The sequence below is a fragment of the Arthrobacter sp. R3-55 genome, assembly GCF_054161505.1.
In genome coordinates this window covers 904,057-1,134,742 of sequence record NZ_CP096423.1, presented here as the reverse complement: position 1 = coordinate 1,134,742, position 230,686 = coordinate 904,057, and the positions used below count along the sequence as shown (strand labels likewise).

General features: G+C 61.8%; 198 protein-coding genes and 1 pseudogene (2 of these 199 running past the window's edge). 76 read left to right on the top strand and 123 right to left on the bottom strand.

The annotated features are described in order from the left end of the window. Positions 1 to 701 carry the 5' portion of a pyruvate dehydrogenase (acetyl-transferring) E1 component subunit alpha gene (pdhA, locus tag M1D51_RS05335; protein WP_458108821.1) on the bottom strand. 493 nt of this gene lie to the left of the window's left edge, so the window shows 701 of its 1,194 coding nt (coding positions 1–701); the start codon lies at positions 699 to 701; its stop codon lies beyond the left edge, outside the window. A 171-nt stretch (positions 702 to 872) separates the two neighbouring features. Between pdhA and M1D51_RS05330 the strand changes: the two genes are divergently transcribed. From M1D51_RS05330 to M1D51_RS05290, 9 genes are all read left to right on the top strand, one after another. Beyond that, positions 873 to 1,337 carry an Lrp/AsnC family transcriptional regulator gene (locus tag M1D51_RS05330; protein WP_172326601.1) on the top strand — a complete coding sequence of 155 codons (465 nt, stop codon included), beginning with the start codon at positions 873 to 875 and terminating at the stop codon, positions 1,335 to 1,337. Positions 1,338 to 1,397: 60 nt separating this feature from the next. Further along, positions 1,398 to 1,970 carry a YdcF family protein gene (locus M1D51_RS05325; protein WP_458108820.1) on the top strand — a complete coding sequence of 191 codons (573 nt, stop codon included), beginning with the start codon at positions 1,398 to 1,400 and terminating at the stop codon, positions 1,968 to 1,970. Positions 1,971 to 2,174: 204 nt separating this feature from the next. Further along, the gene (locus tag M1D51_RS05320) at positions 2,175 to 3,821 is read left to right on the top strand and encodes a hypothetical protein (protein WP_458108819.1); all 1,647 of its coding nucleotides are present in this window, start codon (positions 2,175 to 2,177) and stop codon (positions 3,819 to 3,821) included. 595 nt (positions 3,822 to 4,416) lie between these two features. Continuing rightward, positions 4,417 to 5,598: a non-hydrolyzing UDP-N-acetylglucosamine 2-epimerase gene (gene wecB, locus M1D51_RS05315; RefSeq protein WP_458108818.1), complete on the top strand. Its 1,182-nt coding sequence runs from the start codon at positions 4,417 to 4,419 to the stop codon at positions 5,596 to 5,598. A gap of 63 nt (positions 5,599 to 5,661) precedes the next feature. Beyond that, positions 5,662 to 6,867 (top strand): glycosyltransferase, encoded by a 1,206-nt coding sequence (locus tag M1D51_RS05310; protein ID WP_458108817.1) that lies wholly within the window; start codon positions 5,662 to 5,664, stop codon positions 6,865 to 6,867. A gap of 131 nt (positions 6,868 to 6,998) precedes the next feature. Continuing rightward, positions 6,999 to 7,955: a GSCFA domain-containing protein gene (locus M1D51_RS05305; protein WP_458108816.1), complete on the top strand. Its 957-nt coding sequence runs from the start codon at positions 6,999 to 7,001 to the stop codon at positions 7,953 to 7,955. A gap of 38 nt (positions 7,956 to 7,993) precedes the next feature. Continuing rightward, positions 7,994 to 8,719 (top strand): hypothetical protein, encoded by a 726-nt coding sequence (locus M1D51_RS05300; RefSeq protein ID WP_458108815.1) that lies wholly within the window; start codon positions 7,994 to 7,996, stop codon positions 8,717 to 8,719. 399 nt (positions 8,720 to 9,118) lie between these two features. Further along, positions 9,119 to 11,173, top strand: a complete 2,055-nt coding sequence (locus M1D51_RS05295; protein WP_458108814.1) for a glycosyltransferase family 2 protein — start codon at positions 9,119 to 9,121, stop codon at positions 11,171 to 11,173. Then, positions 11,170 to 11,835 carry a hypothetical protein gene (locus M1D51_RS05290; RefSeq protein ID WP_458108813.1) on the top strand — a complete coding sequence of 222 codons (666 nt, stop codon included), beginning with the start codon at positions 11,170 to 11,172 and terminating at the stop codon, positions 11,833 to 11,835. The genes M1D51_RS05295 and M1D51_RS05290 overlap by 4 nt, the downstream gene beginning before the upstream one ends. Positions 11,836 to 11,886: 51 nt before the next feature. Here the strand turns inward: M1D51_RS05290 and M1D51_RS05285 are convergent, their stop codons facing one another. After that, entirely contained in the window at positions 11,887 to 12,750 is an 864-nt protein-coding gene (locus M1D51_RS05285; RefSeq protein ID WP_458108812.1) for a polysaccharide pyruvyl transferase family protein, read from the bottom strand. A gap of 244 nt (positions 12,751 to 12,994) precedes the next feature. On the opposite strand from M1D51_RS05285, the gene M1D51_RS05280 reads away from it, so the two are divergent. Further along, the gene (locus M1D51_RS05280) at positions 12,995 to 14,287 is read left to right on the top strand and encodes a UDP-glucose dehydrogenase family protein (protein ID WP_458108811.1); all 1,293 of its coding nucleotides are present in this window, start codon (positions 12,995 to 12,997) and stop codon (positions 14,285 to 14,287) included. Positions 14,288 to 14,397: 110 nt separating this feature from the next. Further along, a complete protein-coding gene (locus M1D51_RS05275; protein WP_458108810.1) occupies positions 14,398 to 15,555 on the top strand; it encodes a DUF6270 domain-containing protein in 1,158 nt (385 codons plus the stop codon). Positions 15,556 to 15,591: 36 nt separating this feature from the next. Here the strand turns inward: M1D51_RS05275 and M1D51_RS05270 are convergent, their stop codons facing one another. The 7 genes from M1D51_RS05270 to M1D51_RS05240 form a co-directional block, all read right to left on the bottom strand. Next, a complete protein-coding gene (locus M1D51_RS05270) occupies positions 15,592 to 16,671 on the bottom strand; it encodes a hypothetical protein (protein ID WP_458108809.1) in 1,080 nt (359 codons plus the stop codon). Positions 16,672 to 17,021: 350 nt separating this feature from the next. Continuing rightward, on the bottom strand, positions 17,022 to 18,272 hold the full coding sequence (gene wecC, locus M1D51_RS05265) for a UDP-N-acetyl-D-mannosamine dehydrogenase (RefSeq protein WP_458108808.1): 1,251 nt from the start codon (positions 18,270 to 18,272) through the stop codon (positions 17,022 to 17,024). 13 nt (positions 18,273 to 18,285) lie between these two features. Continuing rightward, a complete protein-coding gene (locus M1D51_RS05260) occupies positions 18,286 to 19,962 on the bottom strand; it encodes a glycosyltransferase family protein (protein WP_458108807.1) in 1,677 nt (558 codons plus the stop codon). A 238-nt stretch (positions 19,963 to 20,200) separates the two neighbouring features. After that, the gene (locus M1D51_RS05255) at positions 20,201 to 21,094 is read right to left on the bottom strand and encodes an ABC transporter ATP-binding protein (protein WP_458108806.1); all 894 of its coding nucleotides are present in this window, start codon (positions 21,092 to 21,094) and stop codon (positions 20,201 to 20,203) included. After that, positions 21,081 to 21,968, bottom strand: coding sequence for an ABC transporter permease (locus tag M1D51_RS05250; RefSeq protein WP_458108805.1), 888 nt, complete (start codon positions 21,966 to 21,968; stop codon positions 21,081 to 21,083). Before M1D51_RS05250 ends, M1D51_RS05255 begins: the two co-directional genes overlap by 14 nt. 160 nt (positions 21,969 to 22,128) lie before the next feature. After that, positions 22,129 to 23,490 carry a glycosyltransferase family 4 protein gene (locus M1D51_RS05245; protein ID WP_458108804.1) on the bottom strand — a complete coding sequence of 454 codons (1,362 nt, stop codon included), beginning with the start codon at positions 23,488 to 23,490 and terminating at the stop codon, positions 22,129 to 22,131. Between the two features lie 386 nt (positions 23,491 to 23,876). Next, on the bottom strand, positions 23,877 to 25,091 hold the full coding sequence (locus M1D51_RS05240; RefSeq protein ID WP_458109547.1) for a glycosyltransferase family 4 protein: 1,215 nt from the start codon (positions 25,089 to 25,091) through the stop codon (positions 23,877 to 23,879). A 965-nt stretch (positions 25,092 to 26,056) separates the two neighbouring features. Between M1D51_RS05240 and M1D51_RS05235 the strand changes: the two genes are divergently transcribed. Together M1D51_RS05235 and M1D51_RS05230 are read left to right on the top strand one after the other, a co-directional pair. Further along, positions 26,057 to 27,763, top strand: a complete 1,707-nt coding sequence (locus M1D51_RS05235) for a hypothetical protein (protein ID WP_458108803.1) — start codon at positions 26,057 to 26,059, stop codon at positions 27,761 to 27,763. A gap of 93 nt (positions 27,764 to 27,856) precedes the next feature. Further along, a complete protein-coding gene (locus M1D51_RS05230; protein ID WP_458108802.1) occupies positions 27,857 to 28,933 on the top strand; it encodes an LCP family protein in 1,077 nt (358 codons plus the stop codon). An 841-nt stretch (positions 28,934 to 29,774) separates the two neighbouring features. On the opposite strand, the gene galU is transcribed toward M1D51_RS05230, so the two are convergent. After that, complete coding sequence (gene galU / locus M1D51_RS05225) at positions 29,775 to 30,668, bottom strand: UTP--glucose-1-phosphate uridylyltransferase GalU (RefSeq protein WP_458108801.1); 894 nt, start codon at positions 30,666 to 30,668, stop codon at positions 29,775 to 29,777. Positions 30,669 to 30,876: 208 nt separating this feature from the next. Between galU and M1D51_RS05220 the strand changes: the two genes are divergently transcribed. Both M1D51_RS05220 and M1D51_RS05215 read left to right on the top strand, forming a co-directional pair. After that, a complete protein-coding gene (locus M1D51_RS05220; RefSeq protein ID WP_458108800.1) occupies positions 30,877 to 32,751 on the top strand; it encodes an FG-GAP-like repeat-containing protein in 1,875 nt (624 codons plus the stop codon). Between the two features lie 118 nt (positions 32,752 to 32,869). After that, positions 32,870 to 34,765, top strand: coding sequence for an FG-GAP-like repeat-containing protein (locus M1D51_RS05215; protein ID WP_458108799.1), 1,896 nt, complete (start codon positions 32,870 to 32,872; stop codon positions 34,763 to 34,765). 44 nt (positions 34,766 to 34,809) lie between these two features. Here the strand turns inward: M1D51_RS05215 and M1D51_RS05210 are convergent, their stop codons facing one another. Further along, the gene (locus M1D51_RS05210) at positions 34,810 to 35,634 is read right to left on the bottom strand and encodes an alpha/beta fold hydrolase (protein WP_458108798.1); all 825 of its coding nucleotides are present in this window, start codon (positions 35,632 to 35,634) and stop codon (positions 34,810 to 34,812) included. 253 nt (positions 35,635 to 35,887) lie between these two features. Here M1D51_RS05210 and M1D51_RS05205 point away from each other — a divergent pair, with 253 nt between their 5' ends. Beyond that, the gene (locus M1D51_RS05205; RefSeq protein WP_458108797.1) at positions 35,888 to 36,178 is read left to right on the top strand and encodes a hypothetical protein; all 291 of its coding nucleotides are present in this window, start codon (positions 35,888 to 35,890) and stop codon (positions 36,176 to 36,178) included. A gap of 855 nt (positions 36,179 to 37,033) precedes the next feature. On the opposite strand, the gene M1D51_RS05200 is transcribed toward M1D51_RS05205, so the two are convergent. Further along, the gene (locus tag M1D51_RS05200) at positions 37,034 to 37,975 is read right to left on the bottom strand and encodes a LysR family transcriptional regulator (RefSeq protein ID WP_458108796.1); all 942 of its coding nucleotides are present in this window, start codon (positions 37,973 to 37,975) and stop codon (positions 37,034 to 37,036) included. A gap of 71 nt (positions 37,976 to 38,046) precedes the next feature. On the opposite strand from M1D51_RS05200, the gene M1D51_RS05195 reads away from it, so the two are divergent. After that, entirely contained in the window at positions 38,047 to 39,795 is a 1,749-nt protein-coding gene (locus M1D51_RS05195) for an L-aspartate oxidase (protein WP_458108795.1), read from the top strand. 253 nt (positions 39,796 to 40,048) lie between these two features. Here the strand turns inward: M1D51_RS05195 and M1D51_RS05190 are convergent, their stop codons facing one another. Then, on the bottom strand, positions 40,049 to 40,852 hold the full coding sequence (locus tag M1D51_RS05190; protein ID WP_458108794.1) for a MerR family transcriptional regulator: 804 nt from the start codon (positions 40,850 to 40,852) through the stop codon (positions 40,049 to 40,051). Positions 40,853 to 41,010: 158 nt separating this feature from the next. Between M1D51_RS05190 and M1D51_RS05185 the strand changes: the two genes are divergently transcribed. The 5 genes from M1D51_RS05185 to M1D51_RS05165 all read left to right on the top strand — a co-directional run bounded on the left by M1D51_RS05185 (position 41,011) and on the right by M1D51_RS05165 (position 44,462). Then, positions 41,011 to 42,372: an APC family permease gene (locus M1D51_RS05185; protein ID WP_458108793.1), complete on the top strand. Its 1,362-nt coding sequence runs from the start codon at positions 41,011 to 41,013 to the stop codon at positions 42,370 to 42,372. Positions 42,373 to 42,406: 34 nt separating this feature from the next. Next, positions 42,407 to 42,988 (top strand): DUF1349 domain-containing protein, encoded by a 582-nt coding sequence (locus M1D51_RS05180; protein WP_458108792.1) that lies wholly within the window; start codon positions 42,407 to 42,409, stop codon positions 42,986 to 42,988. Between the two features lie 126 nt (positions 42,989 to 43,114). Then, the gene (locus M1D51_RS05175) at positions 43,115 to 43,627 is read left to right on the top strand and encodes a hypothetical protein (protein WP_458108791.1); all 513 of its coding nucleotides are present in this window, start codon (positions 43,115 to 43,117) and stop codon (positions 43,625 to 43,627) included. Positions 43,628 to 43,710: 83 nt separating this feature from the next. After that, positions 43,711 to 44,127, top strand: a complete 417-nt coding sequence (locus tag M1D51_RS05170) for a MarR family winged helix-turn-helix transcriptional regulator (RefSeq protein WP_172325320.1) — start codon at positions 43,711 to 43,713, stop codon at positions 44,125 to 44,127. Positions 44,128 to 44,282: 155 nt separating this feature from the next. Then, positions 44,283 to 44,462 (top strand): hypothetical protein, encoded by a 180-nt coding sequence (locus tag M1D51_RS05165; protein WP_172325321.1) that lies wholly within the window; start codon positions 44,283 to 44,285, stop codon positions 44,460 to 44,462. A 78-nt stretch (positions 44,463 to 44,540) separates the two neighbouring features. Here the strand turns inward: M1D51_RS05165 and M1D51_RS05160 are convergent, their stop codons facing one another. Continuing rightward, positions 44,541 to 46,004, bottom strand: a complete 1,464-nt coding sequence (locus tag M1D51_RS05160) for a protein adenylyltransferase SelO (protein WP_458108790.1) — start codon at positions 46,002 to 46,004, stop codon at positions 44,541 to 44,543. Positions 46,005 to 46,125: 121 nt separating this feature from the next. Here M1D51_RS05160 and M1D51_RS05155 point away from each other — a divergent pair, with 121 nt between their 5' ends. From M1D51_RS05155 to nhaA, 3 genes are all read left to right on the top strand, one after another. After that, the gene (locus M1D51_RS05155) at positions 46,126 to 47,298 is read left to right on the top strand and encodes a hypothetical protein (protein ID WP_458108789.1); all 1,173 of its coding nucleotides are present in this window, start codon (positions 46,126 to 46,128) and stop codon (positions 47,296 to 47,298) included. A gap of 222 nt (positions 47,299 to 47,520) precedes the next feature. Beyond that, positions 47,521 to 49,386 (top strand): BCCT family transporter, encoded by a 1,866-nt coding sequence (locus M1D51_RS05150; RefSeq protein WP_458108788.1) that lies wholly within the window; start codon positions 47,521 to 47,523, stop codon positions 49,384 to 49,386. Positions 49,387 to 49,471: 85 nt separating this feature from the next. After that, on the top strand, positions 49,472 to 50,839 hold the full coding sequence (nhaA, locus tag M1D51_RS05145; protein WP_458108787.1) for a Na+/H+ antiporter NhaA: 1,368 nt from the start codon (positions 49,472 to 49,474) through the stop codon (positions 50,837 to 50,839). A gap of 25 nt (positions 50,840 to 50,864) precedes the next feature. On the opposite strand, the gene M1D51_RS05140 is transcribed toward nhaA, so the two are convergent. From M1D51_RS05140 to M1D51_RS05125, 4 genes are all read right to left on the bottom strand, one after another. Further along, entirely contained in the window at positions 50,865 to 51,194 is a 330-nt protein-coding gene (locus M1D51_RS05140) for a hypothetical protein (protein WP_458108786.1), read from the bottom strand. After that, positions 51,181 to 51,912, bottom strand: a complete 732-nt coding sequence (locus tag M1D51_RS05135; RefSeq protein ID WP_458108785.1) for a GAF and ANTAR domain-containing protein — start codon at positions 51,910 to 51,912, stop codon at positions 51,181 to 51,183. Before M1D51_RS05135 ends, M1D51_RS05140 begins: the two co-directional genes overlap by 14 nt. A 170-nt stretch (positions 51,913 to 52,082) precedes the next feature. Further along, a complete protein-coding gene (locus tag M1D51_RS05130; RefSeq protein ID WP_458108784.1) occupies positions 52,083 to 53,468 on the bottom strand; it encodes a M20/M25/M40 family metallo-hydrolase in 1,386 nt (461 codons plus the stop codon). Between the two features lie 12 nt (positions 53,469 to 53,480). After that, complete coding sequence (locus M1D51_RS05125; RefSeq protein WP_458108783.1) at positions 53,481 to 54,689, bottom strand: glutamate--cysteine ligase; 1,209 nt, start codon at positions 54,687 to 54,689, stop codon at positions 53,481 to 53,483. A 263-nt stretch (positions 54,690 to 54,952) separates the two neighbouring features. Here M1D51_RS05125 and M1D51_RS05120 point away from each other — a divergent pair, with 263 nt between their 5' ends. Then, positions 54,953 to 56,494: an outer membrane protein assembly factor BamB family protein gene (locus M1D51_RS05120; protein ID WP_458108782.1), complete on the top strand. Its 1,542-nt coding sequence runs from the start codon at positions 54,953 to 54,955 to the stop codon at positions 56,492 to 56,494. A gap of 95 nt (positions 56,495 to 56,589) precedes the next feature. Here the strand turns inward: M1D51_RS05120 and M1D51_RS05115 are convergent, their stop codons facing one another. Genes M1D51_RS05115 through paaA form a run of 6 tightly spaced genes read right to left on the bottom strand, consistent with a single transcriptional unit; the run spans position 56,590 to position 61,517 of the window. Then, complete coding sequence (locus M1D51_RS05115) at positions 56,590 to 57,369, bottom strand: enoyl-CoA hydratase/isomerase family protein (protein ID WP_458108781.1); 780 nt, start codon at positions 57,367 to 57,369, stop codon at positions 56,590 to 56,592. Positions 57,370 to 57,378: 9 nt separating this feature from the next. Beyond that, positions 57,379 to 58,584 carry a 1,2-phenylacetyl-CoA epoxidase subunit PaaE gene (gene paaE, locus M1D51_RS05110; RefSeq protein WP_458108780.1) on the bottom strand — a complete coding sequence of 402 codons (1,206 nt, stop codon included), beginning with the start codon at positions 58,582 to 58,584 and terminating at the stop codon, positions 57,379 to 57,381. Between the two features lie 8 nt (positions 58,585 to 58,592). Next, positions 58,593 to 59,162, bottom strand: coding sequence for a 1,2-phenylacetyl-CoA epoxidase subunit PaaD (gene paaD / locus M1D51_RS05105; protein ID WP_458108779.1), 570 nt, complete (start codon positions 59,160 to 59,162; stop codon positions 58,593 to 58,595). Between the two features lie 5 nt (positions 59,163 to 59,167). Further along, positions 59,168 to 60,097 carry a 1,2-phenylacetyl-CoA epoxidase subunit PaaC gene (paaC, locus tag M1D51_RS05100; RefSeq protein ID WP_458108778.1) on the bottom strand — a complete coding sequence of 310 codons (930 nt, stop codon included), beginning with the start codon at positions 60,095 to 60,097 and terminating at the stop codon, positions 59,168 to 59,170. Next, positions 60,094 to 60,522 carry a 1,2-phenylacetyl-CoA epoxidase subunit PaaB gene (paaB, locus tag M1D51_RS05095; RefSeq protein WP_458108777.1) on the bottom strand — a complete coding sequence of 143 codons (429 nt, stop codon included), beginning with the start codon at positions 60,520 to 60,522 and terminating at the stop codon, positions 60,094 to 60,096. Before paaB ends, paaC begins: the two co-directional genes overlap by 4 nt. Further along, a complete protein-coding gene (gene paaA / locus M1D51_RS05090) occupies positions 60,522 to 61,517 on the bottom strand; it encodes a 1,2-phenylacetyl-CoA epoxidase subunit PaaA (RefSeq protein WP_172324144.1) in 996 nt (331 codons plus the stop codon). Before paaA ends, paaB begins: the two co-directional genes overlap by 1 nt. Before the next feature lie 125 nt (positions 61,518 to 61,642). Between paaA and M1D51_RS05085 the strand changes: the two genes are divergently transcribed. From M1D51_RS05085 to M1D51_RS05075, 3 genes are all read left to right on the top strand, one after another. Further along, the gene (locus M1D51_RS05085; protein ID WP_458108776.1) at positions 61,643 to 63,307 is read left to right on the top strand and encodes an alkaline phosphatase D family protein; all 1,665 of its coding nucleotides are present in this window, start codon (positions 61,643 to 61,645) and stop codon (positions 63,305 to 63,307) included. A 194-nt stretch (positions 63,308 to 63,501) separates the two neighbouring features. Then, the gene (locus M1D51_RS05080; protein ID WP_458108775.1) at positions 63,502 to 64,578 is read left to right on the top strand and encodes an LCP family protein; all 1,077 of its coding nucleotides are present in this window, start codon (positions 63,502 to 63,504) and stop codon (positions 64,576 to 64,578) included. A 488-nt stretch (positions 64,579 to 65,066) separates the two neighbouring features. Further along, entirely contained in the window at positions 65,067 to 66,530 is a 1,464-nt protein-coding gene (locus M1D51_RS05075) for a sugar transferase (protein WP_458108774.1), read from the top strand. Positions 66,531 to 66,572: 42 nt separating this feature from the next. Here M1D51_RS05075 and M1D51_RS05070 read toward each other — a convergent pair whose 3' ends face one another. Both M1D51_RS05070 and M1D51_RS05065 read right to left on the bottom strand, forming a co-directional pair. Beyond that, positions 66,573 to 67,997: an O-antigen ligase family protein gene (locus M1D51_RS05070; RefSeq protein WP_458108773.1), complete on the bottom strand. Its 1,425-nt coding sequence runs from the start codon at positions 67,995 to 67,997 to the stop codon at positions 66,573 to 66,575. An 82-nt stretch (positions 67,998 to 68,079) separates the two neighbouring features. Next, positions 68,080 to 69,189, bottom strand: coding sequence for a hypothetical protein (locus M1D51_RS05065; protein ID WP_458108772.1), 1,110 nt, complete (start codon positions 69,187 to 69,189; stop codon positions 68,080 to 68,082). Positions 69,190 to 69,727: 538 nt separating this feature from the next. Here M1D51_RS05065 and M1D51_RS05060 point away from each other — a divergent pair. From M1D51_RS05060 to M1D51_RS05045, 4 genes are read left to right on the top strand one after another with little or no spacing between them, the layout of a single operon-like run. After that, entirely contained in the window at positions 69,728 to 70,669 is a 942-nt protein-coding gene (locus M1D51_RS05060; protein WP_458108771.1) for a glycosyltransferase, read from the top strand. A 14-nt stretch (positions 70,670 to 70,683) separates the two neighbouring features. Next, a complete protein-coding gene (locus M1D51_RS05055; protein ID WP_458108770.1) occupies positions 70,684 to 71,709 on the top strand; it encodes a glycosyltransferase family 4 protein in 1,026 nt (341 codons plus the stop codon). Next, entirely contained in the window at positions 71,706 to 72,764 is a 1,059-nt protein-coding gene (locus M1D51_RS05050; protein WP_458108769.1) for a polysaccharide pyruvyl transferase family protein, read from the top strand. The genes M1D51_RS05055 and M1D51_RS05050 overlap by 4 nt, the downstream gene beginning before the upstream one ends. Continuing rightward, positions 72,761 to 73,897, top strand: coding sequence for a hypothetical protein (locus tag M1D51_RS05045; RefSeq protein ID WP_458108768.1), 1,137 nt, complete (start codon positions 72,761 to 72,763; stop codon positions 73,895 to 73,897). The genes M1D51_RS05050 and M1D51_RS05045 overlap by 4 nt, the downstream gene beginning before the upstream one ends. Before the next feature lie 9 nt (positions 73,898 to 73,906). Here the strand turns inward: M1D51_RS05045 and lepB are convergent, their stop codons facing one another. From lepB to M1D51_RS05025, 4 genes are all read right to left on the bottom strand, one after another. After that, a complete protein-coding gene (gene lepB, locus M1D51_RS05040) occupies positions 73,907 to 74,608 on the bottom strand; it encodes a signal peptidase I (RefSeq protein ID WP_458108767.1) in 702 nt (233 codons plus the stop codon). A 2-nt stretch (positions 74,609 to 74,610) separates the two neighbouring features. After that, the gene (locus M1D51_RS05035; protein WP_458108766.1) at positions 74,611 to 75,729 is read right to left on the bottom strand and encodes a hypothetical protein; all 1,119 of its coding nucleotides are present in this window, start codon (positions 75,727 to 75,729) and stop codon (positions 74,611 to 74,613) included. A 144-nt stretch (positions 75,730 to 75,873) separates the two neighbouring features. Further along, a complete protein-coding gene (locus M1D51_RS05030) occupies positions 75,874 to 76,515 on the bottom strand; it encodes a hypothetical protein (protein ID WP_458108765.1) in 642 nt (213 codons plus the stop codon). A 189-nt stretch (positions 76,516 to 76,704) separates the two neighbouring features. Next, positions 76,705 to 77,589, bottom strand: coding sequence for a helix-turn-helix domain-containing protein (locus M1D51_RS05025; protein WP_458108764.1), 885 nt, complete (start codon positions 77,587 to 77,589; stop codon positions 76,705 to 76,707). Between the two features lie 139 nt (positions 77,590 to 77,728). Between M1D51_RS05025 and M1D51_RS05020 the strand changes: the two genes are divergently transcribed. Together M1D51_RS05020 and M1D51_RS05015 are read left to right on the top strand one after the other, a co-directional pair. Then, positions 77,729 to 79,258, top strand: coding sequence for a tyrosine-protein kinase domain-containing protein (locus M1D51_RS05020; RefSeq protein WP_172324212.1), 1,530 nt, complete (start codon positions 77,729 to 77,731; stop codon positions 79,256 to 79,258). After that, positions 79,255 to 79,884: an arsenate reductase/protein-tyrosine-phosphatase family protein gene (locus M1D51_RS05015; RefSeq protein WP_458108763.1), complete on the top strand. Its 630-nt coding sequence runs from the start codon at positions 79,255 to 79,257 to the stop codon at positions 79,882 to 79,884. The genes M1D51_RS05020 and M1D51_RS05015 overlap by 4 nt, the downstream gene beginning before the upstream one ends. Here M1D51_RS05015 and M1D51_RS05010 read toward each other — a convergent pair. Then, the gene (locus tag M1D51_RS05010) at positions 79,881 to 80,294 is read right to left on the bottom strand and encodes a VanZ family protein (RefSeq protein ID WP_458108762.1); all 414 of its coding nucleotides are present in this window, start codon (positions 80,292 to 80,294) and stop codon (positions 79,881 to 79,883) included. The genes M1D51_RS05015 and M1D51_RS05010 overlap by 4 nt on opposite strands. Before the next feature lie 267 nt (positions 80,295 to 80,561). Between M1D51_RS05010 and M1D51_RS05005 the strand changes: the two genes are divergently transcribed. Then, positions 80,562 to 83,948: a response regulator gene (locus tag M1D51_RS05005; RefSeq protein WP_458108761.1), complete on the top strand. Its 3,387-nt coding sequence runs from the start codon at positions 80,562 to 80,564 to the stop codon at positions 83,946 to 83,948. Further along, the gene (locus tag M1D51_RS05000) at positions 83,945 to 84,856 is read left to right on the top strand and encodes a GGDEF domain-containing response regulator (RefSeq protein WP_458108760.1); all 912 of its coding nucleotides are present in this window, start codon (positions 83,945 to 83,947) and stop codon (positions 84,854 to 84,856) included. The genes M1D51_RS05005 and M1D51_RS05000 overlap by 4 nt, the downstream gene beginning before the upstream one ends. Positions 84,857 to 84,892: 36 nt before the next feature. On the opposite strand, the gene M1D51_RS04995 is transcribed toward M1D51_RS05000, so the two are convergent. From M1D51_RS04995 to M1D51_RS04960, 8 genes are all read right to left on the bottom strand, one after another. Continuing rightward, positions 84,893 to 86,107, bottom strand: a complete 1,215-nt coding sequence (locus tag M1D51_RS04995) for a hypothetical protein (protein WP_458108759.1) — start codon at positions 86,105 to 86,107, stop codon at positions 84,893 to 84,895. 136 nt (positions 86,108 to 86,243) lie between these two features. After that, the gene (locus tag M1D51_RS04990) at positions 86,244 to 87,560 is read right to left on the bottom strand and encodes a hypothetical protein (RefSeq protein ID WP_458108758.1); all 1,317 of its coding nucleotides are present in this window, start codon (positions 87,558 to 87,560) and stop codon (positions 86,244 to 86,246) included. A 5-nt stretch (positions 87,561 to 87,565) separates the two neighbouring features. Further along, the gene (locus M1D51_RS04985) at positions 87,566 to 89,149 is read right to left on the bottom strand and encodes an ArnT family glycosyltransferase (protein ID WP_458108757.1); all 1,584 of its coding nucleotides are present in this window, start codon (positions 89,147 to 89,149) and stop codon (positions 87,566 to 87,568) included. Further along, positions 89,146 to 89,955: a PIG-L deacetylase family protein gene (locus tag M1D51_RS04980; RefSeq protein WP_172325037.1), complete on the bottom strand. Its 810-nt coding sequence runs from the start codon at positions 89,953 to 89,955 to the stop codon at positions 89,146 to 89,148. The genes M1D51_RS04985 and M1D51_RS04980 overlap by 4 nt, the downstream gene beginning before the upstream one ends. Next, on the bottom strand, positions 89,956 to 91,101 hold the full coding sequence (locus M1D51_RS04975; RefSeq protein WP_253951614.1) for a glycosyltransferase family 4 protein: 1,146 nt from the start codon (positions 91,099 to 91,101) through the stop codon (positions 89,956 to 89,958). Beyond that, entirely contained in the window at positions 91,098 to 92,666 is a 1,569-nt protein-coding gene (locus M1D51_RS04970) for a lipopolysaccharide biosynthesis protein (RefSeq protein ID WP_458108756.1), read from the bottom strand. The genes M1D51_RS04975 and M1D51_RS04970 overlap by 4 nt, the downstream gene beginning before the upstream one ends. Before the next feature lie 46 nt (positions 92,667 to 92,712). Further along, entirely contained in the window at positions 92,713 to 94,155 is a 1,443-nt protein-coding gene (locus tag M1D51_RS04965) for a glycosyltransferase family 4 protein (protein WP_458108755.1), read from the bottom strand. Then, a complete protein-coding gene (locus tag M1D51_RS04960; RefSeq protein ID WP_309138415.1) occupies positions 94,152 to 94,859 on the bottom strand; it encodes a glycosyltransferase in 708 nt (235 codons plus the stop codon). Before M1D51_RS04960 ends, M1D51_RS04965 begins: the two co-directional genes overlap by 4 nt. A 283-nt stretch (positions 94,860 to 95,142) precedes the next feature. Here M1D51_RS04960 and M1D51_RS04955 point away from each other — a divergent pair, with 283 nt between their 5' ends. Then, positions 95,143 to 97,362 (top strand): S9 family peptidase, encoded by a 2,220-nt coding sequence (locus M1D51_RS04955; RefSeq protein WP_458108754.1) that lies wholly within the window; start codon positions 95,143 to 95,145, stop codon positions 97,360 to 97,362. Between the two features lie 13 nt (positions 97,363 to 97,375). Here the strand turns inward: M1D51_RS04955 and M1D51_RS04950 are convergent, their stop codons facing one another. Together M1D51_RS04950 and M1D51_RS04945 are read right to left on the bottom strand one after the other, a co-directional pair. Further along, positions 97,376 to 98,185 (bottom strand): class I SAM-dependent methyltransferase, encoded by an 810-nt coding sequence (locus M1D51_RS04950; protein WP_458108753.1) that lies wholly within the window; start codon positions 98,183 to 98,185, stop codon positions 97,376 to 97,378. Positions 98,186 to 98,204: 19 nt separating this feature from the next. Next, positions 98,205 to 98,588 (bottom strand): DUF7793 family protein, encoded by a 384-nt coding sequence (locus tag M1D51_RS04945; RefSeq protein ID WP_458108752.1) that lies wholly within the window; start codon positions 98,586 to 98,588, stop codon positions 98,205 to 98,207. Positions 98,589 to 98,804: 216 nt separating this feature from the next. Here M1D51_RS04945 and M1D51_RS04940 point away from each other — a divergent pair, with 216 nt between their 5' ends. Next, entirely contained in the window at positions 98,805 to 100,442 is a 1,638-nt protein-coding gene (locus M1D51_RS04940; RefSeq protein WP_458108751.1) for an ATP-binding protein, read from the top strand. 164 nt (positions 100,443 to 100,606) lie between these two features. Here M1D51_RS04940 and M1D51_RS04935 read toward each other — a convergent pair whose 3' ends face one another. After that, entirely contained in the window at positions 100,607 to 100,777 is a 171-nt protein-coding gene (locus M1D51_RS04935) for a hypothetical protein (protein ID WP_172323700.1), read from the bottom strand. Positions 100,778 to 100,884: 107 nt separating this feature from the next. Here M1D51_RS04935 and M1D51_RS04930 point away from each other — a divergent pair, with 107 nt between their 5' ends. Continuing rightward, complete coding sequence (locus M1D51_RS04930; protein ID WP_458108750.1) at positions 100,885 to 101,937, top strand: hypothetical protein; 1,053 nt, start codon at positions 100,885 to 100,887, stop codon at positions 101,935 to 101,937. Between the two features lie 2 nt (positions 101,938 to 101,939). Beyond that, a complete protein-coding gene (locus M1D51_RS04925; protein WP_458108749.1) occupies positions 101,940 to 103,493 on the top strand; it encodes a putative bifunctional diguanylate cyclase/phosphodiesterase in 1,554 nt (517 codons plus the stop codon). Here the strand turns inward: M1D51_RS04925 and M1D51_RS04920 are convergent. Beyond that, the gene (locus M1D51_RS04920; protein WP_172323703.1) at positions 103,486 to 104,064 is read right to left on the bottom strand and encodes a GNAT family N-acetyltransferase; all 579 of its coding nucleotides are present in this window, start codon (positions 104,062 to 104,064) and stop codon (positions 103,486 to 103,488) included. The two genes, M1D51_RS04925 and M1D51_RS04920, sit on opposite strands and share 8 nt — an antisense overlap. 108 nt (positions 104,065 to 104,172) lie before the next feature. Here M1D51_RS04920 and M1D51_RS04915 point away from each other — a divergent pair, with 108 nt between their 5' ends. The 4 genes from M1D51_RS04915 to M1D51_RS04900 all read left to right on the top strand — a co-directional run bounded on the left by M1D51_RS04915 (position 104,173) and on the right by M1D51_RS04900 (position 107,806). Then, positions 104,173 to 104,631 carry a hotdog fold thioesterase gene (locus M1D51_RS04915; protein ID WP_458108748.1) on the top strand — a complete coding sequence of 153 codons (459 nt, stop codon included), beginning with the start codon at positions 104,173 to 104,175 and terminating at the stop codon, positions 104,629 to 104,631. Positions 104,632 to 104,638: 7 nt separating this feature from the next. Further along, complete coding sequence (gene paaK, locus M1D51_RS04910) at positions 104,639 to 105,982, top strand: phenylacetate--CoA ligase PaaK (protein ID WP_458108747.1); 1,344 nt, start codon at positions 104,639 to 104,641, stop codon at positions 105,980 to 105,982. A 36-nt stretch (positions 105,983 to 106,018) separates the two neighbouring features. Beyond that, on the top strand, positions 106,019 to 106,621 hold the full coding sequence (locus M1D51_RS04905) for a TetR/AcrR family transcriptional regulator (protein WP_091470557.1): 603 nt from the start codon (positions 106,019 to 106,021) through the stop codon (positions 106,619 to 106,621). Between the two features lie 405 nt (positions 106,622 to 107,026). Continuing rightward, on the top strand, positions 107,027 to 107,806 hold the full coding sequence (locus tag M1D51_RS04900; protein WP_458108746.1) for a hypothetical protein: 780 nt from the start codon (positions 107,027 to 107,029) through the stop codon (positions 107,804 to 107,806). Positions 107,807 to 108,004: 198 nt separating this feature from the next. Here the strand turns inward: M1D51_RS04900 and paaZ are convergent, their stop codons facing one another. From paaZ to M1D51_RS04835, 13 genes are all read right to left on the bottom strand, one after another. Beyond that, a complete protein-coding gene (gene paaZ, locus M1D51_RS04895; RefSeq protein ID WP_458108745.1) occupies positions 108,005 to 110,104 on the bottom strand; it encodes a phenylacetic acid degradation bifunctional protein PaaZ in 2,100 nt (699 codons plus the stop codon). Positions 110,105 to 110,243: 139 nt separating this feature from the next. Then, positions 110,244 to 111,227 (bottom strand): glycosyltransferase family 2 protein, encoded by a 984-nt coding sequence (locus M1D51_RS04890; protein WP_458108744.1) that lies wholly within the window; start codon positions 111,225 to 111,227, stop codon positions 110,244 to 110,246. Between the two features lie 27 nt (positions 111,228 to 111,254). Continuing rightward, positions 111,255 to 111,995: a tyrosine-protein phosphatase gene (locus M1D51_RS04885; protein WP_458108743.1), complete on the bottom strand. Its 741-nt coding sequence runs from the start codon at positions 111,993 to 111,995 to the stop codon at positions 111,255 to 111,257. 154 nt (positions 111,996 to 112,149) lie between these two features. Beyond that, on the bottom strand, positions 112,150 to 113,037 hold the full coding sequence (locus M1D51_RS04880; protein ID WP_458108742.1) for an SGNH/GDSL hydrolase family protein: 888 nt from the start codon (positions 113,035 to 113,037) through the stop codon (positions 112,150 to 112,152). Positions 113,038 to 113,431: 394 nt separating this feature from the next. Beyond that, positions 113,432 to 114,028: a GNAT family N-acetyltransferase gene (locus tag M1D51_RS04875; protein ID WP_458108741.1), complete on the bottom strand. Its 597-nt coding sequence runs from the start codon at positions 114,026 to 114,028 to the stop codon at positions 113,432 to 113,434. Between the two features lie 26 nt (positions 114,029 to 114,054). Continuing rightward, a complete protein-coding gene (locus M1D51_RS04870; protein WP_458108740.1) occupies positions 114,055 to 114,918 on the bottom strand; it encodes a 3-hydroxyacyl-CoA dehydrogenase family protein in 864 nt (287 codons plus the stop codon). Continuing rightward, entirely contained in the window at positions 114,915 to 115,733 is an 819-nt protein-coding gene (locus M1D51_RS04865; RefSeq protein ID WP_458108739.1) for an enoyl-CoA hydratase/isomerase family protein, read from the bottom strand. Before M1D51_RS04865 ends, M1D51_RS04870 begins: the two co-directional genes overlap by 4 nt. Further along, complete coding sequence (locus tag M1D51_RS04860) at positions 115,733 to 116,959, bottom strand: thiolase family protein (RefSeq protein ID WP_458108738.1); 1,227 nt, start codon at positions 116,957 to 116,959, stop codon at positions 115,733 to 115,735. The genes M1D51_RS04865 and M1D51_RS04860 overlap by 1 nt, the downstream gene beginning before the upstream one ends. 129 nt (positions 116,960 to 117,088) lie before the next feature. Next, positions 117,089 to 117,745 carry a pentapeptide repeat-containing protein gene (locus tag M1D51_RS04855; protein WP_172326542.1) on the bottom strand — a complete coding sequence of 219 codons (657 nt, stop codon included), beginning with the start codon at positions 117,743 to 117,745 and terminating at the stop codon, positions 117,089 to 117,091. After that, positions 117,745 to 118,203 carry an SRPBCC family protein gene (locus tag M1D51_RS04850; protein WP_172326543.1) on the bottom strand — a complete coding sequence of 153 codons (459 nt, stop codon included), beginning with the start codon at positions 118,201 to 118,203 and terminating at the stop codon, positions 117,745 to 117,747. The genes M1D51_RS04855 and M1D51_RS04850 overlap by 1 nt, the downstream gene beginning before the upstream one ends. Before the next feature lie 9 nt (positions 118,204 to 118,212). Continuing rightward, complete coding sequence (locus M1D51_RS04845; protein WP_458108737.1) at positions 118,213 to 118,620, bottom strand: DUF2177 family protein; 408 nt, start codon at positions 118,618 to 118,620, stop codon at positions 118,213 to 118,215. Between the two features lie 8 nt (positions 118,621 to 118,628). Continuing rightward, on the bottom strand, positions 118,629 to 120,497 hold the full coding sequence (locus tag M1D51_RS04840; protein ID WP_458108736.1) for an AMP-dependent synthetase/ligase: 1,869 nt from the start codon (positions 120,495 to 120,497) through the stop codon (positions 118,629 to 118,631). Beyond that, positions 120,494 to 120,973: a MarR family winged helix-turn-helix transcriptional regulator gene (locus tag M1D51_RS04835; RefSeq protein ID WP_172325307.1), complete on the bottom strand. Its 480-nt coding sequence runs from the start codon at positions 120,971 to 120,973 to the stop codon at positions 120,494 to 120,496. The genes M1D51_RS04840 and M1D51_RS04835 overlap by 4 nt, the downstream gene beginning before the upstream one ends. Before the next feature lie 98 nt (positions 120,974 to 121,071). Between M1D51_RS04835 and M1D51_RS04830 the strand changes: the two genes are divergently transcribed. Then, the gene (locus tag M1D51_RS04830; RefSeq protein WP_458108735.1) at positions 121,072 to 121,941 is read left to right on the top strand and encodes a DUF1295 domain-containing protein; all 870 of its coding nucleotides are present in this window, start codon (positions 121,072 to 121,074) and stop codon (positions 121,939 to 121,941) included. A 330-nt stretch (positions 121,942 to 122,271) separates the two neighbouring features. Here M1D51_RS04830 and M1D51_RS04825 read toward each other — a convergent pair whose 3' ends face one another. From M1D51_RS04825 to M1D51_RS04810, 4 genes are all read right to left on the bottom strand, one after another. Continuing rightward, complete coding sequence (locus M1D51_RS04825; protein ID WP_172325305.1) at positions 122,272 to 123,735, bottom strand: amino acid permease; 1,464 nt, start codon at positions 123,733 to 123,735, stop codon at positions 122,272 to 122,274. Positions 123,736 to 123,890: 155 nt separating this feature from the next. Beyond that, entirely contained in the window at positions 123,891 to 124,844 is a 954-nt protein-coding gene (locus M1D51_RS04820; protein ID WP_458108734.1) for an NAD(P)/FAD-dependent oxidoreductase, read from the bottom strand. After that, a complete protein-coding gene (locus tag M1D51_RS04815; RefSeq protein ID WP_458108733.1) occupies positions 124,844 to 125,191 on the bottom strand; it encodes a molybdopterin oxidoreductase in 348 nt (115 codons plus the stop codon). The genes M1D51_RS04820 and M1D51_RS04815 overlap by 1 nt, the downstream gene beginning before the upstream one ends. Positions 125,192 to 125,345: 154 nt before the next feature. Next, the gene (locus M1D51_RS04810) at positions 125,346 to 127,031 is read right to left on the bottom strand and encodes an ABC-F family ATP-binding cassette domain-containing protein (RefSeq protein ID WP_458108732.1); all 1,686 of its coding nucleotides are present in this window, start codon (positions 127,029 to 127,031) and stop codon (positions 125,346 to 125,348) included. Between the two features lie 203 nt (positions 127,032 to 127,234). Here M1D51_RS04810 and M1D51_RS04805 point away from each other — a divergent pair, with 203 nt between their 5' ends. Continuing rightward, positions 127,235 to 127,750 (top strand): histidine kinase, encoded by a 516-nt coding sequence (locus M1D51_RS04805; RefSeq protein WP_458108731.1) that lies wholly within the window; start codon positions 127,235 to 127,237, stop codon positions 127,748 to 127,750. After that, positions 127,747 to 128,613, top strand: coding sequence for a DUF4097 family beta strand repeat-containing protein (locus M1D51_RS04800; RefSeq protein WP_458108730.1), 867 nt, complete (start codon positions 127,747 to 127,749; stop codon positions 128,611 to 128,613). The genes M1D51_RS04805 and M1D51_RS04800 overlap by 4 nt, the downstream gene beginning before the upstream one ends. A 1-nt stretch (position 128,614) precedes the next feature. On the opposite strand, the gene M1D51_RS04795 is transcribed toward M1D51_RS04800, so the two are convergent. The 3 genes from M1D51_RS04795 to M1D51_RS04785 are packed head-to-tail and all read right to left on the bottom strand — an operon-like array spanning position 128,615 to position 131,157. Further along, positions 128,615 to 129,478 (bottom strand): metal ABC transporter permease, encoded by an 864-nt coding sequence (locus M1D51_RS04795; RefSeq protein WP_458108729.1) that lies wholly within the window; start codon positions 129,476 to 129,478, stop codon positions 128,615 to 128,617. A gap of 3 nt (positions 129,479 to 129,481) precedes the next feature. After that, positions 129,482 to 130,216, bottom strand: a complete 735-nt coding sequence (locus M1D51_RS04790) for a metal ABC transporter ATP-binding protein (protein ID WP_458108728.1) — start codon at positions 130,214 to 130,216, stop codon at positions 129,482 to 129,484. After that, positions 130,213 to 131,157, bottom strand: coding sequence for a metal ABC transporter substrate-binding protein (locus M1D51_RS04785; RefSeq protein ID WP_458108727.1), 945 nt, complete (start codon positions 131,155 to 131,157; stop codon positions 130,213 to 130,215). Before M1D51_RS04785 ends, M1D51_RS04790 begins: the two co-directional genes overlap by 4 nt. A 51-nt stretch (positions 131,158 to 131,208) precedes the next feature. Here M1D51_RS04785 and M1D51_RS04780 point away from each other — a divergent pair, with 51 nt between their 5' ends. Beyond that, positions 131,209 to 131,937 (top strand): CPBP family intramembrane glutamic endopeptidase, encoded by a 729-nt coding sequence (locus tag M1D51_RS04780; protein ID WP_458108726.1) that lies wholly within the window; start codon positions 131,209 to 131,211, stop codon positions 131,935 to 131,937. Here M1D51_RS04780 and M1D51_RS04775 read toward each other — a convergent pair. The 4 genes from M1D51_RS04775 to M1D51_RS04760 are packed head-to-tail and all read right to left on the bottom strand — an operon-like array spanning position 131,934 to position 136,801. Next, entirely contained in the window at positions 131,934 to 133,676 is a 1,743-nt protein-coding gene (locus M1D51_RS04775) for a hypothetical protein (RefSeq protein ID WP_458108725.1), read from the bottom strand. The genes M1D51_RS04780 and M1D51_RS04775 overlap by 4 nt on opposite strands. An 8-nt stretch (positions 133,677 to 133,684) precedes the next feature. After that, positions 133,685 to 134,575, bottom strand: a complete 891-nt coding sequence (locus tag M1D51_RS04770) for a carbohydrate ABC transporter permease (protein ID WP_172323837.1) — start codon at positions 134,573 to 134,575, stop codon at positions 133,685 to 133,687. Positions 134,576 to 134,578: 3 nt separating this feature from the next. Further along, entirely contained in the window at positions 134,579 to 135,523 is a 945-nt protein-coding gene (locus M1D51_RS04765; RefSeq protein WP_458108724.1) for a carbohydrate ABC transporter permease, read from the bottom strand. A 3-nt stretch (positions 135,524 to 135,526) separates the two neighbouring features. Then, a complete protein-coding gene (locus tag M1D51_RS04760; protein ID WP_458108723.1) occupies positions 135,527 to 136,801 on the bottom strand; it encodes an ABC transporter substrate-binding protein in 1,275 nt (424 codons plus the stop codon). 266 nt (positions 136,802 to 137,067) lie between these two features. On the opposite strand from M1D51_RS04760, the gene M1D51_RS04755 reads away from it, so the two are divergent. Genes M1D51_RS04755 through M1D51_RS04740 form a run of 4 tightly spaced genes read left to right on the top strand, consistent with a single transcriptional unit; the run spans position 137,068 to position 140,581 of the window. Beyond that, positions 137,068 to 137,505 (top strand): VOC family protein, encoded by a 438-nt coding sequence (locus M1D51_RS04755; protein ID WP_172323840.1) that lies wholly within the window; start codon positions 137,068 to 137,070, stop codon positions 137,503 to 137,505. A 21-nt stretch (positions 137,506 to 137,526) separates the two neighbouring features. Next, positions 137,527 to 138,489 carry a 1,4-dihydroxy-2-naphthoyl-CoA synthase gene (locus M1D51_RS04750; RefSeq protein ID WP_458108722.1) on the top strand — a complete coding sequence of 321 codons (963 nt, stop codon included), beginning with the start codon at positions 137,527 to 137,529 and terminating at the stop codon, positions 138,487 to 138,489. Positions 138,490 to 138,499: 10 nt separating this feature from the next. After that, positions 138,500 to 139,639 carry an AMP-binding protein gene (locus M1D51_RS04745; RefSeq protein WP_458108721.1) on the top strand — a complete coding sequence of 380 codons (1,140 nt, stop codon included), beginning with the start codon at positions 138,500 to 138,502 and terminating at the stop codon, positions 139,637 to 139,639. A gap of 60 nt (positions 139,640 to 139,699) precedes the next feature. Next, positions 139,700 to 140,581 carry a 1,4-dihydroxy-2-naphthoate polyprenyltransferase gene (locus M1D51_RS04740; RefSeq protein ID WP_172323843.1) on the top strand — a complete coding sequence of 294 codons (882 nt, stop codon included), beginning with the start codon at positions 139,700 to 139,702 and terminating at the stop codon, positions 140,579 to 140,581. 61 nt (positions 140,582 to 140,642) lie between these two features. Here the strand turns inward: M1D51_RS04740 and M1D51_RS04735 are convergent, their stop codons facing one another. Further along, positions 140,643 to 140,954 (bottom strand): DUF4229 domain-containing protein, encoded by a 312-nt coding sequence (locus M1D51_RS04735; protein ID WP_172323847.1) that lies wholly within the window; start codon positions 140,952 to 140,954, stop codon positions 140,643 to 140,645. Between the two features lie 88 nt (positions 140,955 to 141,042). Between M1D51_RS04735 and M1D51_RS04730 the strand changes: the two genes are divergently transcribed. Further along, a complete protein-coding gene (locus M1D51_RS04730; RefSeq protein WP_458108720.1) occupies positions 141,043 to 141,483 on the top strand; it encodes a PLD nuclease N-terminal domain-containing protein in 441 nt (146 codons plus the stop codon). A 6-nt stretch (positions 141,484 to 141,489) separates the two neighbouring features. Further along, the gene (locus tag M1D51_RS04725; protein ID WP_458108719.1) at positions 141,490 to 142,158 is read left to right on the top strand and encodes a hypothetical protein; all 669 of its coding nucleotides are present in this window, start codon (positions 141,490 to 141,492) and stop codon (positions 142,156 to 142,158) included. Here M1D51_RS04725 and M1D51_RS04720 read toward each other — a convergent pair. The 10 genes from M1D51_RS04720 to M1D51_RS04675 form a co-directional block, all read right to left on the bottom strand. Then, entirely contained in the window at positions 142,139 to 143,614 is a 1,476-nt protein-coding gene (locus M1D51_RS04720; protein WP_458109546.1) for a dynamin family protein, read from the bottom strand. The two genes, M1D51_RS04725 and M1D51_RS04720, sit on opposite strands and share 20 nt — an antisense overlap. Then, a complete protein-coding gene (locus tag M1D51_RS04715) occupies positions 143,611 to 145,470 on the bottom strand; it encodes a dynamin family protein (protein ID WP_458109545.1) in 1,860 nt (619 codons plus the stop codon). Before M1D51_RS04715 ends, M1D51_RS04720 begins: the two co-directional genes overlap by 4 nt. Before the next feature lie 160 nt (positions 145,471 to 145,630). Continuing rightward, positions 145,631 to 146,971, bottom strand: a complete 1,341-nt coding sequence (locus tag M1D51_RS04710) for an IniB N-terminal domain-containing protein (RefSeq protein WP_458108718.1) — start codon at positions 146,969 to 146,971, stop codon at positions 145,631 to 145,633. 174 nt (positions 146,972 to 147,145) lie between these two features. Further along, positions 147,146 to 149,215 carry a LuxR C-terminal-related transcriptional regulator gene (locus M1D51_RS04705; RefSeq protein ID WP_458108717.1) on the bottom strand — a complete coding sequence of 690 codons (2,070 nt, stop codon included), beginning with the start codon at positions 149,213 to 149,215 and terminating at the stop codon, positions 147,146 to 147,148. 3 nt (positions 149,216 to 149,218) lie between these two features. Beyond that, positions 149,219 to 151,267 (bottom strand): Hsp70 family protein, encoded by a 2,049-nt coding sequence (locus M1D51_RS04700; protein WP_458108716.1) that lies wholly within the window; start codon positions 151,265 to 151,267, stop codon positions 149,219 to 149,221. 198 nt (positions 151,268 to 151,465) lie between these two features. Beyond that, complete coding sequence (ccsB, locus tag M1D51_RS04695; RefSeq protein WP_458108715.1) at positions 151,466 to 152,533, bottom strand: c-type cytochrome biogenesis protein CcsB; 1,068 nt, start codon at positions 152,531 to 152,533, stop codon at positions 151,466 to 151,468. Continuing rightward, positions 152,533 to 154,239: a cytochrome c biogenesis protein ResB gene (gene resB, locus M1D51_RS04690; protein WP_458108714.1), complete on the bottom strand. Its 1,707-nt coding sequence runs from the start codon at positions 154,237 to 154,239 to the stop codon at positions 152,533 to 152,535. Before resB ends, ccsB begins: the two co-directional genes overlap by 1 nt. Next, on the bottom strand, positions 154,239 to 154,994 hold the full coding sequence (locus tag M1D51_RS04685) for a cytochrome c biogenesis CcdA family protein (RefSeq protein WP_458108713.1): 756 nt from the start codon (positions 154,992 to 154,994) through the stop codon (positions 154,239 to 154,241). Before M1D51_RS04685 ends, resB begins: the two co-directional genes overlap by 1 nt. Before the next feature lie 5 nt (positions 154,995 to 154,999). Beyond that, positions 155,000 to 155,605, bottom strand: coding sequence for a TlpA family protein disulfide reductase (locus M1D51_RS04680; protein WP_089596070.1), 606 nt, complete (start codon positions 155,603 to 155,605; stop codon positions 155,000 to 155,002). Positions 155,606 to 155,608: 3 nt separating this feature from the next. Continuing rightward, complete coding sequence (locus tag M1D51_RS04675; protein WP_172323569.1) at positions 155,609 to 156,274, bottom strand: histidine phosphatase family protein; 666 nt, start codon at positions 156,272 to 156,274, stop codon at positions 155,609 to 155,611. Between the two features lie 207 nt (positions 156,275 to 156,481). On the opposite strand from M1D51_RS04675, the gene M1D51_RS04670 reads away from it, so the two are divergent. The 3 genes from M1D51_RS04670 to M1D51_RS04660 all read left to right on the top strand — a co-directional run bounded on the left by M1D51_RS04670 (position 156,482) and on the right by M1D51_RS04660 (position 159,043). After that, positions 156,482 to 157,033: a YceI family protein gene (locus M1D51_RS04670; protein WP_172323581.1), complete on the top strand. Its 552-nt coding sequence runs from the start codon at positions 156,482 to 156,484 to the stop codon at positions 157,031 to 157,033. A 255-nt stretch (positions 157,034 to 157,288) separates the two neighbouring features. After that, positions 157,289 to 158,008 (top strand): hypothetical protein, encoded by a 720-nt coding sequence (locus M1D51_RS04665; RefSeq protein WP_458108712.1) that lies wholly within the window; start codon positions 157,289 to 157,291, stop codon positions 158,006 to 158,008. Positions 158,009 to 158,269: 261 nt separating this feature from the next. Beyond that, the gene (locus M1D51_RS04660) at positions 158,270 to 159,043 is read left to right on the top strand and encodes a hypothetical protein (protein ID WP_458108711.1); all 774 of its coding nucleotides are present in this window, start codon (positions 158,270 to 158,272) and stop codon (positions 159,041 to 159,043) included. Positions 159,044 to 159,085: 42 nt separating this feature from the next. On the opposite strand, the gene M1D51_RS04655 is transcribed toward M1D51_RS04660, so the two are convergent. After that, on the bottom strand, positions 159,086 to 159,793 hold the full coding sequence (locus M1D51_RS04655; RefSeq protein WP_216659847.1) for a redox-sensing transcriptional repressor Rex: 708 nt from the start codon (positions 159,791 to 159,793) through the stop codon (positions 159,086 to 159,088). A gap of 76 nt (positions 159,794 to 159,869) precedes the next feature. Next, a complete protein-coding gene (locus M1D51_RS04650; protein ID WP_172323563.1) occupies positions 159,870 to 160,124 on the bottom strand; it encodes a glutaredoxin family protein in 255 nt (84 codons plus the stop codon). Positions 160,125 to 160,443: 319 nt separating this feature from the next. Between M1D51_RS04650 and M1D51_RS04645 the strand changes: the two genes are divergently transcribed. Both M1D51_RS04645 and M1D51_RS04640 read left to right on the top strand, forming a co-directional pair. After that, positions 160,444 to 161,277: an HAD family hydrolase gene (locus tag M1D51_RS04645; RefSeq protein WP_458108710.1), complete on the top strand. Its 834-nt coding sequence runs from the start codon at positions 160,444 to 160,446 to the stop codon at positions 161,275 to 161,277. A gap of 148 nt (positions 161,278 to 161,425) precedes the next feature. Continuing rightward, positions 161,426 to 162,388: a DUF559 domain-containing protein gene (locus tag M1D51_RS04640; protein ID WP_458108709.1), complete on the top strand. Its 963-nt coding sequence runs from the start codon at positions 161,426 to 161,428 to the stop codon at positions 162,386 to 162,388. Between the two features lie 224 nt (positions 162,389 to 162,612). Here M1D51_RS04640 and M1D51_RS04635 read toward each other — a convergent pair whose 3' ends face one another. The 10 genes from M1D51_RS04635 to M1D51_RS04590 form a co-directional block, all read right to left on the bottom strand. Then, on the bottom strand, positions 162,613 to 162,711 hold the full coding sequence (locus M1D51_RS04635; protein WP_003792170.1) for a 30S ribosomal protein bS22: 99 nt from the start codon (positions 162,709 to 162,711) through the stop codon (positions 162,613 to 162,615). A gap of 164 nt (positions 162,712 to 162,875) precedes the next feature. Then, positions 162,876 to 163,088, bottom strand: coding sequence for a helix-turn-helix domain-containing protein (locus M1D51_RS04630; RefSeq protein WP_017199160.1), 213 nt, complete (start codon positions 163,086 to 163,088; stop codon positions 162,876 to 162,878). 304 nt (positions 163,089 to 163,392) lie between these two features. Further along, on the bottom strand, positions 163,393 to 164,535 hold the full coding sequence (locus M1D51_RS04625) for a 3-deoxy-7-phosphoheptulonate synthase (protein ID WP_458108708.1): 1,143 nt from the start codon (positions 164,533 to 164,535) through the stop codon (positions 163,393 to 163,395). A 219-nt stretch (positions 164,536 to 164,754) separates the two neighbouring features. Next, complete coding sequence (locus M1D51_RS04620; protein WP_458108707.1) at positions 164,755 to 165,762, bottom strand: acetylxylan esterase; 1,008 nt, start codon at positions 165,760 to 165,762, stop codon at positions 164,755 to 164,757. Positions 165,763 to 165,812: 50 nt separating this feature from the next. Then, a complete protein-coding gene (locus M1D51_RS04615) occupies positions 165,813 to 166,505 on the bottom strand; it encodes a DUF1961 family protein (RefSeq protein ID WP_458108706.1) in 693 nt (230 codons plus the stop codon). Then, positions 166,502 to 167,203 (bottom strand): rhamnogalacturonan acetylesterase, encoded by a 702-nt coding sequence (locus M1D51_RS04610; RefSeq protein ID WP_458108705.1) that lies wholly within the window; start codon positions 167,201 to 167,203, stop codon positions 166,502 to 166,504. Before M1D51_RS04610 ends, M1D51_RS04615 begins: the two co-directional genes overlap by 4 nt. Before the next feature lie 28 nt (positions 167,204 to 167,231). After that, positions 167,232 to 168,104, bottom strand: a complete 873-nt coding sequence (locus M1D51_RS04605; RefSeq protein WP_458108704.1) for a carbohydrate ABC transporter permease — start codon at positions 168,102 to 168,104, stop codon at positions 167,232 to 167,234. Further along, a complete protein-coding gene (locus M1D51_RS04600; protein ID WP_172325939.1) occupies positions 168,104 to 169,078 on the bottom strand; it encodes an ABC transporter permease in 975 nt (324 codons plus the stop codon). Before M1D51_RS04600 ends, M1D51_RS04605 begins: the two co-directional genes overlap by 1 nt. Beyond that, positions 169,075 to 170,604 carry an extracellular solute-binding protein gene (locus tag M1D51_RS04595; protein ID WP_458108703.1) on the bottom strand — a complete coding sequence of 510 codons (1,530 nt, stop codon included), beginning with the start codon at positions 170,602 to 170,604 and terminating at the stop codon, positions 169,075 to 169,077. Before M1D51_RS04595 ends, M1D51_RS04600 begins: the two co-directional genes overlap by 4 nt. Before the next feature lie 225 nt (positions 170,605 to 170,829). Beyond that, the gene (locus tag M1D51_RS04590; RefSeq protein WP_458108702.1) at positions 170,830 to 171,537 is read right to left on the bottom strand and encodes a YesL family protein; all 708 of its coding nucleotides are present in this window, start codon (positions 171,535 to 171,537) and stop codon (positions 170,830 to 170,832) included. 340 nt (positions 171,538 to 171,877) lie between these two features. Here M1D51_RS04590 and M1D51_RS04585 point away from each other — a divergent pair, with 340 nt between their 5' ends. Together M1D51_RS04585 and M1D51_RS04580 are read left to right on the top strand one after the other, a co-directional pair. Then, on the top strand, positions 171,878 to 173,956 hold the full coding sequence (locus M1D51_RS04585; RefSeq protein WP_458108701.1) for a DUF6807 family protein: 2,079 nt from the start codon (positions 171,878 to 171,880) through the stop codon (positions 173,954 to 173,956). Then, complete coding sequence (locus tag M1D51_RS04580) at positions 173,953 to 177,144, top strand: family 78 glycoside hydrolase catalytic domain (RefSeq protein ID WP_458108700.1); 3,192 nt, start codon at positions 173,953 to 173,955, stop codon at positions 177,142 to 177,144. The genes M1D51_RS04585 and M1D51_RS04580 overlap by 4 nt, the downstream gene beginning before the upstream one ends. A 58-nt stretch (positions 177,145 to 177,202) precedes the next feature. On the opposite strand, the gene M1D51_RS04575 is transcribed toward M1D51_RS04580, so the two are convergent. The 6 genes from M1D51_RS04575 to M1D51_RS04550 form a co-directional block, all read right to left on the bottom strand. Beyond that, entirely contained in the window at positions 177,203 to 178,492 is a 1,290-nt protein-coding gene (locus M1D51_RS04575) for an ABC transporter substrate-binding protein (RefSeq protein ID WP_172323647.1), read from the bottom strand. Positions 178,493 to 178,627: 135 nt separating this feature from the next. Beyond that, positions 178,628 to 179,926: an MFS transporter gene (locus M1D51_RS04570; protein ID WP_458108699.1), complete on the bottom strand. Its 1,299-nt coding sequence runs from the start codon at positions 179,924 to 179,926 to the stop codon at positions 178,628 to 178,630. Between the two features lie 104 nt (positions 179,927 to 180,030). Next, positions 180,031 to 180,672, bottom strand: a complete 642-nt coding sequence (locus M1D51_RS04565; RefSeq protein WP_458109544.1) for a Poxvirus protein I5 — start codon at positions 180,670 to 180,672, stop codon at positions 180,031 to 180,033. Positions 180,673 to 180,692: 20 nt separating this feature from the next. Then, complete coding sequence (locus M1D51_RS04560) at positions 180,693 to 181,616, bottom strand: carbohydrate ABC transporter permease (RefSeq protein WP_172323645.1); 924 nt, start codon at positions 181,614 to 181,616, stop codon at positions 180,693 to 180,695. After that, a complete protein-coding gene (locus M1D51_RS04555) occupies positions 181,613 to 182,563 on the bottom strand; it encodes a carbohydrate ABC transporter permease (RefSeq protein ID WP_172323644.1) in 951 nt (316 codons plus the stop codon). Before M1D51_RS04555 ends, M1D51_RS04560 begins: the two co-directional genes overlap by 4 nt. 31 nt (positions 182,564 to 182,594) lie before the next feature. Beyond that, the gene (locus M1D51_RS04550; protein WP_172323643.1) at positions 182,595 to 183,881 is read right to left on the bottom strand and encodes an ABC transporter substrate-binding protein; all 1,287 of its coding nucleotides are present in this window, start codon (positions 183,879 to 183,881) and stop codon (positions 182,595 to 182,597) included. Between the two features lie 218 nt (positions 183,882 to 184,099). Here M1D51_RS04550 and M1D51_RS04545 point away from each other — a divergent pair, with 218 nt between their 5' ends. Continuing rightward, entirely contained in the window at positions 184,100 to 186,118 is a 2,019-nt protein-coding gene (locus tag M1D51_RS04545; RefSeq protein ID WP_458108698.1) for a beta-galactosidase, read from the top strand. Positions 186,119 to 186,194: 76 nt separating this feature from the next. Here the strand turns inward: M1D51_RS04545 and M1D51_RS04540 are convergent, their stop codons facing one another. The 3 genes from M1D51_RS04540 to M1D51_RS04530 all read right to left on the bottom strand — a co-directional run bounded on the left by M1D51_RS04540 (position 186,195) and on the right by M1D51_RS04530 (position 189,552). Then, complete coding sequence (locus tag M1D51_RS04540; RefSeq protein ID WP_458108697.1) at positions 186,195 to 187,562, bottom strand: ABC transporter substrate-binding protein; 1,368 nt, start codon at positions 187,560 to 187,562, stop codon at positions 186,195 to 186,197. A gap of 114 nt (positions 187,563 to 187,676) precedes the next feature. Further along, positions 187,677 to 188,615 (bottom strand): carbohydrate ABC transporter permease, encoded by a 939-nt coding sequence (locus M1D51_RS04535; protein WP_458108696.1) that lies wholly within the window; start codon positions 188,613 to 188,615, stop codon positions 187,677 to 187,679. Next, entirely contained in the window at positions 188,608 to 189,552 is a 945-nt protein-coding gene (locus M1D51_RS04530) for a carbohydrate ABC transporter permease (protein ID WP_172323639.1), read from the bottom strand. Before M1D51_RS04530 ends, M1D51_RS04535 begins: the two co-directional genes overlap by 8 nt. Positions 189,553 to 189,924: 372 nt before the next feature. On the opposite strand from M1D51_RS04530, the gene M1D51_RS04525 reads away from it, so the two are divergent. The 3 genes from M1D51_RS04525 to M1D51_RS04515 are packed head-to-tail and all read left to right on the top strand — an operon-like array spanning position 189,925 to position 194,452. Then, positions 189,925 to 191,166, top strand: a complete 1,242-nt coding sequence (locus M1D51_RS04525) for an acetylesterase (RefSeq protein WP_458108695.1) — start codon at positions 189,925 to 189,927, stop codon at positions 191,164 to 191,166. Next, positions 191,163 to 193,238: a DUF6807 family protein gene (locus tag M1D51_RS04520; protein ID WP_458108694.1), complete on the top strand. Its 2,076-nt coding sequence runs from the start codon at positions 191,163 to 191,165 to the stop codon at positions 193,236 to 193,238. Before M1D51_RS04525 ends, M1D51_RS04520 begins: the two co-directional genes overlap by 4 nt. Beyond that, positions 193,235 to 194,452: a M24 family metallopeptidase gene (locus tag M1D51_RS04515; RefSeq protein ID WP_458108693.1), complete on the top strand. Its 1,218-nt coding sequence runs from the start codon at positions 193,235 to 193,237 to the stop codon at positions 194,450 to 194,452. Before M1D51_RS04520 ends, M1D51_RS04515 begins: the two co-directional genes overlap by 4 nt. A 67-nt stretch (positions 194,453 to 194,519) precedes the next feature. Here M1D51_RS04515 and M1D51_RS04510 read toward each other — a convergent pair whose 3' ends face one another. From M1D51_RS04510 to M1D51_RS04490, 5 genes are read right to left on the bottom strand one after another with little or no spacing between them, the layout of a single operon-like run. After that, positions 194,520 to 195,971 (bottom strand): aldehyde dehydrogenase (NADP(+)), encoded by a 1,452-nt coding sequence (locus M1D51_RS04510; protein WP_458108692.1) that lies wholly within the window; start codon positions 195,969 to 195,971, stop codon positions 194,520 to 194,522. Next, the gene (locus M1D51_RS04505; protein WP_458108691.1) at positions 195,952 to 197,097 is read right to left on the bottom strand and encodes a mandelate racemase/muconate lactonizing enzyme family protein; all 1,146 of its coding nucleotides are present in this window, start codon (positions 197,095 to 197,097) and stop codon (positions 195,952 to 195,954) included. Before M1D51_RS04505 ends, M1D51_RS04510 begins: the two co-directional genes overlap by 20 nt. After that, positions 197,097 to 198,002 (bottom strand): 5-dehydro-4-deoxyglucarate dehydratase, encoded by a 906-nt coding sequence (locus tag M1D51_RS04500; RefSeq protein WP_458108690.1) that lies wholly within the window; start codon positions 198,000 to 198,002, stop codon positions 197,097 to 197,099. The genes M1D51_RS04505 and M1D51_RS04500 overlap by 1 nt, the downstream gene beginning before the upstream one ends. After that, positions 197,999 to 199,075, bottom strand: coding sequence for an NAD-dependent epimerase/dehydratase family protein (locus M1D51_RS04495; protein ID WP_458108689.1), 1,077 nt, complete (start codon positions 199,073 to 199,075; stop codon positions 197,999 to 198,001). The genes M1D51_RS04500 and M1D51_RS04495 overlap by 4 nt, the downstream gene beginning before the upstream one ends. 29 nt (positions 199,076 to 199,104) lie before the next feature. Further along, the gene (locus tag M1D51_RS04490) at positions 199,105 to 200,526 is read right to left on the bottom strand and encodes a Gfo/Idh/MocA family protein (protein ID WP_458108688.1); all 1,422 of its coding nucleotides are present in this window, start codon (positions 200,524 to 200,526) and stop codon (positions 199,105 to 199,107) included. Positions 200,527 to 200,706: 180 nt separating this feature from the next. Between M1D51_RS04490 and M1D51_RS04485 the strand changes: the two genes are divergently transcribed. Then, complete coding sequence (locus M1D51_RS04485; RefSeq protein WP_458108687.1) at positions 200,707 to 201,738, top strand: LacI family DNA-binding transcriptional regulator; 1,032 nt, start codon at positions 200,707 to 200,709, stop codon at positions 201,736 to 201,738. 41 nt (positions 201,739 to 201,779) lie between these two features. On the opposite strand, the gene M1D51_RS04480 is transcribed toward M1D51_RS04485, so the two are convergent. After that, positions 201,780 to 202,478 (bottom strand): FadR/GntR family transcriptional regulator, encoded by a 699-nt coding sequence (locus M1D51_RS04480; RefSeq protein WP_458108686.1) that lies wholly within the window; start codon positions 202,476 to 202,478, stop codon positions 201,780 to 201,782. A gap of 90 nt (positions 202,479 to 202,568) precedes the next feature. Between M1D51_RS04480 and M1D51_RS04475 the strand changes: the two genes are divergently transcribed. Continuing rightward, a complete protein-coding gene (locus tag M1D51_RS04475; protein ID WP_458108685.1) occupies positions 202,569 to 203,912 on the top strand; it encodes an alpha-hydroxy acid oxidase in 1,344 nt (447 codons plus the stop codon). Positions 203,913 to 203,990: 78 nt separating this feature from the next. Here the strand turns inward: M1D51_RS04475 and gdhA are convergent, their stop codons facing one another. From gdhA to M1D51_RS04460, 3 genes are all read right to left on the bottom strand, one after another. Further along, positions 203,991 to 205,328 carry an NADP-specific glutamate dehydrogenase gene (gene gdhA, locus M1D51_RS04470; protein ID WP_172324834.1) on the bottom strand — a complete coding sequence of 446 codons (1,338 nt, stop codon included), beginning with the start codon at positions 205,326 to 205,328 and terminating at the stop codon, positions 203,991 to 203,993. 207 nt (positions 205,329 to 205,535) lie between these two features. After that, positions 205,536 to 206,099: an ArsR/SmtB family transcription factor gene (locus M1D51_RS04465; protein ID WP_458108684.1), complete on the bottom strand. Its 564-nt coding sequence runs from the start codon at positions 206,097 to 206,099 to the stop codon at positions 205,536 to 205,538. 73 nt (positions 206,100 to 206,172) lie between these two features. After that, complete coding sequence (locus tag M1D51_RS04460; RefSeq protein WP_458108683.1) at positions 206,173 to 207,399, bottom strand: acetoin utilization protein AcuC; 1,227 nt, start codon at positions 207,397 to 207,399, stop codon at positions 206,173 to 206,175. A gap of 103 nt (positions 207,400 to 207,502) precedes the next feature. Between M1D51_RS04460 and M1D51_RS04455 the strand changes: the two genes are divergently transcribed. After that, the gene (locus M1D51_RS04455) at positions 207,503 to 208,936 is read left to right on the top strand and encodes a TrkH family potassium uptake protein (RefSeq protein WP_172324842.1); all 1,434 of its coding nucleotides are present in this window, start codon (positions 207,503 to 207,505) and stop codon (positions 208,934 to 208,936) included. Between the two features lie 40 nt (positions 208,937 to 208,976). After that, entirely contained in the window at positions 208,977 to 209,615 is a 639-nt protein-coding gene (locus tag M1D51_RS04450) for a potassium channel family protein (protein ID WP_011775951.1), read from the top strand. 76 nt (positions 209,616 to 209,691) lie between these two features. On the opposite strand, the gene proC is transcribed toward M1D51_RS04450, so the two are convergent. From proC to M1D51_RS04415, 7 genes are all read right to left on the bottom strand, one after another. After that, complete coding sequence (proC, locus tag M1D51_RS04445) at positions 209,692 to 210,522, bottom strand: pyrroline-5-carboxylate reductase (protein WP_458108682.1); 831 nt, start codon at positions 210,520 to 210,522, stop codon at positions 209,692 to 209,694. 309 nt (positions 210,523 to 210,831) lie between these two features. Then, entirely contained in the window at positions 210,832 to 211,665 is an 834-nt protein-coding gene (locus M1D51_RS04440; RefSeq protein WP_172324846.1) for a sugar phosphate isomerase/epimerase family protein, read from the bottom strand. Position 211,666: 1 nt separating this feature from the next. After that, positions 211,667 to 212,791 carry a Ppx/GppA phosphatase family protein gene (locus M1D51_RS04435; protein WP_172324848.1) on the bottom strand — a complete coding sequence of 375 codons (1,125 nt, stop codon included), beginning with the start codon at positions 212,789 to 212,791 and terminating at the stop codon, positions 211,667 to 211,669. An 89-nt stretch (positions 212,792 to 212,880) separates the two neighbouring features. Further along, the gene (locus M1D51_RS04430; protein ID WP_141281152.1) at positions 212,881 to 213,315 is read right to left on the bottom strand and encodes an SseB family protein; all 435 of its coding nucleotides are present in this window, start codon (positions 213,313 to 213,315) and stop codon (positions 212,881 to 212,883) included. 120 nt (positions 213,316 to 213,435) lie between these two features. Further along, positions 213,436 to 216,162, bottom strand: a complete 2,727-nt coding sequence (gene topA, locus M1D51_RS04425; protein WP_172325591.1) for a type I DNA topoisomerase — start codon at positions 216,160 to 216,162, stop codon at positions 213,436 to 213,438. Between the two features lie 126 nt (positions 216,163 to 216,288). Beyond that, positions 216,289 to 216,999: an ArsR/SmtB family transcription factor gene (locus tag M1D51_RS04420; protein WP_458108681.1), complete on the bottom strand. Its 711-nt coding sequence runs from the start codon at positions 216,997 to 216,999 to the stop codon at positions 216,289 to 216,291. Further along, positions 216,996 to 218,645 carry a DUF7059 domain-containing protein gene (locus M1D51_RS04415; protein ID WP_458108680.1) on the bottom strand — a complete coding sequence of 550 codons (1,650 nt, stop codon included), beginning with the start codon at positions 218,643 to 218,645 and terminating at the stop codon, positions 216,996 to 216,998. Before M1D51_RS04415 ends, M1D51_RS04420 begins: the two co-directional genes overlap by 4 nt. Positions 218,646 to 218,754: 109 nt before the next feature. On the opposite strand from M1D51_RS04415, the gene M1D51_RS04410 reads away from it, so the two are divergent. Further along, positions 218,755 to 219,198 (top strand): hypothetical protein, encoded by a 444-nt coding sequence (locus M1D51_RS04410; protein WP_458108679.1) that lies wholly within the window; start codon positions 218,755 to 218,757, stop codon positions 219,196 to 219,198. A 65-nt stretch (positions 219,199 to 219,263) separates the two neighbouring features. Next, entirely contained in the window at positions 219,264 to 219,794 is a 531-nt protein-coding gene (locus tag M1D51_RS04405; protein WP_458108678.1) for a hypothetical protein, read from the top strand. 8 nt (positions 219,795 to 219,802) lie between these two features. Here the strand turns inward: M1D51_RS04405 and trhO are convergent, their stop codons facing one another. Beyond that, the gene (gene trhO / locus M1D51_RS04400) at positions 219,803 to 220,699 is read right to left on the bottom strand and encodes an oxygen-dependent tRNA uridine(34) hydroxylase TrhO (RefSeq protein WP_172323924.1); all 897 of its coding nucleotides are present in this window, start codon (positions 220,697 to 220,699) and stop codon (positions 219,803 to 219,805) included. A gap of 148 nt (positions 220,700 to 220,847) precedes the next feature. Between trhO and M1D51_RS04395 the strand changes: the two genes are divergently transcribed. Together M1D51_RS04395 and M1D51_RS04390 are read left to right on the top strand one after the other, a co-directional pair. Continuing rightward, positions 220,848 to 221,543, top strand: coding sequence for a GNAT family N-acetyltransferase (locus tag M1D51_RS04395; protein WP_172323923.1), 696 nt, complete (start codon positions 220,848 to 220,850; stop codon positions 221,541 to 221,543). 91 nt (positions 221,544 to 221,634) lie between these two features. After that, a complete protein-coding gene (locus tag M1D51_RS04390) occupies positions 221,635 to 223,977 on the top strand; it encodes a DEAD/DEAH box helicase (RefSeq protein ID WP_458108677.1) in 2,343 nt (780 codons plus the stop codon). Between the two features lie 90 nt (positions 223,978 to 224,067). Here M1D51_RS04390 and M1D51_RS04385 read toward each other — a convergent pair whose 3' ends face one another. The 3 genes and pseudogenes from M1D51_RS04385 to M1D51_RS04375 form a co-directional block, all read right to left on the bottom strand. After that, positions 224,068 to 224,430, bottom strand: a complete 363-nt coding sequence (locus M1D51_RS04385; RefSeq protein ID WP_458108676.1) for an Rv3654c family TadE-like protein — start codon at positions 224,428 to 224,430, stop codon at positions 224,068 to 224,070. Further along, entirely contained in the window at positions 224,427 to 224,891 is a 465-nt protein-coding gene (locus tag M1D51_RS04380) for a TadE family type IV pilus minor pilin (RefSeq protein ID WP_172323920.1), read from the bottom strand. Before M1D51_RS04380 ends, M1D51_RS04385 begins: the two co-directional genes overlap by 4 nt. Further along, a pseudogene (locus M1D51_RS04375) lies at positions 224,888 to 225,052 on the bottom strand (DUF4244 domain-containing protein); the annotation flags it as partial. The pseudogene M1D51_RS04375 and the gene M1D51_RS04380, both read right to left, overlap by 4 nt. A 39-nt stretch (positions 225,053 to 225,091) precedes the next feature. Here M1D51_RS04375 and M1D51_RS04370 point away from each other — a divergent pair. Continuing rightward, on the top strand, positions 225,092 to 225,400 hold the full coding sequence (locus tag M1D51_RS04370) for a hypothetical protein (protein WP_172323912.1): 309 nt from the start codon (positions 225,092 to 225,094) through the stop codon (positions 225,398 to 225,400). Positions 225,401 to 225,586: 186 nt separating this feature from the next. Here the strand turns inward: M1D51_RS04370 and M1D51_RS04365 are convergent, their stop codons facing one another. The 4 genes from M1D51_RS04365 to ssd all read right to left on the bottom strand — a co-directional run bounded on the left by M1D51_RS04365 (position 225,587) and on the right by ssd (position 229,357). Next, positions 225,587 to 226,198, bottom strand: a complete 612-nt coding sequence (locus M1D51_RS04365) for a type II secretion system F family protein (protein ID WP_458108675.1) — start codon at positions 226,196 to 226,198, stop codon at positions 225,587 to 225,589. Continuing rightward, entirely contained in the window at positions 226,198 to 226,734 is a 537-nt protein-coding gene (locus M1D51_RS04360; protein WP_253951505.1) for a type II secretion system F family protein, read from the bottom strand. Before M1D51_RS04360 ends, M1D51_RS04365 begins: the two co-directional genes overlap by 1 nt. Positions 226,735 to 227,000: 266 nt before the next feature. Further along, entirely contained in the window at positions 227,001 to 228,242 is a 1,242-nt protein-coding gene (locus M1D51_RS04355; protein ID WP_458108674.1) for a TadA family conjugal transfer-associated ATPase, read from the bottom strand. After that, positions 228,239 to 229,357: a septum site-determining protein Ssd gene (gene ssd / locus M1D51_RS04350; RefSeq protein ID WP_458108673.1), complete on the bottom strand. Its 1,119-nt coding sequence runs from the start codon at positions 229,355 to 229,357 to the stop codon at positions 228,239 to 228,241. The genes M1D51_RS04355 and ssd overlap by 4 nt, the downstream gene beginning before the upstream one ends. A 149-nt stretch (positions 229,358 to 229,506) precedes the next feature. Between ssd and M1D51_RS04345 the strand changes: the two genes are divergently transcribed. Further along, on the top strand, positions 229,507 to 230,686 hold the 5' portion of the coding sequence (locus M1D51_RS04345) for a bifunctional 3'-5' exonuclease/DNA polymerase (protein ID WP_458109543.1). Its footprint extends 512 nt past the window's final position; 1,180 of the gene's 1,692 nt are visible here — the first part of the coding sequence; its start codon is at positions 229,507 to 229,509; its stop codon lies off the right edge, out of view.

Here is a 230,686-nt window from a genome sequence, read left to right as displayed (position 1 = left end):
GGTACGGAGATGGCGTACTTGTTGTTCTGCACAAAGAAGATGACGGGCAGGTGGAAAACTGCAGCGAAGTTCAGGGCCTCGTGGAAGTCGCCTTCGCTGGTGGCGCCGTCGCCACACATGGCCATCACCACCGTGTTTTCACCGCGTAGCTTGGCGGCATGGGCCACACCGACCGCGTGAAGCAGCTGCGTGGTCAGGGGGGTGCACTGGATGCCGACGTTGTGCTCTGTGGGGTCGTACCCGCCGTGCCAGTCGCCGCGGAAGATAGTCATCACCTCAACGGGGTCCACCCCGCGGGTCATGACGGCGACGGCGTCGCGGTACGTGGGGAACAGCCAGTCACCTTCGCTGAGGCACATGGCAGCTGCAACCTGGCAGGCTTCCTGGCCGTGGCTTGAGGGGTAGACGGCCATGCGGCCCTGCCGGACCAGTGCCGAGTTCTGGTCGTTGACGCGACGTCCGACGACGAGTTGCTCGTAGGCGGCCATCAATTCAGCATCGCTGGGCGTGGGGTACTCGTGGCCGGGCTCGGTGCCTTGCTCGTCATGGGAGCGGAGGGTGCCGTCCGGGTTCACCATTTGGATCTGGTGCCGGGCGGGGAGCATGTAGTCCTCAACGCTGATGCCGAATTTTGTCCGAACGTCAGCAGCGTGGTCCTCTACAGCCGTTTCCGGCGCAGAGTGGTCTGCATGGATCGTCATTGGTCCGTCCTTCTCTAGCCACTATGTGCTTCAAGTATGTTCCCCGGCCCTGTTTCGTATCCAGCTCTCCACTGAATCATGGAAGCCCTTGTCAAAAGCGCGTATTCTGAAAGACGAATTGCCATTGTGAGCTGGGTTACGTGCCCGTGCTGTAGACGAATTGGAGAGCCCGTGAGCGAGGCCGAGGCGGAGCAGACCGCCGTACCGCTGGACAGTGTGGACCGGGACATCATCCGTGAGCTGACCACCGATGGGCGCATGTCTATCACGCAGGTGGCTGAGAACGTCCACATCAGCCGAGCCCACGCCTATACAAGGATTGCCCGCCTCACCGGGGAAGGCGTACTGACCAAGTTCACGGCCTTGGTGGATCCCATCAAAGCCGGCCTGCGGTCCTCCGCCTATGTGACGTTGAAGGTTCAGCAACACTCCTGGCGCGAACTCAAGGAACAGCTGCGGGCCATCCCGGAAGTCCACCACATCGCCTTGGTGGGCGGAGACTTCGACGTCATCCTTTTGGTTCGGGCAACGGACAACATCCACCTGCGGCGTGTGATCTTCGACCAATTGCAGTCCATGGATGGCGTGCAGGATACCCAGACTTTCCTTGTCTTTGAGGATGTTGACACCCGGTAGACGCCCAGGGCAGTCCTTTGCTGGGAGGGAGCACCCATTTGGGAACCTTAGACTGTCCCCGTGCCCCTCAAAACTGCCTCCGCCACGCGTGTCATTGGCGTGGTTGTGGCGGCGTGCCTCTTGGCGGCGTTGCTCTGGCTGATCGCGGCCTTCCAGTTCTTTTACAACCCTCCGGAAGCAACACCTCACCGTACGGACGCGATCGTGGTCCTGGGCGGCATGAGCAAGGAGCGTTTGCCTGTGGCTCAAAAGCTCCAGCGGGAACTGGGTATTCCCATTCTGGTGGTCTCTACGACTGGCTTGGCCGGCAACACGGAGGGTGACGCGCTGTGCGATGAGGAATCGGGTGATTCCAAACTTGTGTGCTTCCGCCCTTCGCCGCTGAATACCAGAGGCGAGGCTGACGCTTTGCGGGGGCTGATTGCCGACCATGGTTGGAAGTCCGTGACGGTGGTGACGTCCGAGTATCACGTGATGCGCGCAGGCACTCTGATTGAGCAATGCACTTCAGCGGAGGTGCAGATGGTCGGGTCCCAACCGGACCTCTCAGCGGGCGCTTGGCTGGACCGTTTTGTGGTGGAAACGGGCGGGCTGATTGATACGTGGATGCGACCGGAGTGCTCGTCCGGATAGGCCCGGCTCGCTGCTAGCTGTAAGTGACAAGGTTCGTAACGCCATACGAGTCATGGATGGTTCATTTGACAAGGATCTTCGAGCATATTGCGGGCTTTTCTGGCTCCTTGAAGGTTCCTGTCAAGCTATTGAGTTTTAGGGATGCAGCACGTCATTCTTTTGCCATAGGTCCAAGGTCTCACCCTACGAGCCCAAGGATCCTCCGTGGCCACTTTCAGAGCAGAGCCGACACCTTTCCCTCCCCGCAGGTCCCGTCACCTTGTTGCTGGCCTTATGGCAGCGGCAGTTCTGGTGCTCGGCATCCTTCACGGGGCGCCGGCCCAAGCTGCAACTCCTCCTGTTTATCCTATTAGCGGGTACTTCATCTATGGCAGCACCAGTGATGCAACCAATCTAAAGAAATTGACAGACATAAAGTCAGTCGGTGGTGACACCGTGATCACCTTCGGTTCGCTACTCAAGCCGGCAACGCTGTCGACCATCCCGGCCGGGTGCACGATATCAGGAGTCAACTGTGCGAAGGCCGTTGCTTCCGGCGCCAGCGTGAACCGCTACTTCATCTACTCGGATAACAGCTCGTGGGGAGCTCCGGCACTCGTATGCCCTCGGGACAAGACCATAACTTCTGGAAACGCCGTATACACAATTCTTGTGTTACCCACTTCAGGAAGCGGTTGCACATCGACGAACGGAAAGTACGACATTGTGGTGATCAGTGGCGGACTCGGTTCAATCTCTATTTCCCTTGGCAAGGTAGCAACCGGACTGGGTATGAAATACTTCGCCGGCATGCCAGCGCCGGTGAAGAGGACCGATGTCACGTACCTTCCCGATCTGTCCTACGAAGCAACCTTCTCTCTGTTCACGGATCGCTTCCTCCAGTATCAAGCTAAGGTCAACAACGTGCCAGGTTTGGCAGGCTTCTACCATCACACCGAGATGCCGCTGAGTGACAGTCCCGTTTGGGATTCGGTGCTGTCAATTTATGACATTCAGAACGCCGCAATTGAAGAAATACTGCCTACCCGCTCGGCGATAGTAAGCCCTTACATTGACACCCGAAAGTCCGCCTCCGCCAGAATCACTATCGATCAGGCTCGGCAGGCCGTCCACAACATCGCAAACACAGCAAACGGAGCTTCCCTCGCTATCGCGGTACAAGACGGAATGGGTACCGGGAAGGCGGGAGCATTTTTCGGGAACGAGAGCGGAAATGCTGTCGATCAATATTCCGCCGCGATCGTCGGCACCGGCTCCTGGGCTAGCAAATACCTAGCACCAAATCGGGACTACTTTTGGGCTATGGCAGAAGGAGTTGAAGGCACCGGCGTAGAGCTGTGGGCCAACTTGGAAGGGATGGCCCCTGCTACGAGCCAGAATCCTTGCGAGAACAGCCTGCGGGGTCAAACGACAAAGAGCCGCATCAACAGGCAGCTCCAGCAACTGGGGAACACGCCCACGAAGGTCATCTCGTTTATGTGGGATCCGTACTTCACGTGTACCGGGACCTACGCACCTATGCTGGACCGACTCAAAGCGACGAGCACGACACCAGTCATCACGGATTCTATCTTCTACGGAAATGGCAACGTCCTAGTGACGGGGCACAATCTGAGCGGCGGCACAGTTCAGGTCAAGTGGACCGACGCATATGGCCGGGTGTTCGACAAAACAGTTGCTTCCTCAAGTTACAACCCCAGCTACGGCGCACAGCAGGGAATTAATCCACGGCTGGAATCCGTTGTGGCCCAGTTGGGAAGCACGAGTCTGGGCTCAGGAAAGTACTACATCATCAATGTTGTCAATGGTTCCGGTGTCAAGAACGACGCCCCATACTCTGACCGCGGCTGACAAGGCTTCGAGCGGCGGGCGACAGCACGACCTGTAGTCCCGCCGCTTTTGCCGGTAGTTGACTTGGACCCATGCCTCGAATCGACGCCCTGTAACGGCGGGATGTTGTGCTTCACTCCTCAGATGCAAGAATTGGTTGTGGCCATGTTTCCTTTGGACGCATATGAGGAGTGAAGAAATGACGGACAGTGTCCGCCAAGCGGCGGCCCTTTCGCCCTCCCCGCGGCACATGCGGAAACGCAGTTTCGGTAGGGACGTTCCGACTGGGCATGTCGCCCCAAAAGCCCCCACCAAGCCGCCTAATGGCGAACAGAAGGACACGGTAACAGTCCGGCCACCCAGAGATTCGCAACTGACCGCCGGACAGGGCGGTGACGAATTGCAACGGGCAAAGAGCCATGCAAAGGCCACCCCGCGCAGGAAGCGACTTATAGCCTTGACAGCTGTGATCCTCGTCTCACTTAGTATCCCCCTTATGGTGCTGACCTTGATCTTTGCTGGATGAGCAAAGCTTCGCCGTTCTACATAATTAATCACGTCGATTGAGCGTGAGGTAGCATCGGCTGGTCAGCCACTGCCGTACCCGGGGGAATCCATGCCCAGAGTCATGCCAATTTTCGGTACTCGTCCAGAGGCCATCAAGATGGCACCCATCATCACTGCCTTGAGTGAGTCCACCGAATTCGATTGCGTGGTAACTGTCACAGGTCAACACCGCGAGATGCTGGACCAGGTAAACGAGCTATTTGGCATCGTGCCCGTTCACGATCTCGACATCCTCCAGCCCGGACAGTCGCTATCGGCCATCATGACGCGAACCATCGACGGGCTTGACCGGCTTTTCACTGTGGAAAAACCTGACGCTGTTATTGTGCAGGGGGACACGACCACCTCCACCGCTGCCGCCATAGCAGCCTTTTACCACGGAATTCCCGTCGTGCATGTCGAAGCAGGGCTACGCAGCGGCGATCCAATGTCTCCATTTCCGGAAGAAGCGAATCGCAAGATTACGAGCCAAATCGCCAGCCTCCACCTTGCGCCGACGAAGACAAGCAAGGCGAACCTCCTTGCCGAAGGAATCACCGAGGATGCCATCGTCGTCACGGGTAACACTGTGATTGACGCCCTTCTGGCTACGGTTGACAAGAATTTGCCGTTCTCCGACCCCGAACTGGAAGACGTAGCTGCCAGCGGCCGCAGGATTCTGTTGGTTACGACGCATCGCCGGGAAAACCAGGGGGATGCTATGCGTGGAATGGGGAGAGCTCTAGCACGTATAGCAGAGTCTGAACCGGATCTTCTAATTGTTCTTCCTGCCCATAAGAATCCTGTGGTCCGCGAAGCGGTCCTCCCCGCAATTGCCAACTTGACGAACGTCTTGGTCACAGAACCACTTGCCTACGGGGAATTTACTCGCTTGCTTTCTTTGGCGCACCTTGTCCTTACTGACTCGGGCGGCGTTCAAGAGGAGGCCCCAAGTCTGGGAAAGCCAGTGCTGGTGATGCGCGACAACACTGAGCGCCCGGAAGCGGTACATGCCGGTACTGTCGCCCTCATCGGCACTGATGAGGAAAGAATCTTCAAAGAGGTCGAACGGCTCCTCAACGACCATGATGCATTCGATTCAATGGCCAACGCCGTAAACCCCTACGGTGATGGAAAGGCTGCAGAACGAACTGTGGCTGCATTGCGGCAGCTGCTGAACATAGGAGTCAGGTGCGCGGATTTCCTGTGCGACTCTGAAAAGGATGATTACAGCACCAAAAGCACGAACTAAGTAGGCTCCCAGTTTGGACTTTAATCATTTGAGTCCGCGTGAAAACGCGGCAGAAGGAACAGAATGCAGCTAAAATTAAAGGGCTACTTCAAAGAGGATAACTCGCCGATCGCGGAAGCAGTCAAGGCGGTGGAGATGCTCGAGGCCAACTCCGTGGGCCGGCCTCACGTTCTCGGATATACGCCAGTGGGTCGCACCAATCCATACCAGGCTCTCTTATATCGTGCGGCCGAAGACTACAACATCGCGACAGTTCCAGTGGTCAAGAGCTGGGACTTCCACAAACTGTTTCAAATGCCATCCGCCGAGTCTTCGACTGTTATTTTGCACATTCATTGGACCTCGTTCATCCTTCAAGGCATTACGAGTTATGCCACTGCCAAAAAGAAAATACAAGACTTCCGCACTGCAGTCGGCGACATAAAGTCTAAGGGTGGCAAAATTATATGGACACTCCATAACATTATTCCGCATGACTCCCGATATCCGGACCTGGAAATGCAGATACAGCAATATTTGGCTGAAGAGGCAGACGTACTCCATGTTCTGTCGGACGCGTCCGCGGAAATGATGTCCGCAGCGCTGACCATTGACAAAAACAAGCTCGTAAATGTGCCCCATCCGAACTATCGGCTGACTTACGAAGATTACGTTACAAGGAGCAATGCGAGGCTGGAGTTCGGCATCGGGCCGAACGATCGTGTTTACGTTCTCCTCGGCGCCCTCAAGGCATACAAGGGTTTAGATCGTCTCTTGAAGGCTTTCGATGAATTCAGTTCTCAAGATCCAGACACGCGACGTGTCCTCCTCGTCGGCGGAATGGCCGACGATTCACAGGAGGTAGCCGACTTCGTCAAGAAGTGTCTGAAACATCCCAACGTCTTGATCGAGCCCAAGAAGGTTCCAAACCATCTGGTGCAGAATTACATGCGGGCGGCAGACATAGGTTTGGCGCCGTACACGAGGATGCTGAATAGCGGTGCAGTCCTGCTGTATCAAAGCTTCGATCTGCCTGTCATCGCCTCCGATGTACCCGCGATCTGGGAAAACATGTCCGACGAAATCGGAGAACGTGTAGCGGACAACTCAACCGAGAGCCTAGTGACCGCGTTCGCAAAGGCGGATCGCTTCTTTGAAAACGATGTTCGGTCGAAAGTCCGAATCTACGCAGATCAGTTCGACGCTACCGAGTTGTCCAGAGAGTTCACACGCCGCTTGCTTTGGAAGCTCAACAGCAACCCCACGAAATCTAGCTCGAGGAGGCCCTAGTGCGAGGAGCAGAAAGCAACATGGCACATACTCACGACAAGCCCGAGGAGCCCAAAGCTCGCTCACCCTATCGGGGAAGACCAGCTACCTCATTCTGGCGAGCCGCGATATCGGACAATCAGGGCACGTCCATGAGTGGGCTCTACGAGAAGAAGTTCGACATTGGCCCCGACGATGCAGTCGCGACTGCTGGCAGCTGCTTCGCTCAGCATATTGCCACTAATCTCCGTTCGAACGGCTTCAACGTGGTCGACACCGAGCCGGCGCCCGGTTCGATGTCACCCCAAACCAGAGAACGGTTCGGCTTCGGCGTTTATTCGGCGCGATTTGGCAACATCTACTACGTGCGCCAGCTCTTGCAGCTGGTTCAAGAAGCCTACGGTCAGCGTCAGCCCAGCAACTGGATCTGGAAAAAGGGTGATAGGTACTTTGATGCCCTGCGTCCTTCGGTGGAACCGGTTGGATTGGACAGCGAGTCCGAGGTAAAAGTCCACCGCGAACAACACTTGGCGGCGGTGAGGAAGCTCCTCGCCTCTGCTTCGGTCTTGGTCTACACCTTCGGGTTGACTGAGGGTTGGGTCGATCAAAATTCCGGTACTGTTTTCCCGACAGCGCCAGGAACGCTCTGTGGAGACTTCGATCCAGACGTCTTCAGCTTCAAGAACTTCAGCTACTCTGAGGTCTTTGCGGATTTCGAAGAACTTCGCGAACTCATTCAACGCCACAACCCGCATATCAAGTTCTTGCTGACTGTCTCCCCTGTTGCCCTCGCAGCTACGGCAACGGACGACCACGTTCTGGTTTCTACAACTTACTCGAAGGCGGTACTGCGCGCCGCAGTAGGAGATCTCGCAAAGAAGTACGAAGACGTTGCTTATTTCCCTTCGTTTGAGATCATTACCGGCAGCCCTGCACGCGGCCGCCACTGGGACGACACGTTGCGGTCAGTGACTCCGGAGGGAGTTCGCGAAGTAATGACGCACTTCTTTAGCTCACATCCGGCAATTGGCGGAGCCGATACAGAGAACATTGTGACGGCAGAGGAACTCCTCTGCGAGGAAGCTCTCCTGGAGGTGTTTGGAAAATGAAACTGTGCTTTATAGGGGACTCTCACTTAGGCCACATCATGCCGGTATGGAAGGAGAAGGCCGCAACAGCTCCGACTATGCAGGCCGGGTTCCACATTGAGCGCACTTATGGAACCCTGCCCTTGACGTTGAATAGTGGGTCAACGAAGGTTGCCGAGTTCTCGGACATTACCTGCGCGTACTCGGCGGATGTTGACTTAACCAGCTTTGACGCTTTCATTATTTTTGGCATGCATTATTCACTCGCAGCCCTCGCCAAGACGCATTCCAAATATCGGTCCGCGGAGAACCGGGGAAATAGCGGAGCCTATCTGCTTTCCAAACCAGCCTACAACGCCATGACGGATGAGCTTTATCAATTTTCCAAAGCAAAACGGGTCATTGATGCTGTACGAGAAAATTCGAATCGTCCAGTATTTTATGCTCAGCAACCCATGCCTCTCGAGTGGATTGTCGACCGCCAGGATCGCAATCTTGGGTTCTTCAAGACGATCGTCGATTCTGGTGATATAGATCAACTGCTTGACACTTACGATGCGATGCTAAATCGGCTTGAGGGTGAGGGCGTACGTGTATTGCGGCAGCCAACGCAAACCTTGGCCCAACCCGGTTTCACCAAATCTCAGTATGGATTGGCTGATGTCGATGACCAAACCCCTGACAGCCCTTACATGAAGGGTGACTATTTTCATATGAATTCCCAATACGGCGAACTCGTTACGCAGGATATTTTGAACGAACTAAAAATTGGTATGGGAGAATAAGATGGCGGGAATACCTTCGCCTATTGAGTATGTTTTGGAGTTCCCAAAACCTGTTAAGTCCGTTGAATTTGTCGTTGACTTGAAAACGCCCGTCGACGAGAAATCACTTGTCGCACTCGTGAAATTACCTGCAATGGCTAACGTCGTCCCCGGTACGTGGTCCTTCTCCGGCGCACTCCAAGGGCACTTTAAGTACGTAACGTCAGACGGCCCGAACGCCTATGCCCTGCCGAGACTGACTTTCGATAACTGTGTAACGGAAGTCCGTTTGCAAATGGTTCCTTGGGGTCAAAAACTGCTGTCCCCCGCTCGAGCGGTCTCGAGTGTCTGGGCGGTATCAGACTTCAGCAACGACGACTCGGACGACCTTAATGTCATTGTGAAAGGAAGGCTCGTCTGATGCCTGACTACTTGTCCGATAAGGTCGGCGCGCTTGTGGTGGCGGGTCCCGGCACCGACACCCACTCAATTGAACGCACTCTGAAGTCTCTGCGTTGGGCCGGCATCAACCCTGTTGTGTTAACGCCAGACCGGACAGAAGCTTCCGGCGGGGTTGATGATGGGAAGTATCGATACGACCCGGCATCCGAGACAGCAGCCCAAGCCGTCAACAGAGCGCTATCATCGATTTCGGAATCTCTCGTTCTGATTGTGGCTGCCGGCACAGTGCTTGCGCAGAAGGGCATCACCGCGCTGTCGGAATTGGCAGAGAACAATCCAGATTCGATTATCCGGTTCCCTCAGCGAGTCGTCAGACCGCTTAGCGCCCTGGATGACACAGAGATAGACGCGCTCATTGTTTCTGAGGGCGAGCCGCGAACCGACGCGGTCCTTGCCCCACGTAAGGCATCGTACTCAGCTGTGGCGATCCCACGACGGCTTCTTCACACACTGCGTGGACTTAAGCCGGCGATGGCCGATGTCACAGGGGCACTCGAAGATCTTGCCCAGCGCGGCAAGCATTTCGGGTACAGCGAGGAATGGGCCTCTCCGGCAGCTGCAGTTTTCACCTTTGCGACCAAAATGCACTCGATGCCGAACGTCGATGTCAACTCGCTGGCAGGAGGATCCTCGAAGCCCGGCATGTTTGGTGACCTGTTGGGTTGGCGTTCCTCATCGACCGAAGATGGTCCTCTGGTCTCAATCATCATCTCAACCTATAACCGCGGTGAGTATCTGGCGGAATGCTTGCATTCGATAGTTGCGCAGTCCGTACAGGACTTCGAAGTGATCTTGGTTGATGACGGAAGTACGGATAATACAGGCGAAGTTGTTAAGGCGTTCGCTGATGAGCGAATCCGCTATTTCCCGCGCGAGAACCATGGCATCTCTGCCTCAAGGAATTTCGGCGCCGACCAAGCGCGGGGTGCCTTCATCGCAGTGCATGATGACGACGACATTATGCTCCCTTGGCGGTTGGAATCCCAGCTCGAGTCGTTGGAGCCCGGCGACCACGGTAGCTTCGGTGTATCCGTGCATTTTGACAATGCCACTGGCGAAGTCCACCGTCTCGTACACCGTCTGTTCAACATGCAAACAGCTTTACGTTACGGGAACAATCCCACTCATCCCACTTGGTTAATTCGTGCGGATGTCTTTAGAAGGTTCCGCTATGATGAAACGCTCAAGAGCGGGGTGGATAATAACATTGCACTTCGTATGGTGCGTTCCGGCGTAAAGATGAAGCACACCGGCGAAAACCTCATTCTCCGTCGTCTCCACGGTGGTCAGATAACGCGTAGTGCTGGTGAAATTCAGCAAGCTTCGGCCAAGATGTCTCAACGCATGCTCAAGTTTGCTAACGGTGTTTCTGGTGACCCAACCAAGGTTGTCGCATCAGAAGAGTGGCTCTCCAATATGGCTAACAAGGCCTTCGAAGAAGCTGTCAGACCATATCTGCCTGACCACCTCGTCACACGGCGCGTTACTTGCAACGTTATGCCAGGGGAAATCGATGGCAACGTCGATCCTGCACGACCGCATCAGGCGGGAGCTCCCGCGGCATGGGACGAACTGCTACCCCGCACCAATATCCTTGCCGGAGTGTCATGGGCGGGGCTGGCAGCTCTCCGAACGAGTGGGGTCGAGTTTTCGGCCTTTGAGGACGGCATAGCTTCCGCTCAGGAAATTCTCATGCGGGGTATTGCTGACCACGCTACCCGGGCCTCAAGTCGGTACAACCTGGTCTTGACCCACCCGTCTGCCAGTACCGCGCTGCAGGACGCAGACGTGGACAAGTCGCAGGGCGTAGTCCTCAGTGGTTCCGATGCGGAAGCCTCCTACCAGTACACCGTGCTCGATCAATGCGATCTGAGCCTGAGCGTGTCAGCAATCAATTCGTTGACCGCAGATGCAAATTACGCTGACGGTATAGCGTTCTTGGTCTCGAAAGCCTCCACCGACCCAGCACGCGACCTCTGCCTAGCGCTTCGAGTCTCTGAGGAAACAAAATGAAAGTTCAATGGACGAAGAATGATTTCGGGAGATCGGGCATCCTTGCCATCCCAGAGGCAGGTGACTCCCACCCGGTACTCGATACGTATTACATGGACTATCTGATCGAGAACCTCGACCAAGATCGCTTAGCGATCGCGGCGGCCCTTGTGTTTGGTTCGTACAGTGGAAACCGTCTCTCATTTACAGGACGCGTGTCCTCGGAAGTAGCCCGTGCCATTGAAGCGTTCCATCCGACGGATGGGGTGCGAGTGGAGCCCGTCAGTTATGGCGAGAACCACTCACCCCATGGAGACTCAATCCTCCACATCAATTCGGGACATGCACACACGAAGCGTTCGAATCGGATCGGACAGCAGCGACGACTCGATGTTGCCCTCCTACCGACGGACAGAAACTCGGGTGCTCTTCTGACCATGGATAGCCTGGACGTTGCTACCAATTCGTGGTTACATTCCGAATTTTTGCAGCTGCCCTACGCAACTGATCTCTGTAAAATAGCGAGCGGCGTGTTGTTGTCCACTGACTTGAGCGCAGCTGGGGTTGCCATCTGTCGGTCAAGCAATGCACTACCTGCGCAAGTCCTCGCGGGAGCTCAACGTCTGCTCGACAGCGTCGGCTTGACCTTGGGTATCGCCGAGTGTGGCGAGAGTCTTTCCTAACCTGAGTCATCTGTGGGTGCTCGGGAAACATTCGAATTTCGGATTCGATGACTACTGTTTCCTGAGCTCCCACAAGTCAGAAGGAAACGATCGCCGGAGGGGAACCGGATTCCATAGTGCCAACGGTTCATCAAAGATCTCTCGGTCTCCAGTGAGAGCCCTGACGGCATCGTCAAGGGTCGCATAGCAAACGAGTTCCTTCCTCCCAGTACCCATGACATAGTCCTCATACTTGAAAAGACTCTCCTGAGAGGGCTTGAAAAGGGCCGTGGGAATGCCAAGCAGTTCCCCAATTATCAACCCATGCAGGGAGGAAGCAGCGATCTGTTCGCTTTGTGCGAGACGGGTAAGTATCTCGATAACGGATCCCCTTGGATTGACTACTTCCGGTAGATCCTGGTAGGTCTCAAAATCATGAAAATTTGGTATGACAGACAACTTGAAGCGCTTTTGTTGGCTCAAATCAGCGAGGTTAGGCATGGCGTCAAGCAGGAGAAGGGCAGGATCTCCGTACACTCCTGGGTCCCCAATGCTCTTGTGCTCTTCAAGCCACTTGCCACTTAGCGGGCCTCGGAGCGCCCTCAGGTCTAGTTTGGAGAACTTGTGGTGCACCTCGCCGACTTTTCCGTTCACGCCGGAGCCCCACACGGTATCCAGGTCCTCGGCAAAGTGCATTACGGAACCCACTGTCAGCAGTTTCGGCCTAATGACGGATCCATCCCCTGGAGCGTCAGCCAAGATAGGCTCGAGAAATTGATTCTGAACAATCTTCCCGACCAATGCAGGACCGAGGAGGTCGCCGAAGTTATTGACAGTACCCAACCGTCCAGACACGTCCGCCCGAACGGGGTTCCATGCAAAAACCTCGACTCCATAGATGCTAACCAACTGCGTCCTCCTGACCTTATAAGGCATTCGTAGCCATTCTGTCAGGGCGGAACGCAACATCACGTCACCGATCCAGCCTTCGATGAACGGATCTGCTCTTACCAACGATAAGTAACATTGGCAAGCACCAGTTCATTTTTCGTCGGTTCAACCACACCATATCAAGGCGATGCAACTCGGCTATCGCTTTCGACTTCGCAGAGAAGGAAGTATGTCGCTTCGAATCACCGTAATAGGAACAGGCTATTTGGGTGCCACGCATGCAGCATGCATGGCAGAACTGGGCTTCGAGGTGCTAGGCCTCGACACAGATCCGAAAAAGGTCGAGCAGCTCAGCGCCGGCATCCTCCCGTTTCATGAACCTGGACTGCCGGACCTTCTGAGGAAGCACACGTCGACGGGACGGCTGCGATTTACAACATCTTACGAGGAGGCCGGCGCCTGGGGCGACGTTCACTTCATTGCAGTGGGAACTCCCCAGAAGGCGGGAGACCACGCAGCCGACATGACCTTTGTCGACGCTGCGACCGTCTCCTTGGCTAAGAACATCACCAAGGATGCGTTGATCGTCGGGAAGTCCACCGTCCCAGTGGGCACAGCCCGAAGACTTCAGGAGCTTGTGAACTCGGTAAAACCCGATTCTCTAAATGTGGAACTCATGTGGAACCCGGAATTTCTCCGCGAAGGATACGCCGTTCGGGATACGCTGACGCCGGATCGACTTGTTGTGGGCGGTGGCTCAGATGATGCTGTCGCTACCCTTCGTCAGGTGTACGCATCTGCGCTGTCTACTGACACACCATTCATCACGACTGACCTTGAAACCGCTGAATTGGTCAAAGTCGCTGCCAACGCATTTTTGGCGACGAAAATTTCGTTTATCAATGCGTTCGCCGAAGTAACCGAGCATGTCGGAGGGGATATTCGAGTCCTTGCCGACGCCATCGGTCTTGACAAGAGGATTGGGCGTCGATTCTTGAATGCAGGCGTGGGGTTCGGCGGTGGCTGCCTACCAAAGGACATACGCGCCTTGCAGGCTAGGGTCAGTGAACTTGGGTTAGACAGGACCATGCGATTCCTTTCCGAAGTGGATGAAATCAACCTTCGACGGCGAGAGCGAGTTGTGCACCTTGCAACGGAACTCCTAGGCGAACTAGACGGTCGGACCATTACCGTGCTGGGTGTGGCATTTAAGCCGAACAGCGATGATGTGCGCGACTCCCCCGCTCTTGACGTTGCGGCACAGCTCTTTAACGCTGGAGCCGAAGTTTCAATCTATGATCCTGAGGCCATGAACAACGCGCGCTCACGATTCCCGCGGCTCAAGTATGCCGACTCTCTTGAGGAGGCACTTCAGGGCAGCCATCTGACGATTTTGCTTACGGAGTGGCAGGAGTTCTCGGCTTTGGAACCAAAGGATCTGGAACCTCTGGTTGAGTCAAAAGCGATCATCGACGGTCGAAATGTCCTGAACCCGGACGCTTGGACAGATCGTGGATGGCGTTTCGAATCACTCGGCCGTAGATCAGTTCCAGCCATGGCATCCTCTTCCTCGCTTAGCTAGAACCATTCGGCCGGTCCTCTCCATGGACCGGCCGAATGGCTTCAAATCTTTGTTCGTCGCCGCGATAAACACGGAACGAATGCATCCCTCTATCCTTAGGTGTTCGACCATTGGCACGTATTTATGTTTACGGCAGCTGTGTATCCCGCGACTCGGTCGAGTTTCTCGACATGTCCAAGCATCGACTCCTGGGATATACGGCCAGGCAGTCGCTCATCAGTGCAGTCAGCGATGTTTACCCCGCTTCGGCACAGCTGGGCACCTTGGAAAGCCGCTTCCAAATCCGCAACCTCCAAGGTGACTTCGATGGCAGCATCTTCCGAACGCTATCGGACGTTGCAGATCAAGCCGACTACATCTTCTGGGACCTTACAGATGAACGATTGGGTGTCATCAAGGTCGCAGACAACACGTACGTAACCCGATCAGTCGAGCTAATCCAAAGTGGTCTCATGGAGAACTTTGACGAGGCCACTTGGATTCAGTTTGGAACGGATGAGCACTATGAGCTTTGGCAGGAGTCAGTAAGGAAATTTGCCGAGTTCACAAAGGCACGCGGCTTGCAGTCGAAGCTCCTACTATTTAACCTGCCATGGTCCATGTGGGATAACGAAGGCACTCCGCTCAAGAAGACTTGGGACTTGTTTCCCGATGAAGCAAACAATGTCTTGGCTCGTTATGTAGGATTCGTTCGCGAACACATGGGCGTGAACTATCTCGACATCCCTTGGGATCAGGTCGCGGCCAGCAAGACCCACAAATGGGGTGTGGCGCCGTACCACTACGGAGACCACGTTTACGAAGTCGTGGCAGATAAGTTCGCAGCCCTTGAGACAGCGATGTCTCAAGGTCGCGAGGAACCGGGAGGCGTGGTGTCCACTACGGATCTTGCGTGGAAAGACGCGGTCGCCGACCCCCCGACCTTTTCAATTCCGCCAGGTGCTTCAGCTTTCGGGCTTCAATTCGATGCACGAAGTGCGAGTTCCGCGGTTAGGCTGATTTTGTCACTTGAGCTTGAAGGAGCCGAGGGCCTGCACCTATACAAACACAGGATCACTAAATCGGTCATGGAAGATATTGGCCATTTTCGCTATCTACATCTTGATAGCGGCCAGCGCACCTACTTCGCGGGCTTTGATCTTCCGGAAGGTGTTTCCTGCAAGTCCCTGACCGTAAAGGGCTGGCAGGTCGGAAAGGGAAAGGTTGAAATCGGCCAAATATCCCTCTTCACTAACGCAAACAACAGAGCCAAGTGCCTTAACTCGTGAATACTTCAGAGACCAACCCAGCCGGGGGAGCAGCCTCTATTTCGTTGAAAGATGCCCGTATGCAAGACGAACAGCCGGATCTGAAGCTTTGACAGTGCAGTTCGCAAGGGAGCCGGTAAGGGCCACTGTAGCTGGGGTAACATTTCGACGAACGTAGAGAACGGGCGTTGCCTGCCAGGGCTGGCGGATTGGCGTTGCGTAGCCTTGGATGAGAGTGTCCTTTACCGAGTCAGTGTCTGCCTTCACCAAGTCGTAGGTTTTGACGCCACCATCGTAAGGTCCTGACTGTGTTCCCATGGCGATTAGATTGCCAACGGTCTCGACTCGTTCGGCCTGTTGCCCGATAACAATCCCAGAAGCACCATAAAGTAACGTGTTGTTTCGGATCACCACGTCCTTTGGTGCACTACTTGGGTCGGTACTGCCGGACGCTTTGATGTTGGACCCGAGCGGGGCGCCGCCCATCAGGTTATTCTCGATGGTGCCCCCGCTCGAGTAGACAGTGGGCATGAGGTAGATGTTGTGCATTTCGCCCACGTTCCCGGTCTTGGCCGCGTCGCGAATGCAGTTGGCGCCAATCATGTAGTTGTGCGGCGCCGCCGCCGTTCGGCCTTCATTGGTCCAGTTAGCCGGAGTCTTCTCCCGCACAAGAATGTTCGCCACGCCACGGGTACCAGCCACTTCATTCTTAATGAAGGACCAACCAGTCCCACCAAAATAGCTCACAATAGCCTGGCCCGTGGTGTTGGATGCACTGTAACCCCAGCGGATTCCTTGGACGATCCAATAGTCGGCACCGGTGAGGGACAAATATCCGTTAATCTGAACCATCTCTCCTGGATAAGACTGGAGATGAATGGGGGCATCTGACCTAGCTGGACGGGCGGCCCAACCGACTTTCTCATCGTACGTACCGGCCCGAACTACGATTACGTCTCCCGGCTTGGCTATTTTTACGCCGGCCTGCACGGTCTTGAGCGGTTGGCTGATAGTCGGTTCGGGACAGGACGGCTGGTTGGGCGGCATGGTCCCCGTGTCCAAGCAGGTCACGCGGTTGTACTCGACGTAACCCCAAGGCTGGTTCACTCCTACGACGTCCGATCCTTGATCGTCCACGTATATCATCCTGGCGCCTGCAGATGGCGGTGCGATACTGCTGGAACCCACGCCCGTATAGTCTGGCGCACTCGCCCCGTGTGCCGGAGCAGCTCCGCAAACGGCAAGCGAAGCCGAAACAATGAACGCCGCGATCAACATCTTACGTGTAGTCATAAAGGAGTGTCCCCAGAAAAGAATGGCCTTGGAGCTCTAATCCTATGGCGCTTCTTCTCACCCGACCAGAGTCTTCCGACCCCAGAATTTGCGCCAGTCAGCCCGTTTCCACTCCCAAATTGCGCGCACGGGGCAGTCTGCAGCGAATCAAGGGGTGAAAGCGCTGCTAAGTTGGCACAAAGTGCAGAGTGATGTCACGCATTGAAGAATCCGCGGGTGTCGACGAGTAGCTTGCCTTTGAGATGGTTGGCTACTTCCCTGAAAGCTTCGTGGTCCACCAACAGCACAACGGCCGAGGACCTACGCACGGCCGTGATAGGGTCCATCAGCTCAACATTTTCGAGTCCCTGCAGTCTTGTGGGTAGCACTTGCACGTGCGGCTCAGCAATATTGATCTTGTTTCCTGTCAACTTACTCGCCAGGTCCACAGCAATTTCGATGGCAGGCGATTCGCGTAGATCGTCGATATTGGCTTTGAATGCAAGACCCAGCACTGCAACTTCAGCTCCATGATCCAATGCCTCAACGGCCGCCATCACTTCACTGACAACCCAGCCGGGTTTGGCGTCATTGACTTCGCGGGCCGTCTTTATCAATCGCGATTCAGTCGGGGCAGCAGAAACAATAAACCATGGGTCAACCGCAATGCAGTGGCCGCCTACGCCGGGCCCCGGATTCAGAATATTGACGCGGGGGTGATGATTCGCGAGACGAATAAGTTCCCAGACATCAATGTCGAGCTTGGAGCTAATCACTGAGAGTTCATTGGCAAAAGCAATATTGACGTCCCGGTACGAATTTTCGACGAGCTTGGCCATTTCAGCTGTTACGTCGTCTGTCATCAGGATCTCGCCCTTACAGAACACAGCGTACAGATCGCGCGCGAGACTGGCAGCTTCGGGAGTAAGACCCCCCACGATGCGATCGTTGGTAACGAGTTCAATCATGACTCGGCCCGGCAAGACCCTTTCCGGGCAGTGGGCGACGTGGATCACGGGAGATCCGCCAGCACCATCGAGTGACAGATCAGGCCGAAGGTCCAGTAGGTATTCGGCGAGGTGCCTGGTGGCGCGTGGCGGGGACGTTGATTCCAGAATGATGAGTTCACCGCCCTGCAGCTGTGGTGCAATCCCGCGTGCGGCAGCTTCGATGAAACTAAGGTCTGCCGACCGGTCGTCCCGGAACGGAGTTGGGACGGCCACGATATACGCCTGCGCAGCTGGAGTGTCTAGTGTCGCCTTTAGGTGGCCCTGGCTTACCGCGCCGGCAACGTGGACACCCAGGTCTGGCTCCACGAAAGGAACCTCACCTCGGTTCACTGCGTCGACAGTGCTCTGATTTACATCCACGCCGATGACGTTGATGCCGTTGGTTGCGAGGATGGCCGCAGTGGGCAGTCCAATGTAGCCGAGGCCTATTACCGCAGCTGTCTCGATAGACGTCATTACATTGCCCCTTTTAGACAGTTAAGTGCTCTTTGGGATCTCCAAAGAACTTGATTTCACCGGACGCAGCCAGTTCCTCATCAGAAACATCCCACGTGTGGCCTTCGCCTTTTCTGAGCTGACAGAAGTTGAACCTGTCGGCCGAATAAATCGTCCCTCCGGCATCTGTCACAGCCTTAAGGAAAGCAGTGTCCTCACCTCTGTTCAGGGCCTCAAAGGGCGTCTCCTCAAACACCGTCCGCCGAGCCGTTATCGTCGGCCCCATTACCAGGCGGCTTTCTCGGTGCTCCATATGCGGCATGCGAAGCACTGTCGCGCCGGTGGATGAGAAATGCATGTGATGGGCAAGCTTGCCAACTACAGTGGCCTTTGAAAAGTCCAAGGCATGCAGCAAGTCTGCAAGGTAGCGTGGACCGTAGTAGTCGTCGTCATCCATCTTTGTAAGCACTTCTCCACTGGAAGCGCTAACACACATATTAAGACATTCCCCGAGGGGGACTTCCCGAGTAGCCGACAAGATCGTGAATCTGCTTACGCCATACTTTTCGGCCAGACTCCGCGCCCTGCTCGGTGCTACTTCAAAGCCATGTGTCAGCAACACTAGCTCGATATCCACGTCCACCTGCCTGCCGACAGTGGCGAAAACATGCTCCAACTGGTGAGGGCGGATCGTCGGCACAAGTGCGCTTACGGACGGGAGTGCTACTGGCTGACTTCTTTCAGGTAAGACCGAAGCCACTACAGTCTCCGCCCTGTGGGCATACGTGTTTTCAGTCCAGATACGTCGCTGACCTCTGTGAACGACTCGATCATTGAACTCCGAACTGCGTGCAAGCATGCGGATCTGATGCTCCCCACGCTGCCTGGTATCCGCGACCAGGACTTCATCTGCCTCGAAGAATCGCCTAATGGCGGCGCTTGGTGTGGAGACCACCGGAGTACCGGACGCAGTGATCTCGAAGATTCTACGGGCACACATGCTCGGCGAATCAACAACCGAGTTCACATTCAGAAAGACCTTGTAGGCACGGTATGCCGTAAGCATCCTTGGGTAATCCAGGCTACCGACCACGTGTTCGTTGAAAGGAACGGGGAACTGGTAGTTCGAGTCCCCGCCCAACTGGCGAGAGAATATCTCGAGTTTCGGACCGGACTGAGCGGCCGCATCTCTTGCAGCACTTAGCAACAAATCCATCTGCTGTCGACGCTCCGGATATTTATGAGCGAAGTACATGCCGGCAAAGGCCACACCCTTCGAGTGCCTCCCCTGTCCAACTCGCATGGGATTGTGGATGGCTGGCTGAGCTGCAAAAGGAAGTGCGGCAATCCTGTCATGCCCCAAATCCCTCTGATAAACCGGAATTCGATCCGAATCACTTGTGAAAACGACGTCAAACTGCTTCGCTGCTGGGAGGAAGTCGTCGTAGTGTGGGGGATCCTCTTTATTCCAGAAGACAGTGGGAATGGAATGCTCTTTGCACCACGCCATGAGGGCGAGAAACTCAGGCTTAGGGCCAGATGTCCCCATGAGTTGGTACTGCCAAGACCCGCCGTTACCGTTCCATGCCGATTCTACAAAGAGAAAGTCCACTTTAGTCTCGGTGAGCTGATCCTGCCACTTTTCCTTAAGCAAATGCAGGAGATTCCACTCATAAGCAAAGGCGGCGGCGGAAAAATCATCCAAGATCACGCCAACTGTAAGATCTGTTCGTCGCGGAGCCCGGTCCGGCACACGGTGCGGTCCGAATGTTTGCTGCTTCCTTGAGTCAGGCTTTTCGTTGTGCGGACCGGGGGTCAGAGCTCTCGACTTCCGCGCTCTCTTCATTCTGTTTTCAATTTTTTGGCGTCGTCGCCATTCGCCAAGTTCAGCGAGCCCCCCTTGGCGCAAATGCCACGCTGCCTTTCGAAGCTCATCAATTAAGAGCATGTCAGCGTCCCTCCGTTCGTCTGCCGCTGGCTCTCTCCATAATTTGGGTAGCCACAAGATTTGCTCTAGCGTCGTCCTTAATTTTGGCCGCGCTGATGTTGTTTCCCTTCGAAAGATGGGACGAAAACTCTTGGTATAGCCTCGTTGTTTCCTCGGGGTCTCCATCCATGATCAGCTCACCCTTGTCCAGCCAAAGCACGCGAGAACACATGTCGCGGATGGTGTCGAGGCTGTGACTAACGATGAACACACACCCTGCCTGCGACCGGAGCTCGTCCATTCGAGCCTTGCTTCGGTTACCAAACTGGGCGTCACCAGTATTCAGTGCCTCATCAACCAAGAGAATCTCTGGATTAACGGCCGCCGCAATCGCAAAGCGAAGGCGCGATGCCATACCTGCAGAATAAGATTTCATCGGCAGATAGATAGCTGAGTCCAGGCCGGAAACTTCCACGATGCTGTCAAACTGCTCGTCTATTTGCTCCATACTCATACCCATGGCCAAGCATCCCAGCACCACGTTCTGATCACCTGAGAGCTCGGGGACCAATACGGCATTTACTCCCAGCAAGACCGGGGTACTCGACGCATAAACAGCTCCTTCGGACGGTGCTGCCTGCCCGCTGATTAGCTTCATTAGTGTGCTCTTGCCGGATCCGTTGCGACCGATGATCCCGACAGACTCACCGCGTTCTACGACCAAGGAAATTTCCTTGAGCGCACTCACTGTGACGAGGTTGGTGTGACGAAATAGCCTGCGGATTCTGCCCTTGAGGCCTCTACGCGCGATCGTCGTCCTCTCGTCTGATGACGCTACTCGATAAGTCATCTTCACCTTATCGATCACGACACAGGGCGGACCATCCAAAAAAACCGTTTGGTCAATCTCGACCATAGGTCTCCTCCCCCTTCCAGAAGAAGAAGAAGCCGATAAGAAGTGCCGTCAGCGCAACTACGGCCAAGCTCGTCCAGGACTCCCACGCGGGAACCCTGTCATACAGAACACAACTCCGGACGATGTCTATGACATTAAAAAGAGGGTTGAATTTCATCACTGCCAGAACAGTGGGATCCTGAATGAATCTCTCGTAGGAGTAGAACACCGCAGATCCATACATCCATGCCCTGATTACGAACGGCAGCAAATGCGTCACATCATGAATGGTGGAGATAATCCGGGCAAGAATCATGCCAATGCCGAGGTTGAAAACTCCTTGGAGCACAACCGCAGGGACTATTAGAAGCCACTTCCAACTGATGACTTCAGCCGGGGGCAGAATTACTACCAGTAGCAGCATACCCAGAATGAGGGGCACCGCCGAGAGCATCTCGCGGACATTGGCTCCCAGAGGAAGAGCGGCTCTAGGAAAGTTAAAGGCTTGAACCACGGACTTCCCGTTGCGGATGGAACGTGCCCCTGCCGTTATAGCTCCTGCACTCAGCTGAAATAGAAATATCCCAACAACCAGATACCCGACAAAGTTCTCGATCCCGTGGCTCGTTTGGAGCAAAAGGCCAAAGATCACGTAGTAGGTGAGGCCATTGAACACCGGATTCAGCAACAGCCAAGCGCTTCCAAGCCGATCCTTGCGTGTTCCGCTCTGCACTCGCGCCCGGGCATCATAGAAAATAAATTGCCTGTAGTCCCAGAGCCGGACCAAGTAGTCTAAGAAGCCAGGCCTTGATCCGACGCGTGATAGCTTTCGGATGTCTACCGACATCGGCTGTATGGCCGCAGGCGCTGGTAACCTAGCCTTTTTCGCGGACACTAGATGTTTCCCCTTGTTCTCTTAAGCCGGTGAAGGGCATTTCGCCTTACAGGGTCCCGCACAACAGATGGCCTATCCTCAACCCACTTCAGTTGTACGACGTCCTCAGTTTCGGGCCCCACCTGAGCATGCTTAGGCTCTCGAGCCATCGTCGTCGACATCAGCTGGCCCTCCTAGAATAGTTAAACGCCAAATTTTCATATGCCTGGCCGTACCCAAGAGCATTGGCTCGCCATGTCCTCGAGGCGAGTACTTCAGCCCTCCCCGCGGATCCCATCTGCCGGCGCAAACCTTCATCGTTCAGTAGCTCGAACAAAACATCAGCCAAGAGGACAGGATTCTCCGCCTCGGTTAGTCTGCCGTTTATGCCGTCGTGCACGATCTCCCTCAACGCATCCAAATCACTGGCTACAACTGGCCGTCCAGAGGCTAGAGCTTCGACAGGCTTCAGCGGCGTAACAGACCGCGTAACCGCAAGATCTTTTCGGGGCACGACAAAGACGTCAAGCGCCAAATGATAGAGTCGCGCCTGGTCAGGAGGAACCCGGCCTGTGAAGATCGTCCGGTCCGAGAGTCCTAAACGCTTCACCTGGGCTCTTAGCGTGGGCGCAGCCGTTCCGTCCCCCACGAGAACCAGCTTCAACCTAGGCAGTCTAGGCGCAAGTAGCGCAAATGACGCAATTAGATCATCGAGACCTTCATAGTCAACAAGGCTACTGACTGTCCCTATGTAGAGATTTTTGGGATCAAGACCTAGAATCCGCCGAGCCTCCCCATGCTCCATTGGAGCCTCGAGGTAGGCACCGCCCACGGCGTTGGGACTTATCAGAATCTTGTCCTTTTCTACACCGAAGGACGCAATATTCCGTTTCATCGATTCGCCGAGGGTTACGACAAGGTCAGCTGATCGCATGACTTCAGCTTCGCGTTCCTTGAAGAGCCGGTATCGTTCGCTGTTGCGTGCCGCCTCACTACGGCTCGATGCCCAAGTATCTGCAAGCTGTCCACGTACTTCATAGACCCACGGAATATCCAGTGCGTGGGCGACTTCCCTCGCCACAAGACCATTCACGAAATGGGTTGTAGTGTGGATGACTGATGGCCTGAACTTCTTGCCAATTGTCAAGAGTTCGGTCGTTTGCTGCTGCAAACGATCATCCATCTTTGAGGCCATAGCTCCGGGCAGGATCCGCTCGTATCTGACACCACCAACTACGTCCAGGTTCCTCGCGGTCAGGACCCCAATTTGAACGGGGTATCCCATTCGAGTCACGGCCAACGGTTCCCAACCGGCTTCCTGCTGCGCCGTTAAAATGGAATGCGTGCGTCGCGCGTAGCCGCTTCCTGTGTGGGGTACTGAGTTTGTCACTAAGTGCAGGACGCGGCGAGGCTCCGGCGTCATTAGGACCGCCGGTGCCACAGGGTTCCAGCCTTGGAAGACCTTGAGTTCTGACTTCAAACGGAGCCGCTGCTTGGTTGTGCTGCCAGCCTGGCCATGGAGCACGCCGACCGCGTCGCTCATGTCGCCGTCGTACCATTTGCGCCGAGCTACAGTAGACGCCGTTTGACGTGAATCCGCCACCAATCGCAAAAGGCAATCCGCAAAATGCGGCAGGCCCGCAGCCAAAGCCACTTCGGCAGCTTTACGGGCGCGATCTCCTCCGGTGCCGGCCCCTACAGCGCGATCTAGGCGTCGGGCCAACCCTTCAACATCCCCCGCCGCAAGGCTGGCCAAAAGGAGTATTGGGCGCCAAGATCCAGGCGCCAAACGGGAAACGAAACGGGCGGCCGGCCGTACAAGACGGGAGGGAATTCGTCGTAGGACCTGCAAGACGAGAACAAACGGCGCTTCAGTCAAATGTTCGGAAACAGTCCCCGCCGCTAGTCGAATATTTCGAATGAACTGAATCACGGGCGACGCACCTGCCGTATAGCTTTTCCAGACCGCACGAGCGCCGAAATTTCCTGCATGTATCTAACAGCCAGCTGAGTGTAGTCGGCGTTATTCCGGACCCATTCACGTCCGCTGGAGCCTGATGAGAGACGGCTTCGATCAGCGGCGAGTTCCCGCCATAGCTGGGCTACGGCCTCAGGGCTGGCAGACACGACGTCTCCGCCGCGGGCTTCAAGGATGATGCGCTCAGCCTCTCCCCGCACCACCGCAGTCACATGACGGCCGATCGCAAGAACCTCGTAGGTCTTTGATGGGACAGTAGTTTCAAACGACTTCCAATCGTCCCGGAGAGACACAATGCACGTGTCTGCTTCGCGGTATTTATCGATGACCTCCGCCCCCTGAAGTGAGGGGTAGAAAGTAACCGGCGCATCGATCTCACGAGCAAGCTTTACCAGTTGCGGGCGGCTGGTTCCGTGTCCAACCAAGGTCAAATGAAATCCGTCACCCAGCAAAGCGCTTGCCCGAATCAGCACGTCCAACCGCTGACTCTTGCCATGGTTGCCAAGGTATAGCGCGTGAAAGACGTCACGCACGGATGCCGGGGGTTCCAGGAAAGGAATCGAACTCAGATCGAGTCCGTTACTTATGGTCACCACATTCCGAATACCACGGTCACGCAGGGTTGCGGCGAAACCGTCGGTGACTGTCACGACAAGATCCGCTCGCTGTTGCACAAACTCAACGACCCTTTCCACGAGGCTTTTCACGCTCCCTTGGACCATCCGCGCATCCCGCGCCAAGTCGGGCCAGGCGTCTCGCATCTCAACTATGAGCGGCACCCGGCGGAGCCTGGATAGGACGTACCCTGTGGCTAAGGTCGGCAGACTAGGCGCCGTTGCAAGAATCGCATCCGGTTTTTGCCCTAAGAGTCCCACGGGGACAGACATCACTGCGGAGAAAAACTGGTCTACAAAACGCGCTAGTGACGAGGTTCCCAGGTGGCGTAGGTACGGGACTCGCCTGATTACTTCACCGTGAGGTCCGCTCTGGTGTGCAAAAGCTAATCCCGCCTCACGCCGGGGCAGGTTGCGGCGGCCATTCGGATAGTGTGCCACCGGCGCTACGACGTCGACGTTCCATCCTGCACGTCGAAATTCCCGCGTCAGAGACGCCCAGCGGCGCTGCGGCGGACTGTGTTCCGGCCAGTACGAGTGTGTGAGAAGCATGAGGCGCATCGGCGATGCCGGATCTACCGCAATCTTTTCCCCTGAGAGGGACCTAACCATGGGCCTACTTGCCGTCAAGGCGTGGTCCACGGATTCCCTTGGACCGTAGTGCTCTGAAGTACGCAACGCCAAGCAACACAAGCACCAGCACAGTGAGACCTTGCACAACCAAGTTACTCTCGGCCGCGGGCGACAGAGCGGCCCTAAGAGGGCCGGCAATCTCCGCGCTGGCAATGGGCGGAGCGTAAGTCCTGGTTGCTACGGGTGTCGGGGTAGGCTCAGCGTCAGTAGTCGAGGATGCTTCAACCTCAGCCGCGTCAGGTTGCACGGACTGATCATTGATGCCGTAGTCCACGGCGACCGGCGGGGCGTCAGGCGTCGGAGGAGGGAGGAAACCCGCCGGTGCAAGAGGTACTGGTGCCACAGGGTGGACCTCTGCCGGCACGACTGGCTCAACAGTTGGGGGTTGATCAGGAACCGGCGCGGGGTTCGTATCCACCGGCGCGGGGTTTGTATCCACGGGCGCTGGGATCGGATCAGGCTGGAGCACAGGTGGGACCACTGGGTCAGTGACAACAGGGGGCACCAGGATTGGCGGTGCCGTGGGATCTGGGCTCGGAGATTCGCTAGGTTGTTCCGCGGGTGCGGGATTTGTGTCCGTAGCACCAGCAGGTTGGGCGCCTACGAACCCGAGAATGGCCAGCAACAGGACGGCGCTTGTGGCTTGGACACGTCTGATTACCCTTCCCATCTTAACCCCCGTTATTTGTTCGCCGAAAATGCACACGTTCTCGGATCGTGCTGCGCTGCCTGAGACGTGGCGGCGCGCGGACGTCCACCTTCGGAGGGCGACCCGCATCAGTTTATCGTATGATTTAGAACCTCTCCCGCCCTAGCCGTTAGTTCGCCCCCCGGCAGGTTCTGATTGATAGAGTCATCTCTGCCGACCTCACCAAAAGGATAAGATGACGCTCCGATGGCTGCGGAGAACAGAGGCAACGCCCGACTCTGCCCGCAATAAGAAATCTCGCCCACGCATGTGGCTACGTGGGAGCATAGTAGTTTCAGTACTTCTCATTGCGGTTGTAGCCAGGCTGTTCGGTATCGCGAACGAGCCAGATCCACTAGACAGCAAGTCTGAAAGTGCCGCGGCTCCGCCTTACCCCATTAGCGGATACTTTATTTCTGCGAGTTCCAGCGATGCGACCAACCAACGAAAACTGGCGGAAATCAAAGCACTCGGCGGCGACACGGTCATAACATTCGGAACACTTTTGAAGCCGGCCACGGTCGAAGCAATTTCTGTTGAATGCCAAATCGATGGAAAGAACTGCACTGAAAGTTCCACGGACGGCATTAGTGTCAATCGATATTTCACTTACTCGGATGGCAGCAGATGGGACACCTCAGTTACTAAATGCCCGCGCGACCGAACCGTGATGAGTAACAATAAATATTACACTGTTTTAGTGCTGCCAACAAAAGGAAACGGTTGCACATCGACAAACGGCGTTTACGACGTCGTCGTGATCGGTGGGAACAGCAAGGATGCTGACGATCCTTCGGCATCCTTGGCTGCCGTCTCAACCCGGCTGGGCATGCAGTACTATGCGGGTTTACCCTCTCCCGTGAAACTGACGAACCCAGATTACCTACCCGACCTTACTTACCAGAAAACACTTGCGCTTTTTACGGAACGGTTTTTGGAGTATCAAGCAGCCGTCAACGACGTACCTGGGCTTGCAGGTTTCTATCACCATACCGAAATGCCGCTCAGCAACAGTCCAGCATTTGACTCAATTCTAAGTCTCTACGAAATGCAAAATAGAGCCGTCCGTGACATTTTTCCAACAAGGGCAGCCATCGTCAGCCCCTATCTCGACACGCGACGTAATGCTGTCAGCATTAGCGTGGAAGAAGCCCGTGAGGGAAGCCGCCGGATTGCTGATACCTCTGGCGGTCTGCAACTGATCATCGCCGTCCAAGATGGTATGGGTACTGGCAAGGCCGGAGCATTTTTGCCGCATGAGGCTGACGATCCCGTTGACCGCTTCGCGGCCACTGTCGTCGGCAAGGGGTCATGGAGCAGCAAATATGTAGCCCCAATTAGAGAGTACTTCCTTGCCGCCTTATCCGGGCTATCGGGGACCGACGCCGTACTATGGGCAAACTTGGAGGGCATGACACCGGCGACACCTTCAAATGCCTGCGGGAGCAGTTTGCGCGGACAGTCGAGCAAAGTCAGGTTGGACCGCCAGTTGCAGCAACTGCCCGATCCACAAAAGGTCGTCTCGTTCATGTGGGATTCGTATTACACCTGCGAGGGCACCGGAGTTCCTCTCAAGAACCAGCTCAAGTCGAGTCGGCCGACGCCAATCATTACGGGTACAAAGTTTGATGCTTCAGATGGCCGCGTCGAAGTCCAAGGCTTCAGTCTTACTGGAGGGCGAGTGGAAGTCAGGTGGACTACCAATGCGGGTGAACATCAGAAGATGGTCCTGGAGCCCAGAAGCGTGAATCTTGAGTACGGACAAGGTCGAGGCGCGAACCCAAAACTGGAACTCATCATCGTCGATGTTGGCCCAACAAGTGCCGACAGCGGCCGTGATTTCGCCGTCACTGTGGTCAATAGTTGGGGGGGGAAGTCGGAAGAATTTGTTTCCAACCAATGAGCACGGATCTAGAGGGGCGGCAATCAGCCGTTGAAGCTAACGCCCACACCCCTTGATAGAATTGTTACTGCTGATACCGACACCAAGGAACTCATGACGCTCCCGACAGACACCGAAACCCCCCCGGCGGAATCCCGCCACCGACGTCGGAAAAGCGGTAAAAGAACCGGACGCAACGTCCTCCTTGGCTTTGCTGCGGCGGTGCTGGTTGCAGGCCTAATCGGAGGCGCCTACATCTTCAATTTGGCGCAAACGTTCAACTCTGGAACAACGAAGATTGAGACTGCTTTCCCGGAGGAGTCGACGAGACCACAGAAGGCCGAGCCCGTCAACGGCACTGCGCCGATGAACATTCTTGTGATGGGCAGTGATACCCGTGGCGCTGCTGAGCTCGACGTCGATACGGCGGCCTCCACTGATCAACGGGCTGACACGCTCATGCTCGTGCATATCCCGGCAGACCGCAAGAACGTCTACGCCGTCTCCCTCATGCGTGACCTCTGGGTGGAGATCCCAGGAAAGGGCGAGTCGAAAATCAACTCGGCGCTCGCTCAGGGTGGTGTTCCCCTCATGGTCCAGACCGTGGAGTTGCTCTTCCAGCAGCGCGTCGACCACGTCGCCATGGTCGATTTCGAAGGCTTCAAGGGTCTTACCGATGCCCTGGGCGGCGTGGAGGTCGATGTTAAGATCCCGTTCGCGCCGGCAAAGGGTCCCATGAAGGGCCACTACTACGAAGCAGGCAAGCAGACGCTCAATGGCGACGAAGCACTTGCCTTCGTCCGTGAACGAATGTCATTCAGCGACGGCGACTATCAGCGAGTGCGAAATCAGCAGGCCTACATGAATGCAATCATCAGCAAGACCATCGCCCGCGAGACCCTGGCTAACCCTGTCACAGTCAACAGCATGGTCAGCGCTGTGTCACCCTTCATCAGCGTCGACAAGAGTTTCGACGCCGCTGCCATCGGTAGCCTCGCCTTGGGCATGAAGAACCTTAGAGCAAGTGACACTGTCATGTTCACTCTGCCCACGCTTGGGACCGGAACGTCCGCAGATGGTCAGTCGATCGTCGTGGCGGACACCACGGCCATCTCGGAGATCGCAGCAGCCCTTTCGAAAGACCAACTGGGGGCCTACATCGCTGCCCACGCACTTGAGAAGGGCAACTAGCGACTGCCTTGTGGGATTGAGGTCGCCACTGGACACCTGTCCGGACCTCCACACTCGTGCCCTGGTTTGGTTCAGCTTCAGGTCAGGTTCCAATTCGTTCAATCTCATGCAGTCGACGGTTCAGGCTTACTAACCTTAGCAAACAGCACTCCTGGCCAGGTTCTGAACGTCCCGACGATGACGGCGACGCGTTAGCGCCATTCTGAGGATTGGAAATGCACTCGGGGCCTGCCTCCGGCAGGGTTCGTCCCAAAATGAGACAGGAAAAGCCTCCCGGTGGTCAGCAGAGATGTCTAGAAACCACTGATCACACGGGAGGCCCTCGCGTGTAACCATACAGCACGACATGGCCGAAACAGAATCCGGTGGTCGTCTTGTAACGCCTCTTACAGTGGACGTGGGCGCGTCCTCCGGCTCTTTCACTGTGATTCCTGAGATAGAATCCAGTGCGAACTCGCCTCGGGCGGAGCTCTGGTTGTCGGAGTTCCCCGGGCTGCACTCAAATTGGGGAGGAAATGATGCCTACATTCGTGATCAACGAGGGGCTAGCGACCGAAGAAGTTATTTCAGCCGCACGAGCCACAGAAGGAAACATACAGTGGTGGTTCTACGATGCAAGTGACCGTGCCCAGGAGACACGGCTGAAAGGCCATGTCCAGACTATTCGGGAAATTTCGCCTATTTAGCCACCGTAAACAAAAAGATCCGCCCACGCCCGAAAGGGCGGGACGGATCTTTTTTGTGTGGTTCTTCGCCGGCAAACCTGCGAAGAACACCAACTATACCGAACAAGGAGCGAAACCCGCATTTGTCCGCGGCTATGGCTGCAGCGTAGCTCCGGCTAGTCCAGGAAGCCCTTCATCCATGCCTTTAGCTCTTCGCCGAACTCGGGGCGTTCGGACGCCAAAGTGATCACGGCCTTAAGATAACTGAGCTTGTCACCAGTGTCGTAACGCCTTCCGCGGAAGACGACACCAAAGACCCCGGCGCCTTCGCCATGGCCCGCGGCAAGAGTTTGCAGCGCGTCTGTCAGCTGGATCTCACCCCCACGGCCAGGTTCAGTCCGTTCGAGGACATCAAAGACTGAAGGGTGCAGAACGTATCGACCAATTACTGCAAGGTTGGAGGGAGCCTCATCCGTATCCGGTTTTTCGACCAAGCTATTTACACGTACATAACCTTGACCGTCAATGGTGGATATGTCGGCACACCCATACGAGCTGATCTGAGACGGCTCTACCTCAATCAAGGCAATCACCGAACCGCCTGTTTGAGCTTGCACTTCCATCATGGTCGTTAGCAACTCGTCGCGCTCGTCAATCAGATCGTCGCCTAGCAGAACGGCGAAGGGTTCATCTCCTACGTGCTGACGAGCGCACAGCACAGCGTGTCCGAGCCCCTTGGGCTCTCCCTGGCGCACATAGTGAATGGGGCCCAGACCTGAAGCGTACTGCACTGACTCCAAGCGGGTCTGATCACCTTTTAGTTCCAGGGTCCGTTCCAGGGCAGGAGCACCATCGAAGTGATCCTCCAGCGCGCGCTTGCTGCGTCCCGTGATCATCAGAATGTCAGTCAGCTTTGCGTTGACTGCCTCTTCAACGACGTACTGGATAGCCGGTGCATCCACCACCGGTAACATTTCCTTCGGCATAGCTTTTGTGGCTGGCAGGAAGCGAGTGCCCAGGCCAGCGGCCGGAATCACAGCTTTTCGGACAGTTTTACCGAGCGTAGTCATGGACGAACCCTATAAAACTCACTCGGAATATACGAACTTTACAAGGCTGGAAGTTTTTGAGACGACTGGCCCATAGCCTAGCATTCCGGCCCCTACTAGCATTTGGGGTTGGCTGCCCACTGGGCGGGTTCTCTCACCCACTGGGCCTACAACCAATATAGAATACCCATGAAGACGCGCTTCAGCGTCACGACTTCCGGGGGATTCCTTGAGTATTGTTTTGTGGGGTTCGCGCGCGCGCGGGCCGGTTGGCATACGACGACGGCATATAGTCTCTGGGTTCGGCACCGCCGCTTTGACCCTGGCGCTGGTGTTGGGAACTGCTGCCGCGCCGGCTACGGCTGACGCCGTAGAGGATGCCGTCCCAGTGGGTGAGCAGCCTTCCCATATAGCCGTGAATTCAGTAACCGACACAGCCTATGTGTCGACTTTAGGCGGCATTTACAGCATCGGCGGAGGTGGCACAGCGAATGTGTATCAGCCCGATGTCATGTCGTCTCACATCGCTGTAAACACGGCGACGAACAAGATCTACGTCAGCGATTCCGGTTCGGTCGCAGTAGTTGACGGCGTGACCCACGCAGCCACCACCGTCGCAGTTGGCGCTAGTGCACACGTCATTGCGGTAAACGAAAAGACCAATAAGGTCTATGTCAGCACTGCAAATGGCCTCAAGATCATCGATGGCGCTACAAACGTGGCCACTCCGATCCTGAACTCCGCCGGTGCGCAAGACATTGCAGTCAATACTGCCACCAACAAGGCCTACGCTCTTTCCGCCGGGACTGTGAAAGTCATCGACGCCAGCGGAAAGATCACGTCAACTGTGTCCGTGGGTGCGGGCGGGATCGGTGCTATCGCGATCAATCCGTCAAAGAACAAAATCTACGTCACGACGACACCAAAGTATGGATCCAGCGTCAAGGTCATCGACGGTGCCACTGACAAAATCACGGGATCCTTGGCATCCGAAGGCCCACTCGGAACTTTGGCGGTGAACCCCGCCACCGACAAGATCTACGTCGAATCCGGCACTTGGAACAGCGACGGATCCATCAAGGTGATCGACGGCGCCACCCTGACCGAAACTGCGCACATAGTCACGGCTACCCGGGTTCGCAGCATCGTGGTAAACCCGTCCAACAACAAGATCTACGCCACCATGACTGGCCGTGGAACCACCATCATTGATGGCCGGAACAACACCAGCAGTGCGCTTTACACGGGCCAGGAACCCGACGCTGCAGTCGTGGACACGTCCAACAACAAGGTTTACGTGGTCAACTCCGAGAGTGATTCTGTGGGCGTCATTGACGGAAATGCGGAACAGCCCGTCAAGAACGACTTCAATGGAGATCTCAAGGCCGACATCTTGGCCAGAGATGCTGCGGGGGTGCTCTGGCTTTACCCCGGCGATGGCTCCGGCGGCTGGCTGCCGCGCCTCCAGGTGGGACAGGGCTGGAACGTCATGAACGCCCTAGTGGCTCCCGGCGACTTCAACGGAGACGGCAACGCCGATGTCTTGGCTCGTGACGGAGGCGGAGTGTTGTGGCTCTATCCAGGCAACGGCTCCGGCAACTGGCTCGCTCGTGTGCAGGTCGGCAGCGGCTGGGAAGGCATGAGCGCAATTGAGGCAATTGACTTTCATGGTGACGGATTCGCTGATGTCGTTGCTCGTGCCCGCGACGGCGCGCTCTGGGTATATCGCGGAGATGGCAAGGGCGGTTGGTTGCCCCGGATGTGGGCCGGTTCCGGCTGGACCGGAATGTCCGAGATTACTGGCGCAGCTGACTTCAACGCTGATGGGATCTCTGATCTCGTCGCCCGCAACGGCGCCGGCACCCTGTTTCTCTATCCGCCTAACGGCTATGGAAGCTGGCTCCCAAAGCAGACCATTGGACAGGGTTGGAACAGCATGAATTCACTCGTCGGTCCCGGCGACTTTAATGGCGACGGCAAGGCCGATATTCTCGCCCGCAACGCAGCCGGTGAGCTCTGGCTTTACGCAGGCAACGGCGGAGCAGCCTGGCCTACCGCGAGCAAAGTCGGCTCAGGATGGAACGGCATGACTGCCATCCTCTAATTTGCACCACTTGAATGAAAATCAACGGCCACCCCTGATTGACCAGGGGTGGCCGTTGATATTTCTACTAGAATCCGACTATGGACGCGGTAGAGCGTCACGATCAATGGGGGACCTCATGTCTGTTGCTTTGGATGAAACGCGCCCGTCAAAGAAATCAAATCAACGACGACGGCGACGGGCGGGGGCTACGATTGTCGCCGCCGCTTTGGCGTTCGCGGTGTCTCTGGTAACTACAGAACCGGCCACCGCAGACGCAGTTACGGACCGCTTCACTGTCGGGCAGTGGCCCACCTCAATTGCAGTAAACCCTGTAACAGACACGGCCTATGTCGCCTCGTACGGTGGCGTGCACAGCGTTGGTGCTGGCGGAGCCAGAGCAATCTATTCCGACCCCGCTGACCACGTTGTAGTTAACTCCACCACGAACAAAATATATGTCAGCGCTTCTTGGTCCATCGCTGTGATTGATGGGGCAACGCTCGCAGTTACTGAGGTCCCGGTCGATTCGGTGGCGGGCGTTTTGGCTGTGAACGAGAAAACCAACCAAATATACGTAAGTACCAACAACGGCCTCGTTATTCTCGACGGCGTCACCAACGCTACCAAGCCTGTACCTGGTTCAGCTTCAGCCAAAGACATCATCGTCAATGCAGCCACTAACAAGGCTTACGCCCTCTCCGGTGGGACCATCAAGGTGATCGATGGGAGCGGGAATATCACTTCCACAGTGTCCATTGGAGCCGATGGTTTTCTCGCCGTGGCAGTCAATCCGACGAAGAACAAGATATACGCAACTAGCGCGCCAAAATATGGATCCAGTTTGAAAGTGATTGATGGGGCAAGCAATGCGATCCAGGGCTCCATCGCGTCGACCGCTCCGCTCGGAACATTGGCCGTGAACGCAGTGACCGACAAAATTTATGTGGGCTCCGGAGACTCCTCCAGTGCCTCCGTCAAGGTAATGGATGGCGGCACCCTGACTCAGACTGCGACGATACCCACCGCAAGCCAGGTGCGGAACATCGTGGTCAACACCGCGAACAACAAGATCTACGCCTCCATGCTTGTTCGGGGTGTCACCGTCATCGAGGAAGGGAAAAACAGCAGCAGTGTTGTATACACCGGGTGGGACCCCGGACAGGCGGCCGTAAACACAAATAGCAACAAGGTATACGTCGTCAACACAGCCAGCTCTGGCAACCAATACAGACAGTACTCGGTGGCTATCATTGATGGAAATGCGGCGAGATCCGTCAAGAACGACTTCAACGGAGACCGCAAAACCGACATCTTGGCAAGGGACAAGGCAGGGCTGCTTTGGCTCTACCCAGGTAACGGCTCAGGTGGTTGGTTGCCGCGTGTCCAGGTTGGCCAGGGCTGGAACGTGATGACGTCCCTCGTCGCACCCGGCGACTTCGACAACGATGGCCATGCTGACGTGTTGGCGCGTGACGGGGCGGGGCTGCTGTGGTTCTACCCTGGCAACGGTAATGGAGGTTGGCGGCAGCGCGTACAGGTAGGTCATGGCTGGGAGGAGATGAATGCAGTTGAGGGCGTCGACTTTTACGGCGATGGCTTCATAGACCTCATTGCGAGAAACCGCTCCGGAAACTTGTATCAGTACGCTGCAGATGGAAAGGCCAGGTTCTTACATCCTGGCTGGGCCGGTTCTGGCTTCACCAGCGCAGCGGGACTCTCGGAAATCACCGGGACAGACGACTTCAACTCCGACGGCCTCGGAGACCTGATTGCCCGCGACGGCACCGGGGCACTTTGGTTGCACCCCGCCAGTGGATACGGCAGCTGGCTCCCCAAGAGGCAGATCGGCCAGGGCTGGAACGTCATGAACTCCCTGGTTGGACCCGGTGACTTCAACGGCGACGGCAAGGCCGACATCCTGGCACGCAACGCAGCCGGTGAGCTGTGGCTCTACGCCGGTAGCGGGGGCGCCGCCTGGCCCACGGCCACAAAAGTGGGCACCGGCTGGAATGTCATGACGGCCATCCTCTAACTCAGTCAGTCTGAGGAGGTAAAGAACGGCTGGCCCGCGGAAGATCAGGGCCAGCCGCTCCGCACATCACCCACAAACCCCACCACATCTGCAGCCACCCGTTCCGGACATTCCCACAGCACCAGATGCCCGGTCTCCTCATAGATCTTTAGACGCGATCCCGGTATCCGTCGGGCCAAGGTCTCCTGATGGTGTCGCGGCACCAGGTGGTCGTGAGCACCCCACAGAATCAGGGTGGGGGCTGAAATGGTGCCGGTTTCTGTTGGCGGCACGGCTTCGTAGTAGCCGCGCAGCGATTGTTTCCACACCGATGCCGGCATTGCGAGACCGTCCTGCACCCGGTCTTCAATATAGGACGCAGGAACCGTGTGCAGGAGCCGATACCAGGACAACGATTCCCGGACCCACTCCTCTGAAACCGGATCAGCCAGGGATTCCACTTCTGCGGCGAACGGCGGCTTCCCTTGCAGGCTCAACGGTGACCCAACCAGAGTCAGCGAAGCCACCAACGCCGGGTGCATCACAGCTAGTTGTTGGGCAACATATCCCCCGCTGGAAGAACCCAGCACGTGGGCACGGACGAGATCCAGGGCATCGAATAGAGCCACAACGTCTTCGGCCGCTTCAATCAGCGAGTAACCACCGGAGGGCTTGTCGGCAAGGCCGTGGCCACGAAGATCCGGGGCTACAACAACCAAGCCCGGAACCGAGGCAATCAGCGGCTCGAAACTACGCCAGGACTCACTCCAGGCGTGCAACAAGAGCAAGGGCGTGCCGCCGTCTTCGGCTGCTTGTTCAAGGCGACCTTGAATGAAACAGGTGACGCTGATACCTGTGCTCAGTGCGACAGTCCTGACCTCGGACTCCATGGGGCCAGCGTACGCGCAGCGCTCCCCCGGGACGAGGGCAAAAGGCACTCGGCAAATCACCAGCCAGCGAAACTATGGTTGAAAGGTCCCGCCTGATCCCCCATCAGGCGGGACACTTGCGTTCCGGAGCCTTGCAGTGGTCCAAATGCGGCGGCCAGGCGGAGTTGCCCGTCAAAGCCGCATTGAGGCGGGTCTGAAGAACTTCAGAGCTATGCTGGCGCCGACGAGGAAAACACGATGCTTGGGGGACGGTATGAATCTTGGATTGATAATTGCCGGGACCATAATTCTCCTCACTGCATGCCTGTTCTTGCTGCTGGCGATGTTGTACGTCACCCGGCTGGTGGCCAGAACACGAAAATCCCTCTCGCTACATGACAATGCCCACGTCATTTCTGAACTCAGGGACGAAGTAACGGCCCGTACCGCTCTGCAGGGCAAGCTCGCCCTTTGGTTTATGGCCATCTTGCCCGTCACCGTCATTTATCTCGCCTGGTTCGGGCCCGTCCTCCTATTTGCCGCCATGCTTCCTCGCCAGCCTTAGATGGCGGAGTAGAGTGCCGCGGAAGGCTGGACCAGCCGCCGTCCAGGTTTGCTGCTGAGCCTGGCAGTCATCAGGGCTTGTCGCGGCGGGAACCGGCTGGGGCGGGACGGCAGGGTCAGACGCCGGTAGGCAGAACCTCAGCCCGTCGCCCCAAAATCCGTCGTTAATGCAGTGCAGGGGCACGTGTTCGTCGCCGACCCGAAGCGACGGATTGCGCAAGCGTTTAGAGGAACTAAAGGTTAGTTCCACTGAACCGTCGGGTGAGGCGCAACTATAGGCTGCGTTCCACGGACTCAGATCTTCACAGGCATCGAGTTCCCGGGATACGCCGCCCCGGTCCACGTACTCCCAGGTCTTGTCCGACTTCTCACCGACCTGAATGACAGAGTTTGGAACGGACCGTGCGTAGTCCCGCGTAAAAGGCCGCTCATCGCAACCCGCTGCTGTCAGTGTCAGCAACGCAAGCAGCGCAAACCCCGCTTTAGGTCCTCTACGCATTCGCAAGCCCCTCCCCTTCGCCGTTGACCACCACGTTCATCAAACCACCTCAACTTCCACCCGCTCCACGTACGACTCAATGCAGTGGCTTTCCGACTCACCCGCCACCACGTTCGCCAAGGTTATGCTGGCCATCCCCACCGCCAGCACGGCACCAACCGCATTGCGTACCCTGTTGGTGGTAGAGGGATTGCCTCGCTGGTTTCGTGGCAGTCCTGGACGGCGGAAAAGAAATCAACGTAGGGCTGGACCAACCGTTCCGGTGCACTGTTGGCCGTGTTGTGCCGGGCGCCTGAAGGCTGAGCCCGCCGGCCGTCGTCGTCGATTTACCGGGCCAGTCACGCAAGCTGCCAGCGGTCAGCCATGTGGCGCCGCCGTGACCAGGCGCGACAATTCGGTGCCCGGCGCCGCGAGGCGGTCCACGGTGTCGAAGATGAACTGCTGCATGGCGGCTGCAGCCGCTGAAGGTCCGACGTCGTTGCGCCGGGCAAGGTTGACGGTCCGCCTCAGCGCTGGACGCACCAGACGCGCGCTGCGAAGCCCGGGCCGGTCAATGACCACCATCGCCGGTACGACCGCCAAACCCAGCCCGCGTTCCACGAACCGCAGCACCGCATCCATTTCCCCGCCCTCGACGGCAATCAAAGGCTCGACGCCGGCCGCGGCGAACGCAGCATCAGTGGCCATGCGCAGTTCATAACTTCGGTTGAACGCCACCTGCGGTACACGCGCAAGTTCCTCGAGGGTAAATTCTTCCGGCAACCCTGAGGTGGAGGCGGAAATAACCACCAGCTCCTCGGACAGCAGCGGGACCAGTTCAGTGCCCGGCACGGAAGGGTCTGTTCCCCGGGTGACCACCAGGGCCAGGTCCAGAGTGCTTTCGTTCAGGGCATCAACCAAAAAACGCGAGCCGCCTTCAGTGATGTGCAATTCCACTCCAGGATGGGCGCTGCGGAAAGCGGCCAGCACGTCCGCCACCAACGAGACGCACAGCGTAGGCGGGGCCCCGAGCCGGACGCGGCCGCGGCGCAATCCCGCGAGTTCCTGAATCTGGTCCTGCGCTGCTTGCGCGTCCCCGAGCATTCGCCGGGCAATGGGCAAGAGCAGTTCTCCCGCATTCGTCAGCGTGATTCCTGAGGGCCTGCGGTGAAAAAGTGCCGTGCCAAGATCGGCCTCGAGTGCTGCTATCTGTCGGCTGAGCGATGGTTGAGCAAGATAGAGCTCCTCGGCCGCACGTGTGAAATGCCCTACACGAGCCACTGTTTCAAAGGAGCGCAACTGGTCCAACTTCATGGTCATAGCATAAACGCATCACTGCGAGCAGAATAATTCATTGGAGACATAGCGCCAATCCTCCTAGCGTTGTGGATATGAACCTCTCCTCAACTCCAGAACGTCTCCTGTCCACTTCAGTGCTGGTCATCGGAACCGGCGGCGCCGGCCTGCGCGCCTCCATTGAACTCGCCCAGAGGGGAGTTCAGGTGCTGGCTGTTGGCAAGCGCAGAAAGCACGATGCACACACGAGCCTGGCAGCCGGTGGGATCAACGCAGCCCTGGGCACCATGGACCCCGAGGACAGCTGGGAACAGCACGCGGCCGATACCTTGCGTGAGTCCTACTTCTTGGCCGATCCGGCCATTGTCGAAACCGTCGCCCGGAATGCTGCCCGCGGCATCGAGGACCTTGAGAAATGGGGGATGCCCTTCGCCCGCGAAGAAGACGGCCGCATCTCCCAGCGCTTCTTCGGCGCCCACAAGTATCGCCGAACCGCTTACGCCGGGGACTACACCGGTTTGGAGATCCAGCGGACCCTCATGCGCCGGGCTGCCGAGTTGAACGTACCCATCATCGACACCGTCTACATCACCCGGCTCCTGGTAGCCGACGGCACCATTTTTGGTGCCTATGGCTTCGACGTCGTCGACGGAAACCCGGTGCAGATCCACGCCGACGCGGTCATCCTGGCCGCAGGCGGCCACACGCGCATCTGGCGCCACACCTCCTCACGACGCGATGAGAACACCGGTGACTCTTTCAGGCTTGCCGCGCTGGCCGGCGCCCGCATCCGCGACGCCGAACTGGTCCAGTTCCACCCCTCAGGCCTCCTCGACCCCGACGACGCCGCAGGCACCTTGGTCTCCGAAGCCGCACGCGGGGAAGGCGGGATCCTTACCAACGCCCTCGGCGAGCGCTTTATGGAACGGTACGACCCCGAGCGCATGGAGCTTTCAACCCGTGACAGGGTGGCTCTTGCGGGATTCACTGAGGTTGCCGAAGGTCGTGGGACAGAGAAGGGCGGGGTTTACCTGGACGTCTCCCACTTGCCTCGCGAGACCATCATGGAAAAGCTGCCCCGGGTCTACCGCACCCTGATCGACCTTCAGATGCTGGACATCACCACTACCAAAATAGAAATTGCACCCACAGCTCACTACTCCATGGGCGGGGTCTGGGTGGCACCGGAGGATCACGGGACCGGAGTGAACGGACTCTATGCCATTGGCGAGGCATCCTCGGGGCTGCATGGAGCCAACCGACTCGGGGGCAACTCACTGATCGAACTGCTCGTCTACGGGCGGATCACTGGCGAACATGTGGCCGAGTACGTACGTTCACGCACCGATGTTCGCCGGGATCCTGCAGCGGTGGGACTGGCCCACACCGAAATGCAAGGCCTTCTTACCGGGAAGGGTACTGAATCAGCGCGTCGGCTCCAGCGTGAATTGCGCAATCTCATGACCGAGCATGCCGGTGTGGTGCGCACCGAAGAGGGGCTGAAAGCGGGACTCGGGAAGCTCGCTGACCTGGAGGAACGCGCCGGCTTTGTTACGGCGCACCCGGACATCGCAGGTTACGACGACCTGGCCCACGCCTATGACCTTCTGGGTTCCCTCCTCGCCGCACGAGCCACTCTGGAGTGCGCCATTGAACGACGCGAAACCCGCGGAGCGCACAACCGTGCCGACTTCCCGGAGATGGACCCGTCACTGCAGGGCAACTTTGTCTGGTCACCAGGTGGAGGCGTCAGTTTTGAAACAGTGACTCCTGCTCCCGAGTCCTTCCGGGCCTTGGCCGAGGCCCACGCCGAGGACTCCGTGGCCGGGAAGCTTGTGGAGTAGATCAGAGGGCTCAGGCCTTGGCTTGCGGTAGCTGCCGCAACCTCCACGCGATGATCTCTTGAAGGACCACAGTGGGCAGCGGGGCATCATGGCGCAGCTGGACGAGATGGTCTGTGGTTCCATATTCGTTCAGCTGCGTCGCGTACTTTCAGGGCAACCGGACCATCTGCTCATGGCGTTGAGGCGGACATTACTCGCGCGGGAGCGACTGCACTCCGGGAGAAGGAGGCCTCCGGCGTAGTGGTGGCCGCTTCTAGCCGCGACGAACAGGCTGCTGCAGCTCGGTCACCCAATCGGACTGATCCTCTGAAATCGCTCGAACATAGAGTTCCCGGCACGGCCCGGAGTGGACTAGCCCTCGAGCGAATATCTCAGCGTGCAGGGCCTGCCAGCTTTCTGCAATGTGGTCCATGGAGCCGAGATGGACGCCACAGACAGCCGTTTCCACAGCGGGCAACTCGATGATCTCGAAGCCCTCCCGCGCGGGTCCGGCGTAAGAGTATCCGGCAATGATCTGCAGGCCCTCTTCCATGGTCTGGTACTGCGCCACAGGGGTCTCCAAAGTCCCACGCTCATCGCCAATGATTTCGGCAACGGCATCAAAAGCGGGACCCACCACGCCTGCGACTTCAGGCTGGTCAGCTACGACCATGCGGCGGGCTGCAAGACGGACAGCGGCCAGGGGCTTTTCGATAATCTCAATCTGTGACATGTGGTTCTCTTTCTCGATGAGGTGGAGCCGCCGCTGCACGTCAACGAGCCGGGCGGAAGCGATCCGATGTTCCTGCTCAACCTCTGCGCGGCGGATCCTCAACAGGGATGCGATGCGTTCGGCCTCGACGCCTTGGTCAAGAATCGACGAGATGTCGTTAAGGCCAAAGCCGAGTTGGCGCAATGCAACAATCCGATGCAGGCGCTCAAGTTGGGAAGGATCATAGGACCGGTAGCCGCTGAACTCGTCCACATAACCCGGCACGAGCAGGCCTGAGGCATCCCAATGCCGAAGCATGCGATGGGTCACCTGCCCGATCTGCGCGAAAGCTCCGATGGATAACATGCCTTAGTTCTCCCGCCTTCCACAGTGTCAGAGTCAAGTGTCGCTCGAATTGATCGCAATGCCGTCCTTACACAACTCAGGACTTCCTGCAGGCACCGCACTGCATGGTCTCAGGAGTAATTTAGTAAGGCCCCTTACTTCAAGTAGGATCTGTTCCCATGAGCAGCCCGGCAAAGTCACAAAAATCAAAACTCAAGCAGTCGATCACCGGTCCACTGCTTTTCCTTTTCATCCTCGGTGATGTGCTGGGCGCCGGCATCTACGCGCTGGTGGGAAAGGTCGCAGGCGAGGTGGGAGGGGCTGTTTGGATTCCACTTGCGCTTGCCCTGTTCCTGGCCATGCTCACCGCCGCCTCCTACGCAGAGTTGGTCACTAAATATCCAAAGGCCGGCGGAGCTGCGGTCTTTGCTGAGCGGGCTTTCAACGTGCCCCTGATTTCGTTCCTGGTCGGATTTTCCATGCTGGCTGCCGGCGTGACCAGTGCGGCCGGTTTGAGCCTGGCCTTCGCCGGGGATTACCTCAAGCCTTTCCTCGATGTGCCTGCCACACCCACTGCCCTGATATTCCTGCTCTTGATAGGTCTGCTGAACGCACGAGGAGTGAAGGAATCCGTCAGGGCCAATGTGGTGATGACCGTCATCGAAGTATCGGGCCTGGTGTTGGTTATCGTCCTGGTTGGCCTCATGCTCGGCCGCGGAGACGGCGACGCTTCGCGCGTCCTTGAGTTCAACCCGGCGGTCTCCCCAGGGGCCGGGATTCTCGCAGCTTCCTTGCTGGCTTACTACTCCTTTGTCGGCTTCGAAACTTCCGCGAACGTGGCCGAAGAGGTCCGGGACGTCCACCGCGTCTACCCCAAGGCACTGTTCGGGGCGCTGTTGACCGCCGGCGCGATCTACATACTTATCGGCCTGGCTTCATCCATTGCCCTGCCCGCAGCTGACCTCAACAGCTCTTCGGGCCCATTGCTGCAGGTTGTCCAAGCCACAGGCTTTGGGGTGCCCGACTGGCTCTTCGGCCTGGTTGCACTCATCGCCGTCGCCAACGGTGCGCTGCTGACCATGATCATGGCCAGCCGCCTGGCCTTTGGAATGGCAGAACAATCGCTCCTCCCCGCAGGGCTGGGGCGGGTTCTCCCCCAACGACGCACACCTTGGGTAGCCATTGCCGTCACGACGCTGGCCGCGATGGCTTTGACCGCCACCGGCGATCTGGGCTCGCTTGCTGAAACAGTGGTCCTGCTGCTCTTATTCGTCTTCATCAGCACCAACCTCGCCGTCATGGTGCTGCGCAAAGACAAAGTTGAACACCAGCACTTCCGCGTGCCGGTGGTCATTCCGTACCTGGCACTGGCTTCGTGCCTCCTCCTGCTGTTTCAGCAAGGACCGGAAATCTGGTTGCGGGCAGCCATCCTTTTGGGCATCGGGCTGGTCCTCTTCTTCGTGACACGCAGAATCCAGGTCCGCAACCGGCCTGCAAGTAAAAACAACTCCGAGGTTGAGAAGGAACGGCTAGAGTCCTAAAACAGCCCTGCATCCAAAAACCTCGAGGAGTCCCGTGCCGACTGACATCCCCTGGAGCCGCGGCGAGTGGACCAACCAGCCAGCCGCCGTCGTCGAGCAGGCCGGTGACCTGCTGGTGACCGCAGCCGAAGGCAGCGACGCCTGGCGCGTCACGTCCTACGGATTCATCCACGACACCGAACACGCGCTGCTTGCCCCCTTCCCGCAGGACAGTGCCATGGAAGTTGAGTTCACCACAGCATTTTCCCAACAGTTCGATCAAGCGGGCATCTTCATCCGTGTCGGCGGCGAGCATTGGATTAAGGCAGGTGTCGAATTCGCCGACGGCGCCGCTCAGCTGGGCGCGGTGGTTACGGACCGCGTCTCGGACTGGTCCTTGGCGCCTGTTCCGAAATGGAACGGCGGGCGCGTCCGCATGAGGGTCAGCCGCTCGGGAGACGCCCTCACTATCCGTGCCGCCTCGGAGGGAAATGAACTCCAGCTGGTGCGGGTGGTGCCGTTTGCACCCGATCTGGCCGCAACTGCCGGGCCGTTCACCTGCGCACCAACACGCGCGGGCCTGACAGTCCCCTTCCACTCTTGGCGCGCTACACCCGCGGACCACGAGCTGCACTGATTCCAACCGAATGGAACGAGCTTGCGGGTCCCATCGTTCATGAGATTATGGAGGTTCCTGCAGCCTGCCTTTGAGGAGTGCTGCGACTCAGTCGGCTCCGTAACAAGCCTATGGGGGCACATCACGGTGGAAGATACTGCGAGTCTTTGGCGTACTGACCCCACGACGTTCCGCGACGTGGCCATCAACCGCCAAGCCATTGAAGCTGCCTTGGCAGGCGAGTGTCCTCCGGTGGAGCGCGTCCGCTACTTGGCGCTGCTTGGCCGGGACGCTGAGGCTTTGGATGAAGGCTTCAAGCTGCTGCCCCAAACGCCTGACCGCCGGGAGTTGTTGCTGATCCTTGCGCAGGTCAATCAACGCCAATACCGGTGGCATGACGCAGCCGTCCTCCATGAACGGGCGCTGCGAACCGTCCGGTCACCTGAAGACGAGGCCTACGTCCGTCACCACATCGGCCGTCGCCTTTTCGACGAAGCCCGCTTCCGTGCCGCTGCCGATGAATTTCAATGGGCAGCGGACCTTTACCGGGTCGCCGGCCACCCCGAACTCGCCGAAGACAACCGCCAAGCCATGCGGCACGCCCTGCAAGTTCACGGTGCCGAACGGGGCGTGGAACGTTCGGCGTTCGACCTCTCCTAAGGTACTCACAGCCAGCCCCAGCACAAGGCTCATGTAGCCTAGTAAGTAAGCTGACTATTTGTGAAAGCCTTGGGGGCGCCTGAATGCCTGATATGGAACTATGGCCAACCAGCCGGCTGCTGTCTACGGCGGCCCGGCTCGTGGAGCTTGCATGGAACGACAAACTGCGTCCGCTGGGATTGACCTACCCGGCGGTGCTGACGCTTGATGCCCTGGCGACGGCAGGGCCCATCACGCCCGGGGATCTTGCCCGCAGCGTCCGGGTGCAGGCCCAAACCATGGGCCCCCTGCTGACCAGGCTTGAATCGCGGGGCTACATCCGCCGTGAGCCCAACCGCTTCGACCGCCGCAGCCAACTGGTATTGATCACCGACTTGGGCCTGACGCTGCTGGAACAATCCCAGAACCAAGAGAACAATGTCCTCGCAGCCATCAACCTGGACTCCGAGGACCTGCGCGAAGAACTCCTCGCGATCGTTCGCCACACAAACTTCGATTAAGTGTTAGGTCATCCCGCGTAGACGAAAGCTCTTCCATCAAGCAGTATGGAGTTATCCGCTGATGAAGTCCGGCGTCCCAAGGAGAACACCTCTCCAACAACAACACCGGGCTATAGACACTGACAGTAATGCCCGGGCGAGTAAAAAAGGGCATCATGAGTGAACTTCAAATAGGCGATAGCTTGCCGGTGGACCTTCTGAGTTTCAGGGCAGCAGAGTGCCTCGTATCAACAGGCGCACCAGAGTCCGAGGACGTATGCGTCCTGGACGCAGGCCACACAGGAAACCATTTGGCCGCAGGGGCAGACATGGTGGTTCGGGCCGTCTGGTCCTAGACCGCCGGAAGCCTGGACCAAGAGAACAATAAGTTGAGGGCAAGCGACGCCGTACGGCTCGCTTGCCCTCAGCGTTTCCTAAGTGCCGCAGAAGGTCCGGTAAGGGCCGAAGCTTTCCGGCGCAGGCTCGGCATACTTTTCCAGCCCGGGGCGTTCGCTATAAGGCTCGGACACGGCCGCCAGCAGCCGCTCCGTTGGGCCCATGTCCCCAACAGCGGCTGCAGCAAGGGCCTCCTCCACCAAATGATTCCGTGGAATATAGACCGGATTAACCCGGTCCATGGCTTCGGCATCCGGCGACAGTGCCCGCCACCGTTCCAACCAGGCATCGAACGCGGCCAGATCCAGGATCTGCCGGCGGGCCGGCTCGGCCTCCCCACGGGCCGCCTTGCCGAGGCTTCGGAAGAACGCGGTGTAGTCCGCCCGCGTCTCCTGAACCAACTGAAGGAGGTCATCCACCACAGGTGAGGCAACGTCGTCGTCGATGTCCTCCGGCAGACCAAGCTTGGCCTTCATGCCGTTGAACCATGTGGCACTGTACTCCTCGCGGAACCCCTTGAGCGCCTCGATGGCAAGGGCCACCGCCTGCTCCTCATCCTCATGGATCAGGGCTGCGATCGACTCAGCAAAACGGGCGAGGTTCCACTCGGCAACCACCGGCTGGTTACGGTAGGCGTAACGCCCCATCTCATCAATGGAGCTGTACACCGCCACGGGGTCGAAACCCTCCATGAAAGCGCACGGGCCGTAATCGATGGTCTCGCCGGACACTGTCATGTTGTCCGTGTTCATGACACCGTGCACGAACCCCACCAGCATCCACTGCGCCACCAGTTTCGCCTGCACCGAGATGACGGCTTTGAGGAGTGCAAGGTAGCGGTTGCTTTCAGCGCCCGACGACGGGTGGTGGCGTTCGATTGCATGGTCGGCAAGACGGCGAAGCAGGTCCAGGTCATTCGAAGCCCTGGCGTACTGGAAACTACCAACGCGCAGGTGACTGCTGGCCACCCGGGTCAGGACGGCCCCCGGCAGCAGAGTCTCCCGCTGAACCTGACGCCCGGTGGCAACCACCGCGAGCGATCTGGTGGTGGGAATGTTCAGGGCGTGCATCGACTCGCTCACGATGTACTCCCGCACCATGGGCCCCACCGCGGCCAGTCCATCACCGTTCCGGGCAAAGGGCGTGCGGCCCGAACCCTTGAGATGAATATCGCGGAGCTTCCCGTCAGAACCGGCAACCTCACCCAGCAGGAGGGCACGCCCGTCTCCCAGTCGTGGAGAGTAGAAGCCGAACTGGTGCCCCGAATATCCCTGGGCCACCGGCGTCGCTTCCTCCGGCAGGGCATTGCCGATCAGCAGCCGCACGCCTTCCGGACTTCGGAGGAAATCAGGATCAAAACCGAGCTCGACGGCGAGTGGCTGGTTGAGCACCAGAAGTTGCGGATCCGGCGCTTCCTCGGCCTGCCAAGGAATAGCCAGCTCCGGGAGCTCCCGGGCAAAATGCCCCTCGAAGGCGATGGTGGAACGCGCTACGTCACTCATCTCTTAAGGATATAGATGCAGTTCCCGGCCCGAAAGGACGGCCGGCGCGGTTAGCATGTAAACCACTGCCGTTTGGCGGGAGATCCATGGGGGGCGGTTTCCGCCAAAAAGTTAGGTAGATGTGGGTACATTTGCGCAGCCGCGCCGTTTTTCGGTATCAAACCGGTGGGCCATTGGGTGTGCAGCTGCATCGTTGCTCGCCTTCTTGGGCGCCAATGGCATCCTCTTCAGTAACGCCCTCCACCTTCCGTGGGCCGGCCCTACCCGCCTGATCCTGGGTGGATTCCTCGGCCCGCTCGCGGCGAGCCTATCCGCCGTCGTGCTTTTGCATCGGGCCGGCCGCCTGCCTGCCGGCGTCGCTCTTTTCACAGCGGTCAGTGCAGTCCCAGCATGGGCTCTGGCTGCGCTCGCGGCAGCAAGTTTGTCCGTGCGCTTTGACGAGGCCGATATGAACCGGGGCTTCAGCTGGTTTGGATCATCGATGCTGCTCTTCATGATTCTGGGTCTGATTGCAGGGACCGTGAGCCTGGCGGTTCCCTTTGGCGCCCTCCTGGCCGGCCGGCCTTCACTTGCTGTCCGCGCCTTACAGGCCGTGCTCGTAGCCGCACCCACGGCTCTTGCGCTCGGGGCGCTCATGCTGATGCCACCCATGGCGGGGACGTTGGGTGCCATCGCACTCCTTGTCCTGGCCCTCCAGAAGGGGCGGTCGGCACCGTCGGAGGCCGCCGTGCCCGCCCATCCCCGCCAAGTGCCTGCGCCGAACCGGATTACCGTGGCCGGCGCCGCGCTTGCACTGTTCCTGGTGGGGCTGGCCTGCGCCGTCTTTGCCGTCACAGGCAGCAATTGGGCACCCAATGTCACTGACTCCACTCACGCGATGAACCTCGGGTTGGCCTACGGCGCCTTCGCCGGTGTTCCTCTGCTGGTTCTTGCCGGGCTGGTGCTCGGCCGGCGTCTCGGGCCCACTACACCATGGGTGGTCCTCCTCGGATGCGCAGCCATGGCCGTCCAAGGATTCGCACAACTCCTGGGGGCGGGCCACCCGTCTCAGTGGCCTGCCACTGTGGTTGCAGCAGCACTTATGGGTTTCGCCATCGCACTCCCCTTGGGACGGCTGGTAACTTCCGGCGGCTTCGGCCGAATCGCCGTCGTCGTCCTGATGGGGCTTGCGGCCTCAACGGTGGGTTTGCCACTGGTGACGATGTCCGCCTTCCTCGCACCTCTTGGCTCTGCGGCCTTGCTTATCTGGTCATGGAAGACCGGCAATACACGGCAACCGCGGCTTGGTTCGTGAGGTGATGGGAAGGGTGAACTGATGCACCCTCTTAAAAGCCACTCCCGGATTGGCCGACGTCTCGATCGTGCATCAATGCCGTGTGACGCCGTGCCCGAAATTCGTGCTCTCGCTGAGGTTCCGTAAACTTGCAGGTTGCAACGAACCAACAACAGACGAAACTTACAAGAGACGACTTTTTAGAGCAGTCTGAGCGCTCCAGGCGCAAAAGGAGAAACTGTCATGTCCGCCGCATCAGGCCCCGGGACCATCAGCCAACCACCGGGGGACGTTTCCCCAGCCTCCGGGCAAGGGACGAACCCTCCGCCCGGAACGGGTGAGCAAAAAATAGCCAAGTGGGTCTTCTGGCCCGCAGCAACCATCATCATGGTTTTTGTTCTCTTCGCCACGATTTTCCCTGGCACCGCCACGGATTTGTTCAGTTCCATCCAGGGCAACGTCATCAAGTGGTTTGGCTGGTATTACGTTGCAGCCATAGCCCTCTTTGTAGTTTTCGCCCTTTGGATCGGGCTTAGCCGCTACGGTGACATCAAGCTGGGCAAGGACGACGACGACCCCGAGTTCTCTGTCATGTCCTGGTTCGCTCTGCTGTTTGCGGCCGGCATGGGAATCGGATTGGTCTTCTTCGGTGTGGCCGAACCCTTGAATCACTTTGCCTCACCGCGCCCGGGTGTGGAAGGTTCGCCCTTGGTGCTCGCCCAGCAGGCGATGACGCAAACGTACCTCCACTGGGGTCTGCACGCCTGGGCGATTTACGTTGTGGTGGGTGTATCAATCGCCTACGCCGTGCATCGCAAAAACCGCCCCATCTCCATCCGCTGGGCTTTGGAGCCGCTCCTGGGCCGGAAGCGGGTAGCCGGCAGCTGGGGAAACCTCATCGATATCTTTGCTTTGGTCGGTACGCTCTTCGGCGTAGCCACCTCCCTGGGCCTTGGCGTACTGCAGATCTCCGCCGGCCTCGAGCAGGCGAACATTCTGCAGGCCACCACCATGACCCAAATCGGCCTGATCCTCTGCATCATTACGTTGACCATTGTTTCGGTGGTGTCAGGTGTGGGCAAGGGCATGAAATGGCTGTCCAATACCAACCTGGTCCTTGCCGCCCTGTTGATGCTCGTTGTCCTGTTCACCGGACCCACGCTCTTCCTTTTGCGCGAGTTTGTGCAGTCAATCGGCCACTATCTCCAAAACGTTGTGGGCCTGACATTCAACACTCTGGCCTTCTCCGGCGCGGAAGGCGAAGCCTGGCAGGCTGCGTGGACAACCTTCTACTGGGGCTGGTGGATCTCATGGGCACCCTTCGTTGGGATCTTCATCGCCCGCATTTCAAAGGGACGCACAGTCCGGCAGTTCGTTGCCGGTGTGCTCCTGGTTCCCACGACGGTTGGGTTCCTTTGGTTCTCGGTTCTGGGCGGCGCAGCGATTTACCGCGAACTCTTCGGCGGTGGCGGCCTCATTGGCGCCGACGGCAGCGTGGATACCGAAGGTGCTCTCTTCGGCCTCCTGGGCGACCTTCCCGGCGGAACCCTCCTCACCATCGGCGCCATTCTTCTCATCGCCATCTTCTTCATCACCTCGGCAGACTCCGGCGCACTGGTGATGGGGATGATCTCCACCGGTGGCCATGCTGAGCCCAAGAACTGGTTGCGGATCTTCTGGGCCCTGGCAGCTGCTGCGGTAGCCATCGCTTTGCTTCTGGCCAACGGCCTCCAAGCGATTCAGACGGCGGCAATTCTGACGGCGGTGCCTTTCAGCGTGGTGATCATCTTGATGTGTATCTCCACTGCCAAGGCCTTCCATAGAGAACATGTTGCGTTGATGCGGGCCCAGCGCAAACTTGCCCGCGACCAAATGACCGCTCATGTCACCGAACACGTGCAGGATTCCATGGCGGACTCCGTCCAAGAGCATTACCAGGAACACGTGGCGGAGCAGATCCACGATTCCGTCCAAGAGCACTACCAGGAGCACTTTGCGGAGCAAGTCACCGAGGCAGTGGAAGCACAGCTCAGTGAACGATTGGCTTCGGAGGAAGAAACCGTCCAGGACACCACATCCTCCGTTTCTTCCCCGGGGAAACGGAAATAAGTAGAGATCGCTCCTCTTCTCCCAAAAAGGGGGTGCCCGCAGTTCGTTGCGGGCACCTCCCTTCCTGGTCAATGGAGAGTGTGTAATGACGCCCCCTGCGGAGGACACTTTTATGAACCACCCGTCCGGCCCTCCGCGTTCCTCCATCCTCGGTCGCGGAAGCTACGCCGAATCGCTCCGCATTGGAGCAATCCTCCGCAAAGAAACAGTGGGCGGCGCCCTGCTGGTTGCCGGCGCAGTAATAGCCCTTATCTGGGCCAACTCCCCTGCTGCGGACAGTTACTTTGCCTTGCGCGACCTCAAGATCGGCAACGAGCCCTGGCATCTGGAACTTAGCCTCGGCGCGTGGGCAGCCGACGGCCTCCTGGCCATTTTCTTCTTTCTCGTAGGACTGGAACTCAAACGTGAGTTCGTCGCCGGAGACCTTCGTCAGTTCAGCAAATCAATAGTCCCCATTGCAGCGGCAGCCGGCGGCGTCATTGTTCCTGCCGTCATCTATACGGTCATCAACGCCAGCAGCCCGGAAACTCTCCGCGGCTGGGCCATACCCACTGCCACGGACATTGCCTTTGCAGTGGCGGTGCTTGCGATTATCGGTTCACATCTGCCCAGCGGTCTGCGAATATTCCTGCTGACGTTGGCTGTTGTCGATGACCTGATCGCCATCAGCATCATCGCCATCTTCTACTCCACTGACATCCAACTCCCGCCGCTGCTCTTCGCCTTGATCCCGCTGGGCGCCTACACCTTCCTGGCCCAAAAGTACCGTCGGTTCTTCGGCACCAAGCCCGTGGCAGCCTGGCTTATCCTGCTTCCCCTGGGGGTAGCCGTGTGGGCACTCATTCATGCCTCCGGCATCCACGCCACGGTTGCCGGTGTGCTTCTGGGGTTCGCCGTTCCGGTGATTCGCTCACAAGCCAGCGGAGGACCAAGTGCCGGCCCCGGGCTCTCCGAAATCTTCGAGCACCGCTTCCGGCCAATATCCGCCGGGATCGCCGTCCCGGTTTTCGCCTTCTTCTCGGCCGGCGTCGCAGTGGGCGGCTGGGAGGGCCTCGGAACAGCGTTGTCCGGCTCTGTAGCCATCGGCATCATTGTTGCGCTCGTCCTGGGCAAACCGATCGGCATCCTCGGAACAACCTGGCTGCTCACCAAGATAACCAAGGCATCCTTGGACAGCTCCTTTAAATGGATAGATGTCCTGGGTGTGTCCATGCTGGCTGGAATCGGCTTCACCGTTTCATTGCTGGTAGCCGAACTCGGCTTCGGACAAGGGAGCATCCACGACGATCACGCCAAAGTGGGTATTCTGGCTGCTTCATTGCTGGCCGCCATTTTGGCTTCCATTGTCCTGAGCACACGCAACCGCCAGTACCGCATTGCCGAGGCCGAGGAGGCGGTGGATTCCGATGAAGACGGCATTCCGGACGTTTACCAGCAGGAGCACCGTCCCTGAGAAACCTCTATTGCAAGATGAACGATTACCTCTGTTGCCGCCCTTCCCCCCGCAGGAGCGAACGGCGCTGAGACACCTGTTCCGTGTAGGGCGCCCGGGGACGGGCCGGCAATTCGTCGATCAGCTCATTTGCCGCGTGCGCCAGCAGGTCCCTCTGCAGCGGCGGCAGCGAGTGAAGCGACTGAAGGTAGGCGTCCACTTCGTATTCGCCCACCATCCCGCCAATGGAAAAGTAGCGCAACCATAAATCCTCATGAGGAATTCCGGCGTTTGTCAGGGCTTTGCGCAGGCCCTTGAGCTGGAGTTGTTCTTGAAGAGACAGTCCCTCGCAATTGTTCCGCTCAGGTTCTGTCATAAGAGCCTTCCGTCCTCCCACCCCTGAGGATTTCGGCGCTGACGGAGGCCAAAGACTGCTGGGCCTCCTGGGACAGATTAAGCAGCTCCCTGACGGCATCTTCCTCGGTCATGCCGCGCTGACCCATGAGGTAACCCTGTGCGCGGCTAATGGCGTCCCGGCTGGTCAACGCCCCCACCAGGCCCTCGCTGAGGCGCCTCGGAGTTTCGGAAGTTTGTATGTTGTCCAGCAGGATAGCTGCGGACTCAGCGAGCTTCTTCAGGGAACGAGCCGTCGTTTGGCCATAGGCTCCAGGGGCTGCGGCGTAGAGCTTCATGGCGCCAAGGCATCTGGTTCCACGTACCAAGGGGACACTGATGACGGACGCGATGGACAGTTCCCGCGCTTCTTCAGCCCACTGCGGCCAACGGTCATCGGTCCCGGCGTCGTCAACGATCACTGTGCTTTCCGTCGCCCACGCGCTGAGGCACGGGCCCTCCCCCAGCCGATACTGGGACTGGTCCCCTTGAATGACCAGGGGATCCGTTGCCCCGGCACTGGTTCTATTGCCCTGCTCGTCTATCAGGGACACACCGGCTCCTGCGCTGCCGGGGAAGGCATCACGGATTCCTTCGGCCAGTAATTGAACAGCCCGGTCCACCTTCTCCTCTGTCAGGAGCAAGCCTTTGATCCGGGCAAGAGTCAGGGTCAGTTCGTCGAAGGGAAGTTGCTGGGACATAGGACAAAGACCTTTCGCGGGACCCAAGTTCCCGCACCATAGCTGAGGCCGCTTGCTGGACCTGATCGTCTCAACGATCCATTCTCAGAATAGTCACAGCGGGATTCGCTTCGTCAACGGGCATGCCGCCGGCGGACCGCCCGAACCATCCGTCCGGCCTTGGGCGGCACTCAGGAACTGACAAGTTCATCCCAGAGGAAAGCCAAGGTGGCGGCCCCGGCCCGCAGGATGTCAACGCAGACGCTTTCATCGCTGTCGTGCCAGTTGTCCTCAACCAGCCCTGTGCCGAAGAAGACCACCGGCACGTCCAACGCCGTGGACAACAACTCGGCGGGGCCTCCCCCTGCATTGCCCATACGTCCCACTTCGTCAACATCGAAACCCTTTGCCATGGCTATGGACAGGGCGTCGAGGACAGGGTTTTCGGGTGTCCGGTATGGTTCCTGTGCCGTTTCGGTGTCCACTGCCAACTGGTAGTCGTAGTGGTTGCTCTTCATGGTTTCAAACCAATGCCTGACTTGGAACGCAACCTCTGGCACGGTTTGGCCCGCGACAGTTCGGATGGTCAGGTCAACAGATGCCATGGACGGCACTGTCGCCCGCTTCACCCCTACCGGGTCTCCCGCCACCAGCGCTATGACTTCCAACGCCGGGCGCTCCCACAGCTGCTCCAGAACTGTGTAGCCGGCCTCTTCCCGGATACTGCGCGTGCGTGAACGGGCCAGCCAGTCTTCCGGGTCAAAGTCAAGGGCCGCCAACTCCTGCCTGCGTTTGGTCGGGATGACCTCCACGCAGTCGTAGAAGGCAGGAAAAGCGATGCGCCCCTTCTCGTCATGGAGGCCGGCAAGCATTCTGCTCATCTCGAGGGCGGGATTAGGTGCAGGTCCGGATACGGCCCCGCTATGAATGTCGGCCCGCGGCCCATAGACCTCCAAGTGCACGGAGACCAGGCCCCGAACGCTGGTACAGATGGCAGGGTGGCCGGCCTTCCACAGCAGGGTGTCAGAAAAAATCACCACGTCCGCTTTCAGGCGCTCACGGTGATTGCGGACCATGGCCGCCAGGCCGGGAGAGCCGGCCTCCTCCTCGCCTTCCACTATCAGCTTGAGGTTCACAGCCGGCGCCTTCCTGCCGGTGACCGCCAAGTGCGCCCGCAAACCCCAGAGGTGTGCCATCACCTGGCCCTTCGCATCGGAGGTACCCCTGCCGTAGAGCCGGCCATCGCGGAATACCGGGCTGAACGGGTCGGTCTGGTCCCAGTTTTCTTCCTTGACCGCCCGGACATCGTGGTGGCTGTAGATCAAGACCGTCGGGGCCCCGGGCGCCCCCATCCATTCCGCGAAGACCGCAGGTCCTTGGGATCCTTCCCATATTTCAGTGATGGGAAAGCCGATATCCCGAAGTTCTCCGGCCAACCAGTTGGCTGAACGCGTCAGGTGCTTCCTCCGCTCAGGGACGCCGGCTACCGACGGAATCCGGACCCATTCCGAAAGCCGGTCAAGGAAACCTGGCAGGTGCTCCTGTAGGTAAGCCCGAACATCATCCTCGTGCCGCATTCCCCGCTCTCCTTAGATCGATTCGGTAGCCTGCAGCCGCCGTCGGCTTCGGTCAGAGGGTGCCGGGGCACCTTGGGGTGCCGCGGCACCGTGGGTGCGTTCGACGGCGTCCCTCACCACTGCGGCCAAGTCACCTGTACGCATCATGACGTCCCGCTGACGCTGCGCACCCGTTCCGGGAGACAGCATCGTGGCCACCGTCGTCATCACCCGCTGCTCGTCTCCGCTACCGGCCAGAATCGGCCGGATGTGCTTCAGAAGAACCTGAATAGCTTCGGTTGCCGGGCACGGTGTATTCAGCAGAGGATGCAGCAGCATGCCTTCGACGCCGGATTCGCTCGCCTTCCACGCAGCCAGTCTTAACTGCTCCGCAGTGAGGCGTGGCGCCAGGACACCTGCCCGCCACTGCTGTGAAGCCTTTTCAACAAGCGCCCGCACAATTGTGGCGATGACGGCCGCATGTGAAGCCTCCATGCAAACATCGGCGATGCGTACCTCCACTGTGGGATGGTTCCGGGAAAGACGGGCATCGAAGTAGATCATGCCTTCGTCAATCAGCACCCCGGAAGCGAGCAACGATTGAACGTAACGCCGGTACTCACGCTCGGAACCGAACCTTTCGCAAGGTCCCGCCGTCGGCCACCGGCTCCAGGCTTGGTAGCGGAAGCTTGAATAGCCGCTATCGCTCCCCTGCCAGAAGGGCGAGTTCGTGCTCAGGGCCAACAGCAGAGGCAGCCAGACACGGATCCGATCCAGGACAGCCACACCCTCCTCACCGGAGGTGATCTGGACGTGCACATGGAAACCGCAGGTGAGCTGTTCACGGAGCGTCAGCCCGAACCGGCTGGCCATGGTGAGGTATCGGGGCTGTTGGACCAGCGTGGGCAGCCCGGCAACCGGACTTGTTGCCAGGGCCACTGCCCTTGCGCCCACCTTACGGGCGGCTTCGTCCGCCAAGGAACGTCCCGCGCGGATGCCGGTTTCCAACTCCTGCAACGTAGAACAGACGGGACCCACAACCTCGATCTGTTCCTGCTTGACTTCCAAGGCCAGCGCCGGTCCCGATTCCGGGACGCCCATGGCCTGCATCAAAACCTGTTCAGCGAGCGGCATCGCTTTGCCGGATATGGGGTCAACCAGCAGAAATTCTTCTTCGACCCCGAAAGTCCGGAGTCGGCCCTGACGTGCCGTGCGGTTTGTGCCTCTGAATGAAGTGTCCATTGCAGTTCCTGAAGGGTGGCGGCTCCGCTGGGTGCGTTGCCGTTGGGCGAACGACCCTTATGCACGAGTCATAGTCAGCTTTATATCAAAACTAAGCATACTGATCAATTGATCATAGCCTGCGCTTCCTGTGGCCGGAAGGCAAGCAAAAGCGCATCGGATGGGACGAGCTGTATTCTCTACTTGAGCCACATCTTGATGGCCTTTTTTGGTTTGGAACCACGCACTTAGGGTGCTGAACCATTGACGTTCCTGGGGGAACCATGATTCAGTCCCGATCCTCGCGGGCCCTTGCCGGCATCACGTCCATTGGATTACGGATCGCCGCCGTGGGCGCCGCGATGATGCTGTCGGCGTGCACCATGATTCCCCTACCGGTAGAACCCACAGCAACCACGCCTCCAGCCAGCGCGGCTCCGGCGGCGAGAAATACAGAAACCGCGACGGCGGCGTGGGAAGTTGAGCTGACTCCGATCGGCCAGCCTGTGGTTGCCGACGGCGTTGCCTTGGTTTACGCGTCGACGACCACCGGTGTGAATGCCCATGCTTTCTCAATCGCTGACGGCAAACAACTGTGGACGCAGCCCGTTCATCCGGGATATGAAGCTCCTTCAGTACCTTTGGAGCCTGTCGTCAGCAAGACAGCCTCGGGCCGGAGCGTCGCGATCTTCCTGCAGGCGGCTTCTGTTCCTGCCGGGCTCCACAGTGACGTGTCGTGGTGGACTGCGCCTGTTGCCTTTGACCTCCGCACCGGCAAGGAGCTGTACCGCGGACGGCCTGAGCTGGTCAGCACCCGTCCGTTTGCCTGCGACGGACTCCTCGACCTGTGCTTTATAGCCTTTGATGAGAACACCCAGTCAGTTGAACACTGGGTGGACATTGAAACCGGTGAGGAGTCCGGGGGTGCTGACATCAACCCGCTCACCGGGGTTTTCCAGCCTGTGGGCAAAGAGCTGTACTCGGTGGTGACGGACGGAGTTGAAAAGCTGGCCCACGTGGCATACGGCGAGGTCCTGTGGGAAGTGGAGATAGAGAAGGTCTTTGGCAAGGGTGCCTCCACCGATTTTGGCAGGCACTTCATCTACTCCGAAAAGCTGGACCTTTACATAGGATCGGTCGGCATCAATCCCACCGATTTCTCTCCGGATAAGTTCGCTGAACAAACCTTTTCAATGAACCTTCGCGACACCACCAAAACGGTGGGCTTCCGGGCTTCCAGTGGACGGGTTCTATGGACGGCGGACGGCACGCAGGTGCAGTGCGCCGAGACTATCGGAACCGTGGGCACCAAGTTGGAGGACGGCGATGCATTTCCCGTCCGCTGCGAATACACAGAGGGCTTCATTGAATTTCCCGCAGGAAAGTACCGGAGCGCTCAAACGAAACTGGTTGGCTACGACCCCCTTACGGGCGAAGTCGCCTGGGAAATCAAACCCGTGGAGTCGCGGACCTGGGACTCGTACGGGCTCCTGCCCTCGGTGGGCCGCGGAGATCAGCTCATTGCCGGCACGTTTTGGAGCGCAAACCTCCTGGATACCCGTACAGGTAAATATCGGGGCACCACGTTCGAAGACGTGTTTGTTTGCTTGAAGGCCACAACATACGTCATGCCTCCTGATGGCCCCTACACGGATAGTCCCGGCTCCGGCTCGTACACGGCGTTTCCCTGCACAAAGGGCGGGACGGCGGTGCCGGCACTGACGTACGGCGCACTCACGGACGTCAGCACTCCGGACCAGGACACTGCCGTGATCTCCTTGGAAGGAAAAGTGGCAGGCTACAAGCTCCTCAAGGACTTCGTCTAGGCCCTGGCCCCACGAAACACGCCCTTATCCGTCCCACTCAGCGCACTGCTGCGAGGGGAGCGAACAAGGGCGGGATCCGGCAGCGAAAGTGGGAGCTAGCCCTTGAAGACGGGTGCCCGCTTCTCCTGGAAGGCACGGAAACCCTCGGCGTAGTCATCGGTCTTGCAAAGACGTGCTTGCTCCGTGTTTTCCTCGGCCATGGAAGCCCACAAGCCAAGGCGCTGGTCCCGGATGTGGGCTACCAGTTCCTTGGAGGCATTGAACGCCTCGGTCGCCCCAAGGGCCACACGGGAAACGATCTCCCGGGTCACCGGCAACAAGGAATCCGCCGGCATCGCCCGGCTGAACATCCCCTGCTCCACAGCCTCCGCCCCGGAAATGAGGTCGGCGGTGTAGATCAGGTCAAGTGTGCGGTGCATGCCCAAGCGCTCAGTAAAGTACCAGTGCCCGCCCGAATCCAAAGTGGCCCCGAGCTTGGCAAAGGGTGAACCGAACTTGGCGTTGTCCGCCACGTACACAACGTCCGTGGCCAGCAACAACCCCAGCCCCACCCCCAGGCAAGCGCCGTGGGCAGCGGCAAACGTGGGTGCGGGGAATGCGGCCATCTTCTTCAGCAACGGTTCCACGAGTCCGCCAAGGTACGCCTGGGCATCATCGGTTTCCGGTGCCACTCCTGAGATGTCGCGGCCGGCGCAGAAGGCACGGCCCTCACCGCGAAGCAGCAGCGCCCGCACCTCACCGCGTGAGGCGGCGGCAGCGGCGTCGTCGTACGCTTTGTCCAGTTGGGCAAGCGCGTCCTCGTTGAGCGAGTTCAGCTTGTCCGGGTAATTGAGGACGATTTCGGCAATACCGTTGGCAATGGAGAGCTCGATCATGGGGACTCCTTAGACGTCGAAGTCGACGGTAACTTCTTCGCTGGTGGGGTGGGACTGGCAGGTCAGGACGTAGCCCTTGTCCAGCTCGTCCTGCTCAAGGGCGTAGTTCTCATCCATGGTCACCGTACCGGTGATCAGCTTGGCGCGGCAGGTGCCGCAAACACCACCTGCGCACGCGAAGGGAACGTCCGGGCGGACGCGCAACGCGGCGTTGAGGATGGATTCGCGGGCGTGGGTGGGACTGGCGACGTCGCCGGTCAGCCCGTCAAGGGTGAAGGTGATCTTGTACGTATCCTGCGACTCGTCCTCCACCACGGGGCGGCCGGCATTGCCTTCGGGGCGGTCCGGGCGGCCGGTAGTGAACAGTTCAAAACGCACGTGCTCGGGCTCAACGCCGCGGGCAGCGAGCGTGTCTCGGCACAACTGGACCAACTCGAACGGTCCGCACAGGAACCATTCGTCCACATCCTCGGAACGGATGGCACTGCTGAGCAACGCCTGCAGCTTCTCCGAATCAATGCGCCCGGTCATCAGCGGTGCGATGCGCTGCTCACGGGACAGCACGTGGTGAAGCGCCAGGCGCGACGGGTACTTGTCCTTCAAGTCCGCCAGCTCTTCAAGGAACATGACGTCCATGGCAGCTTTGTTGGCGTACACCAGGTCAAAGGTGGTCTCCGGATTGGCCGCCAGCAGAGTGCGGGCGATGGCGATGACCGGCGTGATGCCCGAGCCCGCAGCAATCGCCACGAAGTTGCCCGGCTCCCCCGCCAATTCCTCCGGGTGGTTCATGGAGTTCATGACGTTGTGCTGAACGGCGGCGCCGTCCTTGCCGTGCCGTGAAATGAAAGCACCCTGCGGGCTCATGACGTCCAGGACGTCGCCAGCCTTGAGTTCGGCGTTTGCCCAGGTGGAGAACAAGCCGCCCAGGTCCTTCTTGATGGCCACGCGGATCTCGCTGCTGCCGTCCTCGAAGCTGCGCGGCTCTGCGCAAATCGAGTAGCTGCGGCGAACTTCGTGCGGCTCGCCCTGCTCATCCGGCAGCGTGGTGCGAAGGGCCACGTACTGGCCGGGCAAGTAGTCATACTGTCCGGCAAGCTCGGCCGGAACCCCGAACGTGACCTCGATGGCATCGTCCGTCAGGCGCCGGACTTCCGAGACGGTCAGGTTGTGGAAAGACGCACGACGGCGGCTGGCCGTCTGGGTTTCGGTGGTCATGGAATTCCTTAGAGGACTTTGAAGTAGTCGAACGGTTCCTTGCAGTCCTGGCAGACGAACAACGCCTTGCAGGACGTGGAACCAAAGCGGGTGAGTTCCTTGGTGTTCAACGACGAACACTGCGGGCATTTCACTGCCAGGCTCAAACGGACAGGACCGGAGTGCCCACCGGCGGCAGCCATGCCACTGGGCGGGGCAATCCCGTACTCTTCCAGCTTGGCTTTGCCGGACTCGGTCATCCAGTCAGTGGTCCACGCCGGGGAGAGCACCAGGTTGATGTGCACGCTCGCGTAACCCTCCTTTTCGAAGGCTGTCCGCAAGTCGTCTCCGATGGCGTCCATCGCCGGGCAGCCCGAGTAGGTGGGCGTGATGGTGACCTCGACGGCGGCAGGTGCGGCGCCGTCGTCGTGCCGGCCTGATGTTGGGCTCGAGTCTGGTGAGTCGACAACCCGCACGCCGCGGAGGATCCCCAGGTCCTCAATGGTGAGGACGGGGATCTCCGGATCGCAGACCGTGGACGCGATGTCCCAGGCCCGCTGCTCGGCGGTCTTTTGCTGCGTGCGCGTCTGCGTTGCCATGCTGGTCACCAGCTCGCGCCGGGGTGCTCGCGGGCCAGGACCTGCATTTCAGCAAGGATGTAGCCCAGGAACTCGGAATGCTTGCCATGGCGACCGCCGCCGAGTGACTGCGGGACACCAGGGATGTCCAGCTCGGCCTCGGCCATGATGTCGCCGATGAGGCGATCGAATTCCGCGCGGAGGCTGGAGGGCTGGACAGTAATACCGGCCTCAGCCAGACGCGTGGTGAGTTCATCGTCCTCGAACAGTTCATCCACGTACGGCCACACCAGCTTGAAGCCTTGGATGATGCGTGCGCGGGACTCGTCCGTGCCGCCGGCCAGTCGCAGTACCCACTGGGCGCTGTGATCGCGGTGGTAATCCACTTCCTTGACAGCCTTGGCGGAGATGGCTGCCAGGGTGGCGTCCGAGGACCCGGTCAGTGCTGTGTAGAGCTGGTACTGGTAGTAGCTCACGATGAACTGGCGGGCAATGGTGACTGCGAAGTCGCCGTTGGGCTGTTCAAACAAGTGTGCGGACCGGAACTCATGCTCGCGCCGGAAGTAGGCGAGGTCGTCCTCGGACTTGCCCCATGCTGCCCCGGCATAGGTGAGGAATGAGCGCGCATGGCCCAGCTGGTCCAACGCGATATTGCCCAGTGCAATGTCCTCTTCAAGCTCGGGAGCACGGGAAATCCAGTGGCCCAAACGCTGGGCCAGGATCAGGCCGTCGTCGCCGATCCGCAAGGCAAACTCTGCAACATCTTCGGTGGGCTTGACCTGTCCGCGGCTGATTTCCAGGGCGATGTCCTCCGGACGCAGCGCGTTGCCCGGGGTGATGCGGGTGGCGCTGGCGGAGCCGTCACCGGATGCACCGGCGCCGTGGACGCCCACGGAGATATCGCCGTGGCCTTCGATGGCGAAGTCAGAGTCTTTGGCAGTTTCTTGAGTGCTCACAGGTGCTTCACGCCTTCGCTCTTGGTGTAGTACGTCGCGTGGCGGTAGTCCTTGCCCTGCGGCGACTCAAAGAAAGAGCCCTTGGAGTCGGGATCGCTGGAGGAAATCGCCTCGGCCGGGACAACCCAGATGGAGACGCCTTCGTTGCGGCGCGTGTACAGATCGCGGGCGTTCCGGAGGGCCATGGCGGCATCCGGTGCGTGCAAGGAACCTGCGTGGACGTGGGACAGGCCGCGGCTGGAGCGGACGAAGACTTCCCACAGGGACCACGGAGACTCTTCGTGGGCGCCACGCGGGGTGACGTCAGGGGCTGAGGCGGGTGTCGTCGTCGTGCGTTCAGCGTTGGAGGCCGCAACCTTGGGTGCCTCGCGGTTGATTTCGCTGGCGGCGCTGGCCGGTGCTTCCGGGTTACCGTGGGGAGCCATTATGCTGCGTTCTCTTTCTGTGCTTGCTTGCGAGCGTAGGCCACAGCGGCTTCGCGAACCCAGGCACCATTCTCATGTGCCTCACGGCGGCGCTCCACGCGCTGCGAGTTACAGGGGCCGCGGCCTGCCAGGACTTCCTTGAACTCGTTCCAGTCCAAGGGCCCGTGCTCCCACTTCTTGGTTTCTTCGTTGAAACGGATGTCCTCATCAGGCAAGGTCAGGCCGAGGACCCGGACCTGCTCCACCATCATGCCGACGAACCGGCTGCGCAGCTCGTCATTGGAAAAGCGCTTGATGTTCCAGGCCATGGACTGCTTGGAATTGGGCGAATCGTCATCCGGCGGACCGAACATCATCAGCGACGGCGCGTACCAGCGGTTCACTGCGTCCTGGGCCATCTGCTTCTGCGCAGGCGTGCCGTTGGCCAGTTCCAGCAGGATCTCGAAACCCTGGCGCTGGTGGAAAGACTCTTCCTTGCAGATGCGCACCATTGCGCGACCATAAGGACCATACGAGGCACGGCACAGGGGCACCTGGTTGCAAATGGCGGCGCCATCAACAAGCCAGCCGATGGCTCCCATGTCAGCCCAGGAAATGGTGGGGTAGTTAAAGATGGAAGAGTACCGGGCCTTGCCGGCAATGAGGTCTTCCATCATCTGGTCCCGGGACTGGCCGAGGGTCTCGGCGGCCGAGTACAGGTACAGGCCGTGCCCGGCCTCGTCCTGGACCTTGGCCATGAGGATGGACTTGCGCTTCAGGCTCGGTGCCCTGGTGATCCAGTTGGCTTCCGGCTGCATGCCGATGATTTCCGAGTGTGCGTGCTGCGAGATCTGGCGCAGCAGAGTCTTGCGGTAAGCCGCCGGCATCCAGTCGCGCGGTTCGATGCGCGAGTCCTCCGAAATGATGCGATCAAAATACGCCTGTCCGGCTGCCTCCCGCTCCTGCTCTTCCGGGGACAGCTCAGCGGGCACTGACTGCAGATTCTGCGATGCCATGGTTGCTCCTAATAAATTACCGACCGTTCGTTCAGAATATGCGGAGCGGACGTTTTCAGTCAAGGTCCGGGTTCCTTTACCTCCCCCTCACTTTCCGTTCACAGGCCCTGACAAGAGTGGACGGCATGACTGACCTCACTCGCCGCACCCTCGTCAAAACGTCCCTCGCGGGCCTGGCACTGACCAGCCTGGCCACCAGCGCGGCACCTGCATTCGCCACACCATCCGCTGTACCACTGGTCCGAAAACGGCTGACGCTCCCCACCGGGATCGCAACCGGAGACGTCACCACCGACTCCGCCGTCCTCTGGTCCCGCGCCTCAGGCCCCGGCCGCCTCACCGCACTGCTGCAGGCGGTTGACGACTCCGGCGAGATTCTTCGCGGCCGCTACGGTTTCAGCCGCACCATCCGCGGGCCACTGGCCACCGAGGCCAGCGACTTCACCGCCAAAATCCACGCCACGGGGCTCCCCGCCGGCACCCGCTTCGCACTGGAGCTGAACTTCGAGGACGAGAACGGGGCCGGCGAATCAGTCCGCGGTACGTTCAGCACAGCGCCCGGTTCAGCCAAGGGGAAGCACGACGGCGGCGCTGACGACGCGCGCGGGGGCGGCAGGTCGTCGTCGTACGCGCAGTCCTTCGTCTGGACCGGCGATACCGCCGGCCAAGGCTGGGGCATCAACGAGGACCTTGGCGGGATGCGCGGCTACAAAGCCATGCACGCCACCCGCCCTGACTTCTTCATCCACTCCGGCGACACCATCTATGCCGATGGCCCCATCGCCGCCACTGTCACCGAAAAGGACGGCCAGGTGTGGCGGAACATCGTCACCGAAGAAGTCACCAAAGTAGCCGAAACCCTCAAGGAATACCGGGGCAGGCACCGCTACAACTCCCTCGACGCCAACATGCGCGCCATGTTCGCCGACGTTCCCGTGATCGCCCAATGGGATGACCACGAGACCACCAACAACTGGTACCCCGGCGAAATCCTGGACGACCCCCGCTACACCGAGCGCAACGTCAACGTCTTGGCCGCCCGTGGCCGGCAGGCCTGGCAGGAAAACATGCCGATCGCCGACGCCGCGGCGCTCTGGCGCCCGGGAACGTTCGACGCCGGACAGTACCAGCCTGCGCGCATCTACAGGAAGATTTCACGCGGCCCGCGGTTGGACATCTTCTGCCTGGACATGCGGACGTTCAAATCACCCAACACCGACGGCAAGGAACCCTACGCCACCAATATCCTTGGCCAGGAGCAAGTGGACTGGCTGATCAAGGAAGTCCGCAAATCCAAGGCGACCTGGAAAGTGATCGCGGCAGACCTGCCACTCGGCATCATCGTCCCCGACGGCTCAGTGAACCAGGAAAGCCTGGCCAATCGCGATCCCGGCGCCCCCTTGGGCCGGGAACTGGAAATCGCTGGCGTGCTTTCGGCGTTCAAGAAGTTTGGCGTGAAGAACACGGTGTGGCTGACGGCAGACGTCCATTACTGCGCCGCCCACCACTACTCCCCGGAGCGGGCCTCCTTCACGGACTTCGATCCCTTCTGGGAGTTCGTGGCCGGGCCGATCAACGCGGGCTCCTTTGGGCCGAGCGACATGGACAAGACCTTTGGGCCGGAAGTTCTGTTCGCCAAGGCCGGGCGCTTCCCCGGGGAGTCACCGCGCGATGGTGAAAACCAGTACTTCGGGCATGTGGATCTTGCCGACGACGGCGTCTTTACCGTGAGTCTTCGTAACGCCAACGGTGCGGTGTTGTACTCGAAGGCGCTTACCCCGGAGCGGTAAGACGGAAGATTCTTCTGTGACGAAGCCCCGGCCGATAAGTACCTGGCCGGGGCTTCAATCGCATTATGCTCAATCAATAGTGCTATTGGATGGGCAACCGGGAACGCATTTCATCCTGCCAAACTCTCCAGCTCAAACCGATGATTTTCGGGCTTGATAGAATCAACACTCCTGATGCCGATACCGAGGAACCCATGACGCTGCCAACAGACACCGAAAATTCCTCCGGGGCGACCCCTTCCGAGCATCGGAAAAGTGGCAAGAAAACTGCACGGAACGTCCTCATTGGTTTCGCGGCTGCGGTACTGGTCATCGGCCTGGTTGCCGGCGCCTATGTATTCAATCTGGCGCAAACCTTCAACTCCGGCACTACCAAGATCGACGCAGCATTCCCCGAGGAATCGACCAGGCCACAAAAGCCCGAACCCACTAACGGCACAGCTGCAATGAATATTCTGGTGATGGGCAGCGATACCCGCGGGTCCTCCGAGGTGGACGTCGAAACCGGCGCTTCCGCCGATCAGCGTGCTGACACCTTGATGCTGGTCCACATCCCTGCTGACAGGAAGAATGTCTACGCCGTGTCCCTCATGCGTGACTTGTGGGTTGATATTCCCGGGAAGGGCGAGGCCAAAATCAACGCCGCACTTGCCTACGGCGGCGTCCCGCTGATGGTGCAGACGGTTGAGTCCCTGTTCCAGCAACGCATCGACCACGTGGCCATGGTGGACTTCGAAGGCTTCAAGGGCCTGACGGACGCGCTTGGCGGGGTGGAGATCGACGTCAAGATCCCCTTCTCGCCTAATTCCGGCCCCATGAAGGGCCATGTCTATGCGGCCGGCACACAGACTTTCAACGGCGACGAAGCACTTGCCTTCGTCCGCGAACGCAAGTCCTTCAGCGACGGCGACTACCAGCGGGTGCGCAACCAGCAGGCCTACCTCAAGGCGATCATCGGCAAGACCATCGCCCGGGAGACCCTGACCAACCCGGTCACCATCAACAACATGGTCTCCTCGGTGTCACCGTTCATCAGCGTGGACAAGAGCCTGGACGCCGCTGCGATCGGAAGCCTTGCCTTGAGCATGCGGGACATTCGAGCCTCCGACACCGTGATGTTCGCCCTCCCCACCTTGGGAACGGGCACCTCCAACGACGGTCAGTCCATTGTTGTGGCGGACACCAACGCGATCTCAGAGATCGCTGCCGCCTTGTCGAAGGACCAGTTAGGCCAGTACGTGACGGCTCACGGGCTGGAAAAGGGCAACTGAGCCCTCCAAGGTGTCAGGTGGTCGTCGACGTTACGCTGGGGGCATCGTCGCCCGCCGGCCAAGTGTGCGCGCAAATTACTAAATTATGCGCAGAATGAATCTTCAGCCCTCCGCCATTTAGGCAAAAGCGTCCCCAACTGCACGGTAATCAACTAATCAGCAGGCTTAGAATGCGCGATTAGTATCACATTGTGCGCATTATGGATCTTGAAAGCTGCCTTTCAATTTGCATTTCAAGGGCATCAGCCATAACCCCTCCACCTGAATTTGTGATGCATCTAAAGTCCCTTTACGATTGCCCTTGAAACGTCAAGTCACACCATCTGGTGCGGCCGGGCGTCTTTGGATTCATTCGCTCCGATGGGGCGATGGGGGCATAGCTATGGGGGCTGAATCGTGATTGAAACCTTTGTGTTGTGGTACCGGAAATCACGGTCAACCACCAAGCAGCCTGGCACTGCCACCCAGCAATTCACGGGCTGACCCCCATGACAACTTTTGTATCTGCCTCACGCGACGTCGCTCTCGCAGCAGGCTCTACGTGGCTGCGCTCCCAGAGCATCAAGATGAGGTTTCTTGATCTTGCCTGCGTGGTCATCGCCGTCGGTGGCGCCCACCTGCTGCGGTTCGGCACAGCGGACGTCACTGTTGCCGGCGGAGACACGGAGCTGTCCTACTCAACGCTCTCCATCGTCCTCATTCTCACGTGGACAGCCGCACTCGAGTTCGGCGGAACGAGGGATCGCAAAGTCCTCGGCACCGGAACCGACGAATACAAACGCGTTGCCGTTTCATCGCTGTGGCTTTTCGGCTGCTTGGCCGTGGTCTCCTACGTCTTCCAACTGCAGACGGCACGAGGATACGTCTCCGTGGCCCTGCCCTTGGGCGTCATCCTGCTCCTTGCGGTCCGTTTCGCCCAACGACGCAACCTGCACCGAAGCCGGCTCGAGGGACGGAATCTACACAAGGTGCTCCTGATCGGTGCGCCCAATAACGTCAACCACTTGTCGGACAAGCTGAATCAACACATCGTGTCCGGATACCAACCAGTGGCCGCCCTGCTCACGGATTCAGTATCAACCGCTCCAACCAACCTGCCCGTTCTTGGCTCCTCCCCCAGCGTGGACATGGTCCTCGACTCCATTGGGGAATCCGGAGCAGACACCGTGGCGGTCTGCGGTGGAGCACACTTGGAGCCGGCCTTCCTGCGTCAACTGGGATGGGCGCTCTCTGCCCGCGATATTGGCATGATCGTAGCTCCAGCGCTCACGGACATTTCCGGTCCCAGAATCCACATGCAGCCGGTTGCCGGACTTCCCCTGATCCATGTCACGACGCCCAAACTCAGTGGGATGAAAGCCTTCGCCAAGCGGGCCCTGGACGTATGCCTTTCGTCCATGTTGTTGCTGCTGCTGGCGGTGCCCATGCTGGTCATAGCCATCCTGGTCAAACTGGACAGCCCCGGTCCGGCCTTCTTCTTCCAGGAACGGATCGGCAAAGGCGGCCAGTCCTTCAAGATGATCAAGTTCCGCTCCATGCGCAACAATGCGGAGACGTTACTGGAGGCGTTCCAAGCCCAGAGCCAGGACAGCGTCATCTTCTTCAAGATGAAGGACGATCCGCGAGTCACCCGTTTGGGTGCATGGATCCGGCGTTACTCCATCGATGAACTGCCCCAAATCATCAACGTACTCAACGGCACCATGAGCCTTGTTGGCCCACGTCCCCAGGTAGCCCGCGAAGTGGAGATGTATGACTTTGCTTCCGTCAGGCGCCTCCTGGTCAAGCCCGGCATGACCGGGTTGTGGCAGGTGAGCGGCAGGAACGATCTCTCCTTGGAAGAATCAATCCGTCTTGACCTGTACTACGTGGAGAACTGGTCCTTGGCCCAGGACATCATCATCCTCTTCCGGACTGCCAAGGCTGTGGTTGGCAAGGACGGGGCTTATTGAACCTGCGGATGAAGCCCTGGTTCAATGCCTGCGGGCCCGGGTTCAGTTGGGTGCCGCAGGGGCCGTTGCCCTGGCATTCCCGGCGTCCGGTGTTTCTGTCAACGCTTTGTTGGGTTCACCGTCTTCGGCTGCAAGAAGGGCGAAGAAGGTCCAGATCGGCAGGAACGTCCATGATGACTGAGTGGAAACCCCGAGTGCTGTGAAAACAGCCAGCATCCCCAGTAATGACGCATTCCGGAAATTGCGCCACAGAAGGACCACAATCAGGAGTCCAAAAGCGATAAGCGCCACGTAACCAAGCTCGGCTGCCACGTGCGCATATGCGTTCTCGGCAATGGGACGTGTCTGGTCCGTGGAGTAAATCCAAGGCAACTGACGACCGCTGACGTATTGATCGAAGTAGGCGCCATAGCGACCGGGGCCAACGCCAAAAATTGGATTATCAGAACTCATGTCAAAGGAAATCTGGGATTTGACTCCCCGCAGATTCAAGGACGTTGTGGCGTACTGGTAGTCCGGAGCGAACTGGGTAAATCCAATCTTTGCCAGTTGCCTGCCCAGGATGGTCCTCAGGCTGTCCGAAAAGAGCAGTGCCAGAATCGCAACAAGTGCCGTTGCGATCAAGGGAACCACCACCTTGGAAAACTTAAGGATGACCATCAGGGCAATTCCCGCAGCAAGGCCGGCATAGGCCGTAGTCGATTGCGAATACAGAATTGACAGTGCCGCTACCACCGCAGCCAGGTAGCTTCTGTTGTAAAGGGCCACCAGAATTGCGGCACCGGCAAAGAAGCCCAGGTGCTGTCCCTCCAGGAAGGGGCCTGACCGAAGGGTCTCCACGGTCTCATCCACACCCAGTGTCCGGAAGCCAAGGAAGCCAATCAGTTGCGTGTTCCCCGACAGGGCAGAGGCCCACTGCATCAGGACTGCCACCCCACAGAGCCAGATCGACGCCACAACCGCCCGCACCGTTTTACGTCGATCCACTCTCCGAAGGACCGACCAATAACACAGCGCCAAGAGGGCGTATCCGCTGTACAGAAGCAGGTCGGTTTCATACCCCCTGTCATATCCAACAGATCTGAGGCCGCCACTGCCCGGGGTGAGATTGACCAACGCGGAGAAGACAGTGGCAATGGCGAGAACGGCCACAGCCACACTGGCAAGATCCCGCTTTCTCCGGGTGGTTTTCCGGCCAAGCACATAACCGGCGACGCCAAGGACACCGAGAACTTCACTGATCTTGAGCGGGAAACCCACCGGAACAGTCAGCGCATACTGAAACGGCATGAAGACAACACTGAGCAGCATAAGGCGCTGGAACCACGGTCCCGACGTCAGCAAGCCCTTGAGGGAATCAGCTTTTGCCAGTGACAACACCGGAGGCTCGTCCAGTGATGCATCCTTGCCGTGTGCCAGGACGGTGCGGCTCGATGCACCCGCACCTTGGTTGATCTGCTTCCCCATACAAACGCCCCTGAATCTCCTCGGCCCACTGCCGATCATCTGCACTTCATTCCAGCAATACTCGTTCGTCGAACGCCCGCTCCTACCAGCGGAAAAGCTTCGCAATCCTGCGGAACCTGGCACCTATGAGACTTGGTGAGGAACGGCCCGCGCGGTCGTCGGAAGCTGCCAGGACCTCGGCTTGGGGCCACACTGCCCTCCGGATGAACAGCAGGCGTTCCCGGGCTGGAAGCGACCTGAAGATCATCCAGTAGGCCCGCCACCATCCTCTGCTCTCCCGCCATTTCCAGTTCAAGGGGATTTCATGGTCTATCCGCAGATGGGCGCCCGGAAAGGCAAGTCGAAGGGCAGGCTCCAGGACGGCAGAAGCCTTCACGCTGGCGGCAAACTGGAGCACTGCCTCTCCGCCGAGCCTCAGCTTTTCAGCGTGCTCCTCAGCTCCAACCGCCGTTTTCCCATGCCTCGCCTCCGGTCGAAGATCATGAAGGGCGAAGATGACAGAGTGTGCCGGGAGATCGGGCGTCATCATCGGAACCCCCGCAACCAGGACGGCTTGGGAGCTTTCCTTCACCCTGGCAAAAACGGCTGAGTCGTCATCCGCGCATCCTGGGATGTGCCGGTGCACGTCCACTTCACAGCCCCAGGAACCGGGTTCAAGTGCCACCGAATGGTTGAAGGAAAGACCGGACCATTGATCCGTCCTGCTGTTCCATCCCCATGCCTCAAGCGCGGCACACAATATCTCAAGACGTGTGGGATCAGCCCATACGTCCACATCGCCGGAGTGCTCCCGCTCCCGCAGTCCTTGGCGGTGAAGCATAGGGCCCTTGATGGATACGGCCTCAACTCCGTGGTCCCGCGCGACGCTGGCTACCAGTGCATAGACCATTTCGTGGATGGGCGAGGACATCCACGGAACCCTGAGCTCGAAGATTCGTGATGGATGCGAAGGATCATCGGAAGCGATCCCGGCTTCCGCAAACTCGCGGACCAAGTCCCGCTCAACATCATCGAGCGCTGTATCCGGCACCGGATCACCCATGAGCTTCCGCCAAAGGGCTGCCGGCATGCCGGCCAAGCCCATAGGCTCCGACGGCGTGGTTGCCAAGAGCATCAGTTCAACGTCTGTCTGATTTTCGTGCCAGCCACGGAGGTCCAGTGCGCCATAGGCAACAGCTACCCAGCTCGTCATTCGCCGTCCTCCCCTGGGACCCGTGTGAACGGCGTGGAACAGCTCGGTATTCACGCGCGCATCTGCAATTTTCAGTCCTGATAAATCTACCGCAATTCAAACCGGCAGATTAGTCAGGTCGCTTACAGTAAACAATCTGCACAAAGCCGATTACGCCCCGGGATCGGTTATCCTTGATTTTGGCCGTACACCAGACAGGCTCCGTTGCGACTACCTCCTCCTATCCAAATTCAGGTGAGGAACTACCACGGGCCGGGAGTCTACATCTGATGCGCCGATGAATGGGGGAGCTGGACAATGATGGACTTTTGGCATGGGCTTATTACCAGTCCCTCAATGAACAAATGGACCTTGGGTTCACCGAAGCAGGTGCCGTTTGCTAAACCGTGATTCCGGCCGGATTCTTCACGTGGTGGACCGTGTGGAAGGCGGGGTGCCAAAGGCTGTTCGAAGCTACATTGAAAACAGCCCAAAAGAGTTCACCCACTTGGTTTTGTCACCCTTTCACGAGGGGCAGCCAGCCCTTGTGTGGCAGGGCTTGGCAGTTGAGCACCACGATTTGGGGACAGGGCTCTTTAAACGCATTTCCACGGTAGGTACCGCCGTCAAACTGCTGAAGCCCCACGTGGTCCACGCCCACTCCAGCTTCTCCGGCCTCTACACCCGAGTCAGGCGCCTCCCTGCACCGGTGGTCTACGAACCCCACTGTTTCAAGCACGACGACCCCCACACTTCCCCAGCCAAGCGGGCAATCTATCGAAATGCCGAGAGGTTCCTTGCCCGGAGGACCTGGAAATTCGGAACACTGTCTGCCCACGAAGAGAAGCTGGTCCGCGCCCTCAGCCCGGCAGCCACGTGCGTTGCCATCCCAAACCTGCCCACCGTCGCTCCCCGGTTAGCAGAGTCCCGCCCGGTTGACTCCAGCCCGGTTGAATCCAGCCCGGCAAAGCCCCATCCGCGTACCAGCCAGGCGATACCAGTGGTCTCGATGGCGGGAAGAATCGCCCGGCAAAAAGACCCGGCGTTCTTCAGGGATGTTGCTGTTGCCTTGCGGGGCATGGTTCCCTCCGTGCGCTTCCAATGGATCGGGGACGGGGATCCGGAGTTACGGAGGACCCTTGAAGAGGCCGGGATAGAGGTGACGGGCTGGCTCGACAATCCGGGAGTGGCTGAGTCCCTGGCGTCCAGCACTGTCTACGTCCATACCGCCGCCTATGAGGGCTTCCCCCTGAGTGTTCTCGATGCCGCCGCCCAGGGCGTTCCCATTGCAGCGCGCAGGATCAACGCTTTGGACGGTTCGGGCCTCATGCAAGCGGAGGACGCGGACGGCGTGGCCGGGCTGGTGGCCGCCATCCTGGACCACCCCGAAACAAAAGAGCTGGCGCTGGCGGCAAACCGCAGCTTGCTGGCCCGCATGAATCGTTCAACCCTGCACACTGCGCTTCGTGACCTCTATGACCTGAAAGGGCCTGATCGTTGAACCGACTCAAGCAAGTGTCGTTCCCCTCCCGGATTCTCTCCCGCCACGTCGGCGGGAACACCACCTATGCACGGGAAATCGCCAAAGGGCTTGAGCTCAGGGGCGTCGAGATCAGCCAACTCAGGTCCTCCAAGCGTGCGGCGCTGACTGCCCTCATGGAGACCTGGCAGGGTCTCACGGTGCCCGCAAAGCCAGGCTTGGTGCTGCACTACAGTGCTGACACCGGCCCTTTGCTGCCTACCCGCGCCCCCTCTGTGGTGACCGTCCACGGCGTCGCCAGCCGCTGGATCACGACGGCCAGGTCAGCGCAGCAGGAAAGAATCTGGCGAACCCGGGTACAACGGGCCATCCGCTCAACCGATGCAGTCATCACTGTCTCCCAGTCCAGCGCAGACGATGTCGCCCAGGTGTTCGGGATGGATCCGGCACTCATCACGACGATTCCCCACGGCATTGATACCGAATACTTTGCCCGGCCTCGGGCCCTCGGGGAACGGCTTCAACATCTTCGATCCACCCCCTATGTCCTGTACCTCGGAAACATAGAACCCCGGAAAAACCTGATCGAACTTGTCCGGGCGTTCGCACTCCCCGGACTGAAGGACCTGGGGGTGAAGCTGGTGATCGCGGGAAAGCCGGCGTGGAACGCCACTGAACCCATGGCGGCAATCGAGTCTGCCGGAATCGAATATCTGGGTTTTGTCGACGATGACGAGCGGGTAGCGCTCATGCAGCATGCCGCACTCTTTGCGTTCCCAAGCCTCTATGAGGGTTTCGGTTTCCCCGTTCTCGAAGCATTGGCCTCCGGAACCCCGGTCATCTGTTCGGACCGGGGGTCCCTGAAGGAAGTTGCTGGTCCGTCGCTCTTGTTCGAGGACACCGATGCTGAATCAATCGCCCGGGGCATTGCAGGGGCCCTCGGCAGTTCCGCATCAACAGAGCAGGCCCGCGCGGCCGGCCTCGCCTGGGCACGGCGATTCAGCTGGGATGCCAGCGTTGAGGCGCATACCGCGGTTTACGAGAAGGTGTTGCAGCGATGAAGGTCCTGATTCTCCACGGCTACAGCGCCGACAACATTGGCGACGGCATGCTGGTCACCGAGGCAATCGAACTCATCAACTCGACGTTCCCCGCCGAGCCCATCGATCTCACACTGTGTGCCTCGGATCCCGACAGTTTTGATCTCCCGGGTGTATCGCTGCGCCGAAGCAAGCCGAGCCTCCGGGGCTATGACCGCGACTATTTGGCCACCCTGGGAAGCCTTGGCAGCTTCGACCTCATTGTGGGCGTTGGCGGTGGATACCTCCGCGGCGGTAACTGCATTGAGCTTGCCAAAGCACTGTTGGTCCATGGCGTGCAGCTGCGGGCGGCGAGCCGCCACGGGGCGAAAGTTGTTTACCTTCCGCAGAGCATCGGTCCCCTGCGACTGGCCAGCGCCCCTTGGTTCCGGCGGCATTTGGGCCGCCTCAGCCGCGTCTGGGCACGCGATGAGCGCACCGTCCAGGAGCTCGGGCTGCCGACCGTCGTCGGGCGTGTGCCCGACATGGCAGTCCTGCGCGTTGCGGCGCGAACCACACATTCAGTGGAACCTACTCCCGTGTATTCGGTCAGGAACCTCCGCGGCGGCCTTCCCGCGCCGATCGTTGAGCTGGCGGGCTTGCTCGGATCGTTCGACGGATACGTGCAAAGCCAGACCGGCGGAAACCAGGACCTCTCCCCCATGCAGAGCCTCGAACCGCGGCGGATCCTCAGCCGCGGGGACTTGCTGGAGGGCACATCCGCCAAGCGGGTAGTAGTAGCCGTGCGGTTGCATGCTGCCCTCATGGCCTTGCAAGCGGGCCATTACGTTGTTCATCTGTCCTATGAGCGAAAAGGTTTTGCGGCGTTCGAGGATCTGGGGCTCAAAGACTTCGTCCACAACGCCTTCGCCTTTGATCCGGAAACTGTGCACACCCAGGTTGAACGCCTGTTGACCGATGAGGTCGCCCGCACCGAATACGACGCAGCAGTCAACCGTGCCGCCGCAAACACGGGCGAGGCCTACACGGCCTTGGGTGAGAGCCTTCACAATGCCGTCCAGGGCATCAAAGCATGACCACTGCTACGGCCACCCGGAGCAGCGTGCTCCAATCGTTGGTCATGGTCGCATCAGGAGCTGTCACAGCGATCGTTCCTGCAGCATTCCAAGCAGTTGCAGCCAGGCTGTTCGCCCTGGAAGGACAGGCACATATAGCCCTGATCCTGAGCATCGGTTCCTTTTGCGCCGGTGTCATTGCAGCAGGCCTCCTGGAACCACGGATGGCCGATTCGCAATTGGCCGAGAAGACCTACATCCCGGCGTGGGCTACGGTCCTGGGCGTCGCGGGAACGCTGGCGATGATGATTTTCCCAAGCTCCATTGCAGCCTTGGCCTTTGGTTTGCCGTGCGCCATGGTGGCCCTGCAGATAGGCCGGATGCATGCCGCCTACACGGCCGGGTGGAAGATGGAGGCGTTGACTGCCACCGCGCTGGTCCTTGGCGCCGGAACCGCCATGATCCTTGCACTACACGATTCACCGTGGGCCGTCGCGGTCCTGGGCGCATCCATGGCAGCCGCGATCGCAATCCGCGCCCTGAAAACCCCGTATAAAGCATTGGGCCGGCCACGGTTTGCGCCAACGGCCTGGATCACCCTTGAGACCGCTATGGTGGCCCTGGTTCCGTTGGGGATCGTAGCAACTGTGTACCTTCTTCAGCGGGATGAGGAAGCTGTTGCCCTCAAGGCCACCATCACTGTCCTCGGCGCGCTTCAACCCATCCTGGGGTACATGCGGACGCGGCTGCTCGGAGCGGAATCCAAGAGTCTCGCCTTGGGCATGTCCGCCCTCAGCATCGTGGCCATTGCGCTCATTCTGGTCCTGGAAGTCCTTGGCGTCTTCCAGGCATTGTTCGGCTCCGCGTGGAACGTGGTGACACTCGGCGCCCTATCACTGGCCTGCCTCTGGAAACTGGTCAGCATCCCGGGGACGCTGCCCTTCACGTACCTGCGGCGGGCCGGGATGGTGGGCCAGGTCTTCTGGATTCGGATCGTGTCTTCGTTGTTGTATCTCGCGGTCAGCGTGGCTTTGATTCTCTGGAGCGACTCCCTGGCGGTGCTTTTCCTGGGGCTTACCGTCGTGGAGTCCGTAACGGGCCTGTTGCTGTACGCGCGGTACCGCTCGGTCTCAAGGGCAACCCGGGCCGCCTGACGCCTGGCCTTACTCCGGTGGTCCCCACGTGTCGAAGGGAAAGACCCGCCAGTCCACCCGCCCCGTGATTTCCCCCCGATGGACAGTCCTGACGCAGTCGGCAGCGGCTGCCGGATTCCTGCAGGCTGCAACGGAGTCTTCCGAGTTTGACCGGTGGTCACCCAACATTAGGTATTGGTCCTCGCCGAGGAGCAGCGGCTCAAAGCAGCGGGGCGAGTTTACCGCCGTCGAGCAGTCAAGTGAGCCCGGGTGCAACGGAAAATCCTGATAAACATACGGTTCTCCGATAACGTCACCATTGACCATGACCGAGCCGGCGGCGTCGCAGCATTCAACCGTGTCACCAGGCACCCCGATGATCCGTTTGACCAAATACTCCGTGTTGCCCGGGCCGATGCCGGTCAGTTCACCGAACCAGCCCACACTGCTGCGCAGGAAGCTGCGGTCAGGTGCCGGCCCCCAGCTTGGCGGCTTGCTGAAGACAACCACGTCCCCGCGTTCGGGGGCTGCAGCGAAGTAGGCGGTCCGGTTCACCAACACGCGGTCGCCCACGTTGAGGGTTTGCTCCATGGAGCCTGTGGGCACATGGTAGATCTTCACCAGGAAGCCTTGGACCAGTGCCACCAGGATCAACGCCAGCAGTGCGTGGCTCCACGGTGAACGGAGCAATCGACGACGCCGGCGGGCAGCTTGCGTAGTAACGGGCGCCATTGTTACGTGGCCGGGATGCGTACGAGCAGCCCCGCATCGGCAAGAGTCGAGAGAACCTGCACCACCGCTTGGTCGAGGTTCTGTTCAGGGGGAGCACCGAATTCGAACTCCACCTCTCGGGCAAGCGAATCAAAATCACGGCCCTCGCAAATCGACCTCCAGACCAGCGGGCCCACGCCATCCAAGACGTGCACAACGCGGTTTCCATCCAGGATGGCGGTCAGGCCACCGGCTTCCACTGCGTCCAGAACGGAGGCAGGAACGTACGACTCCGCTGCCAGGGGATTCCGCACGCCGACCGTTTCCTCCATGGGCAGGACGGCCTCCCACGCCTCGGGTTGTTCCCGCGTCAACAACTCAGGGACCAGGGGCAGGACCTCATGTGCCTCACGGTAAATGACCTGCCGAATGGCGCCGCAGCGGTCTACGTGGGTAGCAATGGTCTGGAGCGGCTTGTCCATGTCGGCCAGATAGCTGATCTCGGGGACGATCGCTACCAGGGCCTCGCACAGTCCCAAGGTGCCGATCCCGGGCTCCCCGGTGAAACCATCCAGCCGGGACACCAGAACCAACCCGGCCAGCATGAGCGGGGCAGCCGGGAGCCCGCCAAGACCCAGGGCAGAAGGGGCCAGTTGCTCTTTGTACATCGCACCGGGCCGGATCACCGAAAGTGGTTTCCTGTAGGGGTGCACTGTGCCATCGGCCTCGATGCCAACGGTCTCATCGGTGACATAGCCGTATTCCGCACCGAGGTGCCGCGCCAAGGTGGTCTTGCCCCTGCCGGACGGACCGATGAACGCCAGCACCTTGCCGGAGGGGTGGGCAATTCCGGCAGCATGCAGCATCAGCAGGCGGCCCCGTTGTGCCTCGATGGCTGCCAAAGTTGTGCGGGTGGAAAGCTCCGCTACGGAACCTGGGAGTCCGTCGTCGTCCGGGAAAGGCCAAAGCAGTCCGGGGACGCTATCCTCAACGCCACGAGCATCGCTATTTTTGGCAAGTGCATCGGACCAGGGGCTCCGGAGTTTTCCAAGTCGGCCTGCATCAACCTGTTGTTCCGAAAAATCGAATCGAATCCTGACTAAACCGCCCAGTGCATCGATCAGGATGTCATCGGTTTGCATTTCCCCCACCTAAGATCAGCAGGCCACACCAAGCGAAAGTTATTCTGTTGGCGGCCTTCAAATACCCTAATCCGCATTACTGGAACGCACGAAAACGCGTCAGCCCAAGGACTGACGCGCTTTCGCAGTAGTTTATAAAAAGGCCTAGAGCAGACCCGCACCAACCGGGACGGAGATGCTGCTCGTAGCGGTCAAGGTACGGCCGCCAATAACCACGGTTACCGTGACAGGGAACGTTGCCAAAGCACTGATGGCAAGTCCAGTGCTGGTACCTGCCAGTCCAAAGACAATGGGAACGTTCAGCGTGCCGTTGCTGGCGACCGTGACGGGTACGCTGTTGGTCCAGGTAGTGGCCGGGAAACCGAACTGTCCAACGATGGGAGCCGACTGGTATACAGCTGTGCGCTGGCCGGCAGTGGTGAGGGCGCCGTCGAAGGAATAGACGCCGAAACCGCGAGCCCGTCCAACGGTGATGTTGATGCCGGCAGGACGCGCAACCGAGACAGTGACGGTAGCGGTTTCCGTTACCCCGCCCGGACCGTTTGTGAACGTAAGGATGGTGGGAACGGTGACCAGGGCCTGAGCGGTCAGCGTGCCGCCGCCATCCAGCAGGTTGAGGCTGAGGAGGTCCGTGGTTGAAGCCGTGAAGGCAAGGCTCAAAGTGTTCACGGACGCTACAGCGGCCGGAGCAGCCACGGCGGCGGCGATAACGGGCACGGACCAGGCGGCGCCCTTGACGACTGCGCGGCGGGAGTGCGGCTTGGAAACGGTAACTTCGTCGCTCATTGCTCTTCTTTCAACTCGGAATGAAAACCATCGGTTGGAATCCAGCACATGCCGAGTTCCCCCATCAGGAATAGACATTACCCACGCATTTTTGGCTGGAAGCGACAGATTCGGCCCCTGCGGTAACTTTGTCGCTGAACGGTTCAAGGTCTGCGCGAAACGTCCTCTGCCGTCACCGGCAAGCGGCGTTTAGGACGCTGCAGCCTCACTCCCCCGGCGTTCCCTGAGATCCCGCGGCCCGCAGCCGTACAGCTCATCCAAGGCCCTGCGCAGGGCAGCCGTTGTCCCGAAACCGGTCTGCTCGGCGATTTGCTGGACGCTGAGAACGTCATAGCGGGCATCTGTGAGCAGTGTTCGCGCCAACCTGCCGCGCTGCCTGCGGATCTCCGCCGCAATGGAATTTCCCACCTCCGCGAATGCGGCCTGTACCCGGCGCAAGGACGATTGCACAGCCTTTGCCACGGCTTCGGGGTTCAGTTCCCGGTCAGCGCATCGTTGCGCGATGACCGCCATGGCCTGGTCCCGGAGCACTGAGGTCAAGGACGTGGAATCCCAGGAAACCCCACAGTGGTCAAGCAGGAGGCTACCCGTGAGCTCCAGGAGGATCTGCTCGGTGGCATAGAGCTCAATGGCTGAACCGTGCCGGGCGGGCTGATTCAGGATTGCCCCGATGAAGGCCTCAGCAGCATCATCGAGCCGTGAGCGGACGGGAGTGATGGTGACGCTGTCCAGCGCGTGGGGGACGAACGTCTCCGCCGCACTTCTCTGGATCCGGATTCGTTTGGCGTCCGCGTCGCCGATGAACGGAGACGGTAATCCCCTGCCGCCGGGGACCACGACAACCGACTCACCGCCTGGCAGATGCGCCCCCGAGCGCGGATCCCGGATGAGACCTGATGCTACGAAATAGATGTCCACGGTATCGTCAGAACCGGCTGCATCAAGGGCGGTGAAATCCCCCGAAAGTGAACTGATGCTCAGCTCACCAAAAACGCATTCTGCATGCCTCTGAAGACCATGCTGATCCTGCGCGAAGTACACCGCTCCCATTTGAAGAAAGTCAGTATCCTGCATTTTTCATAAACCCCCCATCCCACCGCGAGGTGGGTATCCCCTTTAGGTCAGCACGTTACGATACTTACAACGCAGTGCAAGAACTGCGTTCTTTTGTGTCGACGTGTCGGCGCCCACAAAGCATCAGGGGGACAATTTCATGGAGCTCACGGACTATTGGAAGGTCCTGCGCGCACACTGGATTTCGGTGATTGCCATTACCTTGTTGGGTGGAATAGTCGCTTTCGGCTGGACTTTGACCCAAACCAAGGTCTTCAGCGCCGATGCCAGCGGCATCATCTCCGTGGGCGTCAACAAGGATCTGGGCACGGCCATGGCCGGGGAGAGCTACTCCAAGTCCCGTGCGAAGTCCTACCTGGACGTCGCAAAATCCCGGTCCGTGGCAGAAACCGTCATCAAGGACCTCAAGCTCCAAGGGACCTCGCCTGAGCAACTGATCAGCCGGATCTCGGCCCAGAACCCGCAGGACACCGCCACCCTGAAGTTCTCCGCCCAAGCCAGCAGCCCGGAGGGTGCCCGGGACCTCGCCGAGGCTTGGGTCAGGGGCGTCGCCAAGCAGGTTGCAGAGCTCGAAAAGGGCAGCAACAGCAGCGAAACGTCCATTGTCAGCTTCCGCTCGCTCGATGCCGCACAGCTCCCCACCACTCCTACGTCCCCCAACACCCGGCTGGCCCTGATGATCGGTGTTGTAGCCGGCCTGCTGCTGGCCATCGGGTACGCCCTGCTGCGGAACATCTTCGACCGCCGTGTCCGATCCGCAGCCCAACTCGAAGCCGAGACCGGCGTTGCCGTCATTGGAACCGTTCCGTTCCACAACAATTTCGACGGCGTCAACCGCCTCGTGCTGTCCCGCGGCGGCAATGACCTGGAGAACAAAAACCACCAGGACTACGCCGTAGCCGAGGCCATCCGCGAGCTCCGGACCAACCTCCAGTTCATGGACGTCGACGAGCCGCCCCGCATCATCGTTGTCACTTCCGCACTCCCGGGTGAAGGAAAAACCACGGTGGTAGCCAACCTGGCCCAAACCATCGCAGCCTCCGGCCAACGTGTTGTTGTGGTGGACGGCGACCTCCGACGCCCCACCGTTGCCAAGACCTTCGGACTGTTGGCCAACGTGGGCCTCACCGATGTCCTCATCGGCAGGGCCACGCTCAACGACGTCCTGCAGCCCTGGGGCGAAAGCGGCGATCTCTTTGTGCTCGGCGCCGGCTCCGTACCGCCGAACCCCAGCGAACTTCTGGGCTCCAACGTAATGCGGACCCTGCTGGAAGACATCGCCAAGCACGCGATCGTCCTGGTGGATGCCCCGCCGCTGTTGCCCGTCACCGACGCGGCGATCCTCACCGCCCGCACGGACGGAGCCTTGGTGGTCAGCCGTGCAGGCAAAACCACCTACGACCAACTGAAGAGGGCACTCCAGAACCTCGAACGCGTCAAGGGCAGGCCACTGGGCCTGATCATCAACGGCGTTTCGCGCAAATCCTCCAAGGGCGAGGACTACGGGTACCAGTACTACACGTACTACAACCGCAAGGACACCGGCGAGGAAGCGGCCAAAGCCAACCACGTTCCCGCAGCGGAATCGAGTCCCGTGGCTGCGACAGAGCAGGTCCAGCTGACCGACCAACGCCGCGGCCGTCGTCGTGAAAGCACCAACGCCCTGTGAGCGTGACCAACCACGGCGCCCAGCCGCCGTCGTCCATTTTGACAGTGTGCACAGGGAACATTTGCCGCTCACCGTTGGCCGAACAACTGATCCGCGCCCAGCTCCAGAAGCACGGCGTCAGCAACTTGCAGGTGGTCAGCGCCGGCCTGCACGCCGCATCAGGGGCACCCATGGAGCCCCTCCCGGCTGCCCTGTCCAGGGAGTACGGCGGCAACCCGGATGGCTCGGTGGGCCGGCAGATCTCGGCTGAGGTTGTTGAGGCGGCCAGCCTGGTGCTGACCATGACCCGCAAGCAGCGCGATGAGTTGGTGAAGAAGTATCCCGGCGCTGCCCAGCGCGCGTTCACCATGGCCGAGTTCGCCCGCGCGGCAGCAAATGTCCCTGCCGGCGAAGGTGCAGCAGTTCCCGCGGCTGCCAGTTGGGCGTCGGTGACCGGCGCAGTGACAAGTACTCCCTTGGCCGGTCTGGTCAGCCGCGCGGCAGCCCTCCGTTCAACAGCCGGACTCCGTGACGAGGACGACATCCCCGATCCCATCAACGCCTCCGAGGCTGTGCATCGGGACGTTGCCCTGCGGATAGCCGGGCATTGCGAGGATGTTGCCGGAATCCTCCGGAAGCACCTCTAAGCCGCAAGCCTCTTCATCACCGCAAGGCCCACCAAGGCCCCCACGGTGTTGGCCACCAGGTCCGAGAACGCTGTGACCCGGCCCGGAACCGCCAGCTGCACCGTTTCGATCAACGCCGACGACCCCAGGGCGAGCAGCCCCACGGTCCACCAATTCCAACGGGTTGGCCGGAGGAGGCGGAGGAACGCCCCGAAAGGGATGAACAGGACGATGTTGGCTGCGAACTCCACGCCTACTGCGGCGGTTTCGAGCGGCAGGCCAAGCAGCGAAAGCCACCCGGCAATCACGCCCACAAACCCTGTCACAGTGCCGGCTTCACGCGCCGGCAGGAACACCACCAGGGCCAACGCCACCAGATACAGGCCAAACATGACCTGGATCCAACGATTGGCGATCCTCGGGTAAACCATCACCAATCTCCTCACGGTGTGCGTGCCTGCAGCCATCAACTATAGGGGCTGCCCTTGAAACGTCCGGATTCCTTGCGGCCTGCCCTGCTCTTCGGGCGTGTTTTCGGCGTATGCTCTCCTCAGCGCAGGCAAGACGCGTTGTTCGCTTTTGGTGGGGCCACTTTCTAAGGCAGGGGTTCAGTGGCAGGAGTGAAGCACGGGGTTCTTCCGATGCGCTCGTCGGCACGGCACGGATGGCCGCTTTTTCTGGTGCCCGTAGCGTTGTGCATGGTGCTGTTGGCCGTCGGCCTGACAAGCGGAACAGGAACGACGACGGCGCAACTCGCCGGTGACCTGGCGATCCTTCTGGCAGCGCTCACCGCGCTGATTGCCCATACTCGCGCAGCCAGACGCCGCAAGGACAACTCCGCAGGCCGGTGGTTCATTGTGGCGGGCCTGGCTGTCTGGAGCGCAGGGCAAACCGTCTGGACCATCAACGGCATAGTCCTGGACCACCAGTATCCCTTCCCATCGTTCGCGGATATCGGCTTTGTTTGGTACGCCCTGCCCACGTCCATAGGCCTGGTCCTCCTCTTGAGGGGCCAGGGGCTGCGCTTGCCCCTTCGCCGCACCATCCTGGATGCCGGGGTGGTGGCCAGCTCCACCTTCTTCATCGCCTGGAGTTCCGTTCTGGGGCCATTGGCCGCAGCCACGGACCAGGATGCCTTCTCCCGAATAACCCAGATGGCGTACCCCATCGCGGACGTCCTCATGGTCTCCGTGGTCATCGTCCTGACCATGCGCGCAGCCCGCGGACGCCGGCTGCCGTGGTTGAGCATGGCCCTCGGTTTCTGGATCCTGGCCATCACCGACCTGACATATATGAGCCTCACCCTTCAAGGCATCGCCGGCGTTACAGGCTCCCCCTTGGCCTTGGGATGGGTGCTCGCCTTCCTGCTGGTGGGGCTAAGCCCCCTGCTCCCCGAAGCGGACAGCACGCGGAAGGACGGGCGGGCCTACGCCGCAGCACTTGAGCTGCTCCCCTACGTGCCCGTCTTCAGTGCAGTGTTTTTCTCCCGCAGCCGTCCCATTGGCGAGGACCCCATCCTGTTGGTCACCGGGCTGGTGGTGGTGGCCTTCGTGATCGTGCGGCAGGTGTTGATCGTCGTCGAAAATGTGACGCTGACCCGCGATCTCGAATCGAAAGTAGCCGAACGCACTGCCCAGCTGGAAGGACTCGGTGCGATCGTCAACTCCTCCGGCGACGCCATCATTGGCGAAACACCGGACGGCATCATCACCAGTTGGAACCCCGGTGCCGAGCGAATCTTCGGGTACCGGGCGTCGGAAGCAATCGGCAGGAAGGGTGACTTCTTTGTTCCGGTCCACCTGCTGGAAAAAGAACGCCACGCCTTGGATTCCACTGCCCGGAGCGGGGAAGTGCAGAACTACGAGACCGAGCGGAAGCGTGGTGACGGTGCCACCATCCCCGTCTCGGTGACCCTGTCCCCCGTCCGCAGCGAGAACGGAATCCGCGGCGTCGCCACCATTTCCCGCGACATTACCGAACGCCGGGCTGCCGAAGCTGAACTGCTGGCGGCACGTGAAGCGGCCTTGGAAGCCAGCAGGCTCAAGTCCGAGTTCCTGGCCACCATGAGCCATGAGATCCGGACTCCGCTCAATGCCGTGATCGGTCTGACTTCCCTCATGATGGACACGCCCCTGAGCGAGGGCCAGCGGCAGTACGCCCAAGGAGTCAAGGGCGCCGGCGAAGTCCTGCTAACGCTGATCAACGACATCCTGGACTTCTCCAAACTGGAGGCCGGGAAAGTGGATCTGGACGTCAACGCTTTTGACCCCCGGGCCCTGGTGGACGAGGTGGCTGGGTTGGTTGCAGAGGCAGCCCAGGGAAAGAACCTGGAACTCATCTCCTACTGCCATCCCGATGTTCCGGAGCGCCTGATGGGCGATGCCGGCCGTATCCGGCAAATCCTCCTGAATCTGTCCTCCAACGCCGTCAAATTCACCCCCGCCGGCGAGGTCGAAATCCAGATCTCCGTGGTCAGCCGCGATGCGGACAACGCGTCCCTGAGGTTCGAAGTCCGGGACACCGGCATCGGAATCAGCGCCGCGGACCATCACCGGCTCTTCGAATCGTTCGCCCAGGCAGACGCCTCCACCACCCGCCGCTACGGAGGCACCGGGCTGGGGCTGGCGATCTCCCGGCGGCTCACCGAGGTGATGGGCGGCAGGATTGGTTTGGAAAGCGAACCGGGCACGGGCAGCAAATTCTGGTTTGTCCTGGAGCTTCCCATCGGCCCGGCGCCAACGGACACCGGAACCTTGCCCGCCACACTGACCGGCCGCAGGGTCCTGGTGGTGGACGACAACGCCACCAACCGTTTGGTGCTGGAAAAGCAGCTCGCCAGTTGGGGCATGCAGCCTGTAGCCGTTGCCGACGCCGCCGCCGCCATGGACGAATACCGCACAGCCGTGTTAACACACCACCCCTATGACATCGCCGTGGTGGACATGTGCATGCCCGACACCGACGGCCTGGAACTGGCACGCCAAATCAAGGACGAAAACGACGGCGCCGGATCGCCGGGGATCATCCTGCTGACCTCCACCATGCAAGTGGAAAGGGGCGACCTCCTCAGCGCAGGAATCCGCGAATACCTCACCAAACCCGTGCGAAGCTCAGAGTTCTACAACCGTCTCCTGCGCCTGATGGCCACCCGGATTGTGGGTTCCCCTGCTCAGCCGGTGCAGGTGGAGGCAGCTGCGTCGACTGAGCCGGTCCCGCGCCTGGGCAAACTCCTGGTGGCAGAGGACAACGAGGTCAACCAGTTGGTGGCCCGCGGCATGGCCAACAGGCTGGGTTACAGCGTTGACATTGTGGACGACGGGGCCAAAGCAGTGACCGCAGCCCTTTCCGGGAAGTACGCAGCCGTGCTCATGGACTGCCACATGCCGGTCATGGACGGCTTTGATGCCACCCGCGCCATCCGGGCCAGGAACGGTCACGCGGCCCGCATTCCCATCATCGCCATGACCGCCGGGGCACTGAACGAGGACCGCGAACGTTGCTTCGCCGCCGGCATGGACGACTACATCAGCAAGCCCGTGGACCTCGCCAAGCTCGCTGCTGTCATGACACGCTGGGTTCCGGAACAAGAGCAAACGTCGACGGCGGTGGGCGGCTCCGCGCCCGGGGCTGCGGTGGGCGTCGCGCAGGCGCCGGCGGCAGCATCGGCGTCGAACGTTGGCGTTGACGGCGTTGGTGTTGACGGTGACGTCCTTGCTGGCGCCGCTGTTCTTGACGCCGGCAGACTGCAGATACTCCGCGAACTTGGGCCCGCCGACGGTCTGGGCCTCCTCCCAGAAGCGATCCGGGCCTTTCGGCAAGACTCCCAAACTACCCTGGAAGCCCTGCGTACCGCACTGGGTGCCGGGCAAGGGTCCGCCGTCGAAGCGGCCGCCCACAAACTCGCCGGCGCGGCCTCCAACATTGGAGCAGCCGGTGCCGCAATCCTCTGCAAGGATCTGGAACGGCTGGGCCGCGAGGCAGTGCCGGACCTGGCATCGCTCGGCATGCCGGTCCTGACGCGGTTGCAGACAGAACTCGAGCAGGTGGACCTTGCCCTCGAACGCACTCTCCAAGGAGCTTCATGAAAGTCCTGATCGCCGACGACGACCAGATCTCCCGGATGATCACCAAGGCCGCCGTCGAGCAGTCCGGCCATGAGTGCATCGTAGCGGAGGACGGCGACTCGGCCTGGCAGCTTTACCAGGAAAACAGCCCCGAAGCCGTAGTCACGGACCTCATGATGCCCGGCCTCAACGGGCTGGACCTCTGCCGCGCCATCCGCGCGTCCGAGGAGGACAGTTACACGTACATCATCCTGGTGACCTCGCACGGCTCCCGGCAGGATGTGCTGGCAGGTATGGAAGCCGGTGCGGACGATTACGTCACCAAGCCCTTGGACCCGTTCAGCCTTCACATCAGGCTCCTGGCGGCCCGGAGAATCACCTCGTTGCACGCAGACCTTGCCCGTTACCGTTCGGCATTGGCCGAGCAGGCGCGCACTGACCCCCTCACCAAGCTGCACAACCGGCTGAAACTCACCGAGGACCTGTTCTTACTGCACAGCCGCGATAACCACGACTACTGCCTGGCCATGGTGGACGTGGACAACTTCAAGAGCTACAACGACATCTACGGGCACCAGGCCGGGGATGCCGCGCTGGTAGCCATCGCAACAACCCTTGCCCGCGAAGTCCGGAAGGCCGACGCCGTCTATCGCTTTGGCGGCGAGGAGTTCCTCCTGGTCCTCCACGACCAGTCCCCGGCAACCGCCGCGGCCGTCATGGAACGTGTCCGGTCCACGGTCCATGCCCTGAGGATCGAGCACTCCGGGGATCCTGACGGTGTCCTGACAATCAGCGCCGGAGTCTCGGCCTTCACGGACGGGCACCGGGCGGGCAGCGAGCAACTCCTGCGTGAAGCCGATCTTGCCCTCTACGCGGCCAAGGCCTCCGGCCGAAACCGGGTGACTCTGGCCGATGCCCTCGCGGAATGAACGGGATCAGTGGTTGGAATCAGCACAACGCTGTAATCAGCACAACACTGTATACGTATTTCGGGCGCTGATGTTTCCTGTACCTGAAGGAAGACGATAGTCCCCTGAGCTGCACGCAGTGTTGTCCGTCATTGTCACGTACGTCACAGGCCTTTCGAAGTCAACGGCGCCGCCCGTTGTCTTGATGTCGTTGTTCATAAAAGTGTTGCCCACGATTTGTATGTGGTGGATTTGCTCGGTGCCGTCATAGTAGGCGTCATGTAAGCCCCTAGGAGAACCCCAGACGGTGTTGCCCGAGAGATTGATGTTGTAGATGACTCCGGATCCTCCAGCGAGATCGATCCCTGCACCGTGCCGGCCTCCCCGCACGTTGTTGTTGGCGACTCGGATGTCGTGCACGTCTTCGTCACCAAATGTGTGCACCGCTATGCCGTCGTCGCCATCCGTGCCTTTGCGCTGATCCACGATGTTTCCCACAATGTCACCCTTACTGGTATTCATCGCGTGGATGCCGTCCAACTCCACGTATTTACCGTTGGTGGCTGATTGGGTACTGCTATCCCTGACACACCACCCGGAACCACCAACAAAGGCGATCGAGTAGGTAAACGGATTCTTGGTGTGGACACCCTGGACGAGTGAGTTCGTGGATTCCCGGACATCAATCACGTACTCATTGAGGCGTCCCGCGACATTGCCGTTCAAGGTGTCCCCGGACTGGTCCGCAGTGAAGTGCGACAGCGTTGTATTGTCTGCACCCGCTGTCGTCACGATGGGATATCCACCAGCGGGTCCGGTGTTGTTCGTGAACGAAGGACCTGCCTTGAGGATCGTCCCCACCCCTTGGCCCACCAGCGCTACGTTGTTTTGCATCTGCAGTTTTCCATTGATGATGTAGGTTCCCGTTGCGAGTTTCACCACCCCTCCGCCGGCAATGCCGGCCGCGTTGATTCTGCCTTGGATGCTTGCGGTGTCATCAATGGAGTCGTTGGGGGTGGAAGTGACTGCGAAGATACTGGTGGCACTACTGCCTGTGGCTCCGCTCTGGGTACAGGCAGAAGGCGTCCCGGCAAGAGGCAGCGAACTCTGGACCGGGATCGCTGCTGCTGCCGGAGTGGCGAGGGGTGCCATCCACACCAGTACCAAGAGCACGGGGCCTGCGCCCGACAGGAAACGAGATAGTTGCTTTTTCCGCCAACCCTCGTGGCGTGTTGGCCGAGCAGCCGTGAAGCGAGCGCTGTTATTGGTCATGATGTTCTCCTCATCGATCCTTCAGCAACACGGCTAGCTGTGTTCGAAATTCCCGCGTCCAGCCTGTAATGGGCAGCAGGGTCCGCAACCGACTCACCTAATGAGTGAGGGCACTCCGGCAAACATGACGTCAGGATCAGTAGATCTGTTGGATGACTTCTTTGTAGTCGTCCAGGGTGACGCCACTTTCGCCGTCGTCGAACAGATTCGGTTCAAAGCCGAACAGGAACATGGTCATCCCGCATTCCACGGCACAGCCGGGAGCGGCTCTCAACTGTTCGGCAAGACTGTCCGACACGGAGGAGCCACCGGTGAAAGGGGAGTCGGGGGGACCGGGGTTCTCGCCCACCAGACCGAGTCCCGCACGTCGTGCCACGGCGCTCGTGTAACGGTGGGCGGACCACGATGACACATCTTCCTGGACCACTTTCCCTTCGTCCCCGGGGCTGCATCGGTCTTGGGGATCAATGACGGAACGGGCTGTGACCGCCGAAACGTCATCCAACCCGGTAAAGTCCACGTCCACACCGGGAACCATGGACAACACGGCGAACTGGGCCTGATAGTCCAAGCCCCGTTCCTGGGCATCATCAGGGTTCGCCCGTCCATCCAAATACCCCGCGACAGCTTCTGCTTTGTCAGCTGGCAGGACTCCCCTGCCTGCCACAGGGACGTGTACGCGTCCTTCATAGCCAAGACTCCGCAGCTCGTTGACTTGCCACACCACTGCGTCCACAGCAGATCCGGCATACCAGGCCCACCACTCATGGACCTGTTGGTCTGACACAGCCTGCCCATTCCATACAGCCGAGCCCGGAATCCATCCGGGCATCGGAGAGAGCGGTACACCCTCAGCCAAGCCATAGCCCTTTTGGGGTGCATCGCCGAAAGCCCAAAATTCCCTGTCATTGCCGCCAGCCCCGGGCCCCGGGTAGCCCAACTCCCCGGTGGAGTTTGTCCCGACCCGTATTGCTGCAATGTTCTCCAGACCTTGGTTTGCCGCCAATACCGAGACGAGGCGCGATAGATACCTTTGGGCGGCATTTCTCACTTCGGAGCTGAAGATGAGTTCGGCTCCGCCGCTCCGTGCAACGCCTCCCTCGCTTCCTCTCAGCTCACCCCCTGGCAGCCCTCGCACCCAAGTGGGCGCGTAGTGCAGGCCGGGCGACAGAATCACCTTGATGCTTGCACGACGGCACTGCTCCAGCTGTGCCACGACTTCGCCTGCATACTGGCTGTCCACCCATCCCCTGCGTGGCTCGAAACGGTCCCAGGCCACTGGCAGCTCGACGATCGAGACCCCGGCTTCGCGAAGGGCGGCGAGGCGTTGGGGTTCACAGGTAGCGCCCAAGACTCCAAAAGCGAAGGACTCAGGCGCCGCATGCTGGGATTCTGCACTGCACCCGGCGGTCATAGCGGCCAACATGAGCAACAGCACCATCGAAAGGACCACACGCTTCACCTGTACCCACCTGATACCGGCGGCAGTGTCAGCCCACCTGAAACCGCAGCCTCCAGCTTGGTTCGGTCCAGTCGCCACACAACGGTCTCACCCGACGTTGGTCCGCTAAAGGTAAAGACGGGCGCGGCATTGTTCTGCAGCCACTGCAAAAAGCCAGGCGAAGCAAAACCATACCCTTGGCTTAGCTGCCTGCCTTGGGTAAGAACGTACTGGGCGTCACCGTCCCTCAAGGATTCCAATGAGGGCAGAACCTCCCAGTTCTCATGGGGAAGCAAAGCGAATTCACCCGTCACGGACGTCAAGCCCACTTTCGCCGATGCAGGCAGCTCGGCCATCATCCAACTACGGGCCTGGAACAGCCCGTCATCTACGGCGGAGCGTGCTTGAACCCCCAGAAAGAGACTAAAGCCGGTCATGAGTGCTGTGGCCACTACCACAAACCGTCCAAGCCGGGGCCGCCACGCCACAACCATCACCGCAGCAACGGGTAGTGAGACCAACCCGGCCAGGACCACGCAGTAACCAAATTGTTCTTCCGCAGCTCCAAAAAACACGGAGTAAACACCAACCAGGCCCGTGAAGATTGAGAACAAACCAATGACGCGACGATTCACCGCAGGCGAGGTGGCGGCAATGGCGCCAGCCAGGACGGAAAGTCCCAAGAGCATATAGCTGGTGCCGAACCGTCCCACAAGATCCACGAGGCGGTCTGCGAGGCTTACTTCGGAGACCGAATTGAAACCAGTCATCTGAACCGCGCCCACCATCCTCAGAATGCCTACCGATTTTTGGTCAACAAACTGTGGAAGAAGTCCCATGGCGGTCATGAAAAACAGGTACACCGCATAAGGAACCACCGCTGAGGCGAGAATCCGCCAGGCAGTGAACGGCGGTAGGGTTCTGCGCCACAGCACCCCGGCGACGAGCGGAACCACAGTGAACACGGCTGTCATGTCTTTCATGACGATCGCCAGCCCGAACACCAACCCGGCGCTGATCTCCAGCCACCAGCGTTCCCGTCCCTTCCGGCATTCAAGCGCCATGAGGACCAGGAGCCAACCCGTCAGAACGGCCAACCCGGCCGGCGTTTCCATCATCAAACGGCCGTCCATGCGGAGGAGGAAGGGATCGCTCGCCAGGATCACCCCTGCCACCGCCGCCGCTCTGATGCCCACCAGACGGCAAACCACCAGGAAGCACACGACCACCGTCACTGCCCCCAGGATGCTGTTGACCCACCGCAACTGCAGCGCCAGATCCATCGAATTCCCTTGAAGGCCAAAGCCACGGATGACCAGGGCGTTGAGGGCGTAGGTGCCCGGCGGGTGCAGGAAAAACGGAGCGCCCAGAATTGTTGGCATCTGCCCGTCTGCCATCTGCCGGGCCAGATCTGCGTACGTCACTTCGTCGATGAAGACATCGTTTGCCCGCTGGACTCCAACCACCCGAAATACCAAGGCCAGCAGTCCCACGAGTGCCGCGGCCCGGAATGGGCGCTGAGTTACCTGACGCCGCTTCCCGGCAGAACGTCGCGCTGTGAACCTCAGCGGTGCCGGATCAGCGCGGTGAAGCGAAGTCATTGCACTCCCGACGGCGCTGCGGGCACAAAGTAGGTTTCCGGAATCAGGGGAATCTCCCCTGAAGGAAACAAGGCGTCGGCCTGCGTGGCATACTGCCTGATGCGGCCGGGCTTGGTGTCCAGGCCCCTGTCCCAGGACCACCGCGCCAATCCTCTGGTGGACAGGTACGCTTCATCCGGTCCGGCCACCAGGTCGTAGGGAAAGTCGGAGTACATCACAAGATGGTCCGGGTGGTCCCTGCCAAGGTCGCGGGTGATCAGATGGTCAATGTGACGGCCCACTCCCGCGGGGCAAAAGAGCAGCTCAGCCCCGGTCAGTTCCAAGAGCCCGGCAACACGTTCCCGCAGCAGCCGTACCATCTCCCGGTCCCCTCTGGAGATTCTGCCCAAGGCGATGTCGAACCGGTAGGTGGGGTATCTGTGAGTCAATTCCGGAAGAAGCCTGTCCCAGGCACTGCTTCCCACCATGGCCGGTTTGCTCCGGCGTCGAAACAGCGCATCCACTTCCCCTAGATGCAAGGACTGGACTCCCATGTTTTCCAGCACGGCCCGGTCCTCGGACCTTCTGGCCTCGAAGAGTTCCCCGGCATCCGGGACGGTGCACTGACGCAGGAACGACCCTGCCGCGCGGGTGTGCGGAGCCGGTGATGACTCAGTGAAAAGAGTCGCAACGATAATCTGACGCCCCTGGGCCTGCGCTTCGATGAGAGCCCCGCAGGACAACACAGCATCGTCCAGATGGGGTGACAAGAACAGCCAGGGAGCGTCTCCGGCCAGGGAACGATCAACTCTGGATTGGAACTGCATTCAGGCCCTTTCTGCACGGCGGAGTAGCTCCTGCCGGGGTTGGGAGGTGTTCAGTTCAGCAAGTGCTGTGACGTAGGCCTGGGCTTGCAGGTCTGCGAGCGCATCCCAGTCGTAGCCGGCGGCAAACAGGCGACCTTCGGCAGCCACCTGCTCCAGCCCAGCCTGGGAATAACGGGTGGCGATCTCATGGGCGAAAGCAGTGACATCGAAGGGGGTGACAAGCCATCCGGTCCCAGCAGGGAGGATCTCTCTGAGGCATGGGATATCGAAAGCAATTACTGGCGTACCAGAAGCCAAGGCATCAATGGCCACCAAGCCGAATGTCTCGTGCCGGGAAGGCACCACCACCAGACGGGCCTCGCTGATGGTCGTGAACTTCCTTTCCCCGGACAACCAGCCCAGCAGCTGAACACGTTCGGACAGACCCGCTTCCTGGACGGCAGCACGCAACCTGTCTTCGTCCGGACCGGTGCCGGCAATCAGCAGATTTCCTTCAACTCTGCTGCACGCTTGGGACCAAGCCTGCAGGAGCAGGTCAAGCCCCTTATGCCCGTACTCCAGACGGCCGATGAAGAGGACATCCTTTCCAACGCGCGGCGGGTTGCGCCACACGCATGGGTCCACACCATTGCCGATCACGTCCACATGAACGTCTGGATTCAGTTTCTTCAACCGTTCGGCTATGCCCTGCGAAACAGCGATGAGTCTTCGGTGCTTCCGTACCCCCAGCCGCTCCATCCAATGCAGCGGCAACTTGTACTGCCGGGCCTTGTCCCTGGCATGGAGCCACTGGACAACTCCAATGGTGGGACGTTGGGTCCATAGCGGGGCTGCCATGGTGGAAAACGGGGCGAAAAAATCTTCCACCACCAAGTCAATCGATGATCGGCGCCGGCTCGCTTCGAAAGGCAGCCGTGCCACGTAGGCCACCAACCGGGTCAGCCGATTGCGGCCGGATCCATACCCGATCGGCACGTAGTGCACACCGTCCTCCACGCGTTCCGTCCAGCCCGGATACCGGGTGGTGAGCACCGTGACCTGGTAACCCTTTGCTGCCAGCCGACGGTTGATTTCGTGGGTCCGCACGGATCCTCCGCCGGCCCCGGGCATGCCCGGATCTTCGAATCCCAAATGCAAAACTCTCATAGCTGTCTTTCCATCCTTCGGGCGTTGGGAGGCCATGGACTGTGGTCGCCGTGACTATGGCGGACATCTCCGCGCTTGACAGCCCGGCGGCGGCTGCCACCGGCCCGATCGCCAGCCGACCGCCCGCTGGCTTCCCGGCGTCGTCGTGAAATTTTGAAGTCGTTTCTGTGCGGCAGCAGCCCCCGTTGATGAGCGAGAACCATGAGGCCGCTGACAGTGGCCAGGGCCAGCCACACCAAGGGCTGGACCTGGGCGGCCACAGCGAGCGCCACTATCAAGGCGCCGGCCAGAAGCAGGAACGGGCCGGCGCCCCGGCCGGGGTGAGCCGCAATGAGTACCGGGCGTGCCAGGAGAGCCAGCACACCACCGGCCATGACGGCTCCCACTGCGGAGCCCACAGCCATGCCGGTGACTGCATTGACTTGCCAGCCAACCCACAGGCCGCCCACCACCAACACACTCGCGCAGGCCAAGCCAATCTGGCATCGGCGATAGGCCCGCAAAGCAAGCAGGACCGTGGACACAACCATGAGGACCGCGTAGCCCAGGCCGGAAGCAGCCAACCAGGGCAGGAGCCCCAGGGAACCGTGGTACTTCTGAGGAACAATGAATCCGGCCATCAACGGCGGGGCTGTAGCGATGATGGCGAAGGCCACCACGGCAAGTTGCCCGAATGAGGCAAAGGCTGCACCCAGGACCTCACCTGCTTTGGCACCGGGCGTGCGCAGCAACGGGAAGGCCACCAATGCGGTTCCGGCTGCCACATAGACCGGCCCTTTGGCGATGGTCGCAAGCGCCTGGAAGCCTGCAGCTTCGGCCGAGCCGCCGTCCAGGAAGCCGACCACCACGACGTCGACGCCCACCAACACAGAGACAACGCCGAGAACGGAGGCGATGTCACTGGTTTCGGCCCATCTCCACTTCTCCAACAGAACCCGCGGACGCCACCGCAGGTCCCGGTAGAAGGACCACGGCACCACCAACGGTGCCAGGCATCCCACAACGAAGCCGAACACTGCTCCCCCCGCACCCCATGCCATGGCAATCACCACGATGCTGAAGATGAGCCTCAAGAGAACCTCACCCACGGTGGAGAGTGCGTACCAGGTGAAACGGAGCTCGCCCTGCAGCCACCCCGCGGGTGCATTCGCCAGGAAGATGACGAAGGCTGCGAGCGCCACCACTGCGGCCAGGCCGGGGTCGGCGAGCGCGAGCGTCACGCTGCCTGAGATCGCTGCCGCGGCAACTCCCGCCAGGCAGGAAACGAAGACCGAGAACGCAACGCCATTACGGCGCTCCTCGGAACCTGCCGGGTGGACGGCAACAACGTGGGACAAAGGAAGCGGGACCAAAGCATTGGCCACGATTCCCACAACCCCCAGGATCATCGCTGCGGCGGCGAACATGGTGTAGTCCGCAGTGTCCAGCTTGGTGGCCATGAGGAGGGTACAGGCGTAACTCATGACGCCTACAACCCCTGCCGACACTGCGAGGAAGCCGCTGTTCGCGGCGATTCCCGGGTCTTTGTCCGAAGCCCTCCGGTTTGCCCTGGGTCTTTGACGCACAGCAAGAGTCATTGTTTTCTGGGATGGATCCATGGATGAACGCCCGTTACTGGCCGTCAAAGGCATCGGCGGGAGTGAAAGCGCTCCCGGGACCGGCCAGCAAAGCAGTGCGTCCGGCGGAACGGACCTCCGCAGAGGTCACGCCAATTCTTTGCATGGCCGCGAAGGCCTCGAACTCGTCACGTCCCTTCATCAGGACAGCGAGCTGTCCGTCCTCGGTGACAGCAACTTCATCCGTCCTGCGGAGGATGGACTGAAGATCGGCATCCTCGGGCCGCTCGAAGCGCACCAAGGTGGACAGGTCAGAGTGGCATGAACGCGGGTCCCCACCATCACGCCGCATCTTTTCCTCTTCCAACAGGGCTCCTGTGAGGAGCCTGGTGCTACGGTCCCAGGTGAAACAGCGGGCCCATTCCCGGCACTCAACCGAAACGTCCAGCGCCGCGTCCGGATCATGCATGGCGGTAATTGCCTCGACCAGTGCGACTCCGAATTTCTTGGGGGTGTCCACCAGCCAGCCGGTTCTGCCGTCCACTACCGAATCCCGTATGCCGGGCACTCGCAGGGCAATGCAGGGAACGCCCCACGCGGCGGCCTCGATCACCGAACAACCCCAGCCTTCCGAGGCCGAGGTGGAGGCCGTTAACCAAGCCCGACTCAACAATCTGTCACGGACGTCGTTGGGCTGGTAGCCATGGAACGTTACTGCGTGGTCCAGGCCAAGGTCCATCACCAACTGCTGCAGTCGTGGGCGCTCCGGGCCGTCCCCCACAATGTCCATCCGCAGGTTCTTGACGCTGCGCGCCGCCACAGCAAACTGGCCCATCAGCAGGTCCAGCCTCTTATGCGGCACCAAACGGCTGACGACGGCGATGGTCGGCTCAGGCGCTCGGTCGGCAACGGCATCGGGGATGTCAATGGTTCCGTTCGGCACCACGTGGACAGGACCCGAAAACCCGAGCTTCCTCAACTCCAGCCGGGTGGAGGGCGATACCGCAACAATGGACCGCTGCCCATATACCGTTTTGGCTCCCGAGCTTTCCAAGAACCGGCCCACGGCAGCCAGAGGCGGCGAGAACCTGGTGCGGAACTGCTCCTGGTGTACGTGGTGTATCACCTGGATGATCGGCAGTTCCCGAGGAAGGAACAACGGCGAAAAGAACGGTATCCCGTTCTGGCAATCCACCACGGCATCAAATTGGCCGCCGGTCCGCAGGAGCCTGAGCGCGGCATGTCCATAGATGGACAGCGCTCCGCCTCCCCGCAGGATACGGATGCCATCGATGACGTCCTCCGGCGCCTGGCCGTCGTCGCGACCTGTAAACCAGGTGACCTGGACGCCGTTCTGTACCCACCTCCTGGAAATCTCATGCATGTACTGTTCGGCGCCGCCGGCCTGTGAATGCTGGACGTCGCGCCAGTTGAGCACCAGCACATGCTTTCCTGCGAGAAGGGCCGGGGCGTTTATCTCAGGAAGGCCGGAGGTCATGGTGTTGCCCGCTGAAGTTGGATCACCGAGGCAAAACTGGCTACCCCATCCTGGAAGGGGCGGAACGTTGATGCGGCCCCATCCGTCCATGCCACGGGAAGTTCGATAATGCTGGCGTCGTTGTCCTGCAGGCGCAGCAGAAGCTCAACGTCGAAGGCGAACCCGGTACTGCGGCACTGCACCATGGCTGCGGTGAGGGCATCCCGTTCAAAGAACTTGAATCCGCACTGGGTATCCCGGATGCCTTTGACCTTTGATTTGGTCAGCGCACGGAAGGCCGTGCCTCCCACCCTGCGCCCGAGGTGTTGGGGGCGGACCAGGGTTGAGCCGGGTGCGTGGCGGGAAGCGATCACCGCTGCTGCTCCGTCGGCAAGGTGAGCCATGGTCTCGGTGAGGGTTTCCAGCGGTGTGGCGAGGTCGGCGTCGAAAAAGCCAGTGAACCTGGACGTTCCGCTGAGGAGGCCACGGCGGACCGCGGCGCCCTTGCCCTTCCGGGAGCACCCCACGACGGAAATAGGAACGATGTCCCCTTCTTCCCGCGAGATCCGGCGGACCACTGCGGCAGTTTCATCAACACTGCCGTTGTCCACCACCACAATCCGCGAAGACCACGGCTGGACGGCCAGGAAATCGACGGTTTGTTTCAGGGTGTCGGGGATCCTGGCGGCCTCGTTGTAAGCAGGAATGATTACCTCAAGGTCCACGCTCGAGCGGCGCAGTGAGTCTGAATGTCGACGCGCTTGAAGACTCCCTCTCTTGCCTATGTGCACGCTGTGCTGTTGAAGAAGGACCATCTGAACCTCCATATATCCGGGTACGGCACAAAAACGTGCTCGCAATATAAGGAGTGGTGGCACCCCGGAAGTCATGACGCCAATCCAGCCGTAGTGGTCCAAGTCATGGACCACTCTCAATACGGGAAGCCGGTCCCGGCGCTCTGAGCGAAATTGCTGGTTCCTTGTCTGAGCCCGTCTATAGAGTGGCCACATGAGCCACACATCTTCCGTCCCTGCCACTGCTCCGGAATCAGCAGCGGTGCCTCCTGTCGCCAAGCGGGTCCCCATGCGCCGTGAACACCACGGCGATGTTTTTGTGGACAACTACGAGTGGCTCAGGGACAAGGAATCCGCCGAGGTGGTGGACCTCCTGAAAGCTGAAAACGCCTACCAGGAAGCTGTTACCGCGCACCAGGAGCCCTTGCGTGAAGCCATGTTCCAGGAGATCAAGGGCCGTACCCAGGAAACGGATCTGTCCGTGCCCAGCCGCAAAGACGGCTGGTGGTACTACAGCCGCTCGGTGGAGGGCAAGGAGTACAGCATCCAATGCCGCGTCCAGGCCCACAACACCGGGGACCCAGTGGCGGACTGGACACCCCCGTCGGTGGAACCCGGGGTAGCGATCGACGGCGAGCAGGTCATCCTGGACGGAAACGTCGAAGCTGAGGGCCAACCGTTCTTCAGCGTTGGCGGTGCCGCGGTGACGGTGGACGGCAACCTCTATGCCTACGCTGTGGACAACTCGGGTGATGAACGGTTCACCCTCAGGATCAAGGACCTGCGCACCGGCGAACTCCTCCCGGACGTCATCGAGGACATCTTCTACGGTGTAGCTTTTTCCCCCGATGGCACGCGCCTCTTCTACACCGTGGTGGATGATTCATGGCGTCCATATCAGGTGAAGGCCCACGTCTTGGGCACGCCGGTGGCCGAGGATGAGGTTCTCTACCAGGAGGACGACGTCGCCATGTGGCTTGGGTTCGATCTCTCCGCAGATCGTCGCCACCTGGTTCTGAGCATCGGCTGCTCGGAGTTCAGTGAGACCCGCCTGCTCCGCTTCGACGATTACGCAGCAGGACTCACCACGGTGATCTCCCGCGACCACCACGTTCTCTACGAGGCAGAGCCCTTCCTCCTGGATGGCCGGGAAACTCTGCTCCTGACCCACAACAAGGACGCCATCAACTCGATGGTGAGCCTGGTGGACCCCGCTGAGCTCAGCAAGCCGCTGACAGAACAACTCTGGCGGACCGTCGTCGAACATTCCGACGACGTCCGGGTCAACGGCGCCGGCGTGACGTCCACCCACGTGGTCCTTTCCGTCCGCAAGGACACTATTGAGCGCGTCCAGGTTCTGCCCTTGGCCGGTCTCGGCACCGATACCCAGGGAGCACCCGTGGAGCCGGCCTTCGAAGAAGAGCTCTACACCGCCGGGGTGGCAGGTTCGGATTATGAGGCTCCCGTGATCCGCATGGGCTACACCTCCTACTTCACGCCCTCGCGCGTGTACGACTTCGTCCTCCCCACGGCCGGCCTGCCTTCGGGCCAACTGCTGCTCCGCAAGGAAAGCCCGGTCCTGGGCGGCTACTCAGCGCAGGATTACGTGGCCACCCGCGAATGGGCAACGGCCGACGACGGCACCCGGGTACCGCTGTCAGTGCTGCGTCATGCATCGGTCCAGCAGGATGGCAGGAACGCCGGGCTGGTGTACGGCTATGGCTCCTACGAAATGAGTATGGACCCCGGATTCGGTGTGGCCCGGTTGTCCCTCCTGGACCGTGGCATCATCATGGTGATCGCCCACATCCGTGGCGGCGGCGAACTCGGCCGCCAGTGGTACGAGGACGGCAAGAAGCTCACCAAGAAAAACACCTTCACGGACTTCATCGCCGCAACGGACTGGCTCGCGGGATCGGGCTGGGTTGACCCGTCGCGCATCGCGGCGATGGGTGGATCAGCCGGCGGATTGCTCATGGGCGCGGTGGCCAACATGGCCCCGGAAAAGTACGCAGCAGTGGTGGCACAGGTGCCGTTCGTGGATGCTTTGACCACCATTCTGGATCCTGAACTTCCGTTGTCCGCACTGGAATGGGAGGAATGGGGCAACCCCATCACCGATCCCGAGGCCTACGCCTACATGAAGTCCTACACTCCGTACGAGAATGTGGGGGCTGTGGCCTACCCCAAGATCGCCGCGGTGACATCCTTCAACGACACCCGGGTGCTGTACGTCGAGCCGGCCAAGTGGGTCCAGGCACTGCGCTCAGTGTCCACCGGTTCGGAGCCCATTGTCATGAAGATCGAAATGGACGGCGGACACGGCGGAGCCTCGGGCCGGTACGTCCAATGGCGTGAACGGGCCTGGGATTACGCCTTCGTCGCCGACTCCCTTGGAGCCACTGAGCTCCTTCCGGGTGCCGGCCTGAAGTAGGAGTTTTGTACTCTTAGGGTTGGCTGGCCCTGAGCATCGCATAGTAGCCCGGGATCAGTTCCGGGGCCGAGGGATTGCTCAGGGGGCGCGTCTCGATGCTCGTTGAGCCCTCCTCCACAAGGGTCCATTCCGAGGCCGGGAAGGCCTTCGACCGTTGGGCAGCCCCGAACCTGCCAGGCATTGGCAGTTCCTTGATGGCCCACTCCAGCGGGGCCGGGATGGAATGACGGGTGGCGCCAAGATGGCTCACATAGTCCACAGGCGTGCCTGGGAAGTTGGTCTCTGCGAGGAAGACACCGCCGCGGGTCCCGACGACGGGCAGCAGGTTCGCGGCCAAGGCTGAGCGTCCGTCCCGGTCCAGAACGTGCAAAACACCACGGATGAAGACGTTCGCGTCCCCGGTCCAGCCCGCAGCTTCAAGTGCCGTTGCAACCGTGCGGGCAGCGTCAGGTGCCGTCATGTCGCAAACTGCAAAGGACGCCGTCGTGATTCCTGCTGACTCTTGCTTCGCCCGGTCAACGGCGTTGGCAGAGTAATCGAGTCCCAGCGCATGCGGGAAGTGTCCGGCCAGCAGACGGGTGAGGCTGCCATTGCCGCATCCGACGTCCACCACCGGCAACGAACGGTCCAGCTTCGCCATCTTGGGGAGGTACCCGTTGAGTTCGTGGTCGCTTCCCGAGTCCCAGAGGACATCGCCCGTGGCGCCGGTGGAGCGGATATCGCCCCAGAACTGCTCCCAGGCAGTACGGGGATCCTTGGGCGCAGCGGAAGAGAGCCTGATGAGGCGGGGAATCAACAGGTACTTCTGCAGGGCGCTGAACATTCTCCAAATATATGTGGCGCTAGGCCTCTACCAGCCAATCCAACGCCTCTGTTTCGGAGGTGAAAAACTTGGTGGGGCACGGTGGTTTCATGATGCCAAGGAAAAAGTTGGCAATGACCCTGTCCACCGGAGATGAGCCCCACAGCGCGATCCGGTTCGCCTGGCAAGGTTTGGCAAACACCGATCGGGCACCGCGGGTGACGTCATCGGTGGTGGCCATGTCCACGATCATGGGATGACGGTCCTCGCCGCAGAGTTCGTTCACCCGGTCCATGGCCCGCTGGGCGTCGGATTCCCTGATCCTGGCTCCGCGAGGCCACGTCAGGCGAAGGATGCCCGGTTCTTCAAGCTCCAGGTCAAATGACACATCCTGGTGATCCTGGGGTGTTGCTGGGTGGTCCACAGTGCTCCTCGCTGGTTGTTGCTGTTGCAGGGAAGGCGGGCGGTGCTCCCCCGCTGACAACCTCAAGGCTGTCGAATCCCCAGGTCAAAGTAAAGGTGTGGCCCAGGACTCATCGAGTACATTTCGGCAACGGTCACCCTTGTCCGCAATGCCGCTGATAGTGTGTTGCCACATCATGAATCACCGCGAATGAAACGTTGGAACGGAAGGGGCTCAATGGGCGAGACCGTTGCCGGCGTACAGCATGCCCGCTCCGCAGTAGTGGCGGATTCAGACAAGGACCGTTTGGCCACCACGACGACTGCCCTTGCCGCAGCGGGATTCGACGTTTCCCAGGCCTTGGATGCCGCGGCCCTGGCCTCACACCTCCAGCACCACAACCCCTCGGTGGCGGTGGTTGAGAGCTCCCTGGCGCATGGACTCCGCAGCCCGGGCGTCCCCATGCTGCTGATCCTGGCTCCCCGGGAATCCGTGGACCTCCAGGAAGTGGAGTCCTGGCGCGTCGCTGACTACATCATCAGCCCAGTGCAGTCCGGGGAACTGGTTCACCGGGTGGAAACCCTGATCGGCCGGGCCGCTGAACGCTCCCGTTCGCGCGGTGAAATCGAAGCGTTGCGCGAAAGCCTCCGTAATGTCTCATCTGCCATCCGGGAGACCAACGATCCCCAATTGATCGCGGACCACGTGGTGCGGGGATTCGGTGAGGCGCTGGACGTTGACCACGTCTGGTTCGCTACCTTCCGCGACGAACGCGTTCCCAGCATTCGTGCACAGTGGAACCGCCCCGGCCTTCCGATGCTTCCCGCGAGGCTGGGCGAGAGTGAAGACGCCATCACCGAGGCGGCCAACAAATTGTGGGCAGACGCCGATGTTTTGGCGGTGGAAGACCACCGCGATGACCCCGACTCCGGAATTGCCAAGGCTTTGCGGGAATGGTCCGGCGAGCTCAACCCTGTCTCCACCGTCCTTCTGCCCGTGGGTGAAGGCGGGTCCGCCATGGGTATCATCCTGCTCTCCACTGTCCAGGAGCGCCACGATTGGACCCGTCCCGAGATCGCGCTGATGCAGCATGTGGCCGGAAATGTGGCCCACGGGCTCATCCAAGGCCACCTCATCAGCGCCCAACAGCGGGTCCTGCACCAACTGAGGCAGTTGGACAAGGCCAAGACGGACTTCCTGGCCACTGTCAACCACGAACTCCGGACCCCCCTGACCTCCATCACCGCTTATCTGGACATGATCCAGGACGGATCCGGCGGGCCGGTCCCTGACGGCATCAGGAAGATGCTGGACGTCATTGCCCGCAACTCCACTCGTCTCCGCAGGCTCATCGAGGACATGCTCACGGTGTCCATGCAGGACGGCAGCAACCTGGATCTCAAACCGGTGGATATTGCCAAACTCCTCCAGGTGGTAGTAGCCACGCTTAGGCCACTGGCCGAATCCCGCCATGTCTCGTTGTCCTTCACCGAAGGTACCGACGACATCGAAGTCACGGCCGATGAAGCCAAGCTGGAACAGGTCTTCACCAACATCGTGGCCAACGCCATCAAGTTCACCCCCGAGGGCGGCCGCGTGGGCATTACCAGCTCCGTTTCGGACTCCGAGGGCGGAGGGCTGGCGCTGGTCAAGATCGCAGATAACGGCTTGGGCATTCCCGAGCATGATCTGCCCCATATCTTCACCCGCTTCTACCGGGCTTCCAACGCCACCTCAGCAGCGGTCCCCGGCAGTGGCCTTGGATTGGCCATAGCGCACGACATCATCAGCCGCCATATGGGCCGTCTTCTCCTGGATTCCACTTTGGGCTCCGGCACCACGGTCTCCGTCGAATTGCCGGTGGTCGGGCCCTGATCACGCCTCGATTCCGGCTGTGACAGCCCTGTCAATGTGAGCCCCCTGCTAGTGCTCTGCGGTCACAAATGCTCGACATACTGTGAAATAAAAATTGATGCCCCGGGCAGCAGCCCAGGGCATCAATTGACGTTATGTGGCCTTGAGAGGCGCTCCCCCAATGTTTAGTTTGGCCACCAACCGATGCTGGTGGTGTTCGTCTTGGTGGTGGTGTAGCTGTTAGGCCACCAGCCGATTGCTGTGCTGTCCTGCGTAGGCTCGGCGTTAGCCGGGGCAGCGAAACCCGTTACTGCCAGAACCGCCGCCATGAGCAGGGTTGCCGCAAATTTTTTCATCCGCTATGCCCTTTCGTACTGATGCGAATTTGTTGTCTGTGACTTGAATAAAGTCACGGTGCAAACTATACGAGCTTTTCTTCCGCAATGACATGGATAATGGGCACATGCAAAGTCCGCACCTCGCCTCCCATCTCGTTGCCGGCCTGACCGCGCGCGCCAAATGGAAGGAACGGGACTTCGACGAGGCGTACCGCCTGGCGGGCGAGGCTGCCGGGCTGGCCACAGACGCCGGAGATGACGAGTCCTGGTGGAACATGCGGTACCTGCAAGCAGAGTGCCTCCGGGACCAAGGCCGCATTGAGGAATACCTCAGCGTCGCCCTGGAGCTCAACGACCACAGCCTGACATCGTCCTCGCCCGAGCTCGGAGCCAAAGCGGGAACCATGGTCGCCGTAGCATTCCAAGGCTTGGGCAGGCTCCCTGAGGCCGCCACCATGGCCGCTGACGCGGCGAAACTCGCTGCGCGCGACGCCGAACTGCTGTACGTCCAGATCCTCGCCCAGCGAGCACTGATTGCCGCGCTGGCGGAGAGCCGGCTCCTTGACGATGCCTGGCGGGAATGCCTCGTGCTTGAAACCCTGCTCACCGATGACGTCGATGAAGACACCGCAGGCAAGGGTTATTGGGTGATCGGAAACGTTGCTTTCCTTGCCAATCGGGTCAACGACGGCGGGCGATATCACGATCTCGCGGCCGAAAGGCTCTCACCGTCCAAAGACGTTGATTTGTGGGCGCGATTCAACCGGGCATCAGCGGAAATGCGTCTCCAGGCAAAACTCAGTGACGCAGCTACGCTCCGTTGCATTGAAAGGGCCGAGCTTGCCACCGATATTGTGGGCGGCTCCGAACGGGACCACCTGGAAATGTCGTTGGTCCGAGCCCATTGGTATTTCCTCGGCGGTGATATGCAGCAGGCAACAGCGATCCTCGAACCCCTGTGCGCCCGCTCCTCCATTCTGGCCACTCAAACCTCGGCTGAAGCACATTTCCTTCTGGCCCGGGCACTGCTCGCGTCCGCTCGACGGCCGGACTCCCTGGCCATTTTCGAGGAAGCTGCCGCACTGTTCGAACAGGCTGCGTTGCCTGAACGCAGTGACGCCGTGAGGGAGTATCTTCGTCATAGCGACGAACAACGAGGCCGGCCACACGGGGAGTGAGCATGTCCGAAGGAAAGATGTACTCCGGCGACGATCCACGCCTGGGGTTCCTCCTGGAGGGCATCGTCAAGCTTGCAGCAGGTGACCTTAACACCAGGATCGAAGTCTCAGACGCACGCGATGAAATCGACGCCGTGATCATGGGCACCAACCTCCTGGCCGAGGACCTGCAGATCGTTTACGAAGAGCTCGAGCAACGGGTCCAGGCACGGACCCGGCAGCTTAATGAAGCCCACCTGGCGATGCAGCACATGGCCATGACCGATCCCCTGACAGGCTTGAACAACCGCTCCGCCTTTGCCACGGCCCTCAGTGAAGCCCAAGCCAGCGGGGCGGAGAGCGGCCGGAAAGCGGCCATTCTCCTCCTGGACATGGACGGCTTCAAGGCCATCAATGACTCCTTGGGGCACACCATCGGGGACAAGGTCCTGGAAACAGTAGCGGCCCGGATCAGCGGCGCCGTGCGGGGCCAGGACATGGTGGCCCGCATGGGCGGCGACGAGTTCGCCGTGCTCATTCCCGACGTCACCCAAGCAGCAGCTGCCTCCATTGGCAACCGGATTCTCGCTGCCGTGATCGGCCCCATGGAGATTGAAGGCCAACACCTGCGATGCGGTGCCAGCATGGGCCTCCGGATGGCCGACCCCGGCCACCGCGCGGAGGAACTGATGATGGAAGCGGACATCGCCATGTACGAGTCCAAAGCTGACGGTCGGGGGAAGCTCAAGGTCTTCGAGCCGGCCATGCTTCACACCCGGCAGATGCGGAACCAGCTGGTGGGCGAACTCAAAGAAGCAATCACCGGCTCGCAGTTGGTGCTGTTCTACCAGCCCATCATCCGGCTGGATACACGTGAAATCGAAGGGGTGGAAGCGCTGGTCCGCTGGAACCACCCCACCCGCGGACTCATCATGCCTGACCAGTTCATCCCCATTGCCGAGGAAACGGGCATGATTTCCGATCTCGGCACCTGGGTGCTCCGCACCGCCGTCGAGCAGTTGAAGCAATGGCGCAACGACCCCCTCACATCAGGGCACAACTTCAGCATGCGCATCAACGTTTCAGCTCCGGACCTGCAGCGGCTGGAATTCATTGAAGACGTCCGCGAGGCCTTGGCCTCCGCGGAACTGGACCCATCGCTCCTGGTCCTGGAACTGACCGAAAGCGCTGTCATTCAAGGCAATGACCTGGATCGCTACACGCTCAACAGCCTGCGCCGATTGGGTGTGGGACTGGAAATCGACGACTTCGGCACCGGCTACTCGTCCATCAGCTACCTTCGCCAACTCCCGGTGGACACGGTCAAAGTGGACCGCACCCTCCTCTCAGCCCTGGGCAGCGACCCCGCGCAACCGGCGCTGCTGGCCGCAGTGCTGCAGTTGATCCGTGCCTGTGGGTTGGCCGCGGTATGGGAAGGAATCGAGACTGCCGAACAGGCCGAATACCTCCTCAGCATCGGGTGTACCAGCGGCCAAGGGTACTACTTCAGCAGGCCCCTGCCGGAGGCGCAGTTGACCGAACAGCTGAAGCACCACAAGACGTGGCCCGTCAGCTGATGCTCCGTGTCCATGGGTGGTGCCGGTTGCGCCATTCCGAATCGAGGATCGCGTAGATGTTCTCCGTGGCCCATTGCCCCTTGTAGTGCCAGTTATCCACCAGGGTCGCTTCCAGCCGCATGCCCAAACGCTTGGCGATGCCGGCTGAACCTTCATTGAGGGCGTCGAGCTTGGCGTCCACACGGTGGAAGGACAGGGTCTCGAAGGCCAGCTTCAGCACCGCCTCCGCTGCCTCTGTGGCAATGCCGTGGCCTTGGGCATCCGGGTGAAGAATCCAGCCGACCTCGGCTTGGCCAGTGCCTTCAAGCCATTTCAGTACCACTTCGCCGAGGAGACCGGGCTGGTCCTGGCGTTCGATGGCCAGGCAAATCCAGTCACCCTCCTGCTTGAACTCGAAGTTCGCATAGCGGCCAAGGACTTCCATGGCCTTGGTCCTGGTCAGTTCGTTGCGGAAAAGGAACCTGGCCGTTTCGGGGAGGGATTGGTATCCGTGGAACCTCTCGAGGTCCTCGGCCTCGAAACGGCGCAGAATGAGTCGGTCGGTCATGATGGGAAGCTCAATTTCGGGCATGACTCCGAGGCTACTAGGTGCGGACGAATACTGGTCCAGTCTTGACACGTGACGCGATCTGGGATTACCTAATGAACATTCGGTAAATAAAGCTGGAGGCAATGACGCATGGTTGAAACAACCCTCTCCGGTGCTTCGCACCACATCCTGACGAATGACTACGCGTCGGAATGGATGGGCATCGAGGTCCTCAAGCTCGACGACGGCCACGCCACCATCCGCATGCACCTCCGCCAGGAAATGCTCAACGGATTCGGCATGGCCCACGGCGGAATGATCTTCGCCTTCGGCGACACCGCCTTCGCCCTGGCCTGCAACCCGGCCAACCCCACGGCCAAGCAAGCCGCCAACATCACGGTGGCCTCCGGCGTCGATATCAACTTCATCAAGCCCGCGTTCCAAGGCCAGGTGATCACCGCCGTCGCAAACCGCCGCGCCAGCACCGGGCGCAGCGGCCTGTACGACATCCAGATCTACGCCGCCAACCCCGACGCCGCCCCGGACACCGAGCCCGGGGAACTCATTGCCGAGTTCCGTGGCCGCAGCCGCACCATCTCCAAGAAGTAGGAAACCCATGACGCAGAACACCGTGGCCGCACCCGCAGCTTCCACCTCCGAGGCCCCTGTGCTGGACCGTGAAGAAACCATCTCCCGCGACGAACTCGAAGCCCTCCAGCTCACCCGCCTCCAGCACACAGTGGCGTACGCCTACGATCGCGTGCCGCTGTACAAGCGGAAGTTCGACGAAGCCGGCGTGCACCCCACGGATCTCCGCGAGCTGAGCGACCTCGGCAAGTTCCCTTACACCACCAAGGAAGACCTGCGCCTGGAATACCCGTTCGGGATGTTCGCCGTCCCGCAGGACCAGGTGGCGCGCATCCATGCCAGCTCCGGCACCACCGGCCGCCCTACCGTGGTTGGCTACACCAAGCAGGACCTCGCCAACTGGGCCACCCTGGTGGCCCGCTCCTTCCGCGCATCCGGCGTCCGCCCCGGCATGAAGGTCCACAACGCCTACGGCTATGGCCTCTTCACCGGCGGCCTCGGCGCCCACGCAGGCGCTGAAGCCCTCGGCTGCACCGTCATCCCCATGTCCGGCGGGCAGACCGAACGCCAGATCCAGCTCATCCAGGACTTCAAGCCCGACGCCATTCTGGCCACGCCCACCTACCTGCTGACCATCGCCGACGCCATGGCACACCAGGGCATCGACCCCACGTCCACCTCGCTCAAGTACGCCGTGCTCGGCGCCGAACCGTGGACCGAAGAGATGCGCCACGAACTCGAAGTCACCATGAACATCAAGGCCTCGGATATTTACGGACTCTCCGAGGTCATGGGTCCTGGCGTCGCCGGCGAAGCCGTTGAAACCCAAGACGGCTGCCACATCTGGGAAGACCACTTCCGCCCCGAAATCATCGATCCCTTCGACCACTCCACGGTGCTGGCCGACGGCGAACCCGGCGAACTCGTCTTCACCTCCCTCACCAAGGAGGCGCTGCCGATCATCCGCTACCGCACCAAGGACCTCACCCGCCTGCTGCCGGGCACCGCCCGCCCCGCGCACCGCCGCATGGGCCGCATCACCGGCCGCAGCGACGACATGATCATCCTCCGCGGCGTAAACCTGTTCCCGTCCCAGATCGAGGAAATCGCGCTCCGCATCCCGGAACTCAGCCCGCACTTCCAGCTCGAAATCACCCGCCCCGAAGGCAAGCGCATGGACTCGTTGACGGTGAAGATCGAACGCCGCGAGAACGTTCCGTCCGAGGCAGGCACGACGGCGGCCCACACCTTGCGCGAGCAGATCAAGATTCATGTGGGGTCATCTTGCGTGGTTGACGTTGTTGAGCCGGGTTCCCTTGAGCGGTCCAACGGCAAGCTTCGCCGGATCTACGACATGCGCCCCAAGGGCTGATCACCTCCCCCGTTGAGATCGTGAGAAAATGCCAGCATGCCTACTGAGACCACCACCAAGCGCGGACGGCCCGGTTACGACCAGCAGTCGGTGCTCCGCATCGCCGTCGACGTCTTCAACCGACACGGCTACGACGCAACGTCCATGGGCATCCTGGCTGAGAACCTCGGGATCTCGAAGTCAGCCATCTACCATCACGTGCCGTCCAAGGGCGATCTGCTGAAGCTCGCCCTGGACCACGCACTGGGCGGCCTTGAGGCCATCCTTGAGGAACCGGCCGCCACGTCAGGGCCCGCAGATGCCCGCCTGGAGTTCGTGCTGCGGCAGACCATTGCCGTGCTGGTGGACCGGCTGCCGTTCGTCACGCTTCTGTTGCGGTTGCGGGGCAACACGGAGATCGAGCGGGATGCGTTGGAACGCCGCCGTGCCTTCGACCACAAGGTAGCCGAGTTGATCGCAGCTGCCCGGGAAGACGGGTCGCTGCGCCAGGACATCGATCCCCGCACCGTGACGCGCCTCTTATTCGGCACCATCAACTCGATTGTGGAGTGGTACAAGCCGGGCGGTTCCCTGTCCCCGGAGAAGCTGGCCGATGACGTCATCACCATGGCCTTCGACGGCCTCCACACAGCCGCCTGACCCTCTCCCACCTCCCACTGGCTTCCGGCGCACCCTCTCCCACCTCCCGCTGGCTTCCGGCCGACCGTCTCTCACATCCCGCTGGCTTCCGGCGCACCCTCTCCCACATCCCACTGGCTTCCGGCGAACCCTCTCCCACCTCCCACGCCCTACCGGCGAACCCTCTCCCACCTCCCCGGGCTTCAATCCAACCGCTCGATTGGCCGAATTACGTGTGACAAGACCTTCCCTCAGGGAACAGGTAGAGTTCCTCGGGACGGCGGGCTAAGAACCTGTACCGGAGCAAGACGCGTGCACCGGCCGTAGCGTCACGAACCTACCTGATGCACCACACATAGGTAGTGCTGACTTTTGAGGGGGACGACGTTGGGCAAGTGGCGAAAGTTGATTGGCCTCAGCTGGCCTTTGCTGGCGCTGGTAGTTTCGTACCTTGCGCTGGCGTTACTAGCCAGCGGATTCGACGGAAACCAGCCCCTTTGGGCAAGCCTGGTCTTTTTCGCCCTACTTCTCTGTTGCATCTGGTTCCTGGCGTGGACAGTGGTATCGGTGTTCCGCGTTCTGGCCATGGTGCGCCGCCATTTCGGAATCTATACGAAATCCGAGAAACGGGGATTTGAGACACAACGGATCTTCGCCGATGGCTGGAGCCGCGGAGCGAAACTACTGGAAGTTACGGCAAAAGGGGGCCACGCCCGGACTTACGACACATGGGATGTGGTGTTGCATCCAGACGAAGTGCTGTATCTGGACACTCAGATGCAGTACTCGAGGTTCTACGGAACCGATGCGAGTTATGTTCACACTTCAACGCTCGCGGTCGGTCGGCCGTCATTCGTTATTGGCACTGCGATTGGCAGCGCCGTAGGGAACGCAAGGGCCCGCAATGCGGCCATGGCAGCGGCACAGCCCATGTGGAGGGAACATCAATTTACTCGGACGCTGGCCACCAGCCAACGGATACTGTGCCGGACTGCCACCGGATGGCTGAGTTTCTACTTTGGCGGAGTAGCAGTCTGCCACGCCGAGCCAGAAGCATGGACAATTGGGCTCGAATTCCATGACACCGAGACCCTCAAGCTTCACGGCCCAGATGCGCCGTCGGTATGCGTCATGGTTTTGGCCGCCCTTTACGGCAGCAGCTGCCTGGCCAACCACCCCGCCCTGGGGAACCTGCGCATGAACTGAATGTCCGGCCGGCCAAGGGCATGAGATATGAGAGAGCGAACCCCTCAAGCACGCGGGACGTGAGAGAGCGAACCACTCAAGCACGCGGGACGTGACAGAGCGAACCGCTCAAGCACGCGGGACATGACAGAGCGAACCCCTCAAGCACGCGGGACATGACAGAGCGAACCGCTCAAGCACGCGGGACGTGATAGAGGGTTACTTGTCCACGAGGGTGAGGACGTCGTACGTGGCCACAATCTCGTCGTTCTGGTTGGTCAGGACGGCATCCCAGGCCACCTCGCCGTACTCATAAGTCTCACGAGGCGTGATCTTCTTGGCCGTCAGGGTGACCCGGATGGAGTCGCCCGCAGCCACGGGGGTGATGAAGCGCAGGTTCTCCAGCCCGTAATTGGCCAGGACGGGACCCGGGGCCGGCTCCACAAAGAGCCCGGCAGCCCAGCTCAGCAGCAAATAGCCATGGGCCACGATGCCCGGGAAGAACGGGTTGGCTTCAGCAGCTTCCTGGTTGGTGTGGGCGTAAAACGTATCGCCGGTGGAGTTGGCGAAGGCTGTGATGTCCTCGAGCTTCACCTCGCGCAGTTCGGAGCGAATGGCATCCCCGATCCGCAGGGTGGCCAACGACTTCCGGAACGGGTGCTCGCCTTCAGTTTCCACCGTGAAGTTGCGGTCGGCGCCGGTGTGCCACTGGCCCGTGACGGCAGTCAGCATGTTCGGCGAACCCTGGATGGCGGTGCGCTGCATGTGATGCAGGACTGAGCGGATACCGCCCAGCTCCTCACCGCCACCGGCACGGCCGGGTCCGCCGTGAACCAGGTGCGGCACCGGGGAACCGTGCCCGGTGGAGGAGCGGGCATCTTCCCGGTTGAGCATATGAACGCGGCCGTGGTGGGCTGCGATGCCAAGCACCAGCTCCTGGGCAACTGAGGGATCGTTGGTGCAAACCGAAGCCACCAGTGAGCCGGAGCCCCGGGCTGCGAGGCGCACGGCATCGGCAAGATCCGAATACCCAAGCACGGAGGAAACCGGACCGAATGCCTCGAGCGAGTGCACTTCTTCGGCTTCGGCATCGGACCAGCTCAGGAGCACCGGCGACATGAACGCACCGTCCTCAACCACACCCACGGCCCCGCCGACTGAGGTGACCGACGGCGTGTCCAGGGATCCGTACGCAAGCTCACCACCGGCGTCGAGCATTGACTGAACTGCCGCGCGGACGTCCGCGAGTTGTTCCAGCGACGCAAGCGCGCCCATGGTGACGCCGTCAGCGCGGGGGTCGCCCACCACGACGCGCTCGTTGATGCGGGCACCGACGGCGGCAGCGACCTCGGAGGTCAGCGCCTGCGGAACGATGATGCGGCGGATGGCGGTGCACTTCTGACCGGCTTTGACGGTCATTTCGGTGACAACGGCCTTGACGAAGGCGTCGAACTCGGGCGTTCCGGGAACAGCATCCGGGCCGAGGATCGCGGCGTTGAGGGAGTCGGTCTCAGACGTGAAACGGACGCCACCCTGGACCACGTTCCGGTGGCCCTTCAATGAGTTGGCCGTGGACGCCGAGCCCGTGAAGGAGACGAGATCGCGGTAGTCGAGTTCGTCCAGGATGGTCCGCGCGGAACCGGAGATCAGCTGGAGCGAGCCGGCCGGAAGAATGCCCGATTCAACCATGGCTTTGACGGCGGCGGCGGCAACATAACCGGTAGGCGTGGCGGGCTTCACGATGGTGGGGACACCGGCGAGGAACGCGGGTGCGAACTTCTCCAGCATGCCCCAGACCGGGAAGTTGAAGGCGTTGATCTGCACGGCGACGCCTGGAATGCGGGTGTAGATGTGCTCGCCCGCGAACGAGCCGTCCTTGGAGAGAACCTCCATGGGGCCATCCACCACCACCTGCGAGTTGGGCAGTTCGCGGCGCCCCTTGGAGCCGAACGTGAACAGCACGCCAATGCCGCCATCGATGTCGATCATGTTGTCGATCTTGGTGGCACCGCTCTGCGAAGAGGATTCGTAGAGTTCCTGGCGCCGCCCGTTGAGATACTGGGCAAGCTCCTTGAGCTTGAGGGCGCGCTGGTGGAAGGTCAGCTTCCCGAGTTCGGTTTGGCCCGTTGTTCGCCCGTAATTTACGACGGCGGCAAGGTCCAGTCCGTCGGTGCTCACGTTGGCCAGGACTTCACCGGTGCTGGCATCGCGAACGGGCACCTTCCTGGCATCGGGAGCCGGGGTCCACCAGGCATCCTGAACGTAGCTGGGAACGGTTGCAACGGCTGTGGTTTCCGGGGCGACTGCTGTAGTGGTCATCGTCGACGGGTCCTTCCAAGGCACGTGAAAGCGGCACGGTCCCTGCTGACTGGAGCCAACATTACTGACCGGCCGTTCGGTAATATATACAGGGTACATGAATGCCGGGAAGAGTACAGCAGGTATTTCGTGAGGGACCTTAGCCCCGGCCGCCCAGCTTCTTCGCCAGCAACAACGGCTTCTTCAGGAGCTCCCCCACGCTCGTCCGGGAAATGACCGTCTGGTTCAACGCGTCCAACCGCTCCAGCACATGGTCAAGCTTGGCTCCGGTTTCGTCGAGGCGACGCTGCTGGTCGCGGATGAGCTCCTCCTGTTCAGCCAGGACACGGGTCAGGTACAGCATTCCGCCGAGCCCGCCCTGGGAAATGCCGTCGCGGAGGTGCTGATCGCGGACCAAGGCATCGTAACGGGCGTGCTCCGCAGCCTTGGCGAAAATGCTGTTGCCATCATGACCTTGGGATTCCGGGCGCTGGGACCAGAACGCGAGGGGTTCGCCGTCGAGGAAGCCAACACGCGAGTGGCTGAGGACGCGCAAGTGAAACTCCCAGTCGCCCACCACGGGGAGGTCTTCGTTGTAATAGCCCACGGCGTCGTGGAGGCTTCGGCGGTAAAGGAAGGAAATGGGAACAGCCCGGTTGATTTTCAACATGTCCGCAAGGGTGATCTGCTGCATGTCGGCCCAGAAGATCTCGCGGCGGATCGGCTCAATGCGATCCCCCTTCAGCTCCTCAATGACGATCTCGGTCCGGACCATCACGCCGCTTTCGCCCCCGTGGGCAGGATCGTCCAAGTAGGCCACGGTGTTCTCGAGGAAATTCGGAGCCCAAAAATCGTCGTCGTCGTGGATCACGATGAACTCGCCCGAACCGGCCTTGATTCCGGCATTGGATGCCGCCTCCATGCCCACGGATTCATTGTGGTGGAGCGTGGTGATCCGCTTCCGCTCGTCTTCAGGCCGCTGGGCGGTGAGGTGATCGACGTCGGCCGGGTTGCCGCCGTCGTTCACAATCACCAACTCGAAGTCCTGGAACGACTGCGCAAAGACGTCATCCAGGGCCCGGGCCAGGAAAAGCGGACGGTTTTTGGTTCGGGTCACGATGGTGACGCGGGCACCAGCATTCATGGCGGGTCCATTCCGTTGGGAAAGTGATCAATGCTGCATGTTAGCAGCGGTGATGGCCCCGGAACCGAGCTTTGACCTCAGCGCGTCCACCTCGTGTTCCGAGACGCCGTTCGCCTTCAGGAATCGGGCCACATCCAGCCCTTCGAGGAACCTAAGCAGGCCCGCCCTCTTCTGCTCCAGGATGGCTTCAAGTTGGTCCTCGGGAAGGTACGGATCATGGGCGTGCGGGGCACCATGTGTTCGATGCCGCTCATTGATTCCCCTGGCCGCGAGCTCGTAACCACGCACAATGTCTACGTCGTTCATGCCAGCCAGCCTCTGCAGCATCAGCGCGATTACCCCACTGCGATCCCTGCCGGCCGAGCAGTGAACCACCACCTTGCCGGGCGAGGCCGCGATGGCTTTGAAGACCGGGGCAATCCTGTCCGCGAACAGGTCGACGTAATCGCCATACTGCGCCGGGTCCTTCAGATACGGGCCGAACAGCTCGCTGAAGCGGCGGTGGTCCGGATCCTCCGTAGGGCAATGTACGACGTCGATACGCGCCTTCACGTCGTCCGGCACCTCGGGGTCGGTGTCGCGCTGGTGACGCTCACGGGAGGCGCGCAGATCGATGACGGTGCGGACGCCGTCGTCGTACATTTGCTGCCAACCGGCCTCGGTGACCCACTCGTGCCGGCCCATCCTGTAGACATCGCCGGCGATCAGCCACGCATTCACGGCACCGTCCCAGTGGATGCTCGGGTGAGCTTCAGATGACTCCTCCATAGGAGCCAGCTAAGCACATGGGAGGGCTGGTGCGGGAGCGTTCAGGCCCGCGAGGGGTTAGCTCTCGGCACATGGCGGCCCGCCGAGGGGTTAGCTCTCGGCACATTCGGGCATGCATATTGCCGAGAGCCCGCCCCTCGACGATTGGGTAGACCTACCGCTTGGCGAGTTGGGCGGGTTTGACCGCCGAGACCAAGGCCGCCGCGTAGGCCTGGTGTCCGGCAACGTTCGGATGGAAGTTCGCGTCCGGGAGGGGCAGACGGAAGTCGAGGACGATCCACGGCTCCAAGGAGTTTGCCGCGTGCCCGGCGAACCTCTTGGTCACGTCGACGAACTTTGCGTTGGTCCGGCTCTCAGCAACCGCCTTGGCGATGGTTTGGTTGAGGGCGTCGATGGCTTGGTTGACCTTTGCCTGGTTCTCGACGGGAATGACCGGCACCCCATTGACCGGGTCAAAGAGCCGCGGGTAGCTCATCACAGCGATGGTTGCCTGCGGGGCTGATGCCTGGATGGTCTGGTAGATCCCCTCAAGGCCTACTTCGAGCACCGGGAGGTTGGCGATGATCGCATTAACGGTCCCTGCGCAACCCGCAGTATCCGGCGACGCGCAGGCCTGGAGCGCCAGAAGGCTCCCAGCATCTATGGCCCCGGCAGTGATGCTCACTAGTTCTGCGTTGTGGAGTGCGGCCTGGCCCAGTGCGATCTGCTCCAGAACCGTTGGTGCGCCGTTATAGAAGGGACTCGGAAATTCCGGAATGAAGGTCAACAGTGCCCCGTGGCAGGCGAGGTTGGCCAGTAGATTGACCCGGCCAGTATCAGCAACCACGTCCACATAGCCAGGGTGGCTCTGCCAGCAAGGCGTGTCCCTGTACAGGCCATCAGCTCCCGTGCCTGCAGTGTAAGAATCGCCAAGGGCCACATAGTCAACGGATGGCGGCGGAGCCGCGGTGGCCGGACTCCCCACGAACCCCAGCGAAAGTCCCAGGACAGCGAGCCCGCCCGCCAAAGCAGCCAGCCGTCGTCGTGCTTGATGAGTTGCCATGATTTTCCCCTTCATACTGCTCAAATGGGGCTCCGGCACTCCAAAAAAGAGGAGGTCACGGCTCGCCCCACCACTCGGCCGCATACCGGGGCAATGTGTGGCTAGGTTACGCCTGCGGGGCTGCGGCGGAAAGACCCTGGCACTCGCCCAAGGGTGAGATCCCGGCAGTATCACGCGCGCATAAGGCCGAGATCCCGCCCCTCGGCAAACAACTCTCTCCATCTGGCCGGCAAGAGCGTGGCGTTATAGTCACTTCGCGCAAGTACTCCCCACACTCCGCCGAGGGGTTAGCTCTCGGGACATTGAGCGCCTGGATACAGCCGAGAGCTCACCCCTCGCGTTGCAAAAGGGCCGAGAGCTCACCCCTCGCGGCACACTCGGGGGCCCACTTCGTCTATGCGCCGTATTTTGCCAACCGGAACTCCAACCCGTTCCGCACGGCCGGCCATTCGTGCTCGAGGATGGAGAACACCACGGTGTCGCGAAGGGCGCCGTCCTTGCTGCGGGAGTGGCTTCGGAGCACGCCGTCCTGCTTGGCGCCGAGCCGGGCAATGGCTTCGCGGGACTGCTGGTTCATCCAATGCGTGCAGAATTCAACAGCTGCACAACCCAGCGTTTCGAAGGCATGCCGCAGGAGCAGCAGCTTGGAATCCGGGTTGGTCCCTGTACCGTGCGCCGACGCGGCGTTCCACGTGGATCCGATTTCCAGGCGCGGGGTGGCAGCGTCGATATTCATGTAGGTGGTCATGCCGATCAGCTTGCCCGTGGCGTTGGAGCGCGTGGCAAACGGCAGCATGGACCCTTTTGCCTGCAAGTCCAGGCGGCGATCGATTTCAGCTGACATGCCTTCCGGCGTCGGTACGGAGGTGTACCAAAGCTTCCAAAGATCGCCATCGCGGGCCGCATCCACCAGCCCGTCATGGTGTTCCTGGCTCAACGGTTCCAGCGTCACGAATTTTCCGGTCAGGGTGATGGGCTCAATTGAAGTCACCCGGTTAGCCTAACCGCCTGCGCGGGTCAGTCGTTCCAGTCGAAGAAACCCTTGCCCGTCTTGCGCCCGAGTTCACCGCGAGCCACTTTGTCCCGCAGGATTTGCGGCGGCGCGAAACGGTCACCAAGAGTCGAGTGCAGGTATTCGGCAATGCCCAGCCGGACGTCCAAGCCCACAATGTCGGTTGTTTTCAGAGGGCCCGTGGGGTGCTTGTAGCCAAGAACCATGGCAGCGTCGATGTCCTCGGCCGACGCCACTCCCTCTTCCACCATCCGCATCGCTTCAAGGGCTATCGCGACGCCGAGCCTTGAGGAGGCAAAGCCGGGAGCGTCATTGACGACGACGGCGGTCTTGCCGAGTGCCTCCGTCCAGTCTTTGGCCGCAACAGCGAGTTCGGGAGACGTCTCCTTGGCCAGCACCACCTCGATGAGGGTGGACGCAGGCACCGGGTTGAAGAAGTGCAGCCCCACAAAGTTGGCCGGCCGGCGTAGTTCATTGGCCAACCCTGTGACAGACAGGGAGGAGGTGTTCGAGGCCAGGAAAGCGTCTGCGGACAAGTGCTCCTCCACAGCCTTCAGGGCTGTGACCTTGAAGTCGTAATCCTCAGGTACGGCCTCCACCACGAGCCCGCAATGGATGAAGGATTCGTAGTCCGTGGAGGTGCTGAAGCGGGACATCGCTTCCTCGGGGGTTTCGTTCAGGGTTCCGCGGGCGGCGGACTTGGCCACGGCGTCAGCTACGCGACCCTGGGCTCCGGCTGCTGCCTCGTGATCGCGTTCCACCACAATCACAGTGGCACCCTTGGTCAGGAATGCATGAGCGATTCCGGCACCCATCCGACCACCGCCCAGGACTCCTACGACGTGGGGGATGGCGGGTACAGCGGTCATTTCTGGGTCCTGTCGTGAGTCGGGTCGGCATGTTCGGGTGCGGCAAGGTCCTGGGCAGCTTTGGCTGACTTCTTGTCGAGGAACGCCTGCATGCGGTCAAACTTGGCCTGGGACTCAAAGAGAATTCCCTGCGCAAGAGTGTCAATGAGCGGGTGCGCCTCGGCGGGGGCATGGAAGACCGATTTGGTGATACGGACCGCCAACGGGTCCTGGCGTCCAATCCTGTCAGCCAACTTGTGGGCCGCATCCATCAGCTCAGGCGCTTCGTGGATCTCCGTGATCAGGCTGATCCGCAGGGCTTCTTCCGCGCGGAGCACTGCACCTGCCAGGAGGATCTCCTTGGCCTTCGGCTCGCCCACAAGTTCCTTGAGCCGCCAACTGGCACCGGCTGCGGCGAGGATCCCCAGGCCGGTTTCCGGGTTTCCAATCCGGACACTCGGAGTGCCGATGCGGAAGTCCGCTGCATAGGCCAGCTCGGCGCCGCCACCCAGGCAGTATCCGTCCAGGGCCGCGATGACAGGCATGGGCAACTTGGCGATCCGGACAAAGATCGTGGAGTTGATCCCCTGCAAGGCGTCGTCGCGGCGCCGTTCGCGCAACTGGCCGATGTCCGCACCGGAGGCGAAAACGCCCTCGGTCCCGGCGATAATCAGAACTTTGGGGTTCCGCTCCAGCTCAGCACACACTTGGTGAAGTTCATCCACCATGGTCTGATCGATCGCGTTGCGGACCTCGGGGCGGTTCAGCAGAACGGTGAGGCGGTCCTCGCGTTCCTCAAGGAGGAGGGTGGTGAAGTCTTCCGGGTTCAGTGGCATTACACGCCTTCCAGCAGCATTGCGGTGCCCTGTCCGACGCCGATGCACATCGTCGCCAGTCCAAGCTTCGGTCCCGTGGCGGACGCGAGTTCACGCTCCATCCGGCCCAGCAACGTGATGGCAATCCGTGAGCCGCTGGAACCGAGCGGATGCCCCAAACTGATAGCACCGCCGTCGTTGTTCACAATCTCCGGGTTCAAGCCGAGGCGGCGCATGCTGGCAAGCGACTGGGTAGCGAAAGCTTCGTTGAGTTCCACGGCCCCCAACTGGTCCACGCTGAGGCCGGCGCGGGCCAGCACCTTCTGTGTGGCAGGAACGGGACCAATGCCCATAATCTCGGGCTCACACCCGGCCGAGGCGCCGTCGATAATCCGTGCGCGCGGCGTCAGTCCGAACTTCTTAATGGCAGCTTCCGAGGCAACGATGATGGCAGAGGCGCCGTCGTTGAGCGAGGATGAGTTGCCGGCCGTCACCACGGATCCTCCGGGGACCACGGGACGTAAACCAGCCAGCACGTCCATGGTGGTGCCCTCGCGGGGGCCTTCATCGGTATCCACCACGGTCTCGGACTTCCGGGTCTTCACTGTGACCGGAACAATCTCATCCTTGAAGCGCCCACCGGCTATGGCTGCCAGGGCGAGCTCATGGGAGCGGACAGCAAAGGCGTCAGCGTCTTCCCGGGAGATGTTGTCCACCCGGCCTACTTCCTCCGCCGTTTCGGGCATGGAGTAGGTCATCTTGCCGTCCCGGGAGAGCTCGCCCTTGCTGAAGAGCGGGTTGGCGAAGCGCCAGCCGATGGAGGTGTCGAAGATCTGGCCGGGCTTGGCGAACGCGGTGGTCGGCTTCTCCTGCACCCAAGGGGCCCGGCTCATGGACTCAACGCCACCAGCCACCACGATGTCCGCAGCTCCGGACTTGATCATGTGGCTTGCCATAATGATCGCGCTGAGGCCCGAGGCACACAGGCGGTTGACCGTGATACCCGGGATGTGGAGGGGAAGACCGGCGAGGAGGGTGGCCATGCGGGCCACGTTCCGGTTTTCCTCGCCCGCGCCGTTGGCGTTGCCGAGGATCACCTCATCAATGGAGTCAGGATCGACGCCGGCACGCGCCACTGCTTCCCGGACCACCAGTGCTGCGAGATCGTCGGGGCGAACTGAGGACAGAGCCCCACCGTAGCGACCTACAGGCGTTCGTGCGCCGCCAACAAGAAAAGCCTCGACCATGAGAACATCCTTCGCGAAGTGAAAGGGACCGGCACGGAATAATATACCGACCGTTCGTTCTATAAAGATTACACGGCCCGGCGGACCGGTCAACAGCTGAAACCACCTGCGGACCGGTCCAGGGCAGTTTCACACCACCCGAATACCGAGGTGACCAGCCAAAAGGGGTGCCATGAGGCTCAGTTGGTAATCGTCAATAATGACGCCCGCGAGCCCCGCCAATCCGTTGATGCCGCGGAACTCTGACGTCCGCAGATCCACGTCCTTAAGTTTGGCCCCGCTGACGTCCAACGTGCCGATGGTGCAGTTCTTCAGCGCGATCCTGGTCCCGGAACAGGCGCCGAGATCCAATTCGTTGATGATGCAATCGGAGATCTGGAGGTCCATGAGCTTGGAGCCGCGCAGGTTCACGTAGTCCAGCTTGCCGCCGTCGATCCGGACGGATCGCCAGTTGCCCTCATAGAGTTCAGCTGAGCCCCACCGGGGGTTGCTGATTTCCACGTCCTGCCAGGAGCTGCGTGCGGCGGTGAAGACCGGCGCATAGGGCTCGGCCAGAATGCACTCGCGGAACGTTGCGCCCCGCAGCTGTGCCTCGTTGAAGGAGACACTGTTCAGTTCGCATTCGATGAAGTCGGAGCCACTCAACTCTTCTCCATCGGCGGAAACCTTGGTCCACCTGACGCCGTCATACCGTTCGCCGCGCTGGAAGTCCGGAGCGTCGTCGTCGCGCAGTTCTTCCAAACGGACCGGTGAAATCTTCGGGGCCGCAATCTTCGCAGCCGCCATCAGAGGGATTCCGCCTTCGCTGCGATCTCCGTCAGGTCCTTGGCGAGGGCTTTGCGCGTCATGCTCATGCCGATTTTCCCGAAGAGAGCCATACCCACCTTGCTCAGGAACGAAGGTTTGAGGACCTCGGCGCCGAACGTCAGCGTAAGGTCCGTACCGCCGTCGCGCCCGGACAGGGTGAAGCGCGAGGTGTAATCAGCGCCGCCCTGCAGCGCCTTCACGGTAGTGCTGCGCGGCGGGTCGGCCTGGGACACCCACATTTCGACGGTTTCCTGCTTGCCCATCATGGTCCGGGTCTCCTTCCAGCGCGTGCCTTCGCCGTAAGGGCCCTCACTGAGCAACTGGACGGAGTCGATGCCGGAGATGGTGCCGGCCGAGCCCGGGATGTCCGAGATAACGGCCCAGACTTTCTCCGGGCCTGCCTTAATGTGCTGCGTCAGGGTGGTGGTGTGTTCCATACATCGAGCCTAGACCCGACCCCTGACAGTCCCAATCAAGGCGGTCAGCCAGGTGACCACAGCGCACACACCAATACCCCAGGCGACGTCCGTCACCGCCACCATCGGCGGGAAATCCTTGAGGACTGCGAGCGCCGTCAAAGCCCACGTGGAGTAGGTGAAGAAGCCGAACAGTGCCCCGCCCAGGATCCTCCGGCGCAGGGTGATATCCGTCTTTCCCGGCCGCACCCCATAGTGAACAATCCCTGCAACGAAGACGAGGTAGAACAGGACAGCACCGACAGGATGCGGGCTGGCGGCGAGGAGGTGTCCGATCTGGCTTTCATATTGCCGCTGTGCCACAGTGACGATCCATACGACATCAATGACCGCGAAGATCAGTGCAGCCAGCGCGTAGGACAGAAGCCAGCGTTTCATGCCGCGGCTCATCCCTGGCGCCGGGTGTCAGCGTAAAGGCTGTCCACGATGTGCCGTGCGCGTTCGGTAAAGGCACCGCGTTTGAGCTTCATGGTGGGTGTCACGATCCCGTTGGCCTCCGTAAGGTCCGTCAGGAGCAGGACGAACCGCCTGACCTGCTCCGAACGGGCAATTTTCGCGTTGGCGTCACTGACGGCCTGACCAATGAGCGCAAGAAGCCGCACGTCATCAATTTGGACAGCACCGCCGTCGTCCGGGATCCGCAGCCCTTTGAGGTCCGCGATGCCCTCACGTTCCGCCCACGCGGCCAAGGACTCGGGATCCAGCAGCACCAGCCCACCTAGATACGGCTTGCCCTCCCCGACCATCACGGCATGGGCCACCAAGGGATCCCCTTCAACGTAGCCTTCCCAAATGGCCGGGGAGATGGTTTTCCCGCCGGCGGTGACAATCACATCCTTGATCCGGCCCTTCAGCGTGAGCCGGCCCAGGTGATCCAATTCGCCCAGATCGCCGGTCCGGAAATAGCCGTCCACAAAGGCTTCTGCGTCGTCCGACTCCCTCCGATAGCCGGCAAAGACGCCCACTCCGCGCGCCAGCACCTCCCCCTCGCCTGAAAGACGCACGGTGGTTCCGGGCATGGGGACACCCACGGACCCGGAATTGATGGATCCGGGGAGGTTGCCCGTCAGCGGGGCTGTGGTTTCGGTCAGGCCATAGCCTTCAATGACGGGAAGTCCCAGTCCGCGGAAAAAGAGGGACAGATCGGCGTCCAGCGCCCCCGCGCCGGAAAGGAGGTAATCGAGCCGCCCGCCCACCAATTTCCGCAACCGGGCATAGAAAAGGCGGTCAAACAGAGCCCGCCGCAGGCGAAGGCCGGCCGGGGCACGCAGGTGGGGATCGGCGTCGTGCCCTTCAGCAAACCGTCCCCACTCCACGGCGGTGCGTTGCGCCGCAGCCCAAACGCGTCCCAGCCGTTTCTGCGTTGCGGCGGCAGCGGCGGATGCCTGGATTTTCTGCAGCACGCGCGGAACCACCACCAGGAACGTGGGCTTCAGGGCACCCAACGCAGAGACGACGTCGCGGGGATCAGACAAGTGGGCAATACGCATGCCGTTGGCCAGGCAGACCAGCTGGAGGCCACGGGCCAGGACGTGCGCCATGGGCAGGAAAATGATGGTGTTTCCGCCCTCGCGGACCACCTCGGTGTAGGCGCCGGCAACATTGAGCACCTGGCCCACAAAGTTGCCGTGGGTGATGAGGGCACCCTTGGGAGCAGCTGTGGTGCCGGAGGTGTAGACAATGGTGGCTACGGAGTCCAGGTCAGCCAGAAGACGCCGCTCCTCCACAGTGCTCTCCGGTATTCCGACGCCGCGTGCCACCAGGTCCGTCAGGTCCGCGCCGGGCCTGGCATCGATGGTCCAGATCCCCAGCGGCTGGATTCCTGCATGGTTGAACCCTTGCTCCAGCAAAGCGGCGTGAACCGCGCTGCCGGCTACGGCGAGCCGGACATCGGCATCGGCAAGGATCGCCGTCACTTGCGGTGCCGCTGAGGTTTCGTAGACGGGAACCACGACGGCGCCGGCGAACCAGGCGGCCATATCGGCCAGCGCCCACTCGTACCGGGTTGGGGACATGATGGCCAGGGACTCCCCCGGCTGGATGCCTGCGGCGATGAAACCCTTGGCCAGCGCCCGGACTTCGTCAACGAACTGTTCGGTGGTGACCTGCCGCCATGGCTCCGTAACGGCCGCATCTGCAGCGCGGACCTCGAAAGCGACGTGCCCTGGGTTTGTCCGGAGTCGCTGCATCAGCAGTTCGGTGGCATTGCGGTGGTTGGCGAGATCGATCAGCGGCGGCGAGGTGAATTCTCTCACCGGGCATCCTCTGCCGAGAGCGACTGCAGGTGGTCCTGCATGAGGTCCAGGACGGCGTCCAGAAAATCCCCGACGACGACCTGGTGGTCAGCGGGCAATCCGTCCAGGTGGGCATTGGCAGCAGAAAGGAGCGGCCGCATCAGGTCCTTGATCCGACGGGATGCCGTGGTGGTGACGTTGACATGGACTTGACGCCGGTCCTCGGTGCTGCGGAGGCGCTCCACATAGCCGTGCGCTTCCAGGCGACTGACCAGCGCGGTGGTGGTGGCGGCGGTGGCACCCAGATCAGAGGCGAGGACGCCCACTGTGACAGGACCCGAATCGGCCAGGACAGTGAGGGCGCGGTAGTCGGTGAGATTGAGTCCCAGTGCCTGGGCTACTTTGCGCTCGGTCTCGTTAGCGAGGCCGAACAGGCCTTGCAACGTCCGGGAAACCGGATGCCCGGAGTCACCGGTAGCCTTCTGATGGTTTTGCATGGTTATATAGTAATCAAATTAGTTTGAACATCAAACAGGCTAGGTATCGGCGGCTGCAAAGTCCGGCGCGTGCAGCCACCGAGAAAGGAAACACCCTCGTGAAGGATTCAGACCGGAAAGGTCTCATCGCCCTTCCCGTGGTGGTACTGCTAGGGGCGCTCGTCGCCGCGGCCGGAAGCCACCATGGGGCAAGCCTCGCCGGAGTTCCGCTGTTCGCGGCAGCAGTAGCCGGCGCGTTCATCATCCAGTGGCTGGTGTTCATTCCCTCGTTCAAGGCACAAACGGAAAAGTACTTCGACCTCACCGGCTCCCTGACCTATGTGGCCATTACCGTGCTGCTGGTGATCGCGACGCCGGGGATCGATGCCCGCTCGCTCCTCCTCGCAGCCATGGTGGCCGCATGGGCGCTCCGGCTGGGCACGTTCTTGTCCCGCCGGATCCACAAGGCAGGCAAGGACGACCGCTTCGACGACATCAAGCCCTCGCTGGTCCGTTTCCTCAACGTCTGGACCATCCAAGGACTCTGGGTGGTATTCACGGCAGCTGCAGCCTGGGTGGCCATCACCAGCACCAACCGGGTAGCCCTGGACTGGCTGGCGGTCCTCGGATTCGTGTTGTGGGCGGCCGGATTCGTCATCGAGATCGTGGCCGACAAGCAGAAGAGCCGGTTCAAGGCCGATCCCGCCAACAAGGGCCGGTTCATTTCCACTGGACTGTGGGCCAAGTCCAGGCACCCCAACTACTTCGGGGAGATCCTCCTGTGGACCGGGGTGGCCATCATCGCCATCCCGGTGCTCCAGGGCTGGCAGTGGGTTGCCTTGATTTCCCCGGTGTTCGTGACCCTCCTGCTCACCAAGGTCAGCGGCATCCCCCTGCTGGAGAAGAAGGCTGACAAGACCTGGGGCGGGGAGGCCGGGTACGAGGAGTACAAGAAGAGCACTCCCGTCTTGATCCCCAAGTTCGGTTAGGCCGCACAGCAGGCCCCACAACGCGACCTCCCTGCGTTGCGAGGCCCGGTATGCGCGCCTCACACCCAAGTTAGGCCGCACAGCAGGCCCCACAACGCGACCTCCCTGCGTTGCGAGGCCCGGTATGCGCGCTTCACACCCCAATTAGAACGCACAGCAGGCCCCACAACGCGAAGCCCCCTGCGTTGCGAGGCCCGGTATGCGCGCTTCACACCCCACTTAGGCCGCACAGCAGGCCCCACAACGCAAGGGCCCCCAACGCAAACGGCGCGTGCCCCCGGAAGGAGGCACGCGCCGTCGTACGTTTGAAATGCTGGAACCAGGGGCGGCTTAGCTGAAGAGCTCGCTCTTGGGTTCGTTGTTCTTGACCTTCTGCCAGCCGAGCCAGAGGACCAGCGCGAAGAACGGGATGGTGGCGAGTGTCCAGAGACCGAGCAGGAAGACCTCGCCGGTTTCCTTGTTGGTCATGGAGTCGAAGCCAATCAGCACCGTGATGGCCAGCAAGGCGATGAGCCCAAGCCAGCTGGTCCACGGAGAACCGGGCATCGGCAGGCTGGAAACCTTGCCGCGCTTCTTGCGAAGGGCGATCTGGCTGGCGAAGATTGAGCCCCACGTGAAGATCACACCGATGGAGGCCGTGTTCAGCGCGAGGTCGAACGCGTAGGAGCCGCCCAGCCAGATGTTGAGCAGGATGCCTACGAGGTAGACGCCACCGATCGCGAGAATTGCGGCGTACGGCACGTGGCGGGTGGACATCTTGGTGAGCCACTGCGGTGCGTGGCCGTTGTTGGCCATGGTGCGGAAGATACGGCCGATCGAGTACAGGCCGGAGTTGCAGGAAGACAGCGCGGCGGTGATGACGATCATGTTCATGACATCACCCATCCAGCCCAGGCCCATCTGGCCGAACACGGTAACGAACGGCGAAGTGCCGGCAACGTACTGATCCGAGGGCAGCAGCATCGCCAGCAGCGTCACCGAACCGACGTAGAAAACAACAATGCGGACCACGACGGCGCGGATCGCCTTGGGAACTTCGCGTTCCGGGTTTTCCATCTCACCTGCGGTAATGCCAACGAGCTCGATGGCGTTGTATGCGAAGATCACGGCGTTGAGGACCAGGATCATCACCAGGCCACCCTTGGGGAACATGCCGCCGTCTTCGTGGAAGAGGTTGGCCACGGACGCATTGCCGTCACCGACCTTGGCGTTGGTGACCACCATGAAGGTGCCGACGGCCAGGAAGATCACGATGGCCGCGACCTTAAGGCAGGAAGCCCAGAATTCGAACTCGCCGAACGCCTTGACGCTGAACAGGTTCACGGCCACCAGCAGCACCAGCGCGGCGATGGCGGACAGTTCAATGGGCACATTCGGGAAGAAGAACTGGAAGTACAGGCCGATTGCGATGAGCTCGGCAATGCCTGTCATGGCCCAGTTGATGAAGTACATCCAGCCGGAAAGGAAGGCACCCTTCTTGCCGAACATTTCGCCCGCGTAACTCACGAAGGAGCCGGACGTCTGGCGGTACATGATGAGTTCACCGAGCGCGCGCATCAGCAGGTAGGCGATGACGCCGGCAATGGCGTAGGAGAAGATCAGGGCCGGGCCGGTGGAGGCCAGGCGGCCGCCGGCACCCATGAAGAGGCCGACGCCGATGGCGCCGCCCATGGCGATCATGGTCACGTGGCGGCGACTCAGGGTCTTCTGGTATCCCTCGGCACTGAGGGTTGAGCCCGAGGCGGCGGATGAGGCCTTGGAGCTCTGGAGATCTGTGGGAGTACTTTGCGGCACAGCTGTTCCTTGTGGGTTGGGGTGTTGCTGTAGGTGTCACGCCCATGCCGGAACACGGGCGTCTTTGGCACACATAATTCGAGCTTTTCCTCCTTTGAGGAGCCGAAGTGTGACAAAGAACGCAGAACGCCGAAGCTTCGCGCAACCCGTCTATCTTACGGGATTAACCCGAATGCCCGTGACGCAGGCAACAGGGGGCTGTGGACAATTGCTGCCGGGGACCCCGGATACATCGACGATCTGTCAGCTCCCGTGATGTGGTCGGCCAGCACGGCGGCCTGATCCCACAAGGGAGCCAGGTGCCCATACACCTCACCCCGGTGCTGGGCGCACTCCCCCACGGCGTAGATCCCGTCCTCGTCCATCACCCGCAGATGGTCATCCACCACAATCCCGCGCTCCACCGCCAAACCGCTGACGACGGCGACATCCACGTTGGGTCTGTTGCCTGCGGTGATCACCACCATGTCGCAGTCGAGGTCGGGTTGATCGCGCAGGCTGACGCCGCTGATGTGGTCCCACCCCAGGATGGCAGTGGGCCGGTTTCCGGCGTGCAGGTGGACCTCCAAGCCGCAGGCCTGTAAACCCCGGGCAGCCTCCACCCCCCGCAACTCACCGCCCAGCACCACAACCTTGCCCTGCTGACCCCCGCGCTGCCCGAGCCCGGCGAACTGCATCATCCTGCGGGTATCGTCCATGGTCCGGAACGTGAAGACGCCGTGGCGGAGAGTCCCGCTGGGTGTGAAGAGCCCCTCCATGGGTGGCAGGTAAGGCCGGCTCCCGGTTGCGATGATCAGGTGGTCGTACTGGACAACGCGGCCATCGGCGGCAAAAACGTGCCGGCTGAACTTGTCGATCCGATCCACCCGGACCCCGGTGTGCAGGGTGATGTTGTTCTCCTGGTACCACGGCAGGGAATTGAGAATGATCCCGGCTTCGCTTGCCTCCCCGGCCAGGACCTGGCCGAGCATCATCCGGTTGTAATTTCCGTAGGGCTCGTCGCCGAACACGGTGATGTCGAAGAGATCACCGCCGCCCCTGGCCAGGATTTCCTCCAACACCCGGGCACCGGCCATGCCGTTGCCGATCACCACCAACTGTTTCTTCATCAGTGCTCCACCATGCCGAGGTCCACCACCACCGAACCCCGTACGCCCGCAGGGGCCACGATGAACAACTCGATCACCGAGCCGCCTTCCGTGTCCTCCACCACCCTGAGGGGAACGTGGACATCGCCCTTGGCACCAATCGGAAAATAGCGCAGCGGGATGCGGTCGCGCATCAGCACCACGGTGATCAGCTCCGGGCTTGAATTGCCGCCACGGAAGTACAGTGTCTGGTTGACCACGCCGTCCGGGACAAAGTGGGAGAGCTCGGCGTGGATGGGAACCGGTTTATCCAGCCCACTGCCTTCAAAGTGGTAGATGCCCTGCAGGAAGAGATTCTGGATGATCACGGGACAAGTCCTTTCGGCCGGTTCCCTTCCCATGGTGCTCTGCCGTTGTTTCAGGATGCTCGATCCCGTGTTTCCGCCCGCAAGACAGGGGGTAACGATCGCTTTGCGAACAGCTCACCGGCGGTGAACCACCTGCTGGCCAAGGCACTGCGGACTACAGCAATTCGCCGCCCTGCATCCCGTAACGGACCCATGAACCTGCCGAAGCGCCCCGGCCGGAGGCGGCGGCACGGCCACCGACCTCAACCCGGGCACAGTGATCAAACCACTCTCCCAAGGCGCGGTCATGGCTCACGATCACCAAGGTCCCGGCAAACGAGGCCAGCGCTGACTCCAGTTGTTCCACCAACACCGGTGCCAGATGGTTGGTGGGCTCATCAACGATCATGGTTTGGTACCCGCCCAGAAGCAGCCGCGCCAAGGCCAGCCGGCGTTGCTGTCCCGCGGATAAGCCGCCAACAGGCACGTGGAATTCGGCAGGGCGGAATAGTCCCAGCCGGAGCAAGCCCTCCGCGTGTTCATCAATGTTTCCGCCCAGTCCCGCAGCGAACGCAGGAAGCAACCGGAGCGACGGGCGGGCCAGTACCTCCAATTCCTGCTGCAGGTAGCCCACCGTCCCGTTAACGGATACGGAGCCGGTGGCGGGCTCCAGGTTCCCCGTCAGCACTGACAACAGCGTGGATTTTCCTGCGCCGTTGGGCCCGGTGATGAGCACCTTTTGGCCGGTTTCCACTGTTAGGTCCGTGGGTTGCAGCCGCCCCGGGACGCTGACGCGGCAGGCTTCCAGGGCGGGCTCGGACACCGCATCCGTCACTGAGCCCAACGGTGCCGTCAGCTTCAGCGGCACGGGCGGCCGGTCCACCGGGTTTTCCTCGAGTCTCCGGAGCCGTTCCTGGGCGTTGCGGACTTTACTGGAGACCGCGCTCTGCAAGGTGCCTGCTTTGAACCCGAAAGCCATCTTGTCGTTGTCGCGTTTGCGGCCGTAGCCCATGCGGTCACCCACAGTGGCGGCCTGGAGGCGTTCGGCGGCCATGGCATCGAGCCATTCGTCATACTGCTGGATCCACCGTGCACGTTCCGCCGCCTTCTCGCGGAGGTAGCCTTCATAACCATTTCCGTAGCGGTTCACGGACCGGCGATCGGCGTCCACTTCGATGATGGTGGTGGCTACTTTCCGCAGCAGGACACGATCATGCGAGACCACCACCACGGTGCCCCGGTGCGCGGCCAGCCGCGATTCAAGCCACGCGGTTCCGTTCGCGTCCAGATGGTTGGTGGGCTCGTCCAGGAGCAACGCTTCGGCGGGATCGGCCAGCAAGCAGGCGAGCGCCACCCGTTCCTGCTCGCCACCGGACAAAGATCCAAGCGTTCGACGCCGGTCCACGCCGCCCAGCCCCAGCTTGTCCAACGCGGCTTCCACCCGGGATTCGGCCGCGTAGCCCTCGCGGAGCTGGTACTCCGTCTGCAGGCTTCCGTAGAGCTCAAGTTCGTCATTGCCGGCATCGGCGAGGCCTGACTCGAGGTCCAGGATTTGGGCTTCAAGGGCACGCAGCGATGCCAGGGAAGAATCGATGGCATCCCCTACCGTCACGGACTCGGAGAAGCCGTGGGTCTGGGCGAGGTAACCCACGCGATATCCGGGGTTGCCGCTCAGGCCGGCGGCGCCGTCGTCGGGCTTTTCCACGCCGGAGAGCAGCCGCAGCAGCGTGGACTTTCCTGCGCCGTTTTCACCGACGATTGCTACGTGTTCGCCGTGGTGGATGACGAGGTCAACGTTGTTCAGAAGTTCGCGGTCCCCATAGCCGTGGGAAACGCCGGAAAGGTAAAGGTGGTCAGTCAAGAGGGATCCTCGCAAGTCCGCAGTGGGTGGCTTAAAGCCGTGTGGGTACTGGGGATGCAGCCACAGATGTGGGGCTGCGCTCAAGACTTCATCGATCCAGCCTGCCCCGCGAAGGCGGGCTCGTCAAGCCGAACCGCAAGAGCTGACACCATTGCTTCAGGAATAGCCTTGATATGACACCATCGTGGCGTCACAATGGTGTCATGCAGCTCAACCAGTACGTGACCGCAGTCCAGAGCCAACTGCATGCGGCCGCCGAAGCCGGCGGACCTGATGCGAAGGCGCTGAGCGAACGCCTCACCGCGGTCATAGAGTCCACGGTGAGGTTGGTCCTTCTTGAAGCGCTCTCCGAGGCAGCCCGCGAGATCACCCTGGAACTCGCCCCCGGCTCCGTGGAGGTCAGGCTCCGCGGCCGGGATCCCGAGTTCGTGGTGGGCAACCCTTCTCCCGCCAGTGACTTTGAAGCGATGATCGAACAATCGATCCAAGGAACCACGGCACCTGTTGACCTCGACGGCGCCAGCACCTCCCGGACGACGCTTCGGCTTCCGGATCACCTCAAGCAGCGGGTTGAAGACGCGGCCGGCCAAGAAGGCGTGTCCGTGAACTCATGGCTGGTCCGGGCTATCGCCGAGGCGTTGAACGCCGGCCACGCCGCACCACGGGCAAGAAGCCGGGAACGCGGCGAGCAGAACTTCACAGGATGGGCACGATCATGACAATCTTCCCCACTCCCCTGCCGATCACGGTGGTGGTTGACTCTTCCGTTCGCGCCGACGTCCGGATCATTGCCAGCGACAGGGAGGACACCGGGTTCAACGTCCGGCCCCGCAAGCCAGGCAGGTCAATGGACGTCAAAATGGCCCAGCAGACCACCGCGGACTACTCCGACGGGCGCCTCCAGGTCAGGCTGCACCCTGCGTTCCGCCATACCTGGTTCAGCGACGGGGGTGCAGTGGAGATCACTGTGGAGGTTCCCACTGGCAGCAGCCTGGAATTGAAGTCCGCCATGGGAGACCTCCTCTGCGACGGTACGTTCGGTACTGCAGACCTGAAAACCGATCTAGGCCACATCCGGATCGACCAATGCGGCGAGCTCCGGGCACATACGGACATGGGTGACGTCATGGTGGAACGCGCCTCAGGCAGGTCAAGGATCAAGACCGGCTCGGGCAAGATCCGCATCCGGGACATTGACGGAGTTGTTTCCGTGAAAAACGGCAACGGCAGCACTTACATCTCCCAGGCTTCGGGAACGCTCACGGTCAGCGTAGCCAACGGCGATGTCTCCTTGGAACGGGCAGGGATGTCCACCACCGTGAAAGCATCCAGCGGTGACATCACCGTGGGCGAGGTGTCCGCCGGGAGCCTCACGGTCCAAACGGCTGCGGGCACCCTCAGCGTCGGTGTGCGTCAAGGCACGGCCGCCTGGCTGGACCTCAGCACCAAGTATGGACGGGTAACCAACACCCTCGAGCCCGGCAGCGGACCGGGCGAAAGCAGCACAACAGTGGAGATCCGCGCCCGCAACGCCTATGGCGACATCACAGTGACGCGTTCACCCGCAACAGCGCACGCCTAAGCTACACCGTTGCGAGAGCCCGCTTCCGCCGGGCCTTGGCCAGCCGCGTCCCGATGAGCCCCTGCCGCGGACTGAACAGGTAGACGAACGCGAACACCACACCCTGGGTCAGCACCACCAGGGCCCCCGAGGCCGTGTCCAGGTAGTAGCTGAGGTAGATGCCCGCCACGGAGCACACCACGGAGATGACCGGTGCGATGATCAGCATCCGCGAGAATCGGTCCGTCAGCAGGTAGGCCGTGGCACCCGGGATGATGAGCATGGCCACCACAAGGACTACCCCCACAGTCTGCAGCGCCACCACTGAGGTCAAGGCAAGCAACCCCAGCAACAGCGCGCTGAGCCTGCGGGGCGAGAGGCCAATGGCGTGCGCATGCGTGGGATCGAAGGCGTACAGGGTGAGGTCGCGGCGTTTGAGGATCAGGATGGCGAAAGCCACCACGCCGAGGACCACCACCTGGATGAGGTCCGGGACGCTGACACCCAGCAAGTTGCCGAAAATGATGTGGTTCAGGTCTGTTTGGCTGGGCGTCACCGAGATCAGGACCAGGCCCAGCGCGAACAGCGAAGTAAACACGATGCCGATCGCCGCGTCTTCCTTCACCCTGCTGGTGTTGCGGACTACCCCGATCAACGTCACCGCGATCAGGGCGAACACCAGCGCGCCCAGTGCGAACGGCGCACCCACAATGTAGGCGAGTACGACGCCGGGAAGCACTGCGTGCGACACGGCGTCGCCCATGAGGGACCAGCCGATCAGGACGAGCCAACAGCTCAGGACGGCACAGACCACCGCGGCGATGGCCGTGGTGGCCAGCGCCCGCACCATGAAGTCGTAGCTCAGGGGTTCCAGCAGGAATTCCACGGCTCAGCCCCTGTTCATGACGTCGAGGCCGAAGGCCATGGCCAGGTTTTCCGGTTGGAGCACGGTGTCCGGGCTTCCATGCATCAGCACCTTGCGCATCAGGAGCACGGCTTCATCGCAGAGTTGCGGGAGCGCATGGAGATCGTGGGTGGAGATCAGTATGGTGGCGCCGTCCTCCGCCAACTCGCGGAGGAGGCGGGTGATGGTTGCCTCTGACCGCTTGTCCACTCCGGCGAACGGCTCGTCCAGCAACATCATGGTGGCACCTTGGGCAATGCCGCGGGCCACGAAGGCCCGCTTCTTCTGCCCGCCGGACAGCTGACCGATCTGGCGGTCGGCAAACTCGCCCAGTTCAACCCGCTCCAAGGCATGCTCGACGGCGTCCCGATCGGCTTTGCGGGGCCGGCGCGTGAATCCGAGGTGCCCGTAGCGGCCCATCATCACCACATCCCGGACCGACAGGGGGAAAGCCCAGTCCACATCCTCGCTCTGGGGCACGTAGCCGATTCCGGCTTCCTTGCGCATCTTCACCGGTGGCTCGCCGTTGATGAGGACCTTGCCGGAGTCGGGTTTCACCATGCCCATGATGACTTTGAACAGTGTGGACTTGCCCGAGCCGTTCATGCCCACCAGGCCGCAGATCCGGGAGTGTTCCAACGTCAGGGATGCCGAGTCCAAGGCCAGGACTTCACCGTAGTGGACGGTGACGTTTTCAACGGAGATGGCGTGGGTGCTCATGACGTTCCTCCTGTGAGGGCCGTGGTGATGACTTTGGCGTCGTGGCGGATGAGGTCGAGGTAGGTGGGAACGGGCCCGTCGGCTTCGGAGAGGGAATCGACGTACAGCGTCCCGCCGAACGTGGCGTCCGTAGCTCCCACCACCTGCTGCATGGGGGCGTCGGAGACAGTTGATTCACAGAACACTGCCGGAACCTGGTTCTCTTTCACGAACTCGATGGCCCGGGTGATCTGCTGGGGCGTGGCCTGTTGCTCGGCGTTGACGGCCCATATGTAGACCTCTTTGAGGCCGGCATCCCGGGCAAGGTAGGAAAAGGCGCCTTCGCAGGTGACCAGTGCCCTTTGCTTTTCCGACAGGACGGAGAGCTTGGACACCATCTCGTCCTGCACGGACTGTAGCTGGGCGTTGTAGGACTTGGCGTTGGCCTCGAACTCTGAAGCGTGGGAAGGGTCGAGCTTCGCGAAGGCCTTGGCCATATTCTCTGCGTAGATCTGGACGTTCTTGGGTGACATCCACGCATGGGGGTTGGGCTTGCCCTGGTATGAATCCTCGGCAATGGGCATGACGTCCACGCCGTCACTGACCACGGCATGCGGCACATCGAGGTCCTCCACGAACTGGGCAAACCACGCCTCAAGGTTGAGCCCGTTATCCAGGATCAGGTCGGCTTGGGCGGCTTTGCGGATGTCGCCTGGGGTTGGCTCGTAGCCGTGGATTTCGGCGCCGGCTTTGGTGATGGATTCGACGCGAAGCTTGTCCCCGGCAACGTTCTTGGCAATGTCTGCCAACACAGTGAACGTGGTCAGCACCACGGGCTTGTCATCGCCCTCCGCGGAGGAGTTGCCTCCGCAGGCAGAGACTCCCAGGGCAAGGGCAATGATGGTCAGGACAGCAGCGAAACGGCGGACATCTTTGGCGCGCCGAAACGAAAAGTTAGGCATACCGAAAAGTGTAGCCAAGCAAGGCCCACCCGGCAAAGCTAGGCTGGTGTTATGGGCACACTTTCCACCAAGGCATCCTTGTACAGATTCACTGCCCTCGATGCCCTTGCCATAGCCGTCTACCTCGCTTTTACCGCTTACTTCACTTTTGCCGGTGAATCCGTGGAACGACTGGTGTTGCAGCTTTTTCCCGAGCCGGCCACCGCATCCTATGCCGTCAACGCGATCTTCTATGCCGGCGTCGGAATATTCGCGGTGGCCTCAGCCTGGCGCGTCATGGTGAGGGACCTCAAGATCCTGGGCACCAGGCCTTGGTTCACCCTGGGGATGGTCCCGCTGGCCATTGTGGTGATGCTCATCCTCACGGCCATCCTGGTGGCGGCATTCGGCACAGCCCAAAGCTCCGAAAACCAGCTGGGCATCCAAGGCCTGCTGCAGCAAGTACCGGCGTGGCTCATGGTGCCACTGCTTGTGCTGCTGGGCCCGTTCGTTGAGGAATACCTGTTCCGTCACTTGTTGATCGGCAAGTTGTCCCGCTACCTGAACATCTGGATTTGCTGCGTGATCTCCGTTGTGGTCTTCGCCTCCATCCATGTGGTGGGCCGCGAAGGCTTGGTGTTGTCCGCCCTTGCACCGTATCTGGGCATGGCCGTGGTCCTCGTGGCGGTCTATGTCTGGACCGGGAAAAACCTGATGTTCTCCTACTTCGTCCACGCCGCCAAGAACCTCATGGCCGTAGTCCTCATCTACGCCATCCCTTCGGAGCTGCTGCCTGGCTAGGAGTCGCTCCTCCCCTTCAACACCACGCGATGACTGCCCAAGGTCCTTCCCGTGATGTAGACCTTCACGCCATAGGTGGCGTTGGAGCCGCCTGGATAGCGGTAGGCCTCCCCCGGGTTGTACACCGGCGGGCTGTCCGGGTCCGCCGCGTTGCCTGGGCCGAACTCGATCACGTCATCCCCTACCCGGTAGGCCCCCATCCCGGAGGTCAGTTGGAAGGTCCCGGAGCCGGCGCAGGCATCCTCAACCCCGGTCAGCTGGCCACCCGCGCGGAAGGTCAGCTCCAGGGCGTATGAGGTTTCGGCGCCGTCGAAGTCCAGTTCCAGTTCCACTGTTCCGTGCGCAGCATTCGGCGTGACCGTGATGGACGTTGCCAGTCGATGCTCCACGGCGGGGCGGTTGCCGAAGTCCATGGCGGCACTGAAGCGTCCTTCGTGGACCAACGGGTAGATGCCGTCCGAGCGCTGCAGGTCTACCGGCAACGGCAGGTAGAAGTTGGTACTGAGCTCGTCTCCGAGGCGAACCGCGGGACCATCGACAACGGCGCGCCGGCTGCGGAACGGCCCGAGGTCGAAGAAGCTTCGGGAGAGCCGCACATCCGTCAGGACCGCCTCACCATGGCCGAAGCGCAGGAAAGTGGGATTGGTGGCAAGTCCGGAGCCGATGCCGGCAGTAACGTCGTCGCACCCGCCAAAGACCGTGGCAACGCTCCGGCCGCTCCGGAACCGATGGATCCCACAACTGGCCAACACGGCATGTCCGGGAGCCATGGCAGCAGGAAGGTTCTCAGTTGCCTGCGCGCAGGGCAGTTCCGCTGACAGCCATGGATCAAACCGGACCTTGGCCAAGGCCTTTGCCGGCTCCAGCAACGGGAATTGCTGCAACCAGGCCGCAGCAGCAGCGAAATCGCTGTTCCCGTCTTGAAGCGCCAGACGGCGATACAGCAACTGGAAGGCTTCGGCGTCGAACCTGTTCCATTGATCCTGCCTCCGCGAGAACAAGGACTCCGCACTGCCATCGCTGCTGAACCACGGCAGGAAAGCCGTGAGGTTGGCACGGACGTGGTCCAGTACTTCGGGCCGGTGGGCGTAATCAGCGATCGCCAGCAGTGATGGGTTGGTCACGGCGGTGGCGTAGAGCGGGCTCCTTTCGGAGTACATTCCATCCGGCAGTTGGTCGATCCCCTCGGCCAGCCATTGGCCAATGCGTTGCTGGATGTCCGGACGAGGATCGCCCTCCGATTGGTGCAGTGCATGGATGCGGGCCAGCGCGGCACACAGCTCCCAGCGGTGGTTGGGCGTGTGGACGCCGCCGCTTACCAGGGCGTCAGTAATACGCCCGACGACGCCGCGAAGCCGGCTGACGGTCCCGGCCAACCCGTCGCTGCGGGAACCCAGGATCTCCAGGGCAATGCAGGCGTCATTGATGGTGAAGGCAGAGTCCGGGGGCGAACTCAGGTTGGTACCGTCAAACAGGCCGGTTGGTCCCTGCAGGTGCTCGAGCCTTGCAATGCAATCGGCCATGAGCCCGGGCAGCCTGGCCGAACCCGCGTGAACGGATCCGGGTTGCGTGTAGACCGTGGCTAAAGCCAGCAACCTGCCCATGGCGGGGCGGTGCGCCAAAGCTGCCGCACCGCCGTCGGACGCTTCGATCATGGTGGTGACCTGGCGATCGGCCGCCCCCACCAGCCGGTCGAGGAACGATGCGTCCACGGCAACTGATGCTGTTTGCTGATTCACTGTTGCCCCTAATCCTTCAGTCCGGCGCTGACGTCGGCGTTGAGTACATATTTTTGGAACACCGCGAACACCAGCACCAGCGGGAGGATGGAGATCACGGAGGCACCCAGCAGCACGGGCCAGTCGATGTTTTCCGCCCCCACAATGCTGCGCAGGGCCACCTGGAGGGTGTACCACTTGGGGTCGTTCAGCACGATCAGCGGCCAGATGTAGTCATTCCACCGCCACTGGAAAGAGAAGATGGCCAGGGTGAACAGGATGGGCTTGGACAGCGGGAGCATGATCCGGAAGAAGATGGCCAGCTCGCTGGCGCCGTCGATCCTGGCCGAGTGCAGGAGGTCGTCCGGGACCGTCAGGAAGAACTGGCGGAACATGAACACACCCGTGGCCGTGAGGACAGACGGCACAATGATGCCCGCCAGGGAGTTGTACAGGCCCAGATCACGGATGACGGAGAAGGTCGGGTTCAGTATCACTTCAGTGGGCAGCATGGTGGTGGCCAGGATGCAGACGAAGAAGAGCCGCGTTCCTTTGTTGTTGTACTTGGCCAGCGCGTAACCGGTGCAGGCACTGAAGAAGACGGTGAGGACCGTGGTGACCAGTGAAACCGTGGCGGTGTTGATGAAGTACCGGGCAAAATCAACCCGTTCCCAGGCATCCACGAAACCCTGGAACGTCCATTCGCGGGGAATCATGGACAGGGGGTAACTGAACAGCTCACTTCCGGGCTTGAACGAGCTCAGGAGGAACCACAGCAGCGGCAGGGCATAGATGGCCACGATGACCCACAGCACGGCCGTGAGCGGAGCGGAGAGGTTCTTCCGTTTGGCGCGGCCCGGTCCGGACTTCCCGGAGGGCCGGGCTCCTGCAGCGGGCGGCAATTTGGTAGCTGTTGCCATGGTTCAGCCCTTCTTCTTGTTGAAGCGCAGCTGGATCAGCGCGATAGCCAACAGGACCACCATCAGCACCATGGAGGCAGCACTGGCGTAGCCAACCTTGGATTGCTCGAAGCCGGTCTTGTAGATGTACTGGACAATCAACGTGTTCTCCGTTCCCGGCCCGCCGTTGGTGAGTGCCTGGATCATGGCGAACTCCTTCATGGCGTGGATGGTGGAGAGCAGGATGACCATGAACGACGTCGGCGCGATGCCGGGCAGGATCACATGCCGGAACCGCTGCCAGGCATTGGCGCCATCCAGTTCGGCCGCCTCCAGGAGGGCCTCGGGGATGTTCTTCAGCGCCGCGATGAACAGCAGCATGTTGAAGGCCGTACCACCCCAGGCCGAGGCGAAAATGACCACCATCAACGCGAGGTTCCCGTTGCTGGACCACGGCACCGGGCCGCCGCCCAAGGTGGTGATGACGAAGTTGACGAAGCCAAAGTCCTGGCCGAACATCCATTTCCAGATGACACCCACCACGATCGGCGAGATCAGCCACGGCAGGAAGATGATCACTTTGGCCGCCGTCCTCCCCCGCGTGGCTTTGCTGACCAGGAGGGAAGCAATGCCCAGGGACGAGACGTAAACCAACGGAACCGAGAGGACGGTGTACAGGAACGTCCTGGTCAGAGCCGCATAGAAGGTGCTGTCGGCAAACAGCTTCTGGAAGTTGGCAAGACCAATGAAGTTCAGCTTGCCCACGCCGCGGTAGTCAGTGAACGAATAGATCAGCCCCAGCGCACCGGGCCAAACAAAGAACACCAGGAACAGCACCACGTTGACGCCAACAAGGATCAGCGGAGCGATGACATAGCGGTTGCGCCGCCGTTGTTGGGACTTGCTGCGCGCCGCCGGTGAGCCGGGCTGCTCCGGCCTCACCGCCGGGCTGAGCGTTGAATTAGCCATGGCTTAGGCGCCGTTGTAGAGCTTCACGATGTTCTCCACCGTGGTCTTGGCATCCTGGCTGCCGCCCAGCATCTTCACGGTTTCCTCCCTCAAGGGGTCACCGGAGAAGGGAGTCTCGGCATAGGCCTCTGCCACGACGCGCTTGATGGCGTTGTCGCCCTTGGCCTCGTTCCCGGCGATCTGCTGCTGGTAGAGCTCAAAAGAGGCCTGCTGGTAGGGATATTCCACCTTCAGGCTCTCCTTGACCGGCAGGTAGCCGCCAAGCTTGGCGAACTCGGTGTAGTTGGCGTCATCGTAGAACCAGTCGATGAACTTTTTGGCTTCGTCGTCCGCGCCGGTGTCCTTGAAGGCGACCATGAAGCCGCCGCCGAGGTTGGTGGCGTTGACTTCCTTCTTGGGCAGCGGCACGGAAAGCCACTCGAAGTCCTTGATGTTCTTGTTGAAGTCGGCCACCTGCCAGCTGCCCGAATAGTAGGCGGCAACCTGCCCGCTCTTGAACATGGCGTTGCCGTCTTCTCCGCTAAGCCATACGGACTTGGGCATGGTGGTGTCATCGTTGATCTTCTGGAAGTACTCCAACGTCTCAACAGCCTTCTCATCGGCGGCATACTTGTCACCGTTCTTTGCAAAGGCGTCGCTGCCGAACTCGTACATCATGGCGCGCAAGCGGTGGCCGGAACGGTCCATCACCATTCCGTACTTGGCCCCGGCCTTCTCGCGGACCTGGTTCACGGCTGCCACAAACTCATCCCACGTCCAGGTCGAGTCGATGGTGGCGGGGTATGCCACCCCGGCTTTGTCGAAGAGGCTCTTGTTCACGAACAGGCCTACCGCCGTGAGGTCTGACGGGATGGCGGGCAATGTTCCGTCGGGGGCCGTCTGCAGGAATTTTTCATCAATGTTCCGGGCCTTGGCAATATCGCTGAGGTCCTGGAGCTGATTCACCCAGATGGGGTCCAGGCTCGTGACGCGTGCCAGCGCCGGAAGGTCGTTGGCCGTTGCGGCGTTCTTCAGCTTGGTGGTGATGTCCGCAGTGGGTACGTCCACCACCTCGATGGTGATTCCGGTGGCTTCCTTGTACTTCGCCGCAGCCGCGGCGAAGGCGCCACCCTGGTTGGTGTCCCCTGAAAGGACCAGTTGGAGGGTTTTGGCACCGCCCTCGGCGGAGGCGCCACCACCGCTACAGGCAGAAAGTCCGACCGCGAGGGCGGAGAGGCCGAATGCCGTCAATCCGAACTGCCTGCGGCTGATGCTGGAGATGCGTGTCTGCTCTGACAATGCTCTGTCCTTTTCTCACGGGGCTGCCGGCCCGGGGGCCCGACTGCGGAACTAGGACGTGGCGCGGGGGCCACGCTGCCTTGGTAGGAAAAGCCTTTCCTGCACCAACTGTGATCTATGTCATGACAATATGTCAAGGTGATGTATGCACATCTCCAACGATGGAGAAGCGAACAGCCGCCGTCTTAGGCTCTTATCGGAACCCGGACTAAACGTGACCGCAAAGCCCTACCCGACCACCCGTCGTCGGGCATAGCGTGGGAGGCATGACACTGAACATCCAGGTAGTAGTCGATTGCAAAAAGCCGCATGACCTCGCCGACTGGTGGGCCGAAACGCTGGAATGGAACGTGGAGCCGCAGGACGAGGCGTTCATCCGGTCCATGATTGAGCAGGGGTTCGCCACCGAGGACCAAACCATCACGCACAACGGCAAGCTGGTGTGGGCCGAGGGCTGCGCGATCGTGCCTGCTGAGGACACGGACCCCAAGACCGGCCGGCGCATCCTGTTCCAAACCGACCCAAAGGAAAAGTCCGTCAAGAACCGCGTGCACTGGGATGTCAGGCTGGACGGCCGGGACAAGGATGACGTGCGCAAACAACTTGAAGCCCGCGGCGCCAAATACTTGTGGACCGCCAACCAGGGACCGCACCAATGGCACACCATGGCCGACCCCGAGGGCAACGAGTTCTGCATCAGCTAAGGCCATTACTAGACTCGGAGTGTGAACAACGATCTCCCTGCCAAGGTTTCCGACATCTTTGACCCCTCACGCTGGCGCACAGTTTCCGGCTTTGATGACTTCAAGGACATGACCTACCACCGGCAGGTAGAGCGTTCCGCGGACGGCACCACCAAGGACCTCCCCACCGTCCGGATCGCATTCAACCGCCCCGAAGTCCGCAATGCGTTCCGTCCGGGCACGGTGGATGAGCTCTACCGTGCCATGGACCACGCTCGCATGACGCCGGACGTTGCCACGGTGCTGCTCACTGGCAACGGGCCTTCGGAAAAGGACGGCGGACACTCGTTCTGCTCAGGCGGCGACCAACGGATCCGCGGACGCGACGGCTACCGCTACCAAGTAGAAGGTGCTGCCGGGGACTCCGCTGAGTTTATCGACCCCGCCCGCGCAGGCCGTCTGCACATCCTGGAAGTCCAGCGGCTCATGCGGACCATGCCCAAGGTGGTCATCGCCGTCGTCAACGGTTGGGCGGCAGGCGGCGGCCACTCCCTGCACGTGGTCAGCGACCTCACCATCGCCTCGCGCGAGCACGGCAAGTTCAAGCAAACGGACGCCACGGTGGGAAGTTTCGACGCCGGATACGGCTCGGCGCTGCTGGCCCGCCAGATCGGGCAGAAAGCCGCGCGGGAGATCTTCTTCCTGGCCCGCGAATATTCCGCGGAGGACATGGTTCGCATGGGCGCCGTGAACGAAGCCGTGGACCACGCCCGGCTCGAAGAAGTTGCCCTGGAGTACGCCGCTGACATCGCCCGCCAGTCCCCGCAGGCCATCCGGATGCTCAAGTTCGCCTTCAACCTGGCCGACGACGGACTGGCGGGCCAGCAGGTCTTCGCCGGCGAAGCCACCCGTCTGGCATACATGACGGACGAAGCCGTGGAAGGCAAGGAAGCGTTCCTGCAAAAACGCGATCCCGATTGGTCCAGCTTCCCCTACTACTTCTAGGACTCACCCAGTGGACATTGATCCCGTACTCAAAGCCCTGATGGCCGCCCTCCACGGCGAGGGTCCCGCCGTCGAAATCGTCCTGGACCAAACCGGCGCGCCACAGGCTGTCCCCGTAGAGACCGGCGTCGAGGACGCGGCAGTGGTGGTGCGCACCTCCGGTTCCACCGGGACGCCCAAGGCCACCGTCCTGACCATCGATGCCCTTGCAGCTTCCTCTGTATCCACGGCCATGGCCCTGCGCGGCGAAGGGCAGTGGTTGCTGGCACTGCCCCTGCAGTATGTGGCCGGTGTCCAGGTGCTGGTCCGCTCACTCTATGCAGGCACGCGGCCGTGGGTGATGGACCAGTCCAACGGCTTCACACCGGAGGCCTTCACCGCTGCCGCCGAGGAACTCACGGACAAGATCCGCTTCACGTCCTTGGTTCCCACGCAACTGCAGCGGCTCCTGGACTCCCCCGCGCCGGAAACCCTGGCCGTCCTGCGCCGCTTCAACGCGATCCTGCTGGGCGGCGCTCCCGCTTCCGCTGAGCTCCTGGCATCCGCTCGCGCCCAGGGACTCAAAGTGGTGACCACCTACGGCTCAGCCGAGACGTGCGGCGGGTGCGTGTACGACGGCGAGCCGCTGGACGGCGTCGAGGTCCGCATCGGCGAAGGCGAACTGGAAGGCCGCATCCTGCTCGGTGGCGACACCGTGGCGGCGGGATACCTGGACGCCGCCCGCGCCTCGAAGGCTGCATTCTTCGAAGAAGACGGCGTCCGCTGGTACGTTACCGGCGATCTCGGCGAGCTCTCCGACGACGGCACGCTCACCGTGCTGGGGCGGGCGGACGACGTCATCATCACCGGCGGCGTCAAGGCCTCTGCCGCCTATATCCAAAGCCGGTTGGAAGGGCTCGACGGCGTCACAGCGGCTTTCGTCACCGGCGTCCCGTCGAGGGAATGGGGCCAGGCCGTGGCAGCCTACGTTGCCGTGAGCGATCCTTCCCCCGAGGGCCTGAAGGGATTCACCGCCCGCCGCGAGCAAGCACTGGGGGTCCTCGCACCTAAAACGGTGCTGGCGGACACGGAACTCCCCATGCTTCCCAACGGAAAGCCGGACCGTATGGCCATGATTGACCAGCTTTCGACCCTGCATCAGGGACAATAGACAAGTTCTGCCATCACCCCCTGGCTCAAGATCAACCGCGAAACACACGAGGTACTACACGTGGCGACAGCTGCACAATGGATTCAAGGAGCCCGGCTCCGCACACTGCCCGCGGCCATCGCGCCGGTCCTTATCGGGTCGGCAGCGGCGTACGAGCTCCAAGCGTTCCGGCTGCCGAATGCCATCCTGGCCGCGCTCGTGGCGCTCCTGCTCCAGATCGGCGTGAACTACGCCAACGACTACTCCGATGGCATCCGCGGTACCGATGAGGACCGCGTAGGCCCCCTGCGCCTTGTCGGCTCCGGCGCCGCACTTCCGGAACAAGTGAAGTGGGCCGCGTTCGGACTGTTTGGCGCTGCAATGATTTGCGGCCTGATCCTGGTGATCATCACCCAGTCATGGTGGCTGATCCTGGTGGGCATCGGATGCGTCCTGGCCGCCTGGGGATACACGGGCGGCAAGAATCCCTACGGCTACATGGGCTTGGGAGACATCTTTGTCTTCGTGTTCTTCGGGCTCGTTGCCACGCTCGGCACCACCTATACCCAGGCCGGGCAGGTCAGCCTGGCGGCGGTGATCGGTGCGATCGGTACGGGCCTCATTGCCTGCGCCCTGCTGATGGCCAACAACGTCAGGGACATTCCCACGGATACTGCCGCGGGAAAGCGGACTTTGGCCGTGCGCCTTGGGGACAGGCACGCCCGTGAAAGCTACGTCTTGATGCTGGCGGTTGCCATCTTGCTGGTGATCGTCCTGGCACCCACCAAACCGTGGATGCTGATCGTGCTGCTGTTGATCCCGGCATGCTTGATGCCGGCCTGGCTGATGGTGAACGGGAAGAAGCGCAAGAGCCTCATTCCGGTCCTCAAACAGACCGGCATGATCAACCTCGGATACAGCCTGTTGTTCTCGCTGGGGCTGATCCTGAGCCGCGGCTTCTAAGTTTTTGTACAGCTAACGCCCCCAAGAAGGCTTCTTGGGGGCGTTAGCTGTACAAAAACTCCTAGACGGAGCCCGGGCGTTTGTCGTTGTTGACGGCGATGTCCGGGTTCTTTTCCACCAAGCCGTCCTCGGCTGCGGCGTCCTCAACCTCGCCGGCGGTCCTGATGGGCTTGGCCCGCCCGGAGAAACGTTCGCGCATGGCAGCCGTGGCGGCGTCGCGCTGTTTCTGGAAGAAGAGGTAGCTGATGGCGAACGCCATCAGCCCGGCGAAGATCACCGCCGGGATCAGCCCAACCCCCAAAAAGTAGAAGAGTACGAGCAACGGCGCGAAGAGCGCCAGGCGAATGAGGGAATACTTCAGGAAAGCCACCATCCAAGTTTAGCCGCCCCAATGGTTGCACTCTGATCACGGGCCTGCAGAGGGCGTCCGGTGAACGGCTTCCGGCGACTAGACTTGGTGCATGCTCCGCGTTGTAGGCGTCGTCGTTGTCCTGGTCATCTTCGTCTATGCCCTGGTGGATGTTATCCGCACGGACAAGCACCAAACACGCGGTATTTCCAAACCCGCGTGGATCATCGTGATGATCGTCCTGCCGCTGCTGGGTGCCATCCTGTGGTTCATCTTCGGCCGGCCCTATGGCAAGCCCACGGCAAAGCCCGTACGCCGCTATCCAACAGCTCCGGACGACGACCCCGAATTCCTCAGGAACCTGGAAACCCGACGCCGCAACCAGGCCGAGGATGAACGCCTGAAGAAACTCAAGGCTGACCTTGAAGCCAAGGAGCGTGAGCTGGGCGAGAAGCCCTCGGGCGGCTCAGAGGAGGCGACAGGCAACGGTTTCAAACCCGGCGATGCCAAGCGCAACGAGCCGGATCCCCATGACACCGACGAGCTGAAGTAGCCGAACATGGCCCGGCAAGCCGATGGTTCACGGCAGTCACCTTCCACCACACCATCAGCCAGCGGGCCATCCGCGCCGTCCGCGCCGTCCGCGCCGCCACCACGTCCGGGCATTGCTCTGTCCGCGCCGCCACCACGTCCGGGCATTGCTCTGTCCGCGCCGCCACCCATCACAGCGGTGGTCAAGCCACCCGGCGCCGCACGGCTGTCCCGAACCCTGTGGGTTGCCTCATTTGTGTCGGGAATCGCGGTTGTCGTCTTTGGCTTCCTCGGCCGTGACGCCAGCTTCGAGCGGCTGAAGGGTGTCATCTCAGGCATGGTTCCCGAAGGGGACGCCCAGTCTGTTGAGGGGGCCACCGCCGTCGTCTTTCTGGGAAGCCTCGCCATGATCGCCCTGGTAGTGGCCATGGAGGCAGTGCTGCTGGCGGTGCTTTTCAAACGCCGTGTCTGGGCCCGTTGGACCTTGGCACCCCTGGTCCTGCTGCACGCTGTGGTCACGGTGATCACCGCCGACTTCGTGGTGGCTCCGGGAGCGGACGGAGTCTTGACCACTGTATTGTTGGCGGCCCAGTTCATCCTTGCTGCGGCAGGGCTGATCCTGCTGTTCTTCCCCTCGGCTACTGCCTGGCTGCTCAGCGAAAAGTTCAGCGAACGGCTTACCGAACGGCGGGCATAGCGGCCAGCAACCCTTCGCAACTTCGCATCACCACACGGCACGCTTCCAGTGCCGAGGGCTCGGTCATGGGATTCTCGGCGATCAGCCGCCAACGGTTCAAGCAGGTCCGGGCGGCGTCGTTGACCTGCCGGGGATCCGCTTCGGGATCCAGGCCCAGCCTCAACCAGGCAGTGCTGCCGCGGCCACCCACCAGCCGTTCCGCTTCAGCTTCCTGCTCTTCGCCCAGTCCCACCCCACCGGTACGCAACGCAGTAAGGAGTTTGAGCTCCCGGAACTCGTGGGCCCCGGCCTGAAGCCGTTCCAACGCCTCCTCCAGCCGTTCTGCCCGGTCCCGCGGAGCACCGCGCACCAATGACTCCAAACCCACCACGACGGCCCGGGCCTTCAGTGCCTCGGCGCGGCTCTGGAACAGGTAGCCGATGCTGTCCAGCAGGGTACCCAGCCCGCTGCGTCGGGCGAGTTCGTGAGCCAATTCCGTGGGATCAGTGGTTCCGCCCCGGATCAGGGCAACACCCAAACGGATCCCGAACAGGCCGAACCTCTGGACCAAGGATGCCTTAATGGACGGTTCCAGGCCTTGGGGCCCCGGGGAGCGGACAAAACGATCTGCCGACAACATCAGCCGTTCCCGCTGGTTCCGGTCCATCTGCGCCAACAGCATCATGGCCTCACAGTCCGCTTGGCGCATGGTCCGTGAGCTTTGGGCCAGCAATCCGGCAACGGGGACCACGCCCAGCGCCAGGGGTTTGAGGTTTTGGTCCCGGCTGTACCTGTCGGCGATCACTGCTGCTGAAATCAGGGAGTCGATCCTTCCCGCGCCGATCTCATCTGCCCGGGACAGGACCGCCAGGGCATTGACGGTAGCGGATCCACCGGCTGCGGTGTCCTTGAAGGATTCCAGGAACCGGACATCGGAGGCGTGCAGGTGCCGCATGAGATAAATGACAGCGTCCGCAGCCGTGGGTTCGTCTTCGGGCAGCAGGAAAGCCGCTGACCGTCCGGAGACCTCCCCGGACAAGGAAGAGATACCGGGGGTATCAATCAACGTCAGTCCCCGGAGCCGGGCTGATGGCCAGTCCACCACCAGGCGCTCCACGTCCTGGGCTGGAATATCTCCCAGAGACAGGACCAGGCGGCCGTCTTCGCGCTTCACGGGAAGGTTTTGGGGGCCGCCCTTGAACGGGTAGAGGGTGATTCCGGGACTGTAACCGTGCTGGTACCACGTGACCACACGGGTGCATTCACCGGCGTCCGTTGGGGCGATTTCTTCGCCAATGATCGCATTGAGCAGTGTTGATTTCCCGGCCTTGACCATCCCGGCAACGGCAATGCGCAAGGGCCCTTCAAGCCTGCGGTCCAGTTCATCCACCACCGCGAGCGCGGCGGCGTCGTCGTGAAAGACCTCCCGTGCCTGCAAGAGCAGTTCCGCCGCTCCGGCAATTCCCGGTTCCATCAGCCGGCCGGGACTGAGGAGGTTGCGGGCCGGGGCGGGCTCTCCACTGCCGGTTCTTCCTGCAGCTGCCGGGCTTCCTTCGCCAGCGCATCCACGGCTTTGAGGCGGTTCCCTATCTCCTTGATTCGCATGTCCCGTTCCGCGGCATAAGTGGCGGCGGCTTTCTGTGCTGCCGCCACGGATTCCGCGAGTGAGCGGTGGTGCTCCTCGGCGATCTCCGTGAAATGGTCCCGGGTGGCCCGCTGAACCAGCCGCAACCTGTCCTTGAGTTGCTTTCCCACTTGGAACACAACATCATCCACGTGTTTCCGGACCAGGACCTTCGCTTCAGCTTGCCGTTGCTTGAGCCTGGCTTCCTTGTCTTCCCGGTAGGCTTTGCGGCCCAGCATCAGGCCCGCTCCCACGGACAGGGGGTTGATCAGGGCCATCCCAAAGAGGCCGGTCAGCAGGCCAAACATCAGCACGCCGCCGTAGGACCCGCGCATCCCGATCAGCACCTTCTGCATCGGTCCGAGCCGCCCGTCTTCCATCTCCTGGATGTCAGCCACGGGGTCCAACACTCCGCCGGTATCGGAGACCTTCAACGCAGGAAGGGCAACCTCGTCTTCGGAGAAGTGTTCTGCCACTTGCGTTGCCAACCATTGGGCACGTTCGCTGGTCCAGACGAAAGTATCCGAGACCGCGGCTGCCGTACTCCGCTCCAGCCACTGCGTGAACTGCTCCCAGGCGGGTCCGGGATCGCCTTGGTCAATGGCAAGTTCGGCCTCGCGTTGGATCCTGCGCAACCTGTCCCTGAGGTCATACTCCATGTCAGCGATGAGGTCCCCGATCCCATCGTTGAGGGTGATCTGCCAACGGGCTGAGCGTTTGCGCAGCGAATCGGCGTCGTCCTTTGCCGCGTTGAGGCCCGCGATCATCTGCGGAGTTCCCGCCGGATTTTCCAACGCTTCAAGTTCCGACTGCAGCGCCAGCCTGAAGTTTTCGCTGACGGACAACAGGTCATTGCTGACAGATCTGCGCTGAATCCTGGCCGCCCCGCCAACAATGTTGTTCCGCAGGTGGGCGATCAGCGCCGGAAATCCCGATTCGGCGTTCAGTTCGGCGTCTTGCAGCCTCGCGGCGTGGAGCCGCAGCTCCGAGGACACGGGAAACAGCGGAATGTCGGGGCCGACGTCAGCCAGGTGGTTGTGATCCAGCTCGGCGATCCGGCGCCAGCTCGGATAAAGGTCAGTCTTGGACAGTACACACACAACGTTGGGACTGATGCGCATGGCTTGGCGAAGGAACCTCATCTCCGGCTCCGTGAATTCCTGGGAAGCATCGGAGACGAACACCATGGCGTGCGCCGATGGGAGGGCCGTCAGGGTGGTCAACGTGTGGGTTGAACCCAGTCCGCCAACGCCGGGCGAGTCCACGATTACCAGTCCGCCGGACAGCAGTTTCCGGGGCAGGGAAACTTCGGCCGCCAAAATGTTCTCCGAATTACCCGGATTGCCCTTTTCGGAGACGTAGTCCGCCAGTTGCTCCAACTGCACCGGTTGCCGTTCCAGCCCTGTTTCCGGCCCGACGGCTTCCTCTTCGGAATCGGACCCGTTCCGGCCGGGAACCAGGACAACGGCCGACGCCGGATCCCCCTGGCGTACGACAGTGGGGACGGAGGTGGCAATGTCGTCATCAACGGGGCACACGGGGGCATTCACCAAAGCGTTGATCAGTTGGCTCTTGCCTTGCTTGAACTCACCCACCACGATCACACGGACGCTGGGATCCTGCAGCCGGTTTCGCGTATTCTCCAGGCGTCGCCTCAGATCGTTCCGGTCCCCCACCAGCGCCATACCTTGCTCCACCAACGTGGTCATGCGTGCTGTCTCGGTCACCGTGTGTCCTTTGCTCTCTCATTTTGCGTTGCTGCCGTCCCGGGAGGCCACGAAGTGCCCGGCAGACGGTGAACTGTCTGCCGGGCACTTCCGCAGTACTTCGCGCAGCCGGTTTCACTGCGCCGTGCACATCTGATCGGTACTAGTCGATTTCCACGTCGTTCTTGGCGATGACGGTTGAATGGTCGATGTCGTTGTATTCGACATCCAGCTCCACCTCGTTGTCCGCGATGACGGTGTTGTCCTGGACGTTGGTGTACTCGACGTCCACCTCGTTGTCCTGGATCACCGTGGAGTCGTAGTTGACCTGGACGTCTTCCACCGCGATTTCCTGCGAGTTGTCGATCTCCAGCTCGTTGTCCTGGATGACCGTGGAGTCGTAGTTGACCTGCACGTCTTCCACGTTCACGTTGGTGGAGTGATCGTCGGTGTACTCCAGGTCCACCTCGTTGTCCTTGATGATGGTGGAGTTCTCGATGTTCGTGTACTCCACGTCGCCGACTTCCAGTTCGGTCTCGTTGTTGTAGGAGTCTTTGTTGAACGAATCGTTGTTGGTGGTGTTGTTGGTGGTCTGCGAATTGTCCACCGAGTTGTCCTCGTTGAACGAGTCATTGAACTCCGCGTCGATGTCCACGTCCACATCGGTGTTGTAGGAGTCCTTGGTCACCGAGTTGTCCGAGTAGTCGTTGCCAATGGAGATGTCGTTATTGCCCCTGGCGTCCACAGTGACCGAGTTATCGGTCGAGTGATCGTCCGTGTTGGTGGTGGTGGTGGTCGTGTTGCCGGCGTTGCTGACGTCCTCGCCTGCAGCAACGGCGCCGTCACCTGAGGCAACCACGGCATCCTGGTTGAAGAGTTGCGTGACATCCCCGTCAGCCCAGATGTTCTGGTTGACCGATTGATCGGTGATGGTGTCGCGGTCGTCGATGGTGGTGGTGTAGGAGTAGTTGTTCACTACATGGACCAGCTGCTGAACGGCGTGGGCGTGGTCATCATGGTCGTCGTGGCCACCGCCACCGCCGCCACCACCGTGGCCGTGGTCGTCGTCATCATGGCCATCCCAGCCACCGCCGCCACCGTGGCCGTGGTCGTCGTCGTCGTGACCATCCCAGCCACCGCCACCGCCGCCACCGCCGTGGCCGCCACCGTGGCCATGGTCATCATCGTCGTCGTGGTCGGGGCGTCCTCCGCCGCCACCGTGGCCGTGGTCGTCATCGTCGTCATGGCCACCCCAGCTGCCGCCCCCGCCAGTGGAAGCATGGTTGCCGCCGGTGTTGTATTCGCGGTCGAAGGACGAACGGGCGTTGATCGGTGCGTAGTCCAGGACCACCGGGCGGACAGCATCGACGTCGGCAGAGGAAACGTCGCGGAGGCCGGCTGCGGCAAGGGCAGCCTCGGGGTCGCGGACAAAGTCCTCGGCGGCATCGGGATCGTTGAACAGGCTCATCAGGAACTGCACGAGCTGTTGTGCGAGTGTTGGCATTGGAGTGCTCCCTCAAATTCTGTGATGGGTGGTGAATGGCCCGGCACCTTTGCCCGGCTCTCCTTCAACGTATGGCCGGGGCAGGGAACGGGTCATCGGGGGTGGTCCCCCTACCGCGTCCCTCACCGTTAGGGGATGGCCCGGTTCTCCATTAGGGGGTGGAGGGGTTTGCGGTCACGGAGGTGGGTACCCATCCCCCAGTGCCAGGCGCAGACGGGCCAGGAGTTCGGAGCGGTTTTCAGCTCCCAGGCGTCGTCGCATACGCGCCACGTGATGCTCCGCCGTGCGCGGTGAAATATAGATGGCTTCCCCGATTTCCCGGTAGGTCTTCCCTTCCAGGAGCAGCCGGGCCACCTCACGTTCCCTGGCGCTGAGCCCGGACGGATCCCCCGCCGCTGCGGCGGGATTCTCAACAGCAGGGGCGCCCGTAACCTCATGCCGGGGCTCCGCCGTCCGGTCATGGCCCGCCGCAGCCGGAGCACCCTGCGGGTGGATGTCCCTGGCGCAGGCCAGCAGCCGTACCATCTCGCGTCGTTCCTCCGCATGTGCGGCAGCGTGGCCCGCCAGCCGCGCTCCTTCCCAAGGCATCCCGACGCCGGCCAGCCCGCGGGCCGCAGCTTCGACGTCGGGCGCTTCAAACCGGCCGGCCAACACCGAAACCCAGGCTTTGCCGCCAGCGGCGAGGACAGCTGCCAGTTGGCTGTGTTCGGAAGCCCGCACCAGTGCGGCAGCGTGAGGCGCCAGCCCGGCGGGGTCTTCGCTCAACAGCGCGGCCTGCACTGCCGCCCAATGCACGGGTACCGACCACAGCGGAGGATCGCCCAGCTTGCTCAGGAGTTCCCATGCGGTATCCAGATAGTGCGCTACGCGACGGGTCTCCCTCAACCTCGCAGCAGCAACCATCAGCTCACCCCACGGCAGCAGGCTGTAGAGATCCACGGACACGTGCATCATGGCTTCGCGTGCCTTGTCCCACGCCACCACCAGCCCGTGGACGTCGCTGCCACGCCGCGCCAACCCCACCTCCAGCGCTGCCAGCATCAATTCATCGCGGGGCACCAAAGACCAGTGGTTGGCCTTCACGGCCTCATTGATGGCCAAACGGGCCTCGTCAGCGTTGTCCTGCTGCATGGCTGACCAGGCCTGCAGGAGGAACAGCCGGGGACGGGCAGCATCCCCGCCCTGGCCCGCAGACAATGCAGCCCGCAGCACCTTCTCCGCTGAGGCAGGTTCCCCATTGTGGAGTGCGCACAGTGCTGCCAAGGCCCCGGGTGTTTCCGGCAAGGGAATGGCTGCAGCTGATGCGTTCATCATGTCCGAGGCCCTGATCAGCTCAGGCAATGCCGCATGCGGTGCTGGGCCAAGTGTCCGCCGAAGCCCCTCCTGGGTGAGGGCCAAAGCCACCGCAAGCAGGGTGGGTGACCCGGAGGGCGGACCGGCTGAGAGTATCTCCTCCGCCCGTCCCGCGTTTCCGGAACCGATCATGGCCACCGCGGCCAGCGGAGCGGACCCGTCCAACCTTTCCGGGCCAAGCCAACTGTACGTTTCGGCACTCCGGGCCAACATGCCGCGCTGCGCCCATACCGCCGCTGCCACGTCCACGCCCAAGCGGAGGTCGGGTGGCTCAGGCAGGGCAAGCAGCCTGTCTACGATCCTGCCGGCTCCGTCCAGGTCCCCGGTGGCAGCGGCGGCCTGCGCACGCTTCGCGGAGTTCTCCAGCCCGCTGTTCCCGGCCAAAACCGCTTCGGCATAAAGATCCACGGCCAGCTGCGGATCCGTATCCAGCGCGTTGTTTGCTGCGTCCTCAAGTTCCGCCGCAACGCGGGCGTCCTGTAACCCGCTCCTGGCGAGATCCCGGGCAAGATCGCCCAGGGGACGTCCCTCCGCCCCGACCTTCTCCACCAGTTCCCTCTGCAAGGCGCGGAGGTGGGGCGTCGGGGTTCGTTTCAGCAAGGCATAGCGGGCCGTCCCCACTACCGTTCCGTCGGACAGCAGCAGGCCTGTGTCCCTTGCCGCAGCAACGATCGCTTCCAGTCCTTCCTCGTTCTCAAGGCTCTGCGGCAAGGGTGCGGGCAGCATGAATCCCACGGACAGGGCAAGCAGCAGTTCGCGGACCATGGCAGACTCACCGGTCAGCTCCGGGATGCCCGGCAGGCCTGACTCGTCACTGGGGAGGGATTCCATGAGGGGGTGATCGGGTGGCCCGGGCAGAAAGTGCCCTGGCTGATGGTCATGTCCCGTCATGGGCTAGACCGCCGAGACCAACGCCGGGTCCGCAACCGGGGCGGTTTCCGAAGGTACGGGTGCCGGATCAGCGGTGGGTGGCGTGGCCGGGTCAAGCGTCGGCTCCGGCAACACCGGAGGCGGGTCCTGGGTAACGGTTGGTTCGGGCTGCGGCACCGTTGGCTCGGGCGACGGTGGCGGGGGCGGTGGAGTGACCGGGTCCGACGGAGTGCTGGGCGGGGTGGTGGGCTCAGTAATTGGCGGCGGCGTGGTGGGAGTTGTGGTGGGAGGAGGATCCGTGGGTCCGCTGGCAGCACCTCCAGTGGGTGCGGGCGAGGGCGTAGCGGCAGGCGGGGTGGTGGCCCCGCCGGGCGTGGTGGGTGTGCCCGGTGCGGCTGCACTGCCCGTCCCGCCGGTTGAACCCGTTGAGGTGCCGGCTCCCGGTCCGGCGCCCGTGCCGGCTCCCGGTCCGGCGCCCGTGCCGGCGCCCGTGCCGGCGCCCGTGCCGGCGGCAGATCCCGCCCCCGTACCGGTGTTCCCGGTTCCGGTGTTCCCGGTTCCGGTGTTCCCGGCTCCGGACCGGGCCGGACTCTTTCCCGTGCCGGCCCTGGTGACGCCGTTCCTGGCGCTGGCCTCAAGTCCAGCCGCGGGGTTTGCAGAAACCGGAGTCTCCCCGGCCTTCCCCGCACCAGCGCCACTGCCTTGGCCCGCGGAGGCCTGCGCACCGTCGTCGCGCATGACATCGGCAGCCTGGTTGCCGAACATGGTTGCCAGCAGTCCGCTGCCTTCCGGGCTTTGGGCTGCCGTAGCGGTGGCGATGGTCAGGACCGCTGCGGCCGCCGCGGCAGCTGCAGCCATCCGGACGCGCGGCCGTGAGGTGTGCCGGGCAGCTTCTGCTGACGGACGCTTCAAGACTCCCAAGGCTGGAGCATGACCGGCGACGTTTGGCCGGTGCGCTGCGTTGTCAGCGGTACCGGCGGAAAGTGCAGCATCCGGTTCTGCCGCAGGGCCGACGGCAGCTACGGCGGCACCACAGCAGATGGCGGACTTGGGATCGGCGTCCACGGCGATTGGCCGGCCAAGTTCCACGGAAATCAGCTCGGCCACCAAGGGAATGCGCGAGGAACCGCCGATCAGCAACACCGCACTCAGATCCTGGGCGTCAACGTTGATGCTCCGCAGGCTTCGTTCCAGTGCCAGCACAGTTTTCCGGAGGGGTTCCTCGATCAGCGCTTCGAATTCGGCCCGCACCAGGCGCACGGACTGCTGGAGTCCGGGGAGCGAGACCGACACACTGGATTCGCTGTCCAGGGACAGGGCTTCCTTGGCCTCGCGGCATTCCCGACGCAGCCGGGACAGGGCCGCCAGCATCTGAGGCGACATCGGATCCGTGTCCGCACCAAGGCTGAGGTGGCCCATCACGTGCCGCAGCACGGCGGCGTCGAAATCGGCACCGCCCAGGGTTTCAATACCGTCGGGACGGCCCAGCAGCTCGAAGTTTCCGGTTCCTGCTTTGCGGAGGATGGCGGTGTCGAAGGTGCCGCCACCGAGGTCGTATACGGCGATGATACTGCCGTCCTCCACCCGCGTCTGCGAGGCGTAGTGCAGGGCTGCGGCCTCCGGTTCACTGATGAGGCTGACGTCCCGGAGACCCGCAGCCGTGAGCGCTTCCAAGACCAAGGACATGCGGTGCTGCCCCCACGCCGCGGGATGCGTCATGATGATCGACGACGGCGCACTGCCCTCGCGCTCACGGGCCCTGTCCACCACCCACCCCGCCATGGTGGCGTACACATCCTCCGCGGCCAGCCATCGCTCTCCCACAGCAAGGGGAACGGAGTCACCTATCCGGCGTTTGAATTCCCGCACCATGTTGTGGGGATCATCCAAGCCCCTGCGTTCAGCCGCTTCGCCTACCAACACCCGGCCGTCGTCGGCGTAGAACAGCACTGAGGGCACGGCACTGCCGTGCAATCCCAACGGGAGGACTTCGGGGGTGGTGCCTTGATCAGGCCTAACCAGGGCTGCAGCGGTAAAACTCGTCCCGACGTCAATGGCGAGAACATAGCTCATGGGTACCTCGAAAGAACACGGCGCATCGCTGGCGGACTGCATCACAAGCGGGTTCTGAACAAGTTAGCACCTGCCCCGGAGGGGTAAAAGGCTTAGTTGCTACACCAATTTGTCATGGTTGATACACCGAATTGTCATTTTTCAAGACCACTCACAGCATGGAGGGACAAAGCCCCTGCTCAGGCCGGTTTACCCCTTTTAGAGCCCCGAGTAAGAGTGCAGGCCGTTGAAGACCGTGTTCACCAGCGTGAAGTTGATGATCACGCAGGCGTAGCCGACGATCGACAACCATGCTGCACGGGTGCCGGTCCAACCACGGGTGGCACGGGCGTGCAGGTAGCCCGCGTAGACCACCCAGATCACGAACGTCCAGACTTCCTTGGGATCCCAGCCCCAGAAGCGGCCCCACGCCTTTTCAGCCCAGATGGCGCCAAACATGAGGGTAAACGTCCAGCCGATGAAGGCGATGGCGTTGATGCGGTAGGAGAGGTTCTCGAGGCTCAGCGCGTTGGGGACCAGGCGCATGAAGCCCAGGTTGTCTTTACGGCCGGCGGCCAGGTTCTTCTGGCGGTACGACTGCAGCAACTGCAGCACGGACATGGCGAACGTCAGGGTAAACAGTGCGGAGGAGAGCACTGCGATGGAGACGTGGATGATCAGCCAGTAGCTCTGCAGCGCCGGAACCAGGTGGCCCACAGGGGTCCAGAAAGCGGCCGAAGCGGCTACGAGCATGATGATGGCCAGGCCGATCACGAACGTTCCCAGGAACCTCAAGTCGCGCCGAATGAGGACAATCAGGAACACAGCAACAGCAACAAACGCGCCGGTAGTGAGGAACTCGTACATGTTGCCCCACGGCACGCGGCCCGCGCCGAAGGCACGTGTCACAACACCCGCACCGTGAATAAGGACACCCAATATTGTCAACGCCACAGCCACACGCGCAGGGGCGCGGCGTTCGCCTGCGTACTTCATGTCGCCGGCGGCGGTGCCGCCCTCAACGGTGAGGCCCGACGTCGGACGCTCGGCGCGGCCTGCCGGCCCACCGGCGTCGGGACCTCCCAGGCCTCCTGCGACGCGGCCTGCAGCAACCGTGACCTTCTCCTCGGCGGTGCTGGCCGCCGCCTTCAAATCCACGGCGCGGAGCATTTTGCTGCTCTTGGCCAGGTCCCAGGCAAAGGCGATGAACGCCACGGTGTACGTGCCGGCGGCCAACAGCATGAACAGCTCGCTGTACTGGCCCAGGGTTTCGTTGATGACGGGCATTACTGGTCCTTCGAGGTTGAGGAAGATCCTGCTGTAGTTGTAGCGGTGTCCTGCGCATCCGGGATGTTCCATTCCCGGGCAAAGATTTCACGAAGAGCGGCTGCTTCGCCGGCCAGGCGGTGGTCTTCACCACGTGCCAGCAGGCCGTACTCCACCATGGTGCGGCCGTCCGCATGGGTTCCGGTGCGGACCCAGACGCGGCGGCGGTTGATGTAGAGGGACATGACCAGGCCACCGACTGCGAGGAAACCGAAGATCAATGCATAGAGCTGGCCGGGGTTGTGGTGGATGTCCACGCCGATGTACTTCTTGACGCCATCGAACGTGATGCTGCCCTTGCCTTCGGGCAGGTCCACCGTGGCCCCGGGTTTCAGGGTGATGCCACCGGCGGCGAGGTCGCGGGCGTTGAGTGGCTTCAAATCCTTGACGTCCAGTTCGAACACGTTCTGGGGCACGCCCTTGTCCAGGCCGAGGTCACCGTAGAAGGAATTCAGGCTCAGTTGCGGGTTGAAAAGTTCCGGGGAAGCACTAAAGGAGACGCCGTTCTCGGAAGGGAAAGCCGTCGGAAGGAAGAAGCCAACAAAGCCGAGCTGTTCCGGCTTGGCGTCGGGGACCTTGATCACCACGGAGGAGTAGTAGTTATCGCCCTGGACCTTGGCAATGACCGGACCCTGGAACGAAATGTTGCCCTCGCCGTCGCGGACCGTGACCAGCGGCGCGTAGCCGTTGCCGGTGAGGTAGAGGCTGGTTCCTCCGAGGGAAACGGGGTCATTGACCTTCAGCGTTTCCTTCTTGCCTGGAGAATCCGGGCCTTCCTTGGTGGTCACTTCGGCTGTGTAATCGATGGGCTGTCCGGCTTTGCCAGGAGATTCCCCGCGGTCGAACGTGGCCTGGAACTTATCCAATTGCATGGAGTAAGGCTGGAGCGAACTGCTTTGGAAGTTGGTTCCCGGAGTGAATTGGTCATAGCCCACCAGAGTGTTGACGAACGTGTCACCCTCCACCAGGATCCGCTGGCCGCTGTAGCCGTACAAGCCGCCAATGGCCACCGAGACCAGCACCCCGATCAGCGAGGTGTGGAAGACCAGGTTGCCTACTTCCTTCAGGAAGCCGCGCTCGGCGCCCAAGGACGGCAGGCCGCCGTCGACGTCCCTGACCTCAACGCGGTAGCCGCGCTTCTTGAGCAGCCCGGCGGCATCGTTGATGGCCTTCGACGCCGGGATCCCGGCGTCGGCGGGCAGTGCCAGGGTGCCGTACTCCGGCAGGCGCGAAAGGCGCTTGGGGGTGCGCGGAGGCTGGGACTTCATGGCCTTGTAGTGCGCGATGGCGCGCGGAGTGACGCAGCCGATCAGGGAGATGAACAGCAGGATGTAAATGGCCGAGAACCAGGCCGACGAGTAGACGTCGTACAACTGCAGGGCATCAAGAAGTTCGCCGTAGGACGGGTTGTCCTTGATGTACTGCGTGACCACCGACGGGTTCGCGGGCCGCTGCGGGAACAAGGAACCCGGCACGGCACCGACCGCAAGCAGCAGCAGCAGGAAGAGAGCCGTCCGCATGCTGGTCAGCTGGGTCCAGGACCACCGGAGCATGCCCTTGAAACCAAGCGCGGGCAGGGCTGCCTCGGACTTGGCCTGCTGGAGTTTTCCGTCCGCTGCACTTTCGGCGGCTGGTGACTTCTTCTTGGCTTTCACGGACTCGCTCATCAGATTGGCAACTTCACGTCGTTTTGGAACCAGTACTGCAACTCGGTCACCCAGGTTCCCCACACACCGGTGGCCATCAGGATGCCGAGCAAAATCAGGATGCCTCCGCCGATCCGCTGGATGGCCAGCCGATGCTTGCGGAAGAAGGACATGACTCCCATGCCCCGGCGGACCGCCAGCGCAATCAAGAGGAACGGGATGCCCAGTCCAAGGCTGTAGACGAACGCCAGAAGCGCGCCCTTGGCCGCCGAGGAACCACCGGACAAACTCAGCAACTGTACCGCGGAGTACGTCGGACCAATACAGGGCGCCCAGCCCAGGCCGAAGGTCAGCCCCAGGAGCGGCGCGCCCCACAGGCCGGCCGGCGGTTTGGCGTGGATCTTCGCATCACGCTGCAACCAGCTGAATCCGCCCATGAACACCACGCCCATGATGATCACCAGGATGCCCAGCACTTGGGTGATCCAAGCATTTTGCGGGCCGGTCAGCAGCGTTCCGAGCTGCCCGAAGGCACCGCCCAAAAGGACAAAGATCACGGAGAATCCCAGGACGAACAGTCCTATTCCGGCCAGCATGCGGCCGCGCCGCTGCTTTTGGAGGTCGACGCCGGTCAGTCCCGTGACGTAGCCGAGGTACCCGGGCACCAGTGGCAGCACGCAGGGCGAAAGGAAGGAGACCAGCCCGGCCAGCAGTGCCACCGGCACAGCCAGCAGCAGCGATCCATTGAGGATCGTCTCGGCGAAGGGACTGTTCATGGGGGCTACTCGGCCACTGCGGAGGTGATGAGGGCTTTCAAGGTGCTCTTCTCAATCTCACCGAGCACGCGGGAGGCAACCTTGCCATCCTTGTCCAGGACAAGGGTGGTGGGAACTGCGCCCGGAGGCACGATGCCGGACACGGACAGGAGCACAGCCCCGTCCTTGTCGTTGAAGCTGGGGTAAGTGATGTTGAAGGTTTTGTCGAAGGCCTCGGCGGTAGCTTGTTCGTCGCGCAGGTTGACGCCGAAGAACTGGACACCCTGGTCCTTGAAGTCCTGGTGCAGCGCTTCCAGCTGGGGCGCCTCGATGCGACAAGGTGCACAGGCAGCGAACCAGAAGTTCAGGACAGTGACTTTGCCCTTGAGGTCCTCGGGCTTGACCGTTTCCCCATTAAAGAGGGTGCCTTTGAGTGCCACTGGCGCGGCACGGTCCGCCTTGGCGAACTCCGTCACCGAACCATCGCCGGCTACGTAGTTTTTGTTGTCGCCCGCCTTGGCTTGCTTGGCCAGGGAATCTTCCTGCGCGCAGGCGGACAGGCCCATGGTCAGTCCTGCCAGGAGGACGCCGCCTGCAGTCAACGCGCTGCGACGTGAGAGGTTGTTGTCCATCTTCTATGCCCCCGGGGTGCTCGCCGCGCCGGGAAGCAGGACGGCTGCGGGTTCGGTGTACTCAACCCGCACGATCTTGCCGTTCCCATCCAGCGTCAAAGAGGTCAGGGATGTGAGGGTGCATTCGCGCTTGCGGGGATCGTGTGCCAGCCGGCGTCCCTCTGCCGTCAAGCGGGTTGACCAAATGGGAAGCTGGTGGCTGACCAGGATGGCTTCGGCGCCATCACCGCCCAGTTCAACTGCCTTGGCCCGGGCGTCCTCAACAGCAGCCAGCACCCGTGCCGCTTGCTGCTTGTACGGCTCGCCCCAGGAGGGACGCAGCGGATTCCGGAAATAGAGCCAGTGCTTGGGCTTAAGGAACTCGCTCCTGGTGGGGTGGAGCCCCTCAAAGTGGTTCTCGGCCTCGATGATGCGGGGCTCCGTGGTGATCTCCAGGTTCAACGCCTCTGCCGTGGGCATGGCTGTTTCCTGGGCACGGGTCAGCGGCGAGGCCACCAAGTGGACAATCTTGGCGCCCTGGGCGGCACGTGCCACAAAGTGGTCGGCCAGCATCCGGGCCATCTCCCGGCCACGTTCGGAGAGGTGGAATTCCGGCAGGCGACCGTACAGGACGCCGTCGGGATTATGGACCTCGCCATGGCGAAGCAGGTGGACAGTTGCTTGGGGCATGTTTACCAGTTTCTCAAAGAAGCGGGACGATCCGAAATCTTCTACCGCTAGTAGAACTCAAAGTTTTTCCGAAATGTTCCCCGGAGTTGGAATAAAAGATGCATATGCATGTTTATACTGGACACGAAGCTCGGTTGACGTTTCAAGCAATCGACCAGACCGGGCAAGCACGCAGTACCTACCAATCGATATAGGAGCAACACCATGATGACTCTCCCCGCTTCCGTCACCACCGGCACCTGGACCCTCGACGCTTCCCACAGCGAGATCGGCTTCACCGTCCGCCACGCAGGTATCAGCAAGGTCCGCGGCCAGTTCAAGGACGCCTCGGCCACCCTCGAGGTCGGCGAAACCCTGACCGATTCCAAGGTCAACGCCACCATCCAGACCGCCAGCTTCGACTCCGGCGACGTCAACCGCGATGGCCACGTCAAGGGCGAAGACTTCTTCGATGTGGAGAAGTTCCCGGAAATCACCTTCGTCTCCCGCCACGTCAAGGCCAACGGCAACAGCTTCGACCTCGTGGGCGATCTCACAATCAAGGGTGTGACCAAGGAGGTTTCCATCGAGACCGAATTCAACGGTGTCGCAGTGGATCCCTTCGGCAACACCCGTGCGGGCGTCTCCGGCGAAACCACCATCAGCCGCAAGGACTTCGGCCTCACCTGGAACGCCGTCCTCGAAGCCGGTGGCGTCCTGGTCAGCGACAAGGTTGTCATCAACTTGGAGCTCGCTTTCATCGCACCGGCTGCCGCATAGTCCCTCCCTCCCGGCCCGGGTGCATGGGTCCCGCCCTTGTTCGTTATCCCCGCCGCACAACGCCGCGGCTGACCAACAAGACGCTGATCCCAAGCGCAGCATGCCAAACGGCGCCCTCCGCAGTTCACTCTGTGGGGGCGCCGTTTCGCATATCCGTAAGGCACCCCGCAATTGTTCGGCAAACAGCCTGTATTTACCTGCGAGTTGGCTCCGAAGTTCCTATGCAACCCTCAACCCGCGGTCTACAGTGATGCCATGAGTACCCCAGACGAAGCACCACAGCCACAGCAGCCCGGCTCCCAGCCTCCGCAGCCCGGCAATGTTCCTCCTGCGGGTTACCAGCCTCCGCAGGGCTACCAGCCACCCCAGGGTTACCAGCCGCCGTCGCAACCGGGGCAGTATTCCCAGCCCGGCCAGACCCCGCCGGGCCAGACCCCGCCCGGCCAGACCCCGCCCGGTTCACGCCCGGGGCAACCCGGTTTCCACTTCGAAATGCCCACCGACGGGCCCCGCAACTTCAATGACGTCATGCCCCAGGGCGGCTTCTCTGGAATGTTCAAGACCCAGGGCCTCCCCACCGAGCTGAAGGTTTCCTACTTCATCTGGGTGATCTCCGGACTCCTGGGCCTCCTGTTCGGACTCATCGGCTTCTTTGCCATCATCGCGCTCTTCGCCTTCGCCCCCGGCGTTGCGGGGATCCTCTTGATCATCCTCATCCTCACCCTCGCTGTAGCTGCGGCCCAGGTGGTCCTGGCCATGAAGATGAAGGAGGGGAAGGAGTGGGCCCGGCTCGCCCTCACCGTCGTGGCTGGAATTTCCTTGCTGCTCACCATCTTCAGTGCCGCCAGCGCAGGAGGATCCAGCACGGGCCTGGGCAGCAACTGGTTCGGCTTCCTCGTCAGCGCGGTAGCCGTAGTCCTGATGTGGCTCCCCAATTCACAGCTTTGGTTCAAGGCAGTCAAAGGTCACGTATAGCGCAGACGCAAGTGTCGTCGTCGTTCATTGAACGGCTGCATGTGCGCAGAAGGCCGCGGTCAATCCTCCCGGATTACCGCGGCCTTCATCATGCAGGCGTAAGCCAAGATGATGATTTTTGCCTTGAGCAGGAAATTCCTGCGTGGGATCATCTGCAGCGTCAGACCCGGGAGGTACGGTGGAAGCAGAACCACGCTGGGGGCAGGGTCATTTTGCTGATCCCGGCGGCCGCACCAGCAGTCGAACAAGCAAAGGAATGCCATGAGCAACCCTCCGTACCCGCCGTCAAACCCGGGCGATGCCAACCAGCCCGAGCAGCCGGGCACCCAGCCCGCTGCTCCCTCAGCGCCGCAGTACGGCCAGCAGAGCCCCGCTGCACCGCAGTACGGCCAGCCTTCCGCGCCGCAGTACGGCCAGCAGAGCCCCGCCGCACCGCAGTACGGCCAGCCCGCCGCTCCTCAGTACGGCCAGCAGTCCTCCCCCTACGGCCAGGCGCCTAGCGCTCCGCAATACGGCCAGGACACCAACTGGCCCAGCCAGCAACCGGGCCCCACCGCTGTCCCGCCCATGGTGAACTACGCCTTCTGGATGATCATTGCAGCCGGTATTCTCTCCGCCATCAGCTCACTGTTGTTGGCCACCACCGGAGCTGATGCTTTCATCAACGCCATGAACCAGCAGGCATCCCAGCAGGGCACCGACATCCCCGCGGGATCCATGGAAGGCATGCGCGGCGTGATCGGCGTCAGCGCGGTAGTCGGCGCCATCGTGGGCCTTGGGCTCTACGCGCTGGTCGCTTTCCCTGTTCGCAAGGGCAAGAACTGGGCCCGAATCTTGGGCACCGTCTTCGCCGCAATCTCCGTCCTGGGTCTCACCAGCCTGTTCCAGTTTGGTGCCACGTACGGCATCCTGCAGCTGATCGTGATCCTGCTGGGCGTTGCTGCGATCGTCATGCTGTACCTGCCGGCGTCGGCTCCTTACTTCCGCAAGGCACAGCCGTTCGGCAACCCGTACCAGAACCCGTACGGCCGCTAAGCACTTCCGAATACCCAAATGCGGGCGTGGACCCGGCGAAGGCTAAACAGCCTGGCCCGGTGTCTGCGCCCGTTGTGCGTGATACGCCAAAATTTGAAGCTCCGTGGCCATGTCCACCTTGCGAAGGTTCACATGCGGAGGGACCTGCAACAGCACCGGCGCAAAGCTCAGGATGCTCCGGATGCCGGCGGCAATCACGCGGTCGCACACAGCCTGGGCTACTGTGGCCGGCAACGCCAGCACCACCATGTTGGTGTGGGTTCTCTCCAGAACCCGCTCAAGTTCCGCCGAGTCACTGACGCGCAACCAGCCCACTTCGTTGCCGATCACCATGGGGTCGGCGTCAAAGATCGCTACGACGTCAAAACCCCGGGACTCAAAGCCGCCATAGCGTGCCAAGGCTTTGCCGAGGTTACCGGCGCCCACAATCGCGACCTTCCAGTCGTGCGTCAGGCCTAGAGCGGCGGCAATGTGGCGGCTGAGGTATTGGACTTCATAGCCGACACCGCGTGTCCCGTAGGAGCCCACGTACGAGAGGTCCTTGCGCAGTGTGGATGAGCTGACGCCCGAGGCCTCGGCCAGCGCCTCCGACGACACCCGCTCCACGCCTTCAGCCAGCAAAGAGTTCAGCGCGCGCAAATAGAGAGTCATCCGGGCCACAGCCGCGGGCGGGATCTGCTTGGTGGCAGGTTCGTTGTCCCCGGCGGCAGCCTCCGGGGACGGTTCCAGCGCAGTCACGGTATTCTCCATTGCGTCGCTTTGTTGTTCCACTCTATGACCCCCGGCCGGAGTCAACAAAAGCAACTACTAGCGGGTAACCCCACCTTCAGTCCTCCAGGACCTTCTTCAGGGTGCGGGTAAGCCGTTCCTCGTCGATCTTCCAGAAATCACGCTGGATACCATTGACCAGCACCACGGGAATCTCCTCCGCGAAGCGCTGCTGCAGTTGCGGGTCGCCGTCGATCCCTTGTTCGGTCCACTGCACGCCAAGACTTTTTGTGACACGCTCGACGGCGGCACGCGCCTCGGTGCACAGGTGGCAGTCAGCTTTGGTCAGGAGGACAACGTCGGGAAGAGCCATGCATCTAAGGTACCGGCCCAACCCTCTCCCACATCCCACCCCCTCCCCACCGTCCCTCTCCCACATCCCACCCCCTCCCCACCGTCCCTCTCCCACATCCCACCCCCTCCCCACCGTCCCTCTCCCACATCCCACCCCCTCCCCACCGTCCCTCTCCCACATCCCGCGCCTATCCCACCGTCCCTCTCCCACATCCCGCGCCTATCCCACCGCCCTCTTCCACATCCCACCCCCTCCCCACCGTCCCTCTCCCACATCCCGCGCCTATCCCACCCGTGCGCCCTCAACACCGGCCCCGGCTATTGACTAGACTCAAGGCATGCCCGAGGAGAAGAACGCCGCCGTGGTCGCAGATGCCTTGGTGCAGAAGGACATCGTGCATAAGCGCATAGGTGAAGCCGCATTCTTCGACGTTGATAACACTTTGATGAAGGGCGCCAGCCTCTTCCACGTAGCCCGCAAGATGTACGAACGCAAAGCCTTCACGCTGTCGCAAGCCGCGGGTTTCGCATGGAAACAATTCAAGTTCGTCATGCGCGGCGAGAACATGGACGACGTCCACTCCGTCCGTGACTCAGCATTGACCCTTGCCTCCGGTATCACGGTGGATGACATCAAAGCCTTGGGCGAGGAGGTCTACGACGAAATGATCGAGTCGCGGATCTGGCCTGGAACCAAGGCCTTGGCGGAGCAGCATCTCAGGGTGGGACGCAAAGTCTGGCTCGTAACGGCCACACCCATCGAGGTGGCAACCGTCATTTCCACACGGCTCGGACTGACCGGCGCCCTTGGCACAGTGGGTGAAGTGGAAGATGGCATGTACACAGGGAAGCTCGTGGGAGATATTCTGCACGGCCCCGCGAAAGCAGTCGCAGTCCAGATCGTGGCAGACAGGGAAGGTCTGGACCTGGACCACTGCTGGGCTTACAGCGATTCCGCCAACGACATCCCCTTGCTTACCATGGTGGGCCATCCCGTGGTCATCAACCCCGATGCGAAGCTGCGGCGGCATGCCCGTGAGAATAACTGGCCCGTTTACGACTTCCGCGCCGGCCGCCGGGCAGCAACTCTAGGGCTAAAGGCCGCCACGGTGGGCGGAGCGGTGTACGGACTGTGGCGTGGCTTTTCACGGTTCCGCGGCCCCCGCATCTGACCCTCTCCCTCATCCCTCGGGCATCAACCCAACCCTCTGCCACATCCCTCGGGCATCAACCCAACCCTCTGCCAGATCCCGACAACGGCTTTAGCGACCTGTGGATAACTTCCCATGCCTGAGGCGTTTCTGGGCAAGAATGCCAGTTATGCAAAAAGCCGCACCCCTCCCGCTCCAAATGATCGACGCGCCGTTTACTCTCGCCGAGGCCGAGGCCGCAGGCCTGAAGCAATCGCACCTCTGGAATCGCAGCAAAATACTGGGGGTCAGCCGCGGCCTTTATCGGCCGTCGGACTGGGATTTCGAACTGTCGGCGGCAGCACGATCGCTGTCGGCAGCAAGTCCTGGCGCCTGGATCTCCCATGTGACGGCCGCGAGACTGTATGGAGCATCCCTTCCACCGTGGTTGTCAGATTCCAACGAACTGCATCTCAGCAAGCCGAGGCACCTCCCGCCGGTGCGGCGCAAAGGAGTGATCGGACATACGCTGGTAGCCTTCGCCGACGAGATCGAGTGGGTCGACGGCATCCGAATGAGCACCAGAGCGCGGACCTGGTTAGATCTCGCCAGGCGCCTTCCGCTTCCTGAGCTCGTCTGCATGGGCGACGAACTCATCCGCAAGCCCCGCTCGGAATTCGAGGATCGCGATACCCCTTTCACCACACCGGACGCGCTCCGCCGGTTAGTGGACAAGCACAAGAACCTGCAGGGCGTTGTTCGGGCAAGAGAAGCCCTCGACTTGATGCGTATCGGCTCCGATTCCGCGCCGGAGTCACTGCTCCGCCTGGCGATGTTGGACGCCGGCATTCCCGAACCGGAGTTACAGGTGCATCTCCGCCCCAAGGACCCATTCTCGCCGTCCGCAGACTTGGGCTTCCGATCTCGACGCCTTGCACTACAGTACGACGGCGGTCACCACCTCGGGCGGGAACAGATCTATAGTGATCGGCGACGCGACAAGGCATTTGAAGCAGCGGGCTGGGTAGTCCTCAAGTTCGGTAAAGATGACCTGGCGGACAACTTTCGGTCAGCCACCCAGAAGATCAAGGGTGCTTTGCGGTCAGCATGGCAGGATCCTGCGGTCAGTTCAGGCTTTTCCCGAGGGACGTGAAAGAGGGCCGGCCACAAACCCGAGGGACGTGAAAGAGGGTCGGCGCCAAACCCGAGGGATGTGGAAGAGGGTTGGCCTCAAACCCGAGGGACCTGCAAGAGGGTTGGCGTCAAACCCGAGGGACCTGCAAGAGGGCCAGCATCAAACCCGAGGGATGTGGAAGAGGGTGCAAAAATGCCCGCCGCCTCGAGAGGCAACGGGCATTCACGCTTGATGAAGTATCTCTACTTCTTATTGCGACGCTGGTGGCGGGTCTTGCGAAGCAGCTTGCGGTGCTTCTTCTTGGCCATACGCTTGCGGCGCTTCTTAATAACTGAACCCACGAAAGTTCCTTACAAACTAGAAGTTCCTGTCTGTTGGAACAGATCCGCGGAAGCAGACAAGTACAACTGACAGATTCTTACATTGACGTAAAACGTTCCTTAACAGAGTACCGCTTCAAAGGGGCACCCTGTGACCATGGTCCGCGGGACGGACCCATGGAGCCTCAGGCGGTCTCGGATTGCCCATCCACCACAGCACCCTTGAGGTACTGGGCTACAGCCTCTTCAGGAACCCTGAAGGAACGGCCAAACCTGACGGCGGGCATTTCCCCTGAGTGGACCAGGCGATACACGGTCATTTTGGAAACACGCAGGACGTCGGCCACTTCGGCCACCGTCATGAAACGCGCATTCGAGAAGTTAGTCTCTGCGGACATTTCCCATATTCCTTTGCTCTCAGACAGTAGGACACCCCCAGTAGAACGGTGTGCCGATGCTGAGCCATCCAACAACCATGTGCTAGATACTCTAGAGGCTGATGGGGCCAATGTGAAAGCATTTCCGCAAAGTGGGACCACACTTCCTCCCTCCTCAGCTGACCTGCAGCTGACCTGCCGCGCCCCCGCCGCTCACCCGCAGCGCCCGATTCGTGGGCTCGCTGCCTGGAGTGCCGGGCGAACGGCCCGTTGCGCAGCAAAGCCACGAAACGGAGCCGGACCAACCAACCGCCGCCTCGGGATACTACGGGGCAACCACCGCGCGGCGCTTCCGGGCCGAGGCTGCCAGCTGCTCCAACACCGAGGCCGTGACGTCCCATTCCATGCACGCATCCGTGACGCTCTGGCCGTAGACAAGCTCCTGCTCGCCGGAAAGTTGCTTGGCCACATCCAGGTTTTGGGCTCCGCCTACCAGGAAGCTCTCCAACATGACGCCGGCGATGGGCGAGGTCTCCCCTGCCTCAAGCTGAGCACCGATTTCCAGGGCCACCTCTGCCTGGCGGTGGTGGCTCTTGCCGCTGTTGGCGTGGCTTGCGTCCACGATCAAGCGCGGGTTCAGCCCCTTGGAGGCGAGCTTGGCGGAAGCAGCTGCAACATCGTCCACTGAGTAGTTGGGCCCCTTGCGTCCGCCGCGCAGGATCACGTGGGTATCCGGGTTGCCGGAGGTTGCGACGAGAGCCGCGCGGCCGTCGTCGTCGATCCCCAGGAAGGCTTGCTCAGCGGCAGAGGCGCCGCAAGCGTCAATGGCCACCTGCAGATCGCCGTCGGTGCCGTTCTTGAAGCCGATGGGCATGGACAATCCGGAGGCGAGCTGGCGGTGGATCTGGCTTTCGGTGGTGCGGGCACCGATCGCGCCCCAGGAGACAAGGTCAGCCATGTACTGCGGGCTGATGGGCTCCAGGAACTCGGTGGCGGTGGGCAGCCCGAGGGCAGTGACCTGCTTCAGGAAGCCACGGGCTGCGCGCAGGCCCGCAGCGATGTCATGGCTGCCATCGAGGTGGGGATCGTTGATGAGGCCCTTCCAGCCAACCGTGGTGCGGGGCTTCTCGAAGTAGGTCCGCATGACGATCAGCAGGTCTTCCTTGTGCTTCTCCGCCTGGCTGACCAACCGGCGGGCGTATTCGAGGCCGGCCTTGGGATCGTGGATGGAGCACGGACCAACGATCACCAGCAGGCGGTCGTCAACGCCGTCCATGATGGCTCGGACCTGGTCACGGCCGCGGTCGACGACGGCAGCTGAGCGGGCATCCAGCGGCAACTCAGCGATGAGGTCATGGGGCGCCGGAAGCGGCTCGAAGCGGGCCACCCGCAAATTGGAGGTAGCGGGCTGTGCTGCCTCTGATGCGGAGTCAAGCGAATCGGTGGGTTCTGCGGCGATGCTGGTCATGTCTGGGTCCTGTTCCGGGATGCGGAGCGGGCCCCTTTTCAGAACCCGCCGGATATGGCGAAGGGCAGAGAATGATCTCTGCCCTGTTGGCTCTGAAGGAAGTTGGATGCGTGTCAGTTAGACGCGGGCCCCTCCAGAGCCAACGAAAAATACGCATACCAACGGTTTGTCATAGCCACACCATAACCGCGGTTCTTCACACCGGGCAAATTGCGTCCGTCATGATGACAAAAGTTTGCGCAGGAACTGCAGTTGCCTGATCCAGTGGTGTTCCTGCCCGCCCTCGTGGTTGTTGAACCGGTATACCTCGATGTCCTTTTCGGGCGCACCGCCGGAAACCCCGTAGTTGTTGTAGCTGGCGAAAACGGTGGACGGAGGGCAGATGTCGTCCATTTGGGCAGCTGAGAAGAGTGCAGGCACGGTGGCAGCACGGCCCAGGTGCACGCCGTCGAAGTAGTTGAACACCGCCAGCATCGGCTCATATTTGTCGCGGTGACGCCCCAGGAACCCGGCAATTTCCGGGTACGGGCCGCGCGGGGTGATGTCGATCGCGCGAGGGAAGTCCTGCAGGAAGGGGACGTCAGGGAGCGCGGCGATGACGCCGTCGAGCCTTCCTGCCGTGAGCCCCGCGGCCGCAACGGTAATGCCGCCGCCTTGGCTGACGCCGGACAGGACTACCTTGGAAGGGTCGACGGCGGGATGGCTCTGTGCCGCTTCCACGGCCCGGAACGCGTCCACGTAGACCCGGCGGAAATAGTAGTTGTCCTGGTGATCGGCTCCGCGGGTCATGAGCCCTGCGTAGTTGTTCCCGCCGGCCGAAGGGTGCGGGTCCGGGGTGTCACCAGAAACACCGCCGTAGCCTTGGCCCCGAGTGTCCATGATGAAGTGCGCGTAGCCGGCCTGGGCCCAGCGGGTGTTCTGGTTGACCAGCCCGCGGCCGCCCGAATAGCCGATGTACTCCACCACCACGGGTAGCTGCTCCCCCGCCTCACGCTGTGCGGGCACGTGAAGCCAGCCCTTGATGCGGTCTCCCCCGAAGCCGGAGAAGGAGGCGTCAAAGGTGTCGATCACGGAGAGGTAGTTCTCCACGGGCTCGAAGACGGCGTCGAGCGGAAGCGATCTGGCCTCGGTGATGGTGCGGTCCCAGAAGGCAGCGAGATCTGCCGGAGGAACCGCGCTTGAGGTGTAGTGGCGGAGCTGCTCAAGAGGAAGGTCAAAGAGGGGCATGTGGACATCCTACGTCATGGTTTCGTGTGCCCCGTCACAGGGAACGGCGGCTAAAGGTCGGTGATGGACAGGTTGCGATAGGCGGCTTTGAGAGGTGCCATCTGACGTATTCCGAAGTACCCGCCGCCCAAGGGCCGCGGGCTGGGATCCATCCACTCAAAGAGCGGCAGCCCGTTGATGGAGAAGGCCACACGCGGACCGTCTTTGACCACCTCGATGCCATAAAATCCGTCGGCGTCCTCGGCGGGAGGAAGCGGGTCGGCTCCCTGCGCCACGAGTTCGAAACCCGCGCTCTTGCGGAGATTGCAGGTCCGGAACGCACGTTCAGATGAGTGCTTATGCCGGAAATAGGAGACGTGGAGGGCGTCGATATCTCCCGAATGGTATTGCGGATAGAAACCGGTACGCGGAGCCAGAGCGGAAGAAAACAGGTCTTCGCCGCCGTGCCCCCGCGCAGCGAAGAACACCATGGCCAAGCCCGGCTCCTCCATAGGAAGGAACTCCCAGCTGATCCGCACGTGATCGGGCAGCTCCTGGGGGCACCACAGCGTCCAGTGCGCGTGGTCGCCGTGCTCTTTGGCGTCAAGGGAACCGGACAGGACCAGAGCACTGCTGCCGTCGGCACCCAAGCCGGGCCCGCCGTCGTCGGGCGCTTCGAAAACCTGTGCAGCAAGCTGGACCGGCCCCTCGGCCACCCAATCAGCCACGTCCGCAGGACCCCGCAGCGGGTTGGAGTGAATCACGAACGCGCCCCCGCGTTGCGCAACCCCGCCCCACGCGCCCCCGCAGTGAGCGTCGCCGACAAGCCATAGCCGAGGGCCTCCAACTGCTCCGCCACGAAGGCCGCGATCCGCCGGGCCCCTTTCTCGTGGAAATGGGTGTTGTCCTCAAGACCGCCGGCCCAATGCGCGTGCTCACCAGGAGCGAAATGGCAGAAAAGTTCCTTGGACCCGTCCTCGCCCAGTTCCTCGTAAAGCCCGCGCGTCCATTGGTTGAGGTCGATCACGTCAAGGCCGAGCTCCTCGGCAAGTTCCCGGACCACCGCCGGGTAGTCCCCCAAAGTGGCCTCCAGCGTGCCATCAAGCCAATGCCGGCGCTCCACCGAGGTGCAGAGGATGGGGATTCCGCCCTTGCTGCGGACCTCCGCCACCATGCGCTTGAGGTTTTCGGTGAAGCCGGTGCGGGCGGTGAGGTGTTCACGTTTCTGGTCGTTGTGCCCGAACTGGATCAGGACAACGTCCCCTTGGACGGTCTGGTTGATGAGCTGGTACCAAAGCCCCTCCTCGCGGAACGACTCCGTGGTGGCGCCGCCCTTGGCGTAGTTGTGGACGGCACCCCACCAGTACGTCTCGGGCGCCAAGTGGGCACCCCAACCGCTCATTGGGTACTCGAAGCTGGGGCAGGCAGCCACAGTGGAGTCGCCCGCGAGGAGGATTTTCATCGGTGTCCTTTCATCGAAACCGCGGTGCTTAGCCCTTGACCGAACCGATCAGCATGCCCTTGGCGAAGTGCTTCTGCAGGAAGGGGTAGAAGATCAGGATGGGCAGGGTGGCCACCACGATCACGGCAAACTTGATGCCTTGCTCGGGAGGGATATAAGAGGGATCCACGTTGCCGGTGCCCAGAAGGTCCGAGGCCGCCGTGACCTGGCGCAGGTACATCTGCAGGGTCCACATGTTGTTATCGCTGAGGTAGAGCAGCGGGGACATGAAATCGTTCCAGATCCCCACCGCGTAGAACAACGCGAACGTGGCAAGCACCGGTTTAGACAACGGCAGCAGGATCCGCCAGAGGATCCCGATCTCAGTGGCGCCGTCCATTTTGGCGGACTCTTCCAGCTCCTGCGGGAGTTCCTGGAAGAAGTTCTTGATGATGATCAGGCTGAACGGGTTGATGGCCGCAGGCAGGATCAAGGCCCAGTAGGAGTTCAGCAGGCCCAGGTCCTTGACCAGCAGGAACGTGGGGATCATGCCGCCGGAGAAGACCATGGCGAAGACCACCAGGGACATGATCAGCTTCCGGCCCCGCAGGTTCTTCTTCGCCAACGGGTAGGCCATGGTGACGGTCAGGATGAGCTGGATCAACGTGCCCACCAGCGTGACCAGCACCGTGGTGATCAGTGCCCTGGTGAAGGCGGGCGTGGAGAAAATGTACTCATAGGCGCCAAGGGTGAACTGCTCCGGCCAGACGAAGAACGCCCGCCGCGTGATCTCGGCTTCGTTGGCGAAGGAGCCTGCAATCACGTAGACAAACGGCAGCAGGGTGATGATGCCCACGAAGCTCAGGAAGACGTAGTTCGCGGCATCAAAGACCCGCCCGCCCCGGGTGTTGTGAATCTTCATTAGAACAGTCCGCTCTGGTTGAACCGCTTGGACAGCCAGTTGGTGCCAAAGATCAGCACGATTCCCACCAGGGACTTGAAGAGCCCGACGGCGGTGCTGTAGCTGTAGGCGCCTTGGGTAATGCCCACGAAGTACACGTAGGTATCGAAGACGTCTGCCACGCTGCGGTTGAGTGCGTTGGTCATGAGGTAGATCTGCTCGAAGCCGGTGTTGAGCATCTGCCCGATGGCCAGGATGAGCATCACGATGATGGTGGACCGGATACCGGGCAAGGTGATGTGCCAGACGCGACGGAACCTGCCGGCGCCGTCGATGATCGCTGCCTCGTACTGGTCCTGGTCAACGGTGGCCAGCGCGGCAAGGAAGATGATGGTGCCCCAGCCGGTGTTCTTCCAGATTTCCTGGAGCACGATCAACGGCCGGAACCAGTTGGGATCGGAGAGGATATCCACATTGGTGCCGAACAACCCGTTGACGAACTGGAACAGAGGTCCGATGTCCAGGGCGAAGAGCAGGAAACTCAACGACGCAACAATGGTCCAGGACAGGAAGTGCGGGATGTAGACGAGTGTCTGGACCGTGCGTTTGAGCACCGAAAGACGGACCTCGTTGAGCAGCAACGCCAGGATGATGGTGAGCGGGAACGCGATGCCCAGGTTCAGGAACGCCAGGATCAGCGTGTTGCCCAGCAACCGCGGGAAATCGGGGTTGGCAAAGAAGTCCGTGAAGTGGGTGACACCCACCCAGGGGCTGCCGTTGACGCCCAGGAACGGAACGTAGTCCTTGAAGGCGATGGACACGCCATACATGGGCCCGTACCGGAAAATCGCGAAGTACAGGACCCCGGGCAGCAACAGCAGGTACAGCCACTTGTAGTGTGCGAAGTGGACGGCAAACCCGCGCCGCCGCGCCGGGGCGGGCGGCTTGGTGGCCACCCGCTCCGAAGCTTTGGCTTCTACAACCGGGGCAGTCACTTCTTGTTTTCCCGCCAGAGCTTATTGATTTCTTCCTTGACCTTGTCACCGCCGCTGGTGTTCCACAGCTTGATGGCGTCCTTCAGGCCTTGCTCGTCGATCTGCCCTGCCAAGTACTTGATGCGGGCATCGGCCACGATGTTGTCCAACTGCGCGCCCTTGGCAACGTAGGTGGGAGAGACGAAGGCGGCTGCCGGGTTGTACACAGCGCTCTTGAGGTCCTCGGCCATGACGGAGACACGGTCATCGAAGATCTTTTGTTCGTACTCGGAGGCCTGCTTGACGGGGTAGAAGTTGTTGCCCGTGACGTTGGTGCCCAGTTGCGCGAAGCTCTTGATGTCCGTGTTGACCACCTTGCCCTCGGGGGTTTCGGGCTTGATGGTGGCTGCCAGTCCTTCTTCCACGGTGAAGTTCACGCCTTCGATCCCATTGTTCATCAGGATGGCGACTTCCTTGCTGTTCAGCTTGTCCAGGAAGCCCAGGACGTTCTTGAGGTCAGCCTCGGTCTTGACGCTGGACTTGGGAATGGCCAGGAAGCCGGAGTAGCCGTCGGTGGGGTGGGCGTGGAGCTCGCCGTCGGGTCCCTTGAGGCTGCCGACGAAGCCCACTTTGTTCTCGAAGTCGTTCGGATTGGCTTGCTTGAAGAGGTTGATCAGCACACTGACTCGGGAGTCGACGTCCACAATGATGCCGCCCTTGCCGTTGAAGAACGGCTCGTTCCACTTGGTGCCGTCGAACGTGGCGAAATCGGGGTTGATGAGTTTCTCGTCCACCATCTTCTTGATGAAGCGGTTGGCTTCGAGGAATTCATCGGTTTCGAAGCTGGGGACCAGTTTGCCGTCCCGCTCGGTCCAGCGGTTGCCGGCGCCGTACCAGGTCTCGATCAGGTCATAGGGGCTGTTGGTCCCCAGGGCGCCCCACTTGGGGATGGTGATGCCATAGGTATCGTTCTGGCCGTTGCCATCCGGGTCCTGCTCGGTGAACGCCTTGGCTACCTTGTAAAGGTCTTCGGTGGTTTCGGGTGCCTTCAGCCCCAGCTTGTCCATCCAGTCCTGGCGGAACATGACCGCGGCGCGGATCGGGTTGCGGCCACGGTATACGCCGTAGACCTTGCCGTTGACGCTGGCGTTCTGCTGGACCTCCGGGAAGGTGGTCTTCAGGTTCGGGTAGTCGTTCAGCTTGTCTGTGAGGTCCCAGAAGGCGCCCGCTTCGGCGTTCTTCACGAAGCCGGGCGTTTTGCCTTGGACCACCAGGACGTGCGGGATCTCAGAGGACGCCAAGGTGATGTTCATCTTGTCTTCGTAGGAGGCGTTGGGCGTCCAGGTGATGTTGACGTCCTTGCCCGTGAGTTCCTCGAGCTTCTTCTGCACCGCGCCATCAGCCGTGGGCGGCTGCGCTTCCAGGAACGGCGCCATGATCTTGACGGAGGAAAGGTCCGACGCCGGCGCTTCGCCACCACAGGCGGTCAGCGCCAAGGCTGCGGAAACTACGACGGCGGCGGCCAACGTGTGTTTTCTACGGATCATTTTCTTACCTGCTCCACTTCATCGGGGTTGGTGTCTTTCGACTCTTGCTTTGACGGCGCACCAGGAAACCTCTTGAGGCTCCATACATGCTGGCCACTCGCATCTTGATACGTTTCATTTGTGCTCGCGCCAGCGGCGCCGGGAACGAGCTCACTGCTTCCTTGGATATCAAGGGAACGGTGAAGGACAGGCGGCCCGCTCAAGGCGGGGCGGGAGCGGTTGAACTCAGGCAAGGCTGGCCTCCGTGCTGGGGGTGGGCGTGGACGCGGGACGGCCGGCGTTTGCTTCGCCGGCCAGGGGCGGGCCGGCAACCTGGGCCGACATCGCGTCGTCGTTCGCCGTAAAGAAGCGGTCGCAGAGCCAGCCCGTGACATACAGCCAGGCCCCTACACCGAAGAACGGGATCAGCCCCGGAACCGACCGGCAGACGAAGAAGGCGGCAGCGGTCACGAACAGCAGAATCACGGTTCCCGCCAGATGCCGCATGGCAAAGCGTGAGGACATCAGGAAGTACCCGGGAATGGACAGTTCATAGCGGGCGAACATGGGAAAGAGGTAGCAGACCGTTCCGGCGGCGAAGAGTGCAGCCATGAGGATTCCCGCGGACGCTATCTGCGAACCAAAGTCCCAGCCCGCCGAGAAATAGCCCCAGTTCAGGGTCAACGCAACACCCACCGCAAGCAGGGGCAGGCCCAGGGCATTGCCCTTGGCAAAGTTCCTGACGTACTCCCGGGCGAAGCGCCGCATTAAGGGCGTGGCATTTCCGCGCACTTTGTCGCGGACCAGGACGTGGGCCGCAGCAGTGCTGGGTCCGATCCCGAGGACGATGCCGCCGAGGAGCGTGAACACCATCCACAGCACGTTCAAGCAAGCAATCCACACGAGTGTGTCGAAGAGCGTATAAGCGCGGAAGCCGAATCCACCAGAGGCCATGCCGCTCCCCCTTTCTCCATCGTTGCAGAACAGGCCCGCATGGCTGCCATGACAGTTCTGCCGATGAGTTTCGGAACAACCGCGATGATGCGCCAGTTGGGGTCGGCCCTTGTGGGCCATGTCACTTAGTAAACGCTTTCCCGTCAACTTAGACGTTGGGAAAGGCGGGAGTCAAGAGCATTCTTGAATCGTTACATTCTCGCGAAACCCACGATACACTGGGCGGAACCGGAATTGGGAAAGCGCTTGCTAGGTATAGCCTGAACCTTCCGGACCACTTACGTGAATGACCCTGACGACGGCGTCAAAGCTTTCGTTGCAGCGCCAGCAGAGGAGAGCCATGGACACCCCTTCCATCGAGTCCATCACCAGTCCTGACCCGCGCCCTACTGCCCCGGCGCCCAGGACCGCACCTGCCAGAATCGCTCTGGTGGGAGTCCACGGCTTTGGAACACACCACCTCAACAACCTCAAGCGGCTGAGCACTCAAGGAGCGGTGGAACTGGTTGCCGTGGCGGATCCCCATCCCCCGGCCGCCGGAGCCTTGCCTGGGACCACCCATGTCCACGCCACCCTGGATGACCTGTTGGCCGGAAACCACCGCCCGGACGTCATCATTGTTGCCACGCCGATTCAGACCCACGCCCCGCTGGCTTTATCCGTCCTGGCCTCCCCCGCCCACCTCTACCTTGAAAAGCCCCCCGTGGCCTCCATGAAGGACTTCCTTCGACTCCAGGATGAGGCAGCCTCGGCCCGGCGCAGTGTCCAAATTGGTTTCCAGAGCCTTGGTTCCCATGCGCTGGCCGCTTTGGAACAGCTGGCCAACGGCGACGCCACGGAAGAACTTCCGGGCATCGGCACGCTCAAGGGCATCTCAGCTACCGGCCGCTGGGTCCGCGACCGCGCTTACTACAAGCGCTCACGCTGGGCCGGTAAGCGCAGCCTCGACGGCGTGGACGTGGTGGATGGCGTGGCAACCAACCCCTTGGCCCACGCGATCGCCACTGCCCTGCGTATCGCCGGAGCCCGTCAGGTAGATGACCTGGCCTTCGTGGACCCCGACCTCTACCGGGCCAACGATATTGAAGCGGACGATACTTCGGTGATCCGCATGCAGACCGTCAACGGATTGCCCATCACCTGCGCCCTCACACTGTGCGCCACGGAGTCGGTGGAACCCTATGTCACCCTTCACGGCACGGAGGGGACAGCCGTGTTCCACTACACCGAAGATCGCGTCACCGTGCGCACCGAAGCCGGCGAGACCAGCCATGTCTTTGGGCGGGACGATCTCACGGAGAATCTGCTCCAGCACCTCTCCGAAGGAGTCCCCCTGCTGAGCCCCTTGGATCACAGCGGAGCCTTCATGCGCGTCCTGGAAGCCATCCGGACAGCCGAGGCGCCGGCCCTGATTCCCACAGAATTCGTCACGTGGGTGGGATCCGGAGACCAAGCCCATGCCGTGATCCCCCGGATTGAAGACATTCTGGAACGCGCCACGCTGGCCCACGCCACCTTCTCCGAGCTGGGCCTCCCTTGGGCCCGGCCACAATCAGCCGAGGCACTATTCGCTGCCCGTCCGGGCCCTGAAACGCCAGGCGATGATGCTCCCGGCGCGGACACTCCTGCCGTTGTCCTCCGCAGCGGAGCCGGACTCGGTGCAGCGTTGTCTCCACGTCCTTATCTGCATCCGGTGACCACCCGGAGCGGCATTGTGGTCACGGACCATGTGGCGTCGGACCACGTCTGGCACCTCGGCGCAGGCTTCGCCTTGCAGGACGTCAACGGCAGCAACTTCTGGGGCGGCCGCAGCTACCGACGTTCCGCTGGAAAGTATGTTGACCTGGATGATCACGGCAGGATCGACATCGCAGGAATCACCCAGGGCTCGGAGCACTCCACCGCAGACCTCCAATGGCTGGGTGCCGATGGCGGATTGCTCCTTGAAGAACGACGCACTTTCCGCCGTTCGCTGCTCAACCAGCGCACGTGGCGACTGGACATCACCACTGAACTCACCGCCGTCGTGGATGCCTTGCTGGAAAGTCCCGGCTCCCACGGCGCAGCCGGCAGCGGGTACGGCGGTTTCTTCTGGCGGCTGCCTGTCAACACCTCTCCGCGCGTCTTCTCCTCCACAGCCGAAGGCGAACCCGCCGTACACGGCTCAGTGACGCCGTGGCTGGCTTGGACCGGAGAGTTCGACGGCGGCCCCGCAACGCTGGTTTTTGCCGCACCTTCCGAGTCGCCGGATCCATGGTTTGTGCGGTGCAGCGACTACCCGGCTGTCGGCTCGGCGTTGGCTTGGGATGCGCCGGTGGCGATGGCTGCAGGCGAGTCCCTCTCCCGTTCCGTGACCGTGTGGATCAGCGACGGGACACTGGACATCCCTGAGATCGAGGACCTGGTGGCGGCTCGATGAATTCCGCGGCCCCCGCATCTCCACTGCTCGCAACCAGCCTCACGGCGGAGGGGCTGGACCGGTGCATCATGGCCCCGGCGCAACCAAAATTCGGGTGGCTCCTCGACCCCGGTCCTTCCGCAAGTGCCGGGCAATGTTTCCAAGGCGCCTACCGCCTCCGCGTGCTGGATCAGGCCGGAACGGAACTATGGGATTCCGGCCCCGTTGTCACGGACCAGCAGCACCATGACTCCTCCACAGGCCCCGGACCTGGTCCCACCCTCAGCCCCGATACCGACTACCAGTGGACCGTCCAGCTCACTGATTCCACGGGCGCCGTGGGTGAACAGAGCGCCCCGGCAAGTTTCAGCACAGGGCTTTTCGCTTCGGCAGGACTGCCCGAGTCGACAACCAGCGGCTGGGACGCCGAGTGGATCCATCGGAACCCCGGAGGCCGTGCGCCTTTGGAACAAGTGGAGGGGCTGCTGCGAGTGAGCGGTTCGCCCCACCTTCCGTGGCCTGTGTCAGCCGGCGACAGCACGGTCATCACAGCCCGCTTGCGGTTGCGTCTTGGTGCTGCCGGGATCCTCCTGCGCAGTGATGGGCCCGGTACAGGGCTGCTCCTGGAGATCAAAGACAACGGTTCGGCTGTGCTTCGACCCGCTCCCCTTTGGGAAATCGGGGCCATGTCCGTTCCTCCCACCGAAGCGCTGGCCCAGACCCCGGCCTTTGAGGCAACCGCCGCATCCCGTGCCGGCGCTCTCCCCCACAACGGTTGGCAGAACCTGGTGGTCACCGATGACAGCCGGCGTATCACTGTCACCATTGACGGCACCACAGTCCTTGAGGCGGACGTTGCGCCCAGCACCGGAACAAGCACCGGCACGGGCATCGCGTTCCACCAAGCACCCCGCAGCCAAGCAGAATACTTGTCCTTGAGCGTCAGCCGTGACGGAAAGACCCTCCTCAGCAGCGACTTCACCGCCCCCGGTGCCATCAGCGGTTGGAACTCCAGCACCCCTCTCCGCCAGCCCGATGAGTGGACCCTCGCCAAGGCCACCTTCAGCCTCAGGCGCCCCGTCGTCCGGGCCCGCCTCTATGCTGCAGCCAGCCACCACGCTGCGTTCAGCCTCAACAGCAGCCCTTGCCTTGAGACCACCAATTTCGGATACCCGGGTGAGCACTTCTACAACGCCGCGGACGTCACGGACGCACTGCGTTCCAGCAACACCGCCGCTGTGACCGCCGTCGCGCATTGGTACGGACCTGGCCAGGGACGTGCGGCGGGCAGGCCGGGGCTGCTGGCCCAGTTGACGGTGGAGTACGACGACGGCACGCGGGACGTGTTCGGCTCCGGACCCGGGTGGTTGGTGGCCGAGGGGCCCTACCGGCAGAGCGGATACCGCAACGACGAGGGCGACCCCATCGAACACTTCGATGCCACGGCATGGCCGGCTCCGGAGGACTGGCACCCGGCGGTTTCGCTCGGAGCCCACCCCGTAGCCGACTTCCCCGTGCTGACCCCGAACTACGCCGGCGTCGCGCGAAACCATGCCCCCGTCGTCGAGCTTTTCACTGCCGACGACGGCACCCCGGTAGCGGACTTCGGCCGAGTGATTCCAGGGCGCCCCGTGGTGGAGTTCCGCCAAGGCCATCACGGGCGGACCGTGATGCTGCGCGCGGGGTACACCCTGCAACCGGATGGCCGCGTGGACAAGGGGAAAACCGCCAGTCAGAACACGGACATGGCGTTCCCCTACACGCAAAAGGATGGACCACAGCGCTACGCGGCGTCGGTGCATTTGGGGTTCCGCTACCTCGAATTTCCAGGCGTTCACCTCCAGGACCTCGGCAGTGTGGGGGCCACGATTATCCATGCCGAGCACCCCGCCGAGGGCAGCTTCCACAGCTCCGATGAGACCCTGAACCGGGTCTTCACCCTCCTCCGGGATTCTGCGTTGTTCGGCGTGCAGGAGCAGTTCGTGGACACGCCCACCCGGGAGAAAGGCCAGTTCCTGGGTGATGCGGTGAATATCTCGTACGCCACCATGGCGTTGTTCGGAGAACGGCACTTCACGGCCAAGGCGCTGCGCGAGTTCGCAGGATCTGCCAAGCGCTACTGGGATTCACCCGGGGAGCGTGGCCGTTACAACGCCGTCTACCCCAACGGCGACGGCAAGCGGGACATCCCGGATTTCTCGCTCATGATGCCCGAATGGGTGGAGGACTACCACCGGCTCAGCGGGGATACTGCGCTGGTCCAGGAACTGCTCCCCCGGCTAATGGACACGGCCGATTACGTGCTGCGGCACATTCCCGGCAGCGGCACTACGGCCGGGCTGGTCACGGACCTCGGCGGCGGCGCGGGTCCGTACCTGCACGGCATCGTGGACTGGCCGGCGCCGGGCCGTTTCGGGTACGACATGGACTGCGTGGCCCGCACCACCGTGAACGCCCAGGGCTGGTCAGTGCTCGACGCCGTCAGCCGGCTCTGCGGGGCTACGGGCCTTGCATCGGCGGCGGCACGCTACAGGGAAGCGGCGGATCAACTGGCGGAGCGCATCAACACCCTGCTGCGCGTGGACGGTGTGATGGTGGACGGCCTGTACGCCGACGGCCGGCCAAGCCTGAACGCATCACAACATGCAACCTCATTCCCCTTGTCACTGGGCATCACCCCTGCCGCTCACGCTGGCAAGGACGCCGAACGCATTGCCGGGATGGGAATGCGGCAGGGTCCCATGACGGCGCACCGGCTGCTCCGTGCTTTGCTTTCCCAGGGCCGGGTGGACAGCGTGCTGGATCTCCTGACGGATGCCACCCAGCCCGGCTGGGCACGCTTGCTGGAAGCCGGCGGATCCTTCACCTGGGAGGCCTGGGAACTCGAAGAGGGCACAGACTACAGCCAGTCCCACGCCTGGTCGGCCTCGGTTGTCCGGGAGATCCTTGAGTACCTCCTCGGTGTCCGGGTGACCGCTCCGGGAGCGTCCGGCGTCGTGATTCAACCGCCGGTGTGCCGGCTGGAACATGCTGCCGGGAGTGTACCTACCCAGCGTGGAGTGGTTGCCGTTTCCTGGCGACGGACGGCCGATCGCATGGAGGTGGACTGCACCATTCCTGCGGGCGTAGCTGCCCAAGTGGTGCTTCCGGACCGAACAGTAGCGGCAGGGCCTGGAACCTGGACGTTCGGCCCGCGAGACGGCAGTTAACACCCATGTTTCCAGGAAGCATTGGGTTTAAGTGCCGTCTCGCGGGACCGGACAAGGGCTAACCCAGCGCGCTCCTGGCTTCGTCCATGGCTTTCTTGGCGGCGTCTGCCGGTGACATCCGGTTGAAGTGCACCTCCAGGCCGTATCGCCCAAAAGCCTCGACGGCGGAGCTGGAACCTGCCGGCGGCACCGGGACGGCGTCTCCCAATTCGGAGGAGATCTCGTCGATGAACTTGGCCGTAACGGCGTCTTCCGGCGTCAGCTTGGGAAGGACAGCAGCACGGACCTCCGAATTACCCGGGATACCGCGGTCCGCGAGGGCTATTTCTCCGGCCTCCACATTGTTGGCCAGGAAGTCGATGAGTTTCTGGGCTTCGGCCGGGTGCTTGGTGCGGGAGCTGGCGGACCAGAACTGTGAGGACTTGTAGAACTGCTTGGCACTGGCCGCGCTGCCGTCCGTGCTCGGCGGCCGGTGGATCTCCAGCGGCTGGCCCGAGGCCTTGGTGAGGGCGCTTAGCTGGTTGGACCAATACCAGGCGAGCCCGAACCTGTTGGTGGCCAAGCCCTGCTGGTCCACCGAGGCGGTGGCGTCCTCGGTCATCACCGAGGCGGGCGGCACAGCCTTGGAATCGCGGAGTTCGGCCTGGTATTCGTACCACCCGGTCAAGTCCGCCTCGTCAAAGCCGAACTTGCCATCCGAAGTGAACAGCGACTTGCCGTGTTGGCGGAACCAGAGATTCATGGGGGCGTCGCCGCTGACAGCTCCGGAGCCGTACACCCCACTTTTGCTGCCCTCGGTGATGGCGGCCGCAGTTTTGTTGTATTCGTCCCAGGTCCACGTTTTGTCATCGGGCAAGGTCACACCGCTTGCCGTCAGGAGTGAGGGGTTGGCCAGGACCACTTGGGCGTTGACCCCTGCCGTGACTGCATACTGTTTTCCATCAACTTTGCCTGCATCTGCCACGGCGGAATCGAACTTGCCGAGGTCTACGTCCTTGAGCTCCAGGAGGGCGCCGCGTTCTGCATATTCGCCCAGGTAGGCGGCATCCATTTGAATGATGTCCGGAGCGTCCTGGGAGGCCACCTGGGTGGCCAGCTTGTCCCAGTACCCGGACCAATCGCCGTATTCGCCTTTGACTTTGATGGTGGGGTTCTCTGCTTCGAAAGCATCGATGAGTTTTTGGGTCATTTTGTGGCGGACATCCGAACCCCACCAGCTGAAGCGCAGGGTGACTGTTCCATCGGAGGCGGCCTGCGGCGAGCTGCCGCATCCGGTCATGGTGATGGCTACAACGGCCGCGGCGGCTGCAGCTTTGAGCGCGAACTTCTTTGTTGCACGAATCGACATCTGGGGTCCTTGTCTGGGCAGGGTGAGCTCTTGCAGATGCACGTCGGAGAAAACGCTTTCTCAGCCTAGGTGTGCTCTACATCACCAGTCAAGGGAGTTTTTGTTTGTTTGAGCTATCACTTATAACAAAAGCGCTCAGGCCACGGTGCGGGCACGCCGCACCGAATACCGCCACAGCAGGAACCCAATCACAGCTGCCGACGCCATGCCGAGCGCACCGGTAACCACCAGTCCTGCCCTGACGCCAAAGTCCTCCGTCAGCCATCCCGCCAACAAACCACCCAGCGCGTGGCCACCCAAGAGCAACGGGAAGTACAGGGCCAGCACCCTGCCCCGAACACTTGCCCCGGCTTCCAACTGAACGGCCGTGGCTGCGCTGGTCAGGAACAGCAACGTCATGAAGCCCACCACAATGAGCATCACCACGAACCACTCCTGCGTGGGCATCAAGGCTGCCAGCAGTTGCGTCAGCCCGAAGAGCCCGGCGCTGGCCACGATGCCCTTCCGACCGAACCGCTTGATCCGGGTTGCCACCAATGCGCCCACCAGCGCGCCCAAAGCGCTGACAGTATTGAACAGGCCGAAACCGGCGGGACCACTGTGCCAGACCCTGTCCGCGAAGGCAGCCAGGACAACCGGGCCGTTCATGCCGAAAGCGCCCAGCAAACCAGCCAGCAGCATGGTCAACAGCAGGGGTGGCCGCTCGCGGACAAAGCGGAACCCGGCAAGGATCTGGCCACGCCGCGGTTCCTTCCCACGGACCTCGGGCGATTGGTGCAGCTCACCTGGCCTGATGGAGACGATCATGACCATCACTGCTGCGCCAATGCCGGCGTTGGCCGCGAACGCAGCTGCAGGACCGGCCTGGGCAATGACCACCCCGGCAAGCGCGGGACCGGCCATGGCACCGAGCTGGGCCACCGCACTGTTCAACCCGATGGCGGCAGGAAGTCCGGAATCGCCCACCACCTCATTGACGAACACTTGCCGGGCAGGGCCGTCAATGGCGCTGGTGATGCCCAGGGCAATGCAGGAGGCGTAGACAACCCAGACGTCGGTGCCGCCCATGGCGTTCCACACCGCCAGTCCGGCGGCCAACAGGGCGGCAACGGATTGGCAGGCCAGGAGAATCCGACGCTTGGGGAAAAGATCCACCAACACACCGCTGAGGGGGCCAACCACCAGCATGGGCAGGAATTGGAGGGCGACGGCAAGGCCCACAGCGGCCGGGCTTCCCGTGAGCTGGAGAACCAGCCAGTCCTGCGCCAGCCGTTGCATCCACACCCCGCCGCTTCCCACCAGGGACAGGGCCACGAAGATCCGGTAATTGTGGTGCCGCAGCGGATAGTGCCAGGTTTCAGTGGAGCCGTCACGTGGGGCGGGTTTGGTGGATTTAGCGGATTGGGGGCGCAGGGGGAACGGGCGCGGCGACACGGAGTGGACTGCTCGATTCAGCGGGTTGGGTCGGTTTCTTATGGAGTTTTTGTACAGCTAATGCCCTTAAGGAGGCTCCTAAAGGGCATTAGCTGTACAAAAACTCAACGGTGGGAGCGGATCTTGATGGCAGCCGCCGCCAGGACCAGGGTCCCGGGAACGATCACGAACAGTGCCTGCAGCATCCACACGAAGACCACCGTCATGAAGAGTGCCGCGAGCAGCAGCAAGGAACCCGTCCAATCGCGCACAGAATCGGCTTTGGCTTGCGAATAGGCTGCGGCCCAACGTTCGGGGCCTGGTACGTCGGCAGGCTGGAGGCCGGCATCGCCGTCCCAGGTGACGCTGCCGCTCCAGTTGGCGGCGGTGCGGAGCAGGAGGATGGCCCCGGCTGCGGCCAGGATCAGTGTGGCCGGCAGGATCATGGCGCGCCCGGGCAGTTGACCCACCAGGGCGAGCAAGAGGTTCAGGACAATCACGACGGCGGCTACCGTCGTCGTGATTCCCAGCTTCCAACTGCCGGGAAGCGCACGACGGAAATTGCCCCACAAGCTGCGGAGGGAATCATCCCGTCCGCTGAGGTGCCTTTCCAAGTGCGCGACGCCGGCCGCATAGGCAGCCGGCGCCGTCACCGAGGGGACGGAGAGGAGGAGCACGATGACCCCCGCCAGGATGGTCTCAGCGAAGAGGGCGAAGCGGTTGACCGGGATGCCGGGCTTCGGCGACGACTTGCCTGCGGCGTTCATTGTGCTCATTCTCTTTGTCCTTAGCCCTTGAGGCCCTGCGTCGAAACGCCTTCGACGATGTAGCGCTGGAAGACCAGGAAGAAGACCAGTACGGGCAGGAGGGCCAGGACGGACATGGCGATCATGGCTCCGTAGTCCGAGCTCTGGGTCTGGTCCACGAAGAGCCGCAACGCCAAGGGAAGCGGGTACTTTTCCGGGGTGTTCAGGTACAGCAGCGGGCCCAGGAAGTCGTTCCAGCTCCAGATGAAGGAGAAGATCGACGTGGAGATCAGGGCAGGCTTCATCAGGGGGAGCATGATGGATCCAAAGATCCTCACGTGCCCGGCGCCATCGATGCGGGCCGCCTCATCCAGTTCAGCCGGGAGGCCGCGCATGAACTGGACCATGAGGAAGACGAAGAACGCATCGGCGGCGAGGAACTTGCCGATCAACAGCGGGACGTAGGTGTCCACCAGGCCAAGCTGCTGGAACACGATGTACTGCGGGATGATCACCACGTGGAAAGGCAGGAGCAAGGTGGCGATCATCATGCCGAAGAACAACCCACGTCCGGGGAAGTTGATCCGGGCGAAGGCATACGCGGAGATGGATGCCGAGAGGACGGTTCCCACCACTGCTCCGACGGCCAGGATCAGTGAGTTGGTGAAGAACGTCAGGGTGGAGACCCCGCCGATGCCTTCCATGGCCGTGATGAAGTTATCGAAACTGAAGTTGGCGGACAACAGTGCGTTGTTGGCACCGCCGATCTCGGAGTTCGGCTTGAACGATGCCGAGATCATCCACAGCGCCGGGTAGAGGACCATCGCCACCAGTGCCAGGGCAACGACGTGGAAGATGGTGCTCTTGATCCGCTTGACCGCGGTTGACTCGGACTTGGGGTTATAGACCTGCGCCGCTGGGGGTTTGGTGGGAGCGGGCTGGGTGGGGGTTGCCATGGTTGTCATTTCGAATCACCGCTGTAGTGGACCCAGGACTTGGAGGTCTTGAAGAAGATCAGCGTGATGATGCCGACCACGATCACCAGGAGCCAGGCCATCGCCGAGGCGTAGCCCATCCGGAAATCGGAGAAACCGCGCAAGTACAGGTAAAGGGTGTAGAAGAGGGTGGAGCCGGCCGGGCCGCCTTCACCGTTGGAGATGATGTAGGCCGAAGCGAAGATCTGGAACGCGTGGATGGTTTCCATCAGCAGGTTGAAGAAGATCACCGGGGAGAGCATGGGCCAGGTGATGTTCATGAACTTCCGGACCGGGCCGGCACCGTCCATCGAGGCTGCCTCGTAGAGGTCCACCGGGATCTGCTTGAGGCCGGCCAGGAAGATCACCATCGGGGCACCGAACTGCCAGACGGTCAGCAGGATCATCATGCCCATGGTCATGTTGGGGTTACCCACCCAACCGCCCAGGTTGATCCCGAAGAAGGACAGGCCCTGGTCTACGGGACCGGAATCGCCGAACATGGCCTTCCATACGATGGCGATGGACACCGAAGCGCCGATCAGTGACGGGGCGTAGAACGCGGACCGGTAGAAGCCCTGGCCCTTGCGCTTGCTGTTGAGCAACATCGCGATCGCCAACGCCGCCGCCAGCTTCAGCGGGGTACCAAAGACCACGTACTGCATGGTCACGCCCACGGACTGCAGGAACCGCTCGTCCTGGAAGAGGGACGTGTAGTTGTCCAGGCCAATCCACTTGGGGGCATCGAACAGGTTGTAGTTGGTGAAGGAAAGGTACAGCGAAGAGATCATCGGCCCAACGGTCAGGGCGATGAATCCCAGCAGCCACGGCAGCAGGAAGGTGTATCCGGCGCGGGTGTCCGCCCCCCGCCGCCGCGATTTACGCGGCTGCGAGGGAGCGGAGGCGGCGCGCCTGCTCAAGGTTGGGCTTTGCGTCACGAGAATAGTCCGTCAGTCATGAAAGCCTGAATCAGGCGTTCTGCTTGATAAGGTCTTCGGCTTCCTTGAACCACGCATCAGCGGCGCCGTCCACGGTGAGCTTGCCGTAGTTCAGGTCCTGGGCAACGCGCTTGAACGTTGATTCCAGTGTGCCGAAGCCAACAATGGGCGGCTCCGGTGCATCCTTGAGGTATTTCTCAATGGACTTCTCGTAGTCCACCACCAGTTTGTCGGTGCCTTCGAAGGTGGTTCCGTCACGCTGGGTCTTCGACGCCGGGACCCCGCGGGAGGTCTTGAAGATCTGGCCCACCTCGGGATCGTTGACCATGAAGTCGATGAACCGCGCTGCAGCGTCCTTGTTCTTGGTCTTGGCGCTGGCCACCATCAGCATGGAGGGCTTGAGGAACAGGCCCAGGTTGTCCGGATCGTCGGAGGGGACGGGAACCAGCTTGAGGTCCTTGGCGCCGCTGTCCGCGAGGTAGCCGGCCATGAAGTTATCCCACGTGACCTCGGTTGCAGTGACGTTGGAACCGAACGGGGACTTGGGCAGCAACTGCGTTACCTTGTCCTCGCCCACAATGGCTCCGGTGCCGCGCAGCTCCGAGGTCATGTTCAGCCACTTCTTCAGGTCATCCTTGGTGAAGCCCAGCTTTCCGTCCTCGGTAAAGGCCTGGATGTTGTTCTGGCGCAGCCAGATGTTGAACATCCACCACACTCCGGTGTAGTCGGTGCTGCCGAACAACGTGCCGTTGCCCTTCTGGCCCACCTCGGTAAGGAAGGCGTTGAATTCCTTATAGTTCCAGGAGCCATCCGGCTCGGCGATGCCCAGGGAGGCGAGCTTGGCGGGATCGTAGTAGACCGCGAAAGCGTTGGTGCTGGTGGGAATGCCGTAGGTCTTGCCCCGGATCTGGCCCGAGGGAAGAAGCGACTTTTCGAATGCGTCCGTATTGATCTTCACGGTGCCCAGGTCAAGGAGCTGGTTGCGCTGGCCGTAGTCGCGCAGGTAGGACAGGTCCCACTGCATGACGTCCGGAAGTCCGCCACCGGCAGCTTCGGTAGCGCGCTTCTGCCAGTACCCGGCGAAATCCGAGAAGTTGCCGTTGACCTTGATGTCCGGGTTCTTGGATTCAAACAGGGCAATGGCCTTGCGGGTACGTTCTGCACGGTCGTCGTTGCCCCACCAGGTGTAGGTGATGGTGACGGGGTTGTCCGCGGAGCCGGTTTGGGCCGGGGAAGAGGACTGGCCACAGGCAGCCAGGAACGCGGCAGATGCGGTGCCGAGTGCCACTGTTCCGAGGAATTTCCTTCTATCAATCATGAGAGCCTCCTTGCTCAGTTGGTGCAAGCTTCCGAGGTCTCTACAACGTGGCAGTGATCTCGCTTACACTCGTTCTGAATCGATACAATATCCCTAATTGTGAATCTGGGCAAGCGTTTTCCAAGGAAGCTGCTTCCCGCCTGTTTCACGGCTAGGCTGCTTGCATGGCCTCCGACCCCAGCCGAGACTGAACCCGCCACCACGACGAAGGAGTCCCTTTGACCTTCCCCGAAAACACCAGCAGGCCTCCTGTCTGGAACGCCATCGACGGCCTCGCTTACGGCGGGGACTACAACCCCGAGCAGTGGCCTGAAGACATCCGCGTCGAAGACATCGAGCTGATGAAGGAGGCCGGCGTGAACTTCCTGAGCGTCGCCATCTTCTCCTGGGGCCTCCTCGAGCCCACCGAAGGCACCTATGATTTCGGCTGGCTGGACGATGTTTTGGACAACCTCCATGGAGCCGGGATCAAGGTGGCACTAGCCACGGCCACCGCTTCTCCCCCGGCCTGGCTAGCCCGCAAACACCCCGAAATCCTGCCCGTCACCGCGGAAGGAGTGCGGCTGGAGCGGGGCTCCCGACGCCACTACACGCCGTCGTCGGCTGTCTACCGCAGGTACGCCACCACCATGACGCGTGTGATCGCCGAACGCTATAAAGACCACCCCGCCTTGGCGCTGTGGCATGTGGACAACGAGCTTGGCTGCCATGTTGGTGAGTTTTACGGCGAGGAAGATGCTGCCGCTTTCCGCGCCTGGCTGGAACGCCGCTACGGCACCATCGAGGCCCTCAACGACGCCTGGGGAACAGCGTTCTGGTCCCAGCACTACGCTTCATTCGCTGAAATCATCCCGCCGGGAGCGGCTCCCACCACACTCAACCCGGGCCAGCAACTGGACTTTGCCCGGTTCAACTCGTGGGTGTTCATGGACTACTACCGCGAACTGCTGGCGGTGATCCGCGAGGTCACCCCCAATGTTCCGGCGACCACCAACTTCATGGTCTCCAGTGCCACCAAGGCCCTGGACTACTTCGATTGGTCCAAGGACATGGACGTGATCGCCAACGATCACTACCTCGTGGCCGCAGACCCGGAGCGCGAAATTGAACTCGCCTTCAGCGCCGACCTAACCCGCGGCATAGCGGGAGGCCAGCCATGGATCCTCATGGAACACTCCACCTCGGCGGTCAACTGGCAACCCCACAACCAGCCCAAGATGCCCGGCGAAATGCTCCGGAACTCCCTGGCCCACGTTGCCCGCGGCGCCGATGCCGTGATGTTCTTCCAGTGGCGGCAAAGCAAGGCGGGCTCGGAGAAGTTCCACTCGGCGATGGTTCCCCACGGCGGCCGCGACACGCAGGTGTGGCGCAACGTGGTGGACCTGGGCGAGGCGTTGTCCAAACTGGAACCCGTCAAAGGATCCCGCGTGGAATCCAGGGTTGCCGTGGTCTTCGACTACGAAGCCTGGTGGGCCTCGGAGCTGGACTCACACCCCAACAATTCGTTGAAATACCTCGACACCATGCGCGCCTTCCACCGCGCCCTGTACCTGCGCGGAATCACTGCGGATTTTATTCACCCCACCGGCGATCTCTCCGGTTACGACCTGATCCTGGCGTGCACCTTGTACTCCGTCACGGACACCGCGGCTGCCTCCATCGCGGCGGCAGCGGAAGCCGGGGCCACAGTCCTCATCACCTATTTCAGTGGCATCGTCGACGAGCGGGACCATGTCCGGCTGGGCGGCTACCCGGGTGCTTTCCGGGACTTGCTGGGGATCCGAAGCGAGGAATTCCACCCCCTGTTTCCGGGAACCTCGGTCACGTTGAGTGATGGGACGGTGGGCACCGTGTGGAGCGAGCACGTCCGCGCTGAAGAAGGTACGGAGGTTCTTGCGACCTTCACCGACTACCCGCTCGACGGCGTTCCGGCCCTGACGCGCCGATCCGTCGGCAACGGTTCGGCCTGGTATTTGGCCACGCTTCCGGACGCGGCCGGCATCGACGCCCTGACCGCCCGGCTCGTGGCGGAAGCAGGGGTAAGTGCCGTCACCGAGGCGGCTGCCGGCGTCGAACTTTCCCGCAGGCGCGCCGACGACGGCCGCACGTTCCTGTTCGCCATCAACCACAGCCGTGAGGATGCCCCGGTCAAGGCCGACGGCGACGAACTGCTGAGCGGTGCGCGCTTCACTGGCGTTGTTCCCGCCGGAGCCGTGGCCGTCATCGCCGAAGACTGACCCGCACACAAAAAACCGCGCCCCGGTTTGATCCTTACGGACCAATCCGGGGCGCGGTTGTTGTTGCCGGGCGAAGCTAGCTGATGGCTGACTTCATTTCGTCCACGGCCTTCTTGCCTGCTTCTTCCGCCGAGAGCCTGTTGAACATGACCTCGGAGGTGTAGCGCTTGATGATTTCCTGGATGGCACCGGCGCCCTTCGGCGGAGCTGCCGGAGCCTCCCCAAGCTCTTCCTTGATGGCGCCGATGAAGTCCACCACCTTCACGTCTGCCTTGGCCAGCTTGGGAGCAATTGCCTCGCGGACCTCCGAGTTGGGGTAGACGCCGCGGTCCGCAAGGAGGACCTCGCCGGCCTTGACGTTGTTAGCGAGGAAGTTGATGAACTTGGCCGCCTCTTCAGGGTGCTTGGTCCGGGAGGAAGCGGACCAGAACTGCGAGGCTTTGTACCAGAGCCCGGCGTCTTCAGCCTTGCCGGTCTTGGACGGGAAGCGGAGGATCTGCAACTCGCCGCCGGCAGCCTTCTCAAGAGCCGGAAGCTGGTTGGACCACCAGAAGGCCATGCCGTTCTTGCCGGTGGCCAGACCACTCTGATCCAGCGGGGCAGCTTCAGCTTCGACGATTTCCGAGGCCGTGGGCACTGCCTTGTTCTCGCTCATCTGCTTCAGGAATTCCCAGTAGCCCTTGATGTCCGAGGGCTCGAAGCCAAGCTTGCCGTCCTGCGTGTACAGCGACTTGCCGTTCTGTCGCAGCCATACACCAAGGGAGGCTTCATCCGTTCCGTATGCAGCCGCACCGTAGGTTCCCTTCGGGGACTTGGCCGTAACCTCGGCCGCGATGCGTTCGAAGTCTTCCCATGTCCAGGTCTTGTCGTCAGGAAGCGGTACGCCCGCGGCCTGGAAGACCGCCGGGTTGGCGAGGATGGTGGCGGCGTTGATGCCCGCCGCGATGCCGGTGAGCCCGTCCTCGCCCTTGCCGGCGTTCAACGCGGCTTCATCGAGCTTGGAGGTGTCGATGTCGTGCTTGGAAAGGTCCAGCAGAGCGCCACGGCTGGAGTATTCGGTGATGTACTTTTCGTCCATCTGAATGATGTCCGGGGCGTCGTTGGCGGCAACCTGGGTGGCCAGTTTGTCCCAGTAGCCACTCCAGTCGCCATACTCCGGCTTGATCTTGATGTTGGGGTTTTCCGCTTCAAAGGCGGCAATTGCTTCCTGCGTCAGTTGTGCACGCTTGTCCCCGCCCCACCATGAGAAGCGAAGCTCCACTTTGCCATCGGCGCTCTTCGCTTCCGATCCGCCGCCGCCACAAGCGGTGAGGGCGAGGACAGCGGCGGCTGTTGCCGCAACGAGGGCGGAGGCACGAAGCCTGCGCTTGGCCTTGGGCGCTGTTACACGGGTTTTCGAGGCAGTTGCGGGGGCGACTGCTTCACCCTTTGGATTTTCCGGCACTGTTGTCTCCGATCTTCTTTGATCTCGATGCGAATGTGAGAAAGCGTTTTCCCGTTGGGATTATGATACAAGTCACAATCTTGTATTACAAGAGACGGACTTGTTCTAGTTGTCTTATTTGATGCCGGTGGTGGCGATGCCCTTGATGAGGAAGCGCTGCCCGAACAGGAACACCAGGAAGACGGGGAGCAGGGACACAATGGACATCGCGAAGAGGGATCCCCAGCTGGTTGCCGACTGCGAATCAACGAAAGCCCGGAGTGCCACGGGGACAGTGAACATGTCCGGATCCGTGAGGTAGATCAAGGCGCCGAAGAAGTCGTTCCACGTCCAGATGAACGTGAAGATAGTGGTGGTGGCCAAGGCCGGAACCATCAGGGGCAGGATGACGCGGAGGAAGATCCTGGGGTGGCCGGCGCCATCGATGCGCGCTGCTTCATCGAGGTCCTTGGGAATACCACGGATGAACTGGACCATCAGGAACACGAAGAATGCGTCGGTGGCCAGGAGCTTGGGCACAATCAGCGGCCAGAAGGTGTTCACCCAGCCGATCTGCGAGAACAGGATGTACTGCGGCACGATCACCACGTGGAACGGAAGCATGATGGTCAGCAGCATGATGCCGAAGAAGATCTTCTTGCCGGTGAACTGCAGGCGGGCGAACGCGTAGGCAGCCATGGAGCAGGAGATCAGGTTGCCAAGGATGGAGCCAAGAACCACGATCGCCGAGTTGACCATGTAGTGCCCGAACGGGTGCGTCAGCGCGGACCAGCCATCGGTGTAGTTGCTCATCTCCAGGTTTTCCAGCCACAGGCCGGGTTCGCGGAAGATGAGGTCGTTGGGCCGCAGGGAGGAAACCACCATCCACAGCAGCGGGTAGATCATCACACCGCCCACAATGATCAGGATGGCGTGCTTGACCAGGCCCTTAATGCGGGCGCTGCGGCTGAAAGCGAGGCTGCCACGGGACTCGCGGCGGCGCGGGCCCTTGCCGGACTTGCCGGCGTTGGCGTCGTCGGAAGAGGCTGCGGGGAGGGTCTGGAGTTTAGTCATCGTAGAACACCCAATACTTTGAAGCGATGAAGTTGATGGCGGTGAAGGCACCGATGATGACCAGCAGGAACCAGGCCATCGCTGAGGCGTAACCCATATCGAACTGGCCGAAGCCCTTTTGGTACAGGTACAGGGTGAAGAACATGGTGGAGTCCGACGGGCCGCCGTTGCCGCCCGAGACGATGAACGCCTGGGTGAAGGATTGGAACGAACCGATGATCTGCAGGACCAGGTTGAAGAAGATGATGGGGCTCAGCATCGGCAGGGTGATCCGCCAGAACTTCTGAAGTGTGGTGGCGCCGTCAACTTCGGCAGCTTCGTAGTACATGGTGGGGATCTGGCGCAGGCCGGCCAGGAAGATGATCATGGGGCTGCCGAACGTCCACACGTGGAGCAGGATGATGGAGCCAAGCGCAGTGTTGGGGTCCGAGATCCAGCCCGGGCCCTCTATGCCTACCATCGCCAGAACCTGGTTGACCAGGCCAGTGGTGCCGAAGATCTGCTTCCACAGGATAGCCACTGCAACGGAGCCACCCAGCAGGGACGGCAAGTAGAAGATGGACCGGTAGAACGGAAGTCCGCGGAGACCCTTGTCCAGGACCAGGGCAATTATCAGCGCCACCGCCAGCTGCAGCGGGACACCTACCAGGACGTACGTGAAGGTCACACCCAGGGAGTTGTGGAGCCTGGCGTCGCCGAACATGCGGACGAAGTTATCCAAGCCCACCCATTCCGGGGGCTGCAGGAGGTTGTAGTCCGTAAAGGACAGGTACAACGACATCATCATGGGGCCCACGGTGATGGCGAGAAGGCCAATCAGCCAGGGAAGGAGGAAGATGTACGCGGCCTTGTTGTCGCGGCCGTTGGCCTTCTTCTCTTCCTTGGTCATGGGGCCCTTGCGGCGGGTCATCGTTGAGAGTTCGCCTATGGCGCTCATCGCTTCCCCCTCGCCGGCCCGCGAACGCCTTGCGGCGTCCCCGTGTGTAGTACAGCGGCCATGTGGTCTCCTTTGGTCATCGTGGCCATCCACGGACTTCGAGTCTGGTTGGTGCTTGCCTTCCGGGGAGCGCCCATCTTCCGGCACTTCCCCTGAGGGACCAGGATTTGGGTCCTGGGCTTCAGCGGCTCCGTACCAAAGTAAACGTTTTCTTGACCCATGTACAGCCTTTTGCTAATTTTTGAGAAAGCGTTTTCTGATGAAGCTGCTGAATCCGATTTCGCCACGCTGAAGACGCCCGGCGTGCGCCCCGCACACCCTTGACGCATCAATAAGGCAGGACACTATTGTTCCCCACCGACTGCGACTGCCATGAGCGCGGCTGACATGGCAGAGACGCCCATTCGTCCCAGCGCACTGGCGCGCTACGAAGACTGGCCGGACTATGCCGTGCGCCATCGCTTCGAAGCGGCTTCTCCGGCCGCGCAACAACTGGCTGACACACTTGGCGTTCCTTCCGTAACACCGGATCTTGAGTACACAGTGCACTGGGAAGCCGATCGTGACGGCGTCACCACCTCACATTTGTCATGGCAGCCGGGATTCGGCCCCAGGACATCGGCGTGGTTCGTGCGGCCCGCCGGCGAAACCGCTCCGCTTCCCGGCATTCTGGCCCTGCACTGCCATGGTGGAGTCAAATCCCACGGAGCGGCACGGCTTGTGTCCCTTCCGGACAAGGAACAGGATCACGACGGCGGCACCTCCACCGCAGCCGGCTCCAGCAGGACGATGCTCCCCTTTGGCCCGATCCCGGCCGAGGTACGGCAAAGGCTCTACGGCGGCCGGGCACTGGCCACCTGGATGGCGCAGCAGGGGTTCGCAGTACTGGCCCACGACACCTTCATGTGGGGAAGCCGCGGCTTTGGGCTGGACACCCCGCCCTGGCGCACCGCCGCCGCCGTCAACGGACGGCAGGCACTCTGGCGGGAGGCCGGCGTCGAACCTTCCCCGGCGGAACTTTACGACGCCGCGGCAGCTGCCCACGAGGAAACGGTGGCCAAGGCCGCCACGCTGCTGGGCAGCAGCGTGGCCGGAACCGTGGCGCATGACGACCTCGCCGCGCTGGGCATCCTTTCAACGCTCCCCGGCGTGGACTCCGGACGGCTCGGCTGCCTCGGGTTCTCCGGCGGTGGCGGGCGCGCCATGGTCCTCGCAGCCCTCAGCCCCCTGATCCGCAGCTATGTGGTGACGTGCATGATGACCACCTTCGATTCCCTGCTGCCCGCCTACCTCGACGCCCATTCCTGGTTGCTTCACGCCCCCGGCCTCGCCAGGCTGGGCGACTGGCCGGACCTTGCCGTCCGCTCCGCCGCCGAAAAGGTCCTGGTCCAATACGGGCTGGCTGACCCGCTGTTCCCGGAACAGGGCATGCGTGAGGCCCACCGGCATCTGACCGAGCGCATGCCCACCCGCTACACCGGCAGTTTGTGGCAGGAACCCCACGTCTTCACCCGGGCCATGCAGGAGGAGGCCGCAGCATTCCTCGCCGCGGCACTGCGGCCCAGCCAACCCGGCCCTTCCCCGACACCTGACCTCGCTAGGACAGACTCATGACTCAGCCCTTAACCGCCACCACTGCGGAGGTACACCCGCGGCTCCCCCGTGTTGCCCTGGTGGGTGTCCACGGCTTCGGCGAACGGCACCTCGCCAATCTGGATCGCTTGGCTGCTGCCGGCAGGCTGGACCTGGTGGCTGTGGCCGATCCCCGCCCGCCCGCCGAAGGGAAACTGGCCCCCGGCGTGGAGGTCTTCCCCTCCCTGGACGATCTCCTGGCGGCAGGAAGCGCACCGGACGTCGTCATCATTTCCACGCCAATCCAGACGCACGCACCGCTGGCCCTTGCTGCCCTCAAAGCCGGGGCACACGTGTATCTGGAAAAGCCGCCCGTAGCGTCCATGGCGCAATACGAGGACGTCATGGCCGCGGCTGCGAGCGCCGGCCGCCTGGTTCAAGTGGGATTCCAGAGCTTGGGGTCCCAGGCCCTGCCCGCAATAGACGCCTTGGTGGCCGGCGGCGAAATAGGTGAAGTCCGCGGCATCAGCGCCACAGGTCTGTGGCTACGGAGCAAGGCGTACTTCAAACGCTCGCGATGGGCCGGCAAGCGAAGCCTCAACGGCACCGATGTGGTGGACGGCGTGGTCACCAACGCCTTGGCGCACGCCGTGGCTACCGGGCTGCGGCTTGCCGGCGCCCGGACGGTCTCCGACGTTGCCTCGGTGGAGACGGACCTTTACCGGGCCAATGACACCGAAAGCGACGATACCTCCGTGGTGCGGGTCCGGATTGTCGGTGATACCGGGTTTGCGGGCAATACCGTGCTGACGTGCGCACTGACGCTGTGTGCACCGGTCCAATCCGCGCCGACGGTGACCGTCCATGGGACGCTCGGGCAACTGACGCTCTCCTACACGGAAGACCGCCTGGAAATCAGCTCCCTGCAGGGCACCCGCGTGGAGACGTTCGGCCGCATCGACCTGCTGGAGAATTTGCTCACCGCCCGGACGGAAGAAGATCTCCTCAGCCCCCTTGGCGGGGTGGGGGCCTATGTCGCGGTGTTTGAAGCCATCCGCACGGCCGATGCGCCCCGGAAAATCCACCCCGACTTCGTCACTTGGGAAGGCGAGGGCGACGACGCCCACCCCGTGGTCCACGGCATCGAATCGCTGATCCGCCGGGCAGCCCTGGGCCAGAATACGTTCGCTGAGCTCCGAGCGCCGTGGACGGCATCCAGCGGACCCGCGCTGGACACTCTGGACATCAGCGGCACGCCGGTGGCTACCCTGCAATCCGGATCCCATATCCGGCCCACGTCCTCCCCGCGCCCCTACCTCCACCCTGTTCGAACCCTTGCGGGAACTGTGGTTACCGATCACGTCCCCGAGGACCACGTGTGGCATCTGGGAGCAGGCGTTGCCCTCCAGGACGTGAACGGCATCAATTTCTGGGGCGGCCGGACCTACACCCGGGATGCCGGCGCCTACGTTTGGCGCAAGGACCACGGCCGCATCGTCACCGAATCGGCGGAGCACGTTGACGGAGAACGGCACGAACAGCTGAGCTGGCTCGGCCCGGACGGAACACCGGTACTGCGCGAACAGCGGAAGTGGCGCTGGGCCGCCGTCGGGCCTTCAGCGTGGAAGCTGACGTTGGATTTCACGCTGGAATCAGCCACGGGACATCCGGTTCTGCTGGGCAGCCCCGGCTCCAACGGGCGGCCCCAAGGCGGGTACGGGGGTTTCTTTTGGCGGCTCCCGAAGGTGGGCGACGCCACCATCTGGACACCCGAGGCACGTGGCGAGGACGCCGTGCACGGCAGCGCCGCGCCGTGGCTGGCTTGGTCCGGAACGTTCGACGCCGGAACCGCCGACCCGACCCATGTCACCGGAGATCCCGGGCTGGGCCACCCGGCCACCCTGGTGTTCCTGGCCTCACCGCAGGCGCCTGACCCGTGGTTTGTTCGGCATTCGGGTTACCCGGGCGTCGGCCTTTCGCTGGCTTGGGACGCACCGGTGAGAACAGAACCTGGCCGCCCGGTTCATAGGACCGTCACCGTCCTCATCACGGATGGCTTCCTGGCAACACAAGATATTGAACGACTCATCTCAACTTTGGGGGAACCGGCATGACCACGCCTACTCAATCCACGCCCTTGGCAGGGCAGACACCTACGCAGGCATCGAGGCCGGCGAGCGTCTCCGCAACCAACGGCCGCACCGCCCCCGGCCCAACGGCGCCCGGCCTTACCGTGCCCGGCCGTACGGCACCGGGCCAAACGGCGCCCGGCAACGTAGCCGACCGCGCGGTCAAGCGCCGGCGCGTGCTGGACATCCTGGACGCCGCAGGCCGCGATTCGCTGTTGCTCACCTCCAACACGGCCCTCACCTGGTACCTGGACGGGAGCCGCGTGCACATCAGCCTGGCGGGCGACCCCATCGCTGCCCTGCTGGTGGACCGTTCCGGCGACCACCTGGTCACGTTCAACAACGAGGCAGGCCGGATCGCCGCAGAGGAGTTGCCGGAGGGCGTCAGCCTGGACACCGTTCCGTGGCATGGCCAACTGCATGCCGTCGCAGCCGGGCTGGCTGTTGATGGTGACCCGCTGGTGGAAGCAGCCGTCACCACGGAACTGCGTGCCGCCCGCCAACAACTCCTCCCGGCCGAAACGGCCCGCTACGCGGAATTGTCTGCCGACGCCGCGGCCGCCATGACGGACGTCCTCACAGCCGTCAGCCCGGAAGCCACGGAGTTCCAGCTCGTCTCGGAGCTTGCCGCGAGGATCGTGGCCGTCGGCGCCGAGCCGCTGGTCCTGCTGTGCAACGGCGCTTCCCGGAGCGACTTCCGGCATCCGTTGGCCACGCACTCCCCCATCGGCCGCCGTGCCATGGCAGTGGTGTGCGCCCGCCGGAACGGACTGGTTGCCAACCTCACCCGCTGGGTGGCATTCGACGCCGGAACTCCCCAGGAACTCGACGCCGAGGCCAGCATCGCCGCCGTCGAGGCCGACATCTTCAAGGCCACGGTGCCCGGGGCCCGGCTCAACACCGTCTTCACCGAGATTCAGCAGGCCTACGCCCGGCACGGCTTCGGCGAAGACCAGTGGACGCTGCACCACCAGGGCGGGCCGGCCGGTTATGCTGGCCGCGATCCCCGCGTCACCGCCGATGTTCGGGACACTATTGTGCTGAACCAGCCCTTCACATGGAATCCCTCCGGGCCCGGTGTGAAGATCGAGGACACGGTGTTGCTCACGGAATCCGGCCTGCGGATCCTGACCACTGACGACCGTTGGCCGACCACCCAAGTGGAGGGCCGCCGTCGTCCGCTGACGCTGCGTCCCTGACACCTGGCTCCCCACACGAAAGGGGCGGGATCACCGTGATGGTGGCCCCGCCCCTTTTCGTCTGGGGTTAGCTGAGGGTCAGAACGCCGTCCACGCGGCGGGGGATGCCCAGCGGGTTGGCGTCGTGCAGCGCCGGGTGCAGGACTGTTTCGGGAGCATCCTGGTAAGCCACCGGACGCTGGAATCGGCGGACCGCGGTGGCCCCCACGGAAGTGAACAGGGACGTCGTGGCCGGGTACGGGCCACCATGCTGCTGCGCCCAGTTCACGGCTACACCTGTGGGCCAGCCGTCGAAAAGAACCCTTCCGGCGAGGCCGCTGAGCTGCTCGACAAGAGCGGAAACGTCCTCGCCCGGCTGTGCGTGCACCGTGCCGGTCAGGCTGCCCGGGACCTTGGCCAGGGCTGCGGACAGTTCGTCCTGGTTGGCATACTCGATCAGCAGCGTGGTGGGGCCGAAGCACTCCTCCAACAACTCTTCCGGGCGCTCCAGCACGTTGGCTGCACTGGTGGAGAAGACCACGGGCGCGGCGCCGTCGGCCAGGCTGTCCTGCTGCACTGTACCGCTGACGACGGCGACACCCGGCTGGTCAGCGACGTTCCGCAGTCCGTCCGGGTAGGCCTCGGCGATTCGCTCGGTGAGCATGGCAGCGGTGGGCTTGTCCTTGCTGGCCTCCGCCAGATGCGAGGCGAAGTCAGTACCGGCAGGGATGAACACGAGCCCCGGCTTGGTGCAGAACTGGCCCGCCCCCATGGTGAACGAGCCTGCCAGCCCTGCGGCGAGCTGCTGCCCGCGTTCGGCGAGTGCGTCTGCCGTGATGACTACCGGGTTCAGGCTGCCCAGCTCGCCGTAGAAGGGAATCGGTTCCGGCCGGGAAGATGCGAGATCAAACAGTGCGCGTCCACCGGGAATGGAACCGGTGAAGCCGACGGCCTTGATGGCCGGGTCCTGAACCAATGCTGTGCCTGCCTCGCGGCCACTGACCAGGGCGAAGATCCCTTCCGGGGCCCCTGCCTTGGCCAGGGCTTCGCTGACAATCTCAGCGGTCCGCTCGGAGAGGCGAAGGTGGCCCGAGTGCGCTTTGACGATCACCGGGCAACCCACAGCCAGTGCGGACGCGGTGTCACCGCCGGCCACGGAGAAAGCGAACGGGAAGTTCGACGCCGAGAACACCGCCACCGGGCCGATGGGACGAAGGATTCGGCGCAGGTCGGGCTTGGGCGGGGTGGATGACGGGTCAGCGTGATCAATGACCGCCTCCAGGTACGAGCCCTCGGTGATCACGTTGGCGAACAACCTCAGCTGCCCACTGGTCCGTGCCACCTCGCCCGTGAGCCGGACCGTGCCCAAGCTCGTCTCGGAATCGGCGATCGCCACCAGCTCAGTGACGTTGGCGTCCAAGGCATCGGCGACGGCGGTCAGCCAGGCGGCGCGCTCGGCGTCGGACGCTGTTGCGGTCACCTTTGCTGCTTCCGTGGCTGCTGCAGTGATGGCTGTCAGGTCAAGAGTTGCTGTACTCAATGCGGTTTCCTTTACTGTCGGGGGCTGCGCTTGCAGGGGCGGGCTGGTTGACGGTGAACTCGAAGCCAAGTCCCGGGCGGCCTGTGCTGCTGAGCCTGCTTCTGCCAGTGCTGTTGCTGATCTTCACAGGTGAGGGCCCGGCCAGGATGCCGAGTTGTTCGAAGGAAGCGTCTTCCACGTCCTCCACGCTCACGGCGTCGGCCAGGGTGAGCGCCAGCTGACCGGAGAGTTCCGGGAGCAGGTGCGGCGCCACCCTGATGCTGTTGGCACGGGCCAACTCAACGATCCTGCGGAACGGGGTAATGCCGCCCACGCGGACGATGTTGGGCTGGATGATGTCCACAGCTTCAGCTTCGATGAAGTCGCGGAAACGGTAGATGGTGTGGACATTCTCACCCAAGGCAATGGGCACGGGCGAGTGCTTTCGCAAGCGCCGGTAGGCCCAGAGGTCATCGGCGCGGATGGGTTCTTCAAGCCACTCCAGTCCGTACTCCCCCAAAACATCCAAGGCACGGAAGGTGTGGGCGAGGTCCCAACGCTGGTTGGCGTCGATCATGAGCAGCCGGTCCGGGCCAATGACCGCACGGACGGCTGCAACCCTTTCGGCGTCTTCCCGGAGCTCCGGCTTGCCCACCTTGATCTTCACGGCGTTATGCCCGGCAGCAACCCATCGCTGCGCCTGCTCCACAAGCTGCTCCAGGGAGTAGTGCAGGTTGACGCCGGAGCCGTACACCTCAACGGACTGGTGCCGCTGCCCAAGAAGTCCTGTGACAGAGGTACAGGCCTGCCGGGCTTTCAGGTCCCACAGGGCCAGGTCCACACCAGCCATCGCGATGGTGGTCAGGCCTCCCCCGCCGGCTTCATGCAGCCGATTCCACAACTGGTCCCAGACAATCTCAGGGTTGGCTTCCAGCCCCACGATGAAGGGTGCAATATCGTAATCCAGGAGGGCTTTGACCGCCTGGGGACCAATGGTGGGTGTCCACGAGAAACCGTGGCCCGTGCCGCCGTCGTCCGTGCTCAGTTCGGTGACTATTACATGGTTCTCAGGCGCCTCGGCACCCCAGCTGCGCAGCAGCGGGACCGTGATCAACCGGGTGGTGAGGCCCGTAATGCGGGCCTGCATCAGCTGCCGGCCAACTCGTGGCCCTTGGCCAGGATGGACTTGAGCTCCAGCAGCTGCTCCTCGGAAGGATCCACCAGGGGCGGACGAACCGAGCCAACCGGGAGCCCGGCAAGGCGGAGGCCGGCCTTGATCAGCGAGACACCGAACCCGGGAGTCTGGTCGCGGAGACGGACGAGCGGAGCGTAGAAACCCTCCAGCAAAGCGTGGCGGCGGTCCTCGTCACCGGACATGTAGGCGTCGTAGTAAGCCTTGGCGATTTCCGGGGCCATGGCGAATGCAGCCGAGGAGTACAGGGGGATGCCAAGGCCACGGTAGGCGCCCTGCGTCAGTTCGGCCGTCAGCAGGCCGTTGAACAGCGCAAAGTCGGTACGTCCGCTGGCGTTGATCGCGGAGACGATTTCCTGGGCCAGGCCGACGTCGCCGATTCCGTCCTTGAAGCCAACCACCTTCGGGTTGGCGGTGAGGCGGGTGATGGCCTCGGCCGTGAACTTTGCCGTGCCGCGGTGGTAAACGATCACCGGCAAGCTGCTCGCGGCGGCGATGGCCTCCACATAAGCCACCACACCATCGGTGGGGCCGGTCACCAGATACGGCGGAAGCACCAGGAGGGCGTCCGCGCCGGCTTCCTCAGCCACCTTCGCGGCGGCAATGGCGTGGCCCAGCGGTCCGCCGGCACCGGAGACCACCGGCACGGCCCCTGCAACAGCCTCGACGGCGGCAGTCACCACGGTGCGGATCTCCTCAAGTGAGAGCGCATGAAATTCGCCTGTGCCGCACGCGGGGAAAACGCCGCCGGGGCCGAACGGCAGACGGGAGGTGATGTGTTCCTTGAGCAGTGCTACATCTACCGTGCCGTCCTCGGCGAAGGGAGTGACGGGGAAGAACAGTACGCCGTCGAAGTTCATGGTGTCTCCTTGGTTGCTCCCGCCGGGACCAGGCCGGCGGGGTTCTCGTCGTTGAGTGCTGCCTGATTTAGTGTTGCGCCGTTCAGTGCTGCGCCGTTCGGCGCTGCGCCGTTCAGTGCGGCTTGTTCGTTCAGTGCTGCTTGTTCGCTTGCCGCTGTGTCGGCCCCTTCATACGGCGGGGTGAGTTCGGTGCGCCAGGACCGCTTCGGTTCCCAACCGAGAAGCTCACGGGCTTTGTCGATGGAGAAGGCCGGGCTGGTTCCGGTGAGGTGCTCGGTGAGGGGTCCGCTGCCCGGCAGGAAGCGGGGGAACAATTCCGAGAGCGGCGCGGTAGCCAAAGCATCTTTCGCGCCCACAAAGAAGACCTGGCCGTTGGGAATGCTGTCCATCTTCTCCAGCAGCACATCCAGGAAGTCAGCCACATCCCGGGCATCTACGTAGTTGAACAGAGCCGGCGCGGACAACGCGGGATCATCCAGGCGTTCCCGGATGGTGTGGCCTTGCTGCGTCAGGGCCCCTTCCCACTCCTCCGGGGAGAGAACGTAGCACGGGCGGAAGGCCGCGTACCGGATCCTGTCGCCCTGGGCTGCGGCGAACATCTGCACTGTCTGCTCGGCAATCAGCTTGGACAAGGCGTAAGCGTTCCACGGCTCGGGCGGCGTCTGCTCATCCAAGGGGAACGACGGCGGCAGCCACCCGGCCGGTGAGCCATAGCCCAGGGCGGTGGGGCTGGACGCCGTCACGATCTTCGGCACACCCGCGTCGGTGGCGGCACTGACCACCGCGTAGGCGAGCCGGGTGTTCGTGCTGAAAATGACATCCTCGGGTGCGCTGAAAGGTACGGCAATAGCGGCGAGGTGAATGACGGCGTCGGGCGCTGTTTCCCGGATGAGCCGCTCCGCTTCCCCGGGTGCCAGGAGATCAGCGGTGTGCTGTTCGGCTCCGGCGGGCAACTGCTCAGCGGGGATGGCGTCCCGGTCCACCGAGATCACCTTGTGGCCGGCGTCCGCCAGCCCGGCAACAACGCTGCGCCCCAGCCGACCGGAACCTCCGGTGACAAAAATCCTGCTCATGGTGTGTTCCTTGCTTGGTAGTGAACGGGTCAGGACTGGCTGCGGCTGAGATCGGCGCCGAGGCCAAGTTCGCTGATCCGGACCGGGAGGTCGGTATCCAGGGACTGGTTGCCGGCAATTCCCACCGAGACGGAACGGAGTCCGTCGATGTAGCCGGACGGCCGGCCCAGCGGATCAATGCCGGGGCCGTTGAAGAGGTCCGAGAGCAGGAGGTTGTCGCCGCCGCCGTGGCCGCCCTCGCCGTTGACGATCGGGACTTCGTAGGCTGCTTCCCAGTGCCGCTGGACCACCAGGCGCTCGCCGTTCCGGCGCACGGCGTCATCTTCCTCGATGGGTGTGGCGCTGGGGTCAACCACGGTCTTTTTATCGGTGGAAGACTCGACGGCGGCACGCTCCACCACTTCGAGTTCAGCACGGCCTTCGGTGCCGTTGACGGTCACGCGGTAGCCCTCCCACGGGCTGTGGGCGTTCAGCGAGTAGCTCAGCGTCGGGCCACCCTGGTAGTCCACTACGAGGGCCAGGTTGTCCTCGATGGTGATGCCCTCGGTGAAAACGTCCTGGTCGCGGATGTAGCCGTCGAACTTTTCGTTGTCGTAGTACAGGGCCTTCAGGCGCTCGTCGTCGCGCATGTCCAAGCGGAAGGGATCGTGCCCCAGGCCGTCAACGGTGCCGCGCTCGGGGCGGGCTCCCAGGCCACGCTCGGCAGCGTTCTTGTCACCGTAGAAGCGCAGGCCGCCGGAGGCGAAAACGCGCTCTGGAACATCGTTGATCCACCAGTTGACCAGGTCGAAGTGGTGGGAAGCCTTGTGGATGAGCAGGCCTCCGGAGTTCTTCTTTTCGCGGTGCCAGCGGCGGAAGTAGTCGGCGCCGTGCACGGTGTCCAGGACCCAGCTGAAGTCGATGGACGTGACCTTGCCGATCACACCGTTCTGGATGACTTCCTTCAACGCAGTGTTGCGCGGCGAGTAGCGGTAGTTGAAGGTCACCACCACGTTCTTGCCGGTCTTGGCCACGGCTTCGGTAATGCGGCGGCATCCGTCAACGTCAATGGTCAGCGGCTTTTCAACCACGACGTCGGCACCGGCCTCGAGTGCTTCGACGATGTAGTCGGCGTGGGTGTAGTCCGGCGTCGTGACAATGACGCGTTCAATGCCATTGGACTGAATGAAGCTGGTGAGCTGGCCGGGCTCGAAGGATGCCACGGGTTCCGTTCCGCCAAGTTCGCGGATGAGCTCCTGGTAGAAGTCCACCCGGCCCTGGTTGACGTCGGAGAGCGCAATGAGCTCGGCTACGTCCGCGTGCTGCCCGTAGATGGCCCGGATGTACATCTCGGAGCGGCCGCCGGTTCCAATGAGGGCAATGCGGGTCCGCTTGCCGCCTTCGGTCCGGGCTGTGGGCGTGGCCGATGCGGCTGATTCTGTCTGGGTCTCGGCTGAGTCGACGGTGACCATGTGGGATGCCCCTTTCAAAAGGCAGGAGTGAACCGCTTGACGGCCCGGCTTCGTGTGGGAAGAATCATGAGAAAGCGTTTTCTCAGAGCGTTATAAGCTTTGTATCAAGACTCTGGTGGTCACGTCAACCACTGCTCCAACGACGGTGCATACGGGAGACGACCAATGGGAAGGGGCCACATGGCACGCAGGAACACCAACAGGCGCGTCGGGATAGCCGACGTCGCGGAGAAGGCCGGGGTTTCGCACGCCACGGTCTCCCGCGTCATGAACGGTAATGCCGCAGTGGATCCAGGGATCGCAGCGCGGGTCCGGGCAGCCGCCGCTGAATTGAAGTACCAACCCAACCCGGTGGGGCGCAGCCTCGCCCTGGGCAAGACCGACACCATCGGAATAGTTGTCCCGGACCTGGCCAACCCCACGTTCCAGGCCATCCTCCGTGGCCTCAGCATCGCCGCAGCCCAGGACGGATACCGCGTCCTCATCGCAGACTCCTCAGAAGTCACCAGCGAGGAAGCAATCCTGGCGGGGGAAGCCCGGCGTCGTTGTGATGGCGTGGTCCTCTGCGCTCCCCGCATGGCGGACGCCGAACTCGAAGAGCTGGCGCCCACCCTGCATCCCCTGGTACTCATCAACCGGACCACCATCGCCACCAACACCCCGAGCCTGAGCGTGGACTACGGGCAGGGCATCCAGGAACTGGCACAGCATCTGGTCTCCCTGGGACACAGGCGGCTGGTCTTCCTGTCCGGCCCGGAGCACAGCGCCTCCAACCGCCAGCGCCTGGTGGGGTTGGACCAGTTCCGCGCCGAGCACCCGGACATCGATTTGCAGATGCTGCACGGCGGCTCCAATTTCGACTCCGGCCACGAATCCACCGAAGCCATCATCGCCAGTGGCGCCACCGGGGTCCTGGCCTTCAACGACCTCGTGGCCATGGGTCTGCTTAGCGGCCTGCACGAGCGCGGGATCCGGGTTCCGGAGGACATTTCCGTGACGGGTTTTGACGACATCCCCTTCGCCAAATACACCACGCCCCCGTTGACCACGGCAGCCGTGCCCATCAACGAGCTCGGCAGCCTGGCCTGGCGGAGGATGCGGGAGCAGATTCAGCAGGCCGGCGAGACAGCTACCCAGGCACAGGACGAGTTCTCGCCCAGGGTAGAGATCCGCAAGAGCACAGCGGCACCCGCCCTCAAGCCCGCGAGTTGACACTTCACCCCCATGTCTCCCGAAAACATGGGGGTGAGGTGTCAACTGGGCGAGGGGTTTGCGCCCACTCCGGCCTCTTTGTAGAAGCCTTGGATGTGGGCGGCAACAAGCTCAGCTGCCTTGGCGCCGTCGTGGTTGTTTACGGCATCGAGGATGGCACGGTGCTCGGCCCGCAGGCGGGTGGACGTCGCGTTCCAATCGGGGAGGTTTCCAGTGAGCTCACCCGCGTAATTCTCGATCGCGCCCCGGAGCGAGGCCATCATGGCGCTCACCACGGAGTTACCGGCTGCCTGCGCCAGGGCCACATGGAACCGGGCATCGAGGGCCAGGAACGTATCAATATCCGGGGCGGCGTCCATCTGGTCCAGGAGCTCCGCGGCCTCCTCCAGCGCCCGACCACCCACCTGGGCTCGTTCCGCAGCCCAGGATTCCAGCAGGACACGGGTCTCCACGATGTCCGCCACGGGAAGATGGCGCGTTGCCACGTGCAGCCTCAATGTGGAACCCAGCGCAGAGCCGGGCTCGGCGATGACCACGGTCCCGGCGTCCTTGCCCGAACCCACCCCCGCGCGGACCACCCCCATGGCCTCAAGGATCCGGACGGCCTCGCGCACGGATGTCCTGGAAACCTTCAGTTGCTCGGCCATGGCACGTTCACCCGGCAGCCGGCCACCGAGGGCAAGGTCTCCATCGGACAACTGCTTCTCGATCCATTGCAGGACCAACTCGTGGGTACGCATAACGGAATACTAGTTGATGTGGTCCGACCACATGGCCTACAGTGTGGTTAGACCACAGAGGCAGGACCTCAGAATTCAAGGGAGAACCGCATGACCGACACCCTCGACCCCAAGATCACAGCAGCGCCCGCTAATGCCGGGAGCGATCAAAACGTAACCCGCCAGCAGCAGCCGCGCCCCGCCGTCGCGCTCCCGTCCGTGGTGCCTCCGGCACTGAAGCGCCGCGTTCCCAAGGTGTCGGACCTGGCACCGCTGATGCAGTTCAAGAAGCCCGAGTTCAGCAAGACCGCACGGCTCAAGCGCGCCAGCACCATCTGGGAACTCCGCGACATCGCCAAGCGCCGCACCCCGCAGGCACCGTTCGACTACACCGACGGTGCTGCCGAAGAAGAGATCACCCTGCGCCGCGCCCGCCAGGCGTTCCAGGACATCGAATTCCGCCCCGGCATCCTGCGCGACGTCTCCAAGATCGATCTCCGCACGGACATCCTGGGCAAGGAATCACGCCTGCCGTTCGGCATCGCACCTACCGGCTTCACGCGCATGATGCAGTCCGAGGGCGAGTACGCAGGCTCGCAGGCCGCTGAAGCCGCCGGAATTCCTTACACCCTATCCACCATGGGCACCGCGTCCATCGAGGACGTCGCCACTGCCGCTCCCAACGGACGCAACTGGTTCCAGCTCTATCTCTGGACCGACCGCGACCGCTCGCTGGAACTGATCGAACGCGCCGCCAAAGCCGGCAACGACACCCTCATGGTCACCGTGGACACCGCCGTGGCGGGCGCCCGCCTGCGCGACGTCCGCAACGGCATGACCATCCCGCCGGCCCTGACCATCAAGACCGTCCTGGATGCCTCATACCGTCCGGCCTGGTGGTTCAACTTCCTCACCCACGAGCCCCTGACCTTCGCTTCGCTCTCCCGCTACACCGGCACCGTGGCCGACCTCATCAACTCGATGTTCGACCCCACCCTGACTTACGAGGACCTGGACTGGCTCCGCGAAACCTGGAAGGGCAAGCTGGTGGTCAAGGGCATCCAGACCGTTGAAGACGCCCGGCGCGTTGTAGACCACGGCGCCGATGGAATCATCCTGTCCAACCACGGCGGCCGCCAACTGGACCGCGCACCCATCCCGTTCCACCTGCTGCCGGAGGTCACCACGGCACTTAAGGCAGACAACAGCAAGGCCGCGGTCATGCTGGACACGGGTATCATGAGCGGCGCGGACATCGTGGCGGCACTGGCTCTGGGCGCAGACTTTGCGCTGATCGGCCGGGCCTACCTGTACGGCCTCATGGCCGGCGGACGCGAAGGCGTGGACCGCACCATCCAGATCCTGGAGAAGGACATGACCCGGACCATGGCGCTGCTGGGCGTCAGCAAGGTGTCGGACCTGAACCCGGACCACGTGCGGCTGCTCCAGCGCTAAGAGTCGCCATGTAGGTAGCAATAGAGGCCGTTTGAACGCTCAAAACGGCCTCTACTGCTACCCAGTTGGGCAAAAGGGTTAGATCAAGCCCTGGGCCAGCATCGCATCGGCAACCTTGACAAAGCCGCCGATGTTGGCGCCCACCACGTAGTTTCCGGGCGCACCATATTCCTCTGCCGTTGCGGCGCAGCGATCATGAATGCCCACCATGATCTCGGTAAGGCGCTGTTCGGTGTGCTCGAAGGACCAGGAATCGCGGCTGGCATTCTGCTGCATTTCAAGGGCAGAGGTAGCAACGCCACCGGCATTGGCCGCCTTGCCCGGGCCGAACAGGATCCCGGCCTCCTGGAAGACGGACACAGCTGAACGGGTAGAGGGCATGTTGGCGCCCTCGGCCACCGCAATCAGGCCGTTGCTGACCAACTTGGCGGCGGCCTCGCCGTCGAGCTCGTTCTGGGTGGCGCAGGGCAAAGCCACCGTGCCGTTGACGTCCCACACGGAACCCCCGGAAACGTGGTTGGCACCGGCGCGGCGTGCGGCGTACTCGGTGAGGCGCCCGCGCTCCACTTCCTTGATCCGGCTCAGAAGCTCGACGTCGATCCCCGCCTCGTCCACGATGTAACCGGCCGAATCGGAACAGGCTACTACGGTGGCTCCGAGTGATTGCGCCTTTGCGATGGCGTGGATGGCAACGTTGCCGGAACCGGAGACCACCACGCGCTGGCCGTCGAAGGACTGGCCGCGGGTTTTGAGCATCTCCTGGGCGAAGATCACCGTGCCGTAGCCGGTGGCCTCAGGCCGGACCAGCGAGCCACCCCAGGAGATGCCCTTGCCCGTGAGGACTCCCGATTCGTAGCGGTTGGTGATTCGCTTGTACTGGCCAAAGAGGTAGCCGATTTCCCGGCCGCCCACGCCGATGTCGCCGGCGGGTACGTCAGTGTACTCGCCGATATGCCGGTACAGCTCGGTCATGAAGGACTGGCAGAAGCGCATTATTTCGGCATCGGAACGTCCGCGGGGATCGAAATCGGAGCCACCCTTGCCGCCGCCGATGGGCATTCCGGTGAGCGCATTCTTGAAGATCTGCTCAAAGCCGAGGAACTTCACGATGCCCAGGTACACCGAGGGGTGGAAGCGGAGCCCGCCCTTGTACGGACCGAGGGCGGAATTGAACTCCACCCGGAAGCCGCGGTTCACATGGACGCGGCCGGAATCGTCGGTCCACGGAACGCGGAAAATGATCTGGCGCTCAGGTTCGCACAGACGCTCCAAGACGGCGCCCTCGAGGAACTCCGGGTGGCGATCATGAACGGGGCCAAGGCTTTCGAAGACCTCAGTGACGGCCTGGTGGAATTCCTTCTCCCCCGGATTCCGTGCCAACACGGTGTCGCGGACAGCTTCGAGCCTTGAATCCATGCGTGTTCCTATCCTCAGTGCGCCGACCCGCGGCGAGACGATTAGTCCCGCCCATGGTTGCACCGAGGGACATGGGATCTCCATCCGGAGACAATGTGACCCTCACCAAGGAGTTAACACAACTGTAGAAAATCGTTGAAAACACAAGGAAACGCAGGGTAAACAAAAACTCACAATGTGATGAGGATCACGTTAAGTGGTTCCCTGCTACCGCTTACGGCCGAACTTGGGAAGGTTGGGCAGGTTCGGAAGGTTGGCCAGGAGGTCAGCAGCCTTAGTGGCAGCGCGGCCTACGGTGCGGCCAATCTGCTGGGGAACGGTGTCATCGGACGCCGGGTCAAGGGAGACTGGCGTTCCACTCGCGTGGACCTTCACGGCCTGGCCAATAGCGTCGGCACGGTTGGGAACTGACGCGACGGCGGCTTCGGCGGGAGCCACAGCGGCGGGCACGTCCGCGGCAGCGGTGGAAGGCCCCGCTGCAGAAGGCACGACGACGGCGGGAGCCGCGGTTCCGACGTCGAACGTTTCAAGCCAGCTCGCGATGCCCGCAAGCGGCTTGGGATTCAGGGCGTAAAAACGCTTCTGGCCTTGTGCGCGCATGCTGACGAGGTCAGCCTCGCGGAGCACTTTCAAGTGCTTGGAGATGGTGGGCTGGCTCGCAGCCAGTTCTTCCACCAGTTCGCCTACTGCTTTATCCCCAGAGCGGAGGGAGACCAGGATGTCGCGTCTGGTTGCCTCAGCTATGACGGCAAATACGTCGTCAGTCACCATGCCTCCAACCCTAGCGACATATACGCCGATTGGCATCCCTGTTTCTTTGCAATGCCGGCCCGTGAATCGAACGTCAGTCGAACCAAGGGTCCAGTCCGTACAGGGGGAAAATTTCCTTGCGCGTAGCAATGACCGTCCGGTCCACTTCGTCCGCGGGGTCGTAGCCAACTTCCCAGGAGCGCCACCACACGTCTACGTCGTCGCCCATGGACTCCGGCGCCCACACGCCGTACGTTTCGCGCACATACGTCCGCCAGGCTTCGGGCACGGGCGCACTGAGCGGCACCGGGCGCTGGGTCACCATCCCGATCAGGTGGCTCCAGGCGCGCGGCACAACGCCGGTGACGTCATATCCGCCGCCACCGGTAGCGATCCAGCGGTTGTCGCAGTACCGGGCGGCGAGGCTTGCGACGGCGGATGCCGCCTCACGCTGTCCGTCAACGCTGAGCGTGAGGTGCGTCAGGGGATCGTCCCTGTGCGAATCGCAGCCGTGCTGGCTGACAATCACTTCCGGTTGGAACGCACCCACAAGCTGCGGAACCACGGCATGGAACGCGCGCAGCCACCCCGCGTCACCGGTAAAAGCAGGGAGGGCAACGTTGACCACCGTTCCGGGCGCATCCGGTCCGCCGGTTTCGTTGGCAAAGCCGGTCCCGGGGAAAAGGGTGAGGCCCGTTTCGTGCAGGCTGATGGTCATCACGCGCGGATCGTTCCAGAAGATGCTCTGCGTCCCGTCGCCGTGATGGGCATCGACGTCGATGCTGACGATCCTCTGCACACCGCCGTCGAGCAGCCTTTGGATAGCCATGGCGACGTCGTTGTAGACGCAGAACCCGCTGGCCTTTTCACGAGCGGCGTGATGCATGCCGCCGCTGAAGTTCACGGCGCGGACGGCCTTTCCGGACAGGATGGTGTCAGCGGCCAGCAACGAACCGCCGGCGAGCCGGGCACTGGCCTCGTGCATACCGGCGAACGCGGGATCGTCCTCCGTGCCCAGGCCGCGGCTTTCCTCTGGCGTGGACGGGTCCTCGCTGACGCGTCGGACAGCCTCCACGTAGCCGGCGCTGTGCACCGTTTGAAGTTCGACGTCGGTTGCCACAGCCGGTGCCTCGACGGCCACGTGCTGGTGGTCGAACAGGCCCAAGGATTCGGCCAGCCGTGCCGTCAGTTCGAGCCGCTGCGGAGCCATGGGGTGGCCGGGACCAAAATTGTAGGCAGTCATGGCTGCGTCCCACACCACCGTCGTTGGCAGTGCGGAGCGGGTAATGCTGGAAGCCGTAGTCCCAAGCCTGGAGTTCATCCAGAACAGGCTACCTGAGCCTGGCAGGCCCTACCGCCCGGTTACGCCGCGGGAATAGTGGTTTACTACTCAGGAAAGCTTGTTTCAACCGAGGAAGAGCGCCATGTCTCAAAGCCAGTCGCGGTCCACGAGCCCGACCAACTGGCAACCCAACCAGCAGGAGCGGGAAGGTCTGTGGATCTTCACCCGCGTGCGCGACTTCATCGACAACATTGCCAACACCTCCCCTGCCCGTTTGGCGTTGACCGTCTTCGCCGTGGTCATCCTGGTGTTCACGGGCTTGTTGTCCCTGCCGGCGGCTTCCTCGGACGGCACTGTGACGCCCCTGCACCAGTCCATGTTCACGGCGGTCTCCGCAGTGTGCGTCACCGGGTTGACGGTGGTTTCCACAGCTACCCACTGGACCTTCTTTGGTCAGCTGGTGATCCTGATAGGCATCTTTGTTGGTGGCCTTGGCACGCTGACCCTGGCCTCGCTGTTGGCGCTCATGGTCAGCAAGCGCCTGGGCGTACGCGGCAAGCTGATCGCCCAGGAAGCCATGAACAACGCGGGCCGGCTCGGTGAAGTGGGTACCCTGCTCCGGATCGTCATCGTGACCTCGGTGGTGATTGAAGCCGCCCTGGCCATCGTGCTGATCCCCCGCTTCATGGTGCTCGGCGAGAGCTTCTGGCAATCCGTGTGGCACGGAGTCTTCTATTCGATTTCTGCGTTCAACAACGCCGGGTTCACGCCTCACTCCGATGGCATTGTTCCCTACGAAACCGATCTGTGGATCCTCATCCCGCTGATGTTGGGTGTGTTCCTGGGCAGCCTCGGCTTCCCCGTGGTGATGGTGCTGCAGCAGAACGGGCTCAACTGGAAGAAGTGGAACCTCCACACCAAGCTCACCATCCAGGTCTCTTTCATCCTGCTCGCCGCGGGCACGGTCCTCTGGGGCCTGATGGAGTGGGACAACGTGCGGACCATCGGCACCATGGACCTCGGCGACAAGATCACCCATTCTCTGTTCGCATCCGTCATGACCCGGTCCGGCGGCTTCAACCTGGTGGACCAGAACCACATGGAATCCACCACCATGCTGCTCACCGATGCCCTCATGTTTGCCGGCGGTGGCTCCGCGTCCACGGCCGGCGGCATCAAGGTGACCACCATCGCCGTCATGTTCCTGGCCATCATGGCCGAAGCCCGCGGCGACGCCGACGTTAAGGTCTACGGCCGCACCATCCCCCAGGGCACCATGCGCGTGGCCATCTCCGTGATCGTAGCCGGGGCAACCCTGGTATCGGTGGCCGCTTTCCTGCTGCTCTCCATCAGCGGAGCGTCGTTGGACCGGGTGCTCTTCGAATCCATTTCCGCCTTCGCCACCGTGGGACTGAGCACCAACCTCAGTGCCGAGCTGCCGCCGTCGGGCGTTTATGTCCTGACAGCCTTGATGTTTGCAGGCCGCGTGGGCACCGTAACCCTTGCTGCGGGACTGGCACTGCGCCAGCGCAGCCAGCTGTACCACTACCCGGAAGAGAGGCCAATCATTGGCTAGTACCACGGGGGCCGCCAACCGCCCCGCACACAACGCACCAGTGCTGGTCATTGGCCTCGGCCGGTTCGGATCCGCCACCGCTGAGCAGCTGGTCAAGCAAGGCCGTGAGGTCCTGGCCATCGAACGGGACCGCACCTTGGTCCAAAAGTGGGCGCCCGTCCTCACCCACGTGGTGGAGGCCGACGCCACCAACATCGATGCCCTGCGCCAGCTCGGAGCCCAGGAATTCAGCTCGGCCGTGGTCGGCGTGGGCACGTCCATCGAGTCCTCGGTGCTCATCACCGTGAACCTGGTGGACCTCGGTATCCAGCACCTGTGGGTCAAGGCGATCACGCCCTCGCACGGCAAGATCCTCACCCGTATTGGTGCCAACCACGTGATTTATCCGGAAGCCGACGCAGGCGTCCGCGCCGCCCACCTGGTGTCCGGGCGCATGCTGGACTTCATCGAGTTCGACGACGACTACGCGATCGTCAAGATGTACCCGCCCAAGGAAACAGTGGGCTTCACCCTGGAGGAATCCAAAGTCCGCTCCAAGTACGGCGTGACGATTGTCGGCGTGAAAACGCCCGGTGAGGACTTCACGTACGCCCGGCCGGAAACCAAAGTGTCCGGCCACGACATGTTGATCGTGTCCGGACACGTGGACCTGCTGGAGCGCTTCGCGGCGCGCCCCTAACCGGAATGGAGTTTTTGTACAGCTAACGCCCTTTAGACGCGCTCTTAGGGGCGTTAGCTGTACAAAAACTCCGAGGTTAGCCGAGCTGCTTGGTGATTTCTGCTGCCCGGGCGGCAGCGGCGCGGGCGCCGTCGGCAATGATCCTGGGGATCCCGCCGTCGTCGAAAGCCATGATGGCCCGCTCGGTGGTTCCCTTGGGGCTGGTGACGGCGACGCGAAGCGCGGTGGGATCTGCTCCCGGTTCGGCCAACATGAAGCCGGCACCGGCCACGGTTTCGCGGGCGAGCATGACGGACAACTCCTGGTCCAGGCCAAGCTCGACGCCTGCCGCAGCCATGGCTTCGGCGAGGTAGAACGCGTAGGCGGGACCGGAACCGCTGATGGCGGACAGCGCGTCAACCTGTTCTTCCGGAATCTGGACCACAGTACCGGCGCCGGCAAACGCCTTCTTGGCCGTTTCGAGCTGCTCAGGCGTGCAATGCGTTCCCGGGGAGACTGAGATGACGCCCCGCCCCAGCCGTGAGGGGGTGTTGGGCATGGTGCGGATCACCGGCTGCCCGTCCGGCAGTGCGGCCTCGAGCTGGGCGATGGAGACTGCCGCAGCCACGCTGACAACAATGGTGTCCTTAGCCAACGCCGGGCTGATCTCCCGGGCCAGGTCCAAAATGCCTACCGGCTTGACGCCCAGGATGACCATGCTGGAGCCCGTGGTGGCCAGTTTGTTGTTATCCGGCTCCTCCTCGCCTGCGATGGCCATGACCCCGTGGCGCTGGGCGAGTTCATCGGCTCGTTCTGCACGGCGGACGGTTGCGACGATGTCAGACGGGTCGGTCCCGGCGGCAAGCAGGCCGCCCAGGATTGCCTCGTTCATGGATCCACAGCCAAGGAATGCGATTCGGTTGCTCATGGCTCCATCATTGCAGTTGGCCTCGGACGGGGTCTAACGAATTCCAGATTCCCAGCTTGCTCCCAAGGTTATTGCAGGCAGCACTCATTGTTGGTCCGTAACTTAGTAGTTACCTCATTGAGGGTGCGAGTGATGAGGCGGGCATGGGGATGTCCGCCACAAGCACCGGTGGCCGGGCGGGTTTTCCCCCATTTCCCGATTCGGCCGCCGGTGCTTTCGCTTTTAAGCGACCAACCCCGCAGTTGTTCGCCTGACACACCGTTGAAGGGCGCGTCAGGCGAACAAGCGCCAGGACAGGGCTCGACGCCGTTACTTCTCTACGCTGCGCAGCGACGGTGCGCTGAGGTGCTGCCGCGCGAAGCGCAGGGTTTCTGCCAACATTTCCTCGCGCTCCCCGGCAACCTTGGCCTTCCGGGTGGAAATTTCTGCCACCACTACGCCGTCAAACCCAGTGGACGCCAAGTGCTGCAGGGCGTCCGCGCACTGCTGCGTTCCGGTGCCGGGCACCAGGTGCTCGTCCTTTCCGGAGCCTGAGCCGTCCGTGAGGTGGACGTGCCGAAGCTTGCTGCCCAGCGCCTTGATGGCTTCCAAACTGTTGGCCCCGGCAGTGGCAGCGTGCGAGAAGTCCCACGTGACGTCGTCGTAATCCTGTCCCAGGGGATCCCAGTGCGGCAGGTACGCCACCGCTTCCCGGCCACGGACACGCCAGGGGTACATGTTTTCCACGGCAATATGCACCTGGTACATGGCCGCGATCTCGCGGACGCCTTCCACGAAGTTCTCGGCGTAGTTGGACTGCCAGCGGAACGGCGGGTGGACCACCACGGTGTCGCACCCCACGTCAGCGGCCATCTGGCACGACTTCTCGATCTTGTTCCACGCGGTGCCCCACACCTGTTGCGTCAGCAGCAAAGTGGGCGCGTGAATGGAGACAATCTCCTGGTGGTACCGATGGCTCAGTTGGATCAGGGCGTCCGGATTCTGGCTCACCGCGTTGTTGGTGACCATCACCTCCACGCCCTCGTATCCCAGGTCCTGCGCCACAGCGAAGGCGTCGTGGACGCTCAGCGGGTACACGGACGCGCTGGACAGCGCCACGGGAATTTGGCGGTCATTCACTTCAGGTTCGACGTCGTTGCTCATCTCAGGAGGCCAGCCCGCCTGCCACAGGGGCTGGGATGGGGGTGGGGGACGGTGTGTTGACAGGGACCGGGAATTCTTTGAACCCGGGGTGGGGTTCGTCTTCATCCTCGGAAACCTTGGCGGCTTCCTTGGCTGCCTTTTTCTTGGACTTGTCCTTCTTGCGCTTGCCCACATGGGGCGCGGGATCCAGGGCATCTTCGAACACCAGCTGGTCAAGCCGGCGCAGGATCAGGCCCTCCCGCAGTGCCCACGGGCAGATTTCCATGGTGGGGAATTCGAAGAGTTCCAGCGCAGCCTCGGCCACCAGGGCGCCTGCCAACAGTTGCCGGGCCCGTGCATCCGAGACGCCCGGCAGGTACAGGCGGTCCTCCACCGTCATGGCCGAAATCCGCTGGGCCCACAGGCCAAGGTCCGCAGCGTGGAGCTCGCGTTTCACATAGGGTCCAGCAGCACTCGGGGCTGCGCCAGCGATGCGAGCCAGCGACCGGAAGGTCTTGGAGGTACCGGCCACCAGGTTCGCACGGCCCAGCTCGTGGAAGTTCCGGACCACCGGCTTCAGCGTGGAACGGATGTAGCGCCGCAGTTCCTTGACGCTCTTGGCTGTCGGAGGATCATCGTGGAGCCAATCCCGTGTCAGCCGGCTGGCACCCAGGGGAACCGAGGTGGCGAACTCGGGAAGTTCATCGGTTCCATACGCCATTTCAAAGGAACCGCCACCAATGTCCAGGTCGAGGATGGGACCTGCGCCCCACCCATACCAACGGCGGACGGCGAAGAACGTCATGGATGCTTCTTCGCTGCCCGTCAGTTCCTGAAGGGTGACCGTGGTTTCGTGCTTTACCCGTGCCAGGACTTCCGGACCGTTGGTGGCCTCCCGGATGGCCGAGGTACAAAACGCCAGGAGGTCCTCCGCTTTGTGGCTGGCGGCAAACTCCCAGGCTTCCAGCACGAACTCGATGAGCTCGTGCTGGCCGGCGTCGTTGATGTTGCCATCACCGTCAAGGTACTGCACCAGGGACAGGGGACGCTTGTGGGATGCGAAAGCCACCGGACGCGCGCCCGGGTGAGCATCCACAAGAAGCAGATGGACGGTGTTGGAACCGATGTCTAGAACGCCAAGACGCATTCTGCCATTATTCACCGATTCCAAGGCCGTGAAGCAACTTGGCGGCGACGTTTCGCCGTCGGATTGGTGTCCGGCGGTTTGGGCACCCGCTATTCCGCGGGCTCCCCTGCTTCATCTGCACGCTTGAAGTCGCGGCGGATGTTGGCGATGCCTTCGGGGTCGATTTCGAAGCCGAACTCGCTGCCCGGGTTGATGACCATGCCCAGTTCATCACCGATGTTTCCCAGGATCGCCGAGCCCATGGTGCCCAGGACGTGAGGGGCTGCTTCGAGGAACCGCTCATCAACGCGGCTGGGGTGGCTGAATACCGCCAGGACGGGCTGGCCGTCAGCGTTGGAGAGCACCAGCGGCTCCACCGAAGAATCCGGGCCGTCCACGGCTTCGGAACTGACCAGGTAGACCTCGTTGTTCAAGAAAGCGAGGATGACATCCACCGGGTTGGCATCCGGCTGCTCGGCCGAGGCGAGCTTCGCCTCGAGGTCGTTCAAGGGTTCGTTGTCCGGTGAAACGGTCTGTTCAGTCATGGTTCTACTCGACCACGATGCCGGCCGGGACGCAATTCGCGCTTGCTGTCCCGGCCTCCATGGTGGCTATTTCCTGGCCGGCGCCTACTTCTTGGCTGCGGCCTTCTTCTTGGCCGTCGCCTACTTCTTGGCTGCGGCCTTCTTCTTGGCCGGCGCCTTGCGGGTGGTGGTCCGCTTGACCGGGCCCTTCGCCCGCTTTTCCGCCAAAAGTTCGACGGCGCGTTCCCGGGTCAGCTCCTCGAGGGACGTTGTGCGCGGGACCGTGATGTTGGTGATGCCGTCGGTGATGTACGGGCCGAAGCGGCCTTCCTTCACCACAATGTTCTTTTCCGAAACAGGGTCCGGGCCGAACTCGGCAAGCGGGGGCACAGCTGCACGGGCACCCCGCTGCTTGGGCTGCGAATAGATCTCCAGTGCCTGCTCCAAGGTGATCGTGAAGATCTCCTCTTCAGATCCGATGGACCGGGAGTCTGTCCCCTTCTTCAGGTAAGGACCGAAGCGGCCGTTCTGCACGGTGATGGGGTTGCCCTCCGCGTCCTCGCCGAGGACCCGGGGCAGGCTCATGAGCGCGAGGGCCTCGTCCAAGGTGACCGTGTCCACGGTCATGGACTTGAACAGTGAACCGGTACGCGGCTTGGCCTTGACGGGCTTCTTGGGCGGCTTCGGCTTGCCGTTCTTGTAATACTCAACCGGCTGGTTGGCCAACTGTTCCTCGGTCATTTCGGGGATGATCTCGGTGACGTAAGCACCATAGCGGCCATTTTTGGCAACGATGGTGTGGCCGGTATGCGGGTCGGTTCCCAGAACCCGTTCCTCCGGCGCTGCTGTCTCCATGAGCTCTTTGGCTTTGGCGGCCGTCAGTTCATCCGGAGCCAGTTCCTCAGGGACGTTGGCCCGGGCGGACTCGACTACCTCTCCGGTCTTCTCATCCACGGTAGGGATGGAACTTTCCAGGTACGGCCCGAACTTGCCAACGCGGAGGGTGATGCCTTCGGCGATGGGCACGGAGTTGATCTCGCGTGCATCAATTTCGCCCAGGTTGTTGACGATGCTCAACAGGCCCGGATCGGCGTCTTCACCGTAGTAGAAGTGCTTGAGCCACGCTGCGCCCGCAGCCTGGCCGTTGGCGATCTTATCGAGGTCGCCTTCCATGTCCGCGGTGAATTCGTAGTCCACATAGTCCGTGAAGTGCTGTTCGAGCAAACGGATCACGGAGAATGCGATCCAGCTCGGAACAAGGGCGGACCCTTGCTTTCGGACGTAGCCGCGGTCCTGGATGGTGGAGATGGTGGAGGCGTAGGTGGATGGGCGGCCGATGCCGCGCTTTTCCAGTTCCGCTGTCAGCGACGCTTCGGTGTACCGCGGCGGCGGTGAGGTTTCGTGGCCGACGGCCAGGATGTCCGAGGCCTTCAGGGAATCGCCCTTGGCCACGTTCGGCAGACGCCGGGCTTCATCGGAGTCTTCGTCCCCGCGGCTCTCGTCCTTGCCTTCTTCATAGGCGGCCAGGAAGCCCGGGAAGGTGATGACGGTACCGGAAGCCGAGAATTCGGCGTCGCGTCCGTCAGCAGCCACCGCACCGAGGCGGATGGTGGCGGTGGAGCCCTTGGCATCGGCCATCTGCGAGGCAACCGTGCGCTTCCAGATGAGCTCGTACAGCCGGAACTCATCGCCGCTTAGCTGCTTGGCCACTTGTGCCGGGGTGCGGAAGGAGTCTCCTGCGGGACGGATGGCCTCGTGCGCTTCTTGGGCGTTGGCAGCTTTGTTGGCGTACACACGCGGGCTCTGGGGTACGTACTCGGGACCATAAAGCTCAGCGGCCTGACGGCGGGAGGCCGTGAGGGCCTCATCGCTCAATGCCGAGGAGTCGGTACGCATATAGGTGATGTAGCCGTTTTCATACAGGCGCTGGGCTACCTGCATGGTGCTCTTGGAGGAGAAGCGCAGCTTGCGGCCGGCTTCCTGTTGCAGCGTCGAGGTGGTGAACGGCGCGGCCGGACGGCGGGTGTACGGCTTGGTATCAACGGAGCGAACTTGGAAGTTTGCGTTCTCCAGGCCTGCCGCCAAGGACGTGGCGAGTTCCTCATTGAGGTGCACCACGGTGGAGGAGGTGAGCTGGCCGTTGTCATTGAAGTCGCGGCCACTGGCAACCTTGGAACCGTCCACGGCAGCAAGCTTGGCTTTGAAGGAACCCGAGTCGGCACCGAACTGGCCCGTGAGGTCCCAATAAGACGCAGCACGGAAGGCCATACGTTCGCGTTCGCGGTCCACCACCATGCGGGTCACCACGGACTGCACGCGGCCGGCCGAGAGCCCGCGGGCAACCTTGCGCCACAGGACAGGAGAGATCTCATAACCGTACAGGCGGTCAAGGATACGGCGGGTTTCCTGGGCGTCCACCAGCGCGGTATCTACATCGCGCAGATTGTCCATGGCACGGTGGATGGCTTCTTTGGTGATTTCACCGAAGGTCATGCGGTATACGGGAACCTTGGGTTTCAGGACCTCCAGGAGGTGCCACGCGATGGCTTCGCCTTCGCGGTCCCCATCGGTTGCGAGATAGAGCGCATCAGCGTCTTTGAGCTGGGCCTTGAGCTCGGCAACCTTTTTCTTTTTGTCCGGGGAGACAACGTAGTACGGCTTGAAGTCGTTTTCGACGTCGACGGCGAACTTGCCCAGCGAGGTCTTCTTCAGTTCTGCAGGGAGGTCGGACGGCTGCGGGAGGTCCCGGATGTGGCCGATGGAAGCCTCGACGATGAAGCCTTCGCCAAGGTACTTGGCGATGGTCTTACTCTTGGCGGGAGACTCCACGATCACGAGTTTCTTGCCGGTTTTTGCCTTGCTGGGCACGGTGCTCCTACAGAAAAAATGAGTAATTGGGCTGGTGCCCATATTGGCCTAGTTCACCATAGATTGCAGAATCCTGCGTTTTGGTAGGGAAACCAGGGCGGTCATTCGGTGACCCGGCCGTGAGGGTTACTGCCCGGGTGCCACGCGGTCATCCGGGATCATTGACCACAAGGTTGCCACACGTTCGGCGCCCTCGGGAATCTGCGTGGGATCTTCGAGCTCGTACTCCCGGACGACCTCGCGGATCCTGTCCGCGAGTTCCTTGCGTTGCGGATTGGTCAGGTAGAGCAGGTTGCTGGAGAGGACCACCGAGACAGGTTCTTCCTTCCCTTCGCCCCGCTGGCGGCGTTCTCCCCGGGCTTTGGCAAAAGCCGAGGCACGGCGGCGGAACGCATCAAGTTCCAGATCAACCACAGCGATCTCGGGGCTGGCAACGCTGCCTCCCGAGATGGTGAAGTCGGTTCCGGCCGCTTTCCAACGCCGTTCGCGTGCGTCCCCGGCATTTTCGGCCGGTGCCACGATTCCCCATTTCTGGAGGGCGCGGAGGTGGTAACTCATGGCGCTTGGGGTGAGGCCGGTCCGCGCTGCGAGTTCGGTGGCCGTATGGCTCACCTGGGTGGCGTACAGCTCGGAGATAACCTCGATGCGGGCAGCGTGAGCCAAGGCCCGGATAGCCTTGGGATCGGTGATCTCAACCGTCTTCTCGGCCCGCTTCCGCCGCGGAACGCCGCCTGACGTTTGGGATGTCTCGTTGTTCGCAATCACTTGATCAGTGTAGTCAGGGTCACTTGCGGGACCGCCGGTGTTCATTGCCGACGGCGTCGCGTCGCTGCTCATGCGCCGCTCTGCACGGGGTCCGGAAGCAGGAAGCCCTCCAGGACAAGGTTGGTGACATCGCGGTACAAACCCTCCCTGAAGGCATCCTCATCAAAGTCCTCGCCGCCTCCCAGCAGCGATACCAGGGCCGCGACGATCTGCCGGACAGACAGCTGCCCATCGCAAGCAGAAGCGAACCCTGCAAGCTCCGTACTGAGCAGGTTGGTCCTCCGGAGTCCTGCACCCTGCCTGAGGAGAATGACGCCCGGGTGGGCAGCTCCAGGGCGCTGGTGCCGTTCTTCGGTGACGTCCTCAGCGACCACCAGATGCGCCTCGGGAACGGAGTTGGCAGCCACCCAATCTGCCCGCTCCACGGCGGCACCCAGATGCGGTCCGATCGGTTGCTCAATGGGATAGGTGATCTCTTCGAAACGGCTGAAGACGGGCTGGTGCCCGGACAGGGGCCGCCGCAACATGATCATGCCGAAGCCCACCCCCTCCACGTTCCTTGAGGCGAAGTCATCAAGGTAGGCGGCATAGGAATTCTTGTATTGCTCACGGTCACGGTTCTGTGAAGCATCCTGCAGCCAGGTCTCGGCATACTGTTCCGGATCCACCTGCTCGCGCTGAATGAACCAGACATCAAGACCGGAATCCTTGAGCCAGTCTTTGGGACGGTCCTTCCAGTCCGTTCCCGCGGTAACCTCCCAGTTTCCCAGCATCTGCGCAGTGCCACCGGGTTCCAGTACCCCGGCGATTGACTGCACCAGCGCCGCCACGATCCCGTCGCCGGGAAGCCCGCCGTCACGGTACGTGAACTGGTCAGATGAGGATTCCCCGCCTCTGCGGGGTGTGATCACGAAAGGAGGGTTGGAAACCACGAGGCCAAATTGTTCGCCGGCTACCGGGTCCAGGAGTGATCCCAGCCGCAGGCTTACCCGGCTTTCCAGATCCTCCGGATCCAGTTCAAGTTCCGCTGCGTTCAGCAGCAGGTTGAACCGGGTAAATGCCAGTGCACGAGCGGAGATGTCCGTAGCCGTGACATGCTCGCAGTGGTGCAGGAGGTGGAATGTTTGAATCCCGCATCCGGTCCCCAGGTCCAGTGCGCGTTTGGTGTGCTGCCTGAAGGTTGTTTGGACCAGCGTTGTGGAGGCGCGGCCAATGCCCAGGACGTGGTCATGGCGCAGGACTCCCGGCTGCTGGTGGGCTGCGAGGTCGCTGGCGACCCACAGTTCGGCACCACCGGTGCCGTCAGCGTTGGCATCCCATCCATAGGGGCGCAAATCCACCGCGACCCGGACCACCCCGGCATCCACTAAGGCGAGGCCGAGATCCACGAGACCTTGTGTGCCGATTCCGGGCAGGGCGGAGTCAACGTCAGCCACGGACTGCGGAACGGCCAGCAGCCACAGACGCACCACTACTGCCAGGGCCCGGACAGCAGGATCGTGCGAGTCCGTCAGCCGTTCGGTGGCCAGGAGAGCGGGAACCACCTGGTCCCTGCCGAGCGCTGCTGAGACCTGCTCCCCCAGCACGGTCGCCACGCCGTCCACCGTGTAGGAGATGGCACGGAGGTCCCCGGCAAGTAGCTGGAGCAGCGCTGGCTGGTCGCTTCGGGGGGCATCGTCAGTGTTGCCGGCGGTAAACAAGAATGCTGTGTCAGTCACCCTGCAAGTGTAGGTGCGGCAGGCCGGTCCAGACCGCCTCGTTCCGGGCTATGTGGACATCCGGGCTATGTGGACAAAGGACACCCCGGGAACCCGGTAGCGTGGAATCATGCTCAACTTCTCCTCCACAAGGCGCCGGGCGGGCCTTGTTACCTTGGCTGCTGCCGTCCTGCTGGGGGCCAGTGCCTGCCAGGCACCGGTCAACATCGCAGATGCAGACGTTCCCGCTTGGAAGGAAAAGGTCCTCCCGGCAGCTAACGGCGCAGTCCTGGAGGACTCAGGCAAGATCCTCAACCGGGATGCGCTGGTCAAGGAATCATCCGGCGTCTCCGCAGGAACCTACACGCTGACCATGGCATGCGATGGCGGCGGCAAGGCCTACTTTGCAGTCTCCTCCAACGGAAGCAAGATCGCCGATGCGGCTGCCGCCTGCAACGGAAGCCTTGATGTGGTGAAGATCAAAGTACCTGCCGCCGGTCCCCTTAGCATCTCAACCAGCAGCGTCGATGCTCCGCTGATCTACGGTTACCACCTGGTTCCGGCCGCAGGCTGAAAACTCCCCGCATCCTTCCACGCCCAGGCCTTTGGAGAGCGGCCGGCCGGGCGTAAAGTCAGTGCATGGGCAGCAAGGCAGCTTGCTCGGTGTTGCCACGGCGGCTGGCGAGGTCCGCCGTCGTGCTTTTGGTTGTCCTTTGCGGCGGTGTAGCGGGATGCGAATATACCTATGAAGACGGTGGCAGGCCTGAGGCAACCGCCACCTCCACAGCCGGAAATGTTGCCCTTCCGCCTGATCCGGCGTTGGAAGAGACCGTCAGCGGCGAGGCTTTGGAAGAGTGGGCCAAGGCTGCACTGCCCGAATCCCAGGGACAGTCGTTCTACTCCAGCAGCGGGTACCTGAACCCGGGTGAATCCAAGTCCGAGCAAACAGTGCAATTGCCGGCAGGAACCTACGCGGTGACGCTGGCATGCCGAGGTACGCGTCGGGTCTCTTTCGACGTCACGCTGAACGAGGTAGCCCTGGTGGACCTGACCTTGGGGTGCGCCAACGCGCGGGTGAGCGTTGTGCAACTGGAAAAGGACGCGGTCCTCTCCATCAGGGTCGGCTCCAGGTCCGATGCCAACTTCGCCTACAGGGTCAGCAGGCTTTGAATCCGCCGCTACGCGGCTTCGCAGCCTCCGGGACAGCGCAGCGTTTCAGGACTGGAAGCACATTCGGCGCAGTAAAGGGTCAAAGTGCGGCAGCTGGGATTGGAGCAGTTCTCAAATTTGTTGGTGGGCCCAGCACAGCGGACGCATTCACCGATGGTCTTGGCGTCCTCGCTGAACTCCACGTGCATGCGCTTGTCAAAGACATATAGGGAACCTTCCCACAGGCCTTTGTCCTTGAACGTTTCGCCGTAGCGGACTATCCCGCCATCCAGTTGGTACACCTCTTTGAAGCCCCTGTTGACCATCAGGCTGGACAAGACTTCGCAGCGGATTCCACCGGTGCAATAGGTGACGACCGGCTTGTCCTTGAGGTCGTCGTACTTGCCCGAGTCCAGTTCCTTGATGAAGTCGTGCGTGGTGTCCACGTCCGGAACGATCGCATCCTTGAACTTGCCGATCTGTGCCTCGAACGCGTTGCGGCCATCAAAGAACACCACGTCCTCGCCACTGGACTTCTTCGCATCCACCAGCGCGTGGAGTTCCTCCGGCTGCAGGTGTTTGCCGCCGCCCACCACGCCGTTGTCATCAACCTTCAGTTCCCCGGGAGCACCGAACGACACGATTTCATCGCGGACCTTGACGCTGAGGCGCGGGAAATCTGCGGCGCCTCCTTCCGACCATTTGAAGTCGATTCCGTGGAAGCCCTTATATTCACGCGTGGTCTTGACGTACTGCTTCATGTTGTTCAGTTCGCCGCCCACCGTGGCGTTGATGCCGTCCTTCGAGATGAGGATCCGGCCGGTGAGCCCAAGTTTCTCGCAGAGGGCGCGCTGCCATAGACGCACGGCGTCAGGGTCGGCGATCGGGGTAAAGCCATAGAAGAGCACAATTCGGTTCAAAGCCACTATTCAAGGGTACTTGGTGCAGTAAAATCGCCGGCCTGACGGACTGCCGGTACAGCCCGCCAAGAGGAGAAGTCACAATTCCATAAGCAACCATGCCGGGACCGATCCGGCTCTGTTGCTTCATGGTGCGCTGGCATACTCTCTCTACATGAGTCCAGACGCCTTGGTTGAAGACATTGCGCACCTCTTGGAAGTCTGGGTAGCCGGCTGGTCCGGCTGCCGCGGCTATGAGTCACGCCAAGAGGGCCGCTTCCCTGCTGCGCTTCGCGCCGACAAGACCGGTGACTGGGAGTATTTCGCCCACGATCCCTCGGACGAAGAGTTCACCGCCCTGGCGGCTAAAACCGCGGAGGCTCCCACCCGGATCCTGACGGTCCTCACCAACGATGTCCAACGCTACAAGTACCTGGCTGAGCAGCACGGGCTGACTGTGACGTCCGCATCCCAAACCATGATGATCGTGGACATGGAAACCCAGGATTCCGAGGACCCCTGGCTGCCGGATGACGATCTTGAACTTGCTACCTCCGAATCCAACGGGGTCCACTACGCGGTAGTCCATTCCGGCGAGCAGGTAGCTGCCAGCGGACGGGTCTTCGTGGTGGACGGCACTGCCGTCTTCGACAAGATCGTTACCGAACCGGACTTCCAACGGCGCGGCCTGGGCAGCTTCATTATGAAGGCCCTCGCCGCCCAAGCCTTCTCTCACGACGTTGAGAACGGCCTTTTGCTCGCCTCCCTGGACGGTCAGAAGCTCTATTCACACCTCGGCTGGGACGTGGTGGGCCACGTCCTGATGATGTCCGCCAGTGGTACCGAAGGGTCAGATCTTTCCGGGGTATAGTTTCTCGCTCCGACGGCTTATTGAGCCAGGTTCGACGGCGGTGCCCTTGGGTGCCGCCGTTCGCCGGCCCGCAGAGTGACAGAATGATTCGGTGGCTGCACCTCATTCATTGATCTCCCTGCTGGGCCGGACTGCGGATCCGGAGCAGCTGCGCCATGTCCACACCATCCCCGCCCGGAAAGCCGTCAACGAGCCTTGGCCGGGCTGGGCCCACCCCGACGTCGTGGGCGCCTATGAGGCACTGGGGATCCAGGAACCGTACCGGCACCAGGTCCAGGCCGCGGACCTCGCCCATTCCGGTCAGCACGTGGTCATCGCCACTGGAACGGCTTCCGGAAAGTCGCTCGCCTACCAACTGCCCGCGTTGGACGCGATACACCGTTCCGAGCTGCGCGTCCTCTCCGATCCCGGCAAGATCCATGACGACGGCGCAGTCACCCTGTACCTGTCCCCCACCAAGGCTTTGGCCGCCGACCAGCTCGCGGCGATCCGCGCGCTGAAGCTGCCAACCGTGCGGGCGGAAACGTACGACGGCGACACCGATATTGCATCGCGCCGTTGGATCCGCGATCACGCGAACTTCATCCTGGCCAACCCGGACATGCTGCACTTCGGAATCCTGCCCAACCACACTTGGTGGGCAAAGTTCTTCCGGCGGCTGCGCTACGTGATTGTGGACGAGGCCCACAGTTACCGCGGTGTTTTTGGCTCCCACGTGGCCAACTTGATGCGGCGGCTCCGGCGGATCTGTGCCTATTACGGTGCAGGGAACACGTTTCCCGAGCCGGTGTTCATTGCCGCGTCTGCCACTGCCTCCGACCCCGGAGTTTCTTTTGGGCGGCTCATCGGTGCCCCTGTCAGGGAAGTCTCCGAGGACTGCTCCCCACATGGTTCCACGACGGTCGCGTTCTGGGAGCCGGCGCTCACAGACGTCAAGGGTGAGAACGGTGCCAAACAGCGGCGAACCGCCGTAGCGGAGACAGCGGACATTCTGGCAAACCTCGTCTCCTCGCGCGTCCGGACCATCGCCTTCATTAAGTCCCGACGTGGTGCCGAGTCCATTGCCTCCATCACCAAGCGACTCCTCGATGAGGTGGACCCCAGCCTGCCGGGGCGTGTTGCAGCCTATAGATCCGGATATCTGCCCGAAGAGCGGCGTGCCCTGGAGCAGGCGTTGCGATCCGGCCAGTTGCTGGGGGTCTCCAGCACGTCCGCTTTGGAGCTCGGCATCGACATCTCGGGGCTTGATGCCGTGCTGGTTGCAGGCTGGCCCGGCACCCGCGCCTCCCTTTTCCAACAGATTGGACGGGCCGGCCGGGCCGGGCAGGACGCCATCGCGGCTTTCGTGGCCAGCGACGACCCCTTGGACACGTACCTGGTGAACCATCCCGAGGCCATCTTTGATGTGTCTGTGGAAGCCACTGTCTTTGATCCCGGAAATCCTTACGTCCTTGGCCCCCATTTGTGTGCCGCTGCCGCTGAGCTGCCTATCGGGCCGGCCGAGCTTGATCTCTTTGGCCCCACCTCCGAAGGGCTGCTTGACCGTCTTGTGGTCCAGGGATACCTCCGCAAACGGCCCGCGGGATGGTTCTGGACCCATCCGGAGAGCGCCGCGGGAATGGTCAATCTCCGCGCCGACGGGGGTGGTCCGGTAAGTATCGTGGACGCCGAAACGGGCTCTCTCCTGGGGACCATGGACTCTCCGCAAACCCACTATCAGGCCCACACAGGTGCCATCTACGTCCACCAAGGTGATAGCTACCTGGTGGAGGACCTCAACGAGGCCGACCATTGCGTGATGGTGAGACGGGTCAACCCCGACTTCTACACCACCGCCCGCGACGTCACCCAGATCGAAGTCCTTGAAACGTTGCGCTCGGTCCAGTGGGGCGACATCACCGTGCATTTCGGCGACGTCAAAGTGACTACGCAAGTTGTGTCCTTCCAGCGCAAGGCCTTGATTTCCAACGAGATCCTCGGCGAAGAACCCTTGGAGCTGGGAGCCCGGGATCTCTTTACCAAGGCCGTCTGGTTTGTAGTTGATAACCGTTCCCTTCACGGTGCAGGACTGGTGGAAGCAGAGTTCCCTGGGGCACTTCATGCCGCTGAACACGCTGCCATTGGGCTCCTCCCTTTGGTGGCTTCCAGTGATCGCTGGGACATCGGCGGTGTTTCCACGGCCCTCCATGCCGACACCGGGGTGCCCACGATCTTCGTTTACGACGGACATCCAGGCGGCGCAGGCTTCGCCGAGCGGGGCTTTGAAAAGGCCCGGATCTGGTTGACGGCAACCAAAGAAGCCATTCAGGCCTGCGAGTGTGAGGCTGGCTGCCCGTCCTGCGTCCAGTCCCCCAAATGCGGGAACAAGAACAATCCGCTGGACAAGGCAGCCGCCATCAAACTCCTGGGTGTGTTGTTGAAAGACGCCATCTAGAAACCCCTGTCCTGCGGATTTCAGAGGGCTGGACCGGACCCAAGCGGGGAGCTTCCAGGGAAGCTATTCGTACAGACGGTCCTGCCGGTGCTACGGAGGTGGTCCTGCCCGTGCCCGTCCCGTGGCGGCTCCCCAGTCAAAGGGGTGATCCAGCTCGGTGGCAACGTCAACCACCATCCCGCCGGTCACAGTGCAGGACGTCATGGTCGCCCCGTGCTGCGCCACGACACCGGAAGCCACAGCGCATGGTTCCCCAGATGTCAGCCCTCGGGCAGCATCTGCGGCTGCGAGCGCCCCCAGGTCTGCCGCGGATGCCGCCCTTGAGGCCAACACACCTGCCTGGGCCAAGACGAGTACGCCGACAAGCAATGCCATCACCACTGCGCCCAATGTCAGAGCAAGAACGGTTCCTGCCCCGCGTTCGGAGTGCACAGGCACTGGTAACGGGTTCATGGAAGACCGGCACCTGAACCAACGGACCACGCCCCGGCTGAGCTGGCGCCGCCTGATTCTGCACGGGCAGAAGCCGATGCTGTCAGCGTCCAGGGGATGAGCGGCCCCATGGCGCCCCCGGCCCGGGATGAGACGGTGACCGTGAGCCATCCCCCGCCGTCGGTCATGGAAGAGGTAGCGGTGTCGCCTGCAAGGCGCCTGACAATTCCTTCCACGGTGGCACCCGTCTCGCCCCGCGCGGAGGCCCTGGCTCCTGCGGTGGCAGCTTCCTGCAATCGCAGTTGTGTTATGCCCGCAGCGCCGCCTGCCAGCAGGAACGCCAAGAGCAAGACCACCGCGGGTAGGGCAACGGCGAACTCCGCGGTTACTGCGCCCAACTCCGCCCCGTCCTTCTTCCGGCAGGACGGTGATCCGGCGAGGACAGCAGATGGACTCCCGACGGCAGGCAGCACGTGCGTCATGGCAAGGACAAGGCCGTGCGGATCAGGTTGAGCAGGAAGCTGCGGACTTCTTCGCTCCGAAGGATGACCACCAGCAGCCCGGCGAGACCCACTGCAGCGAGGGTAGCTATGGCGTACTCTGCAGTAGCCATGCCGCTCTCCGAACCCAAAAGCATGGCACGTGTCCGGAGTGGCTCCCGGCTCCTCCACAGGTTCCTCCGATGACGCCGAGCCGGCCGCCGCCGGAACAAACCCTGATCCTGCAGGTCCATGCTGGCCGGCACGGCCAGCACACCGTGTGCACCCGCCAGGTCAATGTCCGTTCCGGCGGTGATCCGGACGCCCGCTTGCCCAATGCCGGAATCCCTGAATTCCTCCAGTTCAAACTGCTCGATTCCAAAACTCCTCGTGCCAGGATTCCCGCCAACCGCGGCTCGATAAAGCGACACTCGTTCCCGGCCCGCAACACGGCGGCCCGGACGGCGGTCAGGACGACGGTCAGGACGACGGGCAGATCCGGCCCTGAATAGTGATTTCACAGTGGATTCCTTTCAAGAAAAGCCAGCGGGTCCGCCGGCTGATTCAACTCTTCCGTGACCCGGCACGGCCCGTAAGAAGCGGATTCCCCCAAGTGGATAATCCCTCCGAACCGCCAGGATGTGGAGGAGAAGTGGGCACCGTCCGCAACTGCTGTGCGCAGGTCAGCATGGACGGTTTCATCCGGCCGGAAGCATGGCGATCAGGACCGGCACGATCCCCAGGCAGATGAATGCCGGCAGGGAACACAGGCCGAGGGGAACGACGAGTTTGACTCCCAGGGCAGCTGCTCTCTTCTCTGCGGCCCGGAACTGTTCGCGGCGTTCCCTGGCAGCCTGCGCGTAGAGGATCGATGCTGAGGGAGCGCCCGTTAGGGCTGCGAAAGCCAGCGCCTCTTTGAGGCGCACCACTTCAGGCTCGTGCTTGGTGGGGGTCCGCCAGGCTGTCTCCCAGTCCGCTCCAATGGCCAGTGCGGCAACGACTGGCCTGAGTGATTTCCTGATGGGCGGTGACGCGCATCCGGCAATAAGTTCAAGGGCCCGGCCGATTCCAGCTCCGGCGTCAAGCATCGACGCCACCAGTTCCAGCATCATCGCGGTATCGCGGAGACCGTCGGACGGACCTTTCGAATCAGTTGGATTCGTGGTGTGCGGGCCTGCCCCGGGCTCAGGCGAGGTGGTGTGGGCATTTCGAATCAGCAGGCGTGCCCTCGAGCGCCGTGGTCCGGCGTACCAGATGGAAGCCGCCAGCCCCAGGACCATGACCATCGCCAACACTGGCGCACCGGTCATCACGCGTTCCCCGCTGCTGAGGCCACCAGTCGTGAAGACCAAACGCGGCCGGCCACCGTCAGGATCAGTCCGGCAGCGAAGGTGGCAACTCCCAGAACGTTGTCCAGCAGGATTCCCAGTGGATCCACGCCCAGGGCCATCCCCAGCACCAAGCCGAACACCGGGAGCCAGGACAACAGCTTGACGGTAGCTTTTGGCCCGGCGAGCGCAGTTTGCCGGGCTGCTTCAGCATCTTCCTCGGCTTCCAACTGGGCGGCAAAGCGGGTGAGGAGGTCAGCAAGCGGACAGCCGCTGGTTTCTGCCACTTCCAAGCAGGCCGCCAGTTCCATCCACACGCGTCGTTCAGAACTCCCGCGCCGGGGATAGATCCGTGCGGCAATATCCCGGATTGCCTCAGCCGAAGAGTTCCCCAGACTCGAAGCTCCCCTTGCAGCAGCCACCACCAGCAGAGACTCTTGGCTAAGTGAAGCAGTCCCCGGCCCTACCACCGTGTCCGGGCCGCCGCCATCGTTGGTCAGACGCGGACTATGAACCATCCAGAGTTCCTCCCACAACCGGGACGTTCCCCGCCCGCCACGTAGCAAGGCCGCGAGCTGTTGCACGAGCACCACAAGCGGAAGGGGTTCGGGACGTTTTCGCCGTTTCGGGTGACGGAGCCTCACCCCTGAACGGACACCTAAGGCAGCGCCACCGGCCACGGCATGCGGCTCTCCCAAGGTCTTCCGCAAGCGTCGGACATCAACACCCCTACCCCGAAAGTGCTGCCAGGCAGCCAGCGCTGCAACGAGGACAAAGGCACCGATCATGGGGTGTGCCGGGGACTCGGCGACCCGCTCGCTCCGGCCCAGTCCATACCTGCAGGTAATGCGGGGGCGAGCCTGTCGGCGAGCGCCGGCCATGCGGGCCCACACGTCATTCCTGCTTGATTCCAGTGGAGTGCGGTGACCACCCTCTGGTCTTCGGGAGTGTCAGTCAGCACTCCTATGGACGCCACTTTCCGTCCTGTCGGGGTTCGGTCCACGTGAATAACGACGTCCAAGGCACTGGATACCTGCAGCCGCACGGCTTCCGCGTTCAGTCCGGCCAGCGCACCGAGGGCCACCAGCCGGGCGGGCACGGCCTCTGCCGTATTGGCGTGGATGGTTCCGCCGCCCCCTGTATGGCCGGTGTTGAGGGCTGTGAGCAATTCACGAACCTCAGCGCCCCGGCATTCTCCGACGATCAGCCTGTCCGGCCTCATGCGCAGTGCCTGACGGACCAGTTCGCCGAGGTCCAGGGCACCTCCGCCTTCGAGGTTTCCATGCCGGGATTCAAGGGTTACCACGTGAGGATGCACCGGGTTGAGTTCGGCGGCATCCTCAATTAGTACCAACCGCTCCGTCGGCTGGCTCAAGCCGAGCAGGGTGGACAGCAGGGTGGTCTTTCCCGAGCCTGTGGCGCCGCTGATCAGAAAACTCAATCTTTGGCTGATGATGGCCCTTAGAACCCCTTCCACCTGCTCGGAAAACATGCCGCTTTCCCTCAACTCGGGCAGGGTGAACACGTTCTCACGGCGAATACGGATGGAAAGGAGGGTTCCCGACGTGGATATCGGCGAGAGAACCGCGTGCACCCGGTAGCCGCCGGTGAGCCGCACATCTACGCAAGGGGACCCATCATCCAGTCGACGCCCACCGGCCGATACCAGCCGGGACGCCAATGACCGGACCTGTTGCTCAGTATCGAAATGCACTGATGACTTCTCCAGTCCTTTCCCGCGGTCCAGCCATACGGAATGCGGGCCGTTGACGAAGATGTCTGTAACAGCAGGGTCCTGGGCCAACTGCTGGAGGGGTCCCAAACCATTCAATTCAGCATTGATGGACTCGGCGGCCTCCAATGCACCGGCGGTACCCAACAGCCTGCCGCTTGCCTGCACCGCTGCTGCGACCGTGGAAGGCGTCACCGGCCCGTTCCCCGCGAGCACAGACTCCCGCACCGTCTCCAGGAGCAGGGAATCGAGCTTCCGGCCCTGCCTGCGCCGTGTTCCCTCGAACGGATTCACTGAAGAGCGCCGTTCAGTTCCAGCACGGACATGGCAAAACGGTTGATGGGCCTGCGCTGGCCAAGTTCGAGGATGCGTCCCAATTCCGTCCCGGCCGCCACTCCCCTCATTTCAGGAATGACACCCAGCAGGGGTAGTCCCAATGACTCGGCAATGAGGGCGGCATCCACGGAGGAGGCGCTGCTGCCACGAATCACCAGCCCTGCGTCAATGGGCGGGAGTTCGCTGAGGATGCGCCCGGCTGCTACTGCGGATTTGAGCTGGGCTTTGGCGAGCAGGACCATCTTGTCGCAGTCCCACGCAAGATTCCGCACTCCTTCGCCACTGCGCCCGATGTCCACCAGGATCAGCTCAAAGCTGCGTCGTGCGGCGTCCATGACGGCAGCCACTGCCCGCGCATCCGGGCTGTGGATCGCGTCCCTTGTACCGGGCCAGGATAGGTAAGCGAACCCGCCTGCGAAAGGGAGGGAATCCCGAAACTGCCCGGAATCGATACTTCCGCGGGTTTCAGAGAAATCGGGCCATTTGAGTCCCGGAATGTCCTCGGCCGTGATAGCCAGTTCCAGGCCGCCGCCCCAAGGATCGCCATCAATGAGCATGGTGCTGACACCATGGTCCGCAGCCGCTTGTGCCAGCCAGATACTTGTAGTGGTGGCGCCCGCGCCGCCACTGCCACCGATGATCCCCATGACCGTGCCCCCAGGGTCCGGTGAGCCGGACATACTGAGGTGTTCGGCCAGCCAGGCAGCAGCTTCGGGAAGGACGGCAACCCGTTCAGCGCCGAGGGCAGCGGCCAACTCCCAGAGCCCGTCCCCGTCCGAAGCCCTCCCCAACATCACCGTGGGTGAGCGTCGCCGAGGAGGCAACTCCCGGACATCGCTACCCACCAAAACGACGTCCGCGCTGTCCCACCCGTGCACGGCCTCGGTCACATCGGTGGCGGTGGTGAGGCTTCCACCAGCAGCTGCCACAATCCGTTTGGCTTCTTCCTGCAGATAGGGGTCTGCGGAGACGAGCAATATCCCGGCAGCGTCTTGTGGGACCCAGGCTCCGTCCATGTCCGGTTGCACTTGAAGGTTGGTGGGTTGCCTGTGCCGGCGATCTCGCTTGGTCATGGATCCACCATCGTGGACCTGGTGGAACACCATAAGGGCATGAAAACCGTATGTGCACAACTTGGACTGGAACCACCTGATGGGCCATCGCCTGTGGAGGACAAGTGCCGGGGCATCACAGCGCCCGCACACAAGGCAGAATGGAGACCATGTATTTGCTGCTCGCCGCCCACCCGGAAGGCGCAGCCATACAAAGGATCTCCCCCACCGGAAGGGCAACGGCTGACGCGCGTGTAGTCGCCCGTGGTGAGTTGCCCGGCGTCGTGCGTGAGTTCGAAACCCAGCGGCCACGCTGGGTGTGGCACCGCGCCCAGGACTGGTATCCGGAGCTCCTGACGCACGGGGTCGAGCTGGAGCGATGCCATGACCTGGCGTTGTGCGGAGCCATCCTGGCGCACTCGGAATTCACAGCCGGGACTGACTATGCCAAGCATGCGGTCAAGCTCACCCAGGACGACGACTCAACGCCGCCGCGCGTCCTCCAGCCGCCGCCACCTCCAGCGGACCAAGGAGCGCTGTTCGAGGACTTGTTGCCAGCCACCCCCAAAGCGGGGCTGGCCGAACTCCGGGAGGAGTTCGCGGCCCAACAGCACGCCATCTCCGAGGTCTCCGAGGCACAACAGCAGAAACAACGCCTCCAACTGCTGCTCGCCGCCGAATCGGCCTGCGCGATCATCGCCATTGAGATGCAGCACGCCGGCGTCCCCTGGCGCGAAGAGTTGCACCAGCAGATCCTCGCCGACGTCCTGGGACCCAGACCACCGCACGGACACCGGCCGCCGGCGCTCGAAGCTCTCTGTGCCGAGCTCAGGAGTATCCTCAACTCACCCAGCCTGAATCCGGACTCCCCGCAGGACCTCATGCGCGCCTTGCACCGGAACGGGATCGAGGTGAAAAGTACCCGCCAATGGGAACTCCAGGAGTCGAAGCACCCTGCCATCCAGCCGCTGCTGGCGTACAAGAAACTCTCCCGGCTCCACACGGCCAACGGCTGGGCATGGCTGGACGCCTGGGTGCGTGACGGCCGGTTCCACCCCGAGTACGTGGTGGGCGGAGTGGTGTCCGGCCGCTGGGCTTCACGCGGTGGCGGCGCACTGCAGATTCCGCGCAACATCCGGGCGGCGGTCCATGCGGATCCGGGTCATAAGCTCATCGTTGCCGATGCTTCGCAGCTGGAACCCAGGGTCCTCGTGGCGCTGGCCCAGGACACCAAAATGGCCGAGGCTGCGCGGGATAAGGACCTCTACGCGGGCATCGCCGCCCAAGGCTTCGGCGGTGACCGTGCCAAGGCCAAGATTGCGCTGCTGGGAGCAATCTACGGTGCCACCA

Coding starts and splice junctions, on each gene's coding strand:
- paaE (WP_458108780.1), bottom strand. CDS start 58,584: ATGACCACCGAAACCCAGACGGCCAGCCGCCGTCGTGCGTCTTTCCAC.
- M1D51_RS04880 (WP_458108742.1), bottom strand. CDS start 113,037: ATGGCAACTCATCAAGCACGACGACGGCTGGCTGCTTTGGCGGGCGGG.
- M1D51_RS05170 (WP_172325320.1), top strand. CDS start 43,711: ATGCCTGATATGGAACTATGGCCAACCAGCCGGCTGCTGTCTACGGCG.
- M1D51_RS04715 (WP_458109545.1), bottom strand. CDS start 145,470: ATGACCACGTTGGTGGAGCAAGGTATGGCGCTGGTGGGGGACCGGAAC.
- M1D51_RS05195 (WP_458108795.1), top strand. CDS start 38,047: ATGAACCTCTCCTCAACTCCAGAACGTCTCCTGTCCACTTCAGTGCTG.
- M1D51_RS04940 (WP_458108751.1), top strand. CDS start 98,805: ATGGGCGAGACCGTTGCCGGCGTACAGCATGCCCGCTCCGCAGTAGTG.
- M1D51_RS05300 (WP_458108815.1), top strand. CDS start 7,994: ATGCCGGTATGGAAGGAGAAGGCCGCAACAGCTCCGACTATGCAGGCC.
- M1D51_RS04685 (WP_458108713.1), bottom strand. CDS start 154,994: ATGAACAGTCCCTTCGCCGAGACGATCCTCAATGGATCGCTGCTGCTG.
- M1D51_RS05075 (WP_458108774.1), top strand. CDS start 65,067: ATGACAACTTTTGTATCTGCCTCACGCGACGTCGCTCTCGCAGCAGGC.
- M1D51_RS04890 (WP_458108744.1), bottom strand. CDS start 111,227: ATGAATGCTGGTGCCCGCGTCACCATCGTGACCCGAACCAAAAACCGT.
- M1D51_RS04530 (WP_172323639.1), bottom strand. CDS start 189,552: ATGAGCGCCATAGGCGAACTCTCAACGATGACCCGCCGCAAGGGCCCC.
- M1D51_RS04950 (WP_458108753.1), bottom strand. CDS start 98,185: ATGTTCAGCGCCCTGCAGAAGTACCTGTTGATTCCCCGCCTCATCAGG.
- M1D51_RS04370 (WP_172323912.1), top strand. CDS start 225,092: ATGACGCCGAGCCGGCCGCCGCCGGAACAAACCCTGATCCTGCAGGTC.
- M1D51_RS04620 (WP_458108707.1), bottom strand. CDS start 165,762: ATGCCCCTCTTTGACCTTCCTCTTGAGCAGCTCCGCCACTACACCTCA.
- M1D51_RS04920 (WP_172323703.1), bottom strand. CDS start 104,064: ATGCCCGAAATTGAGCTTCCCATCATGACCGACCGACTCATTCTGCGC.
- M1D51_RS04480 (WP_458108686.1), bottom strand. CDS start 202,478: ATGCGTACCCACGAGTTGGTCCTGCAATGGATCGAGAAGCAGTTGTCC.
- M1D51_RS04925 (WP_458108749.1), top strand. CDS start 101,940: ATGTCCGAAGGAAAGATGTACTCCGGCGACGATCCACGCCTGGGGTTC.
- M1D51_RS04645 (WP_458108710.1), top strand. CDS start 160,444: ATGCCCGAGGAGAAGAACGCCGCCGTGGTCGCAGATGCCTTGGTGCAG.
- M1D51_RS05310 (WP_458108817.1), top strand. CDS start 5,662: ATGCAGCTAAAATTAAAGGGCTACTTCAAAGAGGATAACTCGCCGATC.
- M1D51_RS04730 (WP_458108720.1), top strand. CDS start 141,043: ATGCTCCGCGTTGTAGGCGTCGTCGTTGTCCTGGTCATCTTCGTCTAT.
- M1D51_RS04780 (WP_458108726.1), top strand. CDS start 131,209: ATGGGCACACTTTCCACCAAGGCATCCTTGTACAGATTCACTGCCCTC.
- M1D51_RS04935 (WP_172323700.1), bottom strand. CDS start 100,777: ATGAAAAAATTTGCGGCAACCCTGCTCATGGCGGCGGTTCTGGCAGTA.
- M1D51_RS04710 (WP_458108718.1), bottom strand. CDS start 146,971: ATGCCAACACTCGCACAACAGCTCGTGCAGTTCCTGATGAGCCTGTTC.
- M1D51_RS04670 (WP_172323581.1), top strand. CDS start 156,482: ATGACTCTCCCCGCTTCCGTCACCACCGGCACCTGGACCCTCGACGCT.
- M1D51_RS04360 (WP_253951505.1), bottom strand. CDS start 226,734: ATGGTTCATAGTCCGCGTCTGACCAACGATGGCGGCGGCCCGGACACG.
- M1D51_RS04585 (WP_458108701.1), top strand. CDS start 171,878: ATGGACACCCCTTCCATCGAGTCCATCACCAGTCCTGACCCGCGCCCT.
- M1D51_RS05030 (WP_458108765.1), bottom strand. CDS start 76,515: ATGAGCGACGAAGTTACCGTTTCCAAGCCGCACTCCCGCCGCGCAGTC.
- M1D51_RS05010 (WP_458108762.1), bottom strand. CDS start 80,294: ATGGTTTACCCGAGGATCGCCAATCGTTGGATCCAGGTCATGTTTGGC.
- M1D51_RS04455 (WP_172324842.1), top strand. CDS start 207,503: ATGTCTCAAAGCCAGTCGCGGTCCACGAGCCCGACCAACTGGCAACCC.
- M1D51_RS04640 (WP_458108709.1), top strand. CDS start 161,426: ATGCAAAAAGCCGCACCCCTCCCGCTCCAAATGATCGACGCGCCGTTT.
- M1D51_RS05000 (WP_458108760.1), top strand. CDS start 83,945: ATGAAAGTCCTGATCGCCGACGACGACCAGATCTCCCGGATGATCACC.
- M1D51_RS04755 (WP_172323840.1), top strand. CDS start 137,068: ATGACACTGAACATCCAGGTAGTAGTCGATTGCAAAAAGCCGCATGAC.
- M1D51_RS04420 (WP_458108681.1), bottom strand. CDS start 216,999: ATGAGCAGCGACGCGACGCCGTCGGCAATGAACACCGGCGGTCCCGCA.
- M1D51_RS04975 (WP_253951614.1), bottom strand. CDS start 91,101: ATGAGAGTTTTGCATTTGGGATTCGAAGATCCGGGCATGCCCGGGGCC.
- M1D51_RS05025 (WP_458108764.1), bottom strand. CDS start 77,589: ATGCAGGATACTGACTTTCTTCAAATGGGAGCGGTGTACTTCGCGCAG.
- M1D51_RS05005 (WP_458108761.1), top strand. CDS start 80,562: ATGGTGCTGTTGGCCGTCGGCCTGACAAGCGGAACAGGAACGACGACG.
- M1D51_RS05050 (WP_458108769.1), top strand. CDS start 71,706: ATGAAGGTCCTGATTCTCCACGGCTACAGCGCCGACAACATTGGCGAC.
- M1D51_RS04580 (WP_458108700.1), top strand. CDS start 173,953: ATGAATTCCGCGGCCCCCGCATCTCCACTGCTCGCAACCAGCCTCACG.
- M1D51_RS04595 (WP_458108703.1), bottom strand. CDS start 170,604: ATGATCCGTAGAAAACACACGTTGGCCGCCGCCGTCGTAGTTTCCGCA.
- M1D51_RS05150 (WP_458108788.1), top strand. CDS start 47,521: ATGTCCGCCGCATCAGGCCCCGGGACCATCAGCCAACCACCGGGGGAC.
- M1D51_RS05125 (WP_458108783.1), bottom strand. CDS start 54,689: ATGGACACTTCATTCAGAGGCACAAACCGCACGGCACGTCAGGGCCGA.
- M1D51_RS04980 (WP_172325037.1), bottom strand. CDS start 89,955: ATGCAGTTCCAATCCAGAGTTGATCGTTCCCTGGCCGGAGACGCTCCC.
- M1D51_RS04405 (WP_458108678.1), top strand. CDS start 219,264: ATGGGCAGCAAGGCAGCTTGCTCGGTGTTGCCACGGCGGCTGGCGAGG.
- M1D51_RS04460 (WP_458108683.1), bottom strand. CDS start 207,399: ATGAACTCCAGGCTTGGGACTACGGCTTCCAGCATTACCCGCTCCGCA.
- M1D51_RS04575 (WP_172323647.1), bottom strand. CDS start 178,492: ATGTCGATTCGTGCAACAAAGAAGTTCGCGCTCAAAGCTGCAGCCGCC.
- M1D51_RS04855 (WP_172326542.1), bottom strand. CDS start 117,745: ATGGCGGCTGCGAAGATTGCGGCCCCGAAGATTTCACCGGTCCGTTTG.
- M1D51_RS04650 (WP_172323563.1), bottom strand. CDS start 160,124: ATGGCTCTTCCCGACGTTGTCCTCCTGACCAAAGCTGACTGCCACCTG.
- M1D51_RS04820 (WP_458108734.1), bottom strand. CDS start 124,844: ATGAAGAAACAGTTGGTGGTGATCGGCAACGGCATGGCCGGTGCCCGG.
- M1D51_RS05135 (WP_458108785.1), bottom strand. CDS start 51,912: ATGTCCCAGCAACTTCCCTTCGACGAACTGACCCTGACTCTTGCCCGG.
- M1D51_RS05140 (WP_458108786.1), bottom strand. CDS start 51,194: ATGACAGAACCTGAGCGGAACAATTGCGAGGGACTGTCTCTTCAAGAA.
- M1D51_RS04725 (WP_458108719.1), top strand. CDS start 141,490: ATGGCCCGGCAAGCCGATGGTTCACGGCAGTCACCTTCCACCACACCA.
- M1D51_RS04590 (WP_458108702.1), bottom strand. CDS start 171,537: ATGGCCTCTGGTGGATTCGGCTTCCGCGCTTATACGCTCTTCGACACA.
- M1D51_RS05240 (WP_458109547.1), bottom strand. CDS start 25,091: ATGCTTCTCACACACTCGTACTGGCCGGAACACAGTCCGCCGCAGCGC.
- M1D51_RS05210 (WP_458108798.1), bottom strand. CDS start 35,634: ATGGAGTCCGAGGTCAGGACTGTCGCACTGAGCACAGGTATCAGCGTC.
- M1D51_RS04865 (WP_458108739.1), bottom strand. CDS start 115,733: ATGCCACTGAACCCGGAAGACTTCACCACCCTCCTCCTTGAGGAACGC.
- M1D51_RS04625 (WP_458108708.1), bottom strand. CDS start 164,535: ATGACCAGCATCGCCGCAGAACCCACCGATTCGCTTGACTCCGCATCA.
- M1D51_RS04770 (WP_172323837.1), bottom strand. CDS start 134,575: ATGGCAACAGCTACCAAATTGCCGCCCGCTGCAGGAGCCCGGCCCTCC.
- M1D51_RS05035 (WP_458108766.1), bottom strand. CDS start 75,729: ATGCAAACCGATGACATCCTGATCGATGCACTGGGCGGTTTAGTCAGG.
- paaZ (WP_458108745.1), bottom strand. CDS start 110,104: ATGACCACTACAGCAGTCGCCCCGGAAACCACAGCCGTTGCAACCGTT.
- M1D51_RS04700 (WP_458108716.1), bottom strand. CDS start 151,267: ATGAGCTATGTTCTCGCCATTGACGTCGGGACGAGTTTTACCGCTGCA.
- M1D51_RS05130 (WP_458108784.1), bottom strand. CDS start 53,468: ATGCGGCACGAGGATGATGTTCGGGCTTACCTACAGGAGCACCTGCCA.
- M1D51_RS04965 (WP_458108755.1), bottom strand. CDS start 94,155: ATGACCTCCGGCCTTCCTGAGATAAACGCCCCGGCCCTTCTCGCAGGA.
- ssd (WP_458108673.1), bottom strand. CDS start 229,357: ATGACCAAGCGAGATCGCCGGCACAGGCAACCCACCAACCTTCAAGTG.
- M1D51_RS05045 (WP_458108768.1), top strand. CDS start 72,761: ATGACCACTGCTACGGCCACCCGGAGCAGCGTGCTCCAATCGTTGGTC.
- ccsB (WP_458108715.1), bottom strand. CDS start 152,533: ATGCCCGTCATCAACGAAACCCTGGGCCAGTACAGCGAGCTGTTCATG.
- M1D51_RS04435 (WP_172324848.1), bottom strand. CDS start 212,791: ATGCGTCTTGGCGTTCTAGACATCGGTTCCAACACCGTCCATCTGCTT.
- M1D51_RS04930 (WP_458108750.1), top strand. CDS start 100,885: ATGCAAAGTCCGCACCTCGCCTCCCATCTCGTTGCCGGCCTGACCGCG.
- wecB (WP_458108818.1), top strand. CDS start 4,417: ATGCCCAGAGTCATGCCAATTTTCGGTACTCGTCCAGAGGCCATCAAG.
- M1D51_RS05205 (WP_458108797.1), top strand. CDS start 35,888: ATGAATCTTGGATTGATAATTGCCGGGACCATAATTCTCCTCACTGCA.
- M1D51_RS05215 (WP_458108799.1), top strand. CDS start 32,870: ATGTCTGTTGCTTTGGATGAAACGCGCCCGTCAAAGAAATCAAATCAA.
- M1D51_RS04550 (WP_172323643.1), bottom strand. CDS start 183,881: ATGATTGATAGAAGGAAATTCCTCGGAACAGTGGCACTCGGCACCGCA.
- M1D51_RS05185 (WP_458108793.1), top strand. CDS start 41,011: ATGAGCAGCCCGGCAAAGTCACAAAAATCAAAACTCAAGCAGTCGATC.
- gdhA (WP_172324834.1), bottom strand. CDS start 205,328: ATGGATTCAAGGCTCGAAGCTGTCCGCGACACCGTGTTGGCACGGAAT.
- M1D51_RS05080 (WP_458108775.1), top strand. CDS start 63,502: ATGACGCTGCCAACAGACACCGAAAATTCCTCCGGGGCGACCCCTTCC.
- M1D51_RS04380 (WP_172323920.1), bottom strand. CDS start 224,891: ATGACGCACGTGCTGCCTGCCGTCGGGAGTCCATCTGCTGTCCTCGCC.
- M1D51_RS05255 (WP_458108806.1), bottom strand. CDS start 21,094: ATGGTCGAGATTGACCAAACGGTTTTTTTGGATGGTCCGCCCTGTGTC.
- M1D51_RS04525 (WP_458108695.1), top strand. CDS start 189,925: ATGAGCGCGGCTGACATGGCAGAGACGCCCATTCGTCCCAGCGCACTG.
- M1D51_RS04995 (WP_458108759.1), bottom strand. CDS start 86,107: ATGACCAATAACAGCGCTCGCTTCACGGCTGCTCGGCCAACACGCCAC.
- M1D51_RS04985 (WP_458108757.1), bottom strand. CDS start 89,149: ATGACTTCGCTTCACCGCGCTGATCCGGCACCGCTGAGGTTCACAGCG.
- M1D51_RS04905 (WP_091470557.1), top strand. CDS start 106,019: ATGCCTACTGAGACCACCACCAAGCGCGGACGGCCCGGTTACGACCAG.
- M1D51_RS05305 (WP_458108816.1), top strand. CDS start 6,999: ATGAGTGGGCTCTACGAGAAGAAGTTCGACATTGGCCCCGACGATGCA.
- M1D51_RS04490 (WP_458108688.1), bottom strand. CDS start 200,526: ATGGTCACCGTCGACTCAGCCGAGACCCAGACAGAATCAGCCGCATCG.
- M1D51_RS04365 (WP_458108675.1), bottom strand. CDS start 226,198: ATGACCGGTGCGCCAGTGTTGGCGATGGTCATGGTCCTGGGGCTGGCG.
- galU (WP_458108801.1), bottom strand. CDS start 30,668: ATGACTACGCTCGGTAAAACTGTCCGAAAAGCTGTGATTCCGGCCGCT.
- lepB (WP_458108767.1), bottom strand. CDS start 74,608: ATGGCGCCCGTTACTACGCAAGCTGCCCGCCGGCGTCGTCGATTGCTC.
- M1D51_RS05295 (WP_458108814.1), top strand. CDS start 9,119: ATGCCTGACTACTTGTCCGATAAGGTCGGCGCGCTTGTGGTGGCGGGT.
- M1D51_RS04505 (WP_458108691.1), bottom strand. CDS start 197,097: ATGCAGGCCCGCATTACGGGCCTCACCACCCGGTTGATCACGGTCCCG.
- M1D51_RS04385 (WP_458108676.1), bottom strand. CDS start 224,430: ATGAACCCGTTACCAGTGCCTGTGCACTCCGAACGCGGGGCAGGAACC.
- M1D51_RS04475 (WP_458108685.1), top strand. CDS start 202,569: ATGACCGACACCCTCGACCCCAAGATCACAGCAGCGCCCGCTAATGCC.
- M1D51_RS04885 (WP_458108743.1), bottom strand. CDS start 111,995: ATGGAGGAGTCATCTGAAGCTCACCCGAGCATCCACTGGGACGGTGCC.
- M1D51_RS04565 (WP_458109544.1), bottom strand. CDS start 180,672: ATGAACGCCGCAGGCAAGTCGTCGCCGAAGCCCGGCATCCCGGTCAAC.
- M1D51_RS05085 (WP_458108776.1), top strand. CDS start 61,643: ATGACTGACCTCACTCGCCGCACCCTCGTCAAAACGTCCCTCGCGGGC.
- M1D51_RS04665 (WP_458108712.1), top strand. CDS start 157,289: ATGAGTACCCCAGACGAAGCACCACAGCCACAGCAGCCCGGCTCCCAG.
- M1D51_RS05190 (WP_458108794.1), bottom strand. CDS start 40,852: ATGTTATCCATCGGAGCTTTCGCGCAGATCGGGCAGGTGACCCATCGC.
- paaD (WP_458108779.1), bottom strand. CDS start 59,162: ATGGCAACGCAGACGCGCACGCAGCAAAAGACCGCCGAGCAGCGGGCC.
- resB (WP_458108714.1), bottom strand. CDS start 154,239: ATGAGCGAGTCCGTGAAAGCCAAGAAGAAGTCACCAGCCGCCGAAAGT.
- M1D51_RS04630 (WP_017199160.1), bottom strand. CDS start 163,088: ATGTCCGCAGAGACTAACTTCTCGAATGCGCGTTTCATGACGGTGGCC.
- M1D51_RS05280 (WP_458108811.1), top strand. CDS start 12,995: ATGGCAGAACTGGGCTTCGAGGTGCTAGGCCTCGACACAGATCCGAAA.
- M1D51_RS04465 (WP_458108684.1), bottom strand. CDS start 206,099: ATGGTGACTGACGACGTATTTGCCGTCATAGCTGAGGCAACCAGACGC.
- M1D51_RS05230 (WP_458108802.1), top strand. CDS start 27,857: ATGACGCTCCCGACAGACACCGAAACCCCCCCGGCGGAATCCCGCCAC.
- M1D51_RS04835 (WP_172325307.1), bottom strand. CDS start 120,973: ATGCAAAACCATCAGAAGGCTACCGGTGACTCCGGGCATCCGGTTTCC.
- M1D51_RS04675 (WP_172323569.1), bottom strand. CDS start 156,274: ATGCCCCAAGCAACTGTCCACCTGCTTCGCCATGGCGAGGTCCATAAT.
- M1D51_RS05165 (WP_172325321.1), top strand. CDS start 44,283: ATGAGTGAACTTCAAATAGGCGATAGCTTGCCGGTGGACCTTCTGAGT.
- proC (WP_458108682.1), bottom strand. CDS start 210,522: ATGAGCAACCGAATCGCATTCCTTGGCTGTGGATCCATGAACGAGGCA.
- paaB (WP_458108777.1), bottom strand. CDS start 60,522: ATGGCTCCCCACGGTAACCCGGAAGCACCGGCCAGCGCCGCCAGCGAA.
- M1D51_RS04605 (WP_458108704.1), bottom strand. CDS start 168,104: ATGAAGATTCACAACACCCGGGGCGGGCGGGTCTTTGATGCCGCGAAC.
- M1D51_RS05120 (WP_458108782.1), top strand. CDS start 54,953: ATGATTCAGTCCCGATCCTCGCGGGCCCTTGCCGGCATCACGTCCATT.
- M1D51_RS04440 (WP_172324846.1), bottom strand. CDS start 211,665: ATGAGCAACGACGTCGAACCTGAAGTGAATGACCGCCAAATTCCCGTG.
- M1D51_RS05160 (WP_458108790.1), bottom strand. CDS start 46,004: ATGAGTGACGTAGCGCGTTCCACCATCGCCTTCGAGGGGCATTTTGCC.
- paaA (WP_172324144.1), bottom strand. CDS start 61,517: ATGGCATCGCAGAATCTGCAGTCAGTGCCCGCTGAGCTGTCCCCGGAA.
- M1D51_RS04955 (WP_458108754.1), top strand. CDS start 95,143: ATGAGCCACACATCTTCCGTCCCTGCCACTGCTCCGGAATCAGCAGCG.
- M1D51_RS04870 (WP_458108740.1), bottom strand. CDS start 114,918: ATGACCGCTGTACCCGCCATCCCCCACGTCGTAGGAGTCCTGGGCGGT.
- M1D51_RS04430 (WP_141281152.1), bottom strand. CDS start 213,315: ATGACTGAACAGACCGTTTCACCGGACAACGAACCCTTGAACGACCTC.
- M1D51_RS04560 (WP_172323645.1), bottom strand. CDS start 181,616: ATGACAACCATGGCAACCCCCACCCAGCCCGCTCCCACCAAACCCCCA.
- M1D51_RS05115 (WP_458108781.1), bottom strand. CDS start 57,369: ATGATCGAGCTCTCCATTGCCAACGGTATTGCCGAAATCGTCCTCAAT.
- nhaA (WP_458108787.1), top strand. CDS start 49,472: ATGACGCCCCCTGCGGAGGACACTTTTATGAACCACCCGTCCGGCCCT.
- paaK (WP_458108747.1), top strand. CDS start 104,639: ATGACGCAGAACACCGTGGCCGCACCCGCAGCTTCCACCTCCGAGGCC.
- M1D51_RS04655 (WP_216659847.1), bottom strand. CDS start 159,793: ATGGAGAATACCGTGACTGCGCTGGAACCGTCCCCGGAGGCTGCCGCC.
- M1D51_RS04395 (WP_172323923.1), top strand. CDS start 220,848: ATGAGTCCAGACGCCTTGGTTGAAGACATTGCGCACCTCTTGGAAGTC.
- M1D51_RS05065 (WP_458108772.1), bottom strand. CDS start 69,189: ATGACGAGCTGGGTAGCTGTTGCCTATGGCGCACTGGACCTCCGTGGC.
- wecC (WP_458108808.1), bottom strand. CDS start 18,272: ATGACGTCTATCGAGACAGCTGCGGTAATAGGCCTCGGCTACATTGGA.
- M1D51_RS04860 (WP_458108738.1), bottom strand. CDS start 116,959: ATGGTCGAGGCTTTTCTTGTTGGCGGCGCACGAACGCCTGTAGGTCGC.
- M1D51_RS04515 (WP_458108693.1), top strand. CDS start 193,235: ATGACCACGCCTACTCAATCCACGCCCTTGGCAGGGCAGACACCTACG.
- M1D51_RS04500 (WP_458108690.1), bottom strand. CDS start 198,002: ATGAACTTCGACGGCGTACTGTTCTTCCCCGTCACTCCCTTCGCCGAG.
- M1D51_RS04680 (WP_089596070.1), bottom strand. CDS start 155,605: ATGGACAACAACCTCTCACGTCGCAGCGCGTTGACTGCAGGCGGCGTC.
- M1D51_RS04520 (WP_458108694.1), top strand. CDS start 191,163: ATGACTCAGCCCTTAACCGCCACCACTGCGGAGGTACACCCGCGGCTC.
- M1D51_RS04915 (WP_458108748.1), top strand. CDS start 104,173: ATGGTTGAAACAACCCTCTCCGGTGCTTCGCACCACATCCTGACGAAT.
- M1D51_RS04660 (WP_458108711.1), top strand. CDS start 158,270: ATGAGCAACCCTCCGTACCCGCCGTCAAACCCGGGCGATGCCAACCAG.
- M1D51_RS05070 (WP_458108773.1), bottom strand. CDS start 67,997: ATGGGGAAGCAGATCAACCAAGGTGCGGGTGCATCGAGCCGCACCGTC.
- M1D51_RS04735 (WP_172323847.1), bottom strand. CDS start 140,954: ATGGTGGCTTTCCTGAAGTATTCCCTCATTCGCCTGGCGCTCTTCGCG.
- M1D51_RS05290 (WP_458108813.1), top strand. CDS start 11,170: ATGAAAGTTCAATGGACGAAGAATGATTTCGGGAGATCGGGCATCCTT.
- M1D51_RS04850 (WP_172326543.1), bottom strand. CDS start 118,203: ATGGAACACACCACCACCCTGACGCAGCACATTAAGGCAGGCCCGGAG.
- M1D51_RS04610 (WP_458108705.1), bottom strand. CDS start 167,203: ATGAAAATCCTCCTCGCGGGCGACTCCACTGTGGCTGCCTGCCCCAGC.
- M1D51_RS05285 (WP_458108812.1), bottom strand. CDS start 12,750: ATGCCTTATAAGGTCAGGAGGACGCAGTTGGTTAGCATCTATGGAGTC.
- M1D51_RS04705 (WP_458108717.1), bottom strand. CDS start 149,215: ATGACGGGACATGACCATCAGCCAGGGCACTTTCTGCCCGGGCCACCC.
- M1D51_RS05245 (WP_458108804.1), bottom strand. CDS start 23,490: ATGAGCGACGCGGTCGGCGTGCTCCATGGCCAGGCTGGCAGCACAACC.
- M1D51_RS04495 (WP_458108689.1), bottom strand. CDS start 199,075: ATGAGCAGGATTTTTGTCACCGGAGGTTCCGGTCGGCTGGGGCGCAGC.
- M1D51_RS04800 (WP_458108730.1), top strand. CDS start 127,747: ATGACAATCTTCCCCACTCCCCTGCCGATCACGGTGGTGGTTGACTCT.
- M1D51_RS04805 (WP_458108731.1), top strand. CDS start 127,235: ATGCAGCTCAACCAGTACGTGACCGCAGTCCAGAGCCAACTGCATGCG.
- M1D51_RS04845 (WP_458108737.1), bottom strand. CDS start 118,620: ATGAAACGCTGGCTTCTGTCCTACGCGCTGGCTGCACTGATCTTCGCG.
- M1D51_RS04790 (WP_458108728.1), bottom strand. CDS start 130,216: ATGAGCACCCACGCCATCTCCGTTGAAAACGTCACCGTCCACTACGGT.
- M1D51_RS04765 (WP_458108724.1), bottom strand. CDS start 135,523: ATGGCTAATTCAACGCTCAGCCCGGCGGTGAGGCCGGAGCAGCCCGGC.
- M1D51_RS04485 (WP_458108687.1), top strand. CDS start 200,707: ATGGCACGCAGGAACACCAACAGGCGCGTCGGGATAGCCGACGTCGCG.
- M1D51_RS04410 (WP_458108679.1), top strand. CDS start 218,755: ATGCTCAACTTCTCCTCCACAAGGCGCCGGGCGGGCCTTGTTACCTTG.
- M1D51_RS04535 (WP_458108696.1), bottom strand. CDS start 188,615: ATGACTAAACTCCAGACCCTCCCCGCAGCCTCTTCCGACGACGCCAAC.
- M1D51_RS05200 (WP_458108796.1), bottom strand. CDS start 37,975: ATGACCATGAAGTTGGACCAGTTGCGCTCCTTTGAAACAGTGGCTCGT.
- M1D51_RS05235 (WP_458108803.1), top strand. CDS start 26,057: ATGACGCTCCGATGGCTGCGGAGAACAGAGGCAACGCCCGACTCTGCC.
- M1D51_RS04785 (WP_458108727.1), bottom strand. CDS start 131,157: ATGCCTAACTTTTCGTTTCGGCGCGCCAAAGATGTCCGCCGTTTCGCT.
- M1D51_RS05020 (WP_172324212.1), top strand. CDS start 77,729: ATGGAGCTCACGGACTATTGGAAGGTCCTGCGCGCACACTGGATTTCG.